The following is a 177617-nucleotide window of genomic DNA, read 5'->3' as shown; positions in this document are numbered from 1 at the left end:
CTTGGCCAGATCCAGGCCGATTGTCGTAATCTCCATGGCGGATGGCTCCTTTGCTCGGGTTTGCCTGACAGCAACCCACCTTGGCACTCAGATGTCGTGAGCGGGAGCCATCCACCTCATCTGCTTTGGAAAATGCGGTACGACGAACGGACATTCACGCCTGCCCGTCCTTTGTGCTAGGGAGCCGCCCGTTTCCGTGCCGGCACGCTCGCGCAGCCGATGCTCCCCATCGAAGCTTTGCTCGTCCGTAAACCCGTCCAACAATCAATTTATCCGGAAACTCATCGCAGGAAAGTCTTCGGACAAATTGCGCTGCGACCATCAAACGGCCGTCTGCGAACAGGCAAATCGGCAAGCGCTCGGGTTTGATATTCCGAGTGACACCAGCTGGGCGGTTGTCGAGAGACATGTCTCTGTAACAAACCATTCATAAGATCCGCTGGTGCCGCGTGATACTGCTCGCGCCGGTGAAATTTCCGCGCCCCATGCCGAAGACATGCCGGATCTTGCATATCTCCGTCGCGCCCGAATATGTCGGATGCTCTCGATCGGCCTTGGCTTGGCGTCTGTCACGGGACACGGAACAAGGGGGGAGGCTGCACAGATCGCTTCCCAGGAACCTTCTGCCGCGCTCGCTTCCGGACCTGAAATTCAGGTCGAGTTCGATATCCCGGCACAACCCCTCTCGAACGCCCTGCTCGCCTACGGCGCCGCTACCAGTCTCGAAGTCTATTACAATGCGGCCGTGGCACAAGGACGGGTCTCTGCCGCGGTGGCAGGAACGTTTACGCCCGACGCCGCGCTGCGGATGCTGCTTCGGGGTTCGGGGCTGACCTCACAGATGACGGGGCCCAGCGCTTTGACGGTCGTGCCGATGACCGCCGCCGCGCCTTCTCCCACGGCAGATCTCTCGGTCTCGAGCGGACGCTATGAGGGCTATTTTGCGGCGATCCAGGCAGGGGTCGCGGATGCTCTGTGCCATGGCACGGACAGCAGTTGGGCGAATGACGGCGCGATCTTTCGCATCTGGCTGACCACGTCGGGCGTGATCGACCGGGCCGACGAGCTGGTCGGCAGCGCCCACGCCGCGAGTGGCCGCGGCTTCGCCGGCACCATTCGGGGCCTCGCGGTCGGCACCCCGCCACCAGGCATGCCTCAGCCCATCACATTGGCAATCCTGCCCTCCTCCGCGGGCTCGCAGGATTGTCCCCCGGGGGCGAACTGATGGCAGACAGCCGGGAAATTCTGCGCCAGCGCCTTCTGCTCGATTACGATGAGTTGAAAACGCAACTGGCGCGGCGGCTGGGTTCGGCGCATCACGCCGAGGATGCTCTTCAGGATGCCTGGCTGCGGCTGGATGGGACGTCGTCCATCGGCACCATCAGTCGGCCGTTCCCCTATCTGCTGCGCATCGCCTACAATCTTGGCCTGAAGCGTCGCCTGCGCGACCGCGAGGCGAAGACCCTCGACGATGCGCGGGCGGCACTGAACCTTGTGGACGAGACGCCCGGTCCGGCTGAAATCGTCGAGGCGAGGTCGGAGTTCGCGGCATTCGAACGGGCGCTGGCCGAACTCACGCCGCGGCGCAGGGAGATCCTGCTGGCGTCGCGTGCCGACGGGACGCCCCTGCGAGCGATCGCTGATCGCCTTGGTATCTCCCAGCGCCTGGTCGAGATGGAACTGAAGATGGCTCTTATCCACTGCGGCCGCCGTCTCGACCGGAAAATCATCCAGCGTTTCGGTCCGCGGCGGTTTCGGGGATCAGATGAACAAGAGGATGACGTTGGGTGAGGCCGAAATAGGATGACGGGCCCGGACAATCCACCAGCTACGCCGACGAGACTGGAGCATGAAGCCTACGGCTGGGTCGTGCGCTTCATCTCGGGCGAAGCGGGACCGGACGACATCGAGGCGTTGAAGGCCTGGTCGGCGCAAAGCCCCGCCCATGCGGCGGCGTTCGACGAGGCAAGCAAGGTATGGCAGGCTGCGGCTCCGCTCCGGCGGCGGCAGCCGGCTGTGGCCAAGCCCGATACCTTCCGCGCCGTCGAAAGGAGCTACCCGTCCGGGCGGTCGCATCTCGGGCGCCGCGCGTTTTTGGGCGGAGCCTTGGCGGCATCGGCGGCCGGTGCCGCTGCCATGGCCGTGCATCCTCCGCTCGGGCTCTGGCCCTCTTGGTCCGAGTTTGCCGCCGACTATCGGACCGGGATCGGCGAACGACGGCAGATCGTCCTCGCCGGCCATGTCTCGATCGACATGAACACACGGACTTCCGTCGCCCTACGGCCCGCCGGGGGAGAGGTAGGGCAGGTCGAGCTGATCGCTGGCGAGGCGATGATTTCGGCTCTGCCGAAAGCCTCCGGCTCATTCGCGGTCTTCGCAGGCGATGGTCGCGCCATCGCGGCCGATGCGCGGTTCAACATCCGGCGTGACGGCGGTTCGGTCTGCGTCACGTGCATGCAGGGGCAGGTTCGAGTCGAGGCCGGGCCAATGGCACTGCCGCTCTCGGCCGGGCAGCAGGTGGTCTACGCCGGCTCGGACATCGGTACGGCGATCCAGGTCGATTCCGCGGTCGTGGCGGCATGGCAGGACGGCATCGTCATCTTTGATGCGACCCCTGTCGCTCAGGTCATTGAAGAGGTCAACCGTTACCGGCCGGGCCGCGTCATCCTCACGAGCGCAGCGCTGGGACGCGAGCGGTTCAGTGCGCGGTTTCGAATCGCAAGCATCGACGGTGTGGTGGGGCAACTCGAACAAGTCTTTCACGCCCGGGCGACCACGCTACCCGGCGGAATCGTGCTGCTCGGATAGTCCGGGAGGACGGTCGCTAAATCTTTTGGGCCGATCGCATTTTTCCTTTCGGTCCTGCTCGACCTATGGGGATCGCTGAATTGAGAGGGTGGTTCCGCCACTGCCTCGACCCGTCACGCCCCTTGCCGAGAAAGCGCCCCTTCATGCCCGTTCGCGATCTTGCGTTCCGTTCAAACCGCACGTTCCAAGCCGCGCTTCTGGCTTCTGTCAGCGCGCTGACGCTGGTTGCCACGACCACTCCGGCGCACGCACGGAACATCCTGGCGGGCGGAGGAACGTCGCCGGTCGCCAATGCGTCGGCGGCGGCGATGGCATCGGTACAGCAGGCGCAGGCCGCGACGGTGCAGGCGCGGAACTCGCTGGCAGCGGCGACGCAGGCGATCCAGGCCCTGCAGCAGGCGCAGAGTGCCGCGCGCAACCTGTCGCTCCAGGCGCCCAGCACCATCCCGAGCGGGCTCGGGACCGGCGGGCTGCAGGTGGCGCCCGGCATCGGCACCGATCCGACGCTGTGGCAGAACGCGCAGCTTCCGACCGAGAGCGCCAGCGACGGCCAGACCACCGTCACCATCCAGCAGACCGCCCAGAAAGCGATCCTGACCTGGCAGAGTTTCAACCTCTCCAAGGACACGACGGTCCATTTCGACCAGACGGCGGGCAACCAGGCGAACGGCAACAACAACTGGATCGCGCTCAACCGCGTCCAGGATCCCTCAGGCGTGCCAAGCCAGATTCTGGGGACGATCAAGGCCGAGGGCTCGGTCTATCTCATCAACCGCAACGGCATCATCTTCGGCGGCTCGTCCCAGATCGACGTCCATACGCTCATCGCATCCTCGCTGGGCTTCCTCGGCGAGAATGTCACGTCCAACCTGATGCCGGGTTCGGCGGCTTACGACAATGCGGTCTCGGCCAGCAATGCGCTGTTCCTCAACGCGGCCAATGGCGGCATTGCGGCGCCCGAGGCGAGCGGCACCACGAGTTCGACGACGGCCGGCAACCTGGTGCTGGGCCTGGGCACGCAGCTCAGCGGCTCGACGCCCGCCGTCTTCATGCCGTCGGGCGCCATCACGATCCAAGCCGGCGCCGCGATCAACACGCACGCCAACGGAACGAGCAGCGACGGCGGCTTCGTGCTGATCGCCGCCCCCGCCGTGACCAATGCCGGGACGATCACGACGACCGACGGCCAGGCGATCCTGGCGGCGGGCATCGGCGTCAGCCTGCTGCAAAGCCCGACACAATGGCTGGTGCCGGAACTCACAGGACGCGTCAGCGTGAACGGCGTCGATGTGACGCCGGCCGGCTCCCTCGTCAACACCGGCCTGGTGCAGGCGACGACCGGCAACGTCACCCTGCTCGGCAGCAGCGTGACCCAGGCCGGCGTGGTGGGCGTGACGACCAGCGTCAGCCGCCCGGGCAGCATTGTCATCTCGACGGTGGACGAGGCGGATATTGGCGATGTGGCGCCCTATGTGCCGGCGGATCGGCGGGCGGGCGCCCTCGTCGTCAGCGGGATCATCGCCAACCTGCCGGAGGAAGACGGCCAGAGTGTGCCGGCCAGCGGGAGCTCCTTCACCGCCGGCAGAGTGTCGCTGACCGGCGGTTCGGTCTGGCTGCAGAACGGCGCGCTGATCGAGGCGCCGGGGGCGAGCGTAAGCGTCGCAGCACTCAGCGTCGGCAATGCGCCGGCCGGCTCGACGGCGGTGCAGGGTCGTATCTATATCGACAATGGCGCGGTCGTCGACGTGGCGGGGCTGTCGGACGTCCAGCTGCCGATGTCCAGCATTCTGGTGACGATCCCGGTGATCGGCCAGAACGAGCTGGCCGACTCGCCGCTGCTGCGCACCGGCTTCCTCAAGGGCCTGAAGAACGTCGTCATCGACAGCACGCTCTCGGGCACGACCACCGACGGGCTCGCCTGGGTCGGCAGCCCGATCCTGAACGCCGCTGGCTATGCCCAGCTCATCCCGCGCAAGATCGACCAGCTGCTGACCAACGGCGGCGCCATCACGCTAAGCGGCGGGCAGGTGATGACCGCGGCGGGCTCGTCGCTCAATCTCGACGGCGGCTATGTCCATTATCTGGGCGGCACGATCAACACCACGCGTCTCATCGACGCGAGCGGCCATATCGTCGATATCGGCCGGGCCGATCCAACCGATACCTATGTCGGCATCGCCGGACGCTTCTCGGTCTCCCATGGCCGCTGGGGCGTCACCACGATCTATGGCAGCGCCTTGCTGACTGGCGGCACCCACGAGCCCGATTATATCCAGGGCGGCAATGCCGGCAGCTTGAGCGTGTTCGGCGGCCAGGCGACGGTGCTCGACGGCGCGATCTCGGGCCAGGCCTTTGCCGGCATCAAGCAGATGGCCGCGGGCGAGGCGCCCGCGGGCACGGCTTCGGGCGGCAATTTCCTGCCGGGCGGCGGCTCCTTCATCCTGGGAGCCGCCCATGCGTTGACCATGGGCAACGGCGACAGCCTGACCGGCCTGACGGGTGGGGTGAGCATTCGGGATCAGGCGCCCGATCTCGGCGCGCTCGCACCGGATTTCGGGGCCGGGACCGCCCTCGATACGGCGGCGCTGACGGCGCTCGGCGCCAGCAATCCGGACAACGTCCTGGCCTGGACGACAGTGCCGGCCGATACGCTCAACAGCGGCGGCTTTGCCAATGTCACCATCACCGAAGACGACATCAAGGGGCGCGGCATCACCGTCGCCGACGGCACCACGCTCGCGGTGCAGCCGGGCGGCTCCATCACCCTCAATGGCGGGGCCGGCGATCTGTCGGTGCTGGGCAAGCTCATCGCCCCTTCAGGCGCCATCACCGTCAACTTGTCAGCTCTTTTCAGCAGCCCGCACGCCATCACGGTGGGCCCGAATGCGCTGATCAGCGCGGCCGGCCAATGGGTCAACGACCTGACCCCGGGGACGAACGCCGTCGGCGCCGCCACCTTCGTCAATGGCGGCAGCATCTCGCTGAAGACGGCCGAGGCGGAAAACCCGCTCATCAGCGGGTCTGTCGTCGACGCGACGGGCTCGATCCTCCTAGAGGCCGGCAGCATCCTCGACGTCTCGAGCGGCGGCGTCATGCTGCCGACCGGCCAGCTGCTGATGAAGAACGGCATCCCGGTCGGCAAGGGCGGCAGCATTTCGCTGGTCACCTATAATGTGCAGAACGGGAATCAGTTCGGTACGCCGGGCAACACGCTCCCCGGCACGCAGCCGACCCAGGGCCGGCTGGTGCTCGACGGCACCTTGCGGTCTGCCGGCTTCTCGGGCGGCGGGACGCTCACCCTGCAGGGGCTGGGTTTCCAGATCGGCGGCGATCCCACGACGGCACCGGCCTGGGACCTCTCCCTGCCGGCCGATTTCTTCCAGGATCAGGGCTTCGGCAATTACGTGCTGAGTGCCGTCTATGACGCGACGATCGCGCCCGGCACGACGGTTCGCCTGACGCAGCAGAACCTGCTGCCCAACCTCGCGGCGTTGCAAGCGGCGGCGACCGGCGCGAGCCTGTGGGCCGACGGCCTGACCAGCCTCGGCACGCTCGATGCCTATCATCGCCAGGCGACCGGGCTCACGATGACCGCCGGTGACTATACGTCCTGGTCGCCCCGGCCAACCTATGCCGGCGTCACCGGCGGTGTGACGATCGGCGCCGGCGCCACGATCCTCGCCGATGCCGGGGCGTCGATCGACCTCCGCTCGCTGGCGCAGGTGACGGTGCTGGGCTCGATCGTCGCCCATGGCGGCTCGGTCACCCTCGAGGCCGCCAATTCGGGTGCCACGTCAGCGAACAAATCGGTCTGGCTCGGCGCGAATGCGACGCTCGACGTCTCCGGCGTCGCCTTGCAGGATCCGCTCGCGAGCCCGCTCAGTCTCGGCGGCATGCTCGTGACGCCGGTGACCGGCAAGGTGCTGGCCGGCGGCACGGTCTCGCTCTCCAACGACAGCGGCTTCGTGGTGACCGAGGCCGGCTCCGTCATCGACGTCTCGGGCGCGGCCGGCGTCTTCGATCAGCTGCAGGCCAGAACCACGGGGCTTGGTGCGCCGAGCTATGCGCTTGAAGCAGCCTGGAGCGATGCCGGGACGATCACCCTTGCCGCCGGCGGCCTCTATGCCGACGGCACGCTCCGCGGCCAGGCGGGCGCCCCCCAGGGCGAGGGCGGGACGCTGACGATCCTGCCGCAAGCGAGCCTTGCCCCCGGCGGCAGCGCCAAGGGCGTGATCCTGCAGCAGAGCGGCGACCTCGAGCCGGACGGCCTGGCACCGGGGCAAAGCTTCGGCACGCCGACCTACCTGCTGCGCTTCGCCGTCGATCGCCTCAAGGGCTCCGGCCTCTCGACGCTGGTCGTCGGCAATACAGGACTGGTCTCCGGCAACCCGCCGCCGCCCGTGCCGATCGCCTTCGCCGGCGACGTCACGCTCGATCTCGGCCGGGCGGTGATCCTCAATACCAGCCAATTGCTGGCGCTCCCGGCCGGTGCCGCCGCGATTCCGACGCTGACGGCCGGCACCCAAAGCATCGGCGGCACCACGGTCTCGATCAGCGCCCCCTATGTCGAGATCGCCGGGACCGGCAATCTGAACAACGCCACGCCCCCGATGACGACCCCGGCCCTGGCCGATGGCAAGCTCGTGATCAACGCGGGGTTCATCGATCTGACGAACCAGGTGGCGCTCGGCAATTTCGGCGCGGCGAGCTTCACCAGCAGCGGCGATATCCGCCTCTCCTCCACCAATACGGGCGATAGCAGCGCGCTGCAGCCGGGCGAGCTGTTCTCGGCCGGCAACTTGACCTTCAAGGCCGCCGACCTCTATCCGGCGAGCGGCGAGGGTTTCATCATTGACGCGACGGGACCGGCGCCGACCACGGTCACGTTCCTCGGGAACGGCGCCTCCGGCATGCCGCTTTCGGCCGGCGGCAGCCTGCTCGTCGATGCCGCCACCATCGTGCAATCGGGCACCGTGCGGGCCCCGTCCGGCTCGATCGTGCTGGGCGTCGGCAATGCCGCCGACGCGGCGACCCTCGCGCAATTTGGCAACCTGCCGCTCACCAATACGCAAGCCGTGTCGCTCACGGCGGGCAGTGTGACCTCCGTCTCGCTCGACGGCGCCGTCGTGCCCTACGGCGTCACGATCGACGGCACGGAATGGCAATATGGCGCCGTGCCCAATCAGGCCACCACGCCCGTCTTGACGGCGCCGCCATCGAAGATCATCGCCGTCAACGGCGCGAACGTCGCGCTCGACAAGGGTGCGGTGGTCGATCTCTCGGGCGGCGGCGACCTGCAGGCGATACAATGGGTCCCCGGCACCGGCGGCAGCCGCGATGTGCTGTCGCAGTATAACCTCAGCTATCCGGCGAGCGGTGCCGCGGTCGCGACGCCGCTCTACCCGGATGCGCGCAACATCTATGCGATCCTGCCGGGCGCTCAGGCGCCGGTCGCAGCCTATGACCCGGTCTATGCGCAGGTGACGCTGCCCACCACCCAGGCCAATGGCACGGCGTCGAGCCAGACGGCGGCGAGCGGCGTCGGCCAGGCAGCGATCGGCGGCAAGATCGGCCAGTCGGTCTATCTCGCCGGTGTGCCGGGCCTTCCCGACGGGGTTTATACCCTGCTCCCCGCCAAATACGCGACCCTGCCGGGCGCTTACCGCGTCGTGGAGAATACCGGCGCGACCAACGTCGTCCCGGGCCAGAGCGTCACGACGGCCGACGGCACGCATCTGGTTTCGGGCTATTACGTCGATGGCCTGAGCGGTGCGACGAGGTCGACCGTCAGCCAGTTCGAGGTGCAGTCCGCTGCAGTGTGGCAGCAATATTCGGCCTACAGTCTCACCAGCGCGAACACGTTCTTTCCGACGCTGGCGGCGAATGCGGGGCATGTCGTCCCGCCCCTGCCGATCGATGCCGGCCGGCTGGTGCTGGCCGCGACGAACAGCCTGGTGCTCCAGACGACGCTCCAGGCCGCGGCGGCCGCGGGCGGGGCGGCGGCCGAGGTCGACATCGCCGCGCAGGATATCCAGATCGTCGGGTCCGGCGAACCGGCGCTCGCCGGCTATCTGCAGCTCTCGGCCGACGGCCTCGACGCGCTCGGCGCCGGCAGCCTGCTGATCGGCGGCACGCGCACGCCGACCACGACCGGCGTCACCATGAATGCGCTCGCCGACAGCGTCGTGGTCTCGAACGATGCGACGAACCCGCTGACCGGGCCCGAGATCATCCTCGTCACCAAGACCGATCCGACTGGCACCGATCCCAATGCCGCGAACGGCCTGCGCATCGACGGCGGCAGCATCGTCACGGCGAGCGGCAGCCTCGGCGGCCCCGCCGGTGTCGCCGGCACGACCAGCGGCGACGGCGCGACGGTGCGCGTCTCGAACGGCGGCGCCTTCACCTTCACCCGCACGAACCTGCCGACGACCTCGCAGGCGCTGCTCACGGTCGGCGCCGGCGCGGTCCTGGCCGGCGGCCAGAACCTCACGCTCGACAGTTCCGGGACTCTGCATTTCGATCCGGCGGCCAGCTTCTCCGGCCATTCGATCACCGTCGATGCCGGCGCCATCACCTTCACCAACGAGACCGCCGCCGGCCTACCGGGCTTCGTCGTCGGTCAGGACGGACTGGCGCAGTTCGCCCATGCCAGCCAGGTCGCCCTGCGCAGTTACGGCGCCATCGGCTTCGTAGGCAATGTCACCGTCGGGTTCGGCAATGCCGTCGAACTGTCGGCCGGCAGCTTCACCGGCGATGGCGGCACCGTCATCCTCAACGCGCCGCTGATCACCTTCACCAATGCGCTCGGCGCCCCGGTTCCAACCGCGGTCGCCGGCTCGGGATCGTTGACGGTCAACGCCAGCGAGATCGATCTCGGCGCCCGCAACAAGGTGCTCTCCGGCTTCGGCGCCGTGACGATGGCCGCGACCGGCGGCATCGTCGGGCAGAATACCGGCACCCTCGATCTGGGGGCGGCTAATGCGACGCTCGCGGCCCCGGTCTATCTGGCCGACACCGGTTCGAACACGACGCTCAAGACGACCGGCGCGCTGCGCTTGAATCCGGCCGCCGGCCCGGCGCCGGCGTCCAATCCTGCCGGCGGCGCCATCAGCTTCGTCGGCGCGACGGTGGCCGACAATGGTGCCGCGATCCTGGCGCCGGGCGGCAATATCAGCTTGCGGGCGACCGGCGGCGACCTCACCCTCGCCGGCGGCTCGCTGGTCAGCTCGGCGGGCGTGTCGAAGGCCTTCTACGACATCATTCAGTACGCGCCGGGCGGCGCGATCAGCCTGACCGCCGACACCGGCGCGGTCGTGCTCCAGCCGGGGGCCACGCTCGACTTCTCCGGGGCCAAGGGCGGCGGTGCCGCCGGCAGCCTGACGCTCTCGGCGCCCGTCCAGTCGGTGCAGCTGAACGGCACGCTCAAAGGCGGGGCAGCGGCCGGCTTCCTCGGCGGCTCGTTCTCGCTCGATACCGGCGGTGCCATCGACCTCGACAATCTCACGGCGACGCTCGCCTCGAGCGGCGTCGATGATGCGATCACCGTGCATACGCGGGCCGGCAACCTTACGCTGTCGGCGGGCAATACGCTGACCGCCCATGCGGTCTCGCTGACCGCCGACGGCGGCGCCGGCGGCCAGGACCCGACCAACGGCAACGTCAATATTCTCGGCACGATCAATGCCGCCGGCACGGCGGGGGGCGAGATCGACCTCTACGGCAAGAGCGGCGTCGATCTCGAAGGATCGCTGATCGCCACCGGCTCCAGCGCCACCAAGCGCGGCGGCACGGTCAATATCGGCACGGTCGGCAATCCCGACACGGTCGGCGGCGTGGTGCAGCTCGATCCGACCTATGGCTACGAGCTCGTCTCCGCAGCCAATTCCGGCGCGATCACGCTCGGCGCCAACGCCCTGATCGACGTCTCGGGCGGCGCGGCCGGCGGCCTGTCCGGCGGCACGGTCAGCTTCCGTGCGCCGCTGCTTGCCAATGGCGACGTCAACGTCACCATCGCGCCGACGGCCCGGATCAAAGGCTCGCGCAGCACCACACTTGAAGCCTTCGCGGTCTGGAGCACGACCGATCCGCTGACCTACGGCGCGAGCAAGCATTTCGACGGGCTGGTCGATCCGGCCGGCTGGTACAACGCCGATGGCACCCTTGTCTCCGGCAGTTGGACCGATCAGAGCGGCAACGCACTACCAACGCCAACCGCCGACCAACTCGCAAGCTATCTCGCCAACGACTATTTCACGCCGAGCGCGGCCAATACCGATCACCAGACCTTCTACGGCTATCAGAACGGCGACGCGACCGCCGCCGTGCCCGGCACGCTGATGGGCTTCGTCGAGAATTTCCCGATCGCCTCTGCGACCACCGCGCGGTTCGCCAATATCGCCAACTTCGCGGTGACGCCGGGGATCGAGCTGGACAATCCCGATCCGGCGATCAACGGCGGCAATATCACCGTGCTCACCAACTGGAACCTCGGCGCGGGAAGTTCCCCGACCAATCTCGCCTACCGTTACAAGGGGCAGGCGCCGACCATCACGTTCAAGGCCGAGAACGATTTTCAGGCCAAGGCCAGCCTCTCCGATGGTTTCTTTCAGGTTACGAACCCGATCTCACCAGGTACGAGCAGCACCGTCTTTGCATTCGATCCGACGAACTATGGCACGGTTCAATATCTTTACTCGACTAAGAGAGTTAATAAAGCGGGAGCGAATCCTCTCACGTATTACGGAATCAATAGTTCAAACCCATATTATGCAGGTCTGGTCAGTCCTCCCGTGAATCTGACAAGCGGAAATCCGGCGCAGATCGCCGAATATTACGCCATGTATGAGGCGTACGCCGATTACTTACAGTCAGTTCCCAATCCAGCGGTCTATGACACAAATGGCTACCCGATAGCGGCGTTTTTGCATCGGACCATTGGCGTTACCAATTCCGGCGGGCCAACACCGCCCTCCGCCCAAGAGCAGGCGGCTAATCCGCTCTCATACTTTAAATATGTTCAAGATTATGCAACATATTCATACTATGCGTTGAGCAATTACGCTCCACTTAACCAATTAATGCCTCCGGCTGCGCAACCGGTCACGGTTGTTAGCGGTGGCGTGCCCGTCGCCGGCGGGCAAACCTTTACCTTCACGACAGCCCCAACACTCGACAACACGCCGTCGCCCGTCAACAACGCCGCCAACCCGCTGCCGTTAACCCAGGCGTCGTTGAACGCTGGCAGCAGCACCTCCTACCGATTGACGGCCGGCGCCGACTTCGCGGCCGCTAATCCCGGAGCGACGCGGCCGGCGAGCAGTGGTGACGTCACCCTCGATGGCCATCTGTCCTATTTCGACAAGAACAACCAGACGATCAACGCGCCGACGATGATCCGCACCGGCACGGGATCGATCGACATAGCCGCGGCGAACGACGTGCTCCTGCTCGATACGACCGCGCCGGGCGCGATCTACACCGCCGGCACGCCCGCCGGCGACGCGCCGGTGGGCACATCGACCAGCATCGTTACGGGTAAGAATACCTATAGCGGAACGACCTTCGGCGCTTATGATCTGTTGGCGACCGGCACCGTCAATCCGGATGCGGCGGGCGACATCTCCATCCGTGCCGGCAACGACATCGCGGGCATCGAGAGCCTGGGCAACACGGGCGCCGTCAACAACCAGTTCTGGTGGCCGTGGATGCAGACCGGCAACAGCTATGCCAACGGTCAGATCGTCCAGACCTCGATCAACTTCGGCGGCTTCGATCAGGGCGTGATGAGCGTCGGCGGCAATGTCGCGATCACGGCGGGCGGCAACATCGCCAATCTGGCGGTATCGCTGCCCACCACCTGGTATCTCAGCAACGGCAACCAGACGGTCAACACCGTCGGCGGCGGCGACCTGACGGTGAAGGCAGGCGGCGATATCCTGAGCGGCGACTATTTCGTCGCCAGGGGCACCGCCACGCTCACTGCCGGCGGATCGATCGGGTCGAGCGGCCTCACCCAGACCTTCTTCGGCGTGACCAAGCCGGTCTCGACCGTCCTTGCCGCGCAGGACGCGGTGTTCAACGTCAGCGCCCGCCAGGGCGCGGATATCGGCGCGATGGTCGACCCGTCCTATCTTCAAGGCGGCGCGGTCGCCAACGGCTATGGCCTGCGCAACGACGCACAGAGCTATTCCCCCACGTCGGCACTGAACCTGGCATCCACCACCGGCGACGTGGCGCTCAACACGCTGACCGATCTGACGCTGATCGGCGCCGGTGTCGGCGGCACGGACGCAGCGGCCGTCCTGCCGTCCACGGTGACGCTCACCGCCTTCACTGGCGGTATCTCGATCCAGCGCGGCGGGCTGCTCTATCCCTCGGCCACCGGGCAGCTCAGCCTGATCGCCGATCGGTCGATCCAGATCTACGGGAACAACTTCACGTCGGGCGGCGGGGGTCTCTCTCTCGATTTCGGCCTGATCGATGCGCCGGCGAGCTCGCTGCCGTCGCCACTCGCTCCGCTGCACACCCTGTTCAACGGCGACCTCACCTCCGCCGCGCCGGCCGACCATGCATCGACGCCGCTCCACGCCGGAGATAGCCAGCCGGTGCGGATCTACAGCCTGAACGGCGACATCGTCGACGGCTTCCTCGAGCCCACCGGACAGAATGCCGGCCTTTATGACCAGAGCCTTCTGATCGGTGTCGACAAGCCGGCGCAGATCTATGCCGCAACCGACATCGTCAACCTGAACTTCCTCGGCCAGAATCTGCGCACCGACGACATCACCCGCATCGTCGCCGGCCATGACATCCTCGACGTCAACCAGGGCGTATCGTTTCAGGTCGGGGCCGCGTTCGCTTCGCTGAACCTGGGCGGTCCCGGTACGTTCGACGTCGAGGCAGGGCACGACATCAGCCTCGCCAATCCCGTCCTGCTGACCTCGACCAACCCCTATGCCGGGACCGGCGCCAGCGCGGTGGCGCCGCGCGGCATCGTAACGCTCGGCAATAGCGCCAACCCCTACCTGCCGCACGAGAGCGCCGATATCGAGGTGCTGTTCGGCGTCGGCAAGGGCATCGCCAATGCCGCCTTCATCCAGGCCTATGTCGATCCCGCCGTGGCGACGCCGTCCGTGGAGACGGCGCTCATCGCATTCATGCAGCAGTATGACGCGGGCCAGGGCATCGAGACTGGTCTCGCGAAGGACAAGCCCACCGTGTCCCTGACGCTCGACCAGGCCTGGTCCGAGTTCCAGGCGCTGCCGGCCGCCGTGCAGCAGATTTTCAACCAGAAAGCTCTGTTCACGGTGCTGGCCGACGTTGGCAAGGCCTATAACGATCCGACCAGCGCCTTCTACCAGCAATATGCCCGGGGCTATCAGGCGATCAACACGCTCTTTCCGGCCGGCCTGGGCTATACCGCCAACAGCCTCGCCGGCGGCACCAATGGCGGCAAGCCAGTCCCGACCGGCAACCTCGACATCCGCAGTTCCGCGATCCAGACCCAGCAGGGCGGCAACATCACCATCCTGGGTCCCGGCGGCCAGGCCCTGGTGGGTGCGGCCGCCGCGGCGCCCAGCTTCCTCAATCTCGACGGCAAGACCGTCGTCGGACCGAGCGCGTTCGGCATCCTGACGCTCGAGCAGGGCAACGTGAACATCTTCACCGACCAGAGCCTGCTGCTGGCGCAGAGCCGCGTCTTCACCGAGCAGGGCGGCGACATGGTGATCTGGTCGTCGAACGGCGACATCAATGCCGGCAAGGGCGCCAAGACCATCGCCGACGTGCCGCCGCCGCTCTATGTCAGCGATGACGACCACTACAACACGCTCGATGCCCGCGGCGAGGTGACCGGCGCCGGCATCGCGACCCTGCAGACCATCCCGGGGGCCGCACCTGGCAGCGTCTACCTGATCGCGCCGCGCGGCACGGTCGACGCCGGTGCGGCCGGCATCCGCGTCTCGGGCAACCTGTTCGTGGCCGCCCTGCAGGTCGCCAATGCCGACAACATCCAGGTCCAGGGCACCGCGGTCGGCGTGCCGCACCAGGCCTCGGTCGACGTCGGTGGCTTGACATCAGCCTCGAACGCGGCCGGTGCTGCGGCCAATGCGGCGAGCGACGCCGCCAGGCAGACCAACCGGGGCGGCCCGCAGGACCTGCCGTCGATCATCACCGTCGAGGTCATCGGCTATGGCGGCAGCGACGGGACGCCGGCGCAAGGAACGCAGGAGGAGAATCGTCGCAAGAAAGAGGGTCGGCAGAGTGAAAACCGGCGCCAGGACCCGCGGAGCCGTGTGCAGGTGCTTGCTGCTGGAGACATTACGGAAGAGCAGGCGCGGCAGTTGATGCAGGAAAAGCAAGCGGCAGTCCGGCAATAGAGCAATGGAGGCTGGGATGTACATCATCGATACCGTCAACTGCGACGTCCGATGCGTTATCGGCGCGGCGGCTGTGCCAACCCGAAATGAGCAGAAATGAGCCAGCAGGTCTCAGCAGAGCGAATATCCCTCGTCGGAAATGGCGATGATGTCCACGCGGCTCCCGTAAAGGAGCCGCCGCCTGGCCCCGATGTGCAGCCTTCCCTGATCGACCTGCGCGACCGGGGCCAGTTCCTGCATGTGCTGGCGACGCTCGGCTGCTCGCTCGCCTTGAGCCGGCGGCCGTCTGGCGTAGCGCTGCTGGGCGTCACTGACGGCGTGCCGACCCTGGCCGCCTGCCTGCTGCCGCGCTCCATGGGGCTCGCGGCTGCCGGCAATCGGCTCGCCATTGCCACGACGCGCGAGCTGATGATCTTCGCCAACGTCACGACCCTGGCGCCGCTCTATCCGAAGAAGCCGGACCATTACGACGCCGTGTTCGTACCGCGCCAGAGCTACTACACCGGCTATTGCGACCTGCACGACATGGCGTTCGACAAGAACATCGTGCTCGCGGTCAACACGCGCTGGTCCTGCATCAGCGTCATCGACGGCTATTTCAACTTCACGCCGATCTGGCAGCCGCCGTTCGTGACCGACTTCACCGGCGACGACCGCTGCCACCTGAACGGCATGGCGTTCCACGACGGCAAGCTGCGCTATGCGACGGCGCTCGGTCAAACCAACACACCGAGCGGCTGGCGCGACGGCATGGCCGAGGGCGGCATCCTGATGGAGGTGCCGTCCGGCCGGATCGTGGCGGGCAACCTCTCCATGCCGCATTCGCCGCGCATCATCGACGGGGCGCTCTACGTGCTCGAGGGCGGGCGCGGCCTGCTGCTGCGGATCGATCCGGCCTCGGGGGCGAGAGAGGTCGTCGCCAAGCTGCCGGGCTTTACCCATGGGCTCGCGGGCTATCGCGGCGTGCTGTTCGTCGGCCTGTCGAAGCTCCGGCAGAAGCGCGGGCCCCAAGGCCTGCCGATCGAGGCGGAGCAGGACGAACTCATGGCCGGCGTGGCCGCGGTCGAGGCGCGGAGCGGCCGCATCCTCGGCGTCCTCGAATTCGTCACCGGCACGGACGAGATCTTCGACCTGCAGGTGCTGCCCGACATCCGCCGCGGCGAGATCCTGGCGCCCAACCAATGGTTCGAGCAGCCCTCCATCGTCACCATGAAGGGCGGCATGTGGGAGCAGCGTCCGGAGGCGGCGGAGAACGACGAGCCCGGCGCCCCGGCCGGTTGACCGGCACCACAGCCCTACGGCCGCTCCAGAAGCGCCTGAACGGATCGGCGCTTCCGCGAATTCCGGCCCTTGTCCGCCAAACGGTGCAAATCCGGTGCTTTCACCTGGTGATGGACTGGACTCGCACCTCACCGAGCTATGGCCGGTTTCGGGAAGCGTGGGAATTTGGCAGAACGGCCGGGATGGGCGCGAGGCCGCCCGGCCGCTCTTCGGCTCGGATGGGCCGAGAGCAGAACGGCAGCCTTCAGGTAATTGGAACGCCGAATCCGACATTCATGCCTGCAGGGTTGGTGGCGGCTCTCGGTATGTTGAACAAAATAGCTCGTCGGGCGGGGTCACGATCGGTGCCGATCGTGACCCCGCCGACATCGCATTTCTACCAGTGCGCTCAACCGACTATTTTGAGACGACATAGGGTCGCGCCCCAGCACATGCAATTAGCGGGATTCGGCCGCCTCAGGAACCGGTACGTCGAAGCCATTCAACGTGACGGACACCATGCAATAGAGACCCACGAGATAGATGAACTCCGCCGTTCCCTCTTCGCCGAAAAGGCCGACGGCCTGCTGGTAGGTCAAGGCCGGAAGCGTTCCGCCGGAAACGAGGGCCGACGCCAGGTCGTAGGCCACTGCTTCCTCGCGGGTGAGATCGCCCGGACGTTGACCGGCGATTATCGTTGCAATCTTGTCGTCCGGAATTCCGCGCAGTTCCGCGACCAGAACGTGGGCATAGATCTCGTAGGCGGAATGAAAGTGTGCGCCGGTGACGAGAATTGCAATTTCGCGGACGGGCTTTGGCAAGCTTGGTGAGGAGGAGAGCGATTTGACCAGTTCCCAGACCGGCCCTCCAAATCGCGAAAACCGGATCCACGGATTCCAAGGGCCGATCAACTGCCCGGCGCGATCAATGGCGGTGAAGCCTTTGAAGGTCGTCTCGATACCCTTGCGCATATCGTCATAAAGCGGACGCTGCTCGGCACCTAGTTCGGAAGGGGGAAGAAGGGGCAGCCGCATATTCGCCTCCAGGATCGTGGATCAAGGGCGTCCTCCGACGGAAGGCGCCGAGGGATCGCTTTCAACAACAACCATCGCCGCGGTACGAATGCGCGGCTGGCAGGAGACGACCTGCTCGCAGCTCGCGAAGAGCCGCCGCACGCCGGACCAGGCGCCACTCATCTCTGCAACCTCGCGTGTAGCCGCGACGGTCGCCGACATCCAAATCTGGCTGAAGCTTGCGGTCAAAGCTCTGCGCGATATATCCCCTCCGATGGGGGGGGCGGTGTGCTGTTCTGGGCGGCGAGCGGCAGTCAAACCAGGCCGGCCGCCGCTGCATCTGCGCCAGCGCGGCTTCGGCATCGTGGCGCGATTGAGGTTTGACCTAGTAATCGTAGAGCCAATCCCGACCAGGCTCGATCGCCGGTCCGATGCCCAAGCCCAAGCACCTCCCCCGTGGTCCCCGAACTCTTGGAAAGTGGGATCTTCGGCAACTGAGAGAGTTTACAGCGAACAGACCGGAACTCCGCGCCAACCTGCTGCAAATTGTGAGCATGGGCCCTGGCGCCCAATAGCGCGATGTCGCCACCGCGGTATCCGGTTTCGCGGGAAAAATCGCATCGGAGCCACCCCCGACCGGCACAAAGCCTGAAATCCGAACGCCGCAGCTAATCACTTTCCGCAGCCTGAGGGCCAGCCTACCTAGCCAGCGCGGTTGTGCGCTTACGCGGCCGATCAGCACCTGCCCCCCCCGAAATCGGTCGGCGTAGCTCCCCATCACGGGGGATGTGTCGAACCGTGCGTGCATCACAGATTTACCAGCGAAGCGCCGCTCCAATCGAGGGCTGAACGCAAGGCCCGCTTGGCCTTTGCGAGTTCATGGCGTTTTCGACACCGACTTCCCCTGCCTGAATGACGAGGAAGCCATGAAGGGAACAATGCGGGCATATCCAAAGAGCCGCCGCCAATTTCTGGCGGGAGTCGCTGCCGCTGGCGCGGGCTTGATGCTGTCCCCGTTCGGACGTGCCGCCGCGGATGAAACGAACCTCCACTTCCCGCCGAAGAAGCTCGTGCGGTTCCCAGAGAAGACGGATCTGCTGCTGCTGACCGACCGGCCGCCGCAGCTCGAGACGCCGCTGCATTATTTCCGGCAGGACCTGACGCCGAACGAGGCGTTCTTCGTGCGCTGGCATGAGTCCGCGCTGCCGACGCTGATCGATCCCGCGGCGTTCCGGCTGACGATCGGCGGCAACGTCGAGCGCCCGTTATCGCTGTCGCTGGATGAGCTCAAGCGCGACTTCGAGCCGGTTTCGGTCACCGCGCTCGCTATCTGTTCGGGCAATTCGCGCAGCCTGTTCCAGCCGCCCGTGCCGGGCTCCCAATGGGTCAATGGCGGCATGGGCAATGCGCGGTGGACCGGCGTACGCCTCACCGACCTGTTCGATCGGGCCGGCCTCAAAGCGGGCTCGGTCGAGATTACGATGCAGGGTCTCGACCGATCGCCGATGCCGGCGCTCGCCGACCTCAAGAAGGCGCTGCCGATCGAACATGCGACCGACGGCACGCTGATCGTGGCCTATGCCATGAACGGTACGCCGATGCCGATGCTGAACGGCTTTCCGCTGCGCCTCATCGTGCCCGGCTATTATGCGACCTATTGGGTCAAGTGTGTGACCGATATCCAAGTAACGACAGAGCCGTTCCACAATATCTGGCACGACGTCGCCTACCGCGTGCCGGACAATCCGGACTACAACGAGTCCGAGGATCATCTGGCGGTCAAGACGAAACCGATCGGCAAGCTCAGCATCCATTCGATCTTCGTTCGGCCCGAGCCGCTGGAGACGATCCCGTTTGGGCAGGCCTATCCGCTCGAGGGCCTGGCCTACGATGCCGGCTATGGCATCACCCGGGTCGAGGTCTCGGCCGATCGGGGGCAGAGCTGGCAGGAAGCGGCCCTCGATCCCGAGATCGACCGCTATTCCTGGCGCCGCTGGCGCCTCAATTGGACGCCGGCGGCCCGCGGGCCCTACCAGCTTCGGGTCCGGGCGGTCAACCAGGCCGGCGAGCATCAGATCCTGAGCCAGTGGAACCATGGCGGGTACGGCCGCAAGGTGATCGACAGCACGACCGGCCTGGTGGTGTGAGATGACCGGACACCAGAAACTCGCGCTGGCCGCCCTGCTGGCCGTCGTCTGCGCCGCGGCCTCCGCCGCCGACGCGCCCCCCATCAGCCCGCCCCTCATCAGTCCGCCGGCAACCAGCACGCCGCCAACCACCGCGCCATCGGCCGGGGTCCTGTCGATCGCCACCCCGCCCAACACCAGTCCGCCGATGTTCAGCGCAACCAGCCCCGCGGCGCGGCGCATCGCGATCCCGCATGACGAGCCCGAGCTGCCGGCATTGCCCGGCCGCGACGCCTTCGTCAGCAACTGCGTGATCTGCCACAGCCCGCGCTACGTGAGCGCCCAGCCGAACTTCCAGCGCGCCGTCTGGACCGCCGAGGTCAACAAGATGATCAAGGTCTATGGCGCGCCGATCGCCCCCGAGGACGTGCCGAAGATCGTCGACTATCTCGTGGCTTGGAACGGCCAGGAGGACAAGAAGCCATGAGCGACGCCTCCCATCATGGCGTGACGCGGCTCGCGCTCGCCATGCTCGTCGTCGTGCTGGTCGTCGCCTCGCTGGTTGCCTGGCAGGTGCTGCAGACGCCAGCGACCGCGGTGCCGATCCGCGCTGGCGAGGACCCGCCGGTCTCGTTGGCGGCCTCGCCCAGCGTCACGGCAGTGGCGGTCACCCCGGCGCTGATCGCCCATGGCGACACGCTCATCCGCCAGCAATGCGCGGGCTGCCACGACACCGCCCAGCGTCTGGTCGGCCCGTCCTGGCAGGCGATCGCTGCGCACTACGCCGCCATGGCCACCCAGGACCCGATCTGCGGCGATGGCCGCGGTCTGATCGGCAATGCCGTGAGCCACCCTGCCCCAGGCTGGGACGGCTATCCGCCGGGTCCGACCGGCATCGACCTGTCTCCGGACGATCGGACCGCCATCGCGGCCTGGGTGCTCGATGTGGCGAAGCGAGGGACGAAATGACGGCCACCACCCTATCGGCGCCGCCGCGCGTCGAGTATGACCTGATCAAGGCGCACAGCCTGGCGGCGATCGTCACGCTCATCATCTCAGCGGTGTTCGGCGCGATCGTCGCGTTGAAATTCACCTATCCCGATTTTCTCGGCAGCTATCCCTGGGCAACCTGGGGACGACTGCGCTACGACCACACCCAGGGCATCCTGTGGGGCTGGCTGTGCAACGGCTTCCTCGCGACGCTCTATCACCTCGTCCCGCGGCTAGCGGACCGGCCGGTGACCAGCCGGCGGCTCGGCTGGGCCCTGTTCTGGCTCTGGAACCTGGGCGTCGTGCTGTCAGGCTGGAGCCTGGTGCTCGCGGGCTTCGACCACTGGCTGGTTGCGGCCAAGCCGCTCGCCTGGACGGAATTCCCGGCGGTCACGAACATCGTGACCGAGTTCTGCCTGGCGCTCTGGTTCGTCCAGTTCATCCTGCCGCTGTTGAAGCCGATCCCGGGCGGGCTCTATGTCTCGGCCTGGTACATCATCGGCGGCGGCGTCTTCTCGTTCCTCTCGTTTCCGATCGGCAGCCTGGTGCCCGAACTGGTGCCGGGCGCCCTGGGAGCCGCGTTCAGCGGCCTGTGGATCCATGACGCCGTCGGCCTGTTGGTGACCCCTTTCTCGCTCGCGATCGCCTATGCCCTGATCCCGGCCGTCACCCGGCGCCCGATCTACAGCCACTTCCTGTCGATGATCGGGTTCTGGGGCCTGTTCTTCGTCTATCCGCTCACCGGCACGCATCATTATGTCTATTCGTCGCTGCCGATGGACACGCAGAAGGCGGCGATTGTGGCGTCGGTCTATCAGGGTGCGGACGTGATCCTGGTCGTGACGAACCTGCTGATGTCGCTCGGCGGCCAGGGCGCCGCCGTCCTCAAGGACATCCCGCTGCGCTATGTCTGGACGGGCATCATCTTCTATCTGCTGGTCAGCCTGCAGGGCTCGTTCCAGGCGCTGATGCCGGTGCAGGCGCTGGTCCACTTCACTGACTGGAAGATCGCCCACTCGCATCTGGCGATGCTCGGCTTCGCGACCTTCGTCGCCGCCGGCGGCATCGCACATGCCTGGCAGCGCGTGCCGGGCGTCCGCTACAACGCGACGGCGATGGCCTGGTCCTACTGGCTGATCGGAACGGGCCTGCTCGTCATGTTCTTCGACCTGACCGCCGCCGGGCTGGTCGAGGCGCATCTCTGGGAAAGCGGCTCCCCCTGGATGGACTCCGTCCGGGCCGTCGCCAGCTACTGGGCGTTCCGCGATGCGAGTGCGGCACCGGTGCTCGCCGGCTTCCTTGCCTTCCTCCTGGGCTTGACCACCGGGCCCGCCGCCGCGAGCGAGACTGCCGAAAGCTCGCCTGAACCTCTGTCGCCGGGCGAACTCGTCGCAGTCGGCGCCCATCCGGTCGCGGGAGAATAGGGATGGCCATGTCACCGGAGCGCCGCCCAGGCGCTCACTTCGGCTATGCCCACGTCATCGCGTCCGTCGCGGGGCTCGGCTTCTTCGTCCTGTCGTTCGTCCTGCTGGGGGTCATTCCGGGCCGCCTGCTGAAACACCAGATCGCGGCCACGGCCCCGATCGACATGCCGGCCTACAGCCCGGCCGAGCAGCATGGCGCCGCGATCTTCGCGCGGGAAGGCTGCACCAACTGCCACAGCCAGCAGGTGCGGTTCGTCCCGGCCGACGTCGCCCGCTGGGGCGCACCCACGGAGGCCTGGGAGACGAAATTCGACTATCCGCAGCTCTGGGGCACGCGCCGCACCGGCCCGGATCTGGCGCGCGAAGCCGGCATCCGCCCGGACGATTGGCAGCAGGTTCATCTGTTCAACCCCCGCCTGACCGTCGCGGATTCGATCATGCCGGCCTATCCCTGGCTGTTCGACGGCGCGCCCAATCGGCCGACCGTGGAGGGCCGGGATCTCGTCGCCTATCTGCAGAGCCTCGGGCGCGCCCGGGCGCTCTCCGGGTACGACCAGCAACCGTCGCCCGCGAGCGCCGCGATGAGCATGGGCGGGGCAAGCGACGGGGCCAGCGACGGGGCGCTGATCGGGCGCGGCGATGCGAATGCGGCCCAGCGGACGATCGATGGGCCGTCCCGCCGCTTCCTCTCGGGCCTGGCCCCGGCCGACCTGCCGGCCGCCGTCGCCCATGGCGCGGATCTCTTCGCCCATAGTTGTGCCAGTTGCCATGGCGCCACAGGCGCCGGCACCGGGCCCGCGGCCGCCGGTCTTGTGCCCCGGCCGGCCGACTTGCAGGCGACACGCCTGTCGGACGAACGGGTCAGCAGCGCGCTCTGGAACGGCGTCGCCGGCTCGTCGATGCCGGCCTGGCGCGACCTGCCGTCGTATGATCTGGCGAGCCTCGTCGCCTATGTCCGGACGCTCAACCCAACCCAGCCGGACAACAGCCCGGCGCCGGACGCGCTCGCGCACGGCCAGGCGGTGTTCGCACGGAACTGCACGTCCTGCCACGGTGCTGGCGGAGCCGGCGACGGGCCTGCGGCGCGCACGATCGCGCCCGCCCCTACCAACTTCCAGCTCGAACAGCCGACCACGGCGCACGCACTCGAGGTGCTGGCGAACGGCGTGCCCGGCACCTCGATGCCCAGCTGGCGCGCGGTGCTGTCCGACCAGGACCGGCGCGATGTCGTCGCCTATGTCCGCTGGATTTATGGCGCAGGCCGGCCAGCCGCCCAGGGAGCGCCATGATGTTCGCCGCAACGGTCATCGGACTGAGCCTGGTCCTGCTCGGCCTCTTCATCCTGTGGCTCGTCAGCCCGGCCTTCCGGCGCTGGATCGAGACGCCCAAATACGTGCTGCTCGATCAGGAGGCGCGCTTTGAGCGCGCCGCCGGAAATCGACCGGGCGACGCTCTATGACGCCCGTGAAACTTCGGGATCAATCTCGCCGCGCGGCCGAACAAGGCCCGACACGGCGTACCCAGGACGTGGGCCGCGCGCTGAACGGCCAGGTGTCCAGGAAACCTTGCGGGATACGTGCGTCCGGCCTTCAGGCCTCGCAGAGTGATCCGCTGCGACGTTCGAAGGTCAGACGGACCGGGTGGCCCTCCGGCAGGCTCTCGGTGAGGCGCTGTCTTATGGCTGCCCCGAGGTGCGTGTGTGTTCCGGCTCGATGATCATCGCCCAGGGCTGTGAACGCGCTGGCGCAGGTCGCGTGGACCCGCCATTCCGCAAGCGGCACCTGCACCCCCTCGCACGCCGCCAAGGCCCTCTCGACATGGCCACCCGCTTCCTCTGCCGCGCCGCAGGAGAGTGCCGCCCGCGCGCGTGCCTCCCAAGCCAGTGCCTGCCAGGTGCGCTCATCCGTTTGCGCCGCCAGATCGCACAAGCGTTCCGCGCGCGAAAGCGCGGTCGGGTGATCGCCGACCGCGATCAGGACATTGACCATTCCCCATTCGAGTGCCAGGCGCCAATACCAATCCAGATGCACCGGTTGCCGCGCCATCTCGCCTTCCGCAACGCGGAAATGGTCGAGCGCCGCGGCGTTGTTTCCGAGGCCCGCCTCGGCCAAGCCGCAATAGATCAGCGCAATTCTGTGGATGAGAGGCAGATCCCGGGTGACAGGTGCACGGTAGTGCTCGGGCGGAAGGGAGGCGACCGGCCCGCAGTCCCTCAGGACGCCCTCAAAATCCATGGCGTGATAGAGCAAGGCACCGCGAAAGACCTGGAGAAATTTCGCCGCCGAAGCATCGCCGCCGCTTTCGAAGGCAACGATGCCGGCGCTCAACTCCGACAGTCCGGCCCCAAGATCTCCAAGAGAAAACAGGCACCAGGGGACACCGACATGGCGCATCCAGGCGGCGCGGACGAGATCGGCCTCAACTACGTCTCGAGGGCTCTCGCGGAGCAGACGGTAGCTGCCGTCCACCAGATCGCGACACTCTTGATAGCGCGCTGAAACCAAGCACAGTCTGCTGAAATTGATTTGCGCCCGGGCGATGGTGAGGCGATCTCCGTGCTGCTTCAGTCGAGCGAGCGCTTCTTCACACTTGCCGACCTCTTCCCTGTTCCAGCCAGCTTCCCAGAGGCGCCGGACATAGACAGACATCCGAATGAGGTCTCGTTGCATCGGATCGGATAGTTTGTCGCAAATCGTCAGGACCTCATCGAGCACCCGGAGACTGAGCGATAGATCGTGCCAACTCGAGACGTAGTCCAAGCCGATAAGCGCCCGGCACTGGGCATCGATGTCGCCATGCCGGCCAGCCTTGTCCGCTAGCTGCGCATAGGTCTCCCCGGCCTTGGGATCATTGCCCGCCGCCTGGATGGCAGCGCGACGCTCCAGAAACTCGATTTCCGCCGGAATGCGCACCCTGTCGGGCAGGCGAGCGGCCAGTTCGGAGGCGCTGTCGAGGATGGCCAACGCGTCTGCGCGTGAAAATCGATCGGTCGCAATGCACAGGGCGGACCGGAGATAGTCCAGCGCCCGGGCCCAATCGCCTGAAGACGCAAAGTGCTGTGCGAGCCGAACGGCCAGGTCACCGCGCTGGTCCGGCGGATAGATCTCCTCCAACCGTTCGCCGATCGCGCGATGCAGGCATGAGCGGCGCACCTCCCCGATGCTATCGTAGAGAACTTGGCGCACGTGCGCGTGATTGAAGCTGTAGGTCCGCACGACCTGGTTGTTCGGAAGAGTGAGCAGCTTGTCCCGGCGAAGCATGCGCAAGGTCAAGCTCTCGCAGATCGCTTCGAAGGACAGCTCGTCCATCTGTGCAGCGCGTGCCGCCGTCGGCGGATCGAAGCGAGGGCCGGCCACGCTTGCCACTTCCAGCACGCGTTGTTGTTCGTCGCTCATCCGCTCGATCCTGGATTCGATCGCGCGCGCAAGTGTCGGCGGCACCTCGGACGCCAGCTTATCGAGGGGAACGAGCGGCTGCCAGCCGTGCGCCGTGTGCGAGATCTGACCGAGCTCGAAGAGGTAGTCGAGCGTGACCCGCATGCTAAGCGGGTGGCCGCCGGTGCGCGCCTCGACGAGGCGCGTGAACTCCGGCGAGACCGGCTCCCCTTCGGCGCCGCCCGCCAGCACCTCGCCGATCGCGGCCGTCGAGAGCGGTGCCAGCTCGATTTCGCTGCAGTATTTGTGCAAGACCAAGTCGTAGGTCATCTGCTTCAGCGGATGACGCGCCGTTGCCAGATCCCCCGGCCGGTAGGTCGCGACCAGTAACAGCTTGGCCGATGACCGACGCCGGCAGAGCGCCGACAACAAATCGATGGTCGCGAAATCGGCCCAGTGAAGGTCTTCGAGGACCAGCACCAGCGGACGTTCCGTCGCGAGCGCCTCGAACAGGCAGCAGGCCTCGCGTACCATTCGACTCTGCGGATCGGCGACGGTCTGCTGCCGCAAGGTCGCCCGCTTACCGAGCGAGATTTGAGCCGGCATTTGCGTGGCCCAGGACGGCGCGAGTTCCAGGACGGTTCGAACAACCGTGGCTCTGTCACGCCCCCTGCAGAGGTCGCCCAGCGCCTCGAGCATGGGGTAGTAGGGCTCGACTCCCGCAAAGCCTTCGAAGCAATGGCCTTGTGCTACAGCGAGATCGTGGTGGCTGAGCGCTTGGGTCAGGAAGTGCTGGATCAAGGTCGTCTTGCCAATGCCGGGCTCGCCGGTGATGAACACCGCTTGAGGTTCGCCCAAGGCCGCGCGCTGAAGGAGTGCAAGCAACTCCCGAAACGGCTCAGCGCGCCCGGCGAAGACTCCCAACTCGTCGGGGGCTTCGGGCGGCGGTGCCGACGAAGCGAACCCCGTCATCTCGCCGATGAAGCGATAGCCCCGGCCGCGTTGCGTTTCGATGAAGCGGGGGCTCGCGCTCTTGTCGCCGAGCGCGTTCCGGATCGCGAGAATGTGGGTTTTCAGGACGTCCGGCTGGACGTGGACGTCACGCCACACCGCGGTCAGCAATTCGTCGTGCGTCACCAACCTACCAGTATTCTCGACCAAGTAACGCAGCACGTCGAATGTCTTCGGGGTCAGGTCGAGGCGCTCGTCGCCGCCGGCAGCGTTCCTCCGCCACAGGCACAAATTGACGAGATCGATCCGAAACAACGCGCTTTCCGTCACCTCGGCCATGGGGCGGCATTCCCTTCGGCGCAGATGCCCGGAGTCATAGTAGCCCTAACGACTTGGCTTGAGATACCGCCTCGGCGCGCGCTGAACGGTCAGGTGTCCGGGAGACCTTGCAGGCTTCCTGCGGTCGGCCTTCAGGCCTCGCAGAGTGATCCGCTGCGACGTTCGAAGGTCAGACGGACCGGATGGCCGTCCGGCAGGCTCTCGGCGAGGCGCTTTCTTACGGCTGCCCCGAGGCGTGCATGCGTTCCGGCTCGATGATCATCGCCCAGGGCTGTGAACGCGCTGGCGCAGGTCGCGTGCACCCGCCATTCCGCCAGCGGCACCTGCACCTCCTGGCACGCCGCCAAGGCCCTTTCGACATGGCCGCCCGCTTCCTCCGCCTCGCCGCTGGACAGCGCGGCACGCGCGCGTGCCTCCCAAGCCAGAGCCTGCCAGGTGCGCTCATCCGTTTGTGCCGCCAGATCGCACAGGCGTTCCGCGCGCAGAAGCGCCGTCGGGTGATCGCCGACCGCGATCAGGACATTGACCATCCCCCATTCGAGTGCCAGGCGCCAATACCAATCCATATGTACCGACTGACGCTCCATCTCGTCTTCTGCCGTGCGCAAGTGACCCAGCGCCGCGGCGTTGTTTCCGAGGGCTGCCTCGGCCAAGCCGCAATAGATCAGCGCAACTCTGTATTTGAGAGGCAGATCCCCGATGGCACGTGCCTGGTAATGCTCGGCCGGAAGAGAGGCCGCCGGCCCGCAGTCCCTCAGGACGCCCTCAAAGTCCATGGCGTGATAGAGCAAGGCACCGCGAAAGACCTGGAGAAAATTCGCCGCCGAAGCATCGCCGCCGCTTTCAAAGGCAGTGATGCTGGCGTTCAAATCCGACAGTCCGGCAGCGAATTCCCCGAGAAAAAACAGGCACCAGGGTACACTGGCATGGCGCACCCAGGCTGCGTGGACGAGCTCGGCCTCACTTAAGCTTTGAGGAGTCTCGTGGAGCACGCGGTAGCCGCCGATTACCAGATCGTGACACTCTCGATAGCGCGCCGAAACCATGCACGGCCTGCCGAAGTGGATCTGCGCCCGCGCGATGGTGAGGCGATCTCCGCTGGCCTTCAGCCGAGCGAACGCTTCTTCACACTTGCCGGCATCTTCCCTGTTCCAGCCGTATCCCCAGAGACGCCACACATAGGCGGTCATCCGAATAATGTCTTGTTGGATCGGATCGGATTGTTTGTCGCAAAGCGTCAGGACCTCGTCGAGAACCCGAAGACCGAGCGACATATCGTGCCAACTCGAGACGTGAGCCAAGCCGACAAGCGCCCGGCACTGGGCATTGACGTCGCCATGCCGGCCAGCCTTGTCCGCAAGCTGCACATAGGTTTCTCGGGCTTTGGGATCATTGCCCAACGCTTGGATGGCAGCGCGACGCTCCAGAAACTCGATTTCTGCGGGGATTCGGGCGCTGCCGGGCAGGCGAGCAGCCAAATCGGAGGCGTGGTCGAGAATGGCCAACGCGTCCGCGCGTGAAAATCGATCGATTGCGACGCGCAGAGCGGAACGGAGATAGTCCAGCGCCCGGGCCCAAGCTCCGGCAGCCGCAAAGTGCTGCGCAAGCCGAACCGCCAGGTCGCCGCGCTGGTCCGGCGGATAGATCTCCTCCAATCGTTCGCCGATCGCGCGATGCAGGGATGCACGGCGCACCTGCCCGATGCGATCGTAGAGAACTTGTCGATAGAGCGCATGATTGAAGCTGTAGGTCCGAACAACCTGATTGTTCGGAAGAGTGAGCAGCTTGCCCAGGCGAAGCATGCTCGAGGTGAGGTTCTCGCAGATCGCTTCGAAGGATAGTTCGTCCATCTGTGCAGCGCGTGCCGCCGTCGGCGGATCGAAGCGAGGGGCGGCCACGCTTGCCGTTTCGAGCACGCGCCGCTCCTCGTCGCTCATCCGCTCGATCCTGGCCTCGATCGCGCGCGCCAGCGTCGGCGGCACCTCGGACGCCAGTTGGTCGAGGGGAATGAGGGTCCGCCAGCCATCGGCCGTGGGCGTGATCTGACCGCGCTCGAAGAGGTAGTCGAGCGTGACCCGCATGAACAGCGGATTGCCGCCGGTGCGCGCCTCGACGAGGCGCGTGAACGCCAAAGAGGCCGGCGTGCTTTCGGCGCCACCCGTCAGCACCTCGCCAATCGCGGCCGTCGAGAGCGGCGCCAGCTCGATCTCACTGCAGTATTTGCGTAAAGTCAGGTCACTGGTCATCTGCTTCAGCGGATGACGGGCCGTCGTCAGGTCCTCCGGCCGGTAGGTCGCGATCAGCAACAACTTAGCCGATGACCGACGCCGGCAGAGCGCCGACAAGAAATCGATGGTCGCGAAATCGGCCCAGTGAAGGTCTTCGAGGACCAGCACCAGCGATTGATCCGTTGCGAGGGCGTCGAACAGACTGCAGGCTTCGCGTACCATCCGGCTCTGCGGGTCGGGCACGATCTGCTGCCGCAAGGTCGCTCGCTGACCGTGCGAGATTTCAGCCGGCATTTGCGTGGCCCAGGACGGCGCAAGCTCCAGAATGGTTCGAACAACCGTTGCTCTGCCACGCCCCCTGCACAGGTCGCCCAGCGCCTCGAGCACGGGGTAGTAGGGCTCGACTCCCGCAAATCCCTCGATACAGTGGCCTTGTGCTACAGCGAGATCGTGTCGGCTGAGCGCCTGGGTCAGGAAGTGCTGGACCAAGGCTGTCTTGCCGATGCCGGGCTCGCCGGTGATGAACACCACCTGAGGTTCGCCCGAGGCGGCGCGCTCGAGGAGTGCAAGCAACTCCCGCGAAGGCTCAGCGCGCCCGGCGAAGGCGCCTAGCTCGTCGGAGGCTTCGGGCGGTGGTGCCGACGAAGCGATCCCCGTCATCTCGCCGATGAAGCGATAGCCCCGGCCGCGCTGTGTTTCGATGAAGCGGGGGCTCGAGCTCTTGTCGCCGAGCGCGTTCCGGATCGCGAGAATGTGGGTTTTCAGGACATCGGACTGGACGTGGACGTCACGCCACACCGCGGTCAGCAACTCCTCATGCGTCACCAACCTGCCGGTATTCTCGACCAGATAGCGGAGAACATCGAACGCTTTGGGAGGCAAATCAAGGCGCTCGTCGCCGTCGGCGGCGCTCCTCCGCCACAGGCACAAATTGACGAGATCGATCCGAAACGACGCGCTTTCCGTCACCTCGGCCATGGCGCGGCATTCCCTTCGGCGCAGATGCCCCAGATCATAATAGCCCTAACGACTTGGCTTGAGATACCGCCTCGCCGCGCGTGTTGACCGCAAGCTTCAGGAAAATTCGCTTGATGTGGAATTTCACCGTTTCCGGCGAGATCTGAAGGACTCGGGCGATTTGCTTGTTGGCCATACCCTGGCCGATGCGGCCGAGGATCTCGTACTCGCGCTCTGTCAGCACGTTGCTGATCCTGGCGTTGGGACGGCCCGTCGAATGTCGGGCATTCCAGCAGGAGAGCAGGCTGCCGATCAACGGCAGGACGCCACAATCCGCTGAACCGGAGGCTTCCGCCCGGTCGTAGGCCCGCTGCAGAAGCGGGCCGCCCTTCTCGAGGAATATCTGGTGCAGGCCTGCGCCCGCTCCCGATTTGATCGCTCGGAAGAACAGCGCATCCGCTTCTTCGGTCTCACCGATCGACGCCAGCATGCCGGCCAGCTCGACGGCGAGCCGGCACCCGGCATAGAGGCTCCGCCGGTCGATGGTGCGATGATAGAGGCGCCGAAATGCCGCCGCGGCCTCCCGCGAAGGAGCCTCGGCCCATGATACGCGACAGTGGGCGAGCGTGGAGTAGCGCACGATTTCGGTTCGAGAATACCCGAATCCTGTAGGGTGTGCGCCCGCGTAGCGATCGAGATTCTCGACGCTCAGTCGGGCTTCCTTCGTCCGGCCCGCATCGAGCAGCAGCGATATGCGCTCCAGGGCGCACGCTGCGACGAGCCTCGGCCACCCGCGGCGTTCACCCAGGAGCGCGGCCTCGCGCAGCACGATGGCAGCATGATCGTATTGCCCCTTCAGCCGAGCCACGCGGGCACCGAGCCAATACGCCCGCACCGCACACTCGGCCGCGCCCTCCGCGTTTATCGCGGGTATCCGGTCACGGACGATCGCGCTGGCTTCTTCGAGATGGCCTTCCTCGTACAGGAGTTGCGCCGAAAGACATGCCGGAATGGCTGCCAGACCGGGCGGCGCCTTCGTGGCCGCCGCAACGGCTAAGGCGTCGGACGCCAGCCGCTTAGCGGTCGATACCTGCAGGTGATCGAGCGCGACGGCCGCTTCGATCGACAGATCGACCATGGCGGAAAACGCATGAGACCGTGACCATCGGGCGCGGGACTGGTGCCTCGGCAGCGCATGGAACGCCTCGAGTTTGCCGAGCTGCCAGTACCCTAGCCGGCAGAGCGTTGAAATCACGTGATCGTCTTGGCTCGCACCATTTTCCCTTACAGTCGATAGAGCATTTTCGAGAGCAGCGAGGCTGTCGTCCTGGAACGCGAGGCCGACCGCCCGCACCAGCTGTGCTGCCGCATGAAGCCGCGTGGCGACCGTGGGTGGAACGTCGTCGAGTTGCCGCTCGATCCGCTCGATCTCGCCAAGCGCCTCGTTCATCTGCTGGGCCAGCACGAGGCGCCACGCGCGTGCCAGGCCTCGTCTGATTTGGGGCAGCGACGCGCCGGTCAGGTTCTGCCGCGTACTGCATCGCCAAAGGCTGTCGGGCGAGGATGGGTCCCGGGAACGCCCGGACGCGTGATCCGGGGCCCTTGCGTTGCCGAGACCGTCGACCGATCCTGTGCTGGGCGTAGATCTTACGATCTGCGCCGGCCATGCTGGGGAACCCTGCTCCAGGGGCAGTTCTTCGTCACGATATTCTGGAAAATTCCACCCAGCCACGACATCATCCTATGCGAGCTGCTGGTCCAAGATTGGAAGAGCACCGTTGAGGGCGCGTTCAGTTTCGAAACACTACAGAGAAGACTTTCCGACTGTCGTAATTTCTCCGTAATCTTTCGGTAGAGATTCGGTCTTGTTCGGCATTGGGATTGAATTGTCTGAAACTGGCCACCGCCTCGCCCAGCGGCGGCAAGCGAGGCTTCGCCCGAAGGGCAGGATTCGGGACGGCGCCGATCCCCTCCCCCATCAGCCAGGCCACGCCCCCCCAGAAGGGGGAGTGGTGGCGGGCTCCGCCCAAGCGCAAACTTGGATTGTTGTTGGACCGGCGGCCCGGTCGAGCCGGGCTATGTCTTTGTTTCGTCGGCGATCTCCTCAGTGCGCTCGCTGCGTGACAAATGTCTGGGTCGGGGAACGGGCAACTCGCTCCTCGGCCCCTCTGCACGCCAAACGTTCAGGGTAGCGCATGGAGGTGGCGGCGATGGCGGTCGGAACGAACTTGACGGAACTGACCGTCGTAATCGTCGCCTGTTTCGTCTCCAACAATCGGCTGGCGGTGGACGAACTGCCCACGTTGATCTCGGCCACGCACGCGGCGCTGCGCAATATCGATGCTGGGTGCGCAGGCCCGGAGGGGCACGAGCAGCCGGCGGTGCCCGTGGCCGAGTCGGTGGCGCACGACTATCTCATCTGCCTGAACGACGGACGGAAGCTCCGTGCGCTCAAGCGCTATCTTTGGCGGAAATACGCGCTGTCACCCGAGCAATACCGAAAGAAATGGGGGCTGCCGGACGACTATCCGATGGTGGCGCCTGCCTATTCAGAACTTCGCACGAACATTGCGAAGCAACAGGTGGCCGGATCCCGCTCGCGCACGTGACGAGCGTAGGGCGCCTATAGGTATTGGCCCCGGAACGACCGGTTCCGCTCTCCCGGCATCCTCCCCCGCCTCGACGCGGTCCGCCCCCTATCATGGGAATGGGGCCGGCCGGCGCCTTTCATCAAATCGTCGATGGAGCGGGTCGAAGAGGCTCACGCCTATCCGACGCTCGCCCGCAACCCGAGGCTGGCTCTCTCGTCGTGTTCGGATCGCTGGTCATCATGGCCAATCTCAATCACACGATGATGCCGATGAACAGGCTGATGCAAATGCAGAGGTAGAAAGAGCTAATAAATCTCCACCAGACCCACTCGCACTGCCCCCCAAATACGGCGTCAGCCCCCCTTGATGAGGGATCCCGTTACTGCGCGGATCAAGCGATATTTCCTGCTCCGTCCACAACAACTCTGGCTTCGGCTGGCCGCGCCGGGGGTCAGTGGCCGCGAGGTGAGGGAGAGTGTCGCATGCCCGGAGTTGACGTTCATAGAAAGAGCCTGGCCGAGCAGCTTCGGCTGGAGGACGCGCCGGCGATCGTCGCCCGCGTCCTGCGCAAGGGGGAGATCGGCGTCATCGAGGTCCGCAATGACAATCCGGAGTTTGCGCAAAGCGGCTCGCTCCCGTTCGAGGATGCGTATGTGGTCGCCCTGATGCTGCGAGACTATCCCATACACCGCTATTGGGAAGATGGGCGGGCAGCGCCGCCCGGTTCGTTCCAGGCGGGCCAGATCGGCATATGCGACCTGAAGCGCGACCCGAAGTTCCTGATGGATAAGCCTTTCCACGCGCTGAATTTTCACCTGTCGCGCGCCGTCTTCGACGCGATTGCGGATGACATGCACGCGCCGCGCATCGGCGAACTGGACTATAAGCCGGGCGTCAGCATCGAAGACAAGATCATCCGGGATCTCGGAACCATGCTTCTTGGCAGCTTCTCGCACCCGGAACGGGTGAGCCCGATGTTTCTCGAGCACATCACTCTGGCCGCCGCCGCCCACGTGGCGCACACCTATGGCGGCATGCGGCCGGCCGCACCGCGCGCGAAGGGCGGTCTGGCACCATGGCAGCTGCGCCGGAGCACCGAGCTGCTCGCGACACATCTCGACGGTTCGGTCGCGCTCAAATCGGCGGCCGACGCGTGCGGCTTGTCGATCAGTCACTTCACCCGGGCATTCCGCGCCTCGACCGGCCTCCCTCCTTACCAATGGCTAATGCACCGGCGGATCGAGGCAGCCAAGGACCATTTGCTGCAGCGGCGCCGTTCGCTTTCCGAGATCGCGCTCGCCGCCGGCTTTGCCGACCAAAGCCACTTCACCAACGCTTTCACCCGGATCGTCGGCATCAGTCCCGGCGCCTGGCAACGCACCGTCCAGGAGTGAGGCCGGTTCAGCGGCCGGGAGACATCTCGGCCGCGTCCGTGCTGAACCGCATGCGTGCGTGGGGACGGCTGAAGGACGGCGCCTCGCCGACGGCCTGCCGAAACGTCTCCCTTCTGGCGGCCGGCGGAGCGCCAGGCGCAAACCTCGTCCAGGATGCCGCCCGCGGCACGGGCGAAGCCGGCGTGAGGCATCCTGGACGAGGCGAGCACGGCGCTATCATGGCGCATTCTCGGCACCTTACGCCGGTTCGTCACGCAGGGTTACCGCCCCGCGCTTCTCTTGATCATTGGTGGGAAGCCCCCCGAACCGCACGGTGTACCCCCCCATCGGGGGGATACGTCGGGCCGGGCTTACATCACAAATTCACCAGAGAAGGACAACCATGACTCGGAACACCCAATGACCAGCGCAGAACCATCACCCAGCCCTGTGAAGCCGCTTCCGGTGGCGGATGGCGACTTTTACCTGGTCAGCCAGACGCTTTCGCCGGAGGACAACGCCCTCCGCCTGAAGGTCCGTGCCTTCATGGAAGCGGAGGTCCAGCCGATCATCGCGGACTTCTGGGAACGGGACGAGTTTCCGTTCGAGCTGCTGCCGAAGATCGGCGCCCTCGGCATCATGGGATTGCCGTACCAGGGCTACGGCTGCCCCGGACGCACGACGATCTTGACGGGATTCGTGATGATGGAGATGGCGCGGGTGGATGCCTCGCTCTCCACGTTCTTCGGCGTCCACACCGGCCTGGCGATGGGCTCGATCCATGCCTGCGGATCGGAGGAGCAGAAGCGCAAATGGCTTCCCCCGATGGCGGCGTTGGAGAAGGTCGGCTCCTTCGGCCTGACGGAGCCCCTGGTCGGTTCGGGCGCCTCCGGGGGCCTCCTGACCACCGCGAAGCGCGACGGCGATACGTGGACGCTGAACGGCGAGAAGAAATGGATCGGCAACGCGACCTGGGGCGATCTGACGATCATCTGGGCGCGTGACGTCGACGACGGGCAGGTCAAAGGGTTCATCGTCGAGAACCAGACCCCGGGTTTCAAGGTCGAGAAGATCCAGCACAAGATGGCGCTGCGCGTGGTGCAGAACGGTCACATCACGCTGACCGACTGCAAGGTCAGCGAGGCCGACCGCCTGGCGAACGCGAACTCGTTCGCCGATACCGCCCGTGTGCTCCGCATGACGCGGGCGAGCGTGGCCTGGGAGTCGGTCGGATGCGCCACCGGCGCCTACGAGCACGCGCTCCGCTACGCCCAGACGCGCCAGCAGTTCGGCCGGCCGATCGCGAAGTTCCAGCTCGTGCAGGACCTGCTCTTCAAGATGCTGGGCAACATCACCTCCACCCAGTCTCTGTGCCTTCGGCTGTCGCAGCTCCAGGACCAGGGCGTGATGCGTGACGAGCACGCCTCGCTCGCCAAAGGCATTTGCACGACCCGCATGCGAGAGACCGTCGGCTGGGCGCGCGAGCTTCTGGGGGCCAACGGCATCCTGCTCGACCAGCACATCGGGCGGTTCGTCGCCGACGCCGAGGCCCTCTATTCCTACGAGGGCACCCGCGAGATGAACGCACTCATCGTCGGCAAGGCGATCACCGGCTTCAGCGCCTTCGTCTGACCGTGCTCCGCCGGCGGGTCCCCCGGTTCCGTTGCCCCCAATCGCTCGTCACGAGGCCTGTGATGGGGGTCGGCAGCAATAGGTTGCTGTCGCGGGCAAACGGCGGCGTTCGCACCCTGGCCCCATTTGTGTACCCAATTTCGAGGAACTGCTGATGAGCGCCGAAATCACCGATCACCTTCTCCTGCTGGAGGCGCGGCCGCCGCGGATGCTGTCGGTCTCGCCCAGCGGCGACAGCGTTGACGTCTTCATCGACAATCTCGGCGGGACGCCCGACGGCATCGCGATCGATTACGTCAACCGGCACATCTATTGGACCAACATGGGCGCGGACTGGTCCAAAAACGACGGCTTCATCGAGCGCGCCGATTTTGACGGGAGCAATCGGACGACCGTCATCCCCGAAGGCGCCACCTTCACGCCCAAGCAGATGCAGATCGATGCCGAGGCCGGGCTGCTATACTGGTGCGACCGCGAGGGCCTGCGCGTGATGCGCGCCCGGACCGACGGGAGCGACATCACTGTCCTGGTCGAGACCGGATCGACCGAGGCGGACCGTGCCGATGAGCGGCTTCACTGCGTCGGCATCGCTCTCGATCGCGAGGCCGGACGCATGTTCTGGACGCAAAAGGGGCCACCCAACGCGGGCAAGGGCCGCATCTTCAGCGCGCCCCTCGACTTGCCTGCCGGCGTGTCGCCGCGCAATCGAACGGACGTCACGCTGGTCTTCGACAATCTCCCGGAGCCGATCGATCTGGAATGGGACGAGGCCAGCAGCACGCTGTACTGGACCGATCGCGGCCACCTGCCAGAGGGCAACACGCTCAACCGGAGCCGCATCATCGACGGAATCCCTGGCCCCCATGAGATCCTGCTCTCGAACCTCGCCGACGGGATCGGTCTGGCGCTCGATGTTGCTCACAACCGCGCCTTCGTCAGTGATCTCGGCGGTTTCGTCCGCGAGGCAAGCTTGGATGGTACGGGCAGTCCCCAGGTGGTGCTGTCGGGCCGAGGCTTGTTGACCGGCATCGCGCTTTGGCGTCCGGTCGCCCGCTGAGCAGGCAGGTCAGCCGCGCTGGGTCCGGGGCTGGACACGGGCGACCCGATCGACGACCCGGACCTCTTTGTTGGAGCCTCGCTCATGCCGACAACCGTCCCACCACCGGATTTCCAGGCAATCACCTATGTGAAGCGTGGCGCGGTCGCCGCCATCACGCTCAACCGTCCGACGGTGCTGAACGCGCTCAACCAGGCGACGATCGTCGAACTCACCGCTGCCTTCACGGATGCGCGCGACGACGACGGGATCCGCGGCGTGATTCTCACCGGCGCGGGCGGAAAGGCGTTTGCCGCCGGCGCCGACATCTCCGAACTTGCCACCGCGACGCCCGTGAGTGCCAACGAACAGACGCGGCTCGGCCAAGAGCTGACTCTCCTGATCGAGACTCTCGGCAAGCCGGTGGTCGCCGCGGTGAACGGGCTGGCCCTCGGCGGCGGGTGCGAGTTGGCGATGGCCTGCCACCTCCGGCTGGCCGCGCCGGACGCCCGGTTCGGCCAGCCGGAGATCAAGCTCGGCCTGATTCCCGGGTTCGGCGGCACCCAGCGTCTTGCCCGTCTGATCGGCAGGGCCCCGGCGATCCAGCTGATCCTGACCGGAGAGACGATCTCGGCGGCCGACGCCTATCGCCTCGGCCTCATTAACGAGGTCGTCCCCGCCGATCAGTTGCTGAGCCGTGCCGAGGAAATCCTCAGCCACATCGGCCGGAGCGCGCCGCTTGCGGTGCGCTACGCGCTGCAGGCGATCACCGAAGGTCTCAACGTGACCGTCCGAGAGGGCATGGCGCTGGAGGGGGCTCTCTTTGCCGTCTGCGCCAGTTCCGAGGATATGCGCGAGGGCACCTCGGCCTTCCTCGAAAAGCGGCCGGCCGCCTTCAAGGGCCGCTGACCAGGCTGCCGCCGACCGATCCATCGCCTACTCGCCGACACCGGCCGAGCCCGCCTCGGCGCCCGGCCCGGCGACCGCCTTCCTGAAAGGACGCCAACTCAATGTCTGCCGAATCAAACATCTTCTCCGGCCTCAAGGTCGTCGATTTCGCGAGCTTCATCGCCGGGCCTGCTGCGGCGACCATCCTCTCGGATTTCGGTGCCGAGGTCATCAAGGTGGAGCCTCCGGGCGCCGGCGATCCGTACCGCTATTTCACCAAGCTTCCGCCGAATCCCGTGAGCGAAGTCAACTACGCCTGGCAGCTCACGAACCGGAACAAGCGCAGCCTCGCACTCAATCTCAAGGCGCCGGAAGCCAGAAAGGTCGTCGAGCGCCTGGCCCGCTGGGCCGACGTGGTCGTCGTCAACTTTCCGCCTCGCGTCAAGGCGGGGCTCGGTCTGAACTACGAGTCGTTGGCGCCGCTCAACCCGCGTCTGATTTACGCCGACATCACTGGCTACGGCAGCCGCGGGCCGGAGGCGGACGAGCCGGGCTTCGACATCACCGCCTATTGGGCGCGCTCCGGTCTGATGGAAGTGACCCATGACGCCGGAAGCCCGCCGACCGTGCCGATACCGGGGATCGGCGACCACGCGACGGCCACGACGCTCTACGCGGCGATCGTGACGGCACTCTTCGCGCGCGAGAAGACCGGCAAAGGCACCCACGTCACGACCTCTCTGGTCGCCAATGGCATCTGGGCCGCTGGCGCCTGGGTCGAAGGGGCGCTCAACGGCGCGCATTTCTTTCCGCAGCACGACCGAAAGGAGCCGCCTAACGCCCTGCTGAACCCGTATCAGACCTCCGATAACCGCTGGATCCTGATCGTCTGCGCACAACCCAAGGACTGGGACGGATTCATCAAGGCCGTCGGCCAGGCCCAGTTGGCGGCAGATCCGCGCTTCGCCGATCCCCACAAGCGGCTTGAGAACACGGCCGCCCTTGTGGAAATGCTCGATCCGGTATTCGCCAGCCAGCCGCTCGCCCACTGGAAGCAGGTGCTGAGCGCCGGTCGCGTGATCTTCGGGGTCGTGCAGAATGCCATGGACATCATCAGCGACCCGCAGCTGGAAGCGAACGAGATCGTCGTTCCGCTGGAGGGCGCTGCCGATCCACAGGCGCGGACCGTCAGCAGCCCAATCGAGGTCGCAGGCTTCCCCAAGGCGAGGCCGCAGATCGCTCCCCGCCTCGGCGAGCACAGCGATGAAGTCCTGAAGAGCCTCGACTTCAGCGCAGAGGCCATCGCGCGGCTGCGTGAGACCGGTGCCGTTGGTGGCGACACTCGTTAGACCCGCCGGCTGCCGATCCGCGCGGGAAGGTCCACGCGGGATCGGCTCACGGCATTTCTTCGATTTAGAGCTTAGGAGACAGCGTTATGGCGAGAGCAATCAACAAAGTCGCAATCATCGGCTCGGGCGTGATCGGCGCGAGCTGGGCGGCCTTGTTTCTGGCGAAAGGCTTGGACGTCGTGGCGACAGATGTCGCGCCGGCCGCCGAGGCATCGCTCAAGGCTTTCATCGCGGCCGCGTGGCCGGCGCTCACCCGGCTCGGACTGGCGCCAGGCGCATCGCAAGATCGCCTGTCCTTCACGACCGAGCTGGACGTGGCTCTCGCCGACGCCGACCTGGTCCAGGAAAATGGGCCGGAACGGATCGCCTTCAAGCAGGACCTCTACCGCCACCTGGACCAGGTGCTGGCGCCGGACGTCATCATCGCCTCGAGTTCCTCGGGGCTGACGATGAGTGACATCCAATCCGCCTGCGAGCATCACCCGGAGCGGTGCGTCATCGGCCATCCGTTCAACCCACCGCATCTCGTGCCGCTGGTCGAGATCGTCGGCGGATCGAAGACCTCGGCGGAAACCATCGAACGGGCGATGGCGTTCTACACGGGCCTGGGCAAGCGGGCGATCCACGTGCGGAAGGAAGTGCCGGGACACGTCGCCAATCGACTGGCGGCGGCGCTGTTCCGAGAGGTCGTCCATCTCGTTTCCGAAGGCGTCGTCAGCGTCGGCGACGTCGATGCCGCCGTGTCCTGGGGGCCAGGGCTTCGCTGGGGCATCATGGGGCCGGCCCTGCTCTACCACCTGGGCGGCGGCGCCGGCGGCATCGAGCACTTTTTCGATCAGTTCACCGGTCCGCTGACCGCATGGTGGAAGGTGCTCGGCACGCCAGAGATCACGCCCGAGGTCCGAGCAAAGATCATCGAGGGCGTCCACGAGGAGGTCAAAAATCGTTCGCTCCCCGAGTTGGAGGCCTACCGCGACGAGATCCTGCTCGGGCTGCTCGAGCTGCGAAAGAAGAAGGGCTGAGCGTCTGCGGGTGTCGACTACTTCGGATCTGGTTTGAACCGGCACTGAACGGACAACCGATCAGGACGGGCTCTCCTGGCGCTGGGTCAGCTAATCCGTTTGACCCGTCCACGACACTCGGCCCGGTGGCGACGGCAGCGGCGCGCGATCGCGCGCGTGGGTATAGCCGCGCGGCTTGATTTCGGCCCAGCGGTCCCCGGCAACGGGGCCCCTGCCCGGGGGCGGTCGTGATTTTCAGGCGGGGCAACGGGCAACCCAAATTGGCAATTTGTTGCCCCAGGCGTTGCCCCGAAAAGAAAAAGGGCCGCTTTCGCGGCCCTGATTCTAAGCTAAGTGCTTGATAAATTTGGTAGCGGGAACTGGATTTGAACCAGCGACCTTGGGATTATGATTCCCCTGCTCTGACCAACTGAGCTATCCCGCCACAGGAGAGGCCGCGTTATCGGAAAATGCCGGCCGTCTGTCAAGCATGCTCGATAGCGACGAGCTGCGCATCCGCTGCAGAGCGGTTGCGCTTGATCCAGCCGCCGCCCAAAACCCGGTCGCCGTCATAGATGACGCCGGCCTGACCCGGCGCCACGCCGGTCGGCGCTGCCGCCTCCAGCACCAGCTCCGCCGTGTCCGGGCCGGTCGCCGTCAGCCGCGCCGGCACTGGCGGCTGGGCCGAGCGCAACTTGACCAGCACCGGCCGGCCCTCGGCCGTCTCGGCTGCGGCATCGAGCCAGTTCATCTCGCCCAGGTGCACGAGGCTGGTGGCAAGCGCCTCGCGCGGGCCCACGACCACGCGCGCCCGGTCGGGCTCGAGCCGGATCACGAACAGCCGGTCGGCATGGCCGCCGAGGGCGAGGCCGCGGCGCTGACCGACCGTGAAATTGATAATACCGTCGTGCCGGCCCAGCACATTGCCAGCGAGATCGACGATCTCGCCCGGCGTCAAGGCGCCCGGCCGAAGCTTCGCCACCAGGCTCGCGTACGAGCCTTCGGGCACGAAGCAGATGTCCTGGCTATCGGGCTTGTCGGCGACGGCGAGGCCCAGGCGCTCGGCGATGGCGCGCGTCTCGGTCTTGGTCTGCAGACCCAGGGGAAAGCGCAGGAATTCGAGCTGCTCCCGCGTCGTCGCAAACAGAAAATAGCTCTGGTCGCGCGAGGGATCGCTGCCGCGATGCAGCTCTGCCCCGTTCGGCCCCCCGATCCGGCGGACGTAATGGCCGGTCGCGAGCGCGTCGGCGCCCAGGTCCTGCGCCACCCGCATCAGGTCGGTGAACTTGACCGTCTGGTTGCAGCGCACGCAGGGGATCGGCGTCTCGCCGGCCATGTACGTGTCGGCGAAATCGTCGATCACCGACTGGCGGAAGCGCGATTCATAATCCAGCACATAGTGCGGGATGCCGAGCTGCTCGGCGACGCGCGCGGCATCGTAGATGTCCTGGCCGGCACAGCAGGCGCCCTTCTTGCCGACCGTCATGCCGTGGTCGTAGAGCTGCAGCGTCACGCCGATGACGTCGTGCCCCTGCTCCGCCAGCACGGCCGCGGTCACCGCGCTGTCGACGCCGCCGGACATGCCGACGACGATGCGGCCAGCGACGGTGCGGCTCAGGCTGCTGTCGAGCGGCGTGGCCATGGCGCGGGCGCCCCCAGGCCCTACTTGTTCAGAAGGTTGCGCGACCCCGGCGGCAGCGACACGACCAGACCGTCGAGCTCCTCGCTCATGACGATCTGGCAGCCGAGCCGCGAGGTCTTGGTGAGGCCGAACGCCAGGTCGAGCATATCCTCCTCGTCCTCGGTCGGATCCTTCAGCACCTCGAACCAGCTGGAATCGACGATGACATGGCAGGTCGAGCAGGCGAGCGAGCCCTCGCAGGCGCCTTCCAGGTCGATGCCGTGCTTGTGCGCGATCTCGAGCACGGACAGGCCCGTCGGCGCGTCAACTTCGCGGCGGTTGCCCTGGGTATCAACGAAAACCATCTTCGGCATGAAACGTCTCTTCGCCTGGTCGCGAACCCGAAAGTCGCGGGAATGTCATCAAGAGGCTGTCGATATCTCCCAGCCGCCGCGCGAGGTAAAGCGGATTCGCTGCAAGTCTCGCCAGACTCCGCCAACAAACAGCCCCGCGGAAGCTTTAGGCGGCGAGCGCTTCCGCCATCAGGGCGGCACCGATCACCGCCGACCGTTCCGGCACGTAACCGTCGACCACGGGTGCCGCGGTGAGGCTCGCTGCTTCTGCCGCCGTCACGCGATCGAGCAGCAGGCCGGCGATCCGGTCCTGCCGGCCAACGAAGCCCGCCAGCCCCTCGATCCGGTCGGCGAGATCATAGTCGGCAAGCCGGACGGCGCCGCCGGCCACGGCAATCACGCCGGCCTCGAAACCGGCGACACCGCGCGCGATCCAGAGATAGTCGTGGTCGCCCTGCGTTTCGAGCCCCAATCCCAGGGCCGCCGCGACGGGCACCTCCACCAGACGCAGAAGCTCGAGGCCGCCGGCCTCGACCGCCTGCAGCATGGCGGCGCGCGCCGCCGGGCCATGTCCGAGCGGCACGGTCGCGACCGCCCGGGTCACCGGACGCTTGGCCATGAGTGCCAAGTTGTGCCGGGCCGTCGCGATCAGCACGGCAAGCCGTTCCGTCGCCATTTTGCCGCGCGCGTCGAGCTGATCGGGAATGGCGAGCACGCCGCCGTCGATGCGCGAAACATCGGCGAGGCCGGCGACACCGGCGACCAGATCGCCGTCGGCGTCATAGCCCACTTGGCCCGCGAGGAAGTCGCCGCCCGCAGGACCCGGCACGATCTCGACATTGCCGCCGACCGCGATTGCGAGCCGCAGGCCGCTTGGCCCCAGCTCGAGCCCGAGCGCGATGCCCCGGTCCTCGAGCGGATCGCGGCTGCGGCTCGGCTCTTCGATCTGGATCAGCGTCGGCATGGGTCGGCGTCGGCCTCGGTTGAAGCCGGATCAGACGTGGAAGGATTCGCCGCAGCCGCAGCGGCCCTTTTCATTGGGGTTCTTGAAGGTGAAGCCGGACTGGAGCGTGTCGTCGACATAGTCCATCTCGGTGCCGATCAGGAACATCGTCGCCTTGGGGTCGATCAGGATCATGACGCCCTTGTCCTCGACCACTTCGTCGAAGCGGCCTTTCTCCTCGGCATATTCGATCGTGTAGCTCATGCCCGAGCAGCCGCGGCTGCGCACGCCGACCCGAATGCCGAGCGCCGGCTTGTCGCGCTGGGACAAGAGCTCGCGCACCCGCGTCGCCGCCGCGTCGGTGACGCTCATCGCCTGGAACCGTGCCATCGCCGAACCGCTCCCGTCGTCCAACTCCGCCTGAGGCTATCATTGCCCCGGACAGTTTCCTAAGCGCTTAACGCTCTAATTCCTGCTGGTATGTGGCGGTTTCGAGCGCAGCCTGCAACCCCGTGCCGCGCAGCCCTGCCACCGCCGACGCGAGCCGGTCGGCGGCCCGGTCGATCTCGGCCGCGCTCGTGAAGCGGCCGAAACCGATCCGCAGCGCCGAGCCGGCGGTAGCCGCGTCGAGCCCGAGCGCGCTCAGCACGTAGGACGGCTCGACCTCGGCCGAGGTGCAGGCGGAGCCGACCGAGAGCGCCAGTTCCGGCACCGCCGCCATGAGCTCGAGCGCCGCGATGCCCGGAAAGCCGATGTTGAGATTGCCGGGAATGCGATGGACCCGGTCGCCGTGGATCACGAAGCCGCCCGGCACGCCGTCGAGCCGGGCGAGGAAACGCGTCGCGAGCCCGGCGAGCCGCTGGGACTCCACCGCCATCTCCCGACCGGCGATCTCGGCTGACGCACCCAGAGCCACGACCTGGGCCGGGGCGAGCGTGCCGGAACGCAGGCCCCGCTCCTGCCCACCGCCCGAAAACAGCGGCTCGAGCCGTACGCGCGGCCGGCGGCGAACATAGAGCGCGCCGATGCCCTTCGGTGCATAGACCTTGTGGCCGGAGATCGACATCAGGTCGATCGCCTCAGCCTGGACGTCGAGCGGGACCTTGCCGAATGCCTGGGCCGCGTCGGTATGGAGCAAGGCGCCGGCCGCGCGCGTGATCCGGCCGATCGCAGCCAGGTCCTGGATCGTGCCGATCTCGTTGTTGACCGCCATGACCGAGACGAGTGCCGTGCGATCGTCGACCGCGGCCGAAAGCCGGTCGAGATCGAGCCGCCCATCGCGCTCGACCGGCAGCACCGTCACCTCGACGCCCTCGGCTGCGAGCGAGCGTGCGCTCTCCAGCACGCATTTATGCTCGGTCGCGACCGTCACCAGCTTGGGCCGGCGGTCCTTCAGGAACCGGGCGGCGCCCTTGATCGCGAGATTGTTCGATTCTGTGGCGCCCGAGGTGAAGACGATCTCGCGCGCCTCGGCGCCGATCAGAGCCGCCACCTGCTCGCGCGCCCGCTCGACCGCATCCGCCGCCTCATGGCCGAACGCGTGGGTCCCGGAATGCGGATTGCCGAAGCGCTGCACCAGATAGGGCATCATCGCCTCGACCACGCGCGGATCGGTCGGCGTGGTCGATTGATAGTCGAGATAGATCGCGTCTTCAGGCACGCGCGCCCCGTTGGTCATGCTGCACTCCGCCCTGCTCTCTGGCGACTCCGGGCGCGCAATGCCGCCCAGGCTTCGATGAGCCGCTCGACGTCATCCGCCGTCGTGTCGCGGCCGAGGCTGATGCGGATCGCCGTCGCGGCCAGCTCCGGCGCCACGCCCATGGCGGTCAGCACGTGGCTGGTCCGTACCTTGCCGGACGAGCAGGCGGATCCGGCGCTGACGCCGATGCCGGCAAGGTCGAGCGCCATGACCTGGGTCTCGGCCTTCACGCCCGGCATGGCGATCGAGAGCGTGTTGGCGACACGCGGGGCCGCGGCACCGAACGCGACAGCGCCCGGGTCGAGCGCGCTGAGCCGCTCCGCGATCCGGTCGCGCAGGGCCGCAAGTCGGCCGTAGGCGTCGAGCTCCGCCATAGCCGCCGCGATCGCAAGACCGAAGCCCACGATGCCGGCGACATTCTCGGTGCCGGCGCGATAGCCCTTCTCCTGACCACCACCGGTCTGGAGGGCGGCGAGCGGCACCTTCGGCGCGATGGCCAGTGCCGCGACACCCTGCGGCCCGCCGAACTTGTGAGCGGAGACCGTCGCAAGATCGACGCCCAGCGCCGCCATGTCGAACGGCGCCTTGCCCATGATCTGGATCGCGTCGCAGTGGACGAGCGCGCCCGCAGCATGGGCGAGCCGTACCACCTCGGCGATCGGCTGCAGCACGCCGGTCTCGTTGTTGGCGGCCATGACCGACACAAGTGCCGCACCATCGGCCAGCAGCCGTTTGAGCGCCTGGAGATCGACGACGCCGTCCGCCGTGACCGGGATCAGGGCCGCGTCCGGCACGGCGGCGCGCACGGAATCATGCTCGATCGCCGAACGCAGCACCGGGCCTGCGGCCTTGAGGCCGCGCAGCGCCAGGTGATTGGCCTCGGTCCCGCCCGAAGTGAAGACGATCTCGCCGCCCGCGGGCAGGCCGATCGCGGCCGCCACCTGCCGGCGCGCAGTCTCGACCCGGCGGCGCGCGGCGCGGCCCTGGGCATGGACCGACGACGGATTGCCGGCCTCGCCCATGACCTCGACCATGGCCGCAATCACGGCCGGCCGAAGCGGCGTCGTGGCGTTGTGATCGAGGAAGACGAAGGGGGTGGGCATGGCAGCTGAACCTTGCTCACGCCAACGCCGTCATCCCCGCGAAGGCGGGGATCCAGCCCTTTACGCGCGGCAGCGCGGATATGAGTCTCGTCGCCGCGGACGCGGCTCTTGCTGGATTCCCGCCTGCGCGGGAATGACGATAACGAAGTTGCACCATCAATTGCGACGGCGCGGCGCCGTTTCGGCCAGTTCGGGTTCGGCCAGTTCCGGTGCCGGCTCCTTGAAGGCCACGCGCGCCTCACGCGCCTCGAGCTGGTTGACGCGGGCACGGAGCGTCGCGACCTCGTCGAGCAAGCCCTTGAGCGCGCGGGCGACCGGATCGGGCAGGTCTTCGCACGGCGTGCCGTAGGGCACGAAACTGTCGTCGCAATGAATGTCGCGGCCGGCGCCGCGCGACACCGGCTTCGCCGGAATGCCGACCACCGTGGTATGCGCCTCGACCGGCGCCACCACGACCGCATTGGCGCCGATCCGGGCGCCGTCGCCGACGGTGAAGCCGCCCAGCACCTGGGCACCCGAGCCGACGATGACATTGTCGCCGAGCGTCGGATGGCGCTTGCCCTTGTGGAGCTTGGTGCCGCCGAGCGTGACGCCCTGATAGAGGGTCACGTCGTCGCCGACCTCGGCCGTGGCGCCGATCACAACGCCCATGCCATGATCGATGAACAGCCGGCGGCCGATCTTTGCCGAGGGATGGATCTCGATGCCGGTCAGCGTGCGCGCGATCTGGCTCAGCCACCGCGCCAGCAGCTTGCGGTCATGCCGCCACAGCCAGTTGGCCACCCGATGGGCGGTCACGGCCTGGATGCCGGGATAGCACAGCGCCACTTCCCAGAAGGAACGGGCCGCGGGATCACGCACCATCACGGCTCGAATGTCGTCGCGCAGATGTTCAAGAAACATGGGATCCCGCCATGATAGGTCCGCCATGATAGGCTCGTGAACGCAATTGATCGCAGCAGCCATTCGCCGCGGGAACACCTTCACGCTTGCGGCAGCGTCCCTACCCTGTCACTCCATATAGTTTATCGGACCGACCCCATCAAGATTGGCAGCCCCGGGGGTGGTGGATGCGTGCTACACCGGCGCGCCCGCTGTCCCGCAGGGGTAGGAATTTCAGCTTTTCAGGATTGTGGGCGTGACTGCCGGAGGATTTTGCCAGCATGCCTGAGGTTATAATCAACGGCCCGGAAGGGCGGATCGAGGGCCGTTACCAGCATTCGAAGGAAACGAACGCGCCGATCGCGCTCCTGCTGCACCCCCATCCGCAGCATGGCGGCACGATGAACAACAGGATCGTCTATGCGCTGTTCCGTGCCTTCACCAAGCGTGGCTTCTCCACGCTGCGCTTCAATTTCCGCGGCGTCGGCCGCAGCCAGGGCAGCTTCGACCGGGGCGAGGGCGAGCTCTCGGATGCCGCGTCCGCGCTCGACTGGCTGCAGACCTACAATCCGAATGCGGCCGGCTGCTGGATCGGCGGCTTCTCGTTCGGCGCCTGGATCGGCATGCAGCTGCTGATGCGCCGGCCGGAGATCGACAGCTTCATCTCGATCGCACCGCCGGCCAGCACGTTCGACTTCTCGTTCCTGGCACCCTGTCCCTCCTCAGGCCTGATCATCCACGGCGAGAAGGACGATCTGGTGCCGGTCGAATCCGTGCAGAAGCTCGTCAACAAGCTGTCGCACCAGCGCGACATCAAGATCGACTATCGCATCATCAAGGGCGCCACCCACTTCTTCAACGACCAGATGGAGGAGCTGGAGGCCGCAGTCTCCGACTACCTGGACACCCACCTGGAAGAGACGCTGATCCCGCAGCCGAAGCGCTGAGCGGCACTGCCGTCCTCGATCAGAACCCGTCCTCGATCAGAACCCGTCCTTGATCAGAACACCGGCGGACGGTCGAGCCGTCCGCCGGCCTGCGGCCGCGGCACGCGCGTCGTGCCCGGGAAGCTCAGGGGCAGCCCCGCGAGGCTGCGCACGGCCAGATAGCCGAACGCATGCGCCTCGAGCGCGTCGCCGTTCCAGCCCAGCATGTCGACCGGCTCGACCGGCACGTTGAAGCCGGCGGCGAGCCCCTTCATCACGGCACGATTGTGCCGGCCGCCGCCGGTGACGAGCCAGCGCAGCGGGGCTGCCGGCAGGAAGCGGCGCCCGGCCAGCACGGCCGCGACCGTGCAAGCGGCGAGTGTCGCGGCGCCGTCGGCCGGGTCGAGATGATCGGGCCGGAAGCGGGCGAAATCGTCCCGGTCGAGCGACTTTGGCGGCCGGCGCGAGAAGAAATCGTGGGTGAGGAAGCGGGCGACGAATTCGTCGTCGATCCGGCCGCTCGTCGCGGTCTCGCCGCCGGCGTCGAATGCAGCCCCCGTCTTGGCGCGCATCCAGTCGTCGATGAGCGCGTTGCCGGGCCCCGTGTCGAAGGCGATGAGATCCTCCGCCCCGCGCCCGATCCAGGTGAGGTTGGCGACACCGCCGATGTTGAGGACGGCGAGCGGCTTCGGCAGGCTTGCCACCAGCGCCCGGTGATAGACCGGCACCAGCGGCGCGCCCTCGCCGCCCGCCGCGACGTCGGCCGAGCGGAAGTCGGACACGACCGGCACGCCCGCGAGCCGTGCCAAGAGCGCGCCGTCGCCGATCTGCCAGGTCCGGTGCTGGTCCGGCCGGTGCAGGATCGTGTGGCCGTGGAAGCCGATCACGTCGACATGGGCGAGGTCGTGGCGCCGGCGCAGCTCGGCGACCGCCTCGGCATGGAGCTCGGTCAGGCGCCGCTCGACCGCGCGCACCGTCTCCGTCGCCTCGGTGGCACCCAGGATGCCGCGCAACGCGTCGCGGAACTCGGCCGGATAGGGCACGGTCAGCGACGGGCCGGGATGCACCCGGTCGATGCCGTCGGTCTCGATCAGCGCCGCGTCGATACCGTCGAGCGAGGTGCCGCTCATCAAACCGATAGCCCGCATGCCGTGCCCGCTCATCGCCCCACCCTTCCGAAAGCCCGAAGGCCCATGCTAAACCCCTGACCCACCAAATCCCGTTACCCGCTCAACCGGCGCCCCTAGCCCGGCCCTTCACGAACCGGACGATCATGACCGAGCCTCAATCGCAGCTTCTGAAGACTCTCGTCGACCGCGGCCATTTCCACCAGTGCACCGATCTGGAAGCACTGGACAAGGCTGCCTGCGCTGGGATCGTCACCGGCTATATCGGCTTCGACTGCACGGCGGACAGCCTGCACGTCGGCAGCCTCCTGCAGATCATGACTCTACGGCGGATGCAGCAGACCGGCCACAAGCCGATCGTGCTGATGGGCGCCGGCACCACGCGGATCGGCGACCCGTCGGGCAAGGACGAGGCGCGGTCGCTGCTGACCGACGAGCAGATCGCCCACAACATGGCCGGCATCAGGAAGGTGTTCAGCCAGTACCTCACGTTCGGCGACGGGCCGACCGATGCGATCATGCTCAACAACGCCGACTGGCTCGACGGGCTGCAGTACATCCCGTTCCTGCGCGACTACGGCCGTCATTTCTCGGTCAACCGCATGCTGAGCTTCGACAGCGTCAAATTGCGACTCGATCGCGAGCAGCCGCTGTCGTTCCTCGAATTCAACTACATGATCCTGCAGGCCTACGACTTCGTCGAGCTGGCGCGCCGCACCGGCTGCAGCCTGCAGCTGGGCGGCTCCGACCAGTGGGGCAACATCGTGAATGGCGTCGAGCTCGGCCGGCGCGTGCTGGGCAAGGAGCTCTTCGGCTTCACCTCGCCGCTGCTCACCACGTCGTCCGGCGCCAAGATGGGCAAGACCGCCGCCGGCGCCGTCTGGCTCAATGCCGACAAGCTGCCGCCCTACGACTTCTGGCAGTACTGGCGCAACACCGAGGATGACGACGTCGTCAAGTTCCTCAAGCTGTTCACCGATCTGCCGCTCGACGAGATCCGGCGGCTCGGCGGCCTGGACGGCGCCGGCATCAACGAAGCAAAGAAGGTGCTGGCAAACGAGGTGACGGCGCTTGCCCACGGCCGCGCCGCGGCCGAGGCGGCGGCCGAGACCGCGCGCCGCGTGTTCGAGGAAGGCTCGACCGGCGACGCGCTCGCCCGGGTCGAGGTGCCGCGCGCGGAGCTCGAAAGTGGCCTCGGCGTGGTCGAGCTGTTCGTGCGCGCCGGCCTCGCCAGCTCCAACGGCGAGGCGCGCCGGCTCATCAAGGGCGGCGGCGGCCGGATGAACGACGTCGCCATCACCGACGAGCGCCAGAACGCCGGCCCCGACGACGTCAATGCCGAAGGCGTGATCAAGCTCACCGCCGGCAAGAAGCGGCACGCGCTGATCGTGCCGGTGTGACCGCCGCTTGTGTGACAGTCGCTTATTCATAAATTTTGAAGGATGTTCGGGACAGACTCGCTGCCGCACGTAATTTGATACCGCGGGCCATGGCACGCCCGCGGTGAGACCTCCGGGACTGAAGCCCGGGGCGGAAAATTGATCGCAGAACATTGATCGGCGGCTCGTCCAAGGCTCATGTCCCAGGATCTTCTCGAAGCGCTCAAGGCCCACATGCTCTGGCTGCGCGCCCGCGGCGGCACACGGCTCGACAAGCCGTGGGCCGATTTCGCCGGCGTCAGCTTTACCGGCTGCACGTTGACCCGGGCCCGCCTGCCCGGCGCGCGCTTCGACTATGCCGACATCAGCAGCGGCGATTTCGAGAGTGCCGACCTGTTCGCGGCGAGCTTCGACAGCGCCACGCTGTTCCGCGCCAATTTCAAGAAGGCCGACCTGCGCGGCGCCAATTTCAAGAACGCCATGCTGGCCGAAGCCGATTTCACCGGTGCCGACTTGACCGGCGGCCTTCTGTTCGACGCCCGGCCGGGCGACCGCAAGATGGCCGAGCAGCTGGGTCGCCGCACCGGAGCCGATTTGACCAACGCCGACCTGTCGAACGCGGTCGGCGACGGGGCCGCGTTCAAGGGCGCGCTGCTCGCCGGCGCCATCCTGCGCGGCGTCGACCTGTCGCGCGCCAACCTGCGCGGCGCCGACCTGACGGGTGCGGACCTCAGCGGCGCCAATCTCGCCGGCGCCGACCTGCGCGCCGCCTGTCTCACCGCGGCCGATCTCACCAACTGCTCGCTCGAGGGCGCCAATACCGAGCTTTCCATGGGGCTCGATGCCGAGGGCGGCGCGCAAAAGCGGCTCGACCCGGACTTGCGCCTCGCGATCGCGCGCCATTGCACCTGGGCACAGACCTTCGGCGCCAAGGGCAGCCAGGCGAACTTCACCGACCAGGACCTGCGCGGCTTCGTGCTGGCCAACCTCGACCTGTCGGCCGCCGTGTTCAAGGGGGCCAACCTCGACGGCGTCAACATGCGCGGCGGCAACTTCCTGCTGTGCGACTTCACGGACGCCCATCTCGCCAACTGCGACATGACCGGCGCGCAGCTGCGCGGCACCTGCTTCAAGAACGCGGTGCTCGAGGGCTCGAACCTGAGCGATGCCGACTTCACCGAGGCCGACATCCTCAACCACGAACGCAAGCCGACTGGCCGCAAATGGCCGGCCAACCTGCTGGGCGCACGGCTCGTCAATTGCAACGTCAAGGGCGCCCGGTTCGACGGAGCCAACATGATCGGCGCCGACACCAGCGACACCGATTTCTCGACCGCCTCGCTCGTCGGCACCCGGCGCTAGGAAATCCGCCTCAGCCGGGCCGGTGCTTGAGCTCGATCTCGACGAAGGCGAAGGGTTCGCTGCCAGCATTCACCACATTGTGCTCGACGCCGGCCTTGCGGAAATAGGCCTTGCCCGGCACCAGCTCGGCCACGGTCTCGCCGGCGGCCGCGATCGCCTTCAGCAGCCCGCCTGTCAGCGGCACCACCACATAGTCGTAGTCATGGCGGTGCTGGCCGGTCGCCGCACCCGGGGCAAAGCGCCATTCGGTGACCCGCACGTCGTCATTGTCGACATGGCCGACCGCAACTGCCTCTGACGTCATCAAGCCCTCTCCTGCCTCATCTCCGGTTCGGCCGGACCATCTCGCCCAGCGAGACGACAAGCGCGCAGATCGCGACCAGGACCAGCGAGGCGGCCGAAGCAGCCGGCAGATCCGTGCCCGTTTCCGACACTTTGCTATAGAGCACCAGCGGCAGGATATTCACCTGGGTCCCGACCAAAGCCAAGGCCGTGCCGTAGGCGCCGACCGCCACGGCCGACGTCAGGCAGAAGGCGGCGACCAGGCTCGGCAGGATCTGCGGCAGCATGATCTCGACGACCGAGCGGAAGGCCCCTGCGCCGAGCGAGCGGGCCGCCCGGAGCTGGCTCAGGTCGAAATTGCCGATCGCCGGCAAGACGATCAGCACCACCCGCGGCACCAGGTAGTAGGAATAGGCAAGACCGAGCCCGAGCGGCGAATAGATGAACCCACCCACGACCGCCGGGTCGAAGCCGAGCTTTGCCAGCAACAGCGTCACGAAGCCGGCGCGGCCGAGGAGCAGGATGAAGCCGTAGGCGACGATCAGGCCGGAGAAGGTGAGCGGCAGCGAGATGGCGACGAGTGCCGCCGTCCGCACGCCCGGCGCCAGGCGGGCGAGCGTCAGTGCCACTGAGAACCCGACCGCGAGCGAGAAGAGCGGCGCCGCCGTGCCGAGCACGAGCGTGCCGCGCAACCCGTTCCAGAACACCGGATCGGCGACGAGCCGGCCGAAGGCGCTGCCGCCGTCCGTGAAGGCGCCGACCAGCACGGCCCCGACCGGTAGGACGAAGAACAGCGCCAGCACGAGGGCGCCCGGCATGGCCAGGACGGCGAGCGTGCGGCTGGAGGTGCGCGCGGTCTTCACTGGCCCAGCACCGCCTTGGCCCAGCCGGCGTCGATCTCGGCCTTCTTGGCCGTCGCCTTGGCGATGTCGATCGGATGGATCTGCGGTGCGGCCGGCATCTTGTCGGCGACCGCGGCCGGCAGGGCAACGCCCGGCACCGACGGCCGCACGTAGCCTTCAGCGAAGATCTTCTGTCCAGCATCGGTCATGATGAAATTGAGCCAGAGCTTGCCGGCATTCGGGTTCGGCCCGTTCTTGACCAGCGAGACCGCATAGGGGGCGGCAGCCGAGCCCTCCCTGGGAATGGCGAGCGCCACGTCGTCGCCCATGCCGTCGACGAACTTCGCCTTCAACCCGTCGTTCTCATAGCCGATCCAGATCGGGATCTCGCCCTTGAGGAACTGGGCGTAGGGCGTGGTGCCGACGGTGCGCAGCACGTTGCCGGCCTTGGTGAGCTTGCCCAGATAGTCGATGCCTGGCGCCACGTCGTCCATGCTGCCGCCGTTGCCGAAGGCAGCCGCAAACGCGATGACCTGGCCCTGGCCGGTCGAGCGCGGGTCCTGATAGACGATGGCGTTCTTGTATTCCGGCTTCAGCAGGTCGGCCCAGCTCTCCGGCATGGTCTTGACCAGCTTCTTGTTGACCAGGAAGGCGACATTCAGCGTATGCACGGTGAACCATTGCCCGGCCGGATGGCGCAGCGTCTCCGGCAGGCGCTCGAAATTGACCGGCTTGAAGTCGCTGACGACGCCGGCCTTGACCGCGTCGAGCGCTGACGACGCGAAATAATAGGCCGTGTCGGCCTGCGGCCGGTTGCGCGACTTGTCGAGTGCCACGACCGTCGCGGCCGAGCCCAGGTCGTTATAGACCATCTCGACGCCCGGATAGCGCGCCTGGAACGCCTTGAACTCGGCCGCCCAGTTGGCCCAGGTCGGGCCCGTGTCGAACGAGACGACGAGGCCTTCCTTCTTGGCCGCGTCGTAAAGCACCTGCTCACCGGGGTAGAGCTCCGCGCCGTCGAAGGCGAAGGCGGTGCCGGACGCGGCGAGTGCGGCCACAGCCGTGGCGCAGGACAGGAAATGGCGTCGGTTCATGGACTTGGTCCTCCGGACTCGATCGGTTCAATGGGCAGGCAGCAGGCGAATGGCGTCTGGCGGGATCGCGACCGCCGTCACGGGCTCCCGCTGATGGGTCTCGAGGCGGATGAGCCCGCCTGCAACCGCGAGGTCGATGCGGCGGATCGGGCCCAGGTAGCGATCGGCGGCAACGGTGCCAGCGAAGCGGCCGGGGCCGTCTGCCTCACCGGATGGCAGCGGCGCGATCCGTTCCGGGCGGACGAACACGGTGACCGCCTCACCTGCCGAGCGAGTGCCGGTGTCGCAGGCGAGTGGCCCAAACGCGGTCTCGACGAGGCCTGCACCCGCGACCTTGCTCGGCCAGAGGTTCGACTGGCCGACGAAGGCCGCGACCGCAGCGCTGACCGGCGTCTCGTAGAGGGCTTGGGGCGTGCCGACCTGGACGAGGCGGCCGTCGCGCATCACCGCAACCTTGTCGGCGATCGACAGCGCCTCTTCCTGGTCGTGAGTCACAAGCAGGGTCGCGATCCCGGCCGAGCGCTGCACGCGCAGGATCTCGTCGCGCATCTCGACGCGCAGGCCTGCGTCGAGCGCCGATAGCGGCTCGTCGAGCAAGAGGCCGCTCGGCTCGAACACGAGCGCGCGCGCCAGCGCTACGCGCTGCTGCTGGCCGCCGGAGAGCGCTGACGGGAAATCCTCGGCCCTTGCCCCCATGCCGACCCGCTCGAGCATCTCGTTCGCGCGGGCACGCCGCTCGCGCTTCGCAGTTCCGCGGATCTTCAAGGGGTAGGCGACGTTCTCCCAGAGGCGCATATGCGGAAAGAGCGCGTAGGACTGGAACACGACGCCGAGGTGACGCGCCTCTGGCGAAAGCCGGCTCACGTCCCGGCCGTCGATCAGCACCTGTCCGGCGTCAGGCATGACGAAGCCGGCCAAGAGCTTGAGGATGGTCGACTTGCCGGAACCCGACGCGCCGATGATGGCGAGCAGTTCGCCTCGGCCGATCTCGAGCGAGATGTCGAACACACCGGCTCCAGCCCCCGGATAGGTATAGCTGACGCTCTTGTAAGTGAGGCTCATGCAGCAGTCTTTCTGCGGTTGGCGCCCGCGAGCCGGGCCGTGAGGCTGCTCGCGAGCGAGGCCGTGACCGCGAGGGCGAGGAGCACAATGGTCGCGGCACAGGCAAAGCCGGTAGCGCCATAGAAGGCCTGCAGCAGCACGACCGGATAGGTCCGGCTGAGGAAGCCCGAAACGAGGTTCGACAGCTGGAACTCGCCGATCGACAGCGCCGCGACGGTGAGTGTCGAGGACAGCAGGCTCGGGCCGAGCAGCGGCACGGTGATGTCGCGGATGCGTGCGGCGAACGAAGCGCCGAGCGTCGCGGCGGCGTGCTCGAATTCGTCGAGGCGCAGCTGGTCCATGTCCGCCGTGAGCGCTGTCACCGTGTAGGGCAGCGTCATGACGAGATGGCCCGCGGCCAGGAGCCAGAAGCTGCCGAGCCAGGGCAGCGCGTCCGACGAGAAGACCACGATGAAGCCGAACGCCAGCACCAGCTCGGGCACGGCGACCGGCAGCAGCGTCACCAGCCGGGCGGCGACCCGGACGCCGCCGCGGGCGCCGGCCTGGATCGCATAGGCGAGCGGCAGGCCGATCAGCAGGTTGAGCACGCAGGTCGAGCCGACGATCTCAAGGCTGGTCGCAAAAGCGCGGCGGAAGCTCGGGTCGCCCGCGACCTGCGCGAACCAGCGGCCGGTGAAGCCGCTCGGCAAGAGCGTGTTGCTCCAGCTCTCGCCGAACGCGCCGAGCGCCAGCAGCAGCACTGGCGCCGCCAGGAAGGTCAAATATGCAATCGCGACGATCCGCAAGATGGCGGCTCCAAGGCATGGCACGCCGTCATGGGCGCCGGCTACATATAGCGAAGCGGGATGATGAATTTATGACGAATGGAAGAAAATTTACACAGCCGACAAGATTCGCCCGGCGATCCGCTCAAGCACCTCGTCCACGCTTGCGAGCCGAGCCACGCCGTCGATGTGCGGCGCATCGGCCAGCGCCAGCACCAGGCGGCTGAATTGCAGGCCCAGCGCCATTTCCGAGAGCGTCCCGACACCGCCGCCGATCGCGACCAGCACCAGACACGCCCGCGCGATGATGGCATTGCGTGCTGGGCCGATGCCGGTCGCGATCGGGATGGCGACATGGGGATTGGCCGCGTGCCATTCCTCGTCGGGCAGCAGGCCGATCGGCAGCCCGCCGCCGCGCGCGTGGCCGCGGCACGCGGCCTCCATCACGCCTGACTTGCCGCCGCACAGCATCTGCAGCCCGTGCCGCGCCAGTTCGAGCCCCATCGCTTCGGCGATCCGGCACTGCTCCGCCGTCGCCTCGCGCGGCCCGATGATGCCGATCGGTACGCGGCGGAGCCGATGCGTTTCCGCAAGCCGCCGCAACGCTTCGCCCGGCGTCACCGGCTCGCCGGCCTCGGGCCCGACGCTCTGGACGGCCCAGGAAAGCGTTGCAGGGTCGAATGCCTGGTCATCCTTGGTCAGCACCTGTGTGGCCGGGTGCCACATCATCGGACTGGTCATTTCTCGAGATCCTTTGGTCTTGCCGCCCGCGAACGGGGCGCGTATGTAAGTTAACTTACACGAGAGGATCGACGCATGACCACCACGAACGGCATGGCCGACGAGATCACCCCGCGCCAGCGCGAGATCGTGGAGATCGTCGGCGAGAAGGGCTTCGCCACGATCGAGGCGCTGGCGCAGCATTTCTCGGTGTCGACCCAGTCGATTCGCCGCGACATCATCCAGCTCGACAAGACGCGCCTCTTGCAGCGCTTCCACGGCGGCGCCGGGGCGACCGACACGACGGTGCGGCTGGGATATGCCGAGAAGCACAACCGGGCAGCCGAGGGCAAGGTCAGGATCGGCAAGGCGGCGGCCGCCCTGGTGCCCGACGGCGCTTCGGTCTTCCTCGACGTCGGCACGACGGTCGAGGCGGTGGCGCGGGAGCTGCGCAACCGCGGCGCCCGCTGCCGCGCGTTCACGACGAGCCTCGCCACGGCCATGATCCTCGCCGGCCACGGCGACATCGAGCTGCATGTGTTCGGCGGCACGTCGCGCGGCCCCGACGGCTCGCTCGTCGGTGCCGAGACCGTGGCCGCCATCGGCGAGATCCATTTCGACTGCGCCGTCCTGGGGCTCTCCGGCTTCGACGCCGATGGTGCGCCGATGGATTTCGACCTCGACAAGATCGCGGTGAAGCGCGCGGCGCTGCGCCGCGCCGACCGGACGATCGCGGTCGGCGACGCGACGAAGTTCGGCCGCCGCGCCGTGGCACGCATCGCCCCGCTCGAGGACATCCGCCATCTGGTCGCCAACGAGGCGCCGCCCGCGACGCTGGCGGCGGCCTGCGTGCGGGCCGGCGTCGACCTGGTCGTCGGCTAGAGTGCGGTCGCATTGGCTGGAACCAGCCAATGCGTGAATCGCACTCTAAACATTTGATTAGAGACGGATTCACGAATTGAGTGGATCGCAATGCGATTCCACTCAATTCGATCCGGCTCTAGGGCTTCGCGTCGGACGGCTGGGGCGTCGGCTCCGCTGGTGGCGCGTTGCGCGGATCGGGTGTCGAGGGGCCGGGCGCGTCGAACAGGAATAGCCGCCTGAGGAAGCCGGGGGCGAGCGCGCTCAACGGATTGACGCTGATCCCCGGATCATCGAGCGAGCCCGACAGGCGATAGTTGGCGGCAAACAGGCCGGTGCCCTCGCCGCCGGTGATGAGGTCGCCCAGCACCGGAATATTGTTGAGCAGGCTGTTCAGTGTATAGGCCGGCACCAGGGTGCCGCTGAGGTCCAGCTGACTATGGTCGAGGTCGATCCAGCCGTCGGCATTGATGCCGAGCGCGCCGCCCGACGCATGGCCGTCCTTGAGGGTGAGCCGGCCGTTCTCGAGCGTGAAGTCCGTCTTGAGGATCGAGAACGGCAGCCCGTCGCCCGACAGCAGGCTCGCGATCGAGGTCAGGCTCGCGATCGACAGCATGCGCGCCATGAACGGCGCGCGGATCACACGATAGTCGTTGGCCTCTGCCTTGCCGGAATAGCGCCTGAAGTCGCCGTCGGCGACCGCCTGGCCCTTCATCTGGAATTTGCCGCCGACGACGTTGTCCGACACGTCGAACACCTTGAGCAACGCGCCGAAATCGTCGGTGTCGAGCGCGAAGCCGCCGCCGGCTTCGAGCCGGTCGAGATGGAAGGTGGCCGCCCCCTTCACGCCGAGCTCGCCGTCGAGCTTGCCGTATTCGAGCCGGTCGTGCGCCACCAGCCCGTCGAAATGCACCGTCCGCATCTCGCGGCCCGATCCGAGGATAAGGCGCCCGGTCGTGGCGGCGATGGCGAGCGTCGGCCCGTCGGTCTTGGGCTTGTCGGCCTTGGGCGTGTCGGGCGGCGTCGGCTCGCCGAGCTTCTTCAAGAGCGGCCCGACATCGATGGCCCCGCCGGCAGCCTGGATCTTCCAGGTGCCGTCGGGTTGGCGATCGACCGTGCCAGCCGCATCGGTCCCGCCCAGCTTGACATGTGCGATGTCGGCCCGCTGGACCTGGCCGGCGTCGAGCGTCAGTGTCGCGTCGAGATCGAGGTCGCCGGCCGAGACCTTGAGCGGATCGAGCCGGCCGATCGTCCCGTCGATCATGTCGAAGCCGACGCTGGCGCGGCCGGCGACACCCGCGGCCTTCGTCCAGTCGACCGTGTCGATGGTGAGGCGCGACGGGGTCAGATCGAGCGTGGCGTCGACCCGCGCGCGATGCTCGTCGAACGCCTGGTAGGTGACGTTGACCCCGGCCGGCCCATGCAGGATGTCCGGCACCGGATCGATGCCGAAGCGCTGGCGCGCCCGGTCGTCGACGAGTGCCCGGGCCGTCACCTGGCTGCGCGCCGGCAGATTGCCGCCCAGCCGCTCGACCCAGCGCGCCTCGGCCGGCACGCCGTCGAGCTTGCCGGCGCCGTCGAGCACCAGCGCCGACTTGTCGAGCGTGAGCGCGAAGCGCCCGTCCGTCACGTCGCGATTGAACACCGCGTTCTTGACGCCGAGCCCTGCGAGCTCCGCCTTGGCGGCATAGTCGATCTCGTCGAAGCCCAGATCGCGCTTCAGCGGCAGCGCCAGATGCAGCGTGCCGTCGGCCGTGCCCGCGGTCCGCTTCGGCTCGAGCCCGATCTTCTTGGCATAGCCCAAGGGCTTCTGGTCGAGCACGGTCAGCACGTCCGGCACCGGCCCCTGGATGCCGACGTCGACCGTCATGCGCTGCACGTCGGCATCGAACCCGTCGATGCGGATCGCCGCCTGGGGCACGTGCAAGCCAAGCAAGCCGCCGGACGACACGGCGAAATCCATCTGGTCCTGGCTGAAGTCGACCTGGGCGTCGACGCCCTGCAGCTTGGGCAGGCCGTGCAGGTAATCGACCGTGAAGCCGGAGAGGCCCATCTTGCCCTTGAAGGCGAGATGGCCGAGGCGCAACGGGAAACGCTCGACCGCGGCGGTCGCGGTCAGGTCCAGCCGGTCGACCTTGCCGCCCGTGAGATTGGCGACGATCCATTCCCGGGGATGTTCGGCGACGCCCTCGGGCCAGGTCCGGGCGAGGCGCTCCATCGACATGCCGGTGATGGTGAGGCCGCCGGCGAGCGGCAGATCGTCGACCGACGGCTCGGCCAGCGCCGGCTGGACGCCGTCGAGCGTGGCATGGGCGTCGAGCATCGGCCCATCCATGTCGAGATGCAGGCGGCCAAGCGTCAGCCGACGGGCGCTCGGGTTGTAGTCCGCCTCGACGGCAAGCGCCTTGACCGCGAGCCGACCGCCGGCCAGCTGCGGATCGACCACGGCACCGGCACCGCCCTCGAGCCGGAAATGCACGTCGCCCAGCCGGGCCGCGAACAATTGCGCGCGGCCGTCGAGCGAGCCCGACAACGGCAGGCGCACCTCGGAGGCGATCGAGAGTTCGGGCGGCAGGGCCGACGCCCATTTGGCCGGGTCCAGCCCCTCAAGCGAGATGCTGAACCGCGCGTCATCCGTTGCGTTGTCGTAATGAATACGGCCGACCGCCTTGCTCGTGCCTTGCCCGAGGCCGAACGAGGCGGAGGTCTCGCCGCTCAGGCCCTCGGGCGTGCGCGTGAGGTCGAGCTCACCGTCGGTGATGTGCCAGACCACGTCGCTCTCTCGATCGTCGACCGTGACCGAGGCCTGCAGGATCGAGAGCTGGTTCAAGAGGCGCAGCGGATCGTTCGGTTGCGGCTTGTCGGCGAAGCCGTGCAGCAGGGTGATGAGCGACTCGGGCGGCGGCGCCGCCGCGGCCGAGACCGGCGCCGACGGCGTGCCCTGGCCGAGATCGACGCCGATCGCCCCCTGCGGCGTCCTCAGCACCTTCAACTCCGGCCCGATGAGCGCGATTCGCGTCGGCTCGACCCGGCCGGCCAACAACCCGCGGAGCGCCACGGTGACAGACAGCTTCGGCAGCGACACGACGGTGATGCCGGCCGGATCGGTGACACGCACGCCGCTCGCGACCAATTCCGCGGTCGAGCGGCCGGCGCTCCAGGCGAGCGAGGTGCGGTCGATCTCGACCGCGAGCGGGTCCGACCGCGTATTGAGCCAGGCGACGAGCTCCGGCTTGAGGAAACCGAGCTCAAGCGGGCCCCATTGCAGGCGGAGCGCCAGGAGGCCGACGGTGAGCAGCGCCAGCGCCACGAGGCCCCCAACGAACTCGACGCCCCACAACAGCAGATGCAACCAGAACGAACGGCGGACTCGCGAACGCCCCACCTCGGCCGGGGTGGCCGATTCATCGGCCGATGTGATCTCCGCGTCGTCGCTCATCGGGATAGAGGTGCCCTGCCCGCGCGGCCGGCGCAAGCGTCGCGTCTCGGCCATGCGGTCGCTTGCGGTCGCCCGCGCCGGGCGCTACGTCAAGGAACCACGAGGGGAACCGGGATGACGGAGCCACTGATATCGGCCGAGCGCGTCCAGAGGACGCGCCTGCCGGTCCCGGCCGATGCCGGCCAGGCCGCGATCGAATGGGAGCGCTGGACTGCGGCGGCCGAAGCCGCGACAGCTGAATCCGAGACGGGCGAGCCGCTTGGTCGCGGCATGGCCGCGGTCGCGGCCGACCCGACGACGCATGCCTGGCTCGACGCCGTCTTCGGCAATTCGCCGTACCTCACCCGCTTGGCCCTCCGCGAACCCGAAGTCGCGCTCGCCGCCATGACGACGGGGATCGAGCCGGCGCTCGCGCGTGTGCTCGAGGAAGTGGCCGCCCTTACGGGCCACGAGCCGCGTGCCGAGATCATGACGCGGCTGCGCGCCGCGAAGCGCCGCGCGGCACTCGTGATCGCACTTGCCGATATTGCCGAGCTCTGGCCGCTCGAACGCGTCACGGGCGCCTTGAGCGCGCTTGCCGACGCGGCGCTGGGCGCGGCCGTGCGCCATCTCCTAGTCGGCGCCCACACCAGCGGCCAGCTGGCGCTGCCCCATCCGGACGAGCCCGAGCGCGACAGCGGCGTCATCGTGCTCGGCATGGGCAAGCTCGGTGCCCACGAGCTCAACTATTCCTCCGACATCGACCTCATCATCCTCTATGACGCCGACCGGATGGACTATCGCGGCCGCGACGCGATCCAGCCGCTGATGGCGCGGCTGGCGCGCGACCTGGTCAAGCTGCTGGAGGAGCGCACCGTCGACGGCTACGTGTTCCGCACCGACTTGAGGCTCCGGCCCGATCCGGCCTCGACGCCGCCCGCGGTCTCGGTCGCCGCCGCCGAAACCTACTACGGCAGCCTCGGCCAGAACTGGGAACGCGCCGCCATGATCAAGGCGCGCCCGGTGGCGGGCGACATCCCGGCCGGCCAGGCATTCCTCAAGACGCTCGGGCCCTTCATCTGGCGCAAGCACCTGGATTTCGCCGCCATCCGCGACATCCATTCGATCAAGCGCCAGATCGACGCCCGCCATGGCGCCCCCGCGGCGGGCCTCGCCGGCCACAACATCAAGCTCGGCCACGGCGGCATCCGCGAGATCGAGTTCTTCGCCCAGACCCAGCAGCTGATCTGGGGCGGCCGCGTGCCGACGCTCCGGAGCCCAGGCACGATCGAGACGCTCGAGGGCCTGGTCGCGACCGGGCGGCTCGCCGACCCGATCGCCGACGATCTCGCCCATGCCTATCGCGTGCTGCGCCGGGTCGAGCATCGGCTGCAGATGATCGACGACGCGCAGACCCACAGCCTGCCGACCGATCCGCAGGCGCTCGGCCGGCTTGCGATCTTCCTGGGCTTCCCGGACGCCGCATCCTTCGCGGCGGATCTCGGCCGCGAGCTCGCCGTCGTGCGCCGGCATTTCGCCGAGCTGTTCCGCGGCGCGCCGGCACTTTCGGCGGAGGGCAACCTGGTCTTCACCGGCAAGGAGCTCGACCCGGACACGCTGGCCACGCTCAGGGCCATGGGCTTCAAGTCGCCCGAGCCGGTCGCGGACGCGATCCGCGGCTGGCATCATGGCCGCATCCGCGCGACGCGCAGCGCCCGGGCACGCGAACTTCTGACCGAGCTGACGCCCGCCCTGCTGCGTGTGCTCGGCAAGACGGCCGACCCGGATTTCGCCTTCATCCGGTTCGACGAGTTCCTGAGCCGCCTGCCGGCCGGCGTGCAGATGTTCTCGCTGTTCCAGCATCACCCGGACCTGCTTCAGCTGGTGGCGGAGATCATGGGAGAATCACCCCAGCTCGCGGTCCAGCTGGCGCGCCGGCCGCTGTTGCTCGACGGCGTCATCAGCGGCGCGTTCTTCATCCCGCTGCCGACCGAGGAGCGGGCGCTCCATCGCGCGCTCACCCGTGACCTGAGCCTCGCCGTGGCGCGGGCGCGCGACTACGAGGACCTGCTCGACCTGACCCGGCGCTGGGCCAACGACCGCAAGTTCCAGATCGGCGTGCAGCTGCTGCAGGGGCGCATCGAAGGTTGGCGCTCGGCCAAGCATTTCTCGGCCGTGGCCGACATCGTCATCCAGACCCTGCTGCCGCGCGTCGAGGAAGAATTCGCCCGCCAGCATGGCCACGTGCCGGGCGGGCGATTCCTGGTGCTGGGCCTGGGCAAGCTCGGCTCATCGGAGCTGAACCAGCTCTCCGACCTCGACCTGATCTTCCTCTATTCGGTGCCCGACGGCATCGAGAACTCGGACGGGGCGAAGCCGCTCGCCTACACGACCTATTACGCGCGGCTCGGCCAGCGGCTCATCAACGCGCTGCAGGCGCCAACCGGCGAGGGCAATCTCTACGAGGTCGACATGCGGCTCAGGCCCTCGGGCAATGCCGGGCCGATCGCCTCGAAGCTCGACGGGTTCCTGCGCTACCACGAGGAGCAGGCCTGGACCTGGGAGCATATGGCGCTGACTCGCGCCCGGGCGGTTGCCGGCGACGCGAGCCTCGCCCGCGAGACCGAGGCGACGATCCGAACCCTGCTGACCAAGCCCCGGGACGCAGACCGGCTGCTCATCGACGTCGACGACATGCGCATCCGCATCGAGAAGGCACATCTGAAGCCCACGCCATGGGACGCCAAGCACCGGCGCGGCGGCCTGGTCGACCTGGAATTCATTGCACAGTATCTGCAGTTGCGCGTCGCTCCCGAAGACCCGAGCGTGCTCGCGACCGCGACCAATGCGGCCTTTCGCCGGCTGATCACCGCCCATCGGATCGACCCGGAGGTCGGCGCCGAGCTCCTGGAGGGGCTCGCGTTCTGGCATCAGGTCCAGGGCATGCTGCGAGTCGCCGTCGGCAAGGATGCCGAGCAGAGCGCCACAGCCGACCTGCTCGCCCGCGCGCTCACGCGCGCGACCGGCACCAAGGACCCGGCGCTGGCCTATGCGCGGCTCGACGAGGTGGCGGCGCGCGGCCTGGCACTCTATGAACGGCTCGTCGCCCGCCCGGCCAAGCGGGCGCGCCGGGCCCATCCCGAACTGCAACCGCCCGATAGACAATCGCCCGGCCAGCAATCAACGGAGACCAAAGGACCATGAGCCTCAGCACCGGCGACAAGGCCCCAGACTTCACCCTGCCGAGCGACGGCAACGGCACGGTCAGTCTCTCAGCCTTCAAGGGCCAGAAGGTCATCCTCTATTTCTATCCCAAGGACGACACGCCCGGCTGCACCAAGGAGGCCTGCGGCTTCCGCGACGCGTTGCCGGACTTCTCGGGTGCCGGGGCCGTGGTGATCGGCGTCTCAAAGGACTCGGCCGCCAAGCACGACAAGTTCAAGGCCAAGTACGAGCTGCCGTTCACACTCGCAGCCGACATCGACGGCAAAGTGGTCGAGGCCTATGACAGCTGGGTCGAGAAGAGCCTCTACGGCAAGAAATACATGGGCATCGATCGCGCGACCTTCCTGATCGACGGCGCGGGCGTCATTCGGGGCATCTGGCACAAGGTCAAGGTCGACGGCCATGTGGCGGACGTGCTGAAGGCGGCGCAGGCGCTCTGACGCGGCATGGCGGCGAGCCTGCCCACAAGCCTGACCGAGGGCGCGGTCGAGATCCTTAAGACCGCGGAACCGGCCGGGAAGATCCGGCTGACCCATGATCTGGCCGCGGCCTGGCGCGCCGGTGCGTTGCCCGTCGGATCCGGCGCGCTGCCGCCCGCGCGTCCGGCCCGCCCGGCCACGCCCGAACTGCGCCTGCCGCGCGACATGCCGAAGCGCCGTTCGGGCGGCTCGCTCCAGAGCCGCGTGGCGCTGCTCCATGCGCTGGCGCATATCGAGCTCAATGCGCTCGACCTGGTCTGGGACCTGGTCGCCCGCTTCGCCGACCCAGTCGTCCCAGAATTGGCGCGACCACGCCAATTCTGGGACGATTGGGTCAAGGTCTCCGACGAGGAGGCGACGCATCACGGGCTCTTGGCCGACCGGCTCGCCGCCCTCGACGCCGCTTACGGCGACCTGCCGGCCCACGACGGCCTCTGGCAGGCGGCCGAGGTAACTGCGCACGACCTCTTGGCCCGCCTCGCCATCGTGCCCCTGGTGCTGGAGGCGCGCGGCCTCGACGTGACGCCGCAGATGATCGGGGGCCTCGACAAGTTCGGCGACACGGCCAGCGCCGCGGCATTGCGCGTGATTTACCGCGACGAGATCGGCCATGTCGCAATCGGCCGCCGCTGGTTCGACGCCATCTGCGCCGAACGCGGGCTCGCCCCGGAGCCGACCTGGCAGGATCTCGTGCGCCGCCACTTCAAGGGCGCCTTGAAACGCCCGTTCAACACCGACGCCCGCGCCGCCGCAGGCCTGCCGGCGGATTTCTACGAGCCGCTGGCCGCACCAGGCGGCGACGCCTCCTAGCCGCGGAATGTGCTTGGACCGGTGAGGATTCCGCCCTATCTCCAGAATCAAAGAGAGCGATCGGTATAAAAGTTCGAGGAACGGCGATGCGATATTCGGCCGAGCACAAGGAAGAAACCCGCCGGAAGATCCTGGACGCCGCCGCGCGCCGCTTCCGCGCCGAAGGTTACGAGGGCCTGGGCATCGACGGGCTCGCCAAGGCCGCCGGCGTCACCAACGGCGCTTTCTACGGGCATTTCGCGACCAAGGCCGATGCGTTCCGCGCGGTCGTGACGTCGGGCTTGGCCGAGCTGCGCGATGGCATCGACCAGTGCCGGGCCGAGGGCGGCGAGGATTGGCTCGGGCACTTCGCCCAGTTCTATTTCAGCGATCCCAAGATCGGCTGCGCCGAGGATGCCTGCGCGCTGCCGAGCTTCGCGCCCGAAGCCGCCCGCGCGCCGGCGGAAACGCGGGAGGCGTTCCAGACGGCACTTCTCGAAGTGATGCGCGCCATGGCCGCAGGCCTGCCCGGCGAGACGGCGGACGGGCGTGAGACCCGTGCATGGATCGCACTCGCCCTGCTCACCGGCGGCGTGACGCTCTCGCGTGCCGTGCCGGACCCGACGCTCGTCGCACGCATCGTCGACGCCCTGACGCCGGCCGTCGTCAAGCTCGCCAGTCCGGAACAGCCGTCCGCCTCGACGCTTTAAGAGCAATCACTCTTTATTCGCCTTGCTTATGGAGCGAATCCTCTCTATCAATAGAGAGCGATCGGTGTTTAAACGCAAATGCTGACGCCAACTGAGGAGAATCGCTATGCCCATCACCGTCCATGCGACCGAAGGTGTCCTCTCGGGCGACGCCGAGCAGCAGGTCTTCGCCGAACTGACCCACGCCTTCCTCAATCGGCACCAGCTCGTCGGCAATGCGTTCCTGACCCCGAACGTCATCGGCGAGATCAACGTCATCCCGAAGGGCAAGTCCTTCGCGGGCGGCAAGCCGAACGACATCGTCGTCATCGAGCTCAAGGTACCGTCCTTCGCCCTTGCGACGCCGGAGCAGAAGCAAGGCTTCGTGGCGGACGCGACTGAGATCGTCTCGCGCGCGACCGGTGGCAGGCACCCGAAGGAACGCATCTTCGTCAACATGGTGCACGCGATCGACGGGCTCTGGGGCATCGCCGGCACGACCTACACCAACACCGACCTCCTCGACGCGGTGGGACGCGCCGGCTGATTGCTTCGGGCCGCTAGCGGCGGCTCAAGCGCAACCCGCCACGTCATTCCCGCGAGAGGCGGGAATCCAGCCAAGAGCCGCGTCTGCGGCGATAAGACTCTTTGTCCGCGCTGCCGCACGTAACGGACTGGATCCCCGCCTTCGCGGGGATGACGCCCGTTAAAGCATCCCCGCCTCAGACACAGCCCTGCCCTCCGCCCCCTTGCGCGGGCGGGCCTGAGGCGTATTACTGCCGGATTCGCGTCACCAGAATGACCAGTCGGGTCGGGGCCATGCTCGCCGCCAAGAATCTCTTCACCTACCCCAGGTTCTGGGCGAAGCGCTTCGGCCCCGCGCCGTTCTTGCCCATGACCCGGGCGGAGATGGACAAGCTCGGCTGGGACAGCTGCGATATTATCATCGTGACCGGCGACGCCTATATCGACCATCCGAGCTTCGGCATGGCGATCATCGGCCGGCTCTTGGAGGCGCAGGGGTTCCGCGTCGGCATCATCGCCCAGCCGGACTGGACGAGCGCCGAGGCGTTCAAGGCGCTGGGCAAGCCCAACCTGTTCTTCGGCGTGACCGCCGGTAACATGGACAGCCTGGTCAACCATTACACGTCCGACCGGCGGCTCCGGCACAACGACAGCTACACGCCGGACGGCGCCATGGGCAAGCGGCCGGACCGCGCCGTGCTGGTCTATAGCCAGCGCTGCCGCGAGGCCTTCAAGGACGCGCCGATCGTGCTCGGCGGCATCGAGGCGTCGCTCCGGCGCATCGCGCAATACGACCATTGGTCGGAAAAGGTGCGCCGCTCCGTCCTGGTCGACGCCAAGGCTGACATCCTGGTCTATGGCAATGCCGAGCGCGCCATCATCGAGATCGCCCATCGGGCGGCGGCCGGCGAGAAGGTGCGCGAGATCCGCGACATCCGCGGCACCGCGTTCCTGGTGGACCGGGTGCCGGACGGCTTCACGGTCTTGGCACCCGATCTCGTCGACGAGAAGGTGCCGGAACTGACGGCCGACAGCGGCCCCTGGGCGATCTCGGAGGAATTGCGCAATACGCCCGCCCCCGAGGCCGCCCAGATCCCGCCCGTGGAAGCAAAGCGCGGCCGCGGCGACCTCGCGTCCACCGTCGTGCGCCTGCCGGCGTTCGAGCAGGTCAAGGACGACCGCATCCTCTATGCCCATGCGTCCCGCATCCTGCACCAGGAGAGCAATCCCGGGAACGCCCGGCCGCTGGTCCAGCGGCACGGCGACAAGGAACTGTGGCTGAACGCGCCGCCGATCCCGCTCGAAACGCCGGAGATGGACGGCGTCTATGATCTGCCCTATGCGCGGGCGCCGCATCCCGCATACGGCGAGGCCAAGATCCCGGCCTGGGACATGATCCGCTTCTCGGTCAACATCATGCGCGGCTGCTTCGGCGGCTGCTCCTTCTGCTCGATCACCGAGCACGAGGGCCGCATCATCCAGAGCCGGTCGGAAAAATCGATCCTGCGCGAGATCGAGGAGATCCGCGACAAGGTCGAGGGCTTCACCGGCGTCATCTCGGACATGGGCGGGCCGACCGCGAACATGTACCGGCTCGCCTGCAAGGACCCGAAGATCGAGGCGGTCTGCCGCCGACCGTCCTGCGTCTATCCGGACATCTGCAAGAACCTGAACACAGATCACACGCCGCTGATCGAGCTTTACCGCAAGGCGCGCGCGATCAAGGGCGTCAAGAAGATCCATATCGCGTCCGGCCTGCGCTACGACCTGGCGGTCAAGAGCCCGGAATACGTCAAGGAGCTCGTCACCCACCATGTGGGCGGGTACCTGAAGATCGCGCCCGAGCATACCGAGGACGGGCCGCTCTCCAAGATGATGAAGCCGGGCATGGGCGCCTACGACCGGTTCAAGGAACTGTTCGATAAATACGCCAAGGCGGCCGGCAAGAAATACTACCTCATCCCCTACTTCATCGCGGCCCATCCGGGGACGACCGACGAAGACATGATGAACCTGGCGCTCTGGCTGAAGCGCAACAAGTTCCGCGCCGACCAGGTGCAGACCTTCCTGCCCTCGCCCATGTCGCTCTCGGCGACCATGTACCATACGGAGCAGAACCCGCTTAAGCCCATCCGCCGCAACGGCGGCGAGCCGGTGTTCTCGGCCAAGGGCCTGAAGCAGCGGCGGCTGCACAAGGCGTTCCTGCGCTACCACGACCCGGAGAACTGGCCCGTGCTGCGCGAGGCGCTCAAGGCCATGGGCCGCGCGGATCTCATCGGCCCCGGCATGCATCAACTCGTGCCGGCCTGGCAACCGCCGGGCACGGGCAAGGGTCCAGCACGGCCGCAGAGCCGGGGGCCCGAGGGCCGCAAGCCGGGCGGCACGACGCCGTTCATGCAGCACACGGGGCGGGGGCCGAAGAAGGCGGCCCAGGGGCAGCGGGCGCGGCGGGGGTAGGCCATCCCCCATCGCCTCCCTCCAGCGACGGAGCAACTGCTCGAAAAGGGTTCTGCCACAGCAACTTCGGAACTGCGACGCATGCCATTTTCCAACGAGCAGATCGAAGTATGGCAGGAAGCTTCCCGCCTCATCCCGACAAAGACACAAGCCTTGTTGGGCAAATTTATCGCGTATCCCTATCGCGATCCCAAAGCGCTTGAATATGCCAAGCAGGGTTTTTGCCGCCGCGTTTCCACGCTAGCGCGTTGCATCCACAACGTCTTCGCAGCGATTCCGCTCGAGCGCACCGAGCGGCCGTCCAACGACGAGCGAACCGACGCCACCATCAATATCCAGGCGTTCCTATTCAATGCATTTGGAAGCTTGGACAATCTCGCACATATCTTAGTTGGCGAGCGGCAGTTGGTTCGGGCAGATGGCAAGAGCTTTCGGGCTCTGCAGATCGGTTTAGATCCTGGAAAGGACCTGCGCACTGCCCTTTCACCGGAGCTTTCTCACTATCTGGCGACGCTTGACGATTGGTTCAGCTATTTGGCGGACTTTCGTCATGCGCTTGCCCATCGCGTCCCAATTTACATACCGCCCTACCTCATCACCAGCGCCACTAGGGATGAATACGAGCGCCTTGAGAATGAGAAGGCTCAGGCCTTCATAGCCCACGACATTGAACTAGCGGTGCGGCTCGACGATGCCCAAGACGCATTAGGGCAATTCGAGCCGATCATGACGCACTCCCCTCTGGAGAGCCCCGGCTTCATCGCGTTCCATCGCGAAATGCTGGTCGATTTCCACACGATTGAAGAAATCGCGGGAAAAGTGCTCGATGAGTTGAGGCGTTAGCGTCAAGCACAGTCACCAAGCATAGCTTTAATCTATGGTTACAGCATAATAAATCTCAAACATTAAGAGACGTTGGGGCATGAACGAGAACGAACATCATAAAGAGATCTATGCCCATTTCGGCCTAGCCATCTACCTCGCCCAGGTGCTTGAAAATGGCCTCGTAAACGCTCTTCTTCTGATCGATTTCATCCCAAAGAATGTCTCAAATATAAAATCCCATATCGATTGGAGTCGCGAATTCGATGCGTTCTTTGACAGCCGGATCGCACTGACCATGGGTAATCTTATCCGTGAGCTGAAGAAGGTCACGACCATCCCCGACACATTGGAAAAGCAGCTGCTCCTTGCTTTGGAGCGGCGACGATTCCTCGTTCACCATTATTTCCGCGACAACGTCCGATTCTTCCAAACTGACGAAGGTCGCAACAAGCTCATCGCCGATTTAGAAGGCTACGGCAGGGACTTTTCTGCGGCGAACCGCGCGCTGGAGGCATTGCTGACACCGCTCTATGCCAAATACGGAATTACGCCGGAGAGGCAGGCGGCCGCTCTGGAAGCTTGGCGAGCTGAGCAACAGCCTGACTCAGTGTCGTCTTGAGTCAATACGACCATTCCCGACCATATTGCCAAATACCGTCAGCGAGTCGCCTATTGCCAAGCAACCCGACCGCACGCTCTGCCCAACCGACCTGACCTCCCCGGAGCCAGCATGGCGTTTCGTGCATTCTTGACGGCCGCCGCCCTGCTCCTCACCGCGCCCGCCTTCGCCTCGGCCGAGCAGGTGCTGCGCGTGCCGCTCTTCGCGGAGCCGGTGGCGCTCGATCCGCATCTGATCGACGGGCTCGTCGATTTCCGCATCTGCAATGATCTGTTCGAGCCGTTGACCACGCTCGACGCCGAGGGTGGGCTCATTCCCGGCGCGGCCGAGAGCTGGAGCGAGAGCGCCGATCATCTCTCCTGGACCTTCACGCTCCGCGCCGACGAGCGCTGGTCGGACGGCAGCGCGGTAACGTCGGTGGATTTCCTCTACAGCCTGCGCCGGATCGTCGATCCCAAGACGGCGGCGAGCTATGCGGCACCGGAGGAGCCGCCGGCCGCGGACCAGCCGGAGCGTGTGGCCGAGGCGAAGCGGCTGTTCGCCGCGGCCTGGACCAGCGCGGGCAAGCTGAAGCTGCGCCTGCTCGCCGGCCGGACGCAGACCGTCCACCGCGACGTGACCGCGCTCAAGGACCAGGCGGTCATCCCCTGGGCGCACGAAACGACGCAATATCTGCTGAACCCGCGCCTCCGCGGCTGGGGCCGGAGCCCGCTCGCGATCTTCCCGAGCCGGTTCATCTCGATCGCGCCCTAAGTCTCCTGCTCGTAAGCCGCATCCATTTCAGATGCTGGCTTCGGATGCCGGCCGGGATTGCAGCCACCGGCGCGGCCACGGGCAGCGCTGAAACCTTATGTCACCATCCCCGAAGCGCGACCGTCAGGAGACGCTTCCAGCCCAGGCGCTTCCGGTGTTGGCGATCTCGCGGACGAAATCGAGGAATGCCCGGACCTTGGCCGGCGGTAGATGACGCGACGGGTGATAGGCGAAGAGCGGATAAAGCTCTTCCGACCAATCGGGCAAAATCTGCACAAGTTCTCCTCGGCTAAGAAACGGCACCATGCCGATCGCGAGGCTCTGGAAGATGCCCTGGCCGGCAATGCAGGCGGCAAGGGCAGCCGAGGGATCGTCCATCATCAGCCGCCCCGACGCCTTGATTTCGAGCACCTCGCCATGGCCATGGAACTCCCACGGGAAAGGCCGACCGGTCGAGGGGTCGCGAAACAGCAGCACCTCGTGATGGACGAGATCGTGCGGCGTCGCCGGCATGCCGTGCTTCTCGAGATATGCCGGCGCGGCACAGGTCAGGACGGGGACCTCGAGCAACTGCCGCGCGATCAGGGACGAGGTCTCCGGCGGTCCGAAACGCACGGCCACGTCGATGCCGGCCATCATCTCCTCGCGATAATTGCTGGTCATGAGATCGACCGACAAGAGCGGGTGGCGCGCCAGGAATTCCTGCATCCTCGGCGCCAACACCGTGCGCGCGAACCACGGATCGACGGAGATGCGCAGCCGGCCGGCGACCACGATCGCGGTGCCGGCCGCATCGGCGGCGGCCTCTTCGAGCCCCGCCAGAAGCGGCATCACCTGTGCGTGGAAGCGGCGTCCTTCCTCCGTTAAGACCACCTCCCGCGGGCTGCGGTCGAACAGCCGCACGCCGACGCGCGCTTCGAGTCGCGCCACGGCCCGGCTGACGCCCGACGGCGTCAATCCCAGCATTTCCGCGGCGCGCGCGAAATTCCCGGTCTCCGTCACGGCGGCGAGCACGCCCGCCCCCGTCAGCAGTCGCGTATCGAACGTCAAGATCGCCTCCCCGACGCACGCATGGCCAGCGAAGCCACCGACATTACCGGACAGTGATTTTCAGTCATCATTATTTTGATCTTAATGCGTTCGCCTCACTGCCATTTCAAGCCGTAGATAGACCCGCCGCCGGTTCTTCCAGGGAGTGAGAGATGCACGGGATATCGCGCAGAGCCATGTTGGCGCGGGGTGGTCTTCTGGCCGCCGCCGCGTCTCTCGACGCCGGCTGGCCCTTCGCCGCCCAGGCTCGGCCGCTCGCGGCTTTCGCCGGCACCAGGAGGATCGACGCCGCGCTGAAGCAGGCGGTGACATCCGGGGACGTCGCGGGCGTCGTGGCCGTCGGCGCCACCGCGCATGGCCTTGTCTATGAGGGCGCCTTCGGTAAGGCGGACGTCAAGGCGGGTTCGCCGATGGCCCCCGACACGGTGTTCTGGCTGCTGTCGATGACCAAGGCGCTTACCGCCACGGCCTGCATGCAACTCATCGAGCGGGGCCGCATCCACCCCAATGACGACGCCGCGACGTATCTGCCCGAATTGGCCAAGCCGATGGTGCTCGACGGTTTCGACGCCGCCGGCAAGCCCCGCTTGCGCCCGGCGAGGGGCGCGATCAAGGTGCGCCACCTGCTGACGCACACCGCCGGCTACAGCTATTCGATCTGGAGCGAGGGGCTCGGCCGCTACGAGCAGGCGACCGGGATGCCCGACATCGCCACCTGCAAGAACGCGGCGTTCACGGCACCGCTGGAGTTTGATCCGGGCGATCGCTGGCAATACGGCATCGGCATGGATTGGGTCGGCAAGCTGGTCGAGGCGGTCACCGACCAGTCGCTGGAGATCTATTTCCGCGAGAACATCTTCGCCCCGCTCGGCATGGCGAATTCCGGTTTCCTCATCGACTCGAAGCAAAAGCGGCGCGTCGCGACCTGCCACGCCCGCCAGACCGACGGCTCGCTCGCGCCGATGGCGTTCGAGATGCCGCAGCGGCCGGAATTCTTCATGGGCGGCGGCGGCGCCTTCAGCACACCGCGCGACTACATGACCTTCCTGCAGATGCTGCTGGATGGCGGCACGTTCCACGGCGTCCAGGTGCTCAAGCCGGAAACGGTCGCGCTGATGATGCAGAACCAGATCGGTGCCCTGAACGTCCACGAGATGCGTTCGTCCCAGCCGGCCTATTCGCACAGCTTCGATCAGTTCCCCGGCCAGCCCCACAAATGGGGCTTCTCCTTCGACATCAACACGCAGCCAGGCCCCAACGGCCGCTCCGCCAGCAGCATCTCTTGGGCCGGATTGCTGAACTGCTATTTCTGGCTCGATCCGGTGCGAAAGGTCACCGGCGCTCTCTTCACCCAGATCCTGCCCTTCTACGACCCGAAGGTCGTCGCCCTCTACGGCACCTTCGAGCGCGAACTCCATGCCGGTCTGGCCTGAGCCCAACCCCTCACGATCCTAGGGAGAGACATCATGTACGCAATCACAGGAATCACCGGCAAGGTGGGCGGCGCGCTCGGCCGCAAGCTGCTGGCCCAGGGCCGGTCGGTGCGCGCAGTCCTGCGCGACGCGGCGAAGGCGGAGGCCTGGTCGGCACGTGGCTGCCAGGTCGCGCTGGCCGGGATGGAAGAGCCGGACCGGCTCGCCGCCGCCTTCGAGGGCGCGGACGGCGTCTTCATCCTGCCGCCTTCCGAATTCGACCCGGCGCCGGGCTATCCCGAGGCCCGGGTGGTCATCGATGCCCTTACCGCCGCGCTCGACAAAGCCAGGCCGAAGAAGGTGCTGTGCCTGTCGACCATCGGCGCCGACGCGCCGCACGACAACCTCCTGACCCAGCGCACCCTGATGGAAGAGGCTGTCCGCGCTACCGGCCTGCCGGTGACGTTCCTGCGGCCCGGCTGGTTCATGGAGAATGCCCTGTGGGATGTGGCTTCGGCACGGGAAGGGGTGCTGCACAGCTTCCTGCAGCCGGCCGGCCGGGCCTTCCCGATGGTCGCGACGCAAGATGTCGGCAGCGTCGCCGCCGATCTCCTGGTGGAGGATTGGAACGGCACGCGGGTCGTCGAACTGGAGGGACCGGCGCGCGTGTCGCCGAACGATCTGGCAGAGGCCTTTGCCTCGGCGTTGGGACAACCGGTGCGTGTCGCGATCGTGCCCCGCGCAAGCTGGGAGACGCTCTTCGTCTCGCAGGGCATGAAGAACCCGACGCCGCGCATCCGCATGCTCGACGGCTTCAACGAGGGCTGGATCGAATTCGCCGACCAGGGCCGCTCGGCGATCAAGGGAAACACGCCCCTCGCCGAGGTGATCGCGAAGCTGGTGAAAGCCGCCGCGGCCTAATTCGGCAACCTTTGAGAGGAGTTGACCATGCAGACGATCCAGAGCCAGGGCATCGACATTCCCCGCCTGGGCCTCGGCACCTTCCGGATGCCGGGCGGGGATGCACAGCCGGTCGTTGAAAGCGCCATCGCGCTGGGGTACCGGCATATCGACACCGCCGCGATGTACGAGAACGAAGCCGCCGTCGGCGCGGCCATCGCCGCCTCGGGCGTCAAGCGGAGCGAGTTGTTCGTCACGACCAAGGTCTGGCACGACCAATTGGCGCCGGACGCGCTGCGCCGGGCGTTCGAGACCAGCCTGAACAAGCTGCGGCTCGACCATGTCGATCTCTATCTGGTCCATTGGCCGGCCCGCGACATGGACATGGCCGCGACCCTGGAGGCGCTGATGCGGCTGCGCGCCGATGGGCTGGTCAAGGGGATCGGCGTGTGCAACTTCAACCTGCCGATGATCCGCAAGGCCGTGGACGAGATCGGCGCGCCGCTCGCGGTCCATCAGGTGGAATACCACCCCTTCCTGTCTCAGCAGCCGATGCTGGCCTATCTGCGCAGCCACGGCATCGCGCTCACGGCCTATGCGCCGTTAGCGCAGGGCCGGGCCGCCGCCGACGAGACCCTCGCCGCCATCGGCCGCAAGCACGGCGCGACCGGAGCGCAGGTCGCGATCGCCTGGCTGCTGGATCAGCCGAACGTCCTGGCCATTCCCAAGGCCGCCCGGAAGGAAAGCCAGCAGGCCAATCTGGAGGCGCTGACGATCCGGCTCGACGACGAGGACCGCCGTTCGATCGCGGCCCTGCCGAAGGATCAGCGCCTCGTCCGCCCGCCCTTCGCGCCGGACTGGGACGCCGCCTCAGCCTGAAGATACCGTGGTCTGCAGTGACATTGCGCGCCGATGGACGACGATGACCGCCCGGCTCCGCCAGGGCGGTGTCGAAGACCATCCCAGAATCCTGGAGGCAGGTGATGCCTGGGTACATCCACCTCCCCGTTCCCACCCGCGAAATGCGCGATCTCGCACGGGTTTGGAATGACGGCCTCGACGGCAAGGCCAACGGCTCCCGGTCGATCGGTGCGGAATCCTTTCTGGGGGTTTGAGACCAACAGCGAGAGCGCCCTTGCCGAAGGTAGAAAGCGGGCTCAGACTATAGCCACAAGTTGCGGAAGACGGGGCGCCGCCGCCTCAGGGGAAGCGGCGGGCGGCGTCTTTCCGCCGGCCACGGCAGCGGCTTCGAACATCCCCCTAAGGGAGGCATCGATGAAACGCGACCGCGCCCGGTTCCGCCTGTTCGTGCCTTTGCTGGCGCTCGGCCTTCTGGCCAGCGCCGAGAGCGGTGCCCAGTCCAGCGCCACCCCCACCTATCAGGCGGTAGACCTGGGCGCCCTGCCCGGCCAGGCCTACAGCATCGCGGCCGGGATCAATGACTGGGGCGAGGTGATCGGCTCGGCCTTCTCCGACCGCGAGGACATGTCCGATCTGTCCCATGCGGTGCTGTTTACCCACGGTAAGGTCGTCGATCTCGGCGTTCCGCCGGGCCAGAACTTCACCAACGGCTATGCGATCAACGATGCCGGCCTCGGCATCGGCATCACCGGCGTGTCTCAGCCGGGGCTCGACCCGATGCCCTTCGCAGCGCTGTTCGCGCGCGGCCAGACGCAGCTCATCAGCGCGCCCGGCGGCAGCGTCGCCTTCGGCCTCGCCATCAATCAGCGCGGCCAGGGCGCCGGCTATGGCATCATCAGCGGCCAGACCCACGCCCTGCTTTACCAAGGCGGGGCCGCCACCGACCTGGGCCTGCTGCCGAACGGCAGCTACAGCATCGCCTATGCCTTGAACGACCTCGGCATTGCGGCCGGAACGGCCGATGTGGGCAGCGGCATCAACCACGCGGCCGTGTTCGCCCACGGCACGATCCTCGATCTCGCCCCCACGGCAACCACGGAAAGCAGCAATGCCGAAGGGATCAACGACCGAGGCCAGGTCGTCGGACAGGTGATCGGCGCAACATACCACGCCTTTCTCTACAGCGACGGCACGATGACCGATCTGACGCCACCCGGCGCCAGCTACAGCGACGCTGCGGCGATCAACAACCGCGGCCAGATCGCCGGCAGCGCCTATTTTCCGGCGGTCGGCCATGGTCGGGGCGTGCTCTGGACGGCGGGGCAGGTGGTGCAACTGCCGCCGTTGCCGGGTTACGCCGACAGCGCGGCAGCGGCGATCAACGAGCGCGGCCAGATCGCCGGCTATTCCACCAACCCGGACGGCGGCTGGCGGGCGACGCTCTGGACACCCCGGAACTTGGGGACACCGCAGAACCTGGTTTTCTCGCTGCAATAGGGGGATGCGAGGCCGCCGCCCGAAGACGGCGGCCTCTCGATCGCGTCAGTCGAGATCGCTCACATTGCCCTCGACGCCCTTCAAGCGCGAGGCGAGCGAGGCTTCGAGGAACATGTCGATATCGCCGTTCAGCACCGCCCCCGAATTGCCAGTCTCGGCCCCGGTGCGCAGGTCCTTCACCATCTGGTAGGGCTGCAGCACGTAGGAGCGGATCTGGTGGCCCCAGCCGATGTCGGTCTTGGTGGCGTTCAAGGCATCGGTCGCGGCCTCGCGCTTCTGCAGCTCGGCCTCGTAGAGGCGCGCCCGCAGCATGTCCCAGGCGATCGCCCGGTTGCGGTGCTGCGAGCGGTCCTGCTGGCATGACACCACGATCCCGGTCGGGATATGGGTGATGCGGATCGCCGAGTCGGTCTTGTTGACGTGCTGGCCGCCGGCGCCCGAAGCCCGGAACGTGTCGATGCGGCAGTCCTTTTCCTGGATGTCGATCTCGATCTTGTCGTCGATCACCGGATAGACCCAGGCCGATGCAAAGCTGGTCTGGCGCCGCGCCTGGCTGTCGAACGGCGAGATGCGCACGAGCCGGTGCACGCCGCTCTCGGTCTTGAGCCAGCCATAGGCGTTGGTGCCCATGATCTTGAGCGTCGCGGACTTGAGACCCGCCTCTTCGCCCGGGCTCTCTTCCAGCCAGTCGGTCTTGTAGCCGTGGTCCTCGGCCCAGCGCGTGTACATGCGCACCAGCATCAGGGCCCAGTCCTGGGCCTCGGTCCCGCCGGCACCGGCATGGATCTCGAGATAGCAGTCGTTGGCGTCGGCGTCGCCCGACAAGAGGCTTTCGAGCTCGCGCTTCGCGACCTCGGCCTTCAAGGCCGCAAGCTTGGCCTCGGCCTCGGCGACCAGTTCCGCCTCGCCCTCGGCCTCGGCAAGCTCGATCATCTCGAGCGTATCCGCGAGCTCGGCCTCGATCTTGCGATAGCCATTAACAGCAGTGTCGAGCCGGTTGCGCTCGCGCATCACCTCCTGCGCGGCGGCGGCGTCGTTCCACAGGTTCGGGTCTTCGGCCCGGGCGTTCAGTTCATCGAGGCGACGGAGAGATTTCTCCCAGTCAAAGATGCCTCCTCAGCAGGGCCAACGACGAGCGGATCTCGTCGGCCACCGCTTGAATTTCCGCACGCATGCGTCACTCCATCGGTCAAGAACGGCGCCCGGACCGGATCGCCCGGGCGCGAAGCAGGGTTTCTAATACAGACCGCCCGTCCCCGTCGACGGTGCCGTGGTCGGCGGCGGCGGCAGGGGCGAGGCCGAGGTCGGCCCGGGCGGCGGCGGGACCGCGCCCATACCAGGCGGCACGGCGCCTGTGATCGCCGTCGGCTGCTGCGGCTGGCCGGCCTGCAGCACGGCCTGGTCCTCGTCGGCCGGCGCGTTGCTCTGCTGAGCATCGCCGATCGAGCCCACGTCGATGCCGCTGCCGTCGACGACCTGATCGTTCGGCGTTGGCTCGGTCCCGGGTTTGAACGCCTCCCAGATCATGTTGCGCTCGCCGCCCTCGGCGAGCTTGCCGGTCGCCGCATTGACGCGCACCAGGCGCACGCCCGGCGGGATGCGGAAATCGACCGGCGGCTTGTCCTTCAAGGCATCGGTCATGAATTCGGTGAAGAGCGGTGCCGCAGTGCGCGCACCCTGCTCCAGCCGGCCCAAGGTGCGCGGCGTATCGAAGCCGACATAGACCGCAACCACCAGGTCGGGCGTGTAGCCGACGAACCAGGTGTCGAACATGTCGTTCGTGGTACCGGTCTTGCCGGCGAGCGGCATCTTGAGATAGCTGCCGACGGAATTGGCCGCCGTGCCGCGCTGGATGACGCCCTGCATGATGTTGACCATCTGGTAGGCCGTCGCCGGGTCCAGCACCTGCTCGCGCTCGTCCGGCAGGGTCGGCACTTCACCGTCCGGCGCCCAGTCGTAGTCGCCACAGCGCGGGCATTCCCGCGTATCGTGCTTGAACACGAGCTTGCCCTCGCGGTCCTCGACCCGGTCGATCAGCGACGGCGTGATGCGCTTGCCGCCATTGTCGATCATGGCGTAGGCGGTCGCGAGCTTGAGCGGCGTCGTCTGGCCGGCGCCCAGCACCTGGGAATAGAGCAGCGGCATCTTGTCCATGAGCCCGAGCCGCTCGACATAGGGCGCGATCTTGTCGATGCCGATCGTCGTCGCCATGCGCACGGTCATGAGGTTCAGGGACTTCTCGATCGCGACGCGCAGCGGCTGCGGGCCCGGCGCCTCGCCGCCCTCGAAATTATGCGGCCGCCACAAGGGCAGGCCCGGCCCCTGCTCCATCTCGATCGGGTCGTCGAGGATGAGCGTCGAGGGCGTCATGCCATTGTCGAGCGCGGCCAGATAGGCGAACGGCTTGAAGGTCGAGCCGATCTGCCGATAGGCCTGGGTCGCCCGGTTGAACTGGCTCGTCTCGTAGGACCAGCCGCCGTCCATGGCGAGCACGCGGCCGGTGTGGGGATCGAGCGCCACCATGGCACCCGACACGTTCGGGATCTGGCGGAGCGCCCAATGGGCGATCGTCGGCGGGCTGGCGGGCACCGCAGTGGGCGTTGCAACTGGCGGCGACGGTTCGGCAACCGGCTTCGCGCCCTTGCCCTTGGCGACGGGCTTGGCCGTGGTGGGCTTGGCTGGGACCGGCGGCTCGCTCATCACCGCCTCGACCAGCACGACGTCGCCGCGCTTCACCACCTGCTCGGCGGTCTTGGGCGTCACACCCACACGCTGATCCTCGAGCGTCGGCCGGGCCCATTCCATCTCCTTCATCGGGATGGTGCCGGTCGAACCGTCGGCAAAGCCGATCTCGGCGGCGTCGGGCTTGACCTCGCGCACGAGCGCCAGCTTCCAGGGCACCGAACCGCCCGGCACCGGCACGGCCGCCAGCGCCTGGTTCCAGCCCTTGGCGTCGGGATTGATGTCGAGATGGGTGACGGGGCCGCGCCAGCCGTGGCGCCGGTCATAGGTCACGAGCCCGTCCCGGAGCGCCTTGTCGGCATAGGTCTGCAGGATCGGATCGAGGCTGGTACGGACCGACAGGCCGGACTTGTAGACCTTGTCCTCGCCGAAGCGCTGGATGAGCTCGCGCCGCACCTCTTCGGTGAAATAGGGAGCGGAGAAGACCTGGGTCTCGTCACGCTTGCGGAGCACGATCGGCTCGGCCTCGGCCGCCTTCGCCTCGGCCTCGGTGATGGCGCCGATCTTCCACATGCCGTCGATGACGTAGTCGCGCCGCGCCTTGGCCGCGTCGTAGTGGCGCGCCGGATCATAGTTGGTCGGGCCCTTGACCGCGCCGGCAAGGAACGCCGCCTCGGAGACGGTGAGCTCGTCGACCGACTTGTTGAAATAGACGAGCGCACCGGTCGCGATGCCGTAGGCGCCGCGGCCGAAATTGATCTCGTTCATGTAGAGCTCGAGGATGCGCTCCTTCGAGAGCGCCTGCTCCATGCGCACCGCGAGGATCGCTTCCTTGATCTTGCGGACGTAGCTGTACTGGTCGCCCAGCAGCATGTTCTTCGCGACCTGCTGCGTGATGGTGGAGGCGCCGATCTGGCGGCGCCCCTGCCCGGCATGCATCAGGTTCTGGATCGCCGCGCGCACCATGGCCGCCGGATTGACGCCGCCGTGGCTGAAGAACTCCCGGTCCTCCGCCGCCAGCATCGCCTGGACCACGCGCGGCGGGATGGCCGAGATCGGCACGAACACACGGCGCTCCGTCGCATATTCCGCGAGCAGCCGGCCATCGCCGGCATGGACGCGCGTCGTGATCGGCGGCTGGTAGTCGGCGAGCTGCTGGAAGTCGGGCAGGTCGGCGGCGTAGTGCTGATAGACGACGAATCCAGCCCCGGCGCCAAGCGCCAGGAGCAGAAACAGCGTGAACAGCAGCGATTGAACATAGCGCATGCGCGGCAACGAGCTCATCGGACAAGAGCGGGCGCCGAACCAACCGGCGGCCGGCGGGTCAAAAGACCCCTTCCCGGCTCGTCCGGTATGGCGCTTTGCGACCGGCCTTGCCAAGCGTATTTACGTCGCGGCTGCCCCGTAGGTTCCGGCAGAGTGAAGCGCTGCAGTCGCCACGATTTCGCCAAATTCTCGGCAGTTGGCCAATCATCAGGGCCAACGCTTTAAGGGTTGTCGATCCGGTCGGCGCTCTTTATTGTCGGTTTTGCGAAAATCCCTGGGGGAGCCGAATCGACGAGATCGAAACGGCGACGTCGCCCCGGAATGCCCGATCGTCGGATGCGGCCCTTAGCGCTCCGACCGGGTTCCGGCGGGGGCGTAGATCTCCAGAGGATCCTGTGATGAAACCCCCGCGGCCAGATTCGGCGAATTCGTCCGGATTGCGGGGACCCGATGAACCCAGCCATGGCGAGCATAAGATCGCCGTTCGGCAGGATGTTTTCGAGGGTTCCGCCGGCCCGGCCAAACGAGAGCGCGCTGCCACGCCGGTCTTCGCACGGCGTGAGACCGGCCGTGCTCCGGAGTACATGCCTGATGGCACGACGCATGCTGATCGATGCGACGCATCCCGAAGAAACCCGGGTCGTCGTTCTCAACGGCAACCGTCTCGAGGAATTCGACTTCGAGACTTCCACCAAGAAACAGATCAAGGGCAACATCTACCTCGCGAAAGTGACGCGGGTAGAGCCGTCCTTGCAGGCGGCCTTCGTCGAATACGGCGGCAACCGCCACGGCTTCCTCGCCTTCAGCGAGATCCATCCGGACTATTACCGGATCCCGATCGGCGACCGCGAAGCGATGCTCGCGGCCGAGCGCTATGACGAGGAGCACGGCCACGACGAGTCCGCCGCCTCGGACGCACATGAACACCACGACCGGCAGGAACACTACGACCAGCACGACGGGGACGAGCCCGGCGACGGCAACGGGTATGACGCCCGGCACGGGTATGACGACCGCCACGAGCATGCCGAGCAGCCGGATGACGACGGCCACACGCCGCATGCCGAGGCGGGCGAGCCCGACTTCGAGTCGGCGCCCGCGCCGGTCACTCTCGCGCCGGACGCCCCCGCACCAGTCGCCCCCGCGCCGGCCGCCTACGAGCCGCCGGCCCAGGCTGCGACCGATGGCATCGCCGTCGGCGCCGTCTATGCGGTCCAGGTGACCGAGCCCGTACCGTTCGATCCGGCCCCGTTCGATCCGGCACAAGAGGCGACGGTCGAGGATATCGCGACGCCAACGACGGTCGAAACCGTCGAAGGCGCCGTCTCCGAGGCTGAGCACGCCAGCCACATCCAGCAGACGGAAGAGGCGCCGATCACGGTCGAGACCGTGGGCGGCGACGATTTCGAGGAAGTGCAGACGCGCCCGCGCACCCGGCACTACCGCACCTACAAGATCCAGGAAGTCATCAAGCGCCGGCAGATCCTGCTGATCCAGGTGACGAAGGAGGAGCGCGGCAACAAGGGTGCGGCGCTCACCACATATCTGTCGCTCGCCGGCCGCTATTGCGTGCTGATGCCGAACGCGGGCCGTGGCGGCGGCGTGTCGCGCAAGATTACCTCGGCCACCGACCGTCGGCGCCTGAAGGAGCTGATGGAGGAGCTGGAGGTGCCGGAGGGCATGGGCGTCATCGTCCGTACCGCCGGCAGCGAGCGCTCCAAGGCCGAGATCAGGCGCGACTACGAGTATCTGCTGCGGCTCTGGGACGAGATCCGCGAGATGACCCTGCAGTCGTCGGCGCCGGCGCTCATCTATGAGGAAGGCAGCCTGATCAAGCGCGCGATCCGCGACCTCTACAGCCGCGACATCGAAGAGGTGCTGGTCGAGGGCGAGGACGGTTACCGCACGGCCAAGGAATTCATGCGCATGCTCATGCCGAGCCATGCCGCACGCGTCCGGCCCTATCGCGACCCGGCGATCCCGCTGTTCCACCGTTTCCAGGTCGACGCCCAGATCGACCAGATCCATAACCCGGTCGTCCAGCTGCGCTCGGGCGGCTACATCGTCATCAACCCGACCGAGGCGCTGGTCTCGATCGATGTCAACTCCGGCCGCTCGACCAAAGAGCGCAACATCGAGGAGACGGCGACCAAGACCAACCTCGAGGCCGCCGAGGAAATCGCACGCCAGCTCCGCTTGCGTGACCTGGCCGGCCTCGTCGTCATCGACTTCATCGACATGGAGGACGGCCGCAACCAGGGCGCCGTCGAGCGCAAGCTCAAGGAGGCGATGAAGAACGACCGGGCGCGCATCCAGCTCGGCCGCATCAGCCCGTTCGGCCTCCTGGAACTGTCGCGCCAGCGCCTGCGCTCGAGCCTGATCGAGGCCTCGACCCAGGTCTGCCCGCACTGCAACGGCACCGGGACGATCCGCTCGACCGAATCGACGGCGCTCGTCGTGCTGCGCGCGCTCGAGGAAGAAGGCATCCGCCGCCGCACCGCGGAGATCGCGATCTACGTGCCGACGCCGATCGCGCTCTATGTGCTGAACCAGAAGCGCGACACGCTGTCGATGATCGAGCAGCGCTACGGCTTCCGCGTCATGGTCCTGCAGGACGACACGCTGGTGCCGCCGGCGTTCCGGCTGGAGCGCGTGCGCGCGCTCACCCAGCAGGAGCTGGACGCGCTGCCGATGCCGACGGCGACCCCCGTGCCGGAGGAAGAGGAAGAGGAATATATCGAGGAAGGGCTCGACGAGGCCGCCGAGGCCGAGGGCGAGGTCCGCGAGCAAGCCGCGGTCGGCGAGCATGCCGAGAGTGCCGAGGCCGGCGGCGACGAGGATCGCCCGCGGCGCAAGCGGCGGCGGCGCAAGCGGCGGCGCGGCGGCGACGAGCAGGCGCAGATGCAAGACGGCGAGGAGAGCGCCGACGAGGACGAGGAAGAGGGCGCCGAAGGCCCGGACGAAGCAGCGGCCGACGGCGAGGAAGCAGAGGGCGCACCGGCGCCGGTCGAGGCCGCGGGCCATGACGGCGTGTCCGATGCCGAGCGCAAGCGTCGCCGGCGCGGCAAGCGCGGCGGCCGCCGGCGGCGGCGCGACGAGGAGACCGGTTCGGCGGCGCCTCAAGCGGGCTATCCGGCCGATGACGATCCGCTCGCTTATCCTTCCGCGCTCGATTTCGCCCGCGACGGTCGCGAGCCGCTGTTCGACATGGAAGGGGGCGAGGACCAACCGGCAGCGCCCGCACCGGTTACGGCCGAGCCGGTCGAGGCTCCGTCGGTCGAGGCTCCGTCGGGCGAGGCTGCTGCGGCGCCCGTCGTGACCGAGATCGCGTCCGAGCCCGCAGCGGCACAGGCCGAAGCGGCCGCCGAGGAAAAGCCCAAGCGCCGTCGCGCGCCGCGCAAGAAGGCCACGGAAGCGGCAGCGGAGGCCCCGGCCGAAGTGGTCGCGGCGGAAGCCGCAGCACCGGCCGAGCCGGCAACGGAGGTGGCCGAGAAGCCAAAGCGTCGTCGCGCGCCGCGCAAGAAGGCGGCGGAAGCGCCGGTCGAGCCGGCTACGGCAGAGCCTTCGGCGGTCGAACTTCCCGCCGAACCGGCGGCCCTCGAGCCCCCGATCGCCGAACCCCCGATCGCCGAACCCCCGATCGCCGAACCCCCAGTCGCCGAGCCTCCAGCCGTCGAGCCTGCGGCGGCCGAAGCGCCGGTGGCACCGGCGATCGTGCCGGAGCCGGAGCCCGTGGCGGCCCAGGTTGCCGATGCGCCGCTGGCCGTCGAGGCGGAACCAGCAGCAGCCGAACCGGCCGCGGCAGCCGCCGAGCCGATCCCGGTCGAGCCGCCCTCGCCGCCGCGCCGTGGCTGGTGGAAGCGCCTGATCGAGTAACCGCTGAGGCGTGCGAAACAGAGAGCCCCGGATGGTCCCGCCATCCGGGGCTTCTCATTTCATCCCTCCGTCATTCCCGCGCAGGCAGGAATCCAGAGCGGCTTCTCGGGGCTCGTGGTTGGTGTCAGCATCGGCCAACGCCTTCGGAGCAACCCTGGATCCCCGCCTTCGCGGGGATGACGTAGTGCCCCTACCGCTTGCCGCGGAACTTCCGGTCGGCCTCGGCGATCTTCACGTCGTTGATGCTGGCTTGGCGCCGCTCCATCAGCCCCTCGGCATCGAAGTCCCAGTTCTCGTTGCCGTAGGACCGCCACCATTGCCCGTCGGCATCGTGCCATTCGTACTGGAAGCAGACGGCGATGCGCGTGTCGGAGAAGCAGAACAGCTCTTTCTGCAGATAGTAATCCTGCTCGCGCGCCCATTTCTCGCGGAGGAACGCGCGGATCTCGTCTCGGCCGCGGATGAACCGATCGCGATTGCGCCAATCGGAGTCGGGCGTATAGGCGAGCGCCACTCGGTCCGGATCGCGCGTATTCCAGGCATCCTCCGCGGCCTTGACCTTGGCGCGGGCGGTCTCTTCGGTGAACGGCGGCTTGATGATAGGTGCAGGCACGATATTCTCCTATATATAGAACGATCGATATACTACAGGCTCAAACCCTCACCCGGCAGCGAGCATATGCTCGGCCGCGGCGCGGGCGTCCGCCGCGGCGTCGGGGTAGCCTTCGACCATGGCGGTCACGATGGCCCCCTCGACCAGCAGAAACAGCGGACGAGCGAGCGTCGGCACATCGGCCGCCGCCGCAACCTCGGTAACGAAGCGCGCGAGCGCCTGCTTGTGCCGGGCGGCCAGATGGCGGACCTCATGCGCCGGGTCCGCCAGCTCGCCCGCGGCATTGATGAAGGCGCAGCCGTGGAAATCCGGCTCGCGGAACCACTCGCCCAGCGCATCGAACAATGCCAGCACCCGCCCGCGCCCGGCCGGTGCCAGCGCCGTCACCCGCGCCTCGTACCAGACCATCCAGCGCCGATCGCGCCGTTCCAGCGCCGCCAGCACGAGGCCGTCCTTGTTGCCGAACTGGTTGTAGAGGCTCATGCGGGCGACCGACGCCTCGGAGAGGATCGTGTCGACGCCGGTGCCATGGATGCCATCGCGATAGATGAGCCGCTCCGCCGCATCCAGCAACCGATCCCGCACCTCTTCCGTCGTCGCACGCATGGCCACTCCATATAGAACGTTCTTTCTATATACGGCTGCCCGATATCGCTTGTCAACCGCTGCGGGCGGATGCTACACAGCATCCGTTGCGAATCGATCGCAACCGTAAGCGTTCAACGTCAACCAACGCGCAAGCCCGAACCGACGATGCCATTCCGGCCTCGACCGTTCGGCGGCGCCGAGGCCATGCCGTTGGAACGTCTTTCCTGCCGCGGCCGAGGCGCTCCCTCACTGGAGACCCCGATGACGCTTCAGCCTGAAACCCCGAGCGGCCTCAATCACCTCGTCCTCAACGTGCGCGACCTCGATCGCGCCCATCGCTTCTGGACCGGCTGTCTCGGCTTCCGCCAGGTCGGCACCTGGCAGCGAACAGGACCGGACGGCCAGCCCGTCGCGCGCATGCGCTTCTATAGCGGCGAACAGGACGGCAAGCTCCGGCATCATGACGTTGCCCTCATCGAGCAACCGTCGATGCCGGCCGACCTCGCTCCGCATCCCCAGGTGCTGCACCATGTCGCCATTACCTATCCGAGCCGCGAGGCATGGCAGCGGCAGGTCCGGTTCCTGATGGGCCAGGGCGTGGCGCTGCACCGCCAGATCGAGCGCGGCGCCACCCATAGCGTCCATCTGAGCGACCCGGACGGCAACGAGATCGAGCTGGTCTACGAACTGCCGCGCGCGGCCTGGGAGGGCGACATCCAGGCCGCCCTCAATCACGCCGTAGCACGGCCGATCGGGACCTAGCCTTCGATAAAAGCCGGAGGGCCGGCGTTTCGCCGGTCCTTCTCGGCCCCCGCACAACACCAGACCAGCGGCGGGGGGCTTCACGCCGGCCCGGTCAGCTCGCCCCCTGTGGAACGCTACGGCCGGCGCAACAGGTAGTAGCCAATGCCGAGGGTCTGGCGACCCCAGCGCAGATAGGCGTCGTGCCAGCGCTGGGCATCTGCCGCGATGGTGGCCGCGTCCGGATCGCGCGGGTTTGCAGCGGCCCAGCGCAGCTTCGCCCGGCAATAGAGCCCTTCGTATTCGTCCCATTCGTCTGGGTTGGCCGTCGTGGTGTAAAGCACCTGGAAGCCGGCGCGCACCGCCCGCTCCGCATTGCCGGCGTGATCGGTAAGCTCCTCCTCGTCAGCGCCGAGCACGGCCAGGTAAGAGCGATGCGGCTGCTGACGCCAATAGCCCTCGCCGACCAGCAGCAGCCCGCCTGGATCGAGCACGGAGAAGGCGGTCGCGAGCAAGCCGCCGTAATCGCCGAGCGCGTGGCTCGCGCTCAGGCAGATCGCGGCCGCGAACCCCTCGTCATGGGCGAGATGAATGGTCGCGTCCTCGTCGATCAGGGTCACCCGGCCGGCGAGTCCGCGCTCCTGGGCGATCGCCTCGCCCTCGTCGAGGAAGGCGGCGTTGATGTCGACCCCGACCCCCGTCGCGTCCGGATAGCGCTCGAGCACGTCGAGCAGCAATGTCGCCTTGCCGCAGCCGATGTCGACGACGCGCGCGCCTGGCGACAGGTCCAGGAGATCGATCAGCCGTGCTGCCTTTTCGGCTGACAGCGGGCTGCAGAAACGATGATCGGCATGGCCGATCGTCGTCGCTTTGAACCGAGGATCCATCCCGAGCCCCGCCTCGTCAGCGGCGCCAGGCGGCGAGCCGCTGGGCTGCCGTCGCCATGGTCTCGGTCGAGCCGGCGAAGGAGAACCGGACGAAGCGGTTGCCGCGCCCGCCGTCGAAATCCTTGCCGGGTGCCGCCGCGACGCCGGTCTCGACCAGCATGCGGCGGCAGAATTCCTGGCTGTCGTTGGTCAGGCTCGCGACGTCGGCATAGAGATAGAACGCCCCGTCCGGCGGCGCGAAATGCGAGAAGCCTGCCTTGGGCAGCTCGTTCAGCAGGAGCTCGCGATTGGCCGCGTACCGGCGGACGTTCGTCTGCAGCTCGTCATGGCAATCGAACGCGGCGATCGCCGCCGCCTGCGACAGCGTCGGCGCCGATATTACCATGTTCTGCGCCAGGCATTCGACGGCGCGCACCAGATCCGCCGGCACGATCATCCAGCCCAGGCGCCAGCCGGTCATCGAGAAATATTTGGAGAAGCTATTGATAACGAAGGCGTCGGGTGCCACCGACGCCGCGGTCGTCGGCGCCATGCCATAGGTAATGCCGTGATAGATCTCGTCCGAGATGAGCCGGATGCCACGCTTCGCGCAATAGGCGGAGAGGGCCGCGAACTCGGCCGGCGGGATCATGGTGCCGGTCGGATTGGACGGGCTCGCGACGATCAGCCCGTCGATTCGGCCCGGGACCTTGTCAAGCAGCGCCGGCGTCGGCTGGAAGCGATCCTCCTCCGTTGCCTCGATCTCGACCGCCTCGATGTCGAGTGCGGTCAGGATGTGGCGATAGGCCGGATAGCCGGGTGCCGCGAGCGCCACGCGGTCGCCTGCGTCGAACGCCGCAAGGAAGCTCAGGAGAAAGGCGCCGGACGCGCCGACCGTGACCGCGACCTGGCCCGGGTCGACCGCGACGCCATAGGTCGCCTTGTAGTGCTCGGCGATGCGTTCCCTGAGGCGCGGCACACCCAGCGCATCGGTATAGCCCAGGGGCGAGGCGCGCAGCAGGCGCGTCGCCTCGGCGACGACGCCTTCCGGCGCGCCGGTCGACGGCTGGCCGACCTCCAGATGCAGGATGTCGGCACCCTCATGGGCGAGCCGGTTGGCCTCGCGCAGCACGTCCATGACCAGGAACGACGGGATCTGCCCCCGCGTCCCACGCTTCAGCGTCATCGCTACCTCAACAGATCGACCGTCTGCGCGAAGCCCCAGCCGCGCGGATCCTTGGCAATGGTGCAGGTCTTGGGGCTGCGCACCAATCCGTTCGGGCAGGCGAGAGCCGCCACCCGGTCCGGCACCTGCGTGGCACCGGTGTCGTCCGGCCGGCGCAGGTCCTCGACCGCGACAGGCGCCGGATCATCCTTGCGCAGCACGCCGAAGGCGATGGCCGCCACGTCGGCCGGGGCCGAGGTGCCGCCACTGCCGGCATAGATGCCCAGCACCTGGTTGACGTTGGCATTATAGGCGATGGCCGGCACGAGGCCGAGTTGGGCCGCAGGGTCGCCGGCGATCGGCGCCGCGGCATAGAGCGCCGGCGCCGCGAGCTTCTGCCGAGTGCCGAACAGCTTGCCCATGGAGAGCGTGCAGGTGACGACGCGACCGGAGGCGTCGGCGACGATGAAGCCCGTGCTCGCGGACGGCTCGTCCGCCGCCACGCTGGCGCCGGGGATGATCGAGGCCTCAGCCGTGGCGGAAGCCGCGCGCGCGATGCGGTAACGGGCGACCGGATCGGACACCGCCGCCGAATCGTCGAGCAGCGCGCTGAAGCTGGCGGCGGCAACCCGTCCCGCCGATCCGGGCGCGAAATAGAGCCAGTCGTTCCGGGCAGCGACGCGGGTCGCCGGGTGCCAGGTCGGCGCATAGCTCGCAAGCGGCTGCGCCGGCACGCCGGCAGCGACGAGCTGGCGCGCCACATTGCCCGTGTAGAAGTCGCTGGCACCGTTGAGGCGCAGCTGGCTGAACACCGCTGCCAGATCGGGCTCCGAATGGCGCGGGCCTGGCGGCAGCGCGACGCCTGCCGCGCCGGCATCGGCCGTCAGCTGTTGCGCCACCGGCACGCCCGACTGTGCGATCCGCTCGACGCCGACCACGACCTGGCGCCAGTCGAGCACACCGTACCGGGCCTGCAGCGCCGCGATGCCGCGCACCAGGCCCGGCACCTCGATGGCGCTGCCAGGAACCGCCTGCGGCAGGAAGTTGATCGCCTCGACCTCGGCGCTTTCGGTATTGCGCACGAGGCAAGCGCCGCCGCCCATGAGCCCGGCGCGCGACGGCAGCGTGACCGTCAGCATGAGGGCGACCGCGGCCGCGGCATCGGCCGCATTGCCGTTGAGCCGCAGCATCTGGTCGCCGAGGCCGACCGCCTCCGGCTCATCCGCGACGACCGAGCCCAGATAGCGGGTCGAGATCGGCTTGGCGATCTCGGCCGGCGCATCGGCCGAAAACCAGCTGCAGCCGGTGAGCGACCCGGTGAGCGACAGGGCCACGAGCCCGCTGACCGTGGCGCGGGCGACGTGCCGGCGCGTCCGTCCGGCAGATTGACGCCGCACGGCGATCGGCTCGATATTGGCCGACGTCGAAAGGATGCCGCTCTTGCTGAATGCCATTCTCTCCCGGGTCCTCGTCCTGGCGATGATCGCGGCCGTCACGTTCAGTCGTCCCGCCGCCGCACAGGATGCGCCGGGCCTGATCCGTGATGCCGAGATCGAAAATACGATCCGTGCCTATGCCACGCCCCTGTTCCGTGCAGCGGGGCTCGATGCCGATTTCGTCCAGATCTATTTGGTGAACGATCCTCAGATCAATGCCTTCGTGGCGGGTGGGCAACGTCTGTTCATCAATACAGGGCTCTTGCTCAAGAGCCAACGGGCGAACCAAGTGGTGGGCGTGATCGCGCACGAAACTGGCCACATGGCAGGCGGTCATCTGGCGCGCAGCCAGGAGGCGCTCGACAACGCGACCGCGCAGAGCATCATCGCCTTCGTCCTGGGTGCCGCCGCCTCGGTCGTGGCGCGCGACGGCTCGGTCGCGGCCGCCGGTGCCGCCGCCGGCCAATCCATGGGCCTGCGCTCGCTCTTCGCCTATTCGATCGGCCAGGAGGAGCGTGCCGACCAGGCCGGCGTGGGCTTCCTCGACCGCACCAACCAATCCTCGCGCGGCCTGCTCGAATTCTTCCAGATCCTTGAAAAGGAAGAATACCTGCTGCCGGCGAACCAGGACCCGTACCTGCGCACCCATCCCCTGACCAGCAGCCGCGTGGATTTCGTGCGCGATCATGTTGCGCATTCCAAGTCGTCCGACGCGCCGGACCCACCGGGCTTCGACGAGATGCACAAGCGCATGCTGGCGAAGCTGCGCGGCTTCCTCCTGCCGCCAGGCCAGGTGACGCAGCTCTATCCGGAGAGCGACCAGAGCCTTTACGCCCGCTACGCCCGCGCCATCGCCTATCACCGCGTGCCGATGCACGACAAGGCCATGGCCGAGATGGACAGCCTCATCAAGGAAAAGCCCGACGATCCTTATTTCCAGGAGCTGAAGGGGCAGATCCTGTTCGAGAGCGGCCACATCCGCGACGCGGTGGCGCCCTACAAGCGAGCCGTCACCCTCCTGCCCAAGGAGCCGCTGCTCAAGGTCGAGCTCGCGACGGCGGAACTCGAGAACGAGGGCGACAAGGCCATGGCGGCCGACGCGGTCGGCCTCTTGCGCGAGGCCGTGCGCATGGACAATACCAACTCGGACGGCTGGCACCAGCTGGGCATCGCCGAGGGGCGGACCGGCAACATCGGCAATGCCGCACTGGCGCTCGCCGAAGAGGCGCTGCTCGCGGGCGACCGCAAGGCCGCCGGGATGCAGGCGACCCGCGCCTCGCAGCTTCTGCCGCGCGGCTCGCCGGGCTGGCTCCGGGCCGACGACATCCGCCGCGAGGCCAAGGTCAACCCCGACAACGGCTGATCGCCAAGGGCAGCGATCACCAAATCGGGATCGCTCCGGCGCGCCGGCCAGGGTTGCCGCCGGTGCTGCCGGGCGCCTATGGTGGCGCCCATGGTGGCGGCCGTCCCTCGGCGCCGCCGAGGATGCCCTAGAGTATGACCCGATGATCCATTCGCTCCGCCGTTCCCTGTTGCTGCTGCCGGTCCTGGCCCTCGCCGCCGTCCCGGCCATGTCGCGGGCTGACGACGCGTTGACCCAGGCCCAGACCGACCAGGTCAACAAGCTGATCCACGACTACTTCATGAACAATCCCAAGGCATTGATCGATGCGATCGCGCATGCCGAGGCGAGCATGAAGCAGGACGAGGAAAGCCAGACCAAGGCGCTGATCCAGTCCCATCGCGAGGAGCTGGAGCAGGACCCGACCTCGCCGGTCATCGGCAATCCCAAGGGCGACGTGACCATCGTCGAATTCTTCGACTACCGCTGCCCCTACTGCAAGGTGACGGCGCCGACCCTGCAGACGTTGATCGGGCAGGACCAGAAGGTGCGCGTGGTCATGAAGGAATTCCCGATCCTCGGCAAGGAATCGGTCTTCGCCTCGCGCGTTGCGCTGGTCGCGCGCAAGCACGGCAAATACGCCGAATTCCATGAGGCGATGTTCGCGCTCAAGACCAAGGTCGACGACGACCGGACGCTCGAGGTCGCGAAATCGGTCGGGCTCGATCCGGCCCAGGTCAAGAAGGAAGCCGAATCGCCCGAGATCGACGCGATCCTGAAGCATAATTACGATCTGGCGAAGACGCTCGATATCACCGGCACGCCGAGCTTCGTGATCGGCGACACGCTGCTGCCGGGTGCGGTCGAGCTCAAGGACTTCCAGGACGCGATCGCCGCGGTCCGCAAGGGCTGAGGGCGCCCGTCCCTTATTCCGCGTCGGGCTGGTTCTTCGGCAACGCGTCCTCGAAGGCGGCGTAACCGAGGCAGGCCTCGTGGATCCGGCGGATGGTCGGATAGGGCTCGAGGTCGAGCTTGAAGTTCTGCGAGTTCACGACCTGCGGCACGAGGCAGACGTCGGCGAGCGTCGGCGTCTCGCCGTGGCAGAAGCGGCCGGTCTGGTCCGAGCCGGCAAGGAAAGTCTCGAGCGCCGCGAAGCCTTCGGCGATCCAGTGATTGTACCAGCGCTGCACCGTGGCTTCGTCATGACCCAGCTCATGGCGCAGGTAGCGGAGCACCCGGAGATTGTCGATCGGATGGATGTCGCAGCTCACCATCTGCGCGATCGCCCGGACCCGCGCCCGGTCGGCCGGGTGGCCCGGCAGGAGTGGCGGAAACGGATAGGCCTCGTCCAGGTACTCGATGATCGCCATGGACTGCAGCAGGAGCTCGCCGTCGTCCTCGAGCACCGGCACGAAGCCTTGCGGATTGAGCTTCAGGTAGTCGGGCGCCCGCTGCTCGCCTTTGCGCAGGTGATGCGGGATCGTCTCGTACTCGATGCCCTTGAGGTTGAGGGCGATCCGCACGCGGAAGGACGCGGACGAGCGGTAATAGCCGTGCAGCTTCATGGACATCCTCGTGGGCACGCCTCTTGGCGAACGGGTCACGGCCGGCACCGTGGCGCCGGCCGTTCCCGTCCGTCAAGCGTGCTGAGATCCAAGACCTGAGCTCGGGCTCTGTCGCTTAGGCGATCTCCATACGCTTCAACACGCACCAAACTCGACACGGGCCGGCCCGTTACTGCCCGTCGGATGCCTTCCAGCCGACCTTAGGCAGGGACGGAGGCGCGTTCGCGCTCGAACGACTGCGCGCGCAACTTGTCGTACTCGCTCTTGCTCATGGGGACTGCGTCCCTATGGCCGAGGTCGTCGATCCGCAGGCGGTAGGTCTCGCGGGCCGTGAATGCGGCAACCGCGGCGATGGCCGTGATGCCGAGCGTGAGGGCGCCGATCGTCACCGGGATGTCGGCAGCACCGGGGGGAGCGACGATCGCGAACAGTGCCGGCAGCAGGGCCGTGATCGTCGTCCCGACGTTCTGAGCGATCGCCATGGCCGTGACGCGAACCCGGGTCTGGAACAGCTCCGGATAGAACGACGGGAAGGTCGCGTTGTAGCCTTGGTAGACGATGCCCCACATGAGCACCGACATAGCCACCGCCAGGCTAACGCTGTGGATGCTGATGGCATAGAGATAGCCGAACGACAGCGCGCCTGCGCAGAGCGAGCCGACGATAATGGGCGGCCGGCGGCCGATGCGGTCGGACAGGTTTCCGACGAACGGGATCACGAGCACCGCGATCACGTTTCCGATGACCGGGATCCAGAGATAGACGTCGGCTGCGAAGCCGATGCCATAGGCCTTTTGCACCGCATAAGCGCCGCCGAACACCGTGGCGACCACGGGGATGACGTTCATCAACGCCATGCAGACCACACGCAGCATGTCGGCCCAGCCGAGCCGGAAGGCGTCCGGGATGGGCGCGCGAGGGACGCTGCCCTTCGTTTCTTCGGCGGTGAAGGCCGGGGTCTCGTCGACGTTGCGACGGATGAAGTAGCCGGCGATGATGACGAGAACGCTGAGCAGGAAGGGCACCCGCCACCCCCATTCCATGAACTGATCGTGAGGCATCGTCCGGGCTAGCGGGATGAACACGGCGGCGGCGAAGATCTGGCCCGCCTGCACGCCTTGGAGCGTGAAAGATGAGAAGAAGCCTCGGCGGCCAAACGGCGCGTGTTCCAGGATCATCGACGACGAGCCGGAAATCTCGCCGGCGACGGCGAACCCTTGGATGAGGCGCAGGACCACCAGCAGGACCGGTGCCAGGATGCCGACTTGGCTGTAGGTCGGCAGCACGCCGACCAGCATCGTCGAGATGCCCATCATGAACATGCAAATCAGCAAGACGTTCTTGCGGCCATGAGTGTCGCCCCAATGGCCGAGCACGAACGCGCCGATCGGACGTGCCACATAGCCGACCCCGTAGGTCGCCAGCGATGCGACGATCGCGACGGTCGGGTCGGTGGAAGGAAAGAACAGCTGCGGGAATACGAGCGCCGCCGCGGTCGCATAGATGAAGAAGTCGTAGTATTCCAGCGCGGATCCAATCCAGCCACTCGCGGCCGCCCGTTTCGATTGGTGCCTGCCGTGCGAACCAGTGCCAGTCGGCATAATGTCCTCCCCTTGTGTTTTCGTTGTTCAGGATCCCATTGACGCGAATTGCGAGATCATCCGATCGCTGTCCGGCTCCTTGCCGGTAAAGAGGCGGAAGGCTGCCACCGCCTGGAACACGGCCATGCCGCCGCCGTCGATCGTGCGGCAGCCGAGCGCCCGTGCGCGGCGCAGGAGCTCGGTCTCGAGCGGGAAATAGATCACCTCGGCGACCCAGAGCGCGGACCTCAGCAGTTCCGCCGGCAGCGGCATGCCCGGATGCGCGTCCATGCCGATCGGGGTTGCGTTGATGAGCCCGTCGGTGACTGCCATCGCGGCCGCGAGATCAGTGCCGGCCTTGGCCCGGCCGGCGCCGAAATGGGCCGTGAGATTGTCGGCGACCCGGCGCGCCCGCTCGGGATCGATGTCGAAGATCGTCAGTTCCTCGACGCCCAGCACCATGGCGGCGTGCGCCACGGCCGAGCCGGCGCCGCCGGCGCCGATCTGGACCACTCGGCCGAGGGGTGCTCCCGCCATCCTGCGGCGGAACGGTTCGGCGAAGCCCGACCAGTCCGTGTTGTGGCCAATCCGCTTGCCGTCCTTGAACAGCACAGTATTGACGGCACCCAGCGCCCGCGCGTCGTCCGAGAGCTCGTGAAGATGCGGGATCACCAGCTGCTTGCAGGGATGGGTGATGTTGAGCCCGGAGAAGCCCATGCGCTCGGCCGCGGCAAGCAGGTCCGGCAGCGCCTCCGGACCGAGGCCGAGCTGGGTCAGGTCGATGAGCCGGTAGACGAGGCGCAGTCCCTGCGCCTCCCCCTCCCGCATGTGCATCTCGGGCGTGCGCGACCGCTGGATGTCCTGGCCGATCAGTCCCAAAAGGACCGACGGCCGCTCGGCATAGGCAGTCATGGTTCAGCCTTCCAATTCGTCGAAGCTGTAGGGCGAGCGGCTGGCCGAGGCGGCCTGGGCCGCGAGCCGGACCGGCGCGTTCGCGGCGCCGTACTGGCGATAGCCGTGGCGCTCGACGATCTCGATCACGAAGCGCCCGCCGAACGCCTCCGAATAAGCCTGCAGGAACTCCCCGCCGTCGGCGTCGCGGTCGTAGAGAATGTCGAGAGCAGCAAGCTCGTCCAGGACCTCCTGCGCGAGGCCGAACTTGCTCGCGAGATCGTCGTAGTAGTTGCGCGGGATGGCGAGGAAGCGCAGTCCGCGCTGGCGGAGAGTTGCGACCGCAGCGCGGATATCGCCGGTCGCGCACGCGATATGCTGCACCCCGGCCCCGCCATAGGCGGTGATCGAGCGGGCAAGCACGGTGTTGCGGCTTTCCGAGATGTTGAGCGGGATGCGCACCGCATCGCCGATGCTGTGCAGCGCGCGGCTGCGCACGAGGCCGTAAGGATCGGGCACGACGAACGTGTCGTCGGCGACGAAGCCGAGTGCCGTCTTGTAGAACAGGAGCCAGCGATCGAACTGGCCGTCCGGTAGCCCGATCGAGACATGGTCGATCGAAGCGAGATGCGCAGGCCCGCCCTCGCCCGCCGCCTCGACCGGCACGAAATCGGTCTCGTAGATGCTGGGCGCAGCGCCCTCCTCGACGAAATAGATCAGGCTGCCGTCGGGCGCGCAGATCGCCGGGATCACGCTCTCGTTCGGGCCGACGCCGCCGGCGTAAGGCTGGCAGTGATAGAGCAGCGCCCGGTCGAGCGCCCCCTGCAGATCGTCGACCGCGAGCGCCATGGCGCAGACCGACGGGCCGTGCAGCAAAAAATAGGCGTGCGCGAAGGAATCGGGCTCGCTGTTGAGCACGAGATTGATGGCGCCCTGACGATAGAGCGCCACGTTCTTCGAGCGGTGCTGGCCTACGTGCGTGAAGCCCAGGGTCTCGAACCACCCGGCGAGCGCCGGGCCCGCCGTCTCGTCGACGGCGAATTCCAGGAATTCGAACCCGGCGTAGCGGCTCGGCGGCGGCGGCTGGAACAGGCTCGCGCGCTGCCCGGCCCGCGTCGCGGCCGGTGCCGCCGCAAGATGGCTCGCCGTCACCTCCTCGAGATGGAGGAGCGAGCGCATGCCGTCGGCGGCGTTGGGCCGCGGCGGCGCCGCGCGGAAACCGTCGTTGAAGATCTCAAGGGAGAGCGGCCCGCGATAGCCGCCGGCCACGATCGGCGCCAGGAAGGACGCGAGGTCGAAGGCGCCCTGGCCGGGGAAGCAGCGGTAGTGGCGGCTCCACTCCAGCACGTCCATGGCCATGATCGGCGCATCGGCGATCTGCACGAAGGTGATCCGGTCGGGCGGGACCTGGTCAAGGCCGGTGAGATCGTCCTTGAGCGAGAGCGTGTGGAAACTGTCGAGGATGAGGCCCAGGCTCGGGTGATCGACCTTTTGCACGATGCGCCAGGCCTGATGCCAGGACCGGACATGCCGGCCCCAGGCGAGCGCCTCGTAGCCGATCTTGAGGCCTCGCTTCGCCGCCCGTTCGGCAAGCTGCCTCAGGTCGTCGACCAGCACGGCCTCGTCGCCAATCGCGTCGGGCGCGACGTTGGAGCAGACGAGGATGGCCGGCGCGCCCAGTTCCGCCATCAGGTCGAACTTGCGCTCGGCCCGGTCGAGGTTGCGCGCGAGCCGGTCGCGCGGCGCGCCTTCGAAATCGCGGAACGGCTGGAACAGGAGAATGTCGAGGCCGAGGTCGGCCGCCATCTGGCGGACCGCGCGTGGGGAGCCGTCGTAATAGACGAGATCGTTCTCGAAGATCTCAACCCCGTCGAACCGGGCCGCCGCTGCCGCTTCGAGCTTTTCCGGCAGCGTGCCGCTCAGCGAAACGGTCGCGATCGAGCGCTGCATGTCGGCTCCTCCCATAGACCATGCGGGACCCGTTCGGCCCGCCCTCTTACAGGAAGATTACCGCCGCCGCTGGAAAACATCTCATGCCTAGTTTATGCTCGCTCATAACTCGATGTTATGAGATAGCCATGAATCTGCGGCAAATTGAGGTGTTCCGGGCAATCATGCTGACCGGCGGCATCAGCGATGCCGCGCGCTCGCTCAACGTCTCGCAGCCGAACGTGAGCCGCCTTATCCGCCATACCGAGGATCGCCTCGGCATCAAGCTGTTCGAGCGGATCAAGGGACGGCTCTATCCGACGGTTGAGGCGCTGACACTCTATGAGGAGGTCGAGAAGGCCTATGTCGGGATCCGGCAGATCCGCGACATGGCGCAGGATCTGGCACTGAGCCGGATCGGCCGGCTCCGGCTCGTGTGCAGCCCGAGCCTAGGGCTGGCGTTGCTGCCGAACGCCGTGACCGTGTTCCGCGCCCAGCGCCCGGGCCTGCGCATCAGCCTCGAGATCCTGCCGCAGGCGGCGCTCCTGGAACGGGTGCTGACCCACCAGGCGGACCTCGGCATCTCGATGTTCCCGAGCGATCATCCGAACCTGCAGGTCGAGCGGCTGCGCCGGGGCCGCCTCGTCTGCGTGCTGCCGGCGACGCACGTGCTCGCCACGCTGCCCGTCGTGACGCCGGCCGACATCGCCGGCCATGCGCTCATTTCTTATGACCGCGATACGCCGCAGGGCCAGCTGATCGAGCAGGCGTTCGCGGATGCGCGGGTGCCGCGCGACATTGCGGTCGAGGTCCGGTTCGGCCATACCGCCTGCGCGCTCGTCCAGGCGGGGGCCGGCGTGGCGCTGGTCGACGAATTCAGCGTCACGGGCGGCATCTTCCCCGACCTGACGGTGCGGCCGTTCCGGCCCGAGCGATGGTTCGACCTTTCCATCGTGCGCGATCGCCTGCGCCCCCTGTCGCGGGCGGCGGCAGATTTCCGCGGCACGCTGCGCGCGCTCGCCGCCGCCCTGCCCGCGGCTCACGAGTTGCCGGACGACAGCCCCTGAGACGTCATGTAATCGCTGTAATGCCGGCCCGGCTCCCAGGGCCTGGCACCCAGTCCCATGTCGCGTCGCAGGCGATCCGGCAGCTCGTCGGCATTGCCGACCCGGCGCCGCCGCGTGACGAGCCGGCGGAACCAGACCTGCAACCATGCCGTCGGCGAGACCGGCTCGACCGGAATATCGGCGCAGCACGTGGCCCTGAGCGGTATGATCTCGGCCATTGATCCCTCCTTCGAAAACCGTGTCGATCCATAAGACTGATTGATATATTGGTGCCGTCAGATTCCCTGGACAAACCAGTTATCAGCAGTCGATCGATAAGGCGTCTTTATGGATAAGGGATCAGGTCTCCAACTGCCGCCGCTGGCCGCGGTGCGGGTGTTCGAGGCGGCCGCCCGACATTTGAGCTTCACCAAGGCCGCGGCCGAGCTGGGCATGACCCAGGCGGCGGTAAGCTATCAGATCAAGCAGCTGGAGGATCGGGTCGGCACGCCCCTGTTCCGGCGGCTCACCCGCCGGCTCGAGCTGACCGAGACCGGCCAGCAGTTGGCGCCCGCGGTGAGCGATGCGCTCGGTCGCCTCGCCGAAGCCTTCGCCGGGGTCCGTGGCGAAGCCGCCCGCGTGCTCAAGATTACGACCATGCACACCTTCGCGTCGAACTGGCTGGTGCCTCGGCTCGGCCGGTTCGAGCGGCTCCATCCCGATCTCGCCGTCTGGCTCGACAGCTCGGTCCGCGTCGTCGATTTGATCGCCGAGGAAGTCGATGTCGCGATCCGTGTCGGCCATGGCGACTGGCCAGGGCTCATCGCCGAACGACTGATGCCGGTGGCCCTCACCCCGATGACCAGCCCGGCGCTCATCGCCAGCATCGGCGGTCTCGAGAAACCGGCCGATCTCCTGAAGCTGCCGCTGTTCCGCGAGGACGACGACGCATGGGAAGCCTGGTTCGCCCTCGCCGGTCATCCAGTGTCTCCGGGCGTTGCCCGAGGCGCCCGGCTCGACAATCAGCAGATGCTGGGCAATGCCGTGGTCGCGGGCCAGGGGGTGGCACTCCTCAACCCGCCCTTTTTCGCGGACGAGCTTGCGAGCGGACGGCTCGTCCAGCCCTTCCCGCACCGGCTCTATTCCCGGCGCAGCTATTTTCTCGCCTATCCGAAGGTCCGGCGCGACCAGCCGAAGATCCGCGCCTTCCACGACTGGATCCTCGCCGAATACGCCGCCGAGACGGCCGAAGCCGTCCCGGCGGTCGAGGCCGTCACTCTGCCTTGAGCGTGCCGCGGCGGATCTGGTCGAGCTCCATCGATTCGAACAGCGCCTTGAAGTTGCCCTCGCCGAAGCCTTCGTCACCCTTGCGCTGGATGATCTCGAAGAAGATCGGGCCGATCACCTCCTGGGTGAAGATCTGCAGCAGCAGCCGGCCGCCCTCGCCATTCTCTGAACCCGGCGCGCCGTCGATCAGGATGCGGTCCCTGGCGAGCCGGGCCAAGTCCTCGCCATGGCCGGGCAGGCGCTTGTCGACCAGCTCGAAATAAGTGTCCGGCACGGTCTGGAACGGGATGCCGCGGCCCTTCAGCGTCTCGACCGTGTCGTAGATCGTGCCGGTGCCGAGGGCGATGTGCTGGATGCCCTCGCCGTGATAGGCCTCGAGATATTCGGCGATCTGGCTCTTGTCGTCCGAACTCTCGTTGATCGGAATGCGGATCTTGCCGCACGGGCTCGTCATCGCCTTGGACTTCAGGCCCGTGAGCTTGCCCTCGATGTCGAAGTAGCGGATCTCGCGGAAACCGAACAGCTTCCCGTAATAGTCGGCCCATTGCACCATGCGGCCGCGATGCACGTTGTGGGTCAGATGGTCGATGTATGTCAGCCCGACACCCGGCGGATTCTGGTCGACGCCCGGCAGCGGCACGAAATCGACGTCATAGATCGAGCCCTTGGGCCCGTAGCGGTCGACGAGATAGAGCAGGCTGCCGCCGATGCCCTCGATCGCCGGGATCTGCAGCTCCATCGGGCCGACCTTGCCCTCGACGGGCTTCGCCCCCAGCTCGAGCGCGCGCTTGTAAGCATAGCCCGCATCGCCGACGCGGAACGCCATGGCGCAGGCGCACGGCCCGTGCAGCTTGGCGAAGGCCTGGGCGAAGCTGTCCTTCTCGGCGTTGACGATGAAATTGACTTCGCCCTGGCGATAGAGCGCCACGTCCTTGGAGCGGTGGCGCGCCACCTTGACGAAGCCCATCTGCTCGAACAGGCGGCCGAGCGCCACCGGATCGGGGGCCGCATATTCGACGAATTCGAAGCCATCGGTCTGCATGGGATTGTCCCAGAGATCGATTCTCGTGCCGCGAGCGGCAGGATCTGGAGCGACGGTCATGGCTTCTCCCGCATTTTTAGTGTCATGATTTTTTCGCACTGTCCGGTCGATCCGCTTTGGGGGCGGCACCGCGCAGTCCATAATGGCGAGAAGATAGTTTCATATGAAACCGATGCCAATGAAAATCGCAGAAGACAACAACGAGTTGCCGCAGGGGGATCCGCTGGCGCTCGAAAACTTTCTGCCCTATCGCCTGTCGATTCTGTCGAATCGGGTGTCGAATGCGATCGCCCGAGTCTATCAACGCAAATTCGGCCTCTCGATCCCCGAATGGCGCCTCGTCGCCGTCGTCGGGCGCTTCGGGCCCATGTCGGCGAACGAGGCGGCCGAGCGCACCGAGATGGACAAGGTGCGCGTGAGCCGCGCCGTGCAGCGCATGCTGGCGGCAGGCCTCTTGGAGCGTGCGACAGACGCGCAGGACCGCCGCCGTTCGATCCTTCGGCTCTCGCCCAAGGGGGCGGCGATTCGCGAGGAGATCGCGCCCTTCGCGCTCGCCATCGAGCAGCAGCTCTTGGCCCCGCTCTCGGACGCGGACCGCGCCGAGCTCGACCGGGTCATGCGGCTTCTGGAAAAGAGCGCGCTCACGTTCCTCGAACCCGGACGGAAGGGGAAACGGCCGGTCGGGGCGTAGGGCGTCGGAGCTCAAGAAGCGTCGGGGCGCAGGAGCAACCCACCGCCTATTCTTTCTGGGCACGCCCCTCACGGCGACGTGCTTTGCCCGGCCGGCAACCCTTCCCATATGCCGTTAGTATGCAGCCGCTCAGGCGAGTCGCCCGCCAGGGCGCAAGACTTCCTCATGGGGCGGGAAGGCAGGTCGAACGGGAATGGGCGCGCATTCGCGACCGGTGCTGGGCATCGCCGCAGCGGCGCTCGCCTGGCTCAGCGGCGAGCCGGCCTTGGCCGCCGGCGCCTGCGAGCTGCAGCTCAGCGCGGACCTGCCCATCGCCCGGCTGGGCGACCCACCCGCCATCATGGTCATGGCACGCTACGGCGACACGCCGCTCCGCATGATCTTCGACACGGGCGCCTCCTCGACCATCATCGAGGGCCGCGTGCCGGGCTTCGTCGGGCTGCGGTGGATCACCAAGGACGTGGCGCGCGGCCCCGGCGGCGACGTCACGGTCTGGCATTCCCGCAACCTTTCGCTGACGCTCGGCGGCCTGACGGTCACCCTCCCCTCCGTCGCGGTCACGGACCCGAGGAACCCGCTCTACGACAACCAGTTCGACGGCCTGCTCGGCGTCGACGCGCTCATGCCTTACGACTTCGAATTCGATCCGGAGGCGGGCCGCATCAGGATTTTTTCCCAAGAGCACTGCCCCGGCAAGGTGGTCTATTGGGCGAACGAGTACAGCCTGATCCCGTTCAAGCGCGGCCGCGACCGCAAGATCGACGTCACGGTCCGCATCGACGGCAAGGCGCTTGCCGGCATCATCGACACCGGGACCAGCCACACGGCGATGACATGGCAGACGGCCGAAGATTTGTTCGGACTGACGGCGGCCAGCCCCGGCGTCTCGGCCGTCGACAGTCCGATCCTCACCAGCGTCGGCAAACGGCTCGAGGCCTCGCGCTATACCTTCGACAGCCTCGAGTTGGGCGCGCTCCGGGTCCGCAGGGCGTCGGTCAATCTCCTGCCGCCGACGTCGCCGGGCGCGCTCGAGCATCCGTTCGGCGCCGATGCGGGCGCCCCGCAGGTCATCATCGGCATGGACCTGCTGCAGCACCTCCGCTTCTACATCGCCAATGCCGAGGAGATGATCTATTTCACGCTCGCCCGGCCGCCGGCCTGACGTCTTCGTCGCCGATTCGCCCCTTCGTCACACGTCCGTCACACGGGGCAGCTTGCCGGGCGGGCCGCTCGTGCTATAACCCCGCGATCCTGCGATCCTGGATAAGAGCGAAGTGGCGCGACCGACGGTCCTGGTATTGAACGGCCCCAACCTGAACCTGCTGGGGGTCCGTGAGCCGACGATCTATGGCAGGGAGACCCTGGCCGACATCGAGGAAGCCTGCCTGGAGCGGGCCGACACGCTGGAGCTCGACCTGGATTTCCGCCAGAGCAACAACGAAGGCCAGCTGATCGACTGGGTTCAGGAAGCGCGCGACAGCGCCGACGGCATCATCATCAACGCCGCCGGCTACAGCCATACCTCGGTCGCCCTCATGGACGCGCTCGCGGCGAGCGACCTGCCGGTCATCGAGGTCCACCTGTCGAACATCCACCGGCGGGAGGAATTCCGCCATCATTCCTACGTCTCGCGCGTCGCGCGCGGCGTCATCGTCGGCCTGGGCGGCCACGGCTACGAGCTGGCGCTCGACGCGATGGCCCGCCTGCTTGCCACCGAATCCTGACTTTTTCGGAACATCATGACCAAACCCAACGATTTCACCGTCGATGAAGAGCGCGTGCGCAAGCTCGCCACCCTGCTCGACGAGGCCAAGCTCACCGAGATCGAATATGCCTGGGGCGAGCACCGCATCCGCGTGACGCGCAGCCCGGCGCCGATCGCGAGCTATGCCGCCCCGATCGCGGCACCGGCCGCGGCCGCCCAGCCGCTCCCGGCCGAAGCCCACGCGGCGACGCACCCGGACGCGGAATTCGCCAACCACCCGGGCGCCGTCAAGTCGCCGATGGTCGGCACCGCCTATCTCTCGCCCCAGCCGGGCGCCCCGCCGTTCGTGCGCGTCGGCGACACGGTCTCCGCCGGCCAGCCGCTCTTGATCATCGAGGCCATGAAGGTGATGAACCAGATCCGCGCGCCCAAGGCCGGCAAGGTCGGCCGCCTGCTGGTCACTGACGGCAACCCGGTCGAATTCGGCCAGGTCGTCCTGGTCCTGGAATAGGCGTCGCCCTCCCATGATCGAAAAGGTGCTGATCGCCAATCGCGGGGAAATCGCGCTGCGTGTGCTGCGCGCGTGCCGCGAGATGGGGATCGCGACCGTCGCGGTCCATTCGACCGCCGACGCCCAGGCCATGCATGTCCGCCTGGCCGATGAGAGCGTCTGCATCGGCCCGCCGTCGGTGCGCGAGAGCTATCTCAACATCCCGGCGATCCTGACCGCGGCCTCGATCACCGGTGCCGACGCAATCCACCCAGGCCTGGGGTTCCTCAGCGAGAACGCGGATTTCGCGTCGATGGTCGAGGAGCATGGGTTAACCTTCATCGGCCCGACGCCCGAGCACATTCGCATGATGGGCGACAAGGTGATCGCCAAGCGCGCGGCCGAGGAACTGGGCATTCCGACCGTGCCGGGCTCCGACGGCGCCATCGGCGACATCGACGCGGCGGTCGCGCGCGCCGAAGAGATCGGCTACCCGGTGCTGGTCAAGGCATCGGGCGGCGGCGGCGGCCGCGGCATGAAGGTGGCGCGCGATTCGGCGGAGCTGCGCCAGCAGATCCCGCTCGCCCGGGCCGAGGCCAAGGCGTTCTTCGGCAACGACGAGGTCTATTTCGAGAAATACCTGAACGCGCCGCGCCATATCGAGGTCCAGGTGCTTGGCGACGGCCACGGCAACGCGATCCATCTGGGCGAGCGCGACTGCTCGCTGCAGCGCTCGCACCAGAAGATCCTGGAGGAGGCGCCCTCGCCGATCCTCAAGCCCGAGGCGCGCAAGCACATCGGCGACATCGCGATCAGGGCGATGCAGACCCTGAAGTACCGCGGCGCCGGCACGCTCGAGTTCCTCTACCAGGACGGCCAGTTCGCCTTCATCGAGATGAACACGCGCATCCAGGTCGAGCATCCGGTGTCGGAGCTGATCAGCGGCATCGACCTGGTGCAGGAGCAGATCCGCATCGCCGCCGGCGGCATGCTCGACATCGACCAGGCCCAGGTCGAGCTCACCGGCCACGCGATCGAATGCCGGATCAACGCCGAGAACCCGCTGACCTTCATGCCGTCGCCCGGCAAGGTCACGGCCTATCACGCGCCGGGCGGCTACGGCGTGCGTGTCGATTCGCACCTCTACCAGGGCTATACGGTGCCGAGCCACTACGACAGCCTGGTCGCCAAGCTGATCGTCCATGGCCGCGACCGCGACGAATGCGTCCGCCGCCTGCGCCGCGCGCTGCAGGAATATGTCATCGCCGGCATCGAGACGAACATCCCGCTGCACCTGCGCCTCTTGGACGAGCCGGACTTCATCACCGGCAATTACGACATCCACTGGCTCGAACGCTTCATGCAGCGGGGGGTATAAAGACCCTCACCCTCCCGCTGCCGCGGGTCCCTCCCTCTTCCGCTTGCGGGAGAGGGTTGGGGTGAGGGTGCGTCAACCGCTCGAGGCCTAGGGAAAGGAGATCGGCCAGCCCATGAAGCTCACCCCCGATCTCCTGCTCCGCGCCTATGCCGCCGGTATTTTCCCGATGGCGGAATCGGCCGACGATCCGGAGATCTTTTGGGTCGATCCGGAGGAGCGCGGCATCCTGCCGCTCGACGGCTGCCATGTGCCGCACAAGCTCCGGCGCACGGTGCGCCACGGCCCGTTCGAGGTGCGCTGCGACACGGCGTTCGAGGCGGTCGTGCGCGGCTGTGCCGAGCCGACGCCCGGCCGGCCGGACACCTGGATCAACGAGGAGATCCTGCAGCTCTATGTGGCGCTCCATCGGCGTGGCCGGGCCCATTCGGTCGAGGCCTGGATCGACGGCGAACTCGTCGGCGGCCTCTATGGTGTGGCGCTGGGCGGTGCCTTCTTCGGCGAAAGCATGTTCAACCGCCGGACGGACGCGAGCAAGGTCGCCCTCGTCCACCTGGTCGCCCGCCTGATCGAGGGCGGCTTCGGCCTGCTCGACACGCAATTCACGACGCCGCACCTGGAACGGTTCGGCGTGATCGAAATCCCGCGGACGGAATATCAGCGACGGCTGGCCTGGGCACTCGGCCTCCGCGCGCAGTTTCAGCCGGGCTTGTCCTGCGACGACCCGGTCGCGTTCGTCTTGCAGTCGAGCACCCACACGTCATAGACCGGGTCCTCGAGGCTGTTCAGCGCCGGCGACGAGGCGAACATCCAACCGCTGAACAGGTGCTTCGGCGCCGTCTTGTCCTGCAGCACCTCGTCGATGTCGAGATAGGCGGCACTCTCCGGCTCCTCCTCCGGCGGCCGCTTGCGGCAGTCGCGCACCGTGATCCTGAGCGTGCCGAAACTCACCGGCTGGCCGACCGGCGCCTCGAACTTGGTGACGCGCGCCGTGGTCTTGTCGAGCCCCTGCAGCACCGCGACGGTACCCGTGTCCGCAGCGACCGTATCCGCAGCAACGGCCCGGCCGCTGAGCCCGTGACCGGCAAGCGCCGCAAGCGCCAGGGCAGCAAACGCCCGAGCAGCAAGCACAGGGCGGCGCATCTCAATGCTTCGCATAGGGATTCTCGAGTCCCGCCATGAGATCGGCCAGCACGCGACGCACCTGCGCCTCGTCGCAGCCCATCAGGATGGCGTCCTCCAGCGCGTCCTGCGCCATCTGCTTGAGCTCGACCAGGTTCTCGGTCAGCACCTTGAGCTTCTCCACGCACGAGACGGGCTCGCCGGTCGGGGTCAGCCAGCGGATGGCGGCAGGATCGGTCATCTCAACACCTCGCAGGCTCCAGCGGCAGACGCCCCATTAGGTCGACCGGGTCACTTGGGCGGGGTCTGGCCGCCGTCGACCTTCGGGCCCAGATCGGACGGCGATGCGCTCTGGGACGCACCGTCGGCCGGCTTGTTGCCGCTGGTCATGCTGAACACGGCCTGGCCGAACAGCGACATGAGGTTCGGTGCCGACTGGGTGTTGTAGAGCTCGCCGCCGGCGGCGAGCTGCTTGTCGCTGGCGCCTGGAACCAGCGACATGTACTGGTCGCCCAATAGGCCGTTCTGGGTGATGGTCGCGATCGTGTCGGTCGGCAGCTTGATCGAATTGTCGATCGTGAGCTTGACCACGGCCTGGAAGGTCTTGGGATCGAGGCTGGTGCCGACGATCGAGCCGACCTTGATGCCGCTGATCCGCACGTCCGCCCCTTCGCGCACGCCGTCGATATGGTCGAACTTGGCGGTCACCGGATAGCCTGCGACCGAACGGATTTCCGCGGAGTGGTATGCGAAGACCAGGAAGATGACGGCGACGACGATGACGACCGCGCCCAGTACCGTCTCGAGAAGATTCCGATTCATGCGTCCAGCCGCCTCGTAATGATCGTGCTCAGTTGGGCGTCCAGGCTTCGTAATCGCCGGTCGCCCGGGCGCGGTGGCCGCCCCGCACGACGGAGCCCGGCGGATGGTAGGCAAGCGTCGTGCCGGTCAGGTTCGGCAGATGCTCCTTCTGCCACGGGCGCTTCTCGAGATCGGCCGGCGGCCGCTCGTCGGTCGTGTGATGCAGCCAGCCGTGCCATTCCGGCGGCACCTTGGAGGCCTCGACGATGCCGTGGTAGACGACCCAGCGCCGCTCACGGCTCTCCATGCCGCCGCCCTTCACGATCTTCCGGCCGCCCTTCTCGCGGTAGTACTTGTTGCCGGCCGCATCCGTGCCGACCTGCTCGCCGCGCAGCCAGGTGAAGAGCAAAGTTCCCAGAGTCGTCATGCCGTCACACTCGATCGAAAGCGTCGGGATGTCCGAGGACCGGACACCGAAGGAGATAGTGGCCCCGATGCCGTTGCACCAGGGCCCCCGGCCAGGTCCCGGGAAAGCCGGCGGAATATGGCATTAGCAATCGTGCGCTGTCGAGGGTGCGTCGCCACATGGCGGCTTTACAAAGCCAGCGGGACAAGGCAGTGGGGCCAGCGACCGACAAGACGCCCGAAGGCCACCTGAAAAAGGGCCCCGCGGATCCGGGGCCCAGGGGTCGCCATATCGATCTGGCAGGGATCACACCAGCGTCGAGGCGATCTTGTCGGCATCCGCCTCGCTGAAGACCTTGATCGTCTGCGTCCGGACGTTGCCCTTGGTCCCGAGCGACAGCACGAACGCCGCCATCGCCTCGTCGCTCGCGGCCTCGCACTGGATGATGAGGTCGTAGGCGCCGAGCGCCATGAAGCCGGCCTTGATCTCGACGCCGAGCGTCCTCGCCAAGTCCCGCGCAGCAGCCCGGCGGCGCGAGATGTCCTTGATGGTCCGGATGCCCTGGTCGGTGAAGTTGCCCAGCAGGAAGTACGCGGACATGACAGCCCTCCCCTCGTGAGAACCCATGGGCTCGCTCGGGCCCATGGGGGGAAGGATTATGCCACTCGTAGCCGCAAGCCGGCCCGATTTCGTCCGCTTACGTGGCCGGTCTCGATCGCTTGCACGCCGAGCTGGGCCGTGAACTCGGCCAAAAGGAAGAGGAAGCGCAGCGCGTCCGCGAGAACATGCGGCTCGTGGAATCGGTCATTAAGCTCGTGGAGCCGGATTACGACACCCGCCAGGTCGTCTACCTGCGTCGACATAAGCCCAACATGGTCGTGAAGAAGCGCGCACACCTATCACGGCACGCGCTTGATGTCCTACGCCGGGCATCGCGTCCGCTCATGGTGGCGGAGATCACCGACATAGTGGCCGAGGAACGTGGCCTAATCGACCTCAGCGTCGAAGATCGCGACCGCATCCGGAACTCGGTCTATTGCTGGCTCCGGGACAACGACGGGAAGCTTGTTACCAAACATGGTCGGTATCCGTCTCGATGGGAGTTGGCCGTCATCCCTAGACTGCACGCCGTGGTTGCGGCATGCTGCCGGTACCATGCAGCTAGAAACCGAGAAGTACCTTCTTTCCGCAGTCTTTATGCTAGCGCTCGTCTTAGTAGCGACTTTCGGCGCCTATTCGGGGATGCCCCGAACTGTTGTTTGCACGGATGGCCCCCAAGCTAAGCAGCAACAGAAAGGGTCCAATAACGCAGAAGAAAAGTCCGAGCCGGTGCTGCCAGCGAGGACTGCTGCATCTAGTGCCGAAGCAGGTCAGAAATCCTCCAGCGCCGAACAAAGTAAAGATCGAAACGCCATTGACGTTTTTTTGGCGTGGATCCTCGACGCCAAGTCGACCGATGTCGCCATTATGATTTTTACCGGAATTCTTGCCTGGAGAACCCACGGCCTGTTCGTTGAAACGGGTGCGCTCCGTGCTGCCGCCACTGAGCAATCCAGACTCCTCACGAGAAGCATCGATGAGACTGCCAAGACAGCCGATGCGGCTCTGGAAGCCAATATACTGGCGCGAGATATTTTTTCGGCCGAAAACCGGCCTTGGATCTCTATTGAACTGACACCCGCTGACGACTTCCGCGTTGATGCTAATGGCGCCCTTATTGCCAGCGTTAATTTGATTTTCAAGAATCACGGAAAAACGCCGGCAACAGGAATTTTCTTTAAAATGAAAATCATCAACGATGAAATTGGATTGATTGACAAAACGCACAACGAGATGGTTAACGACCTTAGTAAATATACCGGAAGAAATAATAATGGATTCTCTATATTTCCAGGCGGCATTTTAGAGGAATATAGGGAATTTGTATTTTTCCGCAGTGGTGCGAAGCCTAGCGGTAACTTGGATTGGGATGAGTATATAAAGGCGCACCTCGTCGGATGTATTGATTACGCCTTCCCATTTGGAGGGCAAGGGCGGACGAAATTCTGTTTTTCTCTCGCGAAAAAACTCAAAGCGATATGAAAATCGACGGTGTTGGTTGGGCAATCAAAAGGACCGACGGAATAATTCCGAAGAAAGACGTCATCTTGACAGCCAAGACTGGCGGGAACAGCGCCGAATAGGGCTGCGAGAACGACGAGGAAGGCCGCACTCATCGATCAGCCCCGCGCCATGGGACGGAAAGCTGACCCAGGCATTTCGCCTTGGTGAGTTTGCTGCCTAATGCCGACAAACATCGAGGAATTCGCGGAATACTACACACAACAATTTAAAGCCGCCGGCATTAAAAACTTTAAATTCATCATAACAAAAACAAAATAGGAGGGACTTGCCGTGAGTGAGATGGAAAGAATTCTAAGAGCAAAAATAGAGAAAAACAGAGTGATACCGGGAACTGTAGACGTAAAAGGCATAGAATATGTTTACTTTTCGGACAACGGAAAAGGAAGCTTCAGAAAACAATTCCTTACGCTTGGGCAAAACATGAGCCGCCCCGTTCAAGAACACGGTGGAATCATATCGCAAGCCTGCCGAATCACCATACCAGATGGAACCTTGTTCCACGGCCTCTCGTATAGAGGCGACATGGAAGACTGGCGCCTGCAAATGAGAGAAAGCACAGAAGCCCTGGGCCTCCTGCTCGCCCGGATAGAGGGCGACCGGCTTGTTATTTCTGATGGCCGCTCCGTGCCGCTGGCTGAATGTAAAGTGGATTTCGGCTAGGAAAAGCCTCTTTCGCCAAGCAGGAGACAATCCTTAGGAGCGTCTACTGCAACAATCCGCCTCACATCAGCCCCAGCGACCTCAGCTCCTTGCGCATGCTTTCCGGCATCTCGTCGGTCTCGTCCTTGTGCTTCGGATCGCGGTCGAGGGGTGCCTCCTCGGCCGTGAGGTAGCGCCAGCCCTGCATCGGGCGCGACGGCTTGTGGATGGTCTTGACCAGCTCCCGGTCGAGATGGATCGCGCAGAAGCGACCGCCCTCGCCGTCGGTCACCGCTTCGAGCGCCGTGATGCGCTGGCGCACGCGGACCTGGCCCTTGATGATCCAGTACAAGGACCCGCCGGCCAGGATCTCCTCCGCCCGCTTCGGGAAATTGCGCGTGCGGTGGATGAGCTGCTCGCCGCGCAACAGCCGGTTCGCCTGCCATTCGGCCAGGTCCTCGATCGAATCGCAGCCGACGCACATCTTGATGAGGTGAAGCGCCATGGGGTCAGGCGGCCTCGCGCTTCGCCAGCACCTGCGCCACCTTGGAGGCGGGCGCCTTGCCGATCGCGGCCGTGATCAAGCGGCCGGCGGCGGCGAGCTTCAGGAGATCGACACCGGTCGCAATGCCCATGCCGTCCAGCATATAGACGACATCCTCGGTCGCGACATTGCCGGTCGCCCCCTTGGCATAGGGGCAGCCACCGAGGCCCGCAACCGCACTGTCGACCACCGCCACGCCCAGTTCCAGGCAGGCGAGGATATTGGCGAGCGCCTGGCCCCAGGTGTCGTGGAAATGCACCGCGAGCCGCTCGATCGGCACGACGGCCGCGACCGCCTCGAGCATCGCCCGGGCCTTCAAGGGCGTGCCGACGCCGATCGTGTCGCCGAGCGAGATCTCGTAGCAGCCCATGTCGAAGAGCGCCTTCGATACGCGGGCGACCGCGGCCGGCGCCACATCGCCCTCGTAGGGGCAGCCAAGCACGCAGGAAACGTAACCGCGCACGCGGAGGCCGTCGGCGAGTGCGGCATCCACCACCGGCTTGAAGCGTTCCAGACTCTCTGCGATCGAGCAGTTGATGTTCTTCTGGCTGAAGCTCTCGGACGCGGCACCGAACACGGCGATCTCGTCGACCTTGGCCGCGCGGGCGGCCTCCAGCCCTTTGAGGTTCGGCACCAGCACCGGATAGGCGACGCCGGGCCAGCGCTTAACCGCCGCCAGCACCTCCGCCGTGTCGGCCATCTGCGGCACCCATTTCGGCGAGACGAAGCTGCCGGATTCGACGGTCTTCAAGCCCGCGTCGGCCAAGGCCTCGATGAGCGCCACCTTGGTGGCAAGCGGGACGACGGTCGCTTCGTTCTGCAGCCCATCGCGCGGGCCGACCTCGACGATGCGGACGGATGTGGGCAGCGCCATCTCGAATCGTCCTCTGTCAGGCTGACTTCTGCTGGACCAGGCCCAGTTCCTTCATCACCTGCTCGCGCATGACGAATTTCTGGATCTTGCCGGTCACGGTCATGGGGAATTCCTCGACGAAATAGACATAGCGTGGGATCTTGTAATGCGCGATCTGGCCCTGGCAGAAGGCTTTGACACCCTCCGCGTCCAGGCTCTCGCCCGCGCGCAACTTGATCCAGACGCAGAGCTCCTCGCCGAACCTGTCGTCGGGCACGCCGAACACTTGGGCGGCCTCGATCTTGGGATGGCGGAACAGGAACTCCTCGATCTCGCGAGGATATATGTTCTCGCCGCCGCGAATGACCAGATCCTTGATACGGCCGACGATGTTGCAATAGCCCTCGTCGTCGATGACGCCGAGGTCGCCGGTGTGCATCCAGCCGGCCGCGTCGATCGCCTCGGCCGTGCGCGCGGGGTCGTTCCAATAGCCGCGCATCACCGAATAGCCGCGGGTCAGGATCTCGCCCGATTGCCCGCGCGGCACGACCCGGCCCTCGCCGTCGACGATCTTGACCTCGAGATGCGGATGGATGCGGCCGACCGTCGAGACCCGGCGCTCGATCGGGTCGTCGATGGCGCTCTGGAAGCTCACCGGGCTGGTCTCGGTCATGCCATAGGCGATGGTGACCTCGCGGAGATGCATCTGGTCCATCACCCGGCGCATCACCTCGATCGGACAGGGTGAGCCGGCCATGATGCCGGCGCGCAGGCTCGAAAGGTCGAACTTGGCGAAGTCGGGATGCTGCATCTCGGCGATGAACATGGTCGGCACACCATGGACGAGCGTGCAGCGCTCGGCCTGGATCGCGTCCAGCACGGCCAAGGGATCGAAGCCCTCGCCCGGGAACACCATGGCGGCGCCATGGGTCATCGAGGACAGCACCGACATGACCATGCCGAAGCAATGGTAGAGCGGCACCGGGATGCAGAGCCGGTCGCCCTCGCGGAGCCCCATCGCCTCGGCCACGAAGAAGCCGTTGTTGAGGATGTTGTGGTGGGTCAGCGTCGCGCCCTTGGGCAGGCCGGTGGTACCGCTGGTGAACTGGATATTGACCGGATCGTCGAACTGCAGCCGATCGGCGAGTTCGTCGAGCCGGGCCCGTTCGGCCGGGCCGCCCAGGGCCGCGACCGTGGCGAATTTCAGCATGCCCGGCTGCTCGGCCGGGTCGAGGTGGATGACCGCGCGCAGGTCCGGCAGGCTCTTCGCCTGGAGCTCGTTGGGTTTGGCCGTCGCCAGTTCCGGTGCCAGATCGCGCAGCATGGCGAGATAGTCGCTGCTCTTGAACCGGCTCGCCGTCACCAGCGCCTTGCAGCCAGAGAGCGTCAGCGCATGCTCGAGCTCGGCCAGGCGATAGGCCGGGTTGATGGTGACCAGGATCAGTCCGGCCTTGGCACTCGCGAACTGCAGCTGGACCCATTCGGCATTGTTGGGCGACCAGATGCCGATGCGGTCGCCGGGTTCAAGCCCGAGGGTCAGCAGGCCGGCCGCGAGGGCGTCCACTCGCTCGGCGAGTTCGCGATAGGTCCAGCGCACGCCCTGGTGCCGCACGATCAGGCCGTCAAGCGCACCCCAGCGCGCGACGGCCCGGTCGAAATGCCGGCCGATCGTCTCCCCGATGAGCGGAACCGTGCTCGTCCCGCTGACGTAGCTCGCCTGCTGCATGAAGGCCTCCCTGCTTTGATTTTTAGACCGTCGTCCCCGCGCAGGCGGGGACCCAGGGCAAGCGACAGGTCGCACGGCAACCCTGGATTCCCACCTTCGCGGGAACGACGGAATTTGGTGTCTTACACTTCCGCGAACGCGATCAGCTCGGCGCCGTCCTCGACCAGGTCGCCGACGGCGTAGCGCACGCGGCCGATCGTGCCGTCCATCGGCGCCGTGATCGTGTGCTCCATCTTCATGGCCTCGACCACGAGCAGCGGCGTGCCGCGCTTCACCGCCTCGCCGGCCGCGACCAGCACCTGGGTGATCTTGCCTGGCATCGGCGCCGTCAGCCGACCGACGCCCGCCGCCTCGCTGCGCGCCGGGCGGAGCGGGTCGATCGCAGTCAAGCGATGGGCAGCACCCGCCAGCATGACCGTGAATTCGTCGCCGACACGCACGACCGGCACGCGCTGCTTGACGCCGTCGAGCCGGAGCACCAGCGCGCCGTCCGCGTCCTCGCTGCCGGCGACCTCGGCCGAGCCGCCCGGCAGATCGAGCCCGAAACCGTCGCGCCGGGGATGAGCGCGCACGGCAACCGGCGTCTCGCCATCCATCAGGATCATGTCCTGGTAGCCGTCACCGTTCATGCGCCAGGCATGGGCCAGGTTCCAGGGCGAGTGCGGGTCGGCCGAGAGTGCCGCCGCTTCCGTCACCGCGCGCTGCCGGTCGATCAGCAGGCGGAGGGCCGCCGCCGCCAACGCCAGGCGCGGCGCCGGGCCGGCGGCCGGGAACAGGTCCTGGCCGTGCCGGCCGATGAAGCCGGTGTCGAGCTCGGCGGCACGGAACGCCGGATGGTCGGCGAGGGTCTTCAGGAAGCCCAAGTTGGTCGTGACGCCGACCACCTCGTACTCGGCCAGCGCCTCGGACAGGCGCTGCGCCGCCGATGCGCGGTCGCGGTCCCAGACGATGAGCTTCGCGATCATCGGGTCGTAGTGGATCGAGATCGTGTCGCCGGCGCGCACGCCGGTGTCGACGCGCACATGCGGCCCCTCGGCCGGCGGCTTCAGATGGGCGAGCATGCCGATCGACGGCAGGAAGTCACGGCTCGGATCCTCGGCATAGACGCGCACCTCGATCGCATGGCCGTTGATCGCGAGTTCATCCTGCTTGAGCGGCAGCGGCTCGCCGGCGGCAACGCACAGCTGCCACTCGACCAGGTCCTGGCCGGTAATCGCCTCCGTCACCGGATGCTCGACCTGCAGGCGCGTGTTCATTTCCATGAAATAGAACGCGTCGCCCTCGGCGATGAACTCGACCGTGCCGGCGCCGACATAGCCGATGGCGCGCGCCGCGGCGCAGGCCGCCTCGCCCATGCTGCGGCGGCGTTCCGGGTCCATGCCGGGCGCCGGCGCTTCTTCCACCACCTTCTGGTGCCGGCGCTGGATCGAGCAGTCGCGCTCGAACAGCGAGACCGTGTTGCCCTGCGTGTCGGCGAATACCTGGATCTCGATATGGCGCGGCCGGCCGAGATACTTCTCGATCAGCACCTGGTCGTCGCCGAACGAGGCCGCGGCCTCGCGCTTGGCGGACGCGATCGCCGCTTCGAGATCTTCCGGCTTCTCGACCACGCGCATGCCCTTGCCGCCGCCGCCGGCCGACGCCTTGATCAGCACCGGATAGCCGATGCGCGCGGCTTCGGACGTCAAGAGCTTCAGATCCTGGTCGGCGCCGTGATAACCCGGCACCAGCGGCACGCCGGACTTCTCCATGAGCGCCTTCGCCGCCGACTTCGAGCCCATGGCGCGGATCGCGTCCGGCGGCGGGCCGATGAAGGTGATGCCGGCCTTGGCACAGGCTTCGGCGAAGCCGGCGTTTTCGCTCAAGAACCCATAACCTGGATGGATCGCCTGGGCGCCGGACCGCTTCGCGGCTTCCAGGATCTTCTCGACCACCAGATAGGATTCGCGCGCCGGCGCGGGGCCGATCGGATAGGCCTCGTCGGCGAGCGCCACGTGGCGGGCGTTCACATCGGCGTCGGAATAGACCGCGACCGTGCGGATGCCGAGCCGCTTCGCCGTCTTGATGACCCGGCAGGCGATCTCGCCGCGGTTGGCGATCAGGATCTTCGAGAACATCGGGTCTACTCCGAGCGCCGCCAGGCGGGATCGCGTTTGGCAAGGAAGGCGCCGACGCCTTCCCGCCCCTCGTCGGACGCTCGCCGGAGTGCGATGCGCCGGCCGGTCTCGGCAATGACCTCGCCGGTCAGCGGCCGGTCGACCGTGAACACGAGGTCCTTGGCATCGGCCTGGGCGCCGGGCGCGCCCAGGAAGATCGCGGCCAGGACCTTGTCACGCGCCGCCTCGAGCTCGTGCAGCGGCACGACTTCGTGCACGAGGCCGATGCGGCGCGCTTCCTCGGCCGAGATCACCTCGGCCGTCTGGAAATAGCGCCGGGCCTGGCGCTGGCCGATCGCGGCCACAACATAGGGGCTGATCGCCGCCGGCAACAGGCCGAGCTTGACCTCGGACAGGCAGAAGCTCGCCCGGTCGGCCGCGATCGCGATGTCGCAGCAGGCAACCAGGCCCACGCCGCCGCCATAGGCCGCCCCATTGATGAGCCCGATCACGGGCTTCGGCAGCCGGTCGAGCACTTGCATGAGCCGGGCGAGCCCGGCGGCGTCGGCCAGGTTCTCCTCATAGGAATATCCCGCCATGCGCTTCATCCAGCCGAGATCGGCGCCGGCCGAGAAGCTCTTGCCGGCACCGGTCAGCACCAGCGCACGGACGGTCGGGTTGGCGCCGTAGGTCTCGAGCACGCTCGTCAGATGGGCAATCAGCGCGTCGTCGAACGCGTTGTGCAGCTCGGGCCGGTTCAAGGTCACGGTCGCGACGCCGCGCGCGTCGAGGGTGTGGTTGAGGGCTTCGCTCATGATCATCACATCCGGAACAGGCCGAAGCGGGTCGGTTCGATCGGCGCGTTGAACGAGGCGGAAAGCCCCAGGCCCAGCACCAGCCGCGTGTCCGCCGGGTCGATGACGCCGTCGTCCCAGAGCCTGGCGCTCGCGTAATAGGGATGGCCCTGCGTCTCGTACTGGGCGCGGATCGGCGTCTTGAACGCCTCTTCCTCGTCCAAGGGCCACCTACCGCCCTTGGCCTCGATGCCGTCGCGCCGAACCTGCGCCAGGACCGAGGCCGCCTGCTCGCCGCCCATGACGCTGATGCGCGCGTTGGGCCACATCCAGAGGAAGCGCGGGCCATAGGCCCGGCCGCACATGCCGTAATTGCCGGCACCGAAGCTGCCGCCGACGATGACAGTGAACTTGGGCACATTCGCCGTCGCCACAGCGGTCACCATCTTGGCGCCGTCCTTGGCGATGCCGCCGGCCTCGTATTTGCGGCCGACCATGAAGCCGGTGATGTTCTGCAGGAACACGAGCGGAATGCCGCGCTGGGCGCAGAGCTCGATGAAATGGGCGCCCTTCTGCGCGCTTTCGGAGAACAGGATGCCGTTGTTGGCGACGATGCCGACCGGGTAGCCCCAGATGCGGGCGAAGCCGGTGACGAGCGTCGGCCCGTAGAGCTGCTTGAATTCGTCGAACTCGCTGCCGTCGACGATGCGCGCGATGATCTCGCGCACGTCATAGGGCTTGCGCGCATCGGCCGGCACGACGCCGTAGATCTCCTCGGCCGCATAGCGCGGCTCGACCGGCTCGCTGAGGTCGACACCCGGCCGCTTCACCCGGTTCAAGTTGCCGACGATGCGACGCGCCAGGCCCAGCGCATGGGAGTCGTTGTCGGCCATATGGTCGGTGACGCCGGAGATCCGGCTATGCACCTCGGCGCCGCCCAGGTCCTCGGCCGAGACGACCTCGCCGGTCGCGGCCTTCACGAGCGGCGGGCCGGCCAGGAAGATCGTGCCCTGGTTCCGGACGATGATTGATTCGTCGGACATGGCCGGCACATAGGCGCCGCCCGCGGTGCACGAGCCCATGACGACGGCAATCTGCGGGATGCCGGCCGCCGACATCTGCGCCTGATTGTAGAAGATCCGGCCGAAATGATCGCGGTCGGGGAACACCTCGTCCTGGTTCGGCAGGTTGGCGCCGCCCGAGTCGACCAGATAGATGCACGGCAGATGATTCTCGCGCGCGATGTCCTGGGCGCGGAGATGCTTCTTCACCGTCATCGGGAAGTAGGTGCCGCCCTTGACCGTCGCGTCATTGGCGACGATGACGCATTCCCGGCCCGAGACGCGGCCGATACCGGTGATGATCCCGGCCGACGGGATGTCGCCGCCGTACATGTCGTAGGCCGCGAGCTGCGAGAATTCGAGGAACGGCGAGCCCGGGTCGATCAGTGCCCGGATGCGGTCGCGCGGCAGGAGCTTGCCGCGCGCCAGATGCTTCGCGCGCGCGCCCTCGCCGCCGCCCAAGCGGATCGCGTCGACCTTGTCGCGCAGGTCCAGAACGAGCGCGCGCATCGCCGCCTCGTTGGCGCGGAACCCGTCGGAGCGGACGTCCAAGGCGCTGGAGAGATGCATCGTGAGGTTTCCCGATTGTGTAGCGCGGCATCTGGCACCCTCACCCCAACCCTCTCCCGCTTGCGGGAGGGAGGGACCCGCGACAGCGGGAGGGTGAGGGTCTGTGATGCGACGGATGTTACGCCGTTTCCTTGAACAGCTCGCGGCCGATCAGCATGCGGCGGATCTCCGACGTGCCGGCGCCGATCTCGTACAGCTTGGCGTCGCGCAAGAGGCGCCCGGTCGCATATTCGTTGATGTAGCCGTTGCCGCCCAGGCACTGGATCGCCTCCAAGGCCATCCAGGTCGCCTTCTCCGCCGCGTAGAGGATGGCGCCGGCCGCGTCCTTGCGCGTCGTCTCGCCCCGGTCGCACGCCTGGGCCACCGCATAGACGTAGGCGCGGGCGGCATTGAGCGTCACATACATGTCGGCGAGCTTGCCCTGCATCAGCTGGAACTCGCCGATCGCCTGGCCGAACTGCCGCCGCTCATGGACATAGGGCACCACCACGTCGAGGCAGGCCTGCATGATGCCGATCGGACCCGCCGCCAGCACCGCCCGCTCGTAGTCGAGCCCGCTCATCAGCACATTGACGCCGCGCCCGACCTCAGCCAGCACGTTCTCTGCCGGCACCTCGCAGTCCGCGAACACCAGCTCGCACGTGTTCGAGCCGCGCATGCCGAGCTTGTCGAGCTTCTGTGCCGTCGAGAACCCCTTGAAGCCCTTCTCGACCAGGAACGCCGTCATGCCCTTGGGGCCCGCCGAAGGATCGGTCTTGGCATAGACCACCAGCGTGTCGGCGTCCGGGCCGTTCGTGATCCACATCTTCGTGCCGTTCAGCACATAGCGGTCGCCGCGCTTGTCCGCGCGCAACTTCATCGACACCACGTCCGAGCCGGCGCCCGGCTCCGACATGGCCAGCGCCCCGACATGCTCGCCCGACACCAGCTTCGGCAGGTACTTCTGCTTCTGCGCCGCCGTGCCATTGAGCTTGATCTGGTTCACACACAGGTTCGAGTGCGCGCCATAGGAGAGACCGACCGAGGCCGACGCCCGGCTGATCTCCTCCATCGCGACCACATGCTCGAGATAGCCCAAGCCCGCGCCGCCGTATTCCTCCGGCACGGTCACGCCCAACACACCCAGGTCGCCGAACTTGCGCCACAGGTCCATCGGGAACTGGTTCGTCCGGTCGATCTCCGCCGCCCGGGGCGCGATCTCCACCGCCGAGAAGCTCGAAACGCTCTCCCGGATCGCCTCCGCCGTCTCCCCCAATGCGAAGTTCAAGCCAGGCATCTGATTCGCCAGCATCGGCACGCTCCCTAAACGACCGCGGAAAGAAACGGTCAACCGTTTGTTTCCTTGTACAATGCCGAAAACCCAGCCAAGCTGCAAGGGGGCAAAACGGAGACGCACATGTCGCGCACGGCGGGATCGCACGGTCCGGCGACCTTGGCCGCGATCCGCAAGGCGGGTCTGAGGCTGATCTACGAGCATGGCTACGAGGCGCTGACGCTGCGCCGGCTCGCGGCCGACGTCGGCATCCTGTCGGGCTCGCTCTACAACCACATCAAAACCAAGCAGGACCTGCTGTTCACGCTCGTGCGCAACCACATGACCGACCTGCTGGCCAATCTCGACCAGGCGCTCGCCGGCCTGGACGATCCCGTTGCGGCGCTCGCCGCCTTCGTCCGCCTCCATGTCACCTATCACATGGAGCGGCGCTACGAGGTCTATATCGCCAATTCCGAGCTGCGCAGCCTGGAGCCGGAGAACCGGGCCACAATCGTCGCCATGCGCGAGCGCTACGAACGGCAACTGATCGAGATCCTCGACCACGGCGTCGCGGCCGGGCGCTTCCGGGTCGCCGACACGCGCGTCGGCGCCTTCGCCATCATCGCCATGCTGACCGGCATCTGCACCTGGTACCGCCCCGATGGCCCGCTCGGGCCGGAGGAGATCGTGCGCATCCACACGGACCTGGTGATGCAGGGGCTGGCGGGGTAGGTCCCACCCGTCATTCCCGCGAAGGCGGGAATCCAGCCAAGAGCCGCGTCTGCGGCGACATTGAGTCTTTATTTCCGCGCTGCCGCGCGTAAAGGCGTGACAAACCTGCGGTTTGCGCGTGGATCCCCGCCTCCGCGGGGATGACGCCTTTTGGCTAGACCACCCGTTCGAGCTCACCCAGCTCGAAGTCGAAATGCCAGCCGTGGAGCTTGAGCCGGCCGGCCTGCACCCGTTCGACGACCCAGGGGAAGGTCATGAGATTGTCGACCGCGACCTTGATGCTTTCGCGCTCGCACAGGTGCTGGGCGCCTTCATGCGAGGTCTGGGCCGCGACCAGTGCCTGCTCGCGCGCTTTGGCTGCGATCTCCATCCAGCGGCCGATGAAGTCGCCCTGATCGCCGCCCGCGAGCAGCGCACGGATGCCGCCGCACTGGGCATGGCCCAGCACGATGACGTGCTCGACCTCGAGAGAGCGCACAGCGAACTCGATTGCCGCCGACGTGCCGTGATGGAAGCTGTCGGTCTTGTAGGGCGGGACCAGCGCCGCAACATTGCGCACGCAGAAGATCTCGCCAGGCTTGGCGTCGAAGATCAGTTGCGGGTCGACCCGCGAATCGGCGCAGGTAATCACCATGGCGCGCGGCGACTGGCCCGCGGCCAGCGCCTCGAAGACGTCCTTGTTCTGGACCCAGTAGGTCTCGCGAAACCGGCGATAGCCCTCGATCAAACGTTCCATGCAGCCCTCGTTTCGGTCGTCGTTTTTGCAGGGGCGAGCCGGATGTATGCCGCCTTGTCCGGCACTCGGCAATGTTTGTTATTGCAAGCGCGTAACAGGACACCGCAGCGCACAACCACGGCGATTTTTATCTCTCCCCTCTAAAATTCTTCTATCGGATTATATCCTATATCGGATATATAGCGGCTCGCGAAACCGTTTCCGTGGAGACAGCCTCACGATGGCCATGCAGATCTCGCTCTATGACGCCAGCGTCGGCAGCTATCTCCAGACGCTGAACGCGGTCGCGGGCCTTCTCAGCCGCGGCCTGGCGCATTGCCGGGACAAGGGCATCGACCTCAGCGAAATCGTCGAAGCGCGGCTTATCGCCGACATGCAGCCGTTCCGCTTCCAGATCCAGCGCATCGCCTTTCATTCGGCGGGTGCCATCGAGGCGATCCGGACCGGCATCCTGGGCCAGCCGGCCGTGAAGCCGCTCGGCAACTATGCCGCCCTCCAGGCGCTGATCGACGAGACCCGCGCGGCGCTCGCCGACCTGCCGCCGGAGGCGGTCAACGCGCGCGCCGGCGCCGAGGTGATCTTCCGGGCGGGCGAGGTCGAGCGGCTGTTCACCGCCGAAGGCTTCCTCCTGTCCTTCTCCCTGCCGAACTTCCATTTCCACGCCACGACAGCCTACGGCATCTTGCGCTCGCGGGGCGTGCCGCTCAGCAAGCTCGACTACATGGGCGCGCTGCGGCTCAAGGAGCGGGAGGCGCTATGATCCAGATCGCCGAAGCGCCCCCCTCAGCGCCGTCGCTGTTCACCGTCGCCGGCCGGCGCGTCTTCCGCCTGACCGAGGCCGACGCGCCGATGATCCAGCGCCTGTTCGCGCGCTCGGCCGACTATTTCGAGCTGGTCGAAGGCGGCCCGGCCGGACCGGACGCAGCGCTCGGGCAGCTCCGCGACGGGCCTGCCGAACGAGCGTCTGAGGATATCATCAATCTCGGCATCGCCGACCGGGACGGCGGGCTCGCCGGCCTCGTGGGCGTCCTGCGCCATCACCGAGTGCCCGATCAATGGTACCTGGGCCTGATGCTGCTCGACCCGGCGTGGCGCGGCTACGGCTTCGGCTCGACCGTCTATTGGTCGGTCCAGCATTGGATCGAGCGTCAGGGCGGCCGGTCGATCCTCCTCGCCGTGGTCGCGAGCAACCATCGTGCCCACCGCTTCTGGCAGAGCCTGGGCTTCGCCCTGCCCCGCAGCTATCCGGCGCGCCGGATTGGCCGCCGGCAGCACGTGCTGATCGAGTACGAGAAGGCGCTGGCGGGCTGAGCCCACCAGCCGCCTGCGTCTACCAGCCGCCCTTCTCCAGCCAGAGATCGACCTGGTCGAGCCGGTCGTGCCCCCAGAACGGCTCGTCGCCGACATAGAAAAACGGCGAGCCGAACACTTCGCGCCGGATCGCGGCGTCGACCTCGGCCTTGACCAGTTCCTTGGTCTCGTGCGCCTGGATGCCGGACTGGATCTTGTCCGCGTCGAAGCCGAGCTCGGCCGCGACGCCGACCACGGCCTCGACCGGGCAGATGTCGCGGCCCTTGCCGAACGCATGGTCGTAGAGCGCGCGGGCAAGCCGGACGGCACCCTCGGGGTCGGTCTGGGCGATGAAGTAATAGGCGCGGCAGGCGGTCACCGTGCCGAACGGGAACTGCGCCGGTAACCGGAACGGCAGGCCGACAAGCCGGGCCGAGCGCGGCACATCGTGGATGAAGTAGTCGCCCTTGAGCGGCAGGGTCGGCTGCGGCCCCGCCCCGGTGATCTTGAAGACCGCACCCAGAAGGATCGGCCGCCAATTGACCGGCACGCCGTGCTTGCGGCCGATCTCGTCGATGCGCGCGGTTGCGAAATAGCCGTAGGGCGAGGAGAAATCGAAGTAGAAATCGATCGCTTCAGCCATCAGTCGTTCGCTCCCTAATGTTAGTTCGCGCCGCTCTCGTTCGCGAGCTGGCGGGCGATCACCAGTCGTTGGATGTCGCTGGTGCCTTCGTAGATCTGGCAGACCCGGACGTCGCGATAGATGCGCTCGACCGGGAAGTCCTTGAGATACCCATAGCCGCCGTGGATCTGGATCGCGGCGGAGCACACCCACTCGGCCATTTCCGACGCATAAAGCTTGGCCATGGCCGCCTCCTTGAGGCAAGGCCTGCCGGCGTCGCGGAGTGCTGCCGCCTGCAGATAGAGCAGCCGCGCCGCCTCGATCCTGGTCGCCATGTCGGCCAACCGAAAGCCAACCGCCTGATGCTCGCGGATCTTGACGCCGAACGTCTCGCGCTCGCCGGCGTAGCGCTCCGCTGCCTCGAACGCGGCCCGCGCCATGCCGACGGACTGGGCGGCGATGCCGATGCGCCCGCCCTCGAGATTCGAGAGCGCGATCTTGTAGCCCTCACCCTCGCGGCCCAGCATCAGGTCGGCCTCGAGCGCCATCTCCTCGAAAGTGATCTGCGCCGTGTCGGAGGCATGCTGGCCGAGCTTTTCCTCGACGCGGGCGACCGTGTAGCCCGGCGTCGAGGTCGGCACGATGAAGGCCGAGATGCCGCGCTTGCCGGCTTGGGCGTCGGTCACCGCGAAGACGATCGCGACGTCGCCATTCTTGCCCGAGGTGATGAACTGCTTCGTGCCGGTGAGCACCCATTTGTCGCCCACGCGCCGGGCGCGCGTGCGCAGCGCCGAGGCGTCGGAGCCCGCCTGCGGCTCGGTCAGGCAGAAGGCGCCCAGCATGCGGCCGCGCGCCATGGGCTTCAGGAACCGCTCCGTCTGCGCGTCGGTGCCGAACTTCAGGATCGGCATGCAGCCGACCGAGTTGTGCACGCTCATGATGGTCGAGGTCGCCCCCTCGCCGGCCGCGATCTCCTCGATCGCGAGCGCATAGGCGACATGGTCGACACCGGCACCGTCGTACTCTTCCGGCACCAGCATGCCGAGGAATCCGAGTTCGCCCATTTCCTTGAGCGCCTCGCGCGGGAAGCGGTGCTCGCGGTCCCGGGCCTCGGCCTCGGGTGCTAGCCGCTCGCGCGCGAACTGGCGCGCCATGTCCCGGATCATCGTCTGTTGTTCGTTGAGAATCATGGTCCGGCTCTCACCAGGGCAGTTCCGCCCCGTCGTAATTGTAGAAGCGCCCGGTCTCGGCGACGGTCAGCCGATCGATCACCTGGCGCATGCCGGTGACGCTCTCGACCGGGTCGATGTCGGCGTCCTTGCCGCCCATGTCGGTCTTGACCCAGCCGGGATGCAGCACCGCCATGGCATAGCCCTGTGCCGCAAGGTCGAGCGCCAGCGAGTGCCAGGCCGCGTTCAAGGCCGCCTTGGACGAGCGATAGGCATAGCTCCCGCCGGAGACATTGCCGCCGATCGAGCCCATCCGGCTCGAAACCGCGACCAGCTTCTTGTGCTTGCCCTTTTCCGTATTGCGCTTCAAGGCGCCGACGATCGCGATCGGCGCCACCGCGTTGACCGCGAAGGTCTCGAGCCAGCTCACCCGGTCGACATTGTCAGCCGTCATGCCGCGCGGGCCGATCACGCCGGCATTGGCGATCAGGATGTCGAGCGGGGCCGAGCCGAACGACTGGACGAGCGCGTCGATCGAACGCTTCTCGGTCACTTCGAGCGGCAGGACGATGATGTCGCCCTTGAGGCTGGCGAGCCCGCCCGGCCGCGTCACGTCGCGGCACGTGGCATAGACCCGCCAGCCCTCGTCGGCATATTGCCGGGCGAATTCCAGGCCGAGGCCCCGGCTGGCCCCGGTCACGAGCACGCTGCCGGCCATGCTGGTCAGACCCGCTCGACGGCGAGTGCCGTCGCCTCGCCGCCGCCGATACAGAGCGAGGCGACGCCGCGCTTCAGGTCATATTGCTCGAGCGCGGCAATGAGCGTCACGATCAGCCGCGCGCCCGACGCGCCGATCGGATGGCCGAGCGCACAGGCGCCGCCATGGACGTTGACCTTGTCGTGGGGCAGGTCGAGCTCGCGCATCGCCGCCATGGTGACGACGGCGAAGGCCTCGTTGATCTCGTAGAGGTCGACGTCGCCAGCCCGCCAGTCGAGCTTGGCCAGGAGATTGCCGATCGCCTTGACCGGCGCCGTGGTGAACCAGGCCGGCGCCTGGGCGTGCGTCGCATGGCCGCGGATGACGGCGAGCGGCTTCAAGCCACGCCGCTCGGCCTCCGACTGGGGCATCAGCACGAGTGCCGCCGCGCCGTCGGAGATCGACGAGGAATTGGCAGCCGTCACCGTGCCGTCGGGCCGGAACGCCGGCTTCAGGGTCGGGATCTTGTCCGGCCGCGCCTTCAGCGGCTGCTCGTCGGTGTCGACGACCGTGTCGCCGCCGCGGCCCTTGATCGCGACCGGCGCAATCTCGCTCTTGAAGTGCCCGCCCTCGATCGCCTTCTTGGCACGGTCGAGAGATGCCAGCGCAAAAGCGTCCTGGTCCTCGCGCCTGAACTGGTAATGGCTGGCGCAATCCTCGGCGAAGGTGCCCATGAGCCGGCCCTTGTCGTAGGCGTCCTCGAGCCCGTCCAGGAACATGTGGTCGAGCGTCCGGCCGTGGCCCAGGCGATAGCCGCCGCGCGCCTTGTCCAGGAGATAGGGCGCGTTCGACATGCTCTCCATGCCGCCCGCGACCATGATCCGGTTGGTGCCGGCCGCGATCAGGTCGTGGGCCAGCATCGCCGCCTTCATGCCCGAGCCGCACACCTTGTTGATCGTCGTGCAGCCGACCGATTGCGGCAGGCCGGCGCCCAAGGCCGCCTGGCGGGCCGGCGCCTGGCCCAGACCGGCCGGCAACACGCAGCCCATGATCGCCTCGTCGATTTCGTCGACGCCGACCTGGGCGCGCTCGATCGCAGCCTTGATTGCCGTGGCACCGAGCTGCGGCGCTGCGACATCCTTGAGATCACCCTGGAACCCGCCCATGGCGGTGCGGGCCATGCCGACGATGACGATCGGATCGTTCATCCGAGAAAACTCCCTTAAAACCTTGTTCTGGCCCTACGACCCTCACCCTCCCGCTGTCGCGGGTCCCGCCCTCTCCCGCGAGCGGGAGAGGGTTGGGGTGAGGGTCTGTGATGCGACGGATGTTACGCCGTTTCCTTGAACAGCTCGCGGCCGATCAGCATGCGGCGGATCTCCGACGTGCCGGCGCCGATCTCGTACAGCTTGGCGTCGCGCAAGAGGCGCCCGGTCGCATATTCGTTGATGTAGCCGTTGCCGCCCAGGCACTGGATCGCCTCCAAGGCCATCCAGGTCGCCTTCTCCGCCGCGTAGAGGATGGCGCCGGCCGCGTCCTTGCGCGTCGTCTCGCCCCGGTCGCACGCCTGGGCCACCGCATAGACGTAGGCGCGGGCGGCATTGAGCGTCACATACATGTCGGCGAGCTTGCCCTGCATCAGCTGGAACTCGCCGATCGCCTGGCCGAACTGCCGCCGCTCATGGACATAGGGCACCACCACGTCGAGGCAGGCCTGCATGATGCCGATCGGACCCGCCGCCAGCACCGCCCGCTCGTAGTCGAGCCCGCTCATCAGCACATTGACGCCGCGCCCGACCTCAGCCAGCACGTTCTCTGCCGGCACCTCGCAGTCCGCGAACACCAGCTCGCACGTGTTCGAGCCGCGCATGCCGAGCTTGTCGAGCTTCTGTGCCGTCGAGAACCCCTTGAAGCCCTTCTCGACCAGGAACGCCGTCATGCCCTTGGGGCCCGCCGAAGGATCCGTCTTGGCATAGACCACCAGCGTGTCGGCGTCCGGGCCGTTCGTGATCCACATCTTCGTGCCGTTCAGCACATAGCGGTCGCCGCGCTTCTCCGCGCGCAACTTCATCGACACCACGTCCGAGCCGGCGCCCGGCTCCGACATGGCCAGCGCCCCGACATGCTCGCCCGACACCAGCTTCGGCAGGTACTTCTGCTTCTGCGCCGCCGTGCCATTGAGCTTGATCTGGTTCACACACAGATTGGAGTGCGCGCCATAGGAGAGACCGACCGAGGCCGACGCCCGGCTGATCTCCTCCATCGCGACCACATGCTCGAGATAGCCCAAGCCCGCGCCGCCGTATTCCTCCGGCACGGTCACGCCCAGCACACCCAGGTCGCCGAACTTGCGCCACAGGTCCATCGGGAACTGGTTCGTCCGGTCGATCTCCGCCGCCCGCGGCGCAATCTCAACCGCCGAGAAGCTCGAAACGCTCTCCCGGATCGCCTCCGCCGTCTCCCCCAATGCGAAGTTCAAGCCAGGCATCTGATTCGCCAGCATCGGCACGCTCCCTTGACCGAACCGCCTCTATTTAGCGCGGGGCATGCCGCGCTGCCCAGTGGCATCAGTAGTGAGGCATCGGCGGCGCCGGGATAGCGCCGGGAATCGTTGCGCGATTGCGGGCCGGGATTACTGCGGCGCCTGCTCCGGCGGCGGCGGGACCGGCGTCGGCGTGGAATGGCGAAAGACGCTGCCGACCCTGAAATCAGGCGAGGTCGCGAACTGATCCTGGCCATAGTAGGTCAAGTTCGGCTGCACCACGTCCGGCTGCTTCAAGAGGCTGCCGGTCCGGTAGACGAGCGCCTGGTCGGACGGCGATGGTTCGGATCCGGCACAGGCGGCGAGCGCGGTCGCCGCGGCCAGCAGCGTGAAACCCAGCATGCGCATGACGGTCTCCTTCGAGGCGGGGCCCCGGCGGGTTCGTTCCCGCCAATAATGTAGGAAGATCAGGTGCGAGGCGCCATAGCCCCGTCGGATAAGACCCGCACGACGGATGGCAGCTTCCGGCGCGGTCGATCAATTTCCTGTGAGGCGATCCTACTGACCACGCTCCAGCACCTGTTGGGCGTCTTCTTCCGCATCGGCCAGCAGCCTGTGCATGGCGCCGCGGGCCGCCGCCTCGTCCCGCGCCAGCACGGCGTCAAGCACCGCGCGATGCAGGCCCATGGAATAGCCGAGCCCGCCGGGACGGCCCAACGCCAGCCGCGCAGTCGATCGGATGACCGTGTCGATGACGGCGCCGAGCGAACTCAGATAGCGGTTGCCCGCCGCCTGCAGGATGGTCAGGTGAAAGGTGATGTCGACGTCGAGTGCCGCGGCCCCGGCATCGGCATGCGGACCAAGCGCGTCGAAGGCAGCCTGCATGGCGAGCGCCGCTGCGGCGTCGTGCCGCCGGGCAGCGAGCGCCGCCCCCTCGGGCTCGACCAGCCGGCGGATCTCGAACAGTTCGCCGAGCGTATCGGCGAACCCATCGGATGCCGCCTCCCAGGTCAGCACCGCCGGATCGAGCAGGTTCCAATGCTCGCGCCCGCGCACCACGGTGCCGGTCTTGGGCTTCGCGAGCACCAACCCCTTGGCGGCCAGCACCTTGATCGCTTCGCGCAAGGTCGTGCGGCTGACGCCCAGTTGGCTCAGATACACGGTCTCGGCCGGCAGCACGTCGCCAGGCTTCAATTCGCCATTCAGGATCTTCTTGCCCAGCGTCTCGACGATGGCCCCGGGCAGGCCGGCCACCGGTGGGCGGGCCCGCGTGGAACTCTTTCTCGAACGAGACCTCTTGCCGACATCGCTCGACAGCATGCCGCCTCCCTTTCCTGCAGTCCTCCGCCGCCGGTCGCGGCAGGGCTTTTCTTGTCGTTCGTCCAACGCTCGTATCAGGGGCGTTTCGCCTCGTCAATCGTCGGAGTAATATCGAAACGTTTCCTGGTGAAGTTGCGCGGGGCCGCCGGCAGCGCCTTCATGCCGCGGATCGCGATGCCGGCCCTGGTGCCATCATGGGCGGCCTCGCCTCCACCCGCCGAATCGGAAACGAGCCGCCAAGAACTTGAGAACCCCCTCCCTCCGCCTCACCTGACCGAGGCAATCCCATCAACCGGAGAGACCAAGACCATGGAATATCGCCATCTCGGCGCGTCGGGCTTCCGCGTGCCCGTGCTCGCGTTCGGCACCGCGACCTTCGGCGGCACGACCGACTTCTTCAAGGCCTGGGGCTCGACTGACGTCGCCGCCGCAAGCCGGCTCATCGACATCTGCCTCGACCACGGCGTGACGCTGTTCGACAGCGCCGACGTCTATTCGAACGGGGCGGCCGAGGAGATCCTGGGCGCCGCGATCAAGGGCAAGCGCGATCGCGTGCTGATCTCGACCAAGGCGACCTTTCCGGCGGGCAACGGCCCGAACGACTACGGTTCGTCGCGCTTCCACCTGACCCGCTCGGTCGATGCCGCGCTGAAGCGGCTCGGCACCGACCACATCGAGCTCCTGCAGCTGCACGGCCAGGACAACAATACGCCGGTCGAAGAGACGCTGGCGACGCTCGACCAGATCGTGCGCGCCGGCAAGGTCGGCTATATCGGCTGCTCGAACTTCCACGGCTGGCACCTGATGAAGTCGCTGGCGGCGTCCGACCGGCACGGCTTCCCACGCTATGTGGCGCACCAGGCTTACTACTCGCTCCTGAACCGCGACTACGAGTGGGAGCTCATGCCGCTGGGCCGCGACCAGGGCGTCGGTGCCGTCATCTGGAGCCCGCTCGGCTGGGGCAAGCTCACCGGCAAGATCCGCCCCGGCCAGCCGGCCCAGCCCGGCAGCCGCGCCCATGATATCGCCGGCAGCGGCCCCGCCTATCCGGAAGAACGGCTCTTCGCCATCGTCGACGCGCTGGACGAGGTGGCCGAGGAAGTGGGCAAGACCATCCCGCAGGTGGCGCTCAACTGGCTGCTGCAGCGCCCGACCGTGTCGACCGTCATCATCGGCGCCCGCAACGAGGAGCAGCTCATTCAGAACATGGGCGCCGTCGGCTGGAATCTGACGGCCGAGCAGGTCGCGAAGCTCGACGCGGCGAGCGAGGCGACGCCGTCCTACCCGACCTGGCACCAGAAGGGATTCCCGATGCTGGCGAAGCAGCGGGTGTAGCGCACGGATGCGGGTCCGTCGTCAAGCGGACCCGCCATCTCGTCACGACGACTGCCGTCCGGCTCGGCCAAGGCGATAGCCAAGCCAACAACCGACGAACAGGAGGAGCGTCGAATAGCTCAAGGAGCTGAGCTCATCGAGCATTACGTCCTCTTCGACGTTCGAATAAGAGAACACGTAGTGAGCCCACGGCGGCGGCCAGATCCATGGCCAGTCGCCCAGCCAGATTGCATGTCCGCAGTAAACGATCGAGAAGATCACCGAGATCAGCAGTGTGAGCGTAATCATCAGCGCGCGAAGCAGATGGATCATCTGCCGTGAACAGCAGGATCGACGACGGCGGACATGATGCTCCTTCCGGCTCAAAGAACCGGAAGGAAATCAGAACAAAGAGCGAACATACGCAACTAGAGGCCGAGACCCTCTTTCAATTCACCACCGATGAACGGTCAGTCGGCCGATTGCGTCGCCGCAGCCGCCTCCTCGGCGAGCGCGCTCGTCACTTGCGCGTCATAGACCGCGATGGCGCTCATGTTGACGAGGCCGCGCACGGTGGTCGACGGCGTCACGATATGGGCGGGCTTGCGCACGCCCAGGAGCGCCGGGCCGATCGCGAGACCGTCGCCCAATGCCTTCAGGAGATTGAAGGCGATGTTGGCGGCATCGAGCGTCGGCATGATGAGCAGGTTGGCCGAGCCGGTGAGCCGCGAGTTCGGGAAGGCGCGGTGGCGGCTCTCGGCCGAGAAGGCGAGATCGGCCTGCATCTCGCCCTCGACCTCGAGTTCGGGCGCCCGCTCGCGGATCAGCTCCAGCGCCCGGCGCATCTTCTTGGCCGAGGGCGCGTCGGAACTGCCGAAGCTCGCGTGCGACAGCAGCGCCACCTTGGGCTCGAAGCCGAAATGCTTCACGGTCGCGGCGGCATGGACCGTGATCCAGGCCAGGTCCTCCGCGCACGGGTCGTGGGCGACGAACGTGTCGGCCAGGAAGAAGGTGCCGGTCGGCAGGATCAGGACCGAGAGCGCGAACGGCCGGTCGACACCCGGCTGCAGGCCGATCACATCGACGACGTGATGCAGGTGGCGGTGGAACTCACCCACGGCACCGCACAGCATGGCGTCGGCCTCGCCGCGCTCGACCATCAGCGCCGCGATCACGCTGTTGCGCGTGCGGACCACGTGGCGCGCGAAATCGGGCGAGACGCCCTTGCGCTCCATGACGCTGTGATAGTGCGTCCAGTAGCTGTGGTAGCGCGGGTCGTCCTGCGGGTCGCACAGCTCGAAATCCTGGTCGATCCGGATGTGCAGGCCGAGCCGCTCGAGCCGCTTCTCGACGACGTCGCGCCGGCCGATCACGATCGGCTTCGCGATGCCCTCGTCGATCACGGTCTGCACGGCCCTGAGCACGCGCTCGTCCTCGCCCTCGGCATAGGCGATGCGCCGCGGGTCCTGCTTCGCCCGCTCGAACACCGGCTTCATGACGAGGCCGGAGCGGAAGACGAATTGCGAGAGGCGCTGGCGATAGGCGTCGAAATCGGTGATCGGCCGGGTTGCGACGCCGCTTTCCATCGCCGCCTTGGCGACGGCCGGGGCGAGCGTGGTGATGAGCCTGGGGTCGAACGGCTTCGGGATCAGGTAGTCGGGCCCGAAGGTGAGATTCTGGTCGCCATAGGCGGCGGCGACCACATCCGACGCCTCGGCCATGGCGAGGTCGGCCAGCGCCTCGACGCAGGCGATCTTCATCGCCTCGTTGATCGTGGTGGCACCGACGTCGAGCGCGCCGCGGAAGATGTAGGGGAAGCAGAGAACGTTGTTGACCTGGTTCGGATAGTCCGACCGGCCGGTGCAGATGATGGCGTCAGGCCGGACGGCGCGCGCGTCCTCCGGCGAGATCTCCGGCGTCGGGTTGGCGAGCGCCATGATGATCGGGCCGTTTTCCATCTGCGCCAGGAGTTCCGGCTTCAGCACGTTCGGCGCGGACAGGCCCAGGAACACGTCGGCGCCGCCGATCACGTCGGCAAGCGTGCGCGCGTTCGTCTCCTTGGCGTAGCGGTCCTTGCGCGGATCCATCTCCTCCTTGCGGCCGACCCAGACGACGCCATAGCGGTCGGTCACCCAGACGTTCTCGACCTTGAGCCCCATGTCGACGAGCAGGTCGAGGCAGGCGAGTGCAGCAGCGCCGGCGCCGGACGCGACCAGCTTGATCTCGTCGAGCTTCTTGCCGCGCAGCTTCAGGGCATTGCGGATCGCGGCGGCGACGATGATGGCGGTGCCGTGCTGATCGTCGTGGAAGACCGGGATCTTCATGCGGGCGCGGAGCTTCGCCTCGATCTCGAAGCATTCGGGCGCCTTGATGTCCTCGAGATTGATGCCGCCGAAGGTCGGCTCCAAGGCCGAGACCACATCGACGAACCGGTCCGGGTCAAGCGCGTCGACCTCGATGTCGAACACGTCGATGCCGGCGAACTTCTTGAACAGCACGCCCTTGCCTTCCATGACGGGCTTGGAGGCGAGCGGGCCGATGTTGCCGAGGCCCAGCACGGCCGTGCCGTTCGAAATGACGCCGACCAGGTTGCCGCGCGAGGTCATGTTCGCGACCTCGGCCGGATCCTTGGCGATCAGCAGGCAGGCTTCGGCGACGCCCGGCGAATAGGCCAGCGCCAGGTCGCGCTGGGTCGACAGCGGCTTGGTCGCATGGACCCCGATCTTACCCGGCGTCGGATAGCGGTGATAATCGAGGGCGGCTTCGCGCAGATCTTCGGCCATAGGCTTCTTTCCCAAGAGCTCTTCTAGAGCACAGGTAAGCCTGAGGCCCCGTCCGTGCACAAGGGCTACGTCGCACGGAGCAGATCAGATTTTTTCGAAGAGAAAGAAGATGGTGCGGTCGAGAAGACTCGAACTTCCACAGGGTTTCCCCCACAGCGACCTCAACGCTGCGCGTCTACCAATTCCGCCACGACCGCACGTCGTATCAATCCCGCCCGAAGCATGGGCGGTCCGTTGAGGTTCGGGGTGGATAGCAAATCGGCATTACCATATCAAGCGATGCTTTTCGAAGACGGTGACAGACCTGCCCTGCGAGGCGGGTAGAGATGTTCCGGCTTGACGAATTTCCGACGAACGGGCGGTCTCGACGGCATGAGCATGGAATGGCGGATCAGCGACGGGCTGGTCGATTACGAGACGGCGAGCCGCGAGATGGAAGCGCGCGTCGCCCAGATCCACGACGGCACGGCGCCGGAGCAGGTCTGGCTGCTCGAGCACCCGCCGCTCTACACCGCCGGCACCAGCGCCCGCGACGAGGACCTGTTGGACACGGCGGGCCTGCCGGTTTACCGCACCGGTCGCGGCGGCCAGTTCACCTATCACGGACCCGGCCAGCGCGTGGGCTACGTCATGCTCGACCTGAAGCACCATGGCGGCGACATCCGGCGCTATGTACACGACCTCGAGGAATGGCTGATCCGCACCCTCGCCCGCTTCCAGGTGAAGGGCGAGCGGCGCGACGGCCGTGTCGGCATCTGGGTCGCCGAGCGCGACGGAGCCGAGAACAAGATCGCCGCGATCGGCGTGCGCGTGCGCCATTGGGTGACGTTCCACGGCGTGGCGCTCAACGTCGAGCCGGACCTGAAGAATTTCGCCGGCATCGTGCCCTGCGGCATCCGCCAGCACGGCGTCACTTCGCTCGCGGCGCAAGGCATCCTGGTCTCGATGCCCGAGGTCGACGCCGCCATGCGCGCCGCCTTCGGCGAGGTGTTCGGCCGGGATTAGCCTTCCCAGGGGTTGATGACCGGCAATCCGGCGGCTACGAACGGCCCCGTATCTCGGGTCGCAACGATGAGTCCGCGCGCCGCCGCCGTTGCTGCGATCTGGCCGTCAGCCATGCCGATGGTGAAGCCCGCTCTGCGTGTCCGGCCGACGATGTCGGCGAAGGCGATAGCCGCTGCCTCATCGAAACCGAGCAGCCGTTCGCCGAACAACGGCACCGCCCGCTCGCGCAGCGCTCGCTCCAAGTCCCGCTTCCGCTGTCCGTCTGGCAGCACGGCGATGCCCAGCAGCAACTCGGCGAGACTGATCGTCGAGAGATGGAGCATCTCGCGCCGTTGCGCGTCGAGCCACGTCACGACCCTGGGGTCCGGCATCCGCCGCATCGTTTCGGACACGACGTTGGTATCGACCAGGATCATTCGAAGCGCGCGGGCTCCATCGGCGAGCGATCGCGCTCGATTTCGATATCGACGCCGGCCGACGGCCGGAAAATCTCGACCAGTGCTGCCCCCATTTTGATCTCGTCCGGTGGATGCACCGCCGCGTCGAGGATGGCGCGCACCTCCGCTTCCGTGCTGCGGCCATGCTCTGCCGCTCGCAGCCTGAGGGCCCGGTGCGTCTCATCCGACAGGTTCCTGATGGTGATCGCCGCCATCGATATCACCGCACCAAAATTGATATCCACGATATCACTTTGCAAAGACCGATATCAACCGGTGCCTTCAAAACTCCTCCGCCTGCGGCAGACCGTCGGTGATCGTGAACCAGGGTGCCTTGGAGCCCACGAAGATGTGCCGGCTCGGGCGGATCGACGGGTCGTCGATGAGCGTGCCCATGGCGACATGGACATAGGCGCCGTCGCGGACCAGCGAATAGAGCAGCGAGCCGCAGAGCCGGCAATGCGCGTCGTGGCCGGTTTCGTCGCCGTAACGCATGAGCTTGTCCGCGCCCTCGGTCACCGTCAACTTGTCGGTCTCGATGCCCGCGAACGGCTTGAAGGCCGCCCCCGTTGTCCGCCGGCAGTTCGAGCAATGGCAGTTCATGGCATAGACGAACTCGTCAGTCACTTCATAACGGACAGCACCGCAATAGCATCCGCCGGTGAGCATCCGGTCGGTCATGGCGATCCCCCTCGCCGATAGGCCGTCGGGCTGGCACCCATTACGCGACGGAAACGGCGGTTGAAGGTTGAAAGGTCGCCGAAGCCGGCGTCATAGGCGATGGCCGAGACCGGCTCGTCCGTCCGGCTAAGGCACACGGCCGCGCGGCGCATCCGCTCGCCCAGCACGAACTGATACGGCGTGACACCGGCGACCCTGCGGAAGGTTCTGAGAAAATGGAACGGGCTCATCGCCGCATCGCGGGCAAGCTCGGCCAGCGGGATCGTCTCCTCCGCCTGCTCCAGGCGGCGGAGCGCGGCACCGATCCGCCGTTCATCGCGCCGGCTGGGCTCCCGCGACGGCTTGCGGCCGGCCGTCATCGCCGCGACGGCGCCGGCAAGACGCAGGCCCAGTTCCTCGAGCAGTGGCGCATCGATGTCAGTCGGCTCAGCCACGGCCGCCTCGACCACAGCCAGGAGCGGAATCAGCGCTGGTGCCGGCGGCAGGCTCGGCCGCGTGAAGTCCAGCCGTCGCGCGCCCGGCACGGCGGCCAGGATCCGCTCGAAATAGGCCGGATCGAAGTGGAACGAGACGCAATGGTCGCCGACGCCGTGAGCGTGGCCGCACTCGAAGCATGTGTCGGCATTGCCCAGCAGCAGGGCGCCCGGCGCCAGCAGGGCCGCCCCCGGGGCCGCGCGATACTGGAAGCTGCCGCGCAGCACCGCGGCGATGCACATGGCGCCGTGCCGCTCCTCGAACGGGCGCGTCGCCGGGCCGGCCGTGCACATGAGGTCGCGCACGCTCCAGCCGTCCCCCGATGCGAGCAGGCGAGCGGTCGTCGTCATGCCGCCAGCATAGACCAGCAGGCCCGCCACCACGAGCCTGCCGGTCGGTTTATCAGAGCGACGCCTTGCCGATCGAGGCGCCGCCGTCGACGAACAGCGTCTGGCCGGTGACGAAGCCTGCGTCCTCGGCGAGGAAGAAGGCGATCGCGGCCGCAAGTTCGTTCGGCTGGCCCACGCGGCGCATCGGCACCAGCGCCAGGAAGCGGCGCTCGGCCTCGCTGCCGACGGACGTGTTGCGGCGGAACATCTCCGTCTCGGTCGGCCCTGGTGCCACGCCGTTCACGGTGATGCCGGTCTCGGCCAGCTCAAGCGCCCAGGTCCGGGTCATGCTGATCACCGCCGCCTTGGCCGCCGCATAGGCCGTCCGGTTCATGGCGCCGAGCGAGACCAGGCTCGACAGATTGACGATGCGGCCCCAGCCTCTCGCCTTCATGCCCGGCAACAGCGCCTGCACGGTCTGGATCGTCGGATGCAGGTTCGTGCGGAAGATGTCGTCGACATCGGCAAGATCGATCGCGCCCACGGCATGCAGCCGGGCCAGGCCGACATTGTTGACGACGCCGTCGAAATCATGGCGCGCCGCCAGCTCGGCAAGCGCAGCAGCGCTTGCGGCCCGATCATCGAGATCGAGCTGGACGAGCGTGCCCGGAAAGCTCGCGTCGGCACCGCGGGCGATGCCGACGACATGATGCCCCTCGGCCGCCAGGCGTTCCGAGAGAGCCAGGCCAATGCCCTTGCTGGCGCCGGTGACGAGGAATTTACGCCGAACCATCTGTGCACCTCTTCGTCTGCGCCGGCATCAGCGCCGGCTTGGCGGATAGTTTTGGATCATTTGCTCCGAAATGAAATCGCAGAGCTTGCATGGCGCGCATTCGGTCATGCGCACTTGAGCAATTTCTCCCAAGCGCGAGGCGCGGCGGACGACTTAGGAAGAGACGACCGCCATCACGGAGCTAGTCTCATGAACGCCGTTTCGTTCTCGCTCGCCGATCTCTTGTTCGCCAACGGCCCGGCCGCGGACCGCGCCGACAAGATGGGCCTCTACGGCCAGTTCATCGGCGCCTGGGAGATGGATGCCATCCTCACCGCCGACGATGGCAGCCGCAGCACCGGCCGCGGCCGTATCCGCTTCGCCTGGGCGCTCGAAGGCCGGGCGATCCAGGATGTCTGGGCCCTGCCGGGCGTGTTCTACGGCACGACCTTGCGCATCTACGACCCCGGCCTCGACGCGTGGCACATCCTGTGGAGCGATCCGGTCCGACAGTACTATACCCGCCAGATCGGCCGGGCCGAGGGCCCGGACATCGTCCAGCTCGGCAAGACCGACGTCGGCGTGCCGGTGCGCTGGAGCTTCCGCGAGATTACGCCGGAATCCTTTCGCTGGCTGGGCGAGCGCTCGCTCGACGACGGCCGGACCTGGCACGAGCAGGCGGAATACCGCGCGCACCGGCTCGGGGGATAGCGGTCGCACGCCCCTCGACCGCTACGGCAGACAGCGCAACGCCCGGGCTGTATTTTCGCACGTGCCGATCGAAGGGGAGCATCAATGACGGACCTGGATCTCATCGCCGCCCGCGTCGCGGCACGGCTTATCGCGCGCGGCGAAACAATCGCCGTGGCGGAATCCTCAGCCGGCGGACTGGTCTCGGCGGCCCTGCTCGCGGTCCCGGGCGCCTCGGCCTATTTCCTCGGCGGCGCCGTCGTCTATACCGGCATCGCCCGTGCGGCGCTGCTCGGCGTCACGCCCGACGATCTCATCGGCATCCGGCCGGCGACCGAGCCCTATGCGGCGCTCCTCGCCCGGACGGTCCGTCAGAAGTTCGGCGCGACCTGGGGCCTGGCCGAGACGGGCGCCTCCGGCCCCACGGGCAATCGCTACGGCGATCCGGCCGGTCACGCCTGTTTGGCAATCGACGGCCCGACGAGCCAGGAACGGCGGATCGAGACGGGATCGGCCGACCGGGCAGCCAACATGCGCGCCTTCACGGCGGCCGCCCTGGAGCTTCTGGCGTCGGCCCTCGACTGAGCCGCCGTGCGTCCGGTTCAGCGGCTGCGGCGGTTCACCCAATAGTCGATCCGTTCCAGGAGCTTGTCCGGATCGAACGGCTTGACGATGAAATCATTGCCGCCGGCGCTCAGGCCCTGGGTCACGTCTTCGGCGGTCTTGCGCGCCGTCAGGAACGCGATCGGCACCGACTTCAGCGCCGGGTTCGTCCGCAGCAGACGACAGGTCTCAAAGCCATCGATGAGCGGCATCTGCACGTCGAGCAGGATCAGCCGCGGCACCATGCGGTCGGTGAGCGTCACCGCCTCGCGGCCGCGTCGCGCCCCGATGAAGGCGTAGCCGGCACTCTCGACGAAGCTCTGGATCAGCAGCAGCGTCTCGGCCTGATCGTCGACCGCCATGATGATCTTATGACGGCGATCGGTCGGGGCCCTTTCTACTGGGTCGGGGCTCATGCGTCGGTCCTTTGCTTGAGCCCCGACCCAACAGAATGGTTCCCGACAGGATGAGCCTCGACGGAACGGCTGCGGAGATAGGCGTCGAGCGCCGCCATGCTCGATGCGGCCGTGGCCTCGAACGCGGCGAGCAGGTGCCGGACCACCGCGCGATCTCCCGCCCGCGCGGCGCGCTCCAGCTCGGACGACAGACGCTCCATCTCGCGGACGCCGAGATTGCCGGACGTGCCCTTCATCTCATGGGCGGCCCGCGCGAGCGCCTGCAGGTCAGCGGCGCGGGCCAGGCTCGCGAACTCGACGAGCTGCGCCAGGACGGATCCGAGAAAGGTTTCGACGATGACGGCGAAGCGCACCTTGGACATCATGGCCGACAAGCGGTCGAGATGGCCGACGTCGAGCCATCCCGCCTCGACCGTATCGCCCGGCAATGCGACCTCGGTCACGGTGTCGGAGATCCATCGCTCGACGGCCGCGAGCAGCGTATCGGGCTCGAACGGTTTCGAGACGTAGTCATTCATGCCGGCGGCGAGGCAGGTCTCCCGATCGCCCAGCATCGCGTTGGCGGTGACCGCCACGATCGGCACCTTGCCGGCGGCGCCCGCCATGGCGCGAATCTCGCGGGTCGCCTGCAGACCGTCGACACCCGGCATCTGGACATCCATCAGCACGAGATCATAGGGCTCGCGCGCAACGGCCTCGACCGCCTCGCGCCCATTGTTCGCCAGATCGACGCGATAGCCGGCGCCGCGCAGGATCGTCTCCGCAATCTCCTGATTGATCACGTTGTCCTCGGCAATCAGCACACGCGGCCCGACGCCGGCGACCGACGGCTCCGCCGTCACCGCACCGGCCTGCTCCGGCGCGGCAACCGGCCCCAGCACCCGATCGATCGTCTCGACGAGGGTCTGGTGGCGGACCGGCTTGGTCAGGAACGCGTCGAACCCGGCCGACGCGGCGCGGTCGGCCTTGAGCGGGGTCCCGACCGAGGAGACCAGCACCATGCTCATCGAACATCCCTCGGGCGTGGCGCGAATGCGCCCGGCGAGCGTCGGCCCATCCATGTCCGGCATCAGCTCGTCGACCAGTGCCAGATCGAACCGCCGGCCAGCCGCCTCGGCCGCGGCGATCGCCGCCAGCGCCGCCGGACCGTCCTCGGCCTCGACCACCTCGGCGCCACCCCCCGTCAGTTGCCGCGCGAGAATCAGGCGGTTGATCGGCAGGTCGTCGACGACGAGGAGCCGCCGCCCGATCAATGTCGCGCCGATGGCGCGGGCCGCCTGGACCCCGCGGGCCGCGGCAAGCGACACCTCGAACCAGAAGAGCGTGCCGCCACCCGGACGGTCCTCGACGCCGAGCGTTCCACCCATCAGCTCGACCAGCTGCTTGGCGATGTTGAGGCCAAGGCCCGTGCCGCCGAAGCGTCGGGTGATCGTGTCGTCGGCCTGGGCGAATTTCTCGAACAGCCGGCGCTTGCCCTGCTCGTCGAGGCCGATCCCGGTATCTGCGACCTCGACCCGGATCCGATTGCGGCCGAGCGCCGTCACTTCGACCGAGACGAAGCCTTCAGCCGTGAACTTGACCGCGTTGGACAGGAAGTTCAGCAGGATCTGCCGCAGCCGGGTCGGGTCGCCGCGAAACGCGCGGGCCGCCCCAGTGTCGACCAGCATGGCCAGCTCGATGCGTTTGTCATAGGCGCGCGGCGCCATCAGTTCGACCGCATCGCCAACCAGGGCCTCCAGGTCGAAATCGATCGTCTCGAGCTCGAGCTTGCCGGCCTCGAGCTTCGAGAGGTCGAGAATGTCGTTGATGACGGTGAGCAGCGCCTCGGCCGAGGCCCCGACCGCTTCGGCGAAGCGACGCTGCTCGGCATCGAGGGCGGTCGACAACAGCAGCGCGTTCATGCCGATGACGCCGTTCATCGGCGTGCGGATCTCGTGGCTCATCCTGGCGAGGAAGTCGCTCTTGGCGGCATTCGCCGCGTCGGCCACCTCGCGCGCCGCGCGCAGGTCGGCCGCCGTCGCCGTGAGTTCGGCCGCCTGCCGCTCGGACTGGGCGCGCTGCCGCTCGAGCTCGAACTCGCGCGCGCGGCGCTCGGTGACATCGCGCACGAGCACGACGAAGCCGAGATCGTCCTTCATGGGGTTGCGCCGCACTTCGATCCACGTGCCGTTCGTGAGCTGCTGCTCGCGGACCGCCGGCCCTTCCGAGCGCATGCGCCGGATATGGTCGGCCTCGATCCGGTCCGGATCGCCCGGACCGAAATCGCCGCGCCGGATCAGCATCCGGCGCAATTCCATCGCCGGCTCTGCCGCTGCGAGGATCTTGTCGCGCGGCAGCCCCAGGATCTCGAACAGGCGCTCGTTGGCGTGGATCAGCCGCAGGTCCGGATCGAGCACCTCGATCCCGTCCGGAATGGTCATGAGCGTTGTCGCCAGCACCTCTGCCTCGCGGGCCCGGGCGCGCGCCGCCAGGATCTCCCCGGTCACATCGCGCCCCGTGCCGCGGTATCCCAGGAACCGGCCATCGCGATCGAGATGCGGCTTGCCGCTGACCGAGATGAAGACCTCGCGGCCATCGGCCTCGGCCAGCCGATAGGTGAAGTCGCGGAACGGCCGATGGGCGGCGATCGTGTCGAGATGATCCTTGACCGCGCCCGGCACCAGGTCCGGGCTGAATTTGACGAGCGCGGTGCGGTCCCGCCCGATCACGCTGGCCGGATCGTAGCCGATGCGCCGCAGTCCGTCCGACATGTAGGTGATGCGGTGCTCGGCATCGCATTCCCAGAACCAGTCGGTCGACGCCTCGGCCCAGTCGGCAAAGCGCGCCTCGGCCATGGCGCGGCGGCGCGTCTGGCGATGGAGGAACCAGGCGAACAGCAGGATCGCGACATCGACCAGAACGACGACGGTGGTCTGCTCGATCGTGTCCCGGCGCCAGGCCGCCATCCATTCCCGTTGGGACAATCCGACGACCATGACCAGCGGATAGGCGTCGAGCCGGCGATAGGCCTTGAACCGGGCAATCTTGTCGTAGCGCCCCGGGCTTTCGTATTCGCCGGCCGGCGCCTTCGGCAGTTCCCGCTTGAGCACGAGCTCGCCCGCGTCGGTGCGCCCCAGCAGGTCGGCGCGGAACGGGTGCCGGATGAGCGCCACGCCGTCGAGCCGGATGAGCGAGATCGTGCCGTCGCGGCCGACGTCGAAATTCTTGTAGAACGATTGGAACTGGTCGCCGTCGAGCGCCGCTGCCAGCACACCCGCGAACGCCCCGTCCGGCCCTTCGACCCGGCGCGCCATGATGATGGTCAGCCGGCCGGAAGCACGGCTGTACAGCGGCTCCGAGATGTAGGTCCCGAGTTCCGGATGATCGCGCAGGCGGACGAAATAGTCGCGATCGGAATTGTTGATTTCGGTGCGCACGGCCGGCAGCGAGGCCGCGAGCCAATGACCGTCCGGACCGATCAGCACCAGCTCGCGGATCTGCGGCGCGAGCTGGATCCGACTCGCCAGGATCTCGTCGAGATGCGGCAAAGATTCGGGCGGCAGCCCGTTGTCCTTGATCCGCTGGGCAATCCCCGCCAAGGCCAGGTCCGCCGTCTCGAGCGTACGCTCGGCATGCTGCGACAAGGCCTGGGCCAGGTTACGGACGCTAGTAAAGCCTTCGCCGCGCTCGATCGCTCGGGCCCGCAGCACGATCGCCGCGTCGAAGGCCAGGAGGATGATGCAGAGCAGCAGCGCGCACAGCAGGATCGAGGCTTGCGCCATCGATCCTGCGTGGCGTGAACCACCCATCGTGCCTCGGCCTTGCGCGCGCATAACGGCAAGCCTAGCAACTCCTGCGGGTTCCGTCTCTCTCAGCTTGCGCCGCCGGCGGTCCTTCGCCGAGTTTCGATCGGACAAACGGCAAAGACCGCATGCCGCCCGGCAGGGCAACATGCGGTCCCATCTGTCATTTTCATCCGGCGGACGTCACCATCCGCCGGCGCCGAAATCAGCCCCTGGGGATCGGTCCCCGGAGATCACTCCCTCAGGATCAGTCCCCGAGCGAGATCGACAGAGCCTCGCGGCCCTTCGGCGTATCGACGACCTTCATCGAGACGGCCTGGCCCTCGACCAGATGCGAGATGCCCGCCTGGGACAGGATGGAGATATGGACGAACACGTCCTTGCCGCCATCCTGGGTCGCGACGAAGCCGAAGCCCTTCTCCGGATTGAACCACTTGACGCTGCCGTCGAGCGAGACCGCCTGAGACGCATCCGGCTGGAAGCGCGGCGGACGACCGCCGCCCATGCCGCCGCCACCGAAGCCGCCCGGACGCGGGCTGCGCGGCGGCTGTGCCTGGGCCGTGCTCTCGTCGACCTCGATCACGCGCGTGATCTGCATGCCCTTGGCGCCCTGGCCGACCTGGACCTTGAGCTTCGAGGCCGGCGCCACCGCGTCATGCCCGGCCGCCTGCAACGCGCCGATGTGCAGGAACGCGTCGCCCGACCCGTCGGCCAGCTCCGCAAAACCGAAACCCTTCTCAGGGTTGAACCACTTCACCGTCGCCTCGACCACCGGACCCGCGGGGGTGCTATCGAACGACGACGGACCGCCGAACGGACGCGACGCCGGGCGTGCCGGCGGTCGCGCGTCGTAAGGCTGCGGCATATCATCATCGAACCCGCGCCGCCGCGGCTGCCGGAAATCCCTGCCCTTGCTCATGTCGCTTACTCATCTCCATTGCGGCGGGAGCCTCGCTCCGCGCCCTTCTCCCGCAGGGCAGTTTCTCTGCTGCTGCCGAAGTCTACTACTTCGCGCCGACCGCGTCACCCCGGGCAGGGGCGTTGGCAGCCGTCTTTCAACGCGACGGCACCTCGCACGTCGCGCATTACGATATTTACCACGGCTTTGAGACAATTGGGCGCGCTTTTATTGCCTCGTGCTTCGACTCTCGTCGTGGCGCCCGAGCTTCCGTTGCATAGGAAACACACCTGGGGTCGAGCGCCGGCGCTCGGCCCCCGTTGCAGACGCGAGCTTTTCGCCTTCGGCAGCAGGCTAGCTGCGAGGCGCATATTTGACCGAGCAGCCATAGGCAGTGGTCGCCGACACAGCGACCGGCCGGCCCGCCAGCGTCTCGTCAAGCGCCGCCTTCACGTAGTTATGGGCGATTGCGACATCGGCCGGGTTGGTCGACGGCATGTCGTCGATGGCCCCGCGATAGACGAGCTGCCCGGCCTTGTCGATGACGAACATGTGCGGCGTCGCCCGCGCGCCGTAGAGCCGGCCGACCGTCCCGCCCGGATCGAGCAGCACGGCAGTCGGGGCAGCGTCGCGGGCCGCGGTGTCGCGATCCGCCTCCGCCGGCGTCACGTAGCCGGGCTCGCCCTCGGCCGACGACGCGACCGTGAGCCACACGACGCCCTCGCCGGTGTAGGTCCGCTGCAGCGCCTGCATGTTGCCGCTGCGATAATGCTTGGCGACGAACGGGCAGGCATCGTTGGTCCATTCCAGCACCACGACGCGTCCGCGGTAATCCGAAAGATGGACGAGCGCGCCCTTGGTGTCGCGCGCCGAGAAATCCGGCGCCGGGGCGCCGATCGCGACCGAGGCGACATTGCCAGCGGCAGCTCCGTCCTCGGTTCCGAGTATGACCGCGCCCGCGATCATCGACAGGCCGAGCGCAAGCAACCAGAATGTCCCGAATCCTCGTCGCACCGCATGCCTCTCGCTTCGGAAGTCCGCTGTCCTTGGCCATTCTACGGAACGGTCGGGCGCTTCATCCCTCGCTGATGCGGCGGTCCGGCCGGGCAAGGGGCCAGAATGGAGACATGGCGGATGACGGCGGAAATTCTGCGGATCGGCGAAGATCTAGACTTGAGCCCGGTCGGATCGGCGGAGATCGACCGGCTGACGCGCTTGCAGCGGGCGGCCTACGCGCCCTGGCTGCCGGTCCTGGGCCTCGAACCCCTGCCCTACCGGGCCGATTACCGGCAACTGCTCGAAGACCACGAGGCGTGGTTCGTCCGCCGCGGCGACGGCACGGAGGTGGGCGCACTCGTCATCGAGACCTTGCCCGACCATCTCCTGATCTGGAGCGTGGCGGTCGCGCCGGAATGCCACGGGCAGGGCATCGGCCGCGCGCTGATGGGTTTTGCCGAAGCGGAGACGGTACGGCGCGGCCGATCAGAGGTCCGGCTCTATACCCATGTGCTGATGGCGAAGAACATCGCGCTCTACCAGCGGCTGGGCTATGTCGAGACCGGGCGGGAGGCGACGCCGGACGGCCGGCGCATCGTCCATATGGCGAAGCGCCTGGAACCACGTTGATACCTAAAACCACGTTGATACCTAAGGGGCAAGCGCCCGCACCTGGCAGCGGTTCGAGGAGCAGACGGCGCATTTGAGCCGGCCGTTGAGGTTGGGCGGCACGATGTCGGGGCCGAACTTGGCCAGCAGCGTACCGGCCGACACGGTCTTGCGCCGGAGGCAGCCGGTGCACAGCACCTCGATCTGAAGCCCCCGCTCAGCACATTGGCCGAGCGTCAGCAGTCTGGTCACGGCCTCGATACTCCCTGGGCGCGAATCGCCGACCAAGAGTATCACACCCCGTCTCGCGACCAGGATTGAAACAGAGACCGGCCCATCCCGAGAGATGGCGTCTCGAGAGACGGGCCGGCCTTCTAGGTCATTGGAACAGCTTCAGCGCATTCTCCAGGGTCTTCTCGACCCCCCAGATGAGCGGAATGCCGACGGCGAGCCAGAGCACGACGAGACGAGTGGTCATGGTTTCCTCCCCTGGCTCAGGAATGCGCCGCGGCTTCGCGGTAATAATGCCGCTCCGCCACCGCCCGCATCGCGAGGTTGGCGAGGAATCCCACCAGCAGCAATGCGCACATGATGTACATGGTGATCGAATAGGCCTGAGCCTTGGGCACACCCGCCTCGATCTGGTACTGGCGGATATAGTTCACCAGCACCGGCCCCAGCACGCCCGCCGCCGACCAGGCCGTCAAGAGGCGGCCGTGGATGGCACCGACATGCATGGTGCCGAACACGTCGCGCAGGTAGGCCGGAATGGTCGCGAAGCCGCCGCCGTACATCGACAGGATGATGGCGAAGGCCGCCACGAACAGGGTGATCGAGCCGATCTGGCCGGTGGTCGGCACCAGGGCGTAGAGCGCAATGCCCAGGAGGAAGAACACCATGTAGGTGTTGCGCCGGCCGAGATAGTCCGACGTCGAGGCCCAGAAGAACCGGCCGGCCATGTTGAAGATGCTCAAGAGGCCGACGAACCCGGCCGCGGAGGCGGCAGTGACCCGGCTGCCGAACATCTCCTGGATCATCGGCGAGGCTTGGCCGAGCACGCCGATGCCGGCGGTCACGTTCATGCACAGCACGACCCAGAGCAGCCAGAATTGCCGCGTGCGCCACGCCACGTCGACATGGACGTGGTTGGTCGTCACCAGCCTCCTCGCCGCGGCCGGTGCCACCCAGCCTTCAGGCTTCCAGCCGTCGGCCGGCACGCGGACGGCATAGACGCCGATCATCATGAAGCAGAAATAGACGATGCCCATGACGACGAAGGCGCCGACCACGCCGTTCGAGGTCGCGGTCTTGAAATAGTTCATCAGGAACACGGACATCGGCGCCGCGATCATCGCCCCGCCGCCGAAGCCCATGATCGCCATGCCGGTCGCCATGCCGGGCCGGTCGGGGAACCATTTGATCAGGGTCGAGACCGGCGAGATGTAGCCGATGCCGAGGCCGCAGCCGCCGAGCACGCCGTATCCCAGATAGAGCAGCCAGAGCTGATGGATCTGGACGCCGAGGGCGGAGACGAGGAAGCCGCCGCCGAAGCAGCACGCGGCCGTGAACATCGCCCGGCGCGGCCCGACATTCTCGACCCAGCGGCCGAACACGGCGGCGGAAACGCCGAGAAAGACGATCGCGATCGAGAAGGTCCAGCCCAGCTGCGCCAGGTTCCAATCGTCCGGCGCCGAGGCGGTGATGCCGATAAGCTTGCTTAGCGGCAGGTTGAAGGTCGAGAAGGCATAAGCCTGCCCGATCGAAAGGTGCACCGCGAGTGCCGCGGGAGGCACCATGAACCGGTTGTAGCCCGGTGGCGCGACCGTATGCGCGCGGTCCAAAAAGGAACTCATCTGCCCCTCGCTCTCCCTATGAAATGCGCGAACCACCTAGGGGTTTCGCGTCGCGGTTATCCTCCGAATTTTCTTCGAACGGCGGTCCCCCTACCGCCGCCCTATTACGACAATCGCTCGACCGCCGGCCGGACCAGATCGTGCAGCCCCTCGCCGCCGGCGGCGACATGGGCCTTGATCTGGGCCAGCATGCGCGGCTCCCAGAAGTGCTTCAGATGGTCGGCGACCCCGGCCACCGCTTCGTCGTGCGGATAGGCCGCGAAATAGGTCGCGATCTGGTTGGCATTGTGGATCATCCGATCCTTTTGCATCAGGAAACCTCTTTGAGATCGGCAATCCGGTCGGCGCCGGCATAGACCGTGACCGAATCGGCGCGGGCGAGAGCCACGAGGCAGAGGCCGGCCCGCTCGGCCGCCTCGACCGCAAGTGCCGTCGGCGCGGAAATCGCGACCAGCGCCGAAATGCCGGTCGTGGCCGCCTTCTGCACCAGCTCGTAGCTGAGGCGGCTGGTCAGCACGGCAAAACCGGGCGGCCGGCCGCCGGGACGGGCCGCCATGGCGCCGATGACCTTGTCGAACGCGTTGTGCCGGCCGACGTCTTCGGCCAGATGGACAATCTGCCCGTCCCAGCCGGCCCAGGCGGCGGCATGGACGGCGCCGGCCAGCCGGTTGAGCCGCTGCCGCGGCTCGAGCCCGTCGAGCGCGCGCCGGATCGCCTTCAAGGACAACATCGTCCGATCCTCGAGCCGCGGCAGCGGCCGCATGGCGTCGTCGAGGCTCTCGACCCCACACAGGCCGCAACCGGTGCGCCCGATGAGCGCCCGCCGCCGATCCTTCAAGCCCGCGAACCGGCGCTGGGTGATGGTGAGGCGCACCTCCATCCCCTCGCCAATGGGCACGACTTCCAAGTCCAGCAGTTCGTCGGCCGACGCGATGATGCTTTCACTGAGCGCGAAGCCCAGCGCGAAATCGGCGAGATCACAGGGGCTTGCCAGCATGACCGCGTGGCTGACACCGTTGAACACGAGAGCGACCGGCACTTCCTCGATCAGCCGCACCGGGATCGGCTCAGTCGTCGCACCCAGCCGCCAAGCCTCGCGCTCGACGACGCCTGGACCGTCGGAAGGAGGAAGCTGCGCCGAACGAGCCGCCTGCTTCATGCCGGACTCATTTTGCCACGCTCATTCCGTCACTCATTCATTCCGCCGCCACGGGATCGGTGACGCGTGTCGTCTCCTCGCGCATCGCCGCGTAGCGGTCCTGCCAGCCGGACCGATGGTTGGTCAGCCGCACCTGCACCGCCGTCACCTTGTACTCTGGGCAGTTGGTCGCCCAGTCGGAGTAGTCGGTCGTCACAACGTTCGCCGCAGTCTCGGGATTGTGGAACGTCGTATATACCACGCCTGGCTGCATCCGGTCGCTGATCTTCGCGCGGAGGCTGGTCTCGCCGGCCCGGCTCACCAGCGACACCCAGTCGCCATCCGCGATGCCGCGATGCTCCGCGTCGAACGGATGGATCTCGAGCAGGTCCTCCTCGTGCCAGACGACATTCTCGGTCCGCCGGGTCTGCGCGCCGACATTGTATTGCGAGAGAATGCGGCCGGTCGTCAGGATCAAAGGGAAGCGCGCCGACGTGCGCTCGTCGGTCGGCACGAACTCGGTGATCGCGAACCTGCCCTTGCCGCGCACGAAGCCGCCGACATGCATGGTCGGCGTGCCCTCGGGCGCCTTGTCGTTGCACGGCCATTGCACGCTGCCCAGGCGCTCGATCTTCTCGAACGACACGCCGGCGAAGGTCGGCGTGAGCCGCGCGATCTCGTCCATGATCTCGGACGGGTGCTTGTAGTCCATGGGATAGCCGAGCGCGTTCGACAGCAGCATCGTCACTTCCCAGTCGGCATAGACCGCCATCGGCGGCAGCGCTTGCCGCACCATGCTGATGCGGCGCTCGGCGTTGGTGAAGGTGCCGTCCTTCTCGAGGAACGACGAGCCGGGCAGGAACACATGGGCGAAGCTCGCCGTCTCGTTGAGGAACAGGTCCTGGACGACGACGCATTCCATCGCGGCCAAGCCGGCCGTGACATGGGTGATGTCCGGGTCCGACTGGGCGATGTCCTCGCCCTGGATGTAGAGGCCCTTGAACGTGCCGTCGACCGCGGCGTCGAGCATGTTGGGGATGCGCAGGCCCGGCTCGCCGCGGAGCGTCACGTTCCAGACCGCCTCGAAGCTCTCACGCACCGCGTCGTTCGAGACATGGCGATAGCCGGTGAACTCGTGCGGGAACGAGCCCATGTCGCACGAGCCCTGCACGTTGTTCTGGCCGCGGAGCGGATTGACGCCGACGCCTTCGCGGCCAACGTTCCCGGTCGCCATGGCCAGATTCGCCATACCCATGACCATGGTCGAGCCCTGGCTGTGCTCCGTGACGCCAAGGCCGTAGTAGATCGCGGCATTGCCGCCGGTCGCATAGAGCCGGGTGGCAGCCCGCACGTCAGCCGCCGGCACGCCGGTGATGGCCTCAACCGCCTCAGGCGAATGACGCTGCTCGGCAATGAAGGCGCGCCAGCGGGCGAACTCGACCGGGTCGCAGCGCTCGGCCACGTAATCCTCGGCGACCAGGCCCTCGGCCACGACGACATGGGCCATGGCGTTGATGAGCGCCACGTTCGCGCCGGGCTTCAATTGCAGGTGATAGTCCGCCTCGACATGGGGCGTGCGCACCAGGTCGATCCGGCGCGGGTCGGCGACGATGAGGCGGGCGCCCTCGCGCAGCCGCTTCTTCATGCGGCTGCCGAACACCGGATGAGCGTCGGTCGGGTTGGCGCCGATCACCAGGATGACGTCGGCCTGCATGACCGAGTCGAAATCCTGGGTGCCGGCCGAGGTGCCGAAGGTCGTGCTGAGGCCGTAGCCGGTCGGCGAGTGGCAGACGCGCGCGCACGTGTCGACGTTGTTGTTGCCGAAGCCGGCGCGGACCAGCTTCTGCACCAGATAGGTCTCTTCGTTCGTGCAGCGCGAGGAGGTGATGCCGCCGATCGAATCCTGGCCGTATTTCGCCTGGATGCGCTTGAACTCGGACGCGGCGTAGGCGATCGCCTCCTCCCAGCTGACCTCGCGCCACGGGTCGGTAATCTTGGCACGGATCATCGGCTTCAGGATGCGCTCCTTGTGGGTGGCATAGCCCCAGGCGAAGCGGCCCTTGACGCAGGAATGGCCGTGGTTTGCCTGGCCGTCCTTCCACGGCATCATGCGCACGACCTCGGTGCCGCGCATCTCGGCCTTGAAGCCGCAGCCGACGCCGCAATAGGCGCAGGTCGTGATCACGCTGTGCTCGGCCTGGCCCGCCTCGATCACCGAGTTTTCCATGAGCGTCGCGGTCGGGCAGGCCTGGACGCAGGCGCCGCACGAGACGCATTCGGACGCGAGGAAGTCCGTTCCGCCCGGCGACACGGCCGAGGCGAAGCCACGCCCGTCGATGGTGAGCGCGAACGTGCCCTGCACCTCCTCGCACGCCCTGACGCAGCGCGAGCAGACGATGCATTTCGCCGGATCGAACGTGAAATAGGGGTTGGACGTGTCCTTCTCGGCCGCGAGATGGTTGGCGCCGTCGTAGCCATAGCGCACCTCGCGCAGCCCCACGACGCCGGCCATGTCCTGCAGCTCGCAATCGCCGTTGGCGGCGCAGGTCAGGCAGTCGAGCGGATGGTCGGAGATATAGAGCTCCATCACGCCGCGCCGGAGCTTCGCCAGCCGATTGGTCTGGGTCTTGACCTTCATGCCCGGCTCGACCGGCGTGGTGCAGGAGGCGGGCGTGCCGCGCCGGCCTTCGATCTCGACCAGGCAGAGCCGGCACGAGCCGAACGGCTCCAGGCTGTCGGTGGCACAGAGCTTCGGCACCTGCGTGCCGATCTCGCTCGCCGCCCGCATGACGGACGTGCCGGCCGGCACGGTGACGGCAATGCCATCGATCTCGAGCGTGACCATCTCGCTCGCCAGGCTCGGCGGCGTGCCGTAGTCGGTCTCGTGAATGAGCGACATGGGTCCTCCTATTCCGCCGCGCGCGCCGGAGGCGCAGCAACCGGACGGTCGAAATCGTCAGGGAAATGCTGGAGCGCGCTCAGCACCGGATAAGGCGTCAAGCCGCCCAAGGCACAGAGCGAGCCGTCGAGCATCAGCGTGCAGAGGTCGTCGAGCAGCTCGAGGTTCTTCGCCCGGTCCTGGCCAGCGATGATCCGCTCGATCACCTCGACGCCGCGGGTCGAGCCGATGCGGCAGGGCGTGCATTTGCCGCAGCTTTCGATGGCGCAGAACTCCATGGCGAAGCGCGCTTGCTCCGCCAAATCGACCCGGTCGTCGAACACCACGACGCCGCCATGGCCGACCATGCCTTTGACCGCCGTGAAGGCCTCATAGTCGAGCGGCGTGTCGAGCAGGCTCTCGGGGAAGTAGGCGCCCAGAGGCCCACCGACCTGGACCGCGCGGAACGGCCGGCCCGACGCCGTGCCCCCGCCATAGTCCTCGATCAGCTCCCGGAGCGTGATGCCGAACGCGCGCTCGACGAGCCCGCCGCGCTTGACGTTGCCGGCGAGCTGGATCGGCAGCGTGCCGCGCGAGCGGCCCATGCCGAAGTCGCGATAGAATTCCCAGCCCTTCTCGAAGATGACCGGCACGGTCGCGAGCGACACCAGGTTGTTGACGATGGTCGGCTTGCCGAACAGCCCTTGGATCGCCGGCAGCGGCGGCTTGAAGCGCACGAGCCCGCGCTTGCCTTCGAGGCTTTCCAAGAGCGAGGTCTCCTCGCCGCAGATATAGGCACCGGCGCCGAGGCGTGCCTCGAGGCGGAACGCCTTGCCCGAGCCCATGACCGAGGCGCCGAGGAACCCTGCGGCCTCGGCGAGCTCGATCGCGCGCGAGAAGGTCCGGAACGCGTGCGGATATTCGGAGCGGATATAGACGTAGCCCTCGGTGGCGCCGACCGCGACGCCGGCGATCGCCATGCCCTCGATCAGCGAGAACGGGTCGCCCTCCATCAGCATGCGGTCGGCGAAGGTGCCGCTGTCGCCCTCGTCGGCATTGCACACGACATATTTCTGGGCGGCCGGCGCGTTCAGCACGGTGCGCCACTTGATGCCGGTCGGGAAGCCGGCGCCGCCGCGGCCGCGCAGGCCGGACTGGGTCACCTGCTCGACGATCTCGGCGCCTGAAAGCTTGAGCGCCGTCTCGAGCCCCTTCCAGCCGCCATGGGCACGGTAGTCGTCGACCGACAGCGGATCGACGATGCCGCAGCGGACGAAGGTCAGGCGCTCCTGGCGCTTGAGGTACTCGATCTCCTCGGTCGGCCCGAGCGTCAGCGCATGGGCGCCACCCGCGAGGAAGTCCGCGTCGAACAGGCCCGGCACGTCCGCGGCCGCGACCGGGCCGTAGGCAACGCGGCCAGCCGGTGTTTCGACCTCGACGAGCGGCTCCAGCCAGAAAAGACCTCGCGAGCCGTTGCGGACGAGCGTTATGGCAAGGCCGCGCCGCGCCGCCTCCGCCGCGACGGCATCCGCCACCTGCTGAGCGCCGACCGAAAGCGCGGCCGCATCGATCGGCACGAACACGCGCACGCTCATCGCCGGCCTCCGCGGAATGCGGGCAGCTCGGCAACAAGCGCGTCGAAACGCGCGGCATCGACGCGGCCGTGGAGCGTGCCGTCGATCATCACCGCGGGCGAGAGCGCGCAATTGCCGAGGCAATAGACCGCGTCCAGCGTGGCTGCACCATCGGCGCGCGTGCCGCCCATCGCGACGCCCAGGCGCTCCTCGGCATGGCGCTGAAGATCGCGGCAGCCCATCGACTGGCAAGCCTCGGCGCGGCAGAGCTGGATGACATGAGCCCCGGCCGGCTTGCCGCGGAATTCGTGATAGAAGCCAATAACGCCGTGGATCTCGGCGCGGGAGAGATTGAGCGCATCGGCGATGAGCGGCACCGCCGCCGGATCGACATAGCCGAAGCGATCCTGGAGGGCGTGAAGGATCGGCAGGGTGGCACCCGGAAGATGCTTCAGACCATCAATCACTTCCCGGGCGGTCGCCGGGTCGAAGGGCGCGGAATGCGCCATGCCTGTCCTCCCACGCAGCCCTCGGTAATCTCACGAATAATTGCCTTGGGCCCGCTAGCAAATCGTTACCACCGCTCACTATTTGCTAAGCGCAGCAGGATGTTCCATTCGTTTTTTCCTATTTTGCGATAGCGAAAAGCCGCCTGTGCACCTGCGGGAGAACCGTCCGAATCACTACCATGGTAGCGTCAAGCCTAGCTGCGCACACGTCCGACTGAAACGTGAAGAAGCAACTACGTTCCAATGACGACCCGGTCGTCCGACCATCGTCTCATCCTAAAGGCCAATCGAAGAACTGCAGGAAGCCGTTCGCCGACAGGAACAGGCCGCCGGCCGCGAACAGGACGGAGACGAGCAGCAGCTGGCGGGACGCGGTCAGGATGCAGGTGGACGCCAGCACGATCGCGATCTGCAGCAGGGCTTCCGCGATCTCGAAGCTCTCGCCGCGCGCCTGCGCCAGGTCACGGCGCGCCTCGGCCGCCTCGGCTTCGGCCTTGAGCTCGGTCTTGCCGCCGCTCGTGGGATCACTCTCGTAGTGCTGGATCGCCTGGCGATAGGCGTCGATCCGGGCACCGATCGCCGTGCGTGCCGCATCGGGCAGGTCGGGCCGGCCGGCGAGCGTCAGTTCGAGCTGGTCCTCTGCAAGCTTGGTCGCGGTCTCGCGGATGTTGCGTGCCTGGTAGAAGTTCCAGGCGTCGGACCGCTCGATATTGGCGTTGATCGTCGCCTTCATCGCGTTGGTGCTGCCGGTCCCGGTGATGGCGAGCAGCACGGCCAGCACGCTGATGAACAGGCCGACCCGCTTGCGGAAGGTCGTATCGTTCACCGCGTGGTCGGCATGGCCGTGATGGCTGCCCGCTTCGGCGATATGGTCGGAAACTTCGGTCGCTTCCATCTTTCCTCTATCCGTATTGGCGGAGCGGCCATTGCATGGCCTCGGCAAGGCCGAGCGTCGGGGCCAGCGCGAACAGTGCGCGGGCGAGCGGCTGGGCCGGCTCGCGGTCGGGCATGACGAAGCCCAGGGTGTAGGAGACTTCGGGCCGGGTAAGCTCGACCGCGATCGTACCGTCGGGCAGGCCCGGCATGTCGAGCAATGTATGGGGCATGACGCTCGACAGCTGGCCGGCGCTCACGTGCAGGCACAGGGTCACGATCGAGTTGGTCTCGAGCGTCGGCTGCGGCGTCTGGCCGACCGACTGGAAGATCTTGTCGACGATCCGGCGGTTCTGCATGTCCGGGCTCAGGAGGCAGAGCGGCACCGACGCCGCCTCGGCCCAGGTGGCACTTTGGCGCCCGGCGAACGGCCCTCCCGCCGGCGTCAGCAGGATGTAATGCTCGCGATAGAGCGGCAGCGTGCGCATCCGCGAGACCGGCTCGTTGTCGAGATATGTCAGACCCACGTCGAGCACGAATTCGTCGATCTGCTTCTGAATCTCGATCGAGGTCAGCGACATGATCGTGACCGACACGCGCGGGTGGCTGACCGCGAACGGCCCGGTGATGCGCGAGACGATCGGCAGTGCGGACGGCACGACGCCGATCCTCAAGTGCCCCGTCAGGCCCTGGCGCATCTCCGACAGGTCCTGCCGGAGCGCGTCGCAGTCGGCGACGATGCGCCGGGCATATTCCAGCACCCGCTCGCCCTCGGGCGTGAAGCCGATGAAGCGGTTGCCACGTTCGACGATCGGCACCTGCAGCTCATCCTCGAGCTGGCGGATGGCGGCGGACAGCGTCGGCTGGCTGATGTGGCTGCGCTCGGCCGCGAGGCCGAAATGCCGTTCGCGGGCAAGCGCCAGCAGATAGACCAGTTGCTTGATGACCATGGGCGGAACCTACCTCAAGCGCCCATTTCGCGACAGAGCTCCCGGCAGGCCTCGATGAGTGCCGCCGCCGCCGCATCGACATCCGGCTCGCCGGTCGAGCGACCAAGCCCGATGCGGAGTGCGCCCAGCGCTGCCGTCTCGTCGAGGCCAATCGCACGGAGCACGGTCGACGGCGTGCGCTCGGCCGACGCGCAGGCAGCGCCGGTCGAGATCGCGACCCGGTCGCGCACCCGCGCGATGATCGCGTCGGCATCGAGCCCCTCGACCCGGAAATTGATGTTGCCGGGCAATCGGCGCGCCGGATCGCCGTGCAGTCGGATGGGCAGGCCGGCCGTCCGCAACTGCGCGAGCAGGCGATCGCGGTGTGCCACCAGGCGGACCGCCTCGGCGCCCATCTCGGCCGCGGCAAGCGCCGCCGCGGCGCCGAGCCCGACGACGAGCGGCGCCGGCACGGTGCCGGACCGCAGCCCCTGCTCCTGGCCGCCGCCCAGGATCAGCGGCCGGACCCGCGGCCGGACCGCCCGGCGCACCGCGAGCGCGCCGACGCCCTTCGGGCCGTAGAGCTTGTGCGCCGAAAGCGTCATGAGGTCGATCTCGCGCATGGAAAGCGGGATCTTGCCGGCCGCCTGGGCGGCGTCGACATGGAAGAGCGCACCCGCCGCGCGCGCCAGCCGGCCGATCTCGTCGATCGGCTGCAGCGTGCCGATCTCATGGTTGGCCGCCATCACGGTGACGAGCCCCACATCCGGCCCGAGCCTCGCCGCGACCTCGGCCGGATCGACCACGCCCGCCGGCCCGACCGGAAGGAACCGAACCGCGAAGCCGTCGGCCGCAAGCGCCTCGAGGCAGGCATTGACGCAGGGATGCTCGAGCGGCGACGCGAGGATGCCGAAGCGCCCGGCCTTGGCAAGGCCCGGCGCCACACCCCTCAGCGCCAGGTTGTTCGCCTCGGTGGCACCCGAGGTGAAGACGATCTCGCGCGGCTCGGCACCGATGAGGGCCGCGACCTGGCGCCGCGCCGCCTCGACCGCCTCCTCGGCCGCCCAGCCGTAGGCATGGTCGACCGAATGCGGGTTGCCGAACCCTTCCTTGAACCAGGGCAGCATGGCGTCGAGCACGCGCGGATCGAGCGGCGTGGTCGCGTGATGGTCGAGATAGATGGGTGCCGTCATGCCGCGCCTCGGCAGGCGCTCACGCTCGCGCCGGAAGTGTCGCCCGCACCGCCGCCGACCGGTCCCAGAGATTGGGCAGCACCGTGTTGACGTAGCCCGAGACGAACGGCACGGTCTCGCCGCTCTCGCGATAGACGTGGCGCGCGACCGCGCCGATGTTGGCGCCGTAGACGTGAATGCTGATCGAGACCCGGTCCGCGAGGGCGTTCTCGACCTGGTGCACGTCGCCGATGCTGGGCGAGACGGCATCGACCATGCCAGGCTCGAGCCGCGTGGTGCCTGTCCGGCAGCGTGTCGCCAGATCCCAGCCATGGGAGAGCTCGGCGCCGCGCAGCATGCCGATCAGGCCCCAGACCGTGTGGTCATGAATCGGCGTCGACTGCCCCGGGCCCCAGACGAAGCTCACCATGGAGAAGCGTTCGAGCGGGTCGCAATAGAGCAGATATTGCTGGTAACGCTCGGGATCGGGCACAGCGCAGGCGTCGGGCAGCCAATCGTCGACCGCAATCAGCTCGCCCAGCAGCCGCCTGCCCTCGTCCAGCAAGCGCTCCTCCGTGAGCCTGGCCTCGACCAGCCGGGTGAAGCCGGCGATGCACCGGCGCAGACGCTCGATTCCTTCGGCCATCGTCCGCCCTTCTCCGTTCTTTCGATAGGTTAGACGGAAGCCGCGATGGAAGTCGAGGCGATGGAAGTCGAGACGCGAGCCGCCTATCCTGCCGTAGGTCCATTGGCCTTTGCCGCCTCGCCCGAGAGAGCCCGCGCCCATGACGATCCGCAATCTTGCCCGCCTGTTCGAGCCGCGCTCGGTGGCGCTCATCGGCGCCAGCGACCGGCCGCATTCCATCGGCGCCGTCGTCGCGCGCAACCTGCTGCGCAGCGGCTTCAACGGCCCGATCATGCCGGTCAATCCACGCCACACGGCAGTCGAGAGCGTGCTCTGCTATCCGGACGTGGCGCACCTGCCGGTCGTGCCGGACCTCGCCGTCATCGCGACGCCGGCCAAGGGTGTACCCGCCCTGATCGAGGAACTGGGCGCCCGCGGCTGCCGCGCCGCGATCGTATTGAGTGCGGACTTCGGCCGCGGCACCGAAGAGGGCGCCCAGCTCCGCCAGGCAATGCTCGACGCGGCCAAGCCCTATCTCCTGCGCGTGGTCGGGCCGAACTGCCTCGGCGTCGCGGTGCCGGGCATCGGGCTCAACGCCACCTTCTCGCATATCACGCCGCTCACCGGCGACGTCGCGTGCCTGACCCAGTCGGGCGCCATCGCGACCACGCTCATCGACTGGGCGACCAGCCGCGGCATCGGCTTCAGCCATATGGTCTCGCTCGGCGACATGGCCGATGTCGACGTCGGCGACATGCTCGACTACCTGGCACGCGACTGTCAGGTGCGCGCGATCCTGGCCTATGTCGAGGGCGTGACCGAGGCACGCAAGTTCATGTCGGCGGCACGCTCCGCCGCGCGCACCAAGCCGGTGATCATCCTCAAGGCCGGGCGCTACCGGGCAAGCGCTCAGGCCGCAGCCTCGCACACGGGCGCCCTCGCCGGCGCGGACGCGGTCTATGACGCGGCGTTCCGCCGTGCCGGCATGCTCAGGGTCTCCTCGCTCGACGAGATGTTCTCGGCCCTCGAGACCCTGAGCCATGGGCGCCGGATCTCGGGCGATCGCCTGACCATCCTGACCAACGGCGGTGGCGTCGGCGTGCTCGCGACCGATGCGCTCATCGACGCAGGCGGCTCGCTCGCAGAGCTGTCGCCCGACACGCTGGCGGCACTCGACCAGATCCTGCCGCGCACCTGGTCGCGCGGCAACCCGGTCGACATCTTGGGCGACGCCGACGGTCCGCGCTATGCGGCGGCGCTCGACATCCTGCTGGCCGACCCGCAGACCGACGCCTGCCTGGTGCTGAACTGCCCGCAGGCGGTTACGACCACGCTCGAGGCCGCCGAGGCAGTGATCGCAACGCTCGCCCGCCACGGCAGCCGGGCCCAGGCCAAGGTCATAGTCAATTGGCTGGGCGAAGGGGCGGCGCGCAAGGCGCGCGCCCGTTTCGCCACCGCCGGTCTGCCCAGCTACGAAACGCCGGAGCGTGCGGTCACCGGTTTCATGCACTTGAGGGAATTCCGGCGCAACCAGCGCTTGCTCGTGCGCGTGCCGCCGGCGATCCCGGCGGATTTCTCCCCGGCCCTCCAGGCCGCACGCGGCATCGTCGCCGGCGCCGCTGCGGGCGGGCCAAATGGGACCGGGCACGAGTGGCTGGACGAAGCCGATTCGAAAGCGCTGCTCGCCGCCTACGGCATTCCGGTCGCAACCGTCCGGCGCGTGCCGGACGCGGATCGGGTGGCGGACGCCGCGCGTGAGATCGGCCGGCCGGTCGCGGTCAAGATCATGTCGCCCGACATCGTGCACAAGTCGGACATGGGCGGCGTGGCGCTCGACCTCGCGACACCGGATGCGGCCGCCGCCGCCGCCCAGGCCATGCTGGCGCGCATCCGCGCCGCCAAGCCCGACATCCGCATCGACGGCTTCGCGGTGCAGGAGATGGTGACGCGGCCCGATGCGATCGAGCTCATCGTCGGGCTCGCGTCCGACCCGACCTTCGGGCCGGTGCTGCTGTTCGGTCGCGGGGGCACGGCGGTCGAAGTGATCGGCGACAAGGCGCTGGCGCTCGCCCCGCTCGACATGATGCTGGCGCGCGATCTCATCCAGTCGACCCGCGTCGCCCGCCGGCTCGCGGGCTTCCGCAACGTGCCGGCCGCCAATGTCGATGCCATCGCCTTGAGCCTGGTCAAGCTGTCGCAGATGGCGTCGGACCTGCCCGAGCTCGTCGAGATCGACATCAATCCGCTGTTGGCGGACGCCCATGGCATCATGGCGCTCGACGCGCGCATCCGGCTCGGCCGGCGCGCGCCTTTCGCCATCCTGCCCTATCCGTCCCAGCTCGAACGGCGCATCGCGCTCGCGGACGGCACGCCGCTCCTCATCCGCCCGGTCAAGCCCGAGGACGCACCCGCCTTCGAGCGGAGTTTCGAGCGGATGCGGCCCGAGGACATCCAGCACCGCTTCTTCGCCGCCATGAAGGCGCTGCCGGCCCAGTTGCTGGCGCGCCTCACCCAGATCGACTACGACCGCGAGATGGCGTTCGTGGCCGTGCCGCCGCCGGAGGCCGGTCAAGGGGACGACGGCTACGGCGTCGTGCGCATCGCCGCCGATCCGGACAACGAGCGCGCGGAATTCGCGGTCACGGTGCGCAGCGACTGGCAGGGTCGCGGCCTCGGCCGCGCGCTCATGGACCTCATCATCGACTATTCCCGGACGCGTGGCCTCAACGAGGTCTGGGGCGCCATCCTCCGCGACAATACCGGCATGATCGACCTGGTCCGGCGTGTCGGCTTTACCGTCCAGGCACATCCGGAAGATCCGAGCCTGGTCACCGCCACCCTGCCGATTGCGGCCAATCGTTAACGCCTTCTACGTGAAGCCCCATGTTAGCTTGCCCCAATGGCGGAGTGATCGATGGCGCCGCTGGGGGAGACGACGGGGATGCGGCGACACGTGTGGCGTCTGGCCATTTTGGGCCTATGGCTCGGCCTCGCAGGCGCGCCTGGGGGCCTGTCCGCAGTGGCTGCGGCATCGGGCACTGCGCCGGCCTTGCGCTTCTATACCGAGGAATACCCGCCGATCACCTTCTCCGATAACGGCAGGCCGGCCGGCCTCGGCACGGACGTCGTCACGGAAATCCTGCGCCGCAGCGGCCTCGAGGCCAGTATCGAAGTGGTACCCTGGGCGCGCGGCTACAGCTATGCCACCACCCAGGCGCTCGTCGGCCTGTTCGTCACGACGCGTACCGCGGAGCGCGAGCCGCTCTTCAAATGGGTCGGCCCGATCTCCGCGACCCGGGGTTCGCTCTACGTGCTGAACACGGCGGAGATCCGGCCGAAGGATCTGCAGGATGCGCGCAAGCTCGACGGCATCGCCGTCCCGCGCGAATGGTATTTGCAGCAGATGTTGCAAGGCGAGGGCTTCGCCAATCTGCAGCTCACGTCCAATCCGGTGGCATCGCTGAAGCTGCTGATGAGCGGCCATGTCCAGGCGGTGGCGCTCGACGACGTCACGCTCGAGATGAGCAGCCGTGCGGCCGAGGTGCCGTCGTCCGGGTTCCGGCCGGTCCTGGAGATCGCCGAGGCCAGCCAATTCCTGGCCCTGTCGCGCGACACGCCCGATGAAGTCGTCGAACGGTGCCAGCATGCGCTGGACGGCATGAAGGCCGACGGCACCTTCGCGCGGATCTATCACCGCTGGCTGCCCGCCGCGGCGCCGCCAGGCAGCCTGGTGGCGGACGGAACGGCGACGGACTGACGAATGCCCCTGAACGGAGGGCTTGAACATCTTTCGTTCATTGATGGCGCGCAAAACTCGCCGGGCGCAACCGCCAGAAGAAAGCCGTCGCCCGGATGACATTGCCGTTCCGTCTCTTGTCGGCCTGCCTCGCCCTGCTGGCAGCGTTCGTGGCCGGCATCGCCCGGGCCGACATGGTCACGATCGCGGCGTGCGAGAATTACGCGCCCTATTCCGACGCGAGCCTGCCGGGCGACGGCTTTGCCAACGACCTGACGGCCCGGATCATGAGCCGGGCCGGCTACGACGTCTCGGTCACGATCATGCCCTGGGTCCGGGCGCTCCAAGGGACGGAGACCGGCACCTTCGACATCCTGCCATCGGCCTGGTACACCGAGGCGCGCGGCCGGACCCTGCTGTTCAGCCAGCCGATCGCGCTCAGCCGGCTCGTGTTCGTCAAGCCGGTGAGCTCACCGTTCGAATTCCACTCGCTGGATGATTTGCGCGGGCTCACGGTCGGCACGGTTTCCGGCTATGCCTATACGCCCGATTTCCTGACCTCGCCGCTGTTCCAGCGGACGGCGGTCGCCGACATCGTGCTGAACCTGCGCATGGTCGCGGCGCGACGCATCGATCTCACGCTCGACGACGAGCTGACGCTCCGCTTCATCATCCATAGCCGGGCGCCGGAACTGGCGCCGCTCCTAAGCCTGACCCGCGGCGTGCTCTCGGAGCAGCCGCTCTATGTCGCCTTTTCGCGCACCCGGCCTGATGCGGAACGCCTGGTCGCCGCCTTCGACGCCGGCCTCGCCCGCATGCAGGCCGACGGCGACTATCAGCGGCTCCTGGCGCTCCACCAGATGGAGTGAACCGTCGAGGCTGCGCTAGGCAGCCTTCTTGAAGGTCCAGACAAAGGCCGGCGGCACGTTGCGGATGACGCGGGCGACGCGGCGCGCATGCAGGTGATGCTCGTGGGCCGGCAGCGGCGCGTTGAAGCCATAGGTGAACTGGATGAGCGGCCGGCCGGGCGGCAGCAGCGCGAAGCAGCCGTCGACCACGGCGCGGCGCGCGTCGTCGGGGAACAACAGCAGCGGCAGGCCCGAAACCACAGCGGCGACGCGCGTGATGCCGCGGTCGGCGAGCAGCGCCGTGAGCTCGCGCGCATCGCCGCACAGGATCGTGACGCCATGGAAGCGCTTCGCGAGCAGGTCGGCCAGGCTCGGATCGCGCTCGAGCACGATCAGCCGATGCGGCGGAATGCCGGAATCGAGAATGCCGCGGGTGATGCTGCCCGTACCGCCGCCGAGTTCGACGATCGGCGCCGCGTCATGCCGCGCATCGGGCGGAATCTGTCGGGCCATGGCGTCGGCGAGCCGCCGGCTCGACGGCACGACTGCCCCCATGCGGCTGGGCGCACGCAGCCATTGCAGGAAGAACACGGCTGCGGAATTGCCATGCCGCAGGCGCGCGGCCGTGGTGTGCAGGCCGGCGGCGCCCCGCGGCCGCGGCGGGTTTTTCGGGTTGGACGTCAGGATCGCACGCTCCGTTTTCATCTCCATCGCTTCGCGGCTCGCAAGATTGGGGGTTGTCGCCGCCATCCAATCCGTTAGTTTGCCGCTCGCGTAGGCAATTGGTGCCGATTTTTAAGGCATTCAGACTTCGACGGAAAACCGCCGATCGCTTTGCGCATGTCGTTGTAATAGAGAAGAACGAAGAAGGCGAAGCCCCAGCGTGAACCCCGGCGTCGATCGGCGAGCACCGATCGACGCAAGAGAGGCAGCAGGCGGCGCCGACATCCGGGAGAGACCCCATGCCGCTCAATGCGGAAAACGAAAAACTGGCGCTCATCGACAAGGTCGCAGCCGCGGCCGTGAAGGCCAAGATCGACGAGCACTTCGTCCGGACCTTCTACAGGAACGTCCCGCCTGACGACATTCTGCCCCGTCCGCCGGCGGCCCTGGTCGCGGGCGCCGAGGCGCTGTGGCAGTTCATGGCCGAACGGCGTCCGGGCAAGGCCAAGATCCGCGTGCTGTCGCCCGCCGACAAGGCGAACGGCTGGACCGCCGGCCGCACCGTCGTGCAGATCGTCAACGACGACATGCCGTTCCTGGTCGACAGCGTCACCGCGTGCCTGAATGCGCTCGAGCTGGTCGTCCATCTGGTGATCCATCCGGTCATGCCCGTGCTGCGCGCCGCCGGCGGCAAGCTGATCGCGGTCGACGAGACGAACCCGGACGCGCTGTCCGAATCGGTCATGCAGATCGAGATCGCCGGCCGCATCGACGCGGAGCTCGAAAAGCGCGTCGTCGCCGACCTCGAGCGGGTGCTGGGCGACGTCCGCGCCGCCGTCGTCGACTGGGAGGCGATGAGCAAGAAGGTGGGCCACATCGCCGACGACATCGGCAATGCCTCCCTGCCCGTGCCGGCGTCCGAGGCGGTCGAGGTCTCGGCCTTCCTCACCTGGCTTACCGACCGCAACTTCACGTTCCTGGGTTATCGCGAGTACGCGATCGACAAGGACGGCATGAAGGTCGTCCCCGGCGCCGGCCGCGGCGTGCTGCGCGACGATTCCTACCTGGTGTTCGACGGGCTCCGGAACTTCACCGCGCTGTCGCCCGACGTGCAGCAGTTCCTGCGCTCGCCGCAGCTGATGCAGATCTCCAAGTCGAACCGCCGCTCGACCGTGCATCGGCCGGTGCAGTTCGACACGATCGGCATCAAGACCTTCAACGCCGAGGGCGAGGTGGTCGGCCAGAAGCTGATCGTCGGCCTGTTCACGACCGCCGCCTACGCCAAGTCGCCGCGCTCGATCCCGGTTCTGCGCCGCAAGGTCCAGCGCACCGTCGAGCGCTCGGGCTTCGCGCCGGACAGCCACGATGGCAAGGCGCTGCAGCACATCGTCGACTCGTTCCCGCGCGACGAGCTGTTCCAGATCGCGGAAACCGATCTGTTCTCGACCGCGATCGGCATCCTCAACCTGCAGGAACGCCAGCGCATCGCCGCCTTCACCCGGCGCGATCCGTTCGAGCGGTTCGTGAGCTGCCTCGTTTATGTACCGCGCGACCGGTACAACTCGGCCGTCCGCCGGCGCATGGCGCAGATCCTCGAGACCGCGTTCAACGGCAAGCTCACCTCCGACTCGGTCCAGCTCGACGAGAGCGTGCTGGCGCGCATCCATTTCATCATCAACACCAATCCCGGCCAGGTGCCGGACGTCGATCCGGCGACGCTCGAGAAGCAACTGGTCGAAGCGGGCCGCGTCTGGGCCGACAAGCTCGGCGAGGCGCTCGGCCAGTCGTACGAGGAAGGCGAGGCGCAGACGCTGCTGCGCCGCTTCGCCGACGCGTTCCCGACCAACTACACCGAGCGCTTCACGGCGCAATCGGCCGTCTATGACATCCAGGAGATCGCGACGCTCGAGGCGGGCGCCCCGGTCGCCCTGGCGCTCTACCACACGCCCGACGCCGGCCCGTCGGAGCTTCGGCTCAAGACCTTCTCGATCGGCAAGCCGATCCCACTCTCCGACGTGCTGCCCATGCTCGAGAACCTGGGCATGAAGGTGATCACGGAGAATCCGTTCCGGGTGAAGCCGCGCGACGCTGAGACCAAGTACTGGGTCCAGGAGTTCGAGCTCGTGACCCGCGGCCAGCAATCGGTCGATCTCGACGAGGTCGGTCCGCGCTTCGAAGAGGCGTTCCCCGCGGTCTATGGCGGCGCGGTCGAGGACGACGGCTTCAACCGGCTGGTCGTGCTCGCGGGCCTGGCGGCGCGCGAGATCATCGTGCTCCGGACCTATTGCAAGATCCTGCGCCAGGCCGGCTCGACCTTCAGCCAGCCCTACATGGAGGACACGCTCTCGGCCCATCCGGCGATCGCGCACAAGCTCGTCCGCCTGTTCGAGACGCAGTTCGATCCGGCGCTCAAGACCAAGAACCGCGACGCCGCCGCCGACAAGCTCGCGGCCGGGATCGAGCAGGATCTCGACCAGGTCTCGAACCTGGACGAGGACCGCATCCTCAGGAGCTTCCTGCTGCTCATCCGCAAGTCGCTCCGGACGAACTTCTACCAGCCGGGCGCGGACGGCAAACCCAAGCCCTATCTCTCGGTCAAGCTCGCGAGCCAGGAGATCGACCTCCTGCCGCAGCCGCGGCCGCTGGTCGAGATCTTCGTCTACAGCCCGCGCATGGAGGGCTGCCACCTGCGCGGCGGCCGGGTCGCGCGCGGCGGCATCCGCTGGTCCGACCGCAAGGAGGATTTCCGCACGGAGATCCTGGGCTTGATGAAGGCGCAGCAGGTCAAGAACTCGGTCATCGTGCCGGTGGGGTCCAAGGGCGGCTTCGTGGTGAAGCGGCCGGCGACCGGCGACCGCGAGGCGGTCATGGCCGAGGTCGTCGCCTGCTACAAGACGCTGATGTACGGGCTCCTCGACCTGACCGACACGATAGCGGGGCCGAACGTGGTGCCGCCGAAGAGCGTGGTCAGGCGCGACGGCGACGATCCCTATCTGGTCGTGGCCGCCGACAAGGGCACGGCCACCTTCTCCGACATCGCCAACGGCTGCGCCATCGAGTACGGCTTCTGGCTGGGCGACGCCTTCGCGTCCGGCGGCTCGATCGGCTACGACCACAAGGCCATGGGCATCACCGCCCGCGGCGCGTGGGAGGCGGTGAAGCGGCATTTCCGCGAGCTCGGCACCGACATCCAGACGACCGACTTCACCAGCGTCGGCGTCGGCGACATGGCGGGCGACGTGTTCGGCAACGGCATGCTGCTCTCCAAGCACACGCGCCTCATCGCCGCGTTCAACCACATGCACATCTTCATCGATCCGGAACCGGATGCGGCGAAGAGCTGGGTCGAGCGCAAGCGGCTGTTCGACCTGCCGCGCTCGACCTGGAACGACTATGACCGCAAGCTGCTCTCCAAAGGCGGCGCCATCTATGAGCGTTCGGCCAAGTCGCTGACACTGTCGCCCGAGGCCCAGGCACGCCTTGGACTCAAGTCCGCGGCCATCACGCCCAATGACCTCATCCGCGTGCTCCTGAAGCTGCCAGTCGACCTGCTTTGGTTCGGCGGCATCGGCACCTATGTCAAGGCGTCGACCGAGAGCCAGGCCGAAGCCGGCGACCGGGCGAACGATGCGCTCCGCATCAACGGGCGCGAGATCGTTGCCAAGGTCGTGGGCGAAGGCGCCAACCTGGCGCTGACCCAGCGCGGCCGCATCGAGTACGCGCTCGCCGGCGGCCGGCTCAACACCGACGCGATCGACAATTCGGCCGGCGTCGACACGTCGGACCACGAGGTCAACATCAAGATCGGCGCCGGCGCCATGCTGACGTCGGGCAAGCTCAAGGCCGACAAGCGCAACGCCTTCCTCGGCACCATGACCGACGAGGTGGCGGAGCTGGTGCTGGAGGACAATTACCTGCAGACCCTCGCGCTCTCGATCGCCGAGGCCGAGGCGCCGACGCTCTTGGACGAACACACGCGGCTCATGCGCTCGCTCGAGCGGGCCGGCAAGCTCGATCGCGCGATCGAGTTCCTGCCGGACGACGAGGCCTTGACCCAGCGCGCGGCGGCAAAGCGCGGCCTGACCCGGCCTGAGCTGTCCGTGCTCATGGCCTATGCCAAGAACGCGATCTATGCCGAGCTCCTGACCACCGACCTGCCGGACGAGCCGGAGCTGGAGGAGGAGCTCCTCGGCTACTTCCCGCGCCAGATGGTCCAGCTGTCGAAAGCGGACTTGAAGGCGCACCGCCTCCGGCGCGAGATCGTGGCGACGGTCGTGACCAACGCCATGATCAACCGCCTCGGCCCGAGCTTCGTCAGCGAGATGCAGTCGAAGACCGGCCGCTCGACCGAGGAGGTGACGCGCGCCTATCGCATCACCCGCGTCATCTTCGACCTGCCGAGCCTGTGGCGGTCGATCGAGGCGCTCGACAACGTCATCCCGGCGGCGGTGCAGACCAAGCTGTTCCTGGCCGTGCGCACGGTCGCCGAGCAGTCGGCGCGCTGGTTCCTGCAGTCGGGTCAGAACCTGAGTGTCACGCCGCGCATCAAGGAGTTCGGGCCGGGCATCAAGGCGCTGGCAGCGAAGCTGGTCTCGCTCCTGCCCGAGAGCGAGCGGGCGGCACACGAGGCGCGCGTCGCGGCCTATGTCGCGCAAGGTGTTCCGACCGAGCTGGCCGAGCGCGTCGTGGCGCTCGACAGCCTGTCGGCCGCCATGGACATCGTGCGCATCGATGAGGGCACCAAGCTCGACATCGTCGAACTCGGCCGGCTCTATTTCGCGACCGGAGCCCGGCTAGGCTTGGCCACGCTGCGTGAAAAGGCTCACGCGCTACCGGCGGCAACCCCATGGCAGCGGCTTGCGATCGGCGCGCTGGCCGACGATTTCTCGGCGATGCAGCGCGAGATCGTGGGCCACGTCCTGGCCGAGAGCGACGGCGCCGTCGCGGGCCGGCTCGAGGCTTGGACCGGCCGCCGTGCCGACGCGATGGGCAAGGTGCAGGAGATGGTCGCCGACGTCACCCGCATCTCGCCGCCCGACCTCGCCATGCTGACCGTGGTCGGCCGGCAATTGCGCGCGCTGACTGTCTGACCTGGAGCCGGATCGGAATGAGTGGAATCGCCTGGCGATCCACTCATTCCGTGAATCCGTCTCTAATCAAATAACGAGAGCGCAAGGAGGCGCCCGGCGGGGAAATCCGCCGGGCGTTTGGGGCTCAGGCCTCATCGGGCGCCAGGGCCGCAGTCTCGGCGTCGGGCCGCGCCGCGCCGTGCCCCGGAAAGCCATGCCCCAGAAAGCCGTGCCCCAGAAACAGGAATACGACGATCGCCGTCACGACCGTGACGACGGCGAGCAGAAGCAGCAATGTCCCGAAGGCCGCGCCATAGGCATGAACCAGCGCCGAACGATCGGCTGCGGGAAAGGCTGATGCGGCATCGGCCAGATCGCCGGTAACGAGCCGTTGCGCCGCCCTGGCCGCGACGGCGCCTGGCCCGGCCAGACGCGCGGCGGTCAGGGCCGACAGGACCGCGCTGACGACGGCGAGCGCCACCCCTTCGCCCGCGACGCGCGTCGTGCTGAAGATGCCGGCCGCCATGCCCGCCCGTTCCTTGGGCACGACGCTGACCGCAAGCCCATCCATCAGGCCCCATGGCAAGCCGATGCCCGTGCCGATCACCGATAGGGGCGCCACCATCGCCGACGCGGTGCTGCTCATCGGAACGCGGCTCAGCCAATAGAGGCCGGCGGCCGAGACAAGGAGACCGGCGCCGCAGATCGTGGCCGGCGCCAAGCATCGCGTAAGCAGGCCTGCGGCGATCGGCAGGATGAGCAGCGGGGCCGACAGCGCAATCATCAATCGACCGGCGGCGACCTCGCTCATGCCCTCGATGCCGACGAAGCGAACGGGCAGCAGGACGAGCAAGACGACGAACGCATAGGCAGGCGCCGCCGCCAGCAATTGCACACCGACAAAGCGCGGATAGCGGAACAGCGAAAGATCGAGCATGGGCCGGGCGACGCGCCGCTCGACGACGGCAAAGGCCGCGAACAGCAGAGCAGCGCCCGTCAGGAGACCGATGACGAGCGGGCTGCCCCACCCGCTCTCCGGCGCCGCCAGCACACCATAGGTGAAAAGGGCCAGCGCCCCCGTGAAGCTCGACGCTCCCGGCCAGTCGAGGCCGGCGGCGTCGGGATCGCGAGACTCGCGCAAGCTGCGCAGCCCCAAGACGAAAGCCAGCAGCACCAGAACGACGACGAGCAGGAAGATCGAGGGCCAGCCGAACAGGTCGATCATCATGCCCGACGTGATCGGACCAAAGGCAAGGCCGGTGCCGAAGCTCGTGCCGACGACGCTGAAGGCGCGGACGCGGGACGGTCCGTCAAACTCCTGAGCCAGAACCGCCATCCCGCCGGACAGGGCGGCAGCGGCCGCCATGCCCTGGGCGGCTCTCAGCAGATCGAACGAGAGGATCGTCGGCGCGAAGGGGAGCCCGGCCGAGACGACGGCGAAGGCCGCCGTCCCGGCGAGGAAGATGCGTTTGCGCCCATAACCGTCCGCGAGCGCACCGGCCGCCATCAGGCTGCTGCCGAACGTCAGCATGAAGGCGTTCGTCACCCAATTGAGGGTCATGGGGGTGCCGCCGAGCGTTCGGCCGATGGCCGGCAGAGCCACGGCGGCGCCGGTGAAGGTCAGCGGCATCGCGGCGGCGGCAAGGCACACGGCCAGAAGGATGAGCGCTTTTCTCGCTGCGCTCGGTATCGTTGTGTCGGTCATGAAATCCGTGGAGCCGGGGATGCGAGGGCGACAAATGGAGGCCACAGGGGTGGCGCCGCCTCTGGTCGCGGAAAGAAGATAGATCTGCGATAATCGATGGAGAACCGGGGCGATTATCCGCACATACCGGAATTAAATGCTCGAATGGGATCGCGATGGATCGATTGAATGGCCTGACCGCGTTCGTGCGCGCTGCCGATCTCGGCAGCTTCGTCGCGGCCGGCCGCTCCCTTGGCCTTTCGGCCTCGGCCATCGGCAAGGCGGTTGCGAAGCTCGAGGACCAGTTGGGCGTGCGCTTGTTCCAGCGCTCGACGCGCAGCCTCAGGCTGACCGAGGAAGGCCGCCTGTTTCACGAGCGTTGCCGGCACATCCTCGATGAGCTCGACGATGCCCAGATCGAGCTCGCCCGGACGCGGGAGGCGCCGCGCGGACGGCTGCGGGTCAGCGCGCCGCTCGTCAGCTATCACCTGTTGTTGCCGGTCCTGCCGGCGTTCATGGAGCGATACCCGGCGATCGAACTCGATCTGGATTTCAACGACCGCATCGTCGATCTCATCGACGATGGCGTCGACGTGGCGATCCGCAGCGGCGACTTGCCGGATTCGCGGCTGATGGCCCGCGCACTGCGCCCGTTCCGGCTGCTGCTTTGCGCGGCACCGGCGTATCTCGATCGCTGGGGCACGCCCCAGTCGCCCCGCGATCTCGACCGGCATCTTGCCATCCGCTTCCGCTTTCCCAACAGCGGGAAGCTTCAGGAATGGCCCCTGACACTCACACCAGGCGAACCGGAACTGCGCCCCCGCACGATCGTCACCTGCAACAACATGGAAGCGCTACGGGGTGCCACGATCCGCGGGCTCGGCATCGGATGCCTGCCGGATTTCCTGGCGCGCGAGCCCCTGGAGACGGGAGCACTCCGCACGCTGCTCGACGACTATCTCGACAGCCCCGGCCAGTTTCGCCTGCTCTGGCCATCGAGCCGGCATCTCTCGCCCAAGGTCCGCGTCTTCGTCGACTTCGTCAGCGAGCGGCTCTTTGCGTCCAGTTGCTATGTCCCGCCCGAGGCTCCGGCGGCGGGTTGATCGCGGCGAGCTTCAGGGCGTTACGTCGGCAGCCGCGCGCACTTAGGATCCGATCTTCGAGCCGAAACAAAACATTCAAACCGCCACCATCGAACATCGAGCAAATCCCTATGTGATTGCAACCACGGAACCTTTATGCTCTGGAGTTGTTCGCGTTGCGCTATCCCGGTAGGGACGCCTGCCCAAGACGAAGAAGGATGGACGATCATGAATGTTCGCGTACCCCTCCTCGCCGCCTCCCTTCTCCTGCCTCTCGCCATCGGCGGCTGCGCCCCTGCGGGCACTGTGATGCTGCCGCCCGGTGTCTGTAACCCGAGCGGTGCCGCCGTGATGTTCGGTTATCCGGACAAGACCGGACAAGTCGACACCACCCGCTACTCCACGGCGAACTGCAAGAAGTAACGCCGTCTTTCCCAAGAACGACGACGCAGGCACGCTTCGGCCGGCACCCGGCCGGAGCGTGCCTTATTGCATGGCCGCGTCGTAGGTCTTCTGCCATTTGCCGGACGCGATCGCCTGCCACATCCAGCCGTCGACCACGGCATGGAGGTCCTTGTCCTTGCGCAGGAGATAGGCGTCCTCGAAATGGGTGAAGGGGGCCGTGACCGCGGCCGGGCATAGCACGCCCGGATGCAGCTTCGACTGCAGGTCGACCTCGACGCCATCGGTCACCATGACGTCGGCCTTGTTGTCGACGATCTGGTCGAAGATCGTCTTGTTGTCGGGCCAGACCGCGATCTGCGCCTTGGTGAAATGCTCGTGGGCGAACTTGTCGTTGGTGCCGCCGGGGTTGGTCACGACCCGCGTCGCCGGCACGTCGATCGCATCCAAGCTCGTGTATTTGCTCTTGTCGGCGCAGCGCACGATCGGCCGCTTGCCGTCCGACACGTTCGGGATCGAGAAGTCGCCGGCGGCGGCGCGGTCAGGATTGACGGTAATGCCGCCCAGCGCCACGTCGAACTTGCCGGCCTTGAAGTCGTCGAGCAGCGTCTTCCAGGTCGTGGGCACGAATTCCGGCCTGACGCCCAGCGTCGCCGCCAAGTCCTTCGCCATCTCGATGTCGGCACCGGTGAGCGTGCCGTCCGGCGTCTTGAAGCTGAACGGCTTGTAGTCGCCGGTCGTGCCGATCCGGAGCACCCCCGCCTGCTGGATCTGCAGGAGCACGCTCGGCTCCGCAGGCTTCTTGCCCTGCCCCGAAGCGGCCAAGGCCGCCGCCAGCACCACGCCTGTCACTGCGAACTTCAACATGGAATGCCCCCCGGATGTGCTTCTTCCCCGGGGGCGAGCCTAGCACGAAATTCGCGCTGGAAAATCACGGGCCGGTCTCTTGACCTTCCCACCGTGGCAAGCCCCATCTGTCTGGCGAAAGGGAGTTTTGCCATGCAGTCTTTCACCGTGACCGGCATGACCTGCGGCCATTGCGTCCGTGCCGTGACCGAGGCCATCACCCGGCTCGATGCGGCGGCCACCGTCCGGGTCGACCTGGCGGCCGGCCGCGTCGAGACCGACAGCCGGCTGCCGCGCGCCGCACTCGCCGGCGCCATTGCCGAGGAAGGCTACGACGTGGCGTCCGCCTGATCCGCAACCAAAGACAAAACGATGATCGTTTCTACATCGAAACGATCATCGTTCATCATTCGTATCCCCGCCCTACTCGACGTCGTTGGCGAGCCGTGCCTTGTGGCCGAGATAGCCGCCGTGATGGCGCAGGCCATAGTCGCGGCGGGTGATGCCCTTCAATTCCATGAGCGTGAGCGCCAGCGCATCGCCGATCGCCGACATCGCCGCCATGCTGGCGGACGGCGTCAGTCCGAGCGGGCACGGCTCCTCGATCACGCCCATGTCGAGCACGACGTCGGACAGGCGCCGGAGCTCGCTTTCGGGATGGGACGTGATGCAGATGACGCGCGCGCTCGTCAGATGCCGCGACAGCTCGACGAGCTCGACGATCTCGAGCGTCTTGCCGCTGGTCGAGAAGGCGACGATGCAGTCGCCCTCCGCGATCAGGCCCAGGTCGCCGTGCGCCGCTTCCGCCGGATGGATGAACACAGCCGGCGTGCCGGTCGAGCTCAAGGTCGCGGCAAACTTGCGCGCCAGGAACCCGGCCTTGCCCATGCCGGTCGTGACGACCTTACCGGCGCAGGTGAGCAGCGTATCGATCGCCGCCTCGTAAGTGGCGTCGACCCGGATCGCCTGGATCGCCGCCGCTTCCCGTTCCAGCACAAAGCGCACCTTCGCCTGAACGTCCAACGTGCTCATGCCGCCCCTCAGTGCCGGAAGTGACGCAGGCCGGTGAAGACCATGGCGAGGCCCTTCTCGTCCGCGGCCGCAATCACCTCGGCGTCGCGCTTGGAACCGCCGGGCTGGATCACCGCCGTGGCGCCGGCCTCGGCCGCGGCGAGCAAGCCGTCGGCGAACGGGAAGAATGCGTCGGACGCCACCACCGAGCCGATCGCCGGGCTCTTGGCGCCCTTGTCGCCGCCCGCCGCGGCGACGCCGGCCTCCGCCGCCTTCCAGGCCGCAATACGCGAGCTGTCGACCCGGCTCATCTGGCCGGCACCGATGCCGACCGTCGCCCCGCCCTTGGCATAGACGATGGCGTTCGACTTCACATGCTTCGCGACGCGGAACGCGAACAGCAGGTCGGCCATCTCGGCCGCGGTCGGCGCGCGCTTGGTCACGACCTGCAGCGAGCTCTCGCTCACCCGGCCAGCGTCGCGGTTCTGCATGAGGAAGCCGCCCGAGAGCGAGCGGAAGGTCATGCCGCCCGCTGCCGGATCCGGCATGCCGCCGGTCGCGAGCAGGCGCAGCTGGGTCTTGCGCGCCAGGATCTCGCGGGCCTCGTCATCGACCGCGGGGGCGATGACGACTTCGGCGAAGAGGGCCGCCACCGCCTCCGCCGTCGCCGCGTCGAGCGCCCGGTTGACCGCAATGATGCCGCCGAAGGCGCTGACCGGATCGCAGGCGAGCGCCTTCTTGTAGGCGTCGAGCAGGTCGGTGCCGAGCGCCACACCGCACGGGTTGGCGTGCTTGATGATGGCAACCGCCGGCTCGGCGAACTCGGCCACCGCCTCGAAGGCGGCGTCCGTGTCGTTGAGGTTGTTGTAGCTGAGCTCCTTGCCCTGCAGCTGGGTCGCGGTCGCGACACCCGGCCGCGTGTCCTTGGCGATGGCATAGAACGCCGCTTCCTGGTGCGGATTCTCGCCGTAGCGCAGGAGCTGCTTGCGCTTGCCGGCGATCGACAGTGTCTCCGGGAAGGTCTCGCCGCGCTCCTCCGCCATCCAGGCGGCGATGGCGGCGTCATAGGCCGAAGTCCGGGCATAGGCCATGCCGGCGAGCTTGCGCCGGGTCTTGAGCGTGGTGGCGCCGCCGTTCGCGGCCAGATCGGCCAGCACGGTCTCGTAGTCCGCCGGATCGGTCACGACCGTCACGAAATCATGGTTCTTGGCGGCACCGCGGATCAGCGACGGCCCGCCGATGTCGATCTTCTCGATGCAGTCTTCCCAGCTGGCGCCGCTCGCGACCGTCGCCTCGAACGGATAGAGGTTGCAGACGACCAGGTCGATCTCGCTGATATCGTGCTTGGCGAGCGCGTCGCGGTGCGCAGTCAGGTCACGCCGCGCGAGGATGCCGCCGTGGATCGCCGGGTGCAGCGTCTTGACCCGGCCGTCGAGCATTTCCGGGAAGCCCGTGACGCTTGCGACGTCGGTGACCGCGAGCCCCGCGTCGGCGAGCGCCTTCGACGAGCCGCCGGTCGAGATCAGAACGACCCCGCGCTCGGCGAGCGCGCGCGCAAAGGGCAGAAGGCCGGTCTTGTCGTAAACGGAGATCAGCGCCCGACGGATCGGGCGATCGAATTGACTGGTCATAGGCGGGCGTCCGGGTTTGCTGCCAAACGAAGGCGGGACCATAGGGCCGCCTGCCGGTCCGATCAAGCGTACCCGGTGACGCTCAGACCAGGGATGCTTTGGCCTGGGATGCTTTGGCCTGGAATGCTCAGGCCTCCGAGGTCACCGCGTCGCGCCGGCCCAGTTCCCACAGAAGCGTGCCGACGACGACGATCGCGAGGATCGTCGCAATCCACGGCCAGTCGAGCCCGAGCACGGCGAGGCCGACCAGGAGGAGGTCGGCCGCCAGGATGCGCAGCACGACGGCGCCGTGACCGAGGCCGCTCTGCACGGCGCGCTGATAGAAATGCTCGCGATGGGCATGCCAGATCCGCTCGAACCGCACCGCGCGGCGCAGGAGCGTGATCGTCGCATCGACCAGGTAATAGAGCGGCAGGATCAGGGCCGGCGCCCAATGGCCGTCGCCGGCCATGCTCAGCATCAGCCAGCCGATGAGATAGCCCAAGGGGATCGAGCCGACGTCACCCATGAAGAGCTTGGCCGGCGCCCAGTTCCAGGCGAGGAAGCCCAGCGCCGCGGCACCGAGCGCCAGGCCCAGCGGCAAGGCGCCGCTGTTCGGATCGGACGAGACGAAGGCGACGAGCGCCGCACCGAAGCCGATCGCGGCCGTCTGCCCTCCGGTGATGCCGTCGATGCCGTCCATGAAGTTGAACAGGTTGACGAACCAGAGCCAGATGAGCGCCGTCGCCGCGTAGTCGAGCACGGGCGGCAGCAGGCCCTGGAACACGTGGCCTGCCCCGCGCACGAACAGGAGCCCGAACAGGATCGCCACGAACTGGGCGCCGAAGCGCTGCAGCACCGGCAGGCCGCCGCGGTCGTCGCGCCAGCACAGCATCGCGAGCGCGACGGCAACCGCGATCACCGGCAGGGTCGAAAGCGGCGCCAGACCGAGCGCCGCCAGGCCCGCCCAGGCCACCGCCAGGATCGGCACCAGGGCGAGGCCGCCGCCGCGCGGTGTCGGGTTCGTATGGCTCGAGCGATGATTGGGCTCATCCAGGATCTGGCGGTGCTTCAGCCACCACAGCACGCCGCCGGTCGCGACCAGGCTCACCACGAAGCACAGAAACGTGAGTTCGGCGACCACGGTGAAGGACATGAACGATCCTGATCGAAAGCAAATGCCGGCGGTGAGGTAACAGGGACGCCGGTCCGGGGCAAGGCCTGCGGGCCATGATCCAAACAAACAGGCGATCCAAATGAAAGGGCCCCGTCCTGCAGGGGACGGGGCCCTCGATCGGCCGAAGCCGATGGATCAGGCGGTACGGACGAGCCGACCGGCAAAGAAGCCGTCGATGCCGTCGTACTCGGCGAGATGGCACGGCAGCGTGCGCACGTCGCCATCCGGCGTCAGGATCTCGGCCAGACCGCCAACCTCGTCGGCCGTCACCGGCTTGCGCTCGATCGGCAGGCCCTTGGCCAGCAGCTTCTTCACCTGCTGCGGCCCTTCCTCGGGCTCGAGCGAGCAGGTGCAATAGACCAGCACCCCGCCCGGCTCCAGCATGTCGACCGCCGCCGTCAGCAGCCGCTCCTGCACGGCCGCGAGCCGCGCCACGTCGTCGGGCGTCTTCAGATGCGGCACGTCCGGATGCCGGCGGATGGCGCCGGTCGCGGTGCAGGGCGCATCGAGCAGCACGCCCCAGACCTTTTCCGGCGGCCGCCAGCTGACCGCGTCGGCGCTGAAGGTCTCGACCTTGAGCGACAGGCGATGCAGGTTGTTGACCATGCGGTCGAGCCGGCGCGGCGACCGGTCGATCGCCGTGACGTTGGCCCCGGCCGCAACGAGCTGTGCGGTCTTGCCGCCGGGGGCGGCGCAGAGATCGACCATGCGGCGGCCGGAAATCTCGCCGAACAGCTTCGCAGGAATGGCCGCGGCCGCGTCCTGGACCCACCAGGCGCCCTCGCTGTAGCCGGGCAGGTTGGCGATGGCGCCGCCGGCGGCCCGGCGCAGCGTCCCGGTCGGCAGCAGGGTCGCGTCCAGCCGATCAGCCCAGCCGGCGCGATCGAGCCGCGCCGTGATATCGAGCGGCGCCTCACGCAGGTGCACCTCGGCGATCCTGCGCGCGGTGTCCTCGCCATAGGCGTCCGACCAGGCCTGCCACAGCCACTTCGGCGTATTGAGGCGCGGCGCGTCCTGGAGCGCCACCAGGCCGGGGCCATCCTGGGACAGACGGCGCAGCACCGCGTTCACCAGGCCTTTATGCGTCATGAAGCCGCGCGCGTCGGCCAGATCGACCGTCGTCGCGACCGCGGCATGGGCCGGCGTGCGCAGAAACAGGAGCTGAGCGATGCCGAGCCGCAGCATGTCGTGGACCTGCGCCGCGCGCGGCGGCAACGGGGTCGCGAGGCAATGGCTGATAAGCGCGTCGATCTGGCCCAGCCGGCGCAGCACAGTCGCAACCAGGAGACGAGCGAACGCTCGATCTCGGACCGACAGACTGGGCAGATCGGGGGCCTCGTCGATCGCGTCGTCCAGCGGCCGACGCCGGCGCAGGACCGCGCCGAGCAAATCCACGGCGACGCCGCGGGCTGTAGGAACGGGGGTGGAGGTCAGCAAAGTACTATCTGCCATCTTATCCTGAACGCGCCAAATCAGCTGGCAAACACGCGGAACGAGCAAGGGTTCCGCCCGGGTTTGGAAAAATCTTCTCGTCCGCTGGCCGTAAGCCTACCGCATCGACGAACGCGCGGCATCATGCCTGCGCGCGTTTTTTCCGGCAAATTCAACGCTTCCCTCACTGGTTGCACGTCCCATTCCCGCGATGCCGAACAGACCGGCCGCGCGAGCGCTTGTTAGACCCTTGGCGAAGCGGTTTTGCTAGTCATATATGGAGCATGACCGACAAGACCACCCGCCCCGCGCCCGTTCCGGCGACCCCCGGCCCGACGATCAAACCATCCGCGACGCCTGACTCCATGACGGCCGACAAGGCGCCCGATACCGCCGCGGCCAAGCCGGCGCCCGACGAAATCGGCGGCCCCTCCGGGCCGGAGCCGACTCGCTACGGCGACTGGGAACGCGGCGGCCGCTGCAGCGATTTCTGAGCCGCGGCGGGCCGTTCGGCCGCAGCAGCCAGCACATCAGGGTTGCCCCGCCTGCAGAACCGCAATCGGCGGCTCCGAATCGACACCCCCCTGCCTCTTGCTCGTTACGGCCCGGCGGCCTATCAAGCGCGGTATCTTCCTCCACGGAGCTTCGATGCTGCGCGTCCTGTTCGACGACGAGATCTTCTCGACTCAGATCGAGGGCGGCGTGTCGCGCTATTTCACCCATCTGGTCGAAGAGCTGCCGGCGGCGGGGGCCACACCCATCCTGCCCTTTCGCCTGACTTGCAACAGGCACCTGGCACAGTCGACCGTCTTCAAAGGCTGGCGTCCGCCGCGGTTCCCCGGCTCGCGCCGGCTGATCCGGGCGATCAACCGGCCACGGAGCCGCGCAGCGATCGGTCAGGGCGGCTTCGACGTCTGGCATGCGACCTGGTACGACGGCGCGCCGGTCGCCCTCGCCCGGTCGCATCCTGGGGTCCGGATCGTGACCACGATCCACGACATGACGCCGGAGATCATGCCGGACATGGCCGTGGGCCACATCGGTAATCCGCACGCCGGCAAGCTCGCCATGGTCGAAGTGGCAGACCTCGTCGTCGCCGTCTCGGCTGCGACCAAGGCGGACCTGCTGCGCTTCTCGGACGTGCCGGCCGAGCGGGTCCGTGTCGTCCCGCTCGGCGTCGGCAACGGCCTGCTGTGGCGCCCTGACCAGGGGCGCCCCGAAGGCCTGCCAGAGCGCTTCCTGCTGTTTGTCGGCAAGCGCGGCGGCTACAAGAATTTCGCTGGCGTGGCGCCGGCGCTTTCCGCCCTGCTCCGTGCGACGCCGGACCTGCATCTCGTCTGCGTCGGCGGCGGGCCGCTCGATGCCGCGGAACGGGCGCCATTCGAGACGGCGGGCGTGTCGGACCAGGTGCGGCAGATCGCGGCCGACGACCGGACGCTCGCCTGGTGCTACGCCCACGCCGCAGTCTTCCTCTTCCCGTCTCGTTACGAAGGCTTCGGCCTGCCGATCCTGGAGGCCTTCGTGAACCGCTGCCCGGCGGTGCTGGCCGAGCGCAGCTGCTTCCCCGAGATCGGCGGCGAGGCCGCACTCTATTTCGACCCGGATCGGCCGGACGCGCTCGTCGACCTGATCGGCCGGCTGCTGGCGGCGCCCGGCGAGCGGGAACGCCTCGGGGCCTTGGGCGCGCTGCGCGCCCGCGACTTCACCTGGGCCCGGACCGCCGCCGCCCACGCCATGCTCTATCGCGAGCTCAGCGCATGACCGCCGAGCACGCCCGGCGGCGCAACCGGCGCATGCTCTGGTCCATGCTCGCCGGCTTCCCGGTGCGCATGCTGCAGATCGTGAGCGGCCTCCTGATCGTGCCGCTCGCCTATCGCTACCTCGGCGCCGAGCGATACGGGCTCTGGGCCGCGGTGACGGCGATCGGCCAGATGGTGCCGCTCGCCGATCTCGGCATCGGCAACGGCCTCATCACCGCGATCTCGGCCGCGACCGGGCGCGAGGAACCGGAGCGTATCCGCAGCGCCGTCTCGACCGCCATGCTGATCGTCGGCACCATCGCCGCCCTGCTGCTGGTCGTGCTCGGCCTTCTGGTGCTGTTCAGCGACTGGGCCCGGTGGCTGAACGTCGCCGGGACGGACGCCGCCGGCGATGCCCGCCCGGCCGGCGCCGTCTGCGTGCTGATGGCGCTGCTGACGCTGCCGGTCGGCCTCGCCGCCAAGATCCGCATCGGCCTGCAGGAGACGTTCCGCAACAGTGTGTGGGACGCGTCCGGGGTCGTCGTGACACTCGGCCTGTTCGTGGCCGCGACCCGGCTCGACGCCGGCATGGCGGTGCTCGCGGTGGCGCTCGGCACCGGCCCGCTGCTGGCGGCATGCTGCAACGGCATCGAGCTCTGGCGCCGCCGGAACCTGACACCGCGCTGGGTGGCGATCGATTTCACCGGCTTCCGGCCGGTCGCCCGGCTGGGCCTGCTCTATTTCGCGCTCGCCTGCTCCGCAGCGCTGGCGACGGCGGCCGACAACGTGATCGCCATCCGCTTGCTCGGCGCCGAGAGTGCCGCCGCGGTCGGCATTGCCGGCAAGGTATTCGGCGCGTCGCAGGCGGTGGTGATCGTGGCGCTGATGCCGCTCTGGCCGGCGTTCGGCGAGGCACTGGCGCGCGGTGACCACCAATGGGCGCGCCGGGCGCTCTGGCGCGCGGTCATCCTGTCCTTCTGTGTCAGCGCGGCCGGCGCCGGCGTCCTGCTGGCGATCGCCAAGCCGGCGATCCATATCTGGCTCGGCCGGAACGCGGACCTGCCGACCGGGTTGCTGCTCGCCAACGCCGCCTGGCTCGTCTCACAGAGCGTCGGCAACGTGTTCGCCATGCTGTTGAACGGCGCCGGCGTAATCCGCTTCCAGATCATCGTCTCGGTGAGCTACGCGCTCATCGCGCTGGCGCTCAAGCTCTGGCTCGCTCACGTGCTGGGCATCGCCGGCATCGTCTGGGCGACGGTCGCGAGCTACGTGCTGTTCCTGCTGCCGCTCTATGCCCGCTACGCCTGGCGGCACCTGGCAAGGATAGCCGCCGCGGGTTGAGACCGCGGCGGCCTCCGTTCCGGGTCAGCGGTTCATCCGGTTCTCGATCAGACCGTCGACCACGGCCGGATCAGCGAGCGTCGAGGTGTCGCCGAGCGAGCCCTGCTCGTTCGCCGCGATCTTGCGCAGGATGCGGCGCATGATCTTGCCGGAGCGGGTCTTGGGCAGGCCCGGCGCCCACTGG

151 protein-coding genes and 2 tRNA genes (1 of these 153 only partly in view) are annotated in these 177617 nt (G+C 67.2%); 67 read left to right on the top strand and 86 right to left on the bottom strand.

Annotated features, from left to right (window positions below; genetic code table 11):
* Window positions 1-538: 538 nt before the first annotated feature.
* From IEY58_RS21520 to IEY58_RS21500, 5 genes are all read left to right on the top strand, one after another.
* Window positions 539-1225, top strand: coding sequence for an STN domain-containing protein (locus tag IEY58_RS21520; RefSeq protein ID WP_189049597.1), 687 nt, complete (start codon window positions 539-541; stop codon window positions 1223-1225).
* Window positions 1225-1791 carry an RNA polymerase sigma factor gene (locus IEY58_RS21515; RefSeq protein ID WP_189049595.1) on the top strand — a complete coding sequence of 189 codons (567 nt, stop codon included), beginning with the start codon at window positions 1225-1227 and terminating at the stop codon, window positions 1789-1791. The genes IEY58_RS21520 and IEY58_RS21515 overlap by 1 nt, the downstream gene beginning before the upstream one ends.
* A 12-nt stretch (window positions 1792-1803) precedes the next feature.
* Window positions 1804-2808, top strand: coding sequence for a FecR family protein (locus IEY58_RS21510; RefSeq protein WP_189049593.1), 1005 nt, complete (start codon window positions 1804-1806; stop codon window positions 2806-2808).
* Window positions 2809-2951: 143 nt separating this feature from the next.
* Window positions 2952-15188: a filamentous haemagglutinin family protein gene (locus tag IEY58_RS21505; RefSeq protein WP_189049591.1), complete on the top strand. Its 12237-nt coding sequence runs from the start codon at window positions 2952-2954 to the stop codon at window positions 15186-15188.
* Window positions 15189-15380: 192 nt separating this feature from the next.
* Window positions 15381-16469, top strand: a complete 1089-nt coding sequence (locus IEY58_RS21500; RefSeq protein WP_229743860.1) for a TIGR03032 family protein — start codon at window positions 15381-15383, stop codon at window positions 16467-16469.
* 437 nt (window positions 16470-16906) lie between these two features.
* On the opposite strand, the gene IEY58_RS21495 is transcribed toward IEY58_RS21500, so the two are convergent.
* Entirely contained in the window at window positions 16907-17482 is a 576-nt protein-coding gene (locus tag IEY58_RS21495; RefSeq protein WP_189049587.1) for a carboxymuconolactone decarboxylase family protein, read from the bottom strand.
* 983 nt (window positions 17483-18465) lie between these two features.
* Between IEY58_RS21495 and IEY58_RS21490 the strand changes: the two genes are divergently transcribed.
* From IEY58_RS21490 to IEY58_RS21465, 6 genes are read left to right on the top strand one after another with little or no spacing between them, the layout of a single operon-like run.
* A complete protein-coding gene (locus tag IEY58_RS21490; protein WP_229743859.1) occupies window positions 18466-19608 on the top strand; it encodes a molybdopterin-dependent oxidoreductase in 1143 nt (380 codons plus the stop codon).
* A 1-nt stretch (window position 19609) separates the two neighbouring features.
* Window positions 19610-20074, top strand: a complete 465-nt coding sequence (locus tag IEY58_RS21485) for a hypothetical protein (protein WP_189049582.1) — start codon at window positions 19610-19612, stop codon at window positions 20072-20074.
* Window positions 20071-20556, top strand: coding sequence for a c-type cytochrome (locus tag IEY58_RS21480; RefSeq protein WP_189049580.1), 486 nt, complete (start codon window positions 20071-20073; stop codon window positions 20554-20556). Before IEY58_RS21485 ends, IEY58_RS21480 begins: the two co-directional genes overlap by 4 nt.
* Window positions 20553-22001, top strand: coding sequence for a cbb3-type cytochrome c oxidase subunit I (locus IEY58_RS21475; protein ID WP_189049578.1), 1449 nt, complete (start codon window positions 20553-20555; stop codon window positions 21999-22001). Before IEY58_RS21480 ends, IEY58_RS21475 begins: the two co-directional genes overlap by 4 nt.
* A gap of 2 nt (window positions 22002-22003) precedes the next feature.
* Window positions 22004-23290: a cbb3-type cytochrome c oxidase subunit II gene (locus tag IEY58_RS21470; RefSeq protein ID WP_189049576.1), complete on the top strand. Its 1287-nt coding sequence runs from the start codon at window positions 22004-22006 to the stop codon at window positions 23288-23290.
* A complete protein-coding gene (locus IEY58_RS21465; protein ID WP_189049574.1) occupies window positions 23287-23460 on the top strand; it encodes a hypothetical protein in 174 nt (57 codons plus the stop codon). Before IEY58_RS21470 ends, IEY58_RS21465 begins: the two co-directional genes overlap by 4 nt.
* 130 nt (window positions 23461-23590) lie before the next feature.
* Here IEY58_RS21465 and IEY58_RS21460 read toward each other — a convergent pair whose 3' ends face one another.
* The 3 genes from IEY58_RS21460 to IEY58_RS21450 all read right to left on the bottom strand — a co-directional run bounded on the left by IEY58_RS21460 (window position 23591) and on the right by IEY58_RS21450 (window position 31315).
* Window positions 23591-26665, bottom strand: a complete 3075-nt coding sequence (locus IEY58_RS21460) for an ATP-binding protein (RefSeq protein WP_189049572.1) — start codon at window positions 26663-26665, stop codon at window positions 23591-23593.
* 131 nt (window positions 26666-26796) lie between these two features.
* On the bottom strand, window positions 26797-29871 hold the full coding sequence (locus IEY58_RS21455) for an ATP-binding protein (RefSeq protein ID WP_189049570.1): 3075 nt from the start codon (window positions 29869-29871) through the stop codon (window positions 26797-26799).
* A gap of 34 nt (window positions 29872-29905) precedes the next feature.
* Window positions 29906-31315 carry a LuxR C-terminal-related transcriptional regulator gene (locus IEY58_RS21450; RefSeq protein ID WP_189049567.1) on the bottom strand — a complete coding sequence of 470 codons (1410 nt, stop codon included), beginning with the start codon at window positions 31313-31315 and terminating at the stop codon, window positions 29906-29908.
* Window positions 31316-32060: 745 nt separating this feature from the next.
* Between IEY58_RS21450 and IEY58_RS21445 the strand changes: the two genes are divergently transcribed.
* The 7 genes from IEY58_RS21445 to IEY58_RS21415 all read left to right on the top strand — a co-directional run bounded on the left by IEY58_RS21445 (window position 32061) and on the right by IEY58_RS21415 (window position 39741).
* Window positions 32061-32459: a MucR family transcriptional regulator gene (locus tag IEY58_RS21445; RefSeq protein WP_189049565.1), complete on the top strand. Its 399-nt coding sequence runs from the start codon at window positions 32061-32063 to the stop codon at window positions 32457-32459.
* A gap of 464 nt (window positions 32460-32923) precedes the next feature.
* Window positions 32924-33835 (top strand): helix-turn-helix domain-containing protein, encoded by a 912-nt coding sequence (locus IEY58_RS21440; protein WP_189049563.1) that lies wholly within the window; start codon window positions 32924-32926, stop codon window positions 33833-33835.
* Window positions 33836-34234: 399 nt separating this feature from the next.
* Entirely contained in the window at window positions 34235-35446 is a 1212-nt protein-coding gene (locus IEY58_RS21435; RefSeq protein WP_189049561.1) for an acyl-CoA dehydrogenase family protein, read from the top strand.
* A gap of 154 nt (window positions 35447-35600) precedes the next feature.
* On the top strand, window positions 35601-36503 hold the full coding sequence (locus IEY58_RS21430; protein WP_189049559.1) for a 3-hydroxyacyl-CoA dehydrogenase: 903 nt from the start codon (window positions 35601-35603) through the stop codon (window positions 36501-36503).
* A gap of 84 nt (window positions 36504-36587) precedes the next feature.
* Complete coding sequence (locus IEY58_RS21425) at window positions 36588-37391, top strand: enoyl-CoA hydratase-related protein (protein WP_189049557.1); 804 nt, start codon at window positions 36588-36590, stop codon at window positions 37389-37391.
* 101 nt (window positions 37392-37492) lie between these two features.
* Window positions 37493-38719, top strand: coding sequence for a CaiB/BaiF CoA transferase family protein (locus IEY58_RS21420; RefSeq protein WP_189049555.1), 1227 nt, complete (start codon window positions 37493-37495; stop codon window positions 38717-38719).
* A gap of 86 nt (window positions 38720-38805) precedes the next feature.
* A complete protein-coding gene (locus tag IEY58_RS21415; RefSeq protein WP_189049553.1) occupies window positions 38806-39741 on the top strand; it encodes a 3-hydroxyacyl-CoA dehydrogenase NAD-binding domain-containing protein in 936 nt (311 codons plus the stop codon).
* Between the two features lie 347 nt (window positions 39742-40088).
* On the opposite strand, the gene IEY58_RS21410 is transcribed toward IEY58_RS21415, so the two are convergent.
* The 8 genes from IEY58_RS21410 to cysE form a co-directional block, all read right to left on the bottom strand.
* Window positions 40089-40165, bottom strand: a tRNA-Met gene (locus tag IEY58_RS21410).
* A 39-nt stretch (window positions 40166-40204) separates the two neighbouring features.
* Window positions 40205-41362, bottom strand: coding sequence for a tRNA 2-thiouridine(34) synthase MnmA (mnmA, locus tag IEY58_RS21405; RefSeq protein WP_189049550.1), 1158 nt, complete (start codon window positions 41360-41362; stop codon window positions 40205-40207).
* 20 nt (window positions 41363-41382) lie between these two features.
* Window positions 41383-41715, bottom strand: coding sequence for a ferredoxin family 2Fe-2S iron-sulfur cluster binding protein (locus IEY58_RS21400; RefSeq protein ID WP_189049548.1), 333 nt, complete (start codon window positions 41713-41715; stop codon window positions 41383-41385).
* Between the two features lie 145 nt (window positions 41716-41860).
* Window positions 41861-42658, bottom strand: a complete 798-nt coding sequence (locus tag IEY58_RS21395; RefSeq protein WP_189049546.1) for an Hsp70 family protein — start codon at window positions 42656-42658, stop codon at window positions 41861-41863.
* Window positions 42659-42688: 30 nt separating this feature from the next.
* The gene (locus tag IEY58_RS21390) at window positions 42689-43027 is read right to left on the bottom strand and encodes a HesB/IscA family protein (RefSeq protein ID WP_189049544.1); all 339 of its coding nucleotides are present in this window, start codon (window positions 43025-43027) and stop codon (window positions 42689-42691) included.
* A gap of 67 nt (window positions 43028-43094) precedes the next feature.
* Window positions 43095-44315, bottom strand: coding sequence for an aminotransferase class V-fold PLP-dependent enzyme (locus tag IEY58_RS21385; RefSeq protein WP_189049542.1), 1221 nt, complete (start codon window positions 44313-44315; stop codon window positions 43095-43097).
* On the bottom strand, window positions 44312-45439 hold the full coding sequence (locus tag IEY58_RS21380; protein ID WP_189049541.1) for a cysteine desulfurase family protein: 1128 nt from the start codon (window positions 45437-45439) through the stop codon (window positions 44312-44314). Before IEY58_RS21380 ends, IEY58_RS21385 begins: the two co-directional genes overlap by 4 nt.
* Before the next feature lie 156 nt (window positions 45440-45595).
* Complete coding sequence (gene cysE / locus IEY58_RS21375; protein ID WP_189049539.1) at window positions 45596-46369, bottom strand: serine O-acetyltransferase; 774 nt, start codon at window positions 46367-46369, stop codon at window positions 45596-45598.
* 233 nt (window positions 46370-46602) lie between these two features.
* Here cysE and IEY58_RS21370 point away from each other — a divergent pair, with 233 nt between their 5' ends.
* Window positions 46603-47268 (top strand): alpha/beta hydrolase, encoded by a 666-nt coding sequence (locus IEY58_RS21370; protein WP_189049537.1) that lies wholly within the window; start codon window positions 46603-46605, stop codon window positions 47266-47268.
* A 53-nt stretch (window positions 47269-47321) separates the two neighbouring features.
* Here IEY58_RS21370 and IEY58_RS21365 read toward each other — a convergent pair whose 3' ends face one another.
* Window positions 47322-48395: an anhydro-N-acetylmuramic acid kinase gene (locus IEY58_RS21365; RefSeq protein ID WP_189049535.1), complete on the bottom strand. Its 1074-nt coding sequence runs from the start codon at window positions 48393-48395 to the stop codon at window positions 47322-47324.
* 125 nt (window positions 48396-48520) lie between these two features.
* On the opposite strand from IEY58_RS21365, the gene tyrS reads away from it, so the two are divergent.
* Window positions 48521-49774, top strand: a complete 1254-nt coding sequence (tyrS, locus tag IEY58_RS21360) for a tyrosine--tRNA ligase (RefSeq protein WP_189049533.1) — start codon at window positions 48521-48523, stop codon at window positions 49772-49774.
* Window positions 49775-49951: 177 nt separating this feature from the next.
* A complete protein-coding gene (locus IEY58_RS21355; protein ID WP_189049531.1) occupies window positions 49952-51115 on the top strand; it encodes a pentapeptide repeat-containing protein in 1164 nt (387 codons plus the stop codon).
* A 10-nt stretch (window positions 51116-51125) separates the two neighbouring features.
* Here IEY58_RS21355 and IEY58_RS21350 read toward each other — a convergent pair whose 3' ends face one another.
* From IEY58_RS21350 to IEY58_RS21325, 6 genes are all read right to left on the bottom strand, one after another.
* Window positions 51126-51419: a cupin domain-containing protein gene (locus tag IEY58_RS21350; protein WP_189049529.1), complete on the bottom strand. Its 294-nt coding sequence runs from the start codon at window positions 51417-51419 to the stop codon at window positions 51126-51128.
* A gap of 16 nt (window positions 51420-51435) precedes the next feature.
* The gene (locus IEY58_RS21345) at window positions 51436-52260 is read right to left on the bottom strand and encodes an ABC transporter permease (protein ID WP_229743857.1); all 825 of its coding nucleotides are present in this window, start codon (window positions 52258-52260) and stop codon (window positions 51436-51438) included.
* Window positions 52257-53333 carry an extracellular solute-binding protein gene (locus IEY58_RS21340; protein ID WP_189049527.1) on the bottom strand — a complete coding sequence of 359 codons (1077 nt, stop codon included), beginning with the start codon at window positions 53331-53333 and terminating at the stop codon, window positions 52257-52259. Before IEY58_RS21340 ends, IEY58_RS21345 begins: the two co-directional genes overlap by 4 nt.
* A gap of 27 nt (window positions 53334-53360) precedes the next feature.
* The gene (locus tag IEY58_RS21335) at window positions 53361-54395 is read right to left on the bottom strand and encodes an ABC transporter ATP-binding protein (protein WP_189049525.1); all 1035 of its coding nucleotides are present in this window, start codon (window positions 54393-54395) and stop codon (window positions 53361-53363) included.
* Window positions 54392-55180: an ABC transporter permease gene (locus IEY58_RS21330; RefSeq protein WP_189049523.1), complete on the bottom strand. Its 789-nt coding sequence runs from the start codon at window positions 55178-55180 to the stop codon at window positions 54392-54394. The genes IEY58_RS21335 and IEY58_RS21330 overlap by 4 nt, the downstream gene beginning before the upstream one ends.
* Window positions 55181-55270: 90 nt before the next feature.
* Complete coding sequence (locus tag IEY58_RS21325; protein ID WP_229743856.1) at window positions 55271-55900, bottom strand: TIGR00725 family protein; 630 nt, start codon at window positions 55898-55900, stop codon at window positions 55271-55273.
* Between the two features lie 75 nt (window positions 55901-55975).
* On the opposite strand from IEY58_RS21325, the gene IEY58_RS21320 reads away from it, so the two are divergent.
* Window positions 55976-56761, top strand: coding sequence for a DeoR/GlpR family DNA-binding transcription regulator (locus IEY58_RS21320; RefSeq protein ID WP_189049521.1), 786 nt, complete (start codon window positions 55976-55978; stop codon window positions 56759-56761).
* 118 nt (window positions 56762-56879) lie between these two features.
* Here IEY58_RS21320 and IEY58_RS21315 read toward each other — a convergent pair whose 3' ends face one another.
* Window positions 56880-60179, bottom strand: a complete 3300-nt coding sequence (locus IEY58_RS21315) for a DUF3971 domain-containing protein (RefSeq protein ID WP_189049519.1) — start codon at window positions 60177-60179, stop codon at window positions 56880-56882.
* Window positions 60180-60293: 114 nt separating this feature from the next.
* Here IEY58_RS21315 and IEY58_RS21310 point away from each other — a divergent pair, with 114 nt between their 5' ends.
* The 9 genes from IEY58_RS21310 (at window position 60294) to IEY58_RS21270 (ending at window position 70519) form a co-directional block, all read left to right on the top strand.
* Window positions 60294-63362 carry a bifunctional [glutamine synthetase] adenylyltransferase/[glutamine synthetase]-adenylyl-L-tyrosine phosphorylase gene (locus IEY58_RS21310; protein ID WP_189049517.1) on the top strand — a complete coding sequence of 1023 codons (3069 nt, stop codon included), beginning with the start codon at window positions 60294-60296 and terminating at the stop codon, window positions 63360-63362.
* Window positions 63359-63823, top strand: coding sequence for a thioredoxin-dependent thiol peroxidase (gene bcp / locus IEY58_RS21305; RefSeq protein ID WP_189049515.1), 465 nt, complete (start codon window positions 63359-63361; stop codon window positions 63821-63823). Before IEY58_RS21310 ends, bcp begins: the two co-directional genes overlap by 4 nt.
* Window positions 63824-63829: 6 nt before the next feature.
* The gene (locus IEY58_RS21300; RefSeq protein ID WP_189049514.1) at window positions 63830-64672 is read left to right on the top strand and encodes a ferritin-like domain-containing protein; all 843 of its coding nucleotides are present in this window, start codon (window positions 63830-63832) and stop codon (window positions 64670-64672) included.
* An 86-nt stretch (window positions 64673-64758) separates the two neighbouring features.
* Window positions 64759-65361: a TetR/AcrR family transcriptional regulator gene (locus IEY58_RS21295; RefSeq protein ID WP_189049512.1), complete on the top strand. Its 603-nt coding sequence runs from the start codon at window positions 64759-64761 to the stop codon at window positions 65359-65361.
* A gap of 106 nt (window positions 65362-65467) precedes the next feature.
* Window positions 65468-65887: a tautomerase family protein gene (locus IEY58_RS21290; protein ID WP_189049510.1), complete on the top strand. Its 420-nt coding sequence runs from the start codon at window positions 65468-65470 to the stop codon at window positions 65885-65887.
* A gap of 272 nt (window positions 65888-66159) precedes the next feature.
* The gene (locus IEY58_RS21285; RefSeq protein WP_189049626.1) at window positions 66160-68322 is read left to right on the top strand and encodes a YgiQ family radical SAM protein; all 2163 of its coding nucleotides are present in this window, start codon (window positions 66160-66162) and stop codon (window positions 68320-68322) included.
* 81 nt (window positions 68323-68403) lie between these two features.
* Window positions 68404-69165 carry a hypothetical protein gene (locus IEY58_RS21280; protein WP_189049508.1) on the top strand — a complete coding sequence of 254 codons (762 nt, stop codon included), beginning with the start codon at window positions 68404-68406 and terminating at the stop codon, window positions 69163-69165.
* Between the two features lie 79 nt (window positions 69166-69244).
* On the top strand, window positions 69245-69766 hold the full coding sequence (locus IEY58_RS21275; RefSeq protein ID WP_189049506.1) for a hypothetical protein: 522 nt from the start codon (window positions 69245-69247) through the stop codon (window positions 69764-69766).
* 111 nt (window positions 69767-69877) lie between these two features.
* The gene (locus IEY58_RS21270; RefSeq protein ID WP_189049504.1) at window positions 69878-70519 is read left to right on the top strand and encodes an ABC transporter substrate-binding protein; all 642 of its coding nucleotides are present in this window, start codon (window positions 69878-69880) and stop codon (window positions 70517-70519) included.
* Window positions 70520-70642: 123 nt separating this feature from the next.
* Here the strand turns inward: IEY58_RS21270 and IEY58_RS21265 are convergent, their stop codons facing one another.
* Window positions 70643-71569 carry a LysR family transcriptional regulator gene (locus tag IEY58_RS21265; RefSeq protein WP_189049503.1) on the bottom strand — a complete coding sequence of 309 codons (927 nt, stop codon included), beginning with the start codon at window positions 71567-71569 and terminating at the stop codon, window positions 70643-70645.
* A gap of 176 nt (window positions 71570-71745) precedes the next feature.
* Here IEY58_RS21265 and IEY58_RS21260 point away from each other — a divergent pair, with 176 nt between their 5' ends.
* The 4 genes from IEY58_RS21260 to IEY58_RS21245 all read left to right on the top strand — a co-directional run bounded on the left by IEY58_RS21260 (window position 71746) and on the right by IEY58_RS21245 (window position 76239).
* Window positions 71746-73002, top strand: a complete 1257-nt coding sequence (locus IEY58_RS21260; RefSeq protein WP_229743855.1) for a serine hydrolase domain-containing protein — start codon at window positions 71746-71748, stop codon at window positions 73000-73002.
* Between the two features lie 33 nt (window positions 73003-73035).
* On the top strand, window positions 73036-73902 hold the full coding sequence (locus tag IEY58_RS21255; protein WP_189049499.1) for an NmrA family NAD(P)-binding protein: 867 nt from the start codon (window positions 73036-73038) through the stop codon (window positions 73900-73902).
* A 27-nt stretch (window positions 73903-73929) separates the two neighbouring features.
* On the top strand, window positions 73930-74760 hold the full coding sequence (locus IEY58_RS21250) for an aldo/keto reductase (RefSeq protein ID WP_189049497.1): 831 nt from the start codon (window positions 73930-73932) through the stop codon (window positions 74758-74760).
* 396 nt (window positions 74761-75156) lie between these two features.
* Window positions 75157-76239, top strand: coding sequence for a hypothetical protein (locus IEY58_RS21245; protein WP_189049495.1), 1083 nt, complete (start codon window positions 75157-75159; stop codon window positions 76237-76239).
* A 45-nt stretch (window positions 76240-76284) separates the two neighbouring features.
* Here the strand turns inward: IEY58_RS21245 and prfB are convergent.
* Together prfB and IEY58_RS21235 are read right to left on the bottom strand one after the other, a co-directional pair.
* Window positions 76285-77413 (bottom strand): peptide chain release factor 2 gene (gene prfB / locus IEY58_RS21240; protein ID WP_189049493.1). Its coding sequence is split into 2 segments (ribosomal slippage): window positions 76285-77343 and window positions 77345-77413, totalling 1128 coding nucleotides; the frame shifts between segments, so codons are not numbered across the junction.
* A gap of 62 nt (window positions 77414-77475) precedes the next feature.
* Window positions 77476-80187 (bottom strand): penicillin-binding protein 1A, encoded by a 2712-nt coding sequence (locus IEY58_RS21235; RefSeq protein WP_189049491.1) that lies wholly within the window; start codon window positions 80185-80187, stop codon window positions 77476-77478.
* A gap of 591 nt (window positions 80188-80778) precedes the next feature.
* Here IEY58_RS21235 and IEY58_RS21230 point away from each other — a divergent pair.
* Window positions 80779-84063, top strand: a complete 3285-nt coding sequence (locus tag IEY58_RS21230) for an Rne/Rng family ribonuclease (RefSeq protein ID WP_189049489.1) — start codon at window positions 80779-80781, stop codon at window positions 84061-84063.
* Between the two features lie 190 nt (window positions 84064-84253).
* Here the strand turns inward: IEY58_RS21230 and IEY58_RS21225 are convergent, their stop codons facing one another.
* Together IEY58_RS21225 and IEY58_RS34665 are read right to left on the bottom strand one after the other, a co-directional pair.
* Complete coding sequence (locus tag IEY58_RS21225) at window positions 84254-84676, bottom strand: nuclear transport factor 2 family protein (RefSeq protein WP_229743853.1); 423 nt, start codon at window positions 84674-84676, stop codon at window positions 84254-84256.
* Between the two features lie 48 nt (window positions 84677-84724).
* Window positions 84725-85282: a TetR/AcrR family transcriptional regulator gene (locus IEY58_RS34665; protein WP_189049487.1), complete on the bottom strand. Its 558-nt coding sequence runs from the start codon at window positions 85280-85282 to the stop codon at window positions 84725-84727.
* A 243-nt stretch (window positions 85283-85525) separates the two neighbouring features.
* On the opposite strand from IEY58_RS34665, the gene IEY58_RS21215 reads away from it, so the two are divergent.
* The gene (locus tag IEY58_RS21215) at window positions 85526-86026 is read left to right on the top strand and encodes a VOC family protein (protein ID WP_189049485.1); all 501 of its coding nucleotides are present in this window, start codon (window positions 85526-85528) and stop codon (window positions 86024-86026) included.
* A 116-nt stretch (window positions 86027-86142) separates the two neighbouring features.
* On the opposite strand, the gene IEY58_RS21210 is transcribed toward IEY58_RS21215, so the two are convergent.
* The 3 genes from IEY58_RS21210 to IEY58_RS21200 are packed head-to-tail and all read right to left on the bottom strand — an operon-like array spanning window position 86143 to window position 89490.
* Window positions 86143-86892 (bottom strand): SAM-dependent methyltransferase, encoded by a 750-nt coding sequence (locus IEY58_RS21210; RefSeq protein ID WP_189049483.1) that lies wholly within the window; start codon window positions 86890-86892, stop codon window positions 86143-86145.
* Window positions 86893-86908: 16 nt separating this feature from the next.
* Window positions 86909-88057: a pyridoxal phosphate-dependent aminotransferase gene (locus tag IEY58_RS21205; RefSeq protein ID WP_189049481.1), complete on the bottom strand. Its 1149-nt coding sequence runs from the start codon at window positions 88055-88057 to the stop codon at window positions 86909-86911.
* A 2-nt stretch (window positions 88058-88059) separates the two neighbouring features.
* On the bottom strand, window positions 88060-89490 hold the full coding sequence (locus IEY58_RS21200; protein WP_189049479.1) for a gamma-glutamyltransferase: 1431 nt from the start codon (window positions 89488-89490) through the stop codon (window positions 88060-88062).
* On the opposite strand from IEY58_RS21200, the gene IEY58_RS21195 reads away from it, so the two are divergent.
* Window positions 89477-90835: a M48 family metalloprotease gene (locus IEY58_RS21195; RefSeq protein ID WP_189049477.1), complete on the top strand. Its 1359-nt coding sequence runs from the start codon at window positions 89477-89479 to the stop codon at window positions 90833-90835. The genes IEY58_RS21200 and IEY58_RS21195 overlap by 14 nt on opposite strands.
* A gap of 142 nt (window positions 90836-90977) precedes the next feature.
* Window positions 90978-91727, top strand: a complete 750-nt coding sequence (locus IEY58_RS21190) for a DsbA family protein (RefSeq protein WP_189049475.1) — start codon at window positions 90978-90980, stop codon at window positions 91725-91727.
* Window positions 91728-91740: 13 nt separating this feature from the next.
* Here the strand turns inward: IEY58_RS21190 and maiA are convergent, their stop codons facing one another.
* The 4 genes from maiA to IEY58_RS21170 form a co-directional block, all read right to left on the bottom strand.
* On the bottom strand, window positions 91741-92379 hold the full coding sequence (gene maiA, locus IEY58_RS21185) for a maleylacetoacetate isomerase (protein ID WP_189049473.1): 639 nt from the start codon (window positions 92377-92379) through the stop codon (window positions 91741-91743).
* Between the two features lie 200 nt (window positions 92380-92579).
* Window positions 92580-93980 (bottom strand): MFS transporter, encoded by a 1401-nt coding sequence (locus IEY58_RS21180; protein WP_189049471.1) that lies wholly within the window; start codon window positions 93978-93980, stop codon window positions 92580-92582.
* A 27-nt stretch (window positions 93981-94007) separates the two neighbouring features.
* The gene (locus tag IEY58_RS21175; RefSeq protein WP_189049469.1) at window positions 94008-94871 is read right to left on the bottom strand and encodes a shikimate dehydrogenase; all 864 of its coding nucleotides are present in this window, start codon (window positions 94869-94871) and stop codon (window positions 94008-94010) included.
* A 3-nt stretch (window positions 94872-94874) separates the two neighbouring features.
* Window positions 94875-96800: a bifunctional sugar phosphate isomerase/epimerase/4-hydroxyphenylpyruvate dioxygenase family protein gene (locus tag IEY58_RS21170; protein WP_189049467.1), complete on the bottom strand. Its 1926-nt coding sequence runs from the start codon at window positions 96798-96800 to the stop codon at window positions 94875-94877.
* 128 nt (window positions 96801-96928) lie between these two features.
* Between IEY58_RS21170 and IEY58_RS21165 the strand changes: the two genes are divergently transcribed.
* Window positions 96929-97846, top strand: a complete 918-nt coding sequence (locus IEY58_RS21165) for a LysR family transcriptional regulator (RefSeq protein WP_189049465.1) — start codon at window positions 96929-96931, stop codon at window positions 97844-97846.
* On the opposite strand, the gene IEY58_RS21160 is transcribed toward IEY58_RS21165, so the two are convergent.
* The gene (locus IEY58_RS21160; RefSeq protein ID WP_189049463.1) at window positions 97819-98064 is read right to left on the bottom strand and encodes a hypothetical protein; all 246 of its coding nucleotides are present in this window, start codon (window positions 98062-98064) and stop codon (window positions 97819-97821) included. The genes IEY58_RS21165 and IEY58_RS21160 overlap by 28 nt on opposite strands.
* A 109-nt stretch (window positions 98065-98173) precedes the next feature.
* Here IEY58_RS21160 and gcvA point away from each other — a divergent pair, with 109 nt between their 5' ends.
* Window positions 98174-99112: a transcriptional regulator GcvA gene (gene gcvA, locus IEY58_RS21155; RefSeq protein ID WP_189049461.1), complete on the top strand. Its 939-nt coding sequence runs from the start codon at window positions 98174-98176 to the stop codon at window positions 99110-99112.
* On the opposite strand, the gene hppD is transcribed toward gcvA, so the two are convergent.
* Window positions 99099-100214: a 4-hydroxyphenylpyruvate dioxygenase gene (gene hppD, locus IEY58_RS21150; RefSeq protein ID WP_229743852.1), complete on the bottom strand. Its 1116-nt coding sequence runs from the start codon at window positions 100212-100214 to the stop codon at window positions 99099-99101. The two genes, gcvA and hppD, sit on opposite strands and share 14 nt — an antisense overlap.
* A 118-nt stretch (window positions 100215-100332) precedes the next feature.
* On the opposite strand from hppD, the gene IEY58_RS21145 reads away from it, so the two are divergent.
* The 6 genes from IEY58_RS21145 to aat all read left to right on the top strand — a co-directional run bounded on the left by IEY58_RS21145 (window position 100333) and on the right by aat (window position 105181).
* Complete coding sequence (locus tag IEY58_RS21145) at window positions 100333-100845, top strand: MarR family winged helix-turn-helix transcriptional regulator (RefSeq protein WP_189049459.1); 513 nt, start codon at window positions 100333-100335, stop codon at window positions 100843-100845.
* A 193-nt stretch (window positions 100846-101038) separates the two neighbouring features.
* The gene (locus IEY58_RS21140) at window positions 101039-102007 is read left to right on the top strand and encodes an aspartyl protease family protein (protein WP_189049457.1); all 969 of its coding nucleotides are present in this window, start codon (window positions 101039-101041) and stop codon (window positions 102005-102007) included.
* A 112-nt stretch (window positions 102008-102119) separates the two neighbouring features.
* Window positions 102120-102569: a type II 3-dehydroquinate dehydratase gene (gene aroQ, locus IEY58_RS21135; protein ID WP_189049455.1), complete on the top strand. Its 450-nt coding sequence runs from the start codon at window positions 102120-102122 to the stop codon at window positions 102567-102569.
* A gap of 15 nt (window positions 102570-102584) precedes the next feature.
* Window positions 102585-103061 carry an acetyl-CoA carboxylase biotin carboxyl carrier protein gene (gene accB, locus IEY58_RS21130; protein WP_189049451.1) on the top strand — a complete coding sequence of 159 codons (477 nt, stop codon included), beginning with the start codon at window positions 102585-102587 and terminating at the stop codon, window positions 103059-103061.
* A gap of 13 nt (window positions 103062-103074) precedes the next feature.
* On the top strand, window positions 103075-104418 hold the full coding sequence (gene accC, locus IEY58_RS21125) for an acetyl-CoA carboxylase biotin carboxylase subunit (protein ID WP_189049449.1): 1344 nt from the start codon (window positions 103075-103077) through the stop codon (window positions 104416-104418).
* Window positions 104419-104530: 112 nt separating this feature from the next.
* Window positions 104531-105181: a leucyl/phenylalanyl-tRNA--protein transferase gene (aat, locus tag IEY58_RS21120; protein ID WP_189049447.1), complete on the top strand. Its 651-nt coding sequence runs from the start codon at window positions 104531-104533 to the stop codon at window positions 105179-105181.
* Here the strand turns inward: aat and IEY58_RS21115 are convergent.
* The 5 genes from IEY58_RS21115 to IEY58_RS21095 form a co-directional block, all read right to left on the bottom strand.
* Window positions 105115-105558, bottom strand: coding sequence for a DUF2155 domain-containing protein (locus IEY58_RS21115; RefSeq protein WP_189049445.1), 444 nt, complete (start codon window positions 105556-105558; stop codon window positions 105115-105117). The genes aat and IEY58_RS21115 overlap by 67 nt on opposite strands.
* A 1-nt stretch (window position 105559) precedes the next feature.
* A complete protein-coding gene (locus IEY58_RS21110) occupies window positions 105560-105778 on the bottom strand; it encodes a hypothetical protein (RefSeq protein WP_189049443.1) in 219 nt (72 codons plus the stop codon).
* A gap of 50 nt (window positions 105779-105828) precedes the next feature.
* Window positions 105829-106359 carry an outer membrane lipid asymmetry maintenance protein MlaD gene (gene mlaD / locus IEY58_RS21105; RefSeq protein ID WP_189049441.1) on the bottom strand — a complete coding sequence of 177 codons (531 nt, stop codon included), beginning with the start codon at window positions 106357-106359 and terminating at the stop codon, window positions 105829-105831.
* Window positions 106360-106387: 28 nt separating this feature from the next.
* Window positions 106388-106765: an NADH:ubiquinone oxidoreductase subunit NDUFA12 gene (locus IEY58_RS21100; protein WP_189049439.1), complete on the bottom strand. Its 378-nt coding sequence runs from the start codon at window positions 106763-106765 to the stop codon at window positions 106388-106390.
* 285 nt (window positions 106766-107050) lie between these two features.
* Window positions 107051-107344 carry a GYD domain-containing protein gene (locus tag IEY58_RS21095; RefSeq protein ID WP_189049437.1) on the bottom strand — a complete coding sequence of 98 codons (294 nt, stop codon included), beginning with the start codon at window positions 107342-107344 and terminating at the stop codon, window positions 107051-107053.
* Window positions 107345-107821: 477 nt separating this feature from the next.
* Between IEY58_RS21095 and IEY58_RS21090 the strand changes: the two genes are divergently transcribed.
* Together IEY58_RS21090 and IEY58_RS21085 are read left to right on the top strand one after the other, a co-directional pair.
* Window positions 107822-108826 carry a hypothetical protein gene (locus IEY58_RS21090; RefSeq protein WP_189049436.1) on the top strand — a complete coding sequence of 335 codons (1005 nt, stop codon included), beginning with the start codon at window positions 107822-107824 and terminating at the stop codon, window positions 108824-108826.
* A gap of 312 nt (window positions 108827-109138) precedes the next feature.
* The gene (locus tag IEY58_RS21085) at window positions 109139-109528 is read left to right on the top strand and encodes a hypothetical protein (protein WP_229743851.1); all 390 of its coding nucleotides are present in this window, start codon (window positions 109139-109141) and stop codon (window positions 109526-109528) included.
* A 61-nt stretch (window positions 109529-109589) separates the two neighbouring features.
* Here IEY58_RS21085 and IEY58_RS21080 read toward each other — a convergent pair whose 3' ends face one another.
* The 7 genes from IEY58_RS21080 to IEY58_RS21050 all read right to left on the bottom strand — a co-directional run bounded on the left by IEY58_RS21080 (window position 109590) and on the right by IEY58_RS21050 (window position 118442).
* Entirely contained in the window at window positions 109590-110012 is a 423-nt protein-coding gene (locus IEY58_RS21080; protein WP_189049434.1) for a DUF1489 family protein, read from the bottom strand.
* Between the two features lie 4 nt (window positions 110013-110016).
* Complete coding sequence (locus IEY58_RS21075) at window positions 110017-110925, bottom strand: hydroxymethylglutaryl-CoA lyase (RefSeq protein WP_189049432.1); 909 nt, start codon at window positions 110923-110925, stop codon at window positions 110017-110019.
* Between the two features lie 16 nt (window positions 110926-110941).
* Window positions 110942-112630 carry an AMP-binding protein gene (locus tag IEY58_RS21070; RefSeq protein ID WP_189049430.1) on the bottom strand — a complete coding sequence of 563 codons (1689 nt, stop codon included), beginning with the start codon at window positions 112628-112630 and terminating at the stop codon, window positions 110942-110944.
* A gap of 122 nt (window positions 112631-112752) precedes the next feature.
* The gene (locus IEY58_RS21065) at window positions 112753-114747 is read right to left on the bottom strand and encodes an acetyl-CoA carboxylase biotin carboxylase subunit (protein ID WP_189049428.1); all 1995 of its coding nucleotides are present in this window, start codon (window positions 114745-114747) and stop codon (window positions 112753-112755) included.
* Between the two features lie 5 nt (window positions 114748-114752).
* Window positions 114753-115541 (bottom strand): enoyl-CoA hydratase/isomerase family protein, encoded by a 789-nt coding sequence (locus IEY58_RS21060; RefSeq protein WP_189049426.1) that lies wholly within the window; start codon window positions 115539-115541, stop codon window positions 114753-114755.
* 5 nt (window positions 115542-115546) lie between these two features.
* Entirely contained in the window at window positions 115547-117151 is a 1605-nt protein-coding gene (locus IEY58_RS21055; protein WP_189049424.1) for a carboxyl transferase domain-containing protein, read from the bottom strand.
* Window positions 117152-117269: 118 nt separating this feature from the next.
* Entirely contained in the window at window positions 117270-118442 is a 1173-nt protein-coding gene (locus IEY58_RS21050) for an isovaleryl-CoA dehydrogenase (protein ID WP_189049422.1), read from the bottom strand.
* Window positions 118443-118547: 105 nt separating this feature from the next.
* Here IEY58_RS21050 and IEY58_RS21045 point away from each other — a divergent pair, with 105 nt between their 5' ends.
* Complete coding sequence (locus IEY58_RS21045) at window positions 118548-119138, top strand: TetR/AcrR family transcriptional regulator (RefSeq protein WP_189049420.1); 591 nt, start codon at window positions 118548-118550, stop codon at window positions 119136-119138.
* A gap of 154 nt (window positions 119139-119292) precedes the next feature.
* On the opposite strand, the gene IEY58_RS21040 is transcribed toward IEY58_RS21045, so the two are convergent.
* Window positions 119293-119874: a carbonic anhydrase gene (locus IEY58_RS21040; protein ID WP_189049419.1), complete on the bottom strand. Its 582-nt coding sequence runs from the start codon at window positions 119872-119874 to the stop codon at window positions 119293-119295.
* Window positions 119875-120094: 220 nt separating this feature from the next.
* Between IEY58_RS21040 and IEY58_RS21035 the strand changes: the two genes are divergently transcribed.
* Together IEY58_RS21035 and IEY58_RS21030 are read left to right on the top strand one after the other, a co-directional pair.
* Window positions 120095-120634 carry a DUF1993 domain-containing protein gene (locus IEY58_RS21035; protein ID WP_229743850.1) on the top strand — a complete coding sequence of 180 codons (540 nt, stop codon included), beginning with the start codon at window positions 120095-120097 and terminating at the stop codon, window positions 120632-120634.
* Complete coding sequence (locus IEY58_RS21030; RefSeq protein ID WP_189049417.1) at window positions 120631-121185, top strand: GNAT family N-acetyltransferase; 555 nt, start codon at window positions 120631-120633, stop codon at window positions 121183-121185. The genes IEY58_RS21035 and IEY58_RS21030 overlap by 4 nt, the downstream gene beginning before the upstream one ends.
* A gap of 19 nt (window positions 121186-121204) precedes the next feature.
* Here the strand turns inward: IEY58_RS21030 and IEY58_RS21025 are convergent, their stop codons facing one another.
* From IEY58_RS21025 to IEY58_RS20995, 7 genes are all read right to left on the bottom strand, one after another.
* Complete coding sequence (locus IEY58_RS21025) at window positions 121205-121807, bottom strand: 2-hydroxychromene-2-carboxylate isomerase (RefSeq protein WP_189049415.1); 603 nt, start codon at window positions 121805-121807, stop codon at window positions 121205-121207.
* A 20-nt stretch (window positions 121808-121827) separates the two neighbouring features.
* Window positions 121828-122976, bottom strand: coding sequence for an acyl-CoA dehydrogenase family protein (locus IEY58_RS21020; RefSeq protein WP_189049413.1), 1149 nt, complete (start codon window positions 122974-122976; stop codon window positions 121828-121830).
* Between the two features lie 10 nt (window positions 122977-122986).
* Window positions 122987-123673: an SDR family oxidoreductase gene (locus IEY58_RS21015; RefSeq protein ID WP_189049411.1), complete on the bottom strand. Its 687-nt coding sequence runs from the start codon at window positions 123671-123673 to the stop codon at window positions 122987-122989.
* A gap of 5 nt (window positions 123674-123678) precedes the next feature.
* Entirely contained in the window at window positions 123679-124860 is a 1182-nt protein-coding gene (locus tag IEY58_RS21010; protein WP_189049408.1) for an acetyl-CoA C-acyltransferase, read from the bottom strand.
* Window positions 124861-124982: 122 nt separating this feature from the next.
* The gene (locus tag IEY58_RS21005; RefSeq protein WP_189049406.1) at window positions 124983-126155 is read right to left on the bottom strand and encodes an isovaleryl-CoA dehydrogenase; all 1173 of its coding nucleotides are present in this window, start codon (window positions 126153-126155) and stop codon (window positions 124983-124985) included.
* Window positions 126156-126284: 129 nt separating this feature from the next.
* Window positions 126285-126542, bottom strand: coding sequence for a hypothetical protein (locus IEY58_RS21000; RefSeq protein WP_189049404.1), 258 nt, complete (start codon window positions 126540-126542; stop codon window positions 126285-126287).
* Between the two features lie 150 nt (window positions 126543-126692).
* A complete protein-coding gene (locus IEY58_RS20995; protein ID WP_189049402.1) occupies window positions 126693-127454 on the bottom strand; it encodes a FadR/GntR family transcriptional regulator in 762 nt (253 codons plus the stop codon).
* Between the two features lie 309 nt (window positions 127455-127763).
* Here IEY58_RS20995 and IEY58_RS20990 point away from each other — a divergent pair, with 309 nt between their 5' ends.
* Window positions 127764-128789, top strand: coding sequence for an aldo/keto reductase (locus IEY58_RS20990; protein WP_189049400.1), 1026 nt, complete (start codon window positions 127764-127766; stop codon window positions 128787-128789).
* 42 nt (window positions 128790-128831) lie between these two features.
* On the opposite strand, the gene IEY58_RS20985 is transcribed toward IEY58_RS20990, so the two are convergent.
* The 3 genes from IEY58_RS20985 to IEY58_RS20975 all read right to left on the bottom strand — a co-directional run bounded on the left by IEY58_RS20985 (window position 128832) and on the right by IEY58_RS20975 (window position 131748).
* Complete coding sequence (locus tag IEY58_RS20985; RefSeq protein ID WP_189049398.1) at window positions 128832-129101, bottom strand: hypothetical protein; 270 nt, start codon at window positions 129099-129101, stop codon at window positions 128832-128834.
* Between the two features lie 137 nt (window positions 129102-129238).
* Entirely contained in the window at window positions 129239-131551 is a 2313-nt protein-coding gene (locus tag IEY58_RS20980) for an NADP-dependent malic enzyme (protein WP_189049396.1), read from the bottom strand.
* A gap of 110 nt (window positions 131552-131661) precedes the next feature.
* Window positions 131662-131748, bottom strand: a tRNA-Leu gene (locus IEY58_RS20975).
* A gap of 175 nt (window positions 131749-131923) precedes the next feature.
* Here IEY58_RS20975 and lipB point away from each other — a divergent pair.
* Complete coding sequence (lipB, locus tag IEY58_RS20970) at window positions 131924-132556, top strand: lipoyl(octanoyl) transferase LipB (RefSeq protein ID WP_189049394.1); 633 nt, start codon at window positions 131924-131926, stop codon at window positions 132554-132556.
* Here the strand turns inward: lipB and IEY58_RS20965 are convergent.
* The 5 genes from IEY58_RS20965 to IEY58_RS20945 all read right to left on the bottom strand — a co-directional run bounded on the left by IEY58_RS20965 (window position 132553) and on the right by IEY58_RS20945 (window position 135270).
* On the bottom strand, window positions 132553-132972 hold the full coding sequence (locus IEY58_RS20965; protein ID WP_189049393.1) for a type II toxin-antitoxin system VapC family toxin: 420 nt from the start codon (window positions 132970-132972) through the stop codon (window positions 132553-132555). The genes lipB and IEY58_RS20965 overlap by 4 nt on opposite strands.
* Entirely contained in the window at window positions 132969-133208 is a 240-nt protein-coding gene (locus tag IEY58_RS20960; RefSeq protein WP_189049391.1) for a FitA-like ribbon-helix-helix domain-containing protein, read from the bottom strand. Before IEY58_RS20960 ends, IEY58_RS20965 begins: the two co-directional genes overlap by 4 nt.
* Window positions 133209-133275: 67 nt before the next feature.
* Complete coding sequence (locus IEY58_RS20955) at window positions 133276-133674, bottom strand: GFA family protein (protein ID WP_189049389.1); 399 nt, start codon at window positions 133672-133674, stop codon at window positions 133276-133278.
* Window positions 133671-134528, bottom strand: a complete 858-nt coding sequence (locus tag IEY58_RS20950) for a helix-turn-helix transcriptional regulator (protein WP_229743849.1) — start codon at window positions 134526-134528, stop codon at window positions 133671-133673. Before IEY58_RS20950 ends, IEY58_RS20955 begins: the two co-directional genes overlap by 4 nt.
* Window positions 134529-134550: 22 nt before the next feature.
* Window positions 134551-135270 carry an SDR family oxidoreductase gene (locus IEY58_RS20945; RefSeq protein WP_189049387.1) on the bottom strand — a complete coding sequence of 240 codons (720 nt, stop codon included), beginning with the start codon at window positions 135268-135270 and terminating at the stop codon, window positions 134551-134553.
* Between the two features lie 189 nt (window positions 135271-135459).
* On the opposite strand from IEY58_RS20945, the gene IEY58_RS20940 reads away from it, so the two are divergent.
* Window positions 135460-135960, top strand: coding sequence for a hypothetical protein (locus IEY58_RS20940; RefSeq protein ID WP_189049385.1), 501 nt, complete (start codon window positions 135460-135462; stop codon window positions 135958-135960).
* An 84-nt stretch (window positions 135961-136044) separates the two neighbouring features.
* Window positions 136045-136524 carry a CinA family protein gene (locus IEY58_RS20935; protein WP_189049383.1) on the top strand — a complete coding sequence of 160 codons (480 nt, stop codon included), beginning with the start codon at window positions 136045-136047 and terminating at the stop codon, window positions 136522-136524.
* A 17-nt stretch (window positions 136525-136541) separates the two neighbouring features.
* Here IEY58_RS20935 and IEY58_RS20930 read toward each other — a convergent pair whose 3' ends face one another.
* The 4 genes from IEY58_RS20930 to IEY58_RS20915 all read right to left on the bottom strand — a co-directional run bounded on the left by IEY58_RS20930 (window position 136542) and on the right by IEY58_RS20915 (window position 142625).
* Window positions 136542-136904 carry a response regulator gene (locus IEY58_RS20930; RefSeq protein ID WP_189049381.1) on the bottom strand — a complete coding sequence of 121 codons (363 nt, stop codon included), beginning with the start codon at window positions 136902-136904 and terminating at the stop codon, window positions 136542-136544.
* 50 nt (window positions 136905-136954) lie between these two features.
* Window positions 136955-140719 (bottom strand): response regulator, encoded by a 3765-nt coding sequence (locus tag IEY58_RS20925; protein ID WP_189049379.1) that lies wholly within the window; start codon window positions 140717-140719, stop codon window positions 136955-136957.
* A 268-nt stretch (window positions 140720-140987) separates the two neighbouring features.
* Window positions 140988-141659, bottom strand: a complete 672-nt coding sequence (locus IEY58_RS34735) for a cold-shock protein (protein ID WP_189049377.1) — start codon at window positions 141657-141659, stop codon at window positions 140988-140990.
* Window positions 141660-141992: 333 nt separating this feature from the next.
* Window positions 141993-142625, bottom strand: a complete 633-nt coding sequence (locus IEY58_RS20915; RefSeq protein WP_229743848.1) for a thioredoxin family protein — start codon at window positions 142623-142625, stop codon at window positions 141993-141995.
* 147 nt (window positions 142626-142772) lie between these two features.
* Between IEY58_RS20915 and IEY58_RS20910 the strand changes: the two genes are divergently transcribed.
* Window positions 142773-143264 carry a GNAT family N-acetyltransferase gene (locus tag IEY58_RS20910; RefSeq protein ID WP_189049375.1) on the top strand — a complete coding sequence of 164 codons (492 nt, stop codon included), beginning with the start codon at window positions 142773-142775 and terminating at the stop codon, window positions 143262-143264.
* A gap of 21 nt (window positions 143265-143285) precedes the next feature.
* Here IEY58_RS20910 and IEY58_RS20905 read toward each other — a convergent pair whose 3' ends face one another.
* The 12 genes from IEY58_RS20905 to IEY58_RS20855 form a co-directional block, all read right to left on the bottom strand.
* Complete coding sequence (locus tag IEY58_RS20905; protein WP_189049373.1) at window positions 143286-143495, bottom strand: hypothetical protein; 210 nt, start codon at window positions 143493-143495, stop codon at window positions 143286-143288.
* Between the two features lie 127 nt (window positions 143496-143622).
* Window positions 143623-143721 (bottom strand): MFS transporter small subunit, encoded by a 99-nt coding sequence (locus tag IEY58_RS34895; RefSeq protein WP_456057526.1) that lies wholly within the window; start codon window positions 143719-143721, stop codon window positions 143623-143625.
* Between the two features lie 16 nt (window positions 143722-143737).
* The gene (locus IEY58_RS20900) at window positions 143738-145096 is read right to left on the bottom strand and encodes an L-lactate MFS transporter (RefSeq protein WP_189049371.1); all 1359 of its coding nucleotides are present in this window, start codon (window positions 145094-145096) and stop codon (window positions 143738-143740) included.
* A 104-nt stretch (window positions 145097-145200) separates the two neighbouring features.
* A complete protein-coding gene (locus tag IEY58_RS20895) occupies window positions 145201-145407 on the bottom strand; it encodes a formate dehydrogenase subunit delta (protein ID WP_189049369.1) in 207 nt (68 codons plus the stop codon).
* Window positions 145407-146255, bottom strand: coding sequence for a formate dehydrogenase accessory sulfurtransferase FdhD (gene fdhD, locus IEY58_RS20890; protein WP_189049367.1), 849 nt, complete (start codon window positions 146253-146255; stop codon window positions 145407-145409). The genes IEY58_RS20895 and fdhD overlap by 1 nt, the downstream gene beginning before the upstream one ends.
* 37 nt (window positions 146256-146292) lie before the next feature.
* A complete protein-coding gene (gene fdhF / locus IEY58_RS20885; RefSeq protein WP_189049365.1) occupies window positions 146293-149133 on the bottom strand; it encodes a formate dehydrogenase subunit alpha in 2841 nt (946 codons plus the stop codon).
* 8 nt (window positions 149134-149141) lie between these two features.
* On the bottom strand, window positions 149142-150707 hold the full coding sequence (locus IEY58_RS20880; RefSeq protein ID WP_189049363.1) for a formate dehydrogenase beta subunit: 1566 nt from the start codon (window positions 150705-150707) through the stop codon (window positions 149142-149144).
* Window positions 150704-151195 (bottom strand): formate dehydrogenase subunit gamma, encoded by a 492-nt coding sequence (locus IEY58_RS20875; RefSeq protein ID WP_189049361.1) that lies wholly within the window; start codon window positions 151193-151195, stop codon window positions 150704-150706. Before IEY58_RS20875 ends, IEY58_RS20880 begins: the two co-directional genes overlap by 4 nt.
* A 271-nt stretch (window positions 151196-151466) precedes the next feature.
* Window positions 151467-152090 carry a DUF4337 domain-containing protein gene (locus tag IEY58_RS20870; RefSeq protein ID WP_189049360.1) on the bottom strand — a complete coding sequence of 208 codons (624 nt, stop codon included), beginning with the start codon at window positions 152088-152090 and terminating at the stop codon, window positions 151467-151469.
* A gap of 7 nt (window positions 152091-152097) precedes the next feature.
* Entirely contained in the window at window positions 152098-153018 is a 921-nt protein-coding gene (locus tag IEY58_RS20865; RefSeq protein ID WP_189049358.1) for a LysR family transcriptional regulator, read from the bottom strand.
* Between the two features lie 14 nt (window positions 153019-153032).
* Entirely contained in the window at window positions 153033-154190 is a 1158-nt protein-coding gene (locus IEY58_RS20860; RefSeq protein ID WP_189049356.1) for a cysteine desulfurase family protein, read from the bottom strand.
* A 19-nt stretch (window positions 154191-154209) separates the two neighbouring features.
* On the bottom strand, window positions 154210-154815 hold the full coding sequence (locus tag IEY58_RS20855; RefSeq protein WP_189049354.1) for a cysteine dioxygenase family protein: 606 nt from the start codon (window positions 154813-154815) through the stop codon (window positions 154210-154212).
* Between the two features lie 139 nt (window positions 154816-154954).
* Between IEY58_RS20855 and IEY58_RS20850 the strand changes: the two genes are divergently transcribed.
* From IEY58_RS20850 to IEY58_RS20840, 3 genes are all read left to right on the top strand, one after another.
* Window positions 154955-157657, top strand: a complete 2703-nt coding sequence (locus tag IEY58_RS20850) for a bifunctional acetate--CoA ligase family protein/GNAT family N-acetyltransferase (protein WP_189049352.1) — start codon at window positions 154955-154957, stop codon at window positions 157655-157657.
* Window positions 157658-157735: 78 nt separating this feature from the next.
* Window positions 157736-158551: a substrate-binding periplasmic protein gene (locus IEY58_RS20845; RefSeq protein WP_189049350.1), complete on the top strand. Its 816-nt coding sequence runs from the start codon at window positions 157736-157738 to the stop codon at window positions 158549-158551.
* A 95-nt stretch (window positions 158552-158646) separates the two neighbouring features.
* Window positions 158647-159399, top strand: coding sequence for a substrate-binding periplasmic protein (locus IEY58_RS20840; RefSeq protein ID WP_189049348.1), 753 nt, complete (start codon window positions 158647-158649; stop codon window positions 159397-159399).
* A gap of 15 nt (window positions 159400-159414) precedes the next feature.
* Here IEY58_RS20840 and IEY58_RS20835 read toward each other — a convergent pair whose 3' ends face one another.
* The gene (locus IEY58_RS20835; RefSeq protein WP_189049346.1) at window positions 159415-160083 is read right to left on the bottom strand and encodes a class I SAM-dependent methyltransferase; all 669 of its coding nucleotides are present in this window, start codon (window positions 160081-160083) and stop codon (window positions 159415-159417) included.
* Between the two features lie 257 nt (window positions 160084-160340).
* Here IEY58_RS20835 and IEY58_RS20830 point away from each other — a divergent pair, with 257 nt between their 5' ends.
* Entirely contained in the window at window positions 160341-165131 is a 4791-nt protein-coding gene (locus IEY58_RS20830; protein WP_189049344.1) for an NAD-glutamate dehydrogenase, read from the top strand.
* Window positions 165132-165255: 124 nt separating this feature from the next.
* On the opposite strand, the gene IEY58_RS20825 is transcribed toward IEY58_RS20830, so the two are convergent.
* Window positions 165256-166815: an MFS transporter gene (locus tag IEY58_RS20825; protein WP_189049342.1), complete on the bottom strand. Its 1560-nt coding sequence runs from the start codon at window positions 166813-166815 to the stop codon at window positions 165256-165258.
* 155 nt (window positions 166816-166970) lie between these two features.
* On the opposite strand from IEY58_RS20825, the gene IEY58_RS20820 reads away from it, so the two are divergent.
* Window positions 166971-167897 carry a LysR family transcriptional regulator gene (locus IEY58_RS20820; RefSeq protein WP_189049340.1) on the top strand — a complete coding sequence of 309 codons (927 nt, stop codon included), beginning with the start codon at window positions 166971-166973 and terminating at the stop codon, window positions 167895-167897.
* A 207-nt stretch (window positions 167898-168104) separates the two neighbouring features.
* Window positions 168105-168299: a hypothetical protein gene (locus IEY58_RS20815; protein ID WP_189049338.1), complete on the top strand. Its 195-nt coding sequence runs from the start codon at window positions 168105-168107 to the stop codon at window positions 168297-168299.
* A 63-nt stretch (window positions 168300-168362) separates the two neighbouring features.
* On the opposite strand, the gene IEY58_RS20810 is transcribed toward IEY58_RS20815, so the two are convergent.
* Window positions 168363-169145, bottom strand: a complete 783-nt coding sequence (locus IEY58_RS20810; RefSeq protein WP_189049336.1) for a transporter substrate-binding domain-containing protein — start codon at window positions 169143-169145, stop codon at window positions 168363-168365.
* 132 nt (window positions 169146-169277) lie between these two features.
* Between IEY58_RS20810 and IEY58_RS20805 the strand changes: the two genes are divergently transcribed.
* Window positions 169278-169475, top strand: a complete 198-nt coding sequence (locus tag IEY58_RS20805) for a heavy-metal-associated domain-containing protein (RefSeq protein WP_189049334.1) — start codon at window positions 169278-169280, stop codon at window positions 169473-169475.
* 72 nt (window positions 169476-169547) lie between these two features.
* On the opposite strand, the gene IEY58_RS20800 is transcribed toward IEY58_RS20805, so the two are convergent.
* The 4 genes from IEY58_RS20800 to IEY58_RS20785 form a co-directional block, all read right to left on the bottom strand.
* Complete coding sequence (locus IEY58_RS20800) at window positions 169548-170156, bottom strand: KpsF/GutQ family sugar-phosphate isomerase (protein WP_229743847.1); 609 nt, start codon at window positions 170154-170156, stop codon at window positions 169548-169550.
* Between the two features lie 8 nt (window positions 170157-170164).
* Window positions 170165-171766 carry a bifunctional phosphoribosylaminoimidazolecarboxamide formyltransferase/IMP cyclohydrolase gene (purH, locus tag IEY58_RS20795; protein WP_189049332.1) on the bottom strand — a complete coding sequence of 534 codons (1602 nt, stop codon included), beginning with the start codon at window positions 171764-171766 and terminating at the stop codon, window positions 170165-170167.
* 127 nt (window positions 171767-171893) lie between these two features.
* Window positions 171894-172901 (bottom strand): MraY family glycosyltransferase, encoded by a 1008-nt coding sequence (locus IEY58_RS20790; protein WP_189049330.1) that lies wholly within the window; start codon window positions 172899-172901, stop codon window positions 171894-171896.
* A gap of 156 nt (window positions 172902-173057) precedes the next feature.
* Window positions 173058-174374 carry an RsmB/NOP family class I SAM-dependent RNA methyltransferase gene (locus IEY58_RS20785; RefSeq protein WP_189049328.1) on the bottom strand — a complete coding sequence of 439 codons (1317 nt, stop codon included), beginning with the start codon at window positions 174372-174374 and terminating at the stop codon, window positions 173058-173060.
* Between the two features lie 263 nt (window positions 174375-174637).
* On the opposite strand from IEY58_RS20785, the gene IEY58_RS20780 reads away from it, so the two are divergent.
* From IEY58_RS20780 to IEY58_RS20770, 3 genes are all read left to right on the top strand, one after another.
* Window positions 174638-174847, top strand: a complete 210-nt coding sequence (locus tag IEY58_RS20780) for a succinate dehydrogenase assembly factor 4 (RefSeq protein ID WP_189049326.1) — start codon at window positions 174638-174640, stop codon at window positions 174845-174847.
* 154 nt (window positions 174848-175001) lie between these two features.
* On the top strand, window positions 175002-176114 hold the full coding sequence (locus IEY58_RS20775) for a glycosyltransferase family 4 protein (RefSeq protein ID WP_189049324.1): 1113 nt from the start codon (window positions 175002-175004) through the stop codon (window positions 176112-176114).
* On the top strand, window positions 176111-177433 hold the full coding sequence (locus tag IEY58_RS20770) for a lipopolysaccharide biosynthesis protein (protein ID WP_189049322.1): 1323 nt from the start codon (window positions 176111-176113) through the stop codon (window positions 177431-177433). The genes IEY58_RS20775 and IEY58_RS20770 overlap by 4 nt, the downstream gene beginning before the upstream one ends.
* Window positions 177434-177457: 24 nt before the next feature.
* Here the strand turns inward: IEY58_RS20770 and acs are convergent, their stop codons facing one another.
* Window positions 177458-177617, bottom strand: the 3' end of a protein-coding gene (gene acs / locus IEY58_RS20765) for an acetate--CoA ligase (RefSeq protein WP_189049320.1). The gene runs 1778 nt beyond the window's last position; the window shows 160 of its 1938 coding nt (coding positions 1779-1938); its start codon lies beyond the right edge, outside the window; the stop codon is at window positions 177458-177460.

Origin of the sequence: Aliidongia dinghuensis (assembly GCF_014643535.1) — a bacterium.
Taxonomy (GTDB): domain Bacteria; phylum Pseudomonadota; class Alphaproteobacteria; order ATCC43930; family CGMCC-115725; genus Aliidongia; species Aliidongia dinghuensis.
Note: the sequence above shows the minus strand (reverse complement) of the source record. Positions and strands in the feature narration are given on the sequence as shown.

Coding starts and splice junctions, on each gene's coding strand:
- IEY58_RS21520 (WP_189049597.1), top strand. CDS start 539: ATGCTCTCGATCGGCCTTGGCTTGGCGTCTGTCACGGGACACGGAACA.
- IEY58_RS21515 (WP_189049595.1), top strand. CDS start 1,225: ATGGCAGACAGCCGGGAAATTCTGCGCCAGCGCCTTCTGCTCGATTAC.
- IEY58_RS21510 (WP_189049593.1), top strand. CDS start 1,804: ATGACGGGCCCGGACAATCCACCAGCTACGCCGACGAGACTGGAGCAT.
- IEY58_RS21505 (WP_189049591.1), top strand. CDS start 2,952: ATGCCCGTTCGCGATCTTGCGTTCCGTTCAAACCGCACGTTCCAAGCC.
- IEY58_RS21495 (WP_189049587.1), bottom strand. CDS start 17,482: ATGCGGCTGCCCCTTCTTCCCCCTTCCGAACTAGGTGCCGAGCAGCGT.
- IEY58_RS21490 (WP_229743859.1), top strand. CDS start 18,466: ATGCTGTCCCCGTTCGGACGTGCCGCCGCGGATGAAACGAACCTCCAC.
- IEY58_RS21485 (WP_189049582.1), top strand. CDS start 19,610: ATGACCGGACACCAGAAACTCGCGCTGGCCGCCCTGCTGGCCGTCGTC.
- IEY58_RS21480 (WP_189049580.1), top strand. CDS start 20,071: ATGAGCGACGCCTCCCATCATGGCGTGACGCGGCTCGCGCTCGCCATG.
- IEY58_RS21475 (WP_189049578.1), top strand. CDS start 20,553: ATGACGGCCACCACCCTATCGGCGCCGCCGCGCGTCGAGTATGACCTG.
- IEY58_RS21470 (WP_189049576.1), top strand. CDS start 22,004: ATGGCCATGTCACCGGAGCGCCGCCCAGGCGCTCACTTCGGCTATGCC.
- IEY58_RS21465 (WP_189049574.1), top strand. CDS start 23,287: ATGATGTTCGCCGCAACGGTCATCGGACTGAGCCTGGTCCTGCTCGGC.
- IEY58_RS21460 (WP_189049572.1), bottom strand. CDS start 26,665: ATGGCCGAGGTGACGGAAAGCGCGTTGTTTCGGATCGATCTCGTCAAT.
- IEY58_RS21455 (WP_189049570.1), bottom strand. CDS start 29,871: ATGGCCGAGGTGACGGAAAGCGCGTCGTTTCGGATCGATCTCGTCAAT.
- IEY58_RS21445 (WP_189049565.1), top strand. CDS start 32,061: ATGGCGGTCGGAACGAACTTGACGGAACTGACCGTCGTAATCGTCGCC.
- IEY58_RS21440 (WP_189049563.1), top strand. CDS start 32,924: ATGCCCGGAGTTGACGTTCATAGAAAGAGCCTGGCCGAGCAGCTTCGG.
- IEY58_RS21435 (WP_189049561.1), top strand. CDS start 34,235: ATGACCAGCGCAGAACCATCACCCAGCCCTGTGAAGCCGCTTCCGGTG.
- IEY58_RS21430 (WP_189049559.1), top strand. CDS start 35,601: ATGAGCGCCGAAATCACCGATCACCTTCTCCTGCTGGAGGCGCGGCCG.
- IEY58_RS21425 (WP_189049557.1), top strand. CDS start 36,588: ATGCCGACAACCGTCCCACCACCGGATTTCCAGGCAATCACCTATGTG.
- IEY58_RS21420 (WP_189049555.1), top strand. CDS start 37,493: ATGTCTGCCGAATCAAACATCTTCTCCGGCCTCAAGGTCGTCGATTTC.
- IEY58_RS21415 (WP_189049553.1), top strand. CDS start 38,806: ATGGCGAGAGCAATCAACAAAGTCGCAATCATCGGCTCGGGCGTGATC.
- mnmA (WP_189049550.1), bottom strand. CDS start 41,362: ATGGCCACGCCGCTCGACAGCAGCCTGAGCCGCACCGTCGCTGGCCGC.
- IEY58_RS21400 (WP_189049548.1), bottom strand. CDS start 41,715: ATGCCGAAGATGGTTTTCGTTGATACCCAGGGCAACCGCCGCGAAGTT.
- IEY58_RS21395 (WP_189049546.1), bottom strand. CDS start 42,658: ATGCCGACGCTGATCCAGATCGAAGAGCCGAGCCGCAGCCGCGATCCG.
- IEY58_RS21390 (WP_189049544.1), bottom strand. CDS start 43,027: ATGGCACGGTTCCAGGCGATGAGCGTCACCGACGCGGCGGCGACGCGG.
- IEY58_RS21385 (WP_189049542.1), bottom strand. CDS start 44,315: ATGACCAACGGGGCGCGCGTGCCTGAAGACGCGATCTATCTCGACTAT.
- IEY58_RS21380 (WP_189049541.1), bottom strand. CDS start 45,439: ATGCCCACCCCCTTCGTCTTCCTCGATCACAACGCCACGACGCCGCTT.
- cysE (WP_189049539.1), bottom strand. CDS start 46,369: ATGGCGGACCTATCATGGCGGGATCCCATGTTTCTTGAACATCTGCGC.
- IEY58_RS21370 (WP_189049537.1), top strand. CDS start 46,603: ATGCCTGAGGTTATAATCAACGGCCCGGAAGGGCGGATCGAGGGCCGT.
- IEY58_RS21365 (WP_189049535.1), bottom strand. CDS start 48,395: ATGCGGGCTATCGGTTTGATGAGCGGCACCTCGCTCGACGGTATCGAC.
- tyrS (WP_189049533.1), top strand. CDS start 48,521: ATGACCGAGCCTCAATCGCAGCTTCTGAAGACTCTCGTCGACCGCGGC.
- IEY58_RS21355 (WP_189049531.1), top strand. CDS start 49,952: ATGTCCCAGGATCTTCTCGAAGCGCTCAAGGCCCACATGCTCTGGCTG.
- IEY58_RS21350 (WP_189049529.1), bottom strand. CDS start 51,419: ATGACGTCAGAGGCAGTTGCGGTCGGCCATGTCGACAATGACGACGTG.
- IEY58_RS21340 (WP_189049527.1), bottom strand. CDS start 53,333: ATGAACCGACGCCATTTCCTGTCCTGCGCCACGGCTGTGGCCGCACTC.
- IEY58_RS21335 (WP_189049525.1), bottom strand. CDS start 54,395: ATGAGCCTCACTTACAAGAGCGTCAGCTATACCTATCCGGGGGCTGGA.
- IEY58_RS21325 (WP_229743856.1), bottom strand. CDS start 55,900: ATGACCAGTCCGATGATGTGGCACCCGGCCACACAGGTGCTGACCAAG.
- IEY58_RS21320 (WP_189049521.1), top strand. CDS start 55,976: ATGACCACCACGAACGGCATGGCCGACGAGATCACCCCGCGCCAGCGC.
- IEY58_RS21315 (WP_189049519.1), bottom strand. CDS start 60,179: ATGAGCGACGACGCGGAGATCACATCGGCCGATGAATCGGCCACCCCG.
- IEY58_RS21310 (WP_189049517.1), top strand. CDS start 60,294: ATGACGGAGCCACTGATATCGGCCGAGCGCGTCCAGAGGACGCGCCTG.
- bcp (WP_189049515.1), top strand. CDS start 63,359: ATGAGCCTCAGCACCGGCGACAAGGCCCCAGACTTCACCCTGCCGAGC.
- IEY58_RS21300 (WP_189049514.1), top strand. CDS start 63,830: ATGGCGGCGAGCCTGCCCACAAGCCTGACCGAGGGCGCGGTCGAGATC.
- IEY58_RS21295 (WP_189049512.1), top strand. CDS start 64,759: ATGCGATATTCGGCCGAGCACAAGGAAGAAACCCGCCGGAAGATCCTG.
- IEY58_RS21290 (WP_189049510.1), top strand. CDS start 65,468: ATGCCCATCACCGTCCATGCGACCGAAGGTGTCCTCTCGGGCGACGCC.
- IEY58_RS21285 (WP_189049626.1), top strand. CDS start 66,160: ATGCTCGCCGCCAAGAATCTCTTCACCTACCCCAGGTTCTGGGCGAAG.
- IEY58_RS21280 (WP_189049508.1), top strand. CDS start 68,404: ATGCCATTTTCCAACGAGCAGATCGAAGTATGGCAGGAAGCTTCCCGC.
- IEY58_RS21275 (WP_189049506.1), top strand. CDS start 69,245: ATGAACGAGAACGAACATCATAAAGAGATCTATGCCCATTTCGGCCTA.
- IEY58_RS21270 (WP_189049504.1), top strand. CDS start 69,878: ATGGCGTTTCGTGCATTCTTGACGGCCGCCGCCCTGCTCCTCACCGCG.
- IEY58_RS21260 (WP_229743855.1), top strand. CDS start 71,746: ATGTTGGCGCGGGGTGGTCTTCTGGCCGCCGCCGCGTCTCTCGACGCC.
- IEY58_RS21255 (WP_189049499.1), top strand. CDS start 73,036: ATGTACGCAATCACAGGAATCACCGGCAAGGTGGGCGGCGCGCTCGGC.
- IEY58_RS21250 (WP_189049497.1), top strand. CDS start 73,930: ATGCAGACGATCCAGAGCCAGGGCATCGACATTCCCCGCCTGGGCCTC.
- IEY58_RS21245 (WP_189049495.1), top strand. CDS start 75,157: ATGAAACGCGACCGCGCCCGGTTCCGCCTGTTCGTGCCTTTGCTGGCG.
- IEY58_RS21235 (WP_189049491.1), bottom strand. CDS start 80,187: ATGCGCTATGTTCAATCGCTGCTGTTCACGCTGTTTCTGCTCCTGGCG.
- IEY58_RS21230 (WP_189049489.1), top strand. CDS start 80,779: ATGGCACGACGCATGCTGATCGATGCGACGCATCCCGAAGAAACCCGG.
- IEY58_RS34665 (WP_189049487.1), bottom strand. CDS start 85,282: ATGCGTGCGACGACGGAAGAGGTGCGGGATCGGTTGCTGGATGCGGCG.
- IEY58_RS21215 (WP_189049485.1), top strand. CDS start 85,526: ATGACGCTTCAGCCTGAAACCCCGAGCGGCCTCAATCACCTCGTCCTC.
- IEY58_RS21210 (WP_189049483.1), bottom strand. CDS start 86,892: ATGGATCCTCGGTTCAAAGCGACGACGATCGGCCATGCCGATCATCGT.
- IEY58_RS21205 (WP_189049481.1), bottom strand. CDS start 88,057: ATGACGCTGAAGCGTGGGACGCGGGGGCAGATCCCGTCGTTCCTGGTC.
- IEY58_RS21200 (WP_189049479.1), bottom strand. CDS start 89,490: ATGGCATTCAGCAAGAGCGGCATCCTTTCGACGTCGGCCAATATCGAG.
- IEY58_RS21190 (WP_189049475.1), top strand. CDS start 90,978: ATGATCCATTCGCTCCGCCGTTCCCTGTTGCTGCTGCCGGTCCTGGCC.
- maiA (WP_189049473.1), bottom strand. CDS start 92,379: ATGAAGCTGCACGGCTATTACCGCTCGTCCGCGTCCTTCCGCGTGCGG.
- IEY58_RS21180 (WP_189049471.1), bottom strand. CDS start 93,980: ATGCCGACTGGCACTGGTTCGCACGGCAGGCACCAATCGAAACGGGCG.
- IEY58_RS21175 (WP_189049469.1), bottom strand. CDS start 94,871: ATGACTGCCTATGCCGAGCGGCCGTCGGTCCTTTTGGGACTGATCGGC.
- IEY58_RS21170 (WP_189049467.1), bottom strand. CDS start 96,800: ATGCAGCGCTCGATCGCGACCGTTTCGCTGAGCGGCACGCTGCCGGAA.
- IEY58_RS21165 (WP_189049465.1), top strand. CDS start 96,929: ATGAATCTGCGGCAAATTGAGGTGTTCCGGGCAATCATGCTGACCGGC.
- IEY58_RS21160 (WP_189049463.1), bottom strand. CDS start 98,064: ATGGCCGAGATCATACCGCTCAGGGCCACGTGCTGCGCCGATATTCCG.
- gcvA (WP_189049461.1), top strand. CDS start 98,174: ATGGATAAGGGATCAGGTCTCCAACTGCCGCCGCTGGCCGCGGTGCGG.
- hppD (WP_229743852.1), bottom strand. CDS start 100,214: ATGACCGTCGCTCCAGATCCTGCCGCTCGCGGCACGAGAATCGATCTC.
- IEY58_RS21145 (WP_189049459.1), top strand. CDS start 100,333: ATGAAAATCGCAGAAGACAACAACGAGTTGCCGCAGGGGGATCCGCTG.
- IEY58_RS21140 (WP_189049457.1), top strand. CDS start 101,039: ATGGGCGCGCATTCGCGACCGGTGCTGGGCATCGCCGCAGCGGCGCTC.
- accB (WP_189049451.1), top strand. CDS start 102,585: ATGACCAAACCCAACGATTTCACCGTCGATGAAGAGCGCGTGCGCAAG.
- accC (WP_189049449.1), top strand. CDS start 103,075: ATGATCGAAAAGGTGCTGATCGCCAATCGCGGGGAAATCGCGCTGCGT.
- aat (WP_189049447.1), top strand. CDS start 104,531: ATGAAGCTCACCCCCGATCTCCTGCTCCGCGCCTATGCCGCCGGTATT.
- IEY58_RS21115 (WP_189049445.1), bottom strand. CDS start 105,558: ATGCGCCGCCCTGTGCTTGCTGCTCGGGCGTTTGCTGCCCTGGCGCTT.
- IEY58_RS21110 (WP_189049443.1), bottom strand. CDS start 105,778: ATGACCGATCCTGCCGCCATCCGCTGGCTGACCCCGACCGGCGAGCCC.
- mlaD (WP_189049441.1), bottom strand. CDS start 106,359: ATGAATCGGAATCTTCTCGAGACGGTACTGGGCGCGGTCGTCATCGTC.
- IEY58_RS21100 (WP_189049439.1), bottom strand. CDS start 106,765: ATGACGACTCTGGGAACTTTGCTCTTCACCTGGCTGCGCGGCGAGCAG.
- IEY58_RS21095 (WP_189049437.1), bottom strand. CDS start 107,344: ATGTCCGCGTACTTCCTGCTGGGCAACTTCACCGACCAGGGCATCCGG.
- IEY58_RS21090 (WP_189049436.1), top strand. CDS start 107,822: ATGGTCGGTATCCGTCTCGATGGGAGTTGGCCGTCATCCCTAGACTGC.
- IEY58_RS21080 (WP_189049434.1), bottom strand. CDS start 110,012: ATGGCGCTTCACCTCATCAAGATGTGCGTCGGCTGCGATTCGATCGAG.
- IEY58_RS21075 (WP_189049432.1), bottom strand. CDS start 110,925: ATGGCGCTGCCCACATCCGTCCGCATCGTCGAGGTCGGCCCGCGCGAT.
- IEY58_RS21070 (WP_189049430.1), bottom strand. CDS start 112,630: ATGCAGCAGGCGAGCTACGTCAGCGGGACGAGCACGGTTCCGCTCATC.
- IEY58_RS21065 (WP_189049428.1), bottom strand. CDS start 114,747: ATGTTCTCGAAGATCCTGATCGCCAACCGCGGCGAGATCGCCTGCCGG.
- IEY58_RS21060 (WP_189049426.1), bottom strand. CDS start 115,541: ATGAGCGAAGCCCTCAACCACACCCTCGACGCGCGCGGCGTCGCGACC.
- IEY58_RS21055 (WP_189049424.1), bottom strand. CDS start 117,151: ATGCATCTCTCCAGCGCCTTGGACGTCCGCTCCGACGGGTTCCGCGCC.
- IEY58_RS21050 (WP_189049422.1), bottom strand. CDS start 118,442: ATGCTGGCGAATCAGATGCCTGGCTTGAACTTCGCATTGGGGGAGACG.
- IEY58_RS21045 (WP_189049420.1), top strand. CDS start 118,548: ATGTCGCGCACGGCGGGATCGCACGGTCCGGCGACCTTGGCCGCGATC.
- IEY58_RS21040 (WP_189049419.1), bottom strand. CDS start 119,874: ATGGAACGTTTGATCGAGGGCTATCGCCGGTTTCGCGAGACCTACTGG.
- IEY58_RS21035 (WP_229743850.1), top strand. CDS start 120,095: ATGGCCATGCAGATCTCGCTCTATGACGCCAGCGTCGGCAGCTATCTC.
- IEY58_RS21030 (WP_189049417.1), top strand. CDS start 120,631: ATGATCCAGATCGCCGAAGCGCCCCCCTCAGCGCCGTCGCTGTTCACC.
- IEY58_RS21025 (WP_189049415.1), bottom strand. CDS start 121,807: ATGGCTGAAGCGATCGATTTCTACTTCGATTTCTCCTCGCCCTACGGC.
- IEY58_RS21020 (WP_189049413.1), bottom strand. CDS start 122,976: ATGATTCTCAACGAACAACAGACGATGATCCGGGACATGGCGCGCCAG.
- IEY58_RS21015 (WP_189049411.1), bottom strand. CDS start 123,673: ATGGCCGGCAGCGTGCTCGTGACCGGGGCCAGCCGGGGCCTCGGCCTG.
- IEY58_RS21010 (WP_189049408.1), bottom strand. CDS start 124,860: ATGAACGATCCGATCGTCATCGTCGGCATGGCCCGCACCGCCATGGGC.
- IEY58_RS21005 (WP_189049406.1), bottom strand. CDS start 126,155: ATGCTGGCGAATCAGATGCCTGGCTTGAACTTCGCATTGGGGGAGACG.
- IEY58_RS21000 (WP_189049404.1), bottom strand. CDS start 126,542: ATGCGCATGCTGGGTTTCACGCTGCTGGCCGCGGCGACCGCGCTCGCC.
- IEY58_RS20995 (WP_189049402.1), bottom strand. CDS start 127,454: ATGCTGTCGAGCGATGTCGGCAAGAGGTCTCGTTCGAGAAAGAGTTCC.
- IEY58_RS20990 (WP_189049400.1), top strand. CDS start 127,764: ATGGAATATCGCCATCTCGGCGCGTCGGGCTTCCGCGTGCCCGTGCTC.
- IEY58_RS20985 (WP_189049398.1), bottom strand. CDS start 129,101: ATGATCCATCTGCTTCGCGCGCTGATGATTACGCTCACACTGCTGATC.
- IEY58_RS20980 (WP_189049396.1), bottom strand. CDS start 131,551: ATGGCCGAAGATCTGCGCGAAGCCGCCCTCGATTATCACCGCTATCCG.
- lipB (WP_189049394.1), top strand. CDS start 131,924: ATGAGCATGGAATGGCGGATCAGCGACGGGCTGGTCGATTACGAGACG.
- IEY58_RS20965 (WP_189049393.1), bottom strand. CDS start 132,972: ATGATCCTGGTCGATACCAACGTCGTGTCCGAAACGATGCGGCGGATG.
- IEY58_RS20960 (WP_189049391.1), bottom strand. CDS start 133,208: ATGGCGGCGATCACCATCAGGAACCTGTCGGATGAGACGCACCGGGCC.
- IEY58_RS20955 (WP_189049389.1), bottom strand. CDS start 133,674: ATGACCGACCGGATGCTCACCGGCGGATGCTATTGCGGTGCTGTCCGT.
- IEY58_RS20945 (WP_189049387.1), bottom strand. CDS start 135,270: ATGGTTCGGCGTAAATTCCTCGTCACCGGCGCCAGCAAGGGCATTGGC.
- IEY58_RS20940 (WP_189049385.1), top strand. CDS start 135,460: ATGAACGCCGTTTCGTTCTCGCTCGCCGATCTCTTGTTCGCCAACGGC.
- IEY58_RS20935 (WP_189049383.1), top strand. CDS start 136,045: ATGACGGACCTGGATCTCATCGCCGCCCGCGTCGCGGCACGGCTTATC.
- IEY58_RS20930 (WP_189049381.1), bottom strand. CDS start 136,904: ATGGCGGTCGACGATCAGGCCGAGACGCTGCTGCTGATCCAGAGCTTC.
- IEY58_RS20925 (WP_189049379.1), bottom strand. CDS start 140,719: ATGGCGCAAGCCTCGATCCTGCTGTGCGCGCTGCTGCTCTGCATCATC.
- IEY58_RS34735 (WP_189049377.1), bottom strand. CDS start 141,659: ATGAGCAAGGGCAGGGATTTCCGGCAGCCGCGGCGGCGCGGGTTCGAT.
- IEY58_RS20910 (WP_189049375.1), top strand. CDS start 142,773: ATGACGGCGGAAATTCTGCGGATCGGCGAAGATCTAGACTTGAGCCCG.
- IEY58_RS34895 (WP_456057526.1), bottom strand. CDS start 143,721: ATGACCACTCGTCTCGTCGTGCTCTGGCTCGCCGTCGGCATTCCGCTC.
- IEY58_RS20900 (WP_189049371.1), bottom strand. CDS start 145,096: ATGAGTTCCTTTTTGGACCGCGCGCATACGGTCGCGCCACCGGGCTAC.
- IEY58_RS20895 (WP_189049369.1), bottom strand. CDS start 145,407: ATGCAAAAGGATCGGATGATCCACAATGCCAACCAGATCGCGACCTAT.
- fdhD (WP_189049367.1), bottom strand. CDS start 146,255: ATGAAGCAGGCGGCTCGTTCGGCGCAGCTTCCTCCTTCCGACGGTCCA.
- fdhF (WP_189049365.1), bottom strand. CDS start 149,133: ATGTCGCTCATTCACGAGACCGACTACGGCACGCCGCCGAGCCTGGCG.
- IEY58_RS20880 (WP_189049363.1), bottom strand. CDS start 150,707: ATGAGCGTGCGCGTGTTCGTGCCGATCGATGCGGCCGCGCTTTCGGTC.
- IEY58_RS20875 (WP_189049361.1), bottom strand. CDS start 151,195: ATGGCGCATTCCGCGCCCTTCGACCCGGCGACCGCCCGGGAAGTGATT.
- IEY58_RS20870 (WP_189049360.1), bottom strand. CDS start 152,090: ATGGAAGCGACCGAAGTTTCCGACCATATCGCCGAAGCGGGCAGCCAT.
- IEY58_RS20865 (WP_189049358.1), bottom strand. CDS start 153,018: ATGGTCATCAAGCAACTGGTCTATCTGCTGGCGCTTGCCCGCGAACGG.
- IEY58_RS20860 (WP_189049356.1), bottom strand. CDS start 154,190: ATGACGGCACCCATCTATCTCGACCATCACGCGACCACGCCGCTCGAT.
- IEY58_RS20855 (WP_189049354.1), bottom strand. CDS start 154,815: ATGGCCGAAGGAATCGAGCGTCTGCGCCGGTGCATCGCCGGCTTCACC.
- IEY58_RS20850 (WP_189049352.1), top strand. CDS start 154,955: ATGACGATCCGCAATCTTGCCCGCCTGTTCGAGCCGCGCTCGGTGGCG.
- IEY58_RS20845 (WP_189049350.1), top strand. CDS start 157,736: ATGCGGCGACACGTGTGGCGTCTGGCCATTTTGGGCCTATGGCTCGGC.
- IEY58_RS20840 (WP_189049348.1), top strand. CDS start 158,647: ATGACATTGCCGTTCCGTCTCTTGTCGGCCTGCCTCGCCCTGCTGGCA.
- IEY58_RS20835 (WP_189049346.1), bottom strand. CDS start 160,083: ATGAAAACGGAGCGTGCGATCCTGACGTCCAACCCGAAAAACCCGCCG.
- IEY58_RS20830 (WP_189049344.1), top strand. CDS start 160,341: ATGCCGCTCAATGCGGAAAACGAAAAACTGGCGCTCATCGACAAGGTC.
- IEY58_RS20825 (WP_189049342.1), bottom strand. CDS start 166,815: ATGACCGACACAACGATACCGAGCGCAGCGAGAAAAGCGCTCATCCTT.
- IEY58_RS20820 (WP_189049340.1), top strand. CDS start 166,971: ATGGATCGATTGAATGGCCTGACCGCGTTCGTGCGCGCTGCCGATCTC.
- IEY58_RS20815 (WP_189049338.1), top strand. CDS start 168,105: ATGAATGTTCGCGTACCCCTCCTCGCCGCCTCCCTTCTCCTGCCTCTC.
- IEY58_RS20810 (WP_189049336.1), bottom strand. CDS start 169,145: ATGTTGAAGTTCGCAGTGACAGGCGTGGTGCTGGCGGCGGCCTTGGCC.
- IEY58_RS20805 (WP_189049334.1), top strand. CDS start 169,278: ATGCAGTCTTTCACCGTGACCGGCATGACCTGCGGCCATTGCGTCCGT.
- IEY58_RS20800 (WP_229743847.1), bottom strand. CDS start 170,156: ATGAGCACGTTGGACGTTCAGGCGAAGGTGCGCTTTGTGCTGGAACGG.
- purH (WP_189049332.1), bottom strand. CDS start 171,766: ATGACCAGTCAATTCGATCGCCCGATCCGTCGGGCGCTGATCTCCGTT.
- IEY58_RS20790 (WP_189049330.1), bottom strand. CDS start 172,901: ATGTCCTTCACCGTGGTCGCCGAACTCACGTTTCTGTGCTTCGTGGTG.
- IEY58_RS20785 (WP_189049328.1), bottom strand. CDS start 174,374: ATGGCAGATAGTACTTTGCTGACCTCCACCCCCGTTCCTACAGCCCGC.
- IEY58_RS20780 (WP_189049326.1), top strand. CDS start 174,638: ATGACCGACAAGACCACCCGCCCCGCGCCCGTTCCGGCGACCCCCGGC.
- IEY58_RS20775 (WP_189049324.1), top strand. CDS start 175,002: ATGCTGCGCGTCCTGTTCGACGACGAGATCTTCTCGACTCAGATCGAG.
- IEY58_RS20770 (WP_189049322.1), top strand. CDS start 176,111: ATGACCGCCGAGCACGCCCGGCGGCGCAACCGGCGCATGCTCTGGTCC.